Raw genomic sequence first — 230686 nt, forward strand, 5'->3', positions numbered from 1 at the left:
GTAAGGGCGGATGGTTTCAGCCTTGACGACATGCTGCGGCTCGCGGCCCATCCGAACATCGCCGGCATCAAGTTTGCGACTACCGATATCCTGCTTCTATCTCGGGCCGTCGGGGCCTCCGCTGGGGGCAACGCGCTGTTCGTTTGCGGCCTGGCGGAAAGCTGGGCGCCAGCCTTCACCGCCGCCGGCGCCCGGGGGTTCACGTCCGGCCTCGTCAACGTCGCGCCTCAAATTTCGCTGGCGATTCATGCCGCGCTCGAGTCCGGAGATTATCAGGAGGCTCGCCGAATGATCGAAATCATCGAGCCGTTCGAGCGGATGCGTACCCAGTACCGCAATGGCGCAAACGTTACGGTCGTCAAGGAAGCCGTGGAGATAGAGCTTGGCATTTCCGTCGGCGAGGTGCGGGTTCCCGGCTTGCCGCGGCTCGCTGAGGAAGACCGGGTAAAATTGATCGAAACGCTCGGCAAATGGCCGCCCCTAATTGGCCGAGTATCCGGATATTGAAGTCGGCGACCTCGGGCGAGCCTCGCGCGGAGCTTCGACCGAATCAGCATGCCGCCCGCCGTAATTCCTCGCTAGTAAGCGTGCCCATCGGGACCAGTTGACGGTAAATATCATGGCTGCCTCCGGTCGGAGCGGCCGACGAGCAGGGGTAGAGTTGCACATCAACCACAGGTACTCGTCCCCAGGCTGTCATAATGGCTTTTTTGTGCCGAGATCATATTGCCGTGACGTATCTCCTTGATACTTGTCAAGGAAACGAGGCTTTTCCAAAAGGATACGGGATGCGGAAGCTTGCCCCTTGCGTCTTTGTCGCGGTTCTCAGTGCCTGTGCCGCACCGTCGGACGGCCCGTCAGCCGGCAGGTTCTACGACGCGACGGATCCCCAGACTGGGCAGAAAATTCCGGTCGTGCGGCTGGCAAATGCGCCGATGGAGCCGTTCAACGTTGCCCCGCTCGGTTATTCCGCCGGCGATCAAGGCCTCAGCGTCCTGCGCTCCACGGGATTTGCGGACAGCAGGCTGCGCCGCGGCGACGTCATCGAGGTCACCATCCTTGATACCGGCGAGGAAGGCATGTTCTCCTCGACCCAGAGCAAGACACTGAACCTGGGGCGTTTCACCGTCGATTCCGCCGGCACCGTGACCTTGCCTTTCGTCGGAAGGCAGCGTGTGCTGGAATCCTCGCCGGAGGCGCTGCAGGCGCGGATCGCATCCGGTCTGAAGGGTTCGGCAGTCAACCCGCAGGCCGTGGTCACCGTCGTCGACAAGCCGACCACCGGTTTTACGGTCAATGGCGATGTCCGGGCTGCCGGCCGTTTCCCGCTCACCGCGCGGAAGGAGCGTGTTCTCGACGCCATCGCGCTTGCCGGCGGTGCCTCCTCGGCGCCGACCGCGGCGACGGTGACCGTCATCCGCGGCAAGCAGAGGGCCAGCGCGCCGCTCGAGCGGGTGCTCAACGAGGATCGCCAGAACATCTACCTCCTGCCGGAAGACCAGGTCTATATCGGCAAGGATGCGCCTTCTTTCACCGCCTTCGGTGCGTTCAAGAGCGTCGGCGAGTTCGAATTCGAGCCCGGCAAGCTCACTCTGATGCAGGCATTCAGCCGTGCGGGCGGGCTGCTCGACGACCGGGCCGATGCCAGCAATTTCTATGTGGTGCGCAACCAGCCCGTCTACAGCCAGGTCGCGGCGGCAACCGCTGCCAAGAACCCCGGTACCACGACTGTCATGACGACCAGGCCGGCAATCTACCGCGTGGACATGAAGGATGTGGCCAACCTGTCGCTGATGCAACGGTTCAAGATGGCGGACGGCGACATTCTTTATGCCAGCAATTCGGGTCTCGTGGATTTCGCCAAGCTCTTCACGATCTATCAGAAGAGCGCGCCGACGGCCGCCGCGCCGCTGCCCGGCAGCAACTGACCCTAACCCGGGATTTCTTGGTCAAGGCCGCCCAGCAGATGCAGGGCGGCTTTCGCATTTTCGGGCCGCTCCTGCGGTTGCGGACGCGCCAGTTCCGTGGCGAGCCGGCGCAAGCGCTCCACGATCGCGCCGGTCTCTTGGCAATGATCGAGGAGAGTCGACAGGATAAGGCCGGCCGCATGGAGATCCGAACGGCCGTCGAGGGCCTGTCCCGCCACCTGTTCGGGTGGGGCGAATTGCGGGCGGCCGGCAAAGGCGATGTCGAGATCCCGATGGCGACGCCCCGTTTCAAGCACGATGCCGAAGTCGCCGATCTTCAGCCGTGAGAGATCGTCGCCCGGATAACGGAGGTTGGAGAGCGATAGATCGCCATGGACGTAGCCGGCCGCGTGGATCGCATCGAGGCCGCTTAGGACGGCGGCGATGATCTGTGTGATGCCGCCGACCGAAAGCGGCGCTTCCCGGACAAGGTCGGCAAGGCTGCGGTCGATCCATTCGAGGACCAGAGCCGGGCGGCCGTCGGCAAGCCGCAGAAGCGTCTGCGTCGCGGCCACGTTCGGATGGCGGATCGCGCCTCCGATCCTCGCCTCGCGCAGCAGCAGGTTTCGCGCGACGGGGTCGTCCGCCTGTTCGGGGCGGAGCGTCTTGATGGCGTGCAGGCTCTCCAGATCGCGATGACGGGCGCGATGGACCCGTGTCGTCGCACCCTCGTGGACCAGGGCTTCGAGCAGGAAAGTATTGGCGATGATCGTAGTGTCGTGACCGGCGAGGCGGTCTTCGCCCCGGTCCAGGGCATTGCGGACCTGATCGATCAGAGAACGGCGCCTTTCCGGACCGTGGGCGTTGCCCCCGGCGACGGTCAGAGCGTGCCAGAGCGCCGCGAAACTGTGCGCAACCTCTTCAAAATCCGCATCCTCGGGAGGATCAACCATGATCGGCCTTCACGTCTATGACCATGGCGCTCAGGTTTTCGCGGCAATTGGCGATCAAGGCTTCCTGTGTCAGGACGGCGGAAACTTCGTCAATATCCGTAGAGAGCAGCATTTCCGCAATGCTGCGTTCGGACAGGATTTGGGGCAGCGGATTGCTGCAGAGCAGGAGCCGGTCGCCGGGCAGCAACCGGTCGGAAACAACCTCGGGTACCAGTTGACCCTTCAGGCCGATCCCTCTCGCAAGCGAGCGCCTGAGGCCGATTTCCGTGTGGTCGCGCGTGAGGCAGCGCATCATGCCGTCGCGCAGCAGATAACAGCGGGCATCTCCCGCCCAGAGAACCGCAAAACTTTCATGCAGGGATGCAAAGACAACGACGCTGGCCGAACGGGCGGAGCGGTCCGGGGTCAGGCCGGATTGCAACACTCCATGGGCTCGGCCGAGCTTCCCCTTGATTTCCTGGACAAGAGCCTCGATCGTTTCATGGGATGTAGCCTCGCCCAACATGCCGGCGGCAATCTTGCTGGCTTCGAGGGCGCCGTTGCCATCGCCGACGCCGTCCACGATCGCGAATATCGACGGTATTGCCGAGATGAAAAGGCTGTCGGCGTTGAGAGACAGGCGTGTTCCGGGATGGCTGGCATAGCTGTGGAAGAGTCCCAAGCTTTGGGGCGCTTCCATAGGTGCGGGCTTCGGCTCCGCTGACGCCTCTTGCCGGCGGAGGGCGGATTTTGGTTGCTCCGCCTCCCCGGCGGCATCGTCGGACAGCAGCTTTAGGAAATCCGACGGAGCGGGGGCGCCGCTGACGCGGAAACCCTTCATCCGCCGGTCTTGCGGATCCATCCGCCACCAGAGCGTTCCAGGCGGGACCAGGCTGCGTTGCTCTATCCCGTCATCGAATTGACCGGCCTGGGGCGGCCTGAGCCGCTTCATGCCCGTCGTGAAGGTGTCGATGTCGAAATCGCGGCGGGCCGACGTCTCGGCGAGGCCTTCGGTTGCGATAAACCATGTATCATCGAGGCAAAGGCTGCGCGGGTCTCCGGAAAACCCGTGAAGCTGGGCTGCAACGACAAGCGGAAAATTGCGGCCGACACGGTCGAGGCTCGGGACGATGACACCGGCCAGGGTTGCCGGTCCCCAGAGGTCGCGTTCGACGATGAAACGCCAGGACGGCATGGATCTGAAGCGGCGTTCCCATTGGTTGCCGAACTCGGCCTGGATGGCTTGCAGACTGGCTTGCAGCCAGGCATCGAGCGCGCCCTGCAGCTTCCGCCCGAGCCCGCTCGAGACGAAATCGCCATGGGTCGGCAGCTTGCCGAAGAAGCCGATACGGTCGGCTTCCGACGAAATCTGGCCCGCTATCGCGCGTTCGTTCATGGCGTGCCGATCAGAATTGCGTGGGGCAGGAGAAGGCATTCAGTGCCTCCAGGCGGAACGGGTTGAGGACGGAGCCGAATTGCACATCGAACTCTGCCGTCCGGCCGTTCTGCCGGAAGCTGGCGCGGAAGAGATCGTCGCCCTGCATGGTGATATTGGCGCTATCGAACAGCCTGAAAGGCGACCAGTCGCCGTTTTCCGTCATGGCCTCCTGCCAGCCTCCGGGCTGGAAGGCGATGCGCGACAGGTTGCTCGGTCCGGTCGAGGGCCAGGTGATCGACTTCGACTGGATCGGGCCATGGAAATAGACAACGCGCTCTCCTTCGATCTCAAGCATGACCGCATTGGCATTGTCGGTGAGCGAGACCGGTTTGACGTTGATGGCGACCGATGGGGTCTCGCTGTCTGCGGAGAAGAAGGCACGGTTGATCTTGTCGGCGTTTTCGAACTGGGCGACCGCCTCGCTCGGGATGCTGGCGGAGCCGAAGGTACCCTTCCACCCCCAGGGCGACGAACTGGTATCGACGAAGGCGGCGAGCCTGTCGCTGAAGAAGGTCTTGAACAGGCCCTTCGGACCGAACAGGCGGACGAAATCGCTCATCGCCACATCGCGCGGCGATTCCCGGTCAAAGGGATAACGGCCGGTGATCACGCTGGAGCAGAAATTGGCGCCTTCGGCAGTCCATGCATTGCTGATGCGGGTGCGGGCGGATTTGACCGCCAGCGAGCCGACATCAGCGGCAAGCCCCGCCATCCACGTATCGACGGGCGCCGGCAGGCGCCGCGCCTGCTGCAGGAGATCCTGATTGGCGTTGGTCAGCTGACTGTCGACATCGAAGACCTTCGCGACTTCGGCGGTGGAGGTAACGGCACGTGACAGCTGCTCGTGCACTTTCTGCAGGGCCGGCTTCAACTGGGCGATCTGCGATTTCGGCGCATCCTGCGCCTGTCCGGTCGGCAATTGCCCTGTGGACAACGGATCGGATTGCGGCGCTTCGAGCGCAGCGCGCAGCGGGGCGAACGGGTCGGGCGCATTCGCTGCACTGGCGAGCGCGGTGGTCGAGGCGGGCAAGCTATCGTTGGCCGCGGATGCGACCTCGGCACCGGGCCGACGAAGATCGGTCGCCGCGGCGATGGACTTGGCGACACTTTCCACCGGATTTGGCTCGCTTGCGAGAATGCGGGTCGTTTCGGCCGCATTGCCGATCGTCTGCGACGGCTTGACCCTCAAATCCGCCAGCAGCCCTGACCAGCGCTGTTCGAAATTGTCGAAATAGAGCTGCAACGCGGCCTGGGCAACGGTATCGACCGTCGAGCCGGCCGGGTTGGCTTCGCCGCGCACCCAATGTTCCTCGAGTGCCGCACGCGCCGCATCGGTGATCTTCGGCAGCACGACCTGGCGGTAGCCTGCGCTGGAAAAGAGCCCGGGCACGCCTTCCCTCAACGGAGACTTGGACAGGCGTTCGAACGCCTGCTCGCCGAGCGGCCCCAGCGCACCGGCGGGTGTCCAGGCAGGCAGCGAGCGCGACTGACGGTCGCTTGCAAGAATGTCATAGGCTCGGTTTGGGATGTTTTGGGGGCGGATCGTCTCGCGGGCTTTGGCGATCAGCGCGCTGTCGAGTTCGATCGGTGGAAGCGAACCACGCGCCATGGCGCCGGCATGCTCGATCAGCGCCTGCCGCGCTGCCGATCTGCCTTCGCCGGGATAAAGCCTCGTGAACATTTCTTCCGCTTCCAGCGAAACGAAATCCGCATCCATCGGGCCTAGCCCGCCAAGCATGCCGTAGAGCTTCAGGGCGTCGAAGGTCGTCGCGACCTCCTTGGCTTCGGTCATTTCCTTCTGCAGCTGAACGAGCATGCGGGGCAGAAGCAGTGCGTTCAACGCGCGCTGATAGGCATCACGCTGGCGGCCGGCCACCTTGTTTTCCTGGTCGAGGCCGAAGCTGACCGGCCATACGCGGGTTTTCGAAAACTCGCCGGTGACGGCGGCGAGATTGTCGAGTGCCGGAAGTACGCGCAGGAAATCGCTGTCCGTCACGTCCCGCACGGGCACGCCGCGTGCCAGCTGTTCGTAGGCATCGATGCGCCGCTCGGCACTGGCAAGGGCAGCGGCATTCTGGAAGTAGGTGGCGGTCCAGCTGGTGAGTACGACCGCCAGCGCCAGGACCGCGGCGGCATAGGCCGTGCGGCGGAAAAACACCTGCCGGCGGGAAAGCCGCCTGTCGCGGGCGACCAGGGACGCCTCGTCGAAAATGACGTCCTTGAAGAGCCGCGACAGGAAATAGCTGCGGCGAGCCCGCGTCGCCGAGGGCAGGCTTGTTTCTTCGGTCTGCGTGCCGGAGGCAAAATAGATGCCGCGCAGCATTGGCGGGTCGACCAGTTTCGAGCTGGAGCAGAGCTCGGTCATCACCTCGTGCAGCCGCTCCTTGAGCGCAGCGAGCTCGGCGGGGAAACGGAAGATGCGGCCTCGCAGCTCCGGATTCGGCTCCTGCTGAAGGCGTTCGATCAGCATGGAGCCAACGCGTTCCTGCAACAGAGCGAATTCCTCGAGGAAACGATCCGGCAGATTGGCGGCCTTATAGCTCTCTTCCAGGCCGAACGTGGTGCCCCAGACCTGTTCGCGGTCGGTCTTGTTAAAACCGTCGAAGAATTCCACGAAACCGGTCAGCAGGTCGGCCTTGGTGAGCACGAGATAGACCGGGACGCGGGCCTGCAGGTGTTCGTCGAGTTCCGAAAGCCGCTGGCGGATCGCCCTGATCTCCTCGCGCTGCGCTTCCGCATCGCGGGTCAGCAGATCGCCGATCGAAAGCGTCAGCAGCGCGCCGTTGATCGGCTGCGAGCGCCGGTATTTGCGCAGCAGTCCGAGGAAGCCTTCCCAACCGGCCTTGGCGGTGCCGTCCAGGTCGTCCTGGGTCGTGTAGCGACCGGCCGTGTCGATCAGGATCGCCTCGTCGGTGAACCACCAATTGCAATTGCGGGTGCCGCCGATGCCCTGGACGGAATTGCTGCCCAGCGCATCGCCGAGCGGGAATTTCAGGCCGGAATTGGTGAGCGCGGTGGTCTTGCCGGAACCGGGCGCCCCGAAGACCACGTACCAGGGGAGTTCGTAGATATAACCGAAACGCTTGCGGGTGATGCGGCGCAGGAGCTGCAGCGCTTCCTTCAGGCGGCTGTGGATTTCGCCCACCTCCGCCTGCTGGCTGGCGGCGGCCTCCGCCTCGGCATCCCGCTCGATGCCTTCGACCAGCTGCTTGTCGCGGCGACGGTCGCGGATGACCGTGAAGATGAGATAACCGATCCAGACGGCGATGATCACGCCGATCAGAAGCAGCCGGGCATTGACGCTCGCCAGCGGCTTGAAACTGCCATAGGCGGCGAGGTAGCCGTAGAACCAGATGACGATGCAGATCGCCGCCACCCAGATGATGGAGATGAAACGCCGGCCGAGAAGGCCCGCATAGGCCTCCACATAGGAGCGCAGCGTATAGAAGGAACTCAACGGGTTCATCGTGCCGCTCCTCCAGCTGCCGGCGTCGTTCCGGTATTCGGCCTTTCAGCCTGGACCGGCGGTACCTTGAGGCCGGCGTCGCTCAGCCTTTCCGACGGATCGGTGAGAACCAGGATTTCGGTGCGGCGGTTCATCTCGCGACCTTCTGGTCGGGCGTTGTCGGCGATCGGATCGCTGTCGGCGCGGCCTTCAGTCAGGATCGCATCCGGTCCGGCAAAGGAGGCCAGGATGTCGCCGACCGCCTTGGCGCGCGCTTCCGAGAGATGCCAGTTCGAGGGGAACTGGACGGTGCGGATCGGTACGTTGTCGGTATAACCGACCACGACGGCACGGAATTTTTCCGCGGCGAGCGCGCCGCCGATCCGCTGGATGAGATCGTGGAACTTGGCGCTGACTTCGGCACTGCCGGTATCGAAGAGACCGGAATTGTTGATCCGCACCAGAAGACGGCCGTTCGAATCCGAGAGCGTCACGAGCTTCTTTTCGACCTCCGGCTGGAGGAAGGCGAGGAGATTGTCGAGGCGGCTCGGCGGCGGCGCCTGTTTCGGCGGGGGCTCGACCGGGGGCGCGGGCTTGACCTCGACGACCGGCGGATTCGGTTCCGGCGGTCGCTCCGGCACCCTGATCAGCACGCTCGGCGTATCGCGCGGCGGCAGGCTGGCCAGCCGCTGGAACGTGCCATCGGAGGCGCTGTTCAGTGACAGGGTGAAGAAGAGATAGCCGAGCGCGAAGGCGAGCGCGAGGACGGAGAGCAGGGTCCAGAGCGCCACGGCGGTGCGCAGCGGCTTATGGCGGGCCGAAACGCCTTTCCAATGGGGCGACAGCTCCCGTTCGAAGACACCGTACTGGCCGAGCAGCGTCTTGTAGAGGCTGTCGCGGATGCGGCCGAGTTCGAGGTTGCCGCGCGGCGAAACCCGGGTGCGGCCTTCGAAGGCAAGCGACAGGCAGAGATAGATGAGAAGCAGCAGATCCTTGTTGGCGCCCGGGCTTTGGTGGAAATGGTCGAGCAGGTCGAACACCCGGTCGCCGCCGGTCACGTCCATGTGGAAGGTGGAGACAAGGCCGGAGCGCGCCCAGCCGGCGCGCACGCCCCAGGGTTTGCTCAGAACCACGTCGTCGACGGTGGCGCAGACCACATAGTGGGCGGCACGGGCACGGTCGGGACTGATGCGGGCGCTGGCAAGATCGCGCTCGTAGCGGCCGATGGCCTCGACCGCGATCTTGCGGAGCTGATCTATGTCCGGCTGCTCCTCGGCATACCGGAGCGCATGGGCGAGGTTGAGCAGCGGAGCCGCCGAACGCACCAGGGTCGGCACTTCCTCTCCGCCGAAACGGAAATCCCTGACGAGCGTCTCGACGGACCAGCCGCCTTTGCGGGGAGGTGCCTGCTGCGGATCCTTTTCCGGATGGCTTTCCGGGAACTCGAGGACGTCATCCAGCATTTCGGCCATCTTGCGTGCCGATTGCTTTTTCTTGACGCCGTCCTCGGTAAGTTCGACGATGGTCGGCAGGTTCTGCCAGGTGGATGCGGGTTCGTTCTTCATTCTCTAAGGGCCCACAGTTCCATTTCGAGGCCCGGGAAATCGCCTGCAAGATGCATGGCGATGGCGCCCGAGGTGTCGAGTTGCTTCCAGAGCGGATTTTTGGTGTCGAGTTCGAAGTAGATCGTGCCGGACCGGTAAGGCAGCTGGCGCGGCAGGACCGGCAGCGGCCGGACGGGAATGCCGGGCAGGGCGACATTGACGAGATCGGCGATGCGTTCCACCGGACCGACCTTGATCTGGGCCGGCAGTTTCCGGCGAACATCCTCGGCCGACATTTCTGCCCTGACCGCCAGCACGAAACCTGCATCCTTGAGCAGCGAGCGATCGTTGATCATGCCGACGCGCACGCCATGACGGCGCTCGACGAGTTCGATCGCGACGGCTGCCTGTTCGAGAACCGCCGAAAGCGATGCGCGCAGGTCGTCGAAAACGGCTGCGAAGGTCGCCTTCAGGTCGTCATGCCGGTAGGGCGGGAAATCGGTCGCCCGCTTCCGCTCGGTCGTAAAGGTCGCAAGTTCGCCGGCGAGCTGGATGCAGGTCTCGTAGAATTCGATCGGATGGATGCGCGTCGCATTGGAAAGGACATGTTTCAGCATCGGATCGGCGCGATTGAGGATCTGCAGGAGGAAATAATCGCCGACCTCCGCCGTGCCGCGAATGGTCGGATCGCCGATCCTTTCGGCGATTGCCTCCGCGCGGTGGCGGACGATGCCGAGCAGTTCGGTCATCAGCTCGGTGAGACGGGCCTCGGCTGCGCAGTTGAGGCACGGCGCGATGAATTCCGGATCGAGGATGACGGCACGGTCGGAACGTACCTCGACGATGCGGGCGAGGCCGACCAGCTCGTATCCGGCAAGTTCGTCGCCGGTCTTGAGATAACGCAAGCTGAGGCGGCCGACATCGATCGGCGCCATGAAATCGGTCTCGACGTTGGCGTCGGGCGCCTCGTAGAGGGAGGCGACGAGGCGGACGTTGTTCAGCTTTGCACCGCCGTTCAGCGCCACATCGGCCTTGCCGGGCTGGCGGGCGGGAAGGGCGAGATAGACGATCGCGTTCTTGGTGTTCTCGTCGAGGTCGAGCGGCGGCGGCAGGTCGGCATCGGTCGGCGCTTCGAAAGGCGTGCCGTCCGGCATCATGCCGCGCAGGTTCGAAAGAGCGAACTGGCCAATCGCCAGCGCGCTGCGGTCGATGCCGATCTCGGACACGCCCCAGGGATAGGGAGAAAGCCCGCGCGTGGTGGTGCGGACCAGCCTTTCCGTCCAGCGGTCCGCCTGCTGGAAATGCTGCACGCGAAGGAACATGCCTTCGCTCCAGGCCACCCGGTTCTCATTCCTCATATCGGCCGCTTCCTTTCCGTCCTTTCGGCATGGCCCCACCATGTCCGCCGTCTGCCGCCCGCATCATCGCGTCGCGGAAGATCTCGCGGACCGATTGCGTCCTGCCGTTCTTTTCGAATTGCGCCTTGTAGGCCTGCCAATAGTCGCGATTGCGTCCCCAAGGGGGGCCGAAGCGCAGGCCGCGAGACCCGGCATCGATCCGCGCTTCCACTATGCGCGGCTCCATCTGGCGCCCGGCTTCCCGCACGAGGTCTTCGAGTGCGGCGTTGAGCCTCATCTGCCGGTCAAGCAGGGCCTCGGCGCGGATGACGAGCGCCTCCTCAAGGCTGCGGCCGAAGATATCCGGCTCGGAAGCGGCGCGCGGGGGCTCCAGCTCGAAGACGGCAAAAGCGTTGTCCAGAGCTTCATCGAGCCGGCCAAGCAATGGCTCCAGCCTCTCCGCCAGCTCGCCCGCCCGGCCGATCGACAGGCGTGGGAAATCGTCATCGAACAACGGCTCCGGCGGAGGGACGTTGTCGTTGACGGTTTCCAGTGTCTCCACGGTGCGGACACGCAGGGCCGGTGCGGACACATGGGTGGCCGATCCGTGTTCCAGATGGCTGCCGTAGTCGGACCCTTCGTCCGTATTCCAGTCGTCCGGAAGAAACTTGGTGGCGGAGCGGATTTCGGGCGGGCCGTTCCAGCCGATCTCGACATTGCGGGACGGGCTGGAGGCTTCCTTTCCGGTCCCGGCCGGTATCGACCAATCCTCCGCGACGCGTTCCCCGAGTATGCCTCCGGCAGCACGGCCGCCGGGTGCGATATCCGCCAGGATGGCGGATATGGTCAGGGGTTCGTCGCTGAGCAAAAGGCCGGCCTCGGGGTCCTCCAGGTCTTCCTCCCGTTCACCGGAGATGCGGACTTCGAATGCCAGGTTTCCGACTTCGACCATCGATTGGTCGGCGAGCCTCGCCGATTCTCCTTCGTGGACGACATGGCCATCGACCCTCGATCCGTTGGCGCTCTGATCGCGCAGCAGGAAGCCTTCGCGATCCCGTTCGATGGTACAATGGAATTTCGACACCGAACGCTGGTCCTCCGGCAGCCGCCAATCGCAATCCGGCGCTCGTCCGAGTGTGCGCCGGCCGCGTTCGAAGAACCATTTCCGGCCGGAGGGCGACGCACCGTCGCTGTCGATCTGGCGCAATTCAAGCCGCATGTCCGCCTCCTCCTTCCATCTGTCGCAGGCGTTCGACGATCACCGCATCGCCGCTGTCCTTGGCAGCGGGTGCGACGCGGGCCCAGCTGTTCCAGCCGAGGCGCGGCGGATCGCCGGCCTCCTTGCCCCCTTGGCCGAGCTGACAGAAGGGGATGTCTTCCTTCCTCAGGATGACCTGAATATCGAAGTCGAGAGCCGAGCCGACATAAAGCCGGGTCAGGGCAAAGAGTTCGCTGATGTTGCCGCCGCCGGGCGCAAGCGACAGATAGTCGGCGTAGCCGAGCGGGCCGATGACGACGCGAAAACCGCCGCTGAAATCGCGGACGGCGGCGCCGGCGGTGGCATTGACACCGAGCTGCACGCCCCGCGGCTGGCTCATGCGGCTGCGCTCCTCCTCCGGAATGGTGAGCCAGCGGCCGCGAAAGAGTTCGATTTCGACCGGCAGGCCGCTGAATTCCTCGAGCATCGCGCGCAGGTTCGCCGCATTGCGGTTGCGGGCGGCAAAGAAGCCGGAGAAGCGCAGCACGAGATCCTCATCGACGCCGCTCCGTTCCGTCAGGCGTTTGGTGCCGAAGCCGGTCAGGGCAAGGAGAGTGGTGATGAAGGCATTGTCCTTGCGGTTGCCGCCCCAGCGCAGCCGGCGTGCGATGCGATATTTCTCGCTTGCATCGGCGAACAGTTCGGCCATGCGGGCGCTGAAGAGATCGAAGAAGCTTGCCAGGGCCTTCGACCTGTTGCGCTCTTCGCGAAGGATGATTTCATTGTAGGCCGGCGGCATGGAACCGAGCGGGCCGATCAGCCCGGCAAGCGCGCTTTTGACCGATGCGCGCAAGCCGTTCCGCTTGAAGCCGCTGACGGCGAGCGGGGCGGGAGAGACGCCCGTATGGGATGCGACGTCGAGCTCGACCCCCGGATACTCGGCGACCGCCGCCTGCGCCACACGGAATGCCGTCACCGGTTCGAAGCGGCCGGGGTCGCGTTCGAGCAGGTCGGCAAGTGCACCGGATGATGCGTCTGGCTTGCGGGTCGTCAGGTCCATGTTCGGTTCGCAATCCTTTCGTCAGAGCAGGGGCCGCTCGGCGGCGCGTGCCGGCCAGGTGGCGATGGGTTTCGATTGCCCCCTCATCGACACGGTCAGCCGGGTGAAGCTGTTGACCGAGGTGTAGAGGCTGAAGAAACGGTCGAGCACCGCGCCGAACAGGAAGGCAGACGGCCGGTCGATGGCGGCCGGATCGAATTCCAGTGCGATCTCGGTGCCGGGCACCATGCCGCCGCTGCCGAGCCGAGCCGTCGAATTTTCGGCCTTGATGCGGATCAGCGCATCGACGAGCTGCTTGGTTTCCGGACTGTCGCGGAAGGCATAGAGCGACAGGATATCCTTCAACGCCGCGCCGTCGTTGTCGAACAGGGAGAGATGATTGAGCAGCAGGTGCGACACGAGCCGCCAATTGCGGCCTTCCTGATCGTTCATGCGGACCGAAGGGGTCGGCGGGATCAGCGCCTCGGCGCCGGCGACCGCCTCATGGCCCGAAGCCAGTTGCAGGAACGGGTGGCCGCCGCCGAAGGGCAGCTGTTCCGGCAGGTCGCGATTGAGGCAGAGCGTATCGACACTTGCCACCGCATCCATCGGTCCGGCGAAGCGGCGATTGCGGTCGACGAAAGCGATCTCCATGTCGCTCGTCCCGTCGTCCTCGTCGAAGCGGCGGTAGGCCTGCCAGTAGGAGGCACTGTTGCCCGCCCGCTGCGAGCGGCCGAAGAACGGCTGGCAGAATTCTTCCTGTCCGCGGGAGCCGGTCAGAAGCACGCGGTCGACCGAATAGATTTCGCGCGTCCTCTGGCGGCGGGCATCCGGCAGAAGGCGATATTCCGTGCGGGTGCCGTCGACCGAAATCGGTTCGCAGGTCTGGCGGAAGAGGTTGACGACCGGCGTGGCATTGAGGGTGAAATCACGGGCCGAGACGGCGCGTTCCAGCTTCGCGTCCGTCTCATCCAGATAGATGAAGATTTCCAGCGCTTCACCCTTCCAGGCGTCGAGGCCGTGGAGGTCGAGGAACAGGAATTTCTGCGGCAGGGCGAAAAATTCGGTCAGCAGCCGGTAGCCGATGAAGCTCGGCGCCGGATAGGGCAGCATCGCCTGTTCAGGTTCGAAACCGACCGGCTTCAGGTTCCTGGCGGCTAAGAAGATCGGCTCGCGGTCATCGGCGTGTTTTGCAAGCGCAATGCCGAGCGTGTGGTTGGCGAGCAGTTCGTGGATCGCCACGGCCTGCTGCCAGGGCGACGGGATATGCAGCCGCAGCCTGCCGACGCCGAGCTGCCCAAAGGGTTTGCGCGGATCGAGCGCGCGGACCGACAGCCGCAGGCAGCCGGCAACACCGGAATAGGGCGACAGCGGCCCATTGATCGGCTGGCCGGACAATGCGGCAGCGGCGATCTCGATCGGCGCCACATCGACATCCTGGGTGGTGCGGAACCGGCAGGCTTCGCCGCCAATCGGCTCGGCCAGGATTTCCGTATGGCGCGGTACGGTCTGCACCGAGGCAAGCGTGGCGCTCGGCTTGAAGCGCACGATGCTCATCGAGGGGAGCGGTGCCAGATAATGCGGATAGAGCGTTTCGAGCAGTCCGTCCGTCAGTTCCGGGAATTCGTCGTCGATCTTCTGGCGGACGCGGGCGGCGGAATAGGCGAAGCTCTGGATCAGCCGCTCCACATGCGGATCGTCCGCGACGTCGCCGGTCATGCGCAGCCGGCCGGCGATCTTCGGGAACGCATCGGCAAACCGCGCCGCCCGCCGGCGCAGCGCCAGCAGCTCGTCATTGTAGCGGTTGAGGAAGCCTTCAGCCATTTGCCGCCTCCACCAGGAACCGCTGTGTGGACGGATCGATCGTCGACTCGAAGCTGATCGGCGGCATGCCCTCATGCAGGCGAAAGCTCGCCTGGATGCGCATGCGCAAAGCCCGCTCCGTCATCGTCCGGCTCTTCAGGATCGTCACGCGGACGTCCGAGAGGCGCGTCTCGAACAGCGAAATGCGGCGCTCGATCATCTGGGCGAGCTTGAGCTTGGCCTCATCCGTCACGAGGTTCGCCGATACCATGCCGTCGACCCCGTAGCTCACAAGCGCGTCCTTGAGCTCGGCCAGAATGGCGGGCGGCGCTTCGGGGCAGCGGCGGGTATTCAGCAGGGCTTCGAGATCGCGGCGGATCGATTCCCGCATGTCACGGACCTGATCCGCGAGGTTCATCGGCGGATCGAAGGCGCGATCCGGCGCCTCGTCGATCAGCCGGTCGAGGATCGAACGGGCGAGAACGCGGTCACGCGGGCGATATCGTTCGAGCGGATCAGCCATGGGCGACCTGTTTGCGTTTGGCGACCGCCGACGCGGTTTCGAGGTTTTCGGTATCGTGGAAGGAGACGAGTTCGTCTCCGGCAAGGAAGCAGCGCTGGCCGCGGCCGGTGGTGATCCCCGCCGGTTCTTCGATCCAGTCAGTCTCGCGGCCGAGGATCAGCGCCGGATCGGACGCCGTGCCGTGATAGATGGCGGGCAGCAGCACGGGCGCCACCGCGCCGTCGATCAGCGAAAGTTCCGCCCGCCGGAAGGCGAGGTCGCGCGGCCTTGCGATCGGTTCGACGGTGAGTGTCGCGATTTTGGTGAAATCGATCCAGAGATAGGCGCCGCCGGTCATGATGACTTCCAGGGCGTGTGGCGTCCGGTCGTCGAGGTCGCGGAAATCGGAAACCTGTTTGCCGTTCCAGAGCATCGGGCGTTCGCCGCGCTGATCTTCCAGGGCCGCGAGCGCCTCCCTTGCGTCCGCCGAATCCCGCATCCGGTGGGCGATGCCAAGGCGAACCGCAAGCCTGTCAAGATCGCTTGGCCCCTGGGGGAATTCCGGCACGGCGCCGCTCCGGAACCAGGCGTCGCGTGCCGCCATGCCCCGCAACTCGTTGCGCAGAAGGGCAAAGCCCATGGTCGCATCGGGCGCGAACGTGACGGCGAGGCTGCACTGATTGTCGGCGCGCTCGTAGTCGCCGGCAAGCACCAGAAGGTCGATATAGAGGTGGCGGGCCTCCTGGTCCGACGGATTGGACTTCAGATGGGCCTTCGCCATGTCGAGTGCGGCGTCGAGCGCATCGTCGCTCAGGGATTTGGCGATGCTTTCGGAAAGCGTCATGCGGACATCCTCTCGGTATTGGCAACGGGACGGCGAACGATCTGGTCCGGGTTCGCAGTCTCGGCGATGAGGTGGAAGCTCGTGGAGACGTCATCGAGCTGGAAATGCGGCTGCATGCGGACCGTGCAGGAGAAGGTGCCCGGCTTGCCGGGAATTTCCGCGACGGTGATGCCGGCGGAGCGCAGGGGAAAGCGGGTGCGCAGCGAAAGATCGGCGTCGTCGTTGCCGAGCGTATATCCGGTCAGCCAGTCATCGAGCTTCCGCTGGATGGAGTTGGCATCGGAGAGCTGGCCGATCTCGTCGCGCATGATCACCTTCAGATAATGCGAAAAGCGCGAGGCGCAGAGCACGTATTGCAGCATGGCGGCGAGCCGGGCGTTCTGGCGCGCATGCTCGTTGGAATAATGCGGCGGGGCGTGCAGCGACTGATTGGAATTGAAGATCGCCGAGGCCGAGAGATAGGTGGTCGCGACCGGGATCAGGCCGAGATCGCAGAACTGCTGCTCCTGAACGCTCGTCAGGCGGATTTCCACCGGCGCCTGGGTCGAAAGCCCGCTGCTTTCGGTGCCGAAATCGTAAGGGCGCAATTCCGATGTGCTCAACAAACCGCCGTCGATCCTGTCCTGGGTGACGCCGCGGATATCGGCAAACCAACCCGACTCGATGAAATTGCGGATGACGATGGTGGCGAAGGCGAAGGCGCCATTGCCCCAGAGCAGCGAACTGCCGTCCGCTAAGACCTCCTCGCGGAAGGGAAAGCCGTCGTTACGCCGGCGGTCGTAGGGCTCGAGCGGCGCGCGCATCAGGATCCGCGGCCCGACAAGGCCGAGGAAACGCGAGTCCTCGCGGGCGCGAAGCGCATTCCAGCGGATGCGGGTCGGATCGTTGGCGAGCCAGGAAAAATCCTGGACGCGGCCGAGTTCGTGAAAGTCCTCAAGCCCGAGCGCCTGGGGCGAGGCGCCGGCGACGAAGGGGCAGAAGGCGGCTGCGGCCACCATGCCGAGCTGCGTCAGGAGGCTGACGGCATCTCCGCCCTTCGGTTCTTCCGGCGAGAAGTGGTAGTCGCCGATCAGGAGCCCGTAGGGTTCGCCGCCCGGCGTGCCGAACTCGCGGCTGTAGATCAGCTCGAAGAGGTGGCTCTGATCGAAATCCGAGGCGCGTTCCATGTTCCGGGCAAGCTCTTGCGCGCCGATGCTCAGAAGCTTGATTTTCACATCGCCGCTCGGGCCGGATGCGCGCACGAGCATGGCAAGGCCGCGCCACCGGGCCTCCATTGCCTGGAAGTCGGGGTGATGCAGGATCGCGTTCACCTGGGCGTTCAGGGCCTCGTCGATCAATGCGATCAACCGGTCCGCCCGACGCCTCCATTCTGTGCAAGAACCCATCGTCATCCTGGTTCAAATCCGGGCCGTTCCCGGAAAATGCGATTGCGTTTCCGTCTGGAGCTGCGTGAAACAAAGGCGGAAGGATCACGCGCGGCGAGGGGACGCCGCGCGTGCCGTCGCATCAGGATTTGGAGGGTATCCGAGCGACCATCCGCAGAGAGGTCGTCAACTCCTCCATCTGCAGCCAGGGGCGCATCCAGGCCACCGCATTGTAGGCGCCCGGCTTGCCAGGAATCTCCTGAACGGTGACCCTGGCATCGCGCAACGGGTATTTGGCGCGCGATTCCTCGCCCGCCTCGTCATTGGCGTTGACGTAATTGGCGATCCAGCGGTTCAGCCAGGCCTCGCAATCTTCCGCTTCCATGAAGGAGCCGATCTTATCGCGGCCCATGACCTTGAGGTAATGGGCGAAGCGGGACGTCGCCATCATGTAGGGAAGACGGGCGGAGACCGCCGCGTTGGCATTGGCTTCCGGCCGGTCGTAAAGCTTCGGCTTGTGGGTCGTCTGCGCGCCGAAGAACACGGCATAGTCGGTGTTCTTGTAGTGGCAGAGCGGCAGGAAGCCGAGTTTGCCGAGTTCGGCATCGCGGCGGTCGGTGATGCCGACCTCGGTCGGGCACTTGAGGTCGAGATCGCCATCGTCGCTGGAGAAGATGTGCATCGGCAGGCCTTCGACCTTGCCGCCGTTTTCCGCGCCGCGGATCGCCGTGCACCAGCCGCTCTTGGCGAAGGCCTCGGTCAGCCGCGTGCCCATGACATAGGCTGCATTCATCCAGCAATAATTGTCATGCGGCAGTTCGCCGGTATTGGAGCCGCCCGTTTCGTCGTAGTTGAATTCGTCGATCGGGCTGGTCTTCGGGCCATAGGGCATGCGAGCGAGGACGCGCGGCATGGCGAGCGTCACGAACCGCGAATCGTCGCTGTCGCGGAAGCTGCGCCACTTGGCATATTCGACCGTATCGAAGATCTTTTCGAGGTCGCGCGGCTTGGCGACTTCGCGGAAGTCCTCGAAACCGAACATGCGCGGGCTGGCTGCGGAGATGAATGGCGCGAAAGCGGCGGCGGCGATCATCGACACGCCCTGCAGCAGCTGAACGTCATCAAACGAATTGTCGAATTCGTAATCACCGATGAGCGCGCCCATCGGCTCGCCGCCCGGCGTGCCGAACTCGTCTTCATAAACGGACTTGAAAAGGCGCGACTGGTCGAACTCGACCGCCTTGGCCAGATCCTTGGAGATTTCGCGCTTGGAGGCGTTCAGCACGCGGATCTTCAGGTTGACGCTGGTCTCGGTGTTCTTGACCAGATAGTTGAGGCCGCGCCAGGCGCCTTCGAGCTTCACGAATTCGGGCGCCTGCATGATCGCCGCAAGCTGCCTGGAGATCGTCTTGTCGATCTCGGCGATCGCATTGTTCAAGGTGACGGTCAGATTGCGGTCATAGGTGACCGTGCCTTTGAGGGCCTGGTCGGTGAGGGTGCGCAGGAGATCCTGGGCGCGGTTCGGTTCCGTCTGGCGGGTCGCCGCGACCACCTTCATGAGAAGGTCCTGATCCGGAACGAAATCGATCTGTTCCGTCGTTTGCAGTTGCGTGTCAGCGCTCATGTCTCAAATCCTTGTTCCGGGGAGCTGCGCTCTCGAAGTGTTGACGCCTTCGAGGAAGCGGCTGCTCCAACCAACAGATGGGCGGGAATTCAAGGCGCGCAGTCGCCCGCGCGCCGGTGACACTCAGTTGACCGCGTCTTTTTTCTTGTCGCTGCCGAGCTGGGCGACGAGCTGGGAAAGGTCGGCCTTGTTCTGCAGGATCTCCTCCAGGAGCCGTTCCAGCTCTTCGGAACGGTCGGCCTTGCTCATCAGGTCGCGGAGTTCGTTGCGGGCATTGAGCAGGGCTTTCAGCGCCGGCACCTGGTTGACGACGGAGCCCGGTTCGAAATCCTCCATGCTTTCGAATTTCAATGAAACCGGAAGCTCGGTTCCGTCGTTCTGCAATGTGTTCTCGACGGAAATGGTGAGCCCCGGGGTCATGCGGCGCATCACGTCGTCGAAATTGTCCCGGTCGATCTGGACGAACTTGCGCTCGCCGAACGGTTTCAACGGCTGGGTCGGATTGCCGGAGAAATCGCCCAGCACACCGACCACGAAGGGCAGTTCCTTCACCACCATCGCGCCTTCGGTCTCCACTTCATATTTGATGTGGACCCGGGGTTTGCGAACCCTTTCCAGTTTCTCATGCACACTTGCCATCGGGATTCTCCTTCCTGCCATCGGCAGATTACGAATTCAGACTTTTGTAGATTGCTGTCGGGCGGCAGCCCGCATGCGGTCGTACCCCCTCAACCTCCCCTGTCGGCTGAGGGCTGGATGCCGGCCGCCGTCAGCACTGCGTTGCGCGCATGCTGCTCGGGCAGGAGCTCGGCAAGAAGCTCGGAAAAATCCATGCGGCCGCGGCGCACGAGCGTCTCGATCGACATGGAAATCGGTGAATGGGGTTCGGTCCGGCGAAAATACCGCGCCACCGCGATCAGCAGATCGAAGGCCTCCTCGCGGGAACGAATCGTTTCGGCGGTGACCGGTCGGGGCTGGGCAGCAGGCTCCGCTTCGGCCTCGTTCGTGTTGGCGGGATTGAGATCCGGCTTGTGCGATGCCTGCTGTGCCGGAACAGGAACGGAGGCGTCAATGCCCGCCAGAACGCGAATTGCAGAAGCCGCCTCATGCAGAACATTGCGTGTATTCGAACTCGGCGGCGCCTGATCACCGCAGCGGGCGTCAAGTATAGCGACCAGACGGTCGAAAGCGGCGATGCATTCCGTGAGTACCGTCAGGTGGCCTGACATGCGTGCGACACCCGCTTCCGTCGCTGCCTGCTGCAATTCCTGGCGCCGCTCGCTCTCGGTCGCCCGCTGGGAAAGCTGGAAATCCCAAAGCGAAAATTGAGCGAACTTGCCGCCAGGAATCAACGAAGTCAGACGGATCGCCTGGATGATCGTTCCTTCGCCGCCGACGCCGTTCAGACCGGCGAGGGGCGCAAACCGTTCCTCCAAATCGTCGTCGCCGATCGAATGCAAAGAGTCAAAATGGTTGTCTAAAAGCGACATCATGGCCTCATAGACGTCCCGCAATCCCTCGAACCCTCGCAGCCGCAACTGAGCCTCGGCCAACCAGGCCAATACTTCGATGTCCTTGCTCACGGAAGAAAGGATTTGCAATCCAAGATTGTTTACGTCATGCCAGGCAGGTGAAAGCCCAATAGTTTCACCCGGAACTATTCCTCGCTCGGCGGTTCTTGCGACGCTTCTGGCGTCCTTAATTCTATAGTATATTTCACGCACCGAAGTATTAGTTCGGACGTTTTCTCCGCATGGAGCATTTTCTTCAAATGGATCGGCTATTTTTGGCACATTCACGCTATCATATTCTCCAAAAATGGGAGCATAAATTCGCGGTTCGTCATCCTGTTGATCATATACTGGCTTGTCAAGCTCCCGAAGACGGTGACAGTTTCATGACAACTATCGAGATCGTTATTTTTTGACATAGCGCAACTTTTGATCTGGACAAGGTCTGGTGAGCGCCCTAGTTGTTGCCTCGCATCTCGAAAGAACACTGCACCCGACGAAAAAATACAGGGCTTGCCGGATGTCGCACATCGATCTCAGTCGTCTGATCAGAACGCTTGAGCCAAGTTTGCGTGTCGGTCTTGAGACAGCCGCTTCGCTTGCTGCGCGTCATCAGCAACCGGTCGTCGAGGTCAGCCACTGGCTTCGGGCGCTTCTGGACATCCAAGGAGTGTCTGCCGTTTTCGAGGATCTCAGCGTCCCTTCGGAAACGCTGCGCACCGAGCTCGATGCGGCGATTGCCGATATACGCCGGGAGGACGGCGCATCGCTCGTACTCTCCCAGAACCTGCTTTCGCTGGCGCGCGAAGCCTGGCTCGTCGCCTCGCTTCAATACGGGCGCAGCACCATTACCCTGGCCGATCTGCTTGCTGGATTGACCGCCGACCAGGCTCTGCGCGCGGTGGTGCGCGGCATCGCGCCGTCGATGCGCAGCCTCGACCGCACGCGTCTCGATGATAAGCTTGAAAAAGCGAAGGCCGATCAGGCGGATAACTCATCCGGGCCGGTTTTGTCGAAGCCGGCCTTTTCATCGGCGGAAAACGAATTTCTGCGCCTCTATACCCGCGACATGACCGCCGATGCCCGCGCCGGAAAGATCGATCCCGTCATCGGTCGCGACCGCGAGCTGCGCCAGCTGATCGACATCCTCATGCGGCGGCGGCAGAACAATCCGATCCTGGTCGGCGAGGCCGGCGTCGGCAAGACGGCGGTCGCGGAAGCGCTCGCCCAGGAGATTGCTGCGGAAACCGTGCCCGAGCGGCTGAAGCAGGTGAAGCTGCTGCTGCTCGACCTCAGTCTGCTGCAGGCCGGTGCCGGCGTGAAGGGTGAATTCGAACGGCGGCTGCATGGCGTCGTGGACGCCGTGAAAGCTTCGCCCGAGCCGATCATCCTGTTCATCGACGAAGCGCATGGCCTGATCGGCGCCGGCGGGCAGGCGGGGCAGGGCGATGCTGCGAATATTCTCAAGCCCGCCCTGGCGCGGGGCGAATTGCGAACCATCGCGGCCACGACCTGGAGCGAATACAAGCGCCATATCGAGAAGGATGCGGCACTGACGCGGCGCTTCCAGGTGGTGCATGTGCAAGAGCCGGATGAAGAGACGGCTGTCCGGATGCTGCGTGGGGTGGCCGAGAGCCTGAAGTCCCACCACAAGGTACGGATCCGCGACGAGGCGCTGGTCGCCGCCGTCCGCCTTTCGGCCCGCTATTTGCCGGCGCGGCAGCTTCCCGACAAGGCGATCAGCCTGATCGATACGGCTGCGGCTGGCGTTGCGCTGGCGCGGCAGACGTCGCCGGAAGCGGTGAAGCTGCTCGACAATGAGCGTGACCTTCTGGGGACCGAGGCCAGATGGCTGGCAGGCGAGCCCGAAACGCCGGAAAACCTTGCGCGCCTTGCCGAGATTGCCCGGGAACGCGATGCGATCACCGCCGAAGCCGAAGCCTTGCGCGCGAAGTTCGACGAGGAAATGCGGCTTGCGCGCGAAGCTGATCGCCTTGAAGAGGTCTTTTCGCATGACCCCGCCATCGTGCCGTTATCTCCGGCCGGCGAGGCGAGCGGCAGCACCAATGTCGCGCCTTTCCCGCCGCAGGCGATGACGCCCGAAAGCGCCCGCACCGCTTTTGCCAGCACCGAGCGAAGCCTTATGGCGGTCGCCGGCGAAATGCCGCTCGTGCCGCGTGTCGTCGACAAGGAGTCGGTCGCCGCGGTCGTTGCCCGCTGGACCGGTATCCCGGTCGGCAAGCTCCTGTCCGACCAGGTGGAGACGGTGAAGACGCTGGATGCGCGGCTGAAGGAGCGCGTGCTCGGCCAGGATGCGGCAATCGAGCGGATCGCGTCGACCATGCGGGCTGCCCGCGCCGGTCTTACCGATCCGCGCCGGCCGCCGGCCGTCTTCCTGCTCGTCGGCATGTCCGGCACCGGCAAGACGGAAACGGCGCTGTCGCTCGCCGACATGCTTTATGGCGGCAGCCGGTATCTCACGACCATCAACATGTCGGAGTTCAAGGAAGAACACAAAATCTCGATGCTGCTCGGCTCGCCGCCCGGTTATGTGGGCTATGGTGAAGGCGGCGTCCTGACGGAAGCCGTGCGGCGCCGGCCCTATGGGGTGCTGCTGCTCGACGAGATCGACAAGGCGCATCCGGGCGTCCAGGAAATCTTCTACCAGGTGTTCGACAAAGGAACGCTGCGCGACGGCGAAGGCCGCGACATCGATTTCAAGAACACCACGATCTTCATGACGGCCAATACGGGCTCGGAACTGCTCGCGGCCCTTGCCGCCGATCCGGACACGATGCCGGAAGGCGAGGCGCTCGAAGCGCTCCTGCTTCCCGAGTTGCAGAAACATTTCAAGCCGGCCTTCCTCGGGCGCACCACGGTGCTGCCCTTCATGCCGCTCGGCCGCGAAACGCTGTCCGGCATCGTCGATATCCAGATCGGACGCATTCGCGAACGCGTCGACGCGGCCTACGGCACGGTGCTCGACCTGTCGGCCGACGCGCGGGAAGCCTTGATCTCCAGGGCGAAAGCCAGCGAGATGGGCGCCCGCGCCATCGAGATCATGATAGCTCGCGATCTTCTGCCCGTGCTTTCCACCTTTTTCCTCGATGCCGTCACGGAAGGCCGGGAGAGCGCCGCCATCACCATCAATTTCGACGGTAAGCGTTTCGGCATCGATGCCGAGAAGAGCACGGCCGTCCAACAAAAATTCGCCGAACCGGATCATAGCCGGCAGGCGGATGAAGAACCCTCGGGCCGCAAGCGCACCCGGGGAGGAGCAAGACGAAAGGCAACTGCGCCTTAGACGCAACTAGGCACTTAATCCGATAATAGGAGAGCTGATAGCATGCCGATTTATCTGCAGATCGACGGTATTCAGGGTGACGCAACCCATGAACAGCACCGCAAGTGGATGGATATCGAAGCCATCCATTGGAACGTTGCCCGCAACATGAACACGTCTGCCGGTTCCGCGGCAAACCGTGAAGCTTCCGAGCCGACTGTCTCGGAAGTCATCCTCACCAAGGTCAGCGACTCCTCGTCGACCAAACTTTTCCAGGAAGCCTGCTCGGGCCGCACCGGCAAGCGTACTGTGATCCACCTGGTGACGACCGGTAACCCGGGCGACACGTATATCGAATACTCGCTGACCAACACGCTGATCGCCAGCTACTCGATCGATTCGAACGGCGACCGCCCGATCGAAACGATCAAGCTGAACTTCACCAAGATGGAAGTGAAGTACACGCCGTACGACGAGAATCATTCGCCGCAGTCGCCGATGATCGCGTCCTATGACCTTTCCACGGCCAGGGCTGCCTAAGGCCTCTCAACATTTTTCGACGCCGGCTCTTTTCGGCCGGCGTCGTATCGATGCGCTACCCCACCCGTCTCCGCCTGAGCTGATGACGGACGTTTTCGCAGACAGTTGAGAGATATTTTTCGGCTTTGGACAATGGGAGATGATCGTGGCATCCGCAAATCAACGCTTGAGCGATATTCTTGTAAAGCTTCCCAAATATAAGTCCCAATGGGAGCTGAATGTCGCCAGCCCCTATGTGCGCGCATATGACGCCGCAGTATTGAGTTACAACAACGAAATGAAGGCCCAAGGCGAGCGCGATCGCGCCACCGCCGAGATGTTTGTGCTGGCAGCTTCGGTCTTGACCGGCAGCGTCATGATGGCCGCCTTTGCCACGACCTCGGTACGCGTGCTGGCGGGCCGCGCGATTGTCCGCGTGATCTGCAATAACAATCTCAACCGTACTTTCAATCTGATGGCCGCCGCCAACAGCAACAAGGCGTTCATGTTCGCGCTGGGCGGTGTTCTGGACGAGGCCAAGAAGGTCGCCAACAAGCAGGTGACGAAACTTGCGGAAGGCCTGACGAGCACCGGGACGCAGGTCTCCGCACCGACGTCGGTCAACTACGAGTCACGTCTCATGGACTTCATCCGTGCCAGCCATATCTGCACGCATGAATTCATCGAAGGCGTGAAGGAAGACAATTCGATCGGCGAGACGGACAAGGGGAAGGTTGCCGATATGGCGTCCAGGATCCCGTTCTGCAATCCGCCGACCGGCAGCAGCATCGACGAAAAGAAGCTGGCCGAGAAAATGGAGCTGCTCTTCTATATGAGCGCAGTCCTGGATTCCGACAGGCTCGTCACCTACGCGCCGTCTTATGGCGGAAGCGTCGGTGCCATAGGCCGCGAAACGAAATACGGCGAAAAGTCGATCTCGCAGATGCCGTCCGACCCCCGTTACCCGAAGGCCGTTCATCCCCGATTCAACGGCAGGCCTTTTGCGTCCTACGATCCGGGCCAGCGCATCGAATACGAGAGTATCGGCTCCGGTATCCGGGAGCGCGTCAACAAGCTCAGCATCAGCACCGGGAACGGACCCTTCTATCCGAACCAGAGTTTTGTGGAGAGGAAGCTGTTCGACCCGACCGGCCACGCACAGATGATGAAGGCCGAGCAGATCATCAACAAGCTCTACAACGACGCCCGCCCCAGGCAATTGACAGACGTGCGGATGATCTGAGGTGCAGCGGATGCAGTTGATCGGTTTATCTTCGTCATCGGCTCGGGCCGGCACCATTCTGCGGTGGTCGCGGAATGTCGCCCTGGCCTTTGCCATGACGGTATCGGCGCCCGCCCTTGCATCGGCCTCCGGCGAAATCGACGAAGCTCTTCTTCGGATGGAGCAGGTCGGCCCACGCCTTTCGGCAATGCCGTCGGCGGTGGGAAGCGTCGTGAAAGCCGCGACCGATCGAGGGGATGCCGAGGCTTCCAAGGCTGGACCCATCCTGGAACCTGCCGTCCGCGCTTCGTTCGATCCGAAAGGCATGGTCGCGGAGATATCGGACAGCCTGGCCGAGGTCGCTGACGGGAAAACAGACCCGGCAGCCTTGGCCAAGGCCGCCGCGGCCTTCGAGGATGGACGCAAGAAAATCGCCGAGATGTATGCAGGCCAGGATCAGGCGACTGCAAAACAGATCGAGGCCCGCATCGCCACCGATGACGGTTCCCGCATCAGACAGCTGGCCGATCTGATGGCGGCACCGGACCTGGCTGCCGAAACCGCGCTGACGGCGCAGGTCATGTATGTCTCGCTGGAGGCATTTTCCGACGCAAATTCGGCCGAGCTTGCATCCACATCCCCGGAGAAACTGAAGTCCGAGCTTGGAGGCGTCATCGCATCCCTGCGCGACAGGACTGAGAACGAAAAGCCGGTGCCCAAGGATGTCGCGCGCATGGAAGAAAAGGCGCGGCTGACGGTTACTCTTGCGCTTCTGCCAAACGAAGATCTTTTGGTTCTTTCGGACTTTTATCAAAGCGCGGAAGGCATGGCCAAACGGCAAGCGCTTGTCGAAAGTTACAAGCAGGTATCCGACCAGGCCAATAGCAGGATGCTCGCAGAATATTTCTCGGCATTGGCGGGTTATCTCAAAACTCATCCCCGACCGCAGCAACAGTAGTTGAGCGTTTCAAGACGGGACTTGACGTATGGACGATTTACAATCCTTTGCCGCCGATTTCATCCAGGCGAGCCGTATCCTGAAAATTGTCTCGCCGCTCGGCGAGGACCAGCTTCTGCCGGAGCGGGTGACGATCGAGGAAGGGGTTTCCTCGCTCTTCGAGATCAAGCTGTCGGTGCGCGCCAAGAAGCCGGTGGTCAAGCCGGAAGAGCTGATCGGGAGGCTGATGGATGTTTCGATCGAGGTGCAGCAGGGTGAAGGGGAGGGTGGCGTGCGCCGTCCGTTCAACGGCCTGGTGACCGAACTCAACGAAGGGCCGCCGGTCACTCGGGGCCTCAGATCCTATTCCATGGTGCTGCGGCCGCAGATGTGGCTTCTGTCGCGACGTTCGGACTGCCGTATCTGGATGGACAAGACGGCCATCGATATCGTCGAGACGCTGTTTTCCGAGCACGGCATTCCAGCGCCCGACACGTCCGGCATCGTCACTCCACCGCCGCCGCAACATTATTCGGTGCAGTGGAACGAGACGGACCTTGCCTATCTCACCCGCCGTTTCGAAGAGGACGGGCTGTTCTACTGGTTCAGCCATGAGGACGGCAAACACAAGCTGCATGTGGGAGACAGCGCCAGTTCCTGGCTTGGCCCATCCCCTTTGGCGCAGGGCGAAGGGCGGGTGCGTCTGGCGCAAGGATCGTCGGACCGCAACCATATCAGCGACTGGAGCCGGCGGTATTCCTACGTGCCGGGCCAGCGCGCCGGCGCCGACTGGAATTTTGAGACGCCGCGCATGGTGCCGGGAACGATGACGCCGTCGCTCGTCCAGATGCCCGAGGCGATCAAGCGCGAACTCTACGAATACCCGGCCCGCATATCCACGGTTGCCCAAGCCGAGCGCGCCGAAAAACTGCGCATGCAGGCGAGCGAGGCGGATCACGACCGCGTCTCAAGCTCCTCGACATCCCGAATCCTCGAAGTCGGACGTCGGTTCACCCCTTACGAGGTGGCCCATCCCGACCATGTCTACGAGGAGCACGTGGTGACCAAGATGACCCAGAAGGTCGTCGATCGATCCTATGAGACCAATACGAACGAGCCGGAATATACCAACACGTTCGAAGCGACCCCATCCCGCGTGCCGATGACGCCGCATCGGGAAACCAGACGCCCGCGGATCGAAGGCGCGCAGGTGGCGATCGTCGCCGGTCCGGCCGGTGAGGAAATCCATCCGGACCAGTACGGGCGCATCAAGCTCTGGTTCCCCTGGGACCGGAAGGCGAAGAAGGACGGCTCCGACACTTGCTGGGTACGCGTGGCGCAGAACTGGGCCGGCTCAACCTGGGGCGGACAGGTCATTCCACGCATAGGCATGGAAGTCATGGTCGCCTTCATCGACGGCGATCCGGACCGGCCGCTGGTCACGGGCGTCGTCCCGAACCCGTCGAACGGGGTGCCCTACGACCTGCCGGCCAACAAGACGCGCATGGTGATGCGCTCCAATACCCATAAAGGCAGCGGCTTCAACGAGATGACGTTCGAGGACGATGCCGGCCGGGAGAACATGTTCTTCCACGCCCAGAAGGACCAGACCACCCGCGTCCTCAACGACCGAACCAAGCGCGTCGACAGGCATGAAGTGTCGGCGATCGGTGCCAACCGCACGGTCGAAGTCGGCGGCAACCAGAAACACGAGGTCGGCGGCTCGATGAACACCGTCGTCGGTGGCACAGGGCCGATGGCCATGGCGCTGATGGGAGCGGTGCAAGGTTTGTCTGGCCACACGGCCGGTCTTGTCGCTCAGGCAGCCGAGATTGCCGGCGGCGGCGGGCCAGGTGTGGCGGCTTTTGCCGGAACGCTGGCCTCCTCGGCTCTCGGCTTCCTTGGCGCAGGTGGTCTTGGCAGCCGCGAGGGAGTCGTATTGGGGCCCAGTCCGCGTGCCGATGCCGGTGCGGCACTGGCCAGCTCAGGTACCGGCGTGGGCGATGCGGTCTCTAGCCTGTTTCCACTGCCCGGCATCATGAACACCATTGTCGGTTCTTTCAAATCGGACACGATCGGTATCGCCCGCGCCGAACAGATCGGCATGAGTAAAGTGACTAACGTGGGCCAGACATCTTTGGAAAGCGTGGGGAAGTTCAAGAAGATCGCAGTTGGCGAGGAATTTGTCATCGAGTGCGGCGATTCCAAATTCATCATGAAGGCCAATGGCGAAGTGATCATCCTCGGCAAGACATTCAATTTCGTCGCCACCGATCATTTCCAGATGCGCGGTAAGCCGATCGATCTCAATTAGGAGGAGCGGCCTTGGAACTTGTCAATCGGCTGCCTTTTCCTGCGCTGGCCTTCCGCCAATTTGACACCGTCGGCAATCTCGATTGCGTGGTGGCAGTTCGCGGTACTTTCGTGCATCGCCAGGGCGAACCGCTGGCAGTTGCGCCTGAACAGGAAGACTTTCAGTGGGAGGATGCCTATGGTGGAGACCCTCACGCTCATCCTCTCTTGCGCCAGACGGACCTCACACCGGAGAAGGGTGGGACCGACATCACGTTTCTCGGCAATGCTTATGCGCCGGGCGGCGTCCCGATGCCTTCGTGGCCGATAAGTTTACAGGTCGGCCGGGTAGCCAAACGGCTCGAAGTCCACGGTGCACGCTTTTGGCGCCCCGTGATCAAAGAGAAGTGGGCCGGATTTTCCGCAAGGAAAGCAAAGCGTGTACTCACGGATTGGCAGCTGACGGAGGCCGAGCCGGCGTCTCTAGTGCCGGTTTGCTGGACCAAAGCTTATGGTGGTGAAATTTCGGGTACGGGCGATCCTGGGTCTGAAACGTCGGCAGATGTGGAAGCCAGCAATCCGCTCGGTTGCGGCATCGTGAATCTCGATATGCCAGCGGCTGATGTGCCTGTCGCCGCACCGCAAATCACCCTGCCAGGACAGAAGCTCGACTGGCGGGAACGGATCGAGCCGCAGGGGCTGGGCCTTGTATCGCCCTGGTGGCGATGCCGCCAGCAATACGCCGGGACGTATGACGATGCGTGGTTGGATGAGCGGCACCCACTGCTTCCGCGGGATTTCGACCCGCGTTTTTGGCAATGCGCCCATCCGGATCTTATCGCGAGGCCATATTTGATCGGAGACGAAGCCTACGAGATCCGACACCTCCATCCCAGTCACACCGTTGCTGAAGGGCGCCTGCCCGGCTTGGTGCTTGGCGTTCATTGCCTGCGCGAGGGAACTGGTGATTGGCGGGTTCTGAATCTTGACGGGCTGCATTTCGACTGGCGTTTCGATGACCGGGTCATTTTTACTTGGCGTATTCGGTTCCCTTTGCCGGAGGCGTCCGACGCGAAGCTCACGCTGACGCGCATTCGCCTGCCGGCCCCTCCGCCCGAACCGGTAGCTGCGGCGCAGTCAGGGACGGAAGATACTGTTCGTCACGCGAGGGTGGCTCGTTCGAACTATGGATCGGACCGCGGCGACTTGGGAATTTTAAGTACACGGAGACCATAAGCGACATGAGCCTTCCGTCTGTCCGCGACATTCGTATCGGCGATCCGGAATATCCCAGTCCCTGGACGACCAGCCGCCCGTTGGAAGCGCTTCGCGATATCGACGAAGCGCGGATCGTATCGCTTGCGCCGGACGTTTGCCTGACCCCCGTGGGATCGTCCGTGGTACCAATCCCTTACCCTATCGTAGATTATTGCGGCCATGACCGCAATTTCACGCCATCGGTGCGCTTCGCCGGGAAAAAGGCCATGGTTATGCGCTCATGCACCACTCATGTGCACGGTGATAAGCCGGGAGTGCGAAAAGGTGTAAAATCGGGGACGGTTGAAAGCATTTGCGAGCCGATAGGCCATGCGTCCCAAATTAGGGCGGAGGGCTCCCATGTAATCCGTCATCTGGATCGCTTCTGGATGAATAGCCGAAATACCCTGGGTGAGGCGCTTTTCGTTCGGAACACTAGAACCTTCGTTGCGCCCAAGGACGATGATCCCGTTTGGGGCTCATTGCGCTACGCACAACTTGCTGCAAACGATGATCCAAACACTGCTTCGGATGCAACGCCGCCCGGCGCGGTTCTGGGCTACGTGGCCCCTCTGGGGGGGCTTCCGGCGCTTACTGGAGGGGGGACGGCGGCCGGCGGCGCAGTCGCGGGAGGCGGCGCGACCGCTGTCGGAGGAGGTGCCGCGACTGCAACCGGTGTCGGTCTTGGAACCGTCTTGCTCGGAATAGGCGCTTTTGCTCTGGGTGTATTATACCCCACCAACAAGACCAATTTTTCCGACTTCATTCCACAGGACGATTATGAGCGACAGCTTGTTCAGGACGCGTCCCAACGGATAGGCCGGCTTCCGATCTGGGACGGCGGTCAATCCATAAAACAAGAGACGCTTTCTCAGATATATCAGCGCAGGCAAACTCAAACTCAAACTCAAACCCAGACCTTGACGGGGCCGCGTCCCCAGGCTGCCCCGCTTCCTGAGACCGGAAATGGCCGCGTCAGTAATCCGCGGTGCCATGTGCTGCCGATCTATTTCACAACGCCTGCGCGCGGCACGAGAACGGAAATGCAAAGGCAACTGGCCCTACAGCAGGGCGTCTTGAATGGTAAAGACCCATGCACGGCCGCCGCCGATATTGCGCGGTATCCTGCTAACAAGTCGATCGGCGAAGCTGCAAGGCCTATCGAGCGCCAGCGTTTGCTGACCGCGCGAGCAACCCAGATCCGGGCACTTAATCCTAGCCTATCGCCTGCACAAGCAATGGCTCGGGCCCAGCAGTCGGCTGCTCGCCAGGATGCCATCCATACTCTCGACATGGTTGCTGGCGGGCAGCCAACGGTGTTCTCCGGGCTCGGTGGTCGCAGCGAGAACCGGTCCATAGGGTCACAATGGGGAGGTGGCAAAGCTGCAATCCTCAACACTTATGCTACAAATCAATGCCAAAACGGCTGCCCCCGAATGCAAACGGCCCTGATCGCGATTTAAGGAGATACGGATGACCGCAGCAGAGTTTCTTGAGGCCCGAGGCAAGCCCCATGACGCAAGGAAGATCTCTCAGGATGAAGCGGAAAGCGGCGCCGGGCGCGTTCCGGAGGATCTGATAGAGTTCTGGATGCAATATGGCGTGGGGTACTATGCCAACAGGAACTATTGGCTTTGCACGCCAGTTCTTTTCGAGGGTTTCTTCCGCAGGCTGTTGGCCAATGTGCCAGAACTGAAGGCTGATGACCTTGTCGCCTTCGGATATTCGAGCCTCGGTACGGTCAATCTCTGGCATAGGGCAGGACGACATTTCACTTTTTCGCTTGATGTTGGGCTACTGATGGATTTGACGAGCCGAAGCCGAACCGATCCTCCGCCCCATGACCTAGAGGAGATATATCGTGCTGCCGGCATGGACATGCCTCAAAACGCGGTCGAACTGTTCCTGGAGGCCAGGTCTGCGCCGGAGGATATCTGGAACATATTGTTGGCGGCAACCAGCGCGGATACGTATAGGGCGATCTACGACGACAATGGTAAAGCCCTCACGCCGCAACTTCGCCGAAACCTGGGAGAGCTTTCGCAGGATGAAATTTATGTTCGAGACAGGAATGCAGTCGAAAATTTGGCTGATCACTATCAAAAAATGAAGGTTTCCGAGGCTGTCTCGCGCGTGCCCGGCGAGATCCACTATTCGTTCGCAGTCGAAGTCGCAGGACAGCAGCAAATCTTGTCCCAGACGATCGTCGCTGGTCGTTAATCGGAGTTGCTGCCTTTTCCACATCTGTAGCCGTCGGCCAATCGCCCTGGCAGAAGACGTCTAATCGGAGGTTTGGCCGGTCTCGGGAGCATGGATTATCAGACAGTTCCGGCCGGCCTTCTTGGCAAGGTAGAGCGCGGCATCCGCTTGGCGCTGCAGGTGCTCCGCCGAGACGAGTTCGCGGTCTTGCTTCAGCGCCGCTACTCCAATGCTGACCGTGACATAAGGAACGACGCGGGAGGTGGGGTTCGGAAGCGACGCAGCTTCTACTCGGGTGCGAACTCTTTCGGCGACAATCATGGCTTCCTGTTCATCAGCGCCTGGGAGGAAGACGAGAAATTCTTCGCCTCCGTAACGGGCGACCTGATCCCGCTCGTCCCTCATACTGCTCTGAATGATGCCGGCAACCTTCACCAGACAGCGGTCGCCTTCGGCATGCCCGAGACTGTCGTTGAGGCGCTTGAAGTCGTCGACATCGCACATCAGCATCGCCGCGCCTCTGGTCCGTGTCAGGTCCTCGTTCCAGAAACGATAGAGCGTTTCCATCATCGAGCGCCGGTTGGCGACGCCGGTCAGCGGGTCGGTTCGTGCGAGCAGTTCCAGCTGGGAATTGGCGTCGGCGAGTTCGGCGAGGCGGCTTCGGTCTCGCAATTCCAGCAGGAAGCTCTTGTGCGCCAGGATCGTTGCTGTACGTCGGGCAACGACGGTTGCTGCCACGCCGCTTGCAAAAAATAGCGTTCCGGCCAGAGCACTTCCCACCTCGATCCCTGGATTGTGCAGTTGAAACACGAGGTAGATAGCCAGGGCCGAAGCTCCGATCGCGATCGCCCAGCCAAGCAGGATGGGAAATATAATGATGGCGGTGACGGCCACGAAAAGCATGATGGTCAGATGGCGCTCATAAAGCTCGCCACCGGCGTTGACGCCCACCAGGGCCACGGACAGGAGGATGAAAAAGACAGCCGAGAGGAGGAAAACTCCCTGCAGCCATAAGGCGCGCGGCCGCAGAAAGACCATCGCCGCGACGAGCGCTGCGGGGGGAAGGATTAATGCCGGCCAGAGCATCGACATCACGGTTCCGGTCGGAAGCAGGATCGCGTAGAGGCCCAAGGTCAGGACGTCGAGCACGCTGACCCAGATCATCCACGCGCGGATGATCTTGGCAGTCTGCGGCCAGGAGCGTTCGCGAAAAAGCCGGGCCAACTCGCCGTTGAGCCGGATATTCCGCGTGCGCCCACCCAACAGGCGCTCGACTTGTTCCACAATGGCCGGACTCGGCCTCTGGAGAGGTTTCCGCGAAGACGGTCTTGCCGATTTGGTAGAACCTGTGGTTCGCTCAGCGTCCATGTGCCGGATTTAGGGCCCAGATGACCGGCGACAAGACGGGCTGTTGCGCCGACCAGAACCGGCTCGCAAAGACCTCAGGCTGCGAGTTGTTACTTTTACGGTTTCGGTCGGCAGGGCCATCTAGTCGCTTAACGTGCGGGCCGCGTCCGCTTCCATTTGGTCAGACCTCGCTATCGGCAGCTTGATTGTAAAGACGGTTCCTTCACCCCTGACGCTGTCCACATGAATTTCGCCGCCATGCAACTCCACCACCTGCTTCACCAGGTTCAGGCCGATACCCGTCCCGGCGATGCCGGACGAACTTCTCGCCCGGAAATAGCGCCCGAACATCTTCGGCAAGTCGTCCGCGTCGATGCCGATGCCTTCGTCGCGAACGGTAATCTGGATAAAGTCGTTTTGCTGCCAACCCGTCACATAGACGTTTGGAGAGTCCGGCGCATATTTTACAGCGTTTGAGAAGAGATTGGTAAATACCTGCTCCAGCGCCGCTCCGTCGCCGTAAATAATCGAGGGAAGCCGCTCCAGATCGAGCAGGAACCGGTGCGATTTGCGTATACTTTCCTGCCGCCCACTGCAGGTCCTGATGATGTCCCCCAATGCGCATGGCTTCCGGACGATGTCGATGTGGCCGTGATCCAGGCGTCCGACGGCGAGGATGCTTTCCATCAGCTCCAGCATTCGCGAAACTGCGCTGCGGATCTGCTCCGTCTTCTCACCGATAAATTCCGATGTCACCGCGTTCTTGCGGCGAACGAGCCGTTGCGCCGCACCGTCGATGATCGAAAGCGGCGTCCGGAATTCGTGAGAAGCCATCGAGACGAATTGCCGCTGCAGCTCGTTGACCTGCCGCTCTTGATCGAGCATCCGTTCGAGTTCCGCAGCCTGACGGACAATTTCTGCGGTTCTGCTGCGCACCGTTTCCTCGAGATCATCGCGATGCTGAAGCAGTGCCCTTTCCGCACGCTTCCGCTCTGTGACGTCGACTGCGGCAATCAGTGACGCCGGACGAGTATCGAAGGCAAGTTGGCTCGAATAGATAAAGACCTCGATTTCGGCTCCGCGCGCCGTCCGGTGGTTCTGAGAACGATTGGCTTCGCTCGCATGCTCCGCACCGGTGACCGCCATTTTCATTCCTTCCCGATCCTCTGGAGGAAGGATGTCCAGGAGAGTCATGGAAAGAAAAAGGTCACGATCATAGCCGTAGTGATCAAGAGCCGCCTGGTTGACGTCGAGAAACTGAAGGCTCTCCCGGTCCTGAACCCACATTGGCAGAGGGTTTCCTTCGAACAGGAGCCGGAAGGAAGCTTCGCGCATCTTGAGATCCGTGATATCAACGCGAATCCCCACGCTTCCGCCGCCCGAAACGCGTCGTTCCTCTATCCGGACCCAGCGATTCCCCGGCAGGCGCTGCTCATGGGCACTTTTCGGCTCCGCGTGACGGACCAATCGATCGGCCAGCCATTCCTCCTCACGGCCGATCGCGTCGGGATATTGGCCAAGCTGAAGCCCGCTGCGAAGCCTGTCCTCGAAACTCATGCCCTTGACCAGGGGAGCGCCGCTGTCAGCGTAAAGCTGCTCATAGCGGCGATTCCACATCACGAATCGATCATCTTCGTCGAACAGTACCAAGCCTTCCGGGACGACCTCGAAGGCGGCCAGAAGGCGCGCATGCGCTGCTCTTGCCTCCTGCTCCGCATGCTCGGCCTGAGCGTGCGCTTGAGCAAGAGATCGTTCGGCTAGCCGCGCCTCGGTAACGTCCTCATGCGTCGAGACCCATCCTCCGTCGGCCGTACGCTGATGACAGCCTCGGATGACTTTTCCCGATCTAAGCTCTTTTATCCAGACTTGCGACGAAGCGCCGGAGTTCGTGTCTTGCGCCCATTCGAGGTACTCCTCCCTGGACATCGTGGGAAAGGCTCCGATGTCGTCCCTCAACTTTATAATCTCTTCGAGCGACTGCCCGGGGTGGATCAAGGCCGGGTCCACCCCGTAAACCTCGGCATAGCGACTGTTGGACAAAGCCAACGTACCGTCTGCATGGAAGAGACAAACCCCTTGGCTCATGCTGGCGAGTGCGGTCCGAAGCTGTTGGTCCTGGTCAAGAATCTGCTTGCGACTGCTGCTTGAGGCAAGTTGCGCGTTCACGCGCGCACCAAGCTCCCTGCCGTCGATCGTGCTTGAGACACAGTCAACCGCACCGGCCTCAAAACCAGCAATCCGTCCATCGATATCGCCCTCAGGTGTAACCAGGACCACCGGTATTTCAGACGTCACCGAACCGTGTTTCAACTGGCGGCAGATTTGGACACCGCATAGGTCCGCGAGTTTTATGTCGAGCAGGATAAGGTGGGGTTGTGACGCCTCCACGATCGCTTGCAGGTTCTCCAGGCGGTCGAAGGCTGAAGCAAACGAAAGCTCGATGTTTTCCGCCGGCAATCGGCTGAGGTCCAGATTAGCGGCATCCGCGCCGATGACGAGAATTGCGGTCCGTCGATGAGCAATGCCTTGGGCGATCACCATCGAGGCTGCCCGGCTGTCTGGAGCCGCGGGCAGCGAAGATGAGGATAATTGAACGGGAACCGCTATCGTCAATGAGGATCGCCTACCATTCCGCCACTGGCCTGTTGCACACCTACAATACGTATTGAGCGTTAAAGAGAGCTTATGGCCGCTTGCCGGGGGAACCGGTGGCGCCCGGCGCGTCTCAGCGACTGTGCATGACGTAGTCGCGCATGACCGTGCCGAGCTTGGCGAGATTGACTTTCAACTCGTCATAGCCCGTGATTTTCTCACGGGTATCCTCGTCCATGTAGAGTTTTCGGTTGAGCTCGATCTGGATGCTGTGGCGGTTTTTTCCAGGCGCGCTGTAGGCCGAGACAAGCTCGGCGCCCTTGAAGGGCACGTTGAGCGATACCGAATAGCCAAAACCCTCCAGGGTCTCGACCACCAGTTTCACGAAATCCGGTTCGCTCGATTGGCCTTCGTAATCTCCGACCACCACGTCCTTGCGCACCGTCCCGGCCGGATCGGGCGACAGCACATGGCCGATCGCCGGCATCGAATGGCAGTTGATGTGATAGACCTTGCCGAAGGCGGCATAGGTCTCGTCGAGCAGTCGCACCAGTTCGCGGTGATAGGGGCGCCAATAGGTGCCGATCCGGTCCTCCAGCTCCTTCACCGTCAACTTGCGGCCGTACATCGGCGTGTCGCCCCAAGCATAACGCCAGGTGAGCCCCATGCCGCGGCGCGCCGAGGCGCTGTCGCGCGTGGGATGGGGCCATTCGCCCTCGACCATTTGCAGATCGACATCTTTCAGCGAGCGATTGAGATCGAGGAAACTGCGCGGAAAGTGGGCGATCAGCAGCGGTGCACCGACGGAAGGCGCAAAGTCGAAGAGGTCGTCCACATAGGTATCGGCGGCCACGAGCACCAGTTCGTCGGAAACCGTGCGTTCGAAATCCGGGAGCGTCAGGCCGCTATGCGGCGAGTCGAACACCAGGGGGACGACGGGTGCGGCCGGCGGAATGATCTTGAGGACGCCCTCGATCTCGACCGGGGCGAAAGTCAGGTCTGTCATCTTGGTCTCGTTCAGGCTGTGGCCGCGTAAGCGGCTGGATAGGTGATGTCGGGCATGCCGATAAAGGCATTGCCACGCCGACCGACCATGCCGGGGGCGGCGAAGGGGCGAGGGAAGACGACGGCCGCGGCAGGTTTCACCTTGGCGATCTTTTCGAGCGCCTCGATCTGGTCGCCCGGCATGTCGACGTTAACAATGATGTCGCTGTGCGGGCCGGTCGTCATGCGCGGCATGTTCATTGCCTCCTCGATGTCGAGGCCGGCATGCAGGATCATCCCGGTGAGCTGGGCAAGCGAGGGCACGATCTGGTTGCCGCCGGCGGCGCCATAGGCTGCGAAAGCGCCGTTCTCGTCGGTGATCGCCACCGGGCACATATTGCTTGGCGCATAGGCGTTGGGCGTCAGCGAATTGGCGCGGCCGGGTGTCGGATCAAACCAGGACATGCCGTTGTTCAGGAGGATGCCTGTCGAGGGCGACAATGCGCGGGCGCCAAAACGGTTGAGCAGCGTAAAGGTGATCGCGACCATCCGGCCTTCGGAATCCACGGCGTTCACCTGCGTCGTGCTGGTCTTGTTGGTTGTCTCGGCCGGGTTGAGACGTTTGCGGTGCGCGCCGAAGCTCTCCCAGAGGGCTTCCGCCATGGCGGTAAAGAAACCAGCGTCGACCGGGCCTTTGCCGCGCTTCCTGTCGAAGTGATCGAGCGCGTCGAAGAGCCGCTGGCCGGCGCTGGTTTCTCCAGCCACATGCACGGTCTTCCCCTGCAGCGACATGGTCCGGGATGGGTAAAGGAGGGGGGCGTAATTGGCCAGGTCCTCCAGGGTGATTGAGCTGCTGCCGGCATTGAGATCGGCGACCAGCTTCTCGCCGATCGCGCCGCCATAGAGCGAATCCGGACCCTCGTTGGCGAGCTGCTCCAGCGTCTTCGCAAGCTGTTCGAGCGGCAGGGTGGCGCCGGGCTCCGGCGCATGGTCGCTCGGCAGGAAGATCGAACGGGCGCCGGGATCCATCCCTAGCTCGCCCTCAGCGATCGCGATCGCCAGCGTCGTATGCCAGTCGACATACATGCCTTTGCGGGCGCGGTCGATCGCAGGCCGAAGCGCCCGGTCGAAGCCGATCGTGCCGTAGCGTTTCAGCGCTTCCGCGAAGCCGCGCACGCAGCCGGGCACCACGGCCGCCGTGAAGCCGCGGACATTGCGATTGTCGATCGAAGCCGGGTGGCCGATGAAGGTCTTGATGCTGGGATCGGGCCTGTAGAATTCCTCGTCAAAATAGGAAGGCACGCGGCCGGTGAATTCGACGACCTCGACCTTTCCGTCCGGTTGGGCGATGAGCATGTAGCCGCAGGCGGCGAGGCTGGTCATCCAGGGTTCGACGGTCTGCAAGGTGAAGGCGGCGGTCACCGCAGCGTCGACGGCATTGCCGCCCGCTGACAGGACCGCCGCCCCAGCCTCGGCCGCCGCGTAGTGCTGGGAGGTGACGACGCCGCGTTCGCTGACGCCGGCAATCTTACGGTAGACGCCGCGCTCGACGCGCAGATGATTGTATTGCGGATTTTCCATCATTTCGGCTCCAGCGCAGCGGCAACCATACGGCTGGCACCGGAGAGATCGCCGAGCTTTTCGCCGGCTGCGATCTTGTGCTTGTTGCGGCCCGCCCGTGCCTGACGCGCGATTGCCTCCTCGACGACCTCTTCGGCCTCATCGATAGGGATCACCACGATGCCGCTCGCATCGGCAACCACGATATCGCCCGGCAGGACCGGAACGTTACCGCAGGAGATCGGCAGGTTAAGCGCGCCGCCGAGATCGTTGAGCCGCGTGGTGATACCGGAGACGCCACGTGACCAGAACGGCAAATCGAGTTCGAGGATTTCCTCGACATCGGTGCACGGACCGTCGAGCACGACGCCGATAGCGCCGGCGGTCTTGATTGCGAAGGCGACACCGCCGCCGATGCAGGCATGCCGGTCGTCACCGAGTCGGTCGACGAACAGGAAATCGCCGGGGCGGATGAAGCCGATCGCGTGGTGGAGGAGAGTGGAGTCGGTTGCCGGGATCGCCACCGTCACCGCGGTGCCGACCAGCGTCCTGCCCGGCTCGACCACCGGGGTGATCGAATGGTGCACGAAACCGCGATGCCGGAAATGGCCGATGGTCGCCACCTCGACGCTTTCGAACCTGGCGATGAGTTCCGGGTCGACCTGTTTCGGCACGCTGCCGATATGATATTTCTTCATGGGGTTTCCTCCCGGGATCTTTCCGTCCCGGCCTCGTTTTTATCGGCGTGGTGCTGCCAGCCCTTGCCGGGCACGGCGGCGAGCAGTTCCTTCGTGTAGGTTTCCTTCGGAGCACCGAACAGTGAGGCAGGATCGCCCCGTTCGACGATGCGGCCGTTGCGCATCACCGCGATATTGTCGCAGATCTGGCTGGCGACCCTGAGATCGTGGGTGATGAACAGGATGCCGAACCCAAGCCTCTCCTGCATGTCGGCCAAGAGTTTCAGCACCTGCGCCTGCACCGAGACGTCGAGGGCCGAGACGCTCTCGTCGGCGATCAGCAGTTCAGGCTCGACGGCGAGCGCCCGGGCGATGCAGATGCGTTGACGCTGGCCGCCGGAGAACTCGTGCGGGAAGCGGGTGGCCGAGGCGCGGTCGAGGCCACAGGCTTCGAGCAGGTCGAGGGCGCGGGCCATCGCTGCCTTGCGGTCAAGGCCGTGAATAAACGGACCTTCGGCGATGGAATCGCCGACCTTCTGGCGCGGGTCGAGCGCGGTATACGGATCCTGGAAGACGATCTGCACCTTGCGGCGCGCCTCGCGCAGCGCCTTGCCGTTGAGGCCGGCGAAATCGCCGCCGGAGATCAGGATATCGCCGCTTTCCGGCTGCACGAGGCGGATGACGCATTGCGCCAGCGTCGACTTGCCGGACCCGGATTCGCCGACCAGGCCCAGCGTCTCGCCGCGGCGGATGGTGATATCGACATCGTCTACCGCCTTCACCGTGCGGCCACCGCCGAAGAGGCCGGAGCGGGCGAAGGTCTTGACGATGTTCCTGGCGATCAGCACGGGACTGCCGAGGCCTTCGCGCTCCTTGCGTGGCGTCAGCGTCGGTACGGCGGCGAGCAGGCGACGGGTATAGTCCGCTTTCGGATGGTTGAGGATTTCGTCGCGCGTGCCGATTTCCACCAGCCTCCCCGTCTGCATGACGGCGACTCGGTCGGCGATCTCGGCCACCACGCCGAAGTCATGGGTGATGAAGATGATGCCGGTATCGTGCCGGGCGCGCAGCTCCAGCATCAGCTTGAGGATCTGCGCCTGGGTGGTGACATCGAGCGCGGTGGTCGGTTCGTCGGCGATCAGCACCGAGGGATCGAGGGCAAGGGCAGTCGCTATCATCACGCGCTGGCACTGGCCGCCTGAAAGCTGGTGCGGATAAGAATGGTAGATCTGCTCGGGATTGGGGAGCTGCACCTCGCGGAACAGGTCGATGACCTTCTTGCGGATCTCGGCCTGGCTGAGCGACGTGTGGATGCGGAACGTCTCCGACACCTGTTCGCCGACCCGGAAGATCGGGTTGAGCGCGGCCGTCGGTTCCTGGAAGATCATCGCGATGCGCCGGCCGGTAATGTCCCGGCGGGTCGCCTCGTCGAGGGTGAGCAGGTCCTTGCCCTCGAACATCACCTTGCCCGTCGGCCGCCCGAGATTGCGGGGCAGGAGGCCCATGGTGGCGAGTGCCGTCAGCGACTTGCCGGAGCCGGATTCGCCGACGATGCAGAGGATTTCGCCCTTGCTGACCGACAGCGACAGGTCCTCCACCGCGAAGGTGCGGTCGGCGCCCGGCGGCAGCGGTACGTTCAGATGTTCGATGGAAAGCCGCTCGTTGCTCATGATGCCGCCTTTTCCTCTTGTGGTGAAAAGGCCGTCACCGAGCGCATGTCGCAGCGGCGCAGGTGCTCCACGAAGCGGGCGCAGAAGCCGACGAGGTGTTCGACCATCTTCTCGCCCTTGTCGGCACTGGCGAGCAACGGATCGCCACCGAGCATGCCGTCGGCATTCACCTCATGGCAATTGAGCGGAACATGCACGGGCATGCCCTCGAACTGCACATTGTTGACGCCGCCGGTTGGCAGGCCGAGGGCCTTTTCCCGCACCGAGGGGCGGGCAAGATCCATGCGCATCAGTTCGGGAAACAGATACTGATAGATCGAGGTCAGCGGCTCGCCGCCATGGCCGCGGGCTGCCGCGGCCGACGGGCCGTGCAACTCCTTCCAGAGCGCGTCGGGGATCGCCTGCCAGAGATTGATGAAGGCGACCGAGACGCCGCGTTCGGTGCGGATGCGGCGGAGCGTCTGGTCGAACAGCGGTGCATTGCTGGTATGGCCGTTCAGGATCAGGATATGCTCGATGCCGTGATCGAGGAAGGCGGTCACGGTGTCCTCGACCACGGCGGAGAAGGTCGAGGGCCGGAACTGGATGCCGCCCGGAATGGTCTTGAAGAAATCGGCATAACCGAAGGGGATGATCGGCGCGACGATGGCATCGGAGGCTTGCGCCACCTTTGCCGCCACCGCTTCGGTCAGCATGAAATCGCCCATCGGGGCATGGGGTCCCTGTTCCTCCTGGCTGCCGAAGGGCAGGAGGATGACGGGCTTTTCGGGAAGACGTTCGCGGAACTCCGCGAACGTCATGTCCTTCAGCGCATGCTTACGTTTGATATTCATCATACGAACTTGAAGTAGTCGCCGTAGATGCGCATTTCGCCGTTCGGCTTGAACTTGAACTGGATGCCGGCGCGGTGGGCGCAGTTATAGACGCTCTTCCACATGTAGTAGCCGGGCGTGATGCGCTGCCATTCCTCGGATAGCGCCAGATAGGCCTTTTTGCGCTCCTCGAAATCGGTCGCCTCGTCGAACTTCTTGCCGAGTTCCAGGAATTTCGGAGAGGGATCCCAGGTCTTCCAGGTGGCGGTCGAACGCGAGGCGGTCGGACCCCAGTCGAGCCACAGCGGCTGGTAGGGATCGCCCGGGATGAAGTCCGAACTCATCGACATGTTCATCATGTGATAGGGCCGGCGGTAGACGAGCTCGAAATTGTCGAGGATCTGGGCCTCGACATTGACACCGATCTCGCGCCATTGCTCGACCATGATTTCGGCTGCTGCCTCGTAGTTCGGATAATACTGGCGGGTGATGTGCCAGATCAGCTTCTCGCCCTTGTATTTGGTCTTGGCGACGAGCGCCTTGGCGGCCGCCACGTCGTAGGGGAGCTTTACCGGCAAATTCGGGTCGTAGAATTTGCCGTATTCCTTAAAGTTGAACGGGACTGCCGGATGTTCGGTGGTGCCGTTGAACAGGGCTTGGACGATCGCGTTCATGTCGATCGCCTGGACCATGGCGTAGCGCAGGTTCGGATCGACCAACGGATTGTCTTCCGGATCGGGGCGGGTGTTGAAGGCGAAGGCCGGGTAGTTGTCGGCCAGGACGCGCTTCAGCGTCACGCCCTGGTATTTTTCGAGCGCCGCTTCCTGGTCGGTCGGAATGTTGACGATGAAGTCGAATTCCTTGGAGACGAGACCGGCCATGCGGGCGGCGAATTCCGGAACGATCTTCCAGGAGATCTGCTTGACCGGCGGCGGGCCGTCCCAATAATCGTCGAAGGCTTCGAGAACCATGATTTCGCCGGAACGGAAGGTCGTCACCTTGTAGGGGCCGGTGCCGATCGGTTTCTGGCCGAAGGCGTCGACGCCGACTTCCATGTAATATTTCTTCGGCACCACGAAGCCGATATAGCCGGTGAGCTTGCTCGGGATGTTCGGGTCCGGCCGCTCGGTCTCGATCTCGAATGTGTATTTGCCGGTCGCCTCGACGCGCTTGAAGCCGGCTGTAAACGTCTTGCCGCGCGGCTCGAAGGGCTTTGCGCCCCAGAGGCGTTCGGGCGACAGGGTGAAGACCGCGTCCTCCGCCGTCATCTCCGTGCCGTCGTGGAACTTGACGCCTTCCCGCAGGGTGAACTTCCAGACGGTGCCATTCTGCTCCCATTTGGTGGCGAGCTTCGGTGCGAAGATCAGGCCGTTCTCGTCCTTGATGTAGTCGCGATCGACGAGGTTGTCGTAGAAATTCGGGAAGATACGGCGCGACGTGGTCGAGATGCCGTTGATCGTCGCCATATTGGCCCAGAGATTGTCGACCGCGATATTGAGCGACGGCCGGTCCGCGGCATTTGCCTTCGGGAGGCTGCCCACCATAGACAGCGCCCCCGCGCCCAGAATGAGACTTCCCACTTCACGTCTTGTAAACATCGTTCCACCTTCCCTTGTTCATTTATGTTCGAACGGCATTTTTCAGGTTGTTCGGGCGCGCAGCATCGGGTCGAGACGGTCACGCAGCCAGTCGCCGACGATGCTCATCGAAAGAGTGACGAGAAAGATGACCAGGCCGGGCCAGACCGAGATCCACCAGGCGGTCGAAAGGTAGTCGCGGCCGTCGCCGAGGATCTGGCCGAGGCTGGTCTGTGGGGCCTGGATGCCGAGGCCCAGGAAGCTGAGCGAGGTTTCCAGGAGGATGATCTGCGGGAACGTCAGGGTCACCTGGACGATCAGAGCGCTCGCGACGTTCGGCAACACATGCTTGAGGTAGAGCCGGCCGTTACCGGCGCCGAGTGCGACGATCGCCTTGGCATAGGGCTGGTTGATCGCCGACAGAACCACGCCGCGCGACAGGCGGGCGTATTTCTCCCATCCGAACAGGCCCATGAGGATGATGAACAGCGTCATGCTGTTGCCGAAGAAGGCAAGCAGCGTCAGGGTGATGAGGATGAAGGGCAGGGACGCCTGGAAGTCGACCAGCATCATCAGCACCTCCTCGACCCAGCCGCGGAAATGGGCCGCGATGAAGCCGATCGCAGAACCGAAGACGGCACCGATGATCGTGCCGGCGATTGCCACCGAAAGTGACATCTGCAGGCCGGCGATCACCCTTGCCACCATGTCGCGGCCGATGCGGTCGGTGCCGAGCGGGAAGCTCGGATTGCTGCCGGTCATGAAGGCCGGCGGCTTCAGGCGTGCGAGCAGGTTCTGTTGCGACATGCCATGCGAGGTGAAGACATTGCCGATGATGGCAACGACGACCGCGATCGCCAGGATGACGATGGCAAAGACGAGAATAGGGGAAACGCGCTTCATCCGCCGGCCCTTAGTTCTGCACGCGGATGCGCGGGTCGAGCAGGCCGTAGAGCAGGTCCACGACTAGGTTTGCCAGAACCATCGTCACCGCCATGATCAGCACAAGTCCCTGAACGACCGCAAGGTCGCGCGAGGAGACCGCCGTCACCAGCAGACGACCGACGCCCGGCCATGCGAACACGGTTTCCACGACGATGGCGCCGCCGATCAGTTCACCGAGATTAAGGCCTATGATGGTGACGAGCGGGATGCTGGCGTTCGGCAGCGCGTGGAAGATGATCCGCTTCCAGTACCCGACGCCTTTTGCGGCTGCGGCCCGGATATAGAGCTTGTCCAGCACTTCCAGCATCGCGGAACGGGTGAAACGGGCGAGCGTGCCGGCCGTGAAGGTCGCAAGCGTGATGGCGGGCATGATCAGATGCCAGACGGTCCCGGTGCCGGAACTCGGCAGCCACTGCAGGCTTAACGAAAAGAGCAGGATCATCAGGATGCCGAGGAAGAAGTTCGGCAGCGCGAAGCCGAAAACGGCAGTCGCCATGATGAGGTTGTCGAAGGCCGAGCCGCGCTTGATGGCGGCGATGATGCCGGCCGGCACGCCGATCAGGATGGCGCCAATATAGGAGAAGAGGCCGAGGATCAGCGTCCACGGAATCCGTTCGGCGATAATGTCGATGACCTCGCGACCGTCGCGATAGGAAATGCCGAACTGGCCGGTCGCCATCTGGACGACGTAGCGGAAGTACTGGATCCAGAGCGGATCATCGAGACGCCAGAGCTGGCGGAACTGCTCGACTTCCTCCGGCGTAGCATCGGCGCCGACAAGCGCCACGACCGGATCGCCTGACGTTCTGAGCACCACGAATACGAAAGTTACCACGAACCAAAGCGTCAACACGGTCCGCAGAATTTTTAACACCCAGAAACGCGTCATCACGCTCCGTTTCGGGAGCCGAAGCTCCAGCTGTTCCAATTCTTATTGTCGTTTTTTTGAAAACTAATCACGGGAATAGATTATTATCTATTACAAAATCGTAGGGGCATTGATATGTTTCCGATATGAAATACGGCATCGAGTTTCGTCACCTCCACTATTTCGCCTGCGTCGCGGAAGAACTGCATTTCAGCCGCGCCGCCGACAAGCTCGGCATGGCGCAAGCGCCGCTCAGCCAGCAGATCCGGCAGCTCGAAGACCGCCTCGGCACCAAGCTTTTCCGCCGGACGACCCGACGCGTGAAGCTGACGCCGGCCGGCGAGATCTTTCTGCGTCACGCCCAGGAAATCCTAGGCGGCATCGACAGGGCGGTCACGCATACCCGTTCCATTTCCGGTGACGATAGCGGAACGATTTCCGTCAGCGGCGTGCATGTGGCGCTATCGCATGTCCTGCCGCCGGTAATTTCGGACTTTCGAAAACGCTATCCGGCGATGACCGTCGATGTGCAGGTGCTCGGGACGGCGCAGCAGCTCGAACTGCTCCAGAGCAACAAGGTGCAGGTCGCCTTCATCCGCCCGACCAACCCGGCGGGTTTCCTGAAGACGGAGCATATCTTGCAGGAAGGTTTCGTGGCGGTGCTGCCCATGGGGCATCGGCTGGCGCAGAAGGAAAACCTGACGGTCAAGGATTTTGCCGGCGAACCCATCATCACCTACGCCCCGACCGTTGGTGCGAGCTATTATCATGCGATCATGGGTGCATTGCGCCGCGCCGGCGTCTATCCGGTCATCGTGCAGGAGGTCTCGCATACTTTGGCGATCGGCACGTTGGTGGCGGCCGGCGTCGGGATTGCGATTGCGCCTTCCTGGCTCGCCCACAATCCGAGCCCGTATCTCGCCTACCGGCGGCTTGACGACATCCCTGCCGAAGTCGAGTTGCTCGTTGCATGGCATGCCGAGGAGAAATCGAAGATCGTGCTCGACTTCGTGGAGACGACGCGTCGTATTTCAACAATGAAGGACGTGAAAACCGCTATCAAGTGGCCGCTCCAGTCCATCCTGGCGACACAGCCGGAACCGATCGACGGATGGCCGCAATAGCCAACCGGGTCAGGCAAGCGGCGCTGCCGTTGATTGACAGGGAGCCTGAAATCTGGTGCGTTGTGGCGCGGCTTGAGGAGGCTGCGTCATGGAGGAGGACGATCGGATATGATCAGGCTGGTTGTTGCCACAGCTTTTGTTGCCCTTGCGCTCGGTTTGACACCGGCCGCCGCCGCGGAACCTTCGCCCGAAGTCCGATGCTCGGCGGCGAAGAACCTTCAGCTGGCCGCGTTCGACATGAAGGTCGCGAGCGCCGATCACGTCAACGACAAGGGATCGGCGCATTGCCTCGTCAGCGGGTCGTTCGAGCACCGCACCGGCGCGGACGGCAAGCCTTATGCCATTGGCTTTTCAATTGCCCTGCCGGACAATTGGACCGGAAGGTTTCTGGTCCAAGGCGGCGGAGGTCTGAATGGCGTCGTGCGGCCAGCTGTAGGGGACGTCGCTGCCGGAACGCAGAATGCTCTCTCTCGTGGTTTTGCGGTCATCTCGCATGATAGCGGCCACAAGGGCGAAGCTTGGGACGCCTCCTTCAGGGCGGATCAGATTGCCACGCTGAATTTCGCCGGCTGGTCGGTTGAGAAGGTAACAGTGCTCGGCAAGGCACTGGTCACCGCCTATTACGGCAAGGTTGCCGATCGCTCTTATTTCGCAGGATGCTCGACCGGCGGGCGCGAGGCCATGGCTTCTGCGCAACGGTTTCCCACATTGTTCGACGGCATTATCGCCGGGGCTCCCGCCATGCGCACGAGCCGTTCGAACATGTCGCTCGCCGCCAAGAACGTTGCGATGAACAAGATATCTCCGGCCGGCCCTGACGGCGCGCCGGACCGAGCGAAAGCCTTCTCGGACGCCGATCGCGATCTGGTTCTCAAGGGGATACTGAAATCCTGCGATGGCCTTGATGGCATCGAGGACGGAATGATCGCAAATACAGCCGCTTGCAAATTCGATCCGGCGAGCCTCCTTTGTCCTGGCGGGAAAGCCGACGGCTGCCTTATGAAGCAGCAGGTGGACGTGGTGGCCGAAACGTTTTCACCGACGCTTGATGCGTCAGGTCGGCCCGCTTATGTGGCGTTTCCCTACGATACGGGCGTCATGAGCACCATAGATCCTATTCCGGGGCTCATGCGGTTCGATGACAAACGCAATCGGCAATTCAAGAACAACGCCATGAGTTTCGATGTGGACGACGCCGTCGAGAAAGCCGATATCGGTGATCCGCAGCAGCGGCTGATCAACGCCGATCAATGGACGGATCTCAGTTCCTTCGCTGCCCGGGGAAGCAAGATCATTTTCTTCCATGGGGTTAGCGATCCCTGGTTTTCCTCCAACGATACGGTCGATTTTTTCAACCGGATGAGCACTGCGACCAGGGCCGGCAAGCGGGTGGAGGACTGGGCCAAGCTCTATCTCGTCCCGGGCATGGCCCATTGCCGTGGCGGACCTGCCAGCCTCGACCAGTTCGACATGTTGAGCAAGCTGGTCGACTGGGTGGAAAAGGATGAAGCTCCGCGAAGTGTCGAAGCTTCGGGCAAGGCTTTTCCCGGCCGGACCCGTCCGCTATGCCCCTACCCGTCCTACGCGCAATACAAAGGGGATGGGAATATCGACAGCGCGGCAAGTTTCGACTGTCGGAACCGCTAACGTGGGTCCCTTGGCCTTGCACGATTGAGCGCAAGCGACTGGATTCCGGACTCCAGTCGCGAGGCGGGACCATTGCTGATGGTGGGGGTCTTCCCGCATCGCCATCATTGTTCACTGCTCGTGATTCGCATATCCGCCAGATGATCTATTTCCGCACCAACATGCCGGAGAATGGTACGCCCGTCGCGGTACGAGAGTTTGTGGTGAACATGCCCCGCCCGGGGACCACCGAAAGGAGCAGCCGAACTTAGCCGCGCCTACGTCGTTTTCTCAATTTGAAATGACGCATTCCGCTCGATCTTATGGGGTATCCAAAGATGGCGTGGAGTTTTGAATGTTTTTGGTGACAGTCGCGGACAGTGACGATTTTTTTGCTGAAGGTATCAGGATTGAAAATGGAAGACTGTACACAATTGTAACTGATGGTGTCCGGTCGTTTAAGTTGTCAAGCGTGCTGGAAGTCGTACCGGTCGAGCTGGAGAGCCGCAGCCCCGCAGAGCGGATCGAGGATGTGGTGGCGTCGATGAAAGATCTCTTTCGCATGGAGGCCGCCGATAGAGGGCAGGACGCAGGAAAGGTCCCTTTAAGAGACCTTGAGGCGGCTTCCCCTATTTGTGAGGAAGCCGCTGGCGAGACTTAGGTGGTCGTGAACCCACGGATTATTCCGCGCTGATATTGCCCTTTTCGATGACGTCCTTCCAGCGTGCCATCTCCTTGTTGAGATAGGTGCCGAATTCCTCGTTGGAATTGGCTACGACGTCGAAGCCCAGCTTGTTGAACTTGGCAACGATCTCGGGATCTTTGAGCGCCCCTTGGATCGCCTGGTTGAGCTTTGCCTTGACGTCGGCCGGCAGACCCTTCGGCGCGGCGACGCCCTGCCATGCGCTGACCACGATGTTGCCGTATCCGAGTTCGGTGAGCGTCGGCACGTTCGGCAGCAGCGGATGGCGTTTCTCGCCCGTCTGTGCGAGCGCCTTCATCTGCCCTCCCTGCACGAAATTGATGATGGCGCCGAGGTTCTGGAAGGACACGTCCACATGGCCGCCAACGAGATCGGCCTGCGCCGCGGAGCCTCCCTTGTAGGGCACATGCACGCCCTTGGTGCCGGTCGCCTGCCAGAACAGAGCGGCAGTCAGGTGGTCCGAGGAACCTGTGCCGGAATTCGCGAAGGTGACGCTTTCCGGCTTTTCCTTCATCGCAGCCACGAGTTCCTGCACGCTGCCCGGCTTGAATTTTGGGGTGGCGACCAGCACGTTTGGGGTGCTCACCGCCACCGTCAGGAGATCGAAGTCCTTCACCGGATCGTAGGAGAGCTTCTTTTGAAGATAAGGGTTGGTGGCGAAGGTGCCGAGCGAGGCGACCATCAGCGTCTGGCCGTTGGCTTCGGCATCGGCAACCAGGCCTGCGCCGATCGCGCCGGTGGCGCCCGGCTTGTTTTCAACCACGATGTTCGCTCCCAATACCTTGGACATGTGCGGCTCCATGAGCCGCGCAGTCGTATCGGTCGCGCCACCTGGCGGGAAGGGCACGATAATTGTGATCGGGCCGTCCGGGAATGCCTTGGCAACGCCTGCGGCAAGAGCGATGCCGAGGCTGAGCGAAACGGCGAGCAGTGTTCGTGCTTTCATGGTTCATCCTCCTCAATGATCCTTGGCGCCGCTTCCTGGTGATGGCCGCCGCGGCGCAGGGCGACCCTGTGGTTCTTTCGTCAGCGCACTAGGCACGGCCGCTTGTTGTCGAAGCGCCAGTCCTTGATGAGATATTGCATGGCGGTCGCGTCGTCGCGGGCACCGAGCCCATGCTTCAGGTAGAGTTGGTGGGCTTCCTCGACGCGCTCCATGTCCAGTTCGACGCCGAGCCCCGGCCGGTCCGGCACCGCGATATGCCCGTCCTCGATCTTCAGTGGCTCGCGGGTCAGCCGCTGGCCGTCCTGCCAGATCCAGTGGGTGTCGAGTGCGGTTACGCGTCCGGGTGCTGCCGCGCCCACGTGGGTGAACATGGCCAGCGACACGTCGAAATGGTTGTTGGAATGCGAGCCCCAGGTCATGCCGAAGGTCTGGCAGACCTGTGCGACCCGCACGGAGCCCTGCATGGTCCAGAAATGCGGGTCGGCGAGCGGGATGTCGACCGACTGCAATTGGATCGCGTGCGAGAGCTGACGCCAGTCGGTGGCAACCATGTTGGTGGCGGTGGGCAGGCCGGTGGCACGGCGAAATTCGGCCATGATCTCGCGGCCGGAATAGCCCTGCTCGGCGCCGCAGGGGTCTTCAGCATAAGCGAGCACGTCGCCGCGCCCCTTGCAGAGGCGAATCGCCTCCTCCAGAGACCAGGCGCCATTCGGGTCGAGGGTGACGCGCGCTTCGGGGAAGCGGCGAGCAATGGCCGTCACTGCCTCGATCTCCTCGTCGCCTAGCAAGACCCCGCCTTTCAGCTTGAAGTCACGAAAACCGTAGCGCTCCTGCGTCGCCTCGGCGAGCCGGACGATCGCTTCCGGCGTAAGCGCCTCCTCATCGCGCAGCCGCAACCAGGCGTCGCTCTCGCTCTTGCCGTCACGATAAAGGAGACCTGTCTTTTGGCGATCGCCGACGTAGAAGAGGTAACCGAGCATTTCGACGCGGTCGCGCTGCTGGCCGTCGCCGAGAAGGGCTGCCACCGGCACGCCGAGATGTTGGCCGAGAAGGTCGAGCAGCGCCGATTCCAGCCCAGTCACCACATGGATCGTCGTACGCAGATCGAAGGTCTGCAGTCCGCGGCCGCCGCTGTCACGGTCGCCGAAAGTCTTCCGCACCCGGTCGAGCAGGCCGTTATAACCGCCGATCGTCTGGCCGATCAGGAGAGGGCCTGCTTCCTCGATCGTCTGACGGATCGTCTCACCGCCTGGAACCTCGCCGATGCCCACATGACCCGAATCATCTTCGATGATCGCGAGGTTGCGGGTGAAGAAGGGGGCATGCGCCCCGCTGAGGTTGAGCAGCATACTATCCCGTCCCGCAACCGGGATCGCCCGCACGGAAACGATACGCGGCGTATGCCGAGCGAGATGGCTGTTTACGGAGTGTGTCGACGAATTCGGCTCGCTAAGCATCCGGTCCTCTGTCATGTCGGGCTTTTCAGGTCATGCGGTTTTTCGGGCTACCTTGGCGCAGGTGTCCTTTCAAAGGAGTCGCGCAAACGAACTCATTTGTCAATATAAGTAAATATTAGTAATCGTCCGACCCTATTGGAAAGGACGAATGTCGGGGATAGGATGCGGCAATGGATGAGATAAGTCAGCAAACGCGCGCCGTTAGGGACCTGTCGTCGCATGTGCTAGCGCGGCTCGAAGCAATGCTGGAGGCGCCGGCCTGGCAGGAGGGCGGGCGCCTGCCTCCGGAGGCGGAGCTCGCACGTCAATTCGGCGTGTCACGTCCGGTCCTGCGAAAGGCGCTGGTGAAGATGCGTGACGCTGGCCGGATCATTTCCCGGCGAGGTTCAGCCAATTTCGTTCAGCCTCGGGCTGATGTCGTGCCGTCGGCCGCCGATATTGAGGGGCTGTCGATCCAGACGGTGTTCGACATGAAGCGCTGCATGCGGTTTCGCCAAGTGGTGGAATGCGCGGCAGCGGAGGACGCGGCGCGGCTTTGCGATCCCGAAGCGATCCGCGGCATCGAGGAAGCCCACCGTTGGATGCTGACCCTGCCGCCCGGGGAGGGCGTGTTTGAAGCAGACTTCGCCTTTCACATGGCCGTCGCGCAAGCCACTCGCAACCCGTATTTCCCCTTCGCGCTTGGTACGATGCGCAACCAGATCAAGCTGATGATGGAGTTCACCCGCAAGCTACAGGAACGGCCGCCCGACCAGGTGGCGCCACGTGTCGTCGAAGAGCACCAACGCGTCCTTGAGGCCATCAAGGCTGGCGACCCGGCGCAGGCACAGGAGGTCATGAGTTTTCACATGAAGCAGAGCGTCATTCGACTTCTCGTCGAAGACGGCGTGTGAAGCAGCGCGACTCGACGGCGGCCATTTTTTGGCGACGAGGCAGCATTCATGACCGGCCAGATACTCGTGATCGACGGAGGACAGACGTTTTGAGCCCGACTTCAGCCCCCGAGGAGACCGTCCATGCGGCAATCGACGATGTCGAGCGGTTCTGCCGCGCGGTTTTTCTCGCCGCCGGGACGGATGAGCCGACCGCGGATGCAGCAACCCGCGCAATGATGCATGGCTCGCGGCTTGGCGTGGACAGCCACGGCGTGCGCCTGCTCGACCATTATATCATAGCGATGACCGGTGGCCGGGTGAACAAGCGTCCGAACATGACGGTGACGCAGTCCATGCCTGCGGTGGCCTTGCTCGACGCCGATCACGGCCAGGGGGCGCTTGCCGCCTATCGCGCCATGGACAAGGCGATCGAGCTTGCCGACACATGCGGCATAGGCGCCGTCACGATCCGCAACAGCTCGCATTTCGGCCCTGCCGGCGCCTATGCGCTGGATGCGGCGCAGAGAGGTTATATCGGCGCCGCTTTTTGCAATTCGGACAGCTTCGTGCGCCTTCATGACGGGGCGATGCGGTTCCACGGCACCAATCCGATCGCGTTTGCCGTGCCGGTCACTGGCCAAAGGCCGTGGCTGCTCGACATGGCGACGAGCGCCATTCCCTATAATCGGGTAAAGCTCTACCGCAGCCTCGGCCGTGAGCTTCCGGCCGGCGTCGCCTCGGATGTCGAGGGTCGCGACATCCGTGATCCGTCGCTGGCGGAGATGCTGGCGCCTGTCGGTGGCGAGTTCGGTTTCAAGGGCGCGGGGCTGGCGGGCCTGGTGGAAATCCTGAGTGCGGTCCTGTCGGGCATGCGGCTGAGCTTCGACCTCCTGCCGATGAACGGCCCGGATTTTTCCACCCCCCGCGCTCTTGGCGCTTTCGTATTGGCCATGAAGCCCGGCGCCTTCGTGCCCGAAGATGTCTTTACCGCCGGCATGCAGCGTTATGTCGAGGTCTTGCGCTCTTCGCCGCCGCGCGACGGCATGCGGGTGATGGCTCCGGGGGACCGCGAATGGATGGTCGCCGAAGAGCGCGAACAGCGTGGCGTTCCACTGGACCCGGCAACGCGCGAGGCGTTCGTAAAACTTGGCGAACGCTTCGGGTTGGAGACCCCCGCGCTTCTGCGGTTCTGAATGATCATGCCCCCAGGCCATAGCGGGCATGCGTCAGAGTTCGCTCGATGCCGCGAAGCTCCGCCAGCCCCTTGAGCCGCCCGATGGCGGGGTAGCCCGGCTGCGCGCCGCGGGTCAGGTCGTCGAGGATTTCCTGCCCGTGATCCGGCCGCATGGGGATGCGATGATCCGCGCGGCCTTCCCTGCGCCGACGGGCTTCTTCCGAAAGCAATGCGGCGATCACGGCAACCATGTCCGTTGCACCTTCCAGATGCTCGTCCTCGAAGAAAGAGCAGGGGACCGTATCAGTGTCCCGCGTCACATTCCGCAGATGCACGAAATGGATACGATCGGCAAAGCGCGAGGCGATGAAGGGCAGATCGTTATCGGCTCTTGCGCCCAGCGACCCGGTGCAGAGCGTCACGCCATTGGCGCGCGCACCGACCTGATCCAACATATGTGCGTAATCGGCTTCGGTCGACAGGATGCGCGGAAGGCCTAGCAGCGGCCAGGGCGGATCGTCGCCATGCGCGCAGATGTTGATGCCGACTTCCTCCGCTACGGGCGTGACTTCAGTCAGAAAGTCGACGAGGTTCTGCTGCAACCGTGCCCGGTCGATACCCTGGTAAGAGCGGAGCTTTTCCAGCAGCTGGTCGAGCGTGTAGCCGTCCGCCGAGCCCGGCAGCCCGGCCCCGATGTTCTTGCCCAAGGCGGCGATTTTGGCATCCTCCATCTCGGAAAACCGCCGAGCCGCATCCTCCTGCAGCCATTCCGGATAGTCGCCGTAAGCCTCGGGACGTTTGAGGATATGAATATCGAAGGCAGCAAAATCGGTCAGATCGAACCGCATGGCCTTGGCGCCATGGCGGGTATCCCAGCGCAGGTCCGTGCGCGTCCAATCGAGGATCGGCATGAAATTGTAGCAGACCGTGCAGATACCCGAGGCCGAAAGACGCCGCAGCGTTTCCTGCCAGTTGGCAATATGGCGCTTCCGGTCGCCGGTCTGCGTCTTGATGTCTTCAGAGACCGGAACACTCTCCACGACATCCCATACCAGGCCGCCGGCCTTGATCTCCTCGTGCCGCTTGGCGATCTCTTCGATCGGCCAGATCTCGCCTGTCGGAATGTGGTGGAGCGCCGAAACGATGCCTACCGCGCCGGCCTGTGCCGCGTCTCTTACGCTTACTTTATCGATCGGCCCGAACCAGCGCCAAGTGTGTCTCATGTCTCGTCCCTCACGCTTCTTCAGTCTGTTCGAATGTGATCTGCACCTTGCAGGCCCTGGAACGGTCCCCGGCCTGTTCGAAAGCATCGGTCACCGCATCCAGCGGGAAGCTGTGCGAAATGATTGGCCGCACATCGATGCGACGCCTGGCGATCAGATCGACCGACTTGGCGAATTCGGCATGGAAGCGCTGCGAGCCCCGCCAGACGATCTCCTTGCCAACCAGCGCGTTGAGCGGGATGGTCATGTCACCAGTCACGCCGACCTGGACGAGGGTCCCGCGCGGCTTGATCGCAGCAAACGCCGAGCGCAGTGCCGGCCCGGAGGCCGAGCACTCGAACACCGCGTCGAAGCTGCCTTTGTTTTCCTGGAAGGGAAGAAGCCCGTCCGGATTGGAAGCGACGTTGATAGTCTCGGTTGCTCCCATGGACGGCGCGCGCGACAGGGCCGCGTCGGCCAGATCCGTCACCACGATAGTGGCGGCACCCGCATGCCGGGCGGCGGCAACCGTCAAAAGCCCAATGGGGCCTGCTCCCGTTACCAACACCTTGCGACCCGACAGGTCTCCGGCCTGGGCGACGGCATGCAGGCACACAGCAAGCGGCTCCGCACAGGCGGCCTCGCCTGGCGACACACCGTTTCCCACCGGATGGCACCGGATGGCCGGGACGACCAGCCTGTCGCGGAACATGCCGTTTTCGTGCGGCAGGCGCATGGCCGAGCCCATGAAGTGCATGTCGAGGCAATGGATCGGCTGGTCGATCCGGCAGTATTGGCAATTGCCGCATGGCTGCGATGGATTGACCGCCACCAGTTGCCCGAGTTCGAGCCCGGAAACCCCCGCGCCCAAAGCTTCGACGAAGCCGGAGGCCTCGTGGCCGGCGATAATGGGTTCGCGAACCCGCACCGGTCCGAACCCGCCATCCTGGTAGTAGTGGAGATCGGAGCCGCAGATGCCGCCCGCCGCCATTCTAAGCAGCACCTCGCCTGGGCCGGGATCGGGGGAAATCAGCGTCTCCACTCGGAGGTCACGCTGGGCGTGAAGGCGGGCAACGCGCGTCTGCATCGCACTGGTACCTTTCGTTCAAGAAGTCGCCGGTCCACCGCATGGACCTGGGCGGTTATCGGATGAGGCCCAGCTGGGTGGGCAGCCAAAGCGTGATCGCCGGGATGAAGGTGATGAGACCGAGGGCAATGAACAGCGGGATCATCCAGGGCAGGATGGCGAGCGCCGTTCGCTCCACCGACAATTTGGAGATGCGGGAGAGAACGAAGAGTACCATGCCGACCGGTGGTGTCAGCAGGCCGATCATCAGGTTGAGGGTGATGATGAGGCCGAGATGCACCGGGTCGATGCCGTAGCGTGCGGCGACGGGCATCAGGATCGGCACGAGGATGCTGATGGCGGCGATCGTATCGAGGAAGGCACCGACGATCAGAAGCAGAATGTTGACGATGATCAGAAAGGTCCACCAGTTATCCGTCAGGCTGAACAAGAAGTCGGAGAACAGCTGGGCTGCCTGGCTGACTGTCAGCAGCCAGGCGAAGATGGATGCGGCGGTGACGATGAACAGAACGGAGGCCGTCGTTTCGATCGTGTCGAAGGATGCCTTGGCCAAAGCCCTCACGGTCATGGTCCGATAGCGTACCAGGCCGAGGAAGAGCGACCAGAGGACCGCAGCCACAGCGGCTTCGGTGGGCGTGAACCACCCCATGGTCATGCCACCGATCAACAGGACCGGCGTCATCAGGGCCATGACTGCGGAAAAGTCGAAATACCAGTCCAGCGCGACCAGAAGCGCAAGCCCGATCAGCACCGCGACGTTGACGGAAAGCCCCGCCAGGATCATCAGGTAGACGGTGGCAGGAAAGGCAAGCACGATCGCCACTTCAAGCGAGGCGCCGAGCAACTGTTTCAGCTCGAAGGGCGTATCGGAGCCCCAACCCTTGCGTTTGGCGAAGATATAGACGGTGAGCATCATCAGCAGCGTCATCACGATGCCGGGAATGATGCCAGCCATGAACAGCGCGCCGATCGATGCATTCGCCATCATGCCGTAGATGACGAAAGGCAGCGACGGTGGAAAGATCGGGCCGAGCGTTGCTGACGCCGCGGTAACGCCCACGGCTGCCTCGACAGGATAGCCATGATCTTTCATGGCTTTGATTTCGATCGTGCCGATACCGGCAGCATCTGCCAGCGCTGTTCCGGACATGCCGGAGAAGACAACGGAGCCGATGATGTTGACCTGCGCCAACCCGCCCTTCATCCAGCCGACGAGCGAGAGCGCAAAGCGATAGATGCGCCCGGTCACGCCGGCAATGTTCATGAGGTTGCCGGCCAGGATGAAAAACGGCACGGCAATCAGCGGAAAGCTTTCGACGCCTGCGATCATGCGCTGGGCGGCGATGATGTCAGGTGCCACGCCGTAGATCACCAGGTAGAGCAGCGAGGCGACAGCCATGGACACGGCGACCGGCGAGCCGATCATCATCAGTAGGAGGAATGATCCGATCAGAAGCAGCATATCAAATTCCTCCCGCGTGAATGTCGTCCTGCGCCTGCTCGCGCACGGACTTGGTGCCGGTCAGGTCCTTGACCAGGTTGTGGGCGGATCGCAGGAACATCAGGACGAAGGCTGCAAAGACGGTGTAGAAGACGATGCCGCGCGGCAGGTCGACCGTGACCATTCGCTCCTCTCCGACAATCTCGAGATAGCGCCACATCAGCCATGTGATATAGGCGAAGAAGGCGATGCTGATGGCATCGACCACGAGTTCCAGGAGCCTTCCGGCCCGCTTCGACAGGAAACGGTAGAGCAGGTCCACATGAATGTGCCGAACCATTCGCACGCACATTACTGAGCCGAGAAACACCACGGCGACAAGGCAGTTGGCGGCGATTTCCTCCGTCCATGCAAAGCTGTCGTTCAGCACGTAGCGTGTGAAAAATTGCAGGAATACGGCCAAAGCCATGCCCCAGAAGACCGCAAGCGTCACCCAATCCTCAATGGCATAGGGAGACAGGTCGACGGGCGCTGCTTCTTCCTCAAAGGCATGCGCCATTTCTTCCACGCTTATCGGCGCGTGCGAATGCTCCGTCATCGGGTCCACTCCGTTCATGAAAAATCGCAAGAAGTTGCCCCGACGCGTTGCACGCCGGGGCTGGGATCGTCACTTCAACGCGCGGATAGCGTCCCAGTCGGCCTTTTCGTAGCCGAAGTCCTCGAGTTTCACTTTGTCGATGACGTTCTTCTCGAAGTCCGCCTTGTCGACTTCGGTAACGGTCAGGCCCTTCTTCTTGAACTCATCGACGAGCGCCTTTTCGCGGGCTTCGATGGTCTTCGTCGTGCGGGCTGCGGCTTCAAGCATCACGTCCGTGAAGATCTTCTTGTCCTCGTCGGAGAGGCTGGCCCAGCGGGTCTTGGAGACGACGGTATTCAGATGATCGACGATGTGGCCGGTCAGCACGATGTTCTTCTGAACCTCGTAGAACTTCTTGGCTTCGATCGTCGTCAGCGGATTTTCCTGGGCTTCCACCGTACCGTTCTGCAGCGCCAGGTAGACTTCCGCGAAAGCAATCGGCGTCGTGTTGGCCCCGCAGGAGCGCGGCATGGCCAGATAGGCCGGGACATCCGGTACGCGCATCTTCAGACCCGCCATATCGGCGCATTTCGAAATCGGCCGATTGGATGTGGTGTGGCGCGTTCCATAGTAGCTGAGAGCGACGATGTGATTGCCCGTCTTGTCTTCGTAACCCTTGGCGAGCTTCTTGAAGACATCGCTCTTCGTGTAGGCCAGGAGATGGCTCGGGTCGCGGAAGATATAAGGATAATAGGTGACGCCGATCGGCTTGTGATCTCGCGCCGCAAAGCTGGAGCCGGAGATGATGATATCAACGGTGCCGAGCTTGAGGCCCTGGTTGATGTCGGCTTCTTTTCCAAGCTGTGAGGCCGGGTAGACGTCGATCTTGTAGCGGCCATTGGTCCGCTTGGCGATTTCGCCGGCGGCCCAGACCGAGTCCGTGTGGAAAGGCTCGGGTGTCTCATAGACATGAGCCCATTTCAGCACGGTTTCGGCATGCGCCGAAAGCGTCGAGGCTACGATGACGGCGGCAGCGCCCAACAGTGTCTTCAGTCGGTGTTTCATTCTTTCCTCCCAGGTGAAACGGAACTGTATGGTCGACCCGGCCGCAATGGCGGACGGTCAGTGTTCTCTGGTCGGCTCCTCCTCGAAGCTCTCCGAGAATCTCTTTTGCGCCAGCGTCAGGTGACGACGCATGGCCTCGCGCGCCGCGGCAGGGTCCCCCGCGGCAATGGCGTCACGAATGACACGGTGCTCCTCGAGCGCCAGCTTCCATGTGTGCGGTCCCTCGAAGTAGCTGGCGAGCTTGGTGAAATAGGGCGACATCCGCGTATCGTAGATCAGCCCCGTGAAGTGCTTCAGCGCCGAATTGCCGATGATGTCGGCGATCGCCGTGTGAAAATCGCGGTCGCAGGCAAGAGCGACCGGGCCGTCGTTCAGTGACTGCTCCATGCGCTCCAGCAGCATATCGATGCGGGCGATGCCGTCAGGCGTCACCAGACGCGCGGCCTCTTCCGCGATGCCGCTTTCGATCAGGCAGCGCGCCTGCAGAATTTCGAGGGGGCCGCCTTCGTCGTTCGGCAGGACACCGGTAGGCTGTTTCGGGGCGCTGCTGATGTAGACGCCGGATCCCATCCGAATCTGGATCCGACCTTCGACCTCGAGCACGATCAATGCCTCGCGGACTGTCGGCCGGGAAACGGAAAATCGCTCGGCAAGCTCCCGTTCGGGCGGAAGCCTCGAACCCGGCTTCAATTCCCCCGTATCGATCAGCACACGAATCTGTTCCGCAACCTGGCGATAAAGCCGGCGCGGCTCCAAAGCCACGAACATCGAATTCCTCCGAGCGCATCACTCCCTTGATGCGCAGGCGGTCAGACTGTCTGACCAATTTCCACTATGAGTTAATTGAGAAATCTGTCAAGCGAGCAGGTGCCTATTTCATGACATGGAAGCACTATCTGAAGATAGCATAGGCGCCGGCCACGGAATGCTTCGAAGGCCACTCCGATGTGCAGCTAGGGACGCCAGATGGCCCACGCGTAATTCCGATCAAGGAGTCTGGCAAATATTAGCTCAAGGCCGTCAATTTCCAGCCGATTCCTAAAGCTGCCGACACCAGAAGCGTCGTGATGACCGATAGGCCGAAGCGGAAGATAGACATGGCGGCGATGGCCGTCAAAACGAGCGACGGCAAAATAACCGAATTCAGGACAGGAATATCCATAGACCACGGACCCGCCGATATCTGCCGAACCTCGCCAAACAGGACGTGCAGGCCGAACCAGATGGCAAGGTTGAGGATCACGCCAACCACAGCCGCCGTAATTGCCGACATTGCTCCCGTCAGGGCGATGTTGCCCCGCATCTTTTCGATGAATGGTGCTCCGGCGAAAATCCAGAGGAAGCTTGGAAGGAACGTAACCCAGGTGGTCAGGATGGCGGCGAGAGTGGCTGCGGTCAGTGGATTGATCGCTCCCGGATCGCGATGGCCCGCGAGGAAACCGACAAATTGGGTGACCATGATCAGTGGCCCGGGTGTCGTCTCTGCCATGCCCAGTCCGTCGAGCATTTCACCCGGCCGGAGCCAGCGGAACTGCTCGACGGCCTCCTGCGCGACGTAGGCGAGCACGGCATAGGCACCTCCGAAGGTGACGACGGCCATCTGACTGAAAAATACACCGATCTGCGAAAATACGTTATCGCGGCCGAGCGTCAGCAGCAGAACAGCGACCGGAAGGAGCCACAGCGCGGCAAGGACGCCTGAGGTTTTCAGCGACCAGGCTAGGTTCGATTGTGCATGGACGGGGATGTCTTCGCCGAGAACGGAGTCCCGATCTTCGAGGATTTTGCCGGAGCCAGATTTGTGCCCGCCCCCGACCCTGAACGCAGCGACCCCGGCACGGCCACCAAAGTATCCGATGACGCCCGCGCTTATGATGATCAGCGGAAACGGCACATGAAGGAAGAAGATCGCGACAAACGCGACAGCGGCAATTGCCACCATCACCTTGTTCTTGAGGGCGCGACTGCCGATCCGGAAGACCGCCTGAACGACGACCGCGAGAACGGCGCATTTCAGGCCGAAGAACATCCCTTCAATAACGGTCACGTCGCCGAAAAGGACGTATATATAGCTCAGCGCCAGGATCGAGATGAAACCGGGTAGAACAAATAGAAGGCCTGCAATCATGCCGCCCTTCGTTTTGTTGAGCAGCCAGCCGATGTAGATGGCGAGCTGATGGGCCTCAGGACCAGGCAGAAGCATGCAATAGTTGAGGGCGTGAAGAAAACGATGCTCTCCGACCCAGCGCTTTTCGTCGACGAGGATTCGGTGCATGACCGCGATCTGGCCAGCCGGACCGCCGAAGCTGAGTGCGGCGACCCGCGCCCAGACCTTGATTGCTTCGGAGAGAGGCACGACATCGCCGTCGGCGATTGGCTGGCCGGCGATGAGGCTTTTTGCCGTATCAGTCATGGTCTTCACCCCTTCCTCGGGTTTGGCCAGTTATGCGTCTCTTCCGTGGCGTCGCGACACCAGCGATACATCGCGTCATAGACCAACAGGCCGGCCTGCAGTTGCTCAAGGTCGTCGTTGAACATCCGTGACAATCCGAGTGAAATGGCCAGCAGGCCCTGCACTTCAGGGGCCAGGTCCGGTCGGGCCGTGTCCGCGCCTCGCACGATGGTGGCGAGATGCAGAAGAGCGTCGCTCTTCAATCCGAACTCGTCGATCATGACGTCAAAGGTGCACAGTTCCCCGCGATGGCTCCAGAAGACGTCCTCGATATCAAAAGTTGTCGCGTTGAAGCGATCGCCTACCAGCGCGACTTCGCCGGCCGGAACGAACAGAAAGATCGCGGAAGGATCGACGAACCGGCGGATCAGCCACGGACAGGCGATGCGGTCTATTTTTGGGCGTGATCTCGTCACCCACACGGTACGTCCCCTGGCGTCACGAATGGGAAGCCTGTCTTCGGGGACCAGCATGCCGTGTGCGTCTCGCCACGCTTCAAAGCCTCCCTCGAGAGTCTCCGCTTCTTTTCCCATCGCCCGCAGATGGGCCGCGACGCCATGGCCGAGCTTCTGTCCTCTCTGACAAAGGACGATGGCAGGACCATTGACCTCAGGACCCCATTCAACGACACGGCGGAAGTCACGTCGGACCGAACCGGGAATCAGGCGAGGATCGCTTCCAAAATCCTCATCGTTGCGGACGTCGATGATCGTCGGCAGATTGGGCGTGCCGATGATGCGGGCAAGCTTGTCAGGTGTGATTTCTAGAAATGACGGCATGACGCGTCCTCCGTTACAGCGGGTTTATGGACGCGATTCTTCGGCCGTGGCCTCGTGGGGTGATCGCAACCCCATGGCAGAGAATTTGCCTCAGCCAGTCCGGATGTCAAGCGTTTTGCAAAGCCTTTACGAAACGCCTCAGCCCGAACAGCGATCTCCTCAAGGCGGACCATGGTTGAAGCGCCATCTTCCGCGACAACCTCGGATATACGCCGAGTTCGCGGTTCAGCCGCTGGCGCCCTCGATCAATGTCATAGGCCAGATCACGCGGGGTGTCTGTCCGACGTAATGTGACTGATAGGCTGGCATGACTGACAACAGATGCTCCGCCAGACTGATGCCCAGATCACGAAGCGACAACGTAAAGCAGGTCAACGTCGGAGAGAGGAACTGAGCCTGAGGACTGTAGCGACCGACGATTGCAATCTCCTTGCCCGGCTTGACGCCTGCGTCCTCAAGTCCTTTGTAAAGCCCTGTCACCAGTATCTCATTGACCAGGACGATTGCCGACGGGCGTGGAGATCTGGATGCGATCTCGTGTGCTACAGCGTAGCCCCCCGCTTCGCTCGGTTTTGCCCGGAAGATATGATCCTCCTTAAGGGTAAGTCCATGTTCTGCGAGCACCTCGCGGCATCGATCGGCGAACAGGTAACCCAGGTTGAGATCGCCATGGGGCCAGATGATCCCGATATCTCTGTGGCCCGCCTTGACCAGCCGTTTGATCGCGACCTCCGCCATCCCTTCGAAGTCCAGATCGATCCACGGCTGGCCGACATCGGTCAGGCTGCGGCCGAGCGAGATGAACGGAATGTCGTGGCGGTGCAGCAGTTCGAACCGTGCATCGTTGCGGCGGGTGGCCGAGAGGATGATGGCATCGGCAAAACCGCGCGCCACGGTGCGTTGCAGATAGGCATAGGGATCTTCGTTGGAAGAGCAGAGCAGGGCGACGAGATCGAGCTTGTGGCGGCTAAGCACGGTCTGCACCCCGTCGAAGACGCTCATGAAGAAAGCGTCTCCCTGGCTGGTGATTTCCGGTCCTGTCTGCATCATGAACCCGACCACGCCGGTCGAGCCCTTGCGCAGCGAGCGGCCCGACTGGTTCGGGACATAACCCAGCTTCTCCGCCGCCTCCAGCACGCGCCTGCGGGTTTCCGCGTTCACATCCGCTTTTCCATTGAGCGCGCGGGACACGGTGCCAATAGAGATATCCAGGTAGTCGGCAAGTTGGCGGATGCCTGTCACAGGAAAGCCTTTCAAGAGGTTCGACATACGACCGTAATCGTTTTCGGAAGCAGTATTGACAAAAAAATCGTTCCGTTCATAGTGCCGTAAACGTTTACGGCAACACAGGAGGTGTCGCGCCGTAATCATTGCATGGGAGGATGTCGGTGACATACAAGGTCGTTTTGTGTGGCTGCGGAGCTATGGCCAAAGGGTGGCTGCGTGCGCTCCAATCCACGCCGAAGTTGAGGCAATCGCTGACTGTCGTGGGCCTGGTCGATCTCGATGTGTCGATTGCGCAGGCCTTGGCCGCCGAGTTTTCTCTCGAGCCGGTCTCGATCGGATCTGATCTCACCACCGTGCTGAGCGAGACCGGTGCAGATATTGTGTTCGACGTCGTCATTCCCGCCGCCCGCCATTCCGTCGTGAAAGCCGCGCTTTTCCACGGGTGCCATGTGCTGAGCGAAAAACCCATGGCGACCTCGATGGAGGAGGCGACAGACCTCATTCGCGCGGCCGAGGCTGCGGGGCGCATTCATTCCGTGGTGCAGAACCGGCGTTTCATTTCGGGTGTACGGCGCATGCGGCGCTTCGTCGAGAGCGGCGCGATCGGTGAGATCACAGCGATCCACTGCGATTTCTTCATTGCCCCGCATTTCGGCGGCTTTCGCGAGCGGATGGACAATGTCCTGTTGCTGGACATGGCAATCCATACCTTCGATGCGGCTCGCTTCGTCTCCGGCAAGACACCGCTTTCCGTCTACTGCCTGGAAACAAATCCGCCCGGCTCCTGGTATGCCCACGGCGCCAGCGCCAATGCCGTGTTTCAACTGACCGACGACGTGGTTTTCACCTATCGCGGCTCCTGGTGTGCGGAAGGCCAGCGCACGAGTTGGGAAAGCGAGTGGCGCATTGTCGGCTCGAACGGAATGCTGACCTGGGATGGAGAGGACGCCTTCCGCGCTTCCGTTGCGGGAAGCGGGAGCGGGTTGCTGCGCGGTGCGACGCCGATTGAAGTTCTGCCGGCCGCCAGGGAGGAGGAAACCCACGGCCATGCCAGCGTCATTGCCGATTTCCTCTCGGCCATCGAAACCGGTGGCGTGCCGGAAACCGCAGGACAGGACAACATCAAGAGCCTTGCCATGGTGTTTGGTGCGATTGAAAGCGCCAGGTCACGGCAAACCATCGACCTTGCAGCATAAGGGCCAGCAATATGACCGGACAGCTAAACCATTCCATCCGCATCGGCACCATGATCAGCGCCACCAAGGGCCAGGCGGCCGAGCGGATTTCCCAGATTGCCGATATGGGCTTTGAAAGCTTCCAGCCTTTTTTCTGGCAGACGACCAACGGACAGGATATCGCCGAGCTTGGCAAGCGCTGCCGCGAGGCTATCGGCGGACGTGACATTACGATCTCCACCATCGGCATGTTCGGCAATCCGCTGGAAGAAACCGAGCTTGATCTCCAGACGCTTCAGGGCTGGAAGGACTGCATCGACAACGCCCATCATTTCGGCGCCACCTGCGTTGCCGGCTTCACCGGGCGCGTCCGCAACAGGCCGCTGACGGAAAGCCTGCCGCGTTATCGGCAGATCTGGAGCGAACTTGCCCGCCGCGCCGCCGACAAGGGCATCCGTATTGCCTTTGAAAATTGCGCCATGGACGGCAACTGGGCAACCGGCGACTGGAATATCGCCCACAACCCGGATGCCTGGGAACTCATTTTCAACGAGACGCCAGACGAGCATATCGGGCTTGAATGGGAGCCTTGCCACCAGATGGTCTACCTCATCGAGCCCTTGCCGCAGATCCGCAAATGGGCGCAGCGGATTTTCCACGTCCACGGCAAGGACGCCACCATCCGCTGGGAGGTGATCCGCGAGCACGGCATTTTCGGAAAGCACCCTTTCGTTTTCATGCGCACGCCCGGTTTCGGCGACAGCAACTGGACCGACATTATTTCGGAACTTCGGCTGGCCGGCTGGTCGGGCTCCATCGACATCGAGGGATGGCATGATCCCGTCTATCGGGATGCATTGGAAATGACAGGCCAGATCCATGCTTTGAACCATCTGAAACAGGCAAGAGGCGGCACGTTCGTCGTCGACCCGGTCTGATGCGCAGGCCGGCTGACGATAGAAGGAGCTCTGCGTCAGCCGGATGAGAATGAGGATAACCAAGAAGGAGGAGAACCATGGGTATCCGCAGGACTATGATTTCCATCGCGTTGGCTTTGGCCAGCGCGTCATTTGCCGGCATGGGTGCAAGAGCGGAGGACGTGAAACTCGTTCTCTGGTCGCTGGACCGCGATATACAGCCCGCGCCGAACCTCATCAAGGAATTCAACGCGCAGAAGAACGGCATCCAGATCGAATATCGCCAGCTTCAGTTCGACGATGTGGTGAGCGAGGCGATGCGCGCCTTTTCCACGGGCAAGGCGCCGGACATCATCACCATCGACAATCCCAACCATGCCATGTTCGCGTCCCGCAAGGCCTTTCTGGACCTGACCGACATGATCCGGCAATCCAAGGTCATCAAGCCGGAGAATTATTTCCCCGGCCCGCTGAAATCGGTGACCTGGGACGAAAAATATTACGGGGTGCCGAAGGCGACCAACACGATTGCACTTTACTACAACAAGGATCTGTTCAAGGCCGCAGGTCTCGATCCCGAAAAGCCGCCGCAGACCTGGACCGAACTGGTCACGACGGCGAAAAAGCTCACCAATCCCTCAAAGAACATCTACGGCCTCACCTTTTCCGCCAAGGCCAATGAGGAAGGCACTTTCCAGTTCCTGCCCTGGGCGCAGATGGGCGGCGCCACCTATAAAACGATCAACAGCGAAGGTGCCGTCAAGGCTCTTACGGTCTGGAAGCAGATGCTGGATGAAAAGCTAGCCTCGCCGGATACGCTCACCCGAAGCCAGTGGGACGCGACGGCCACCTTCAATGCCGGAAATGCGGCCATGGCGATTTCCGGTCCCTGGGAAATCGACCGGATGTTGAAAGATGCCAAATTCCAGTGGGGCACCGCGCTTCTGCCGGTACCGAGCGAGGGCGCTCAGCGTTCATCCGCCATGGGCGATTTCAACTGGGCGATCTTTTCCAGCACCAAGCATCCGAAAGAGGCTTTCAAGGCTTTGGAATTCTTCGCGTCCAAGGATGTGACCATGTACAAGGATTTCGGCCAGCTTCCGGCCCGGTCCGACCTTCCGGTTCCGCCCACGGGCAATCCCCAGAAGGATTCCGCGCTCGCCACCTTCGTGGAACAGCTGAAATACGCGCAACCTCGCGGTCCTTCGCCGGAATGGCCAAAAATCTCGAAGGCCATACAGGACGCGATACAGGCAGCTCTGACAGGCCAGATGGAACCGAAGGCCGCCCTCGATCAGGCGGATGCGAAGATCAAGTCGATCGGGGGCTGAGGCAGCCGCGATCCCGCAGTGATGGCCCGGCACCCACCGCCGGGCCGTCATCCAGGCTTCAGCGAGGTTCCGATGAAAAGAGTGTTCTCCAGTATAACGGATGGCCGCGGCTTCGACCTGGTTCTGGTCGGAGTGCCCTTCACATTCCTCCTGGCGCTGTCAGGGCTTCCGTTGCTCTACAATATCCTGATGAGCTTTCAGGAAGTGGACATGTTCAGCCTTGGCAGCGTCATCCGGCCCTTTGTCGGCTTCAGAAACTATCTCGACCTGTTCACCCAGCCTGAAACCGTGTCCATCCTCAAGAACACGATTGTCTTCGTGGTGGGGTCGATCACGGGGCAGTTCCTCGTCGGCTTTGCGCTCGCCTTGTTCTTCTGGATCAATTTTCCCGGCGCATCCTGGTTGCGGGGCCTGTTTCTGGTTTCCTGGGTGATGCCGGGCCTCGTCGTTGGCGCCATCTGGAACTGGATCCTGTCCGGGGATTTCGGCGTACTCAATTTTCTCTTGCAGCAAACCGGCCTGATGAGCAGCAATATCTTCTGGCGGTCCGACCCGAACTTTTCGCTCTGGGCAGTCATCCTGGCCAATATCTGGCTCGGCACCTCCTTCAACATGATCCTGCTTGCCACCGGTCTTTCCGCCATTCCGGCAGATCTCTACGAGGCGGCGGAAATGGATGGCGCCAATGCCTGGCAGCGCTTCTGGACCATTACCCTGCCGATGATGCGCTCGACCATTGGTGCGATCATCGCGCTCGGGCTGATCTTCACCCTGCAGCAGTTCGATCTGTTTGCCGCGATTACTGACGGCGGCCCGAACAATTCCTCCAATGTCGCGCAATACTGGGCCTGGGATCTTTCCTTTCGGCAATATGATTTCGGAAAGGGTGCCACCATCTCCGTCATCATGACCGTCTTCGTGATGTTTGCCGCAACCGTCTATGTGCGTTCCACACGTCATGAGGTGCGCGGATGAGTGAAAATGCACGCAACCGGCTGTTGCTCGCCCTGTCCATCGTGATGGCGGCGATCTATCTGTTCCCGCTCTACTGGATGTATGTGACTGCGTTGAAAAGCGGCTCGGAAATGTTTGCCACGCCGCCCAGCTTCTGGCCCTCCTCCGCCCAATGGAGCACTTTCGCCTATGTCTGGGAAAGCCGGAACATGGGTCGCTACCTGTGGAATTCCACGGTCATCGCCTTCGGTGCGGTAGCCCTGATTGCGATGTTGGGCACCGGCTGTGCCTATGTTCTGGCGCGCTACCGCAACATCTGGGTGGATATCGGGCTTTTTCTCATCCTGATGTTCCAGGTGCTGCCCGCCTCGCTGATGATAACGCCGATCTTCGTGGGCTTCTCGCAACTGGGGCTGCTCGAATATCCGCGCCTTGCCGTTATCCTGGCCATTACTGCGAAAAGCATGCCCTTCTTCGTCGTGCTTGTGCGCGCAACCTTCATGGCCGTTCCGATGGAACTGGAGGAGGCGGCGCTGGTGGATGGCAATTCTCGCATCGGCGCCTTCCTCAACATCGTTCTGCCACTGGCGCGCAACGGCATTCTGGTCAGCGCCATCCTCATCTTCATGCAGGCCTTCGGCGAATTCGTCTATTCCAAATCGATGATCCAGGACATCCAGCTCCAGCCCGCCAGCGTCGGGCTCAATTCCTTCATGGGGCCGAACACCAGCGAGTGGAACAACATCATGGCCTACGCCACGATGTATGTGACGCCGATCCTTGCCATCTTCGTTCTCTTGCAGCGCCGCATCGTGTCCGGACTCACATCGGGAGCATTGAAATGACCCACCAAATCGAACTCTCGGCCGTCAACAAATATTATGGCGCCTACCACGCACTGAAGGATATCGATCTTTCCATTCCCAAGGGTTCGTTCGTTGCACTGGTCGGTCCGTCCGGCTGCGGAAAGTCTACGCTGCTGCGCTCGCTGGCGGGGCTCGAAACCATATCGAGCGGTGATCTCGTCATCGCGGGAAAGCGCATGAACGGAGTGCCACCCAGAAAGCGCGATCTTGCCATGGTGTTTCAGTCCTATGCGCTCTATCCGCATATGACCGTCGAACAGAACCTGACATACAGCCTGAAGATCAACGGGGTCAGAAAGGCGGAGAGGAAAAGGGCGGCTGCCGATGTCGCGGCCATTACCGGACTGTCGAATCTGCTGCACCGATACCCCCGGGAATTGTCGGGGGGGCAGCGTCAACGCGTCGCGATGAGCCGTGCCATCATCCGCAACCCTCAGGCATTCCTTTTCGACGAACCGCTCTCGAACCTGGACGCAGCGTTGCGTGTTCACATGCGCAAGGAGATCAGGGCGCTGCATGATCGCCTCGGTGCGACCTCGGTTTATGTGACCCATGACCAGGTCGAGGCCATGACGATGGCGGACCACGTCGTCGTCATGCGCAATGGCGTGATCGAGCAACAGGGCAAGCCGCTCGATTTATATGACCGACCAACCAATCGTTTCGTAGCGGGCTTCATCGGCTCGCCGGCGATGAACTTCATTCCGGCGCGATCTACGCCTGACGGTAGAGCCCTTGTTCTGGATCTTGCCGAGCCGCAAACTGTTCCTTTCGATTGTCCGCTGCCGGCCGAGCGCGCCTTGATCGTCGGCATCCGCCCGGAACATCTTACGCTGGCCGGGGCTGATGCCGCCGGCTTCAAGGTGGGCGTCGCGGCAGTTGAAACGACCGGCGCGGTAACGTTCATCACGACGGCCACAACGCCTGAGATCGTCGTCGCCTTGAATGGCAGGGCTGCGGTAATGGCCGGCGAAACCATCCGGCTGACGTTTGCCGGAGGCGATGTCCATCTGTTTGACGCCGAGACTGACCAGCGCATCAAATGAGGCCTCGGGCCTGGGATGCGGTCAGGTGCCCGATGACGACAAATCGGGCGTCTCTCCATGGTCTTCATCCACCTCGAAGACAGCAGCGTTGCGGTACGTCGCGCCGATGTTTCGCCATAACGCCGCCGCCGCCGTGGATCGTGTCCAGATTGTCCGGGTAACCCGACGCCTCGGGTCGAAACAATGGTTTAGCAAGCCGAGAAATGCAGGATTCCGCTTCGTCGCGACTCATCGAGCCCCTGCTTTTAACGCTGTTTTGACGCTGCTTTGACAGCGGCGCGCTAGGGCAGCTTTGCGGTTCCCAAGGATGCTCTTCATGCTTCAATTCGTCGATGGCCACAACGCTCGCATGCGCTACCGAATCGCAAGTATGCCTGCCGCACTCTTGTCAAGGGCCGCTTTTGTGTCAGACTGCCTGCTGGACGGGCAGCCCAGGTTCGATGAGATGATCGAGCGGGGCACAACACGAGTTGGGCCGATGGATCGCATGGATGCAAAACATGCAGTGTTCCGGATGTACCTGCTTGGCCCGTTCAGTCTTGTCGACAGCAAAGGAAAATCTGCCACACCCCGGTCCCAAAAGGCCCAGGCAATTCTTGCGATGCTTGCTCTGTCTGCGCGGGGATCCCGCTCGCGGGTTTGGCTGAGAGACAAATTGTGGAGCGACCGGTCTGAGGATCAGGCGGCTGCGAGCCTAAGGCAGGCCCTGTTGGATATTCATAAGGCCCTGGGTTCGTCCCGCGATCTCATCATCGCCGACAAGAACACGGTGTGGCTGGACATGGACCGCATCGCGCTCGACACAGAGGAGATGCTCCGCAGCGAGCGTCTGGTGGATCAGATCACCGACGAACTGCTCGAAGGGATGGATATCCGCGATCCTGAATTCGAAGATTGGCTGACCGTCGAGCGACAGAACTGGTACCGACGCATCGAAGAAGGGCGCGTCGATGACGTGTTCGAACCGCGGCAGCAACCTCGCCGCGACGTCAGCACGCTATCAGCGCTCTTGCCTTTGACAGGCTTGCCTGACCAGCGCCCGACCAATATTCCCTCGGCAGCTGCAGGCAATGATCCGGATAAACCGCCTTCGCCGGACAATATTCAGTGGACCATCGCTCTTAAGCCGCCGATTGTCATCGGCGCCGGAGATGGGGGGCAGATCGCGGCATTGCAGTTTCAGAACCTGCTCGCCAAGGCGATCTTTGACGGATTGGGGCTCGGCATTACCGATCTCTCCTTCGACCCGCACCTTGGCCAACCGGACCGAAAGATGGGCCTGCCACTGTGTCTTCAACTGCGGCTGACATTCGATGGCAGTCAGGTGTTGGTCGAGCTGGCGATCAAGCATCTGCTTGACAACCGGATCATATGGCTTGGCAGCCGTATGATCGGACGTACCCAGATGGAGCGGTCCGAATACGGGGTCGCAGCGGCTCTGATCAGTCAGGCAGTCGACCAGTTGTCGCTGTTTCAGGAGATGAGCGCCGGCGACGGTCGCCTGACCCGCGATGGTCTCTTCATCGATGCGGTGAACGCGATCTTCCGGCTTTCGAGAGGCGATCTCGAAAAAGCGGAAAAACGGCTGCAGGAGCAGGTTCAATATCAGCCGCGAGCGTCTGCCTTCGCCTGGCTGTCCTTCATCCGCACATTCCAGGTCGGCCAGCGCTTTAGCGCGCTGGATGCGCATCTGATCGAAGAAGCCCAAGCCTATGCGCGAAAGGCTCTTGAACTCGATCCGAATAATTCCGTCTCCCTGGCGCTGGTCGGACATGTCCACTCTTTCCTATTCCGGGAGTACGATTACGCTGCCGGTCTGTTCGAGAAGTCGATCCGTTTGAACCCGGCCTTGCCGTTGGGGTGGGATCTCTATGCCATGCTGCACTGCTATGCGGGGCAGCCGGAGAAGGCCAGCGCAATGGCGCGGTGGGTTCAGGAGCTCGGCGTCTACAGCCCTCACAAATATTACTTCGACACGACAAAATGCATCAGTGCCGGGTTGGCGGGAGACCACGTGGCAGCCATAGCGGCAGGCGAGGATGCCCTGCATTCACGGCCGAACTTCAATAGCCTGTTGCGCTATCTCGCCTCCAGCCACGCTCACTCGGGCAATCTGGAGGCCGCACGCCAATATGTGGAGCGGCTTGATACGGTTGAAAACGGGTTTTCGATAACGTCGTTTCGCGGCACCGGCTATCCATTGCTCAGCACCGGCGGCGGGAAGCTGCTGCTCGACGGCCTGATCAAGGCTGGCGCCAGAATTCGCTAAGGCAACATTCACGATGATCTCATTTGGGGAGGCCGGGGCATGGTAGGGGAAACAAATCTGGATACGCAATCAAAGATTGTGCAATTCATGAATTCTTATAAATTCAGAGTTGAACCTGATACGGTTCTTCCTTGCGAGCCGAGGCCCGTCGAGGCCATTCCGGAGGCGGTAGAGCCGTCTCCCTCCGTTCCCCCTGCGCCGTCTCTCTCGCGTGAGGAAGAGCTATCCATAGACGAGCCTCGGTTGATGATGGCGACAATGGCAGCTGCCTCGGTCCTCAATAAGAGCGTTGCGAACAAGTCGGTGCTCAACAAGGCCACGCTGAACAAGAACAAGAATAAAAACAAAAATAAGAACAAGAATAAAAACAAGTCGACGATGGACGGCGCGAGTCTCGGCGTATCGCAGCTCATTCCGGCGTTTGAATTGCGCCGATTGCATCAGCAGCCGTCGCGCAACGCGTTCACGGCCGCGCGGCGCTTTACCTGGGAAATGCTCGACATCCCGCCACCACCCGGTCCGGACTACACCCGGCTGGAAGCTGCGGTCCTGCTTTCCATGCAGCGGCGCGATCGTGAGCGGGCGAGGCGATTGCCCGACATCGAGGCTGAGGCGACTATTTCCGTGTCGGAATTCACCCGCGCTTTGTATATCGAGGACATCGGCGGGTTCGAACAGACCGAGGGATTGTTTCAGGCGATCTTGACTGCCTGCGAATATGTCGGACTTCTCTACAAGAGCCAGTTCAACAGGCTCCGGCCGAACCAGTTCGAATCCCTGTTGCGGCCGCTTCTGCCCGTGCCGGTGCACGAATCCTACCCCAGCAACCATGCCTTCCAGTGCTTTTCGATCGTATTCGCCTTCTCGACGATCCTGCCCGAACATCCGGCAACGGACGAACTCGCCCGTATTGCGCAGAACGTTGCTGAAAATCGTGAGTGGGCAGGATTGCATTATCCGAGCGATACGCAAGCCGGTAGGGATCTGGCCCGGCGTTTCGCCCCATACCTCCATGATGCCTTCGGGCCGCTTTTCCAGGCGGTCCACGACGAATGGGTTTGAGGTCGATTCTATTCTTTGGGGAGAACGAAGATCATGACGTCCGCCGACATGGAAGTGCTGCAAGCTGCACCGATGAACTACTACTATCTCTGGCATCTGACGGCCTTGGGTGTCATCGATGCCGATTACGGTTCGCCGCCGATCGTACCGCCGTCCGAGAACGAGACTGCCGCGTCGCCGGTCCCTGACCCGGAGATCGGGGGAAGTGTCTGGGATACGATTGCGGCTACCGGTTCAACCCATCCCGCCCGCGTGGCGCTGATCGATGTTGGGATAGCGCCCGATCATCCGAATCTGGCGACCCGGCTTGATCGTGAGGCGTCGATCGACCTTACGACCCATCGCTACGGTTCGCGCGTGGCCGAAATCCTCGATGCGACCACATCCTTCGATCGTGAAGAAAAGCAGGCGTTCTTCGCCGGGCTTGATATCACCCCTTTGGGAAATCTCGGCCTATCCAACGATGATCGGGAATATCTCGACGACATTGTCGCGGAATACGCGGCTTCGCAGGGCGTTGTCCGACGGCTGTTCCATCCGGAGTCGCTTTTTGCTTCCCATGGCACCTGCTGTGCCGGCCTGATCGCCGGCGAACCGGCCGTGGCGACGCAGGACGGAGGTCCCTCGGCTCTCCCCGAGGGCGTATTCTACGGTGATGGCGGCACGCCATGCCCGAGCGCCAATCGCAACGTTCTTCCCTATTTCGGTGTCGATCCCTTCTCCCGGCTGATCTCGATCAGGACGTCTTTCGAGGACGATGTCCTGCAGTTCATCGCCGCATTCCTCTACGCCTACCACCAGCGCGTCGATGTCATCGTCCTGCCACGCGGCTTGCCGGACCCGAAGCGCAGCCGGGTTATTCCGAAGAACGAATTGAAGGCCGATCTCGAACGGTGGAAAAATCAAATCGCTGCCGATTTGTTCGTCCGTATTTCACTGGCCGAGCAGGGGGGCCCCGAGCTGGAGCCGAAAGCCCCGCAAAAGGGATCAAACCCCGATAGGGCGTGGCATATCCTGAAGCAGCTCATCGTCGCCATCAGCCACCATATTCCAATCGTTTGCGCCGCAGGCAACAGCGGTGAAAGTCAGTTGATCTATCCGGCCAATCTGGCTGCCGATGACAACGGGATAATCGCCGTCGGCGCGGTCACGGTCGAGGGATACCGCTCAGGATACAGCAATTACGGGGAGGGGCTTACAGTCGTCTCGCCATCCGATGACGGCGAAGTCTTCAATCGTCATCAATTGCGCGTCGACCGCCTGTCCCCTTTCGCCGCGCAACACGACCATGAGGCATTCGGGCTGCGGGAATATAGGTATTCTCACTTCTCGCTGCTGACGACCGACCTGCCCGGCGCATTCGGTTACGACCGGGGTGCTGATCCATGGTCGTCCATGGTGCCGTCAGGAGCCAATCCCGGCATTGGCGGAGGTTACTACACCACGTTCGGGGGCACGTCCGGAGCCTCAGCGCAGGTGGGGGGTATCTGCGCCTTGATCCAACGCGCATATAAGAGCCAGAACGGTGGCGATGCACGGCTCTCCGGCCCTTCGGTCAAGTCAATCCTCCAGTCCACGGCCCGGCTGGATGCGATGGTAGCGCCGGGAATACGCGCACTGACCGCCGACTGCATGAATGCGGATGGCGAAGATGCCCTCGATATGAGCTATTTCTTCGGGTTCGGCCTGCCCGATGTCCCGGCAGCTATCGCCGCCGTATTGTCTCCGTGAGCCGATTCTCGGCGAGATCACCAGGATTGAAGCCCCCTCAAAAAGGGGGCTTTTTTTGTCGGCGAAGCTTCCTTTTCACGGAAGTTTAACGCGGTGCTGGCGTGCCGATGACGGGTTCAAAAGAAGCTCCTCTCAACGGAAGACTAGACGAGATCGTGGTTTCAAGCTGGAGGGCCGTCGGTACGGCCGGTTCTGGCGCCAACTAATCTTCCCTGAAGTGGCGCGCCTCATGACGAGGTTCGAAGCGTCCGGGTGAGGAGAGCTGAGATGTCTGCTTATCAGGTAGATCCGTTGGCGGATCAGGCGAGAGCTTTGCTCCAGCGCAATCCGCTCTTTTCAAAGTCCGGTTTCGTGAATGTGGCTGCAACGGGCAATATGCTGAAACAGCGACCCCGTTATGCCCGAATTCTTGCCGCCGCTTCCGAACTGCCGGGTTGCGGAGAAAGGGTCGAGGCGTTGGCCCGTTATTTCCCGGGCCTTGCTGATGGCGGATATCATGATGCCGACGCGTTCCTGCCCACCGCAGCCTTCTTGCCCGTGCGAAGCGACCCTTATCGGTCTCCCGCGCTGGCGGCTTGGATGGATGAGCTTCAGCGGGGGCTGGAAAGTTACGTCGCCGGCGCCAGTTCTGAAGTTGTGGACTACAGCCTGCAGCCTGATCTTGTGGCTGAGGACCTTGCGCTCGAACGCCGTCCTGCCCGCCGGCTTGCCTGTGGTATCGGTCTCGTCCTGATCGACAGTCTGGAAGCGAGCCGCACCATGCGCAAGCGCATCGCTCATTGCCAGCCGTCCGATCCCGGCTTCGAACAGACCCGGATGAGCGACCACGACCTGGACCGGATCGACGATCATCTCACCAAGGCAATCGAATTCATTTCGACCGTCGATCCCGGTGGCCATCAACGGCTTACTGCAGGCCTTCACACACTTTATGTCGGAACCCGGCCCGGCGCGATAAGCTCGTTCTCCAGTTCCGGCGACCTGCCGGGGAGTGCCGTCGTGGTCCTGTCCCAGGAAAAACTGGACGCCGAAGACTATCCGGCGACTGCCGCTGAGCTTCTGCGCGAAGTGGGGCACGTCCTGCTGCGGCTGTATATGGCGGCAGCGCCGTTATCGCTGCCCGCCGAGCCGCGATACCTATCGCCATACACACACAGTTTACAGACGCTCGAAAGCATCCTGCATACGGCCTACGCCATTCCCTGGGAGTGCGCCGTCCGCATCGCATGCTTGCCTTTCAGAGCACCGCATGAGCACCGCGCGCGGGAAGCAGCCTTTGTCATTGCGTATGCTGCCCGCCTAATTCCGCTCATCGATATCGCCCGCGAGGGGATCGAGCGTCTGGGCGGCGATGTTCTTCTCGACCTCCGGGACATCGCCGTCATTCCATCCTGGGGCGCCGCAATCCTGGCGCTCATTGACCGGCTTCTGGAATGCGAGCCGCCGGCTCGGCGCAAGGCCTATTATGCCCAGCGCCTGTGTGTCGTGGATCGTCAGGCCTGGGATCTCGGGCAGGTGCTTCTGCGGGGGGAGCAGCCCATCGATCCGAGAATGGGCCGCCCGATGCTGCAGGGCAGCGGCGAAGGTCTGAGCCTCTGGTACGATGGCCGGCTCCATATGGTCCGCAAAGCCGGCAGGCAGCCTCCCGATGAGTTTTCCATCCAGGATGTCGCGCTGGCGGGAACGTCAAGTTCGACGGTGATGGAGCATGCGTGACGGGTGAGCGCGGTTCCTGTGAATTCTCAGCAGTTCCCGACCGGTTCAAGCAAGGTAAACGATCATGAGAGCCTTCGAATATCATGCCGATCTCTTTGATGTCATTCACGACACGGATTTCGTAATTCTCGGATGCGGAAGCCTCGGCTCCCAGATCGCCTCCCAGCTTGCAGCGCTTGGGGCTCGCAATTTCTTCCTGGTGGATGGAGGCCGCATCGAAGAAAGCAGCCAAAAACGGATGACCTCGGCGACGGCGGAGGATATCGGTCAATTGAAGAGCGACCGGTTGGCAACTTATCTCGCCTCCCGCTTTTCTGCCGCGGTCGCAATCATGACCCAGTTCGCCGATGGGGCGGAAGCTGCCCGGCTCACCTTGGCCCGTACGTGTAAACCATTCCTGATACTTGCAGAGGACGATGTTTCGCTGGCTCGCCAATTCCTGGCGGAATATCACGCGACGGCGCCCGTGCCTCCACCTTACCTGCATGTCGGCCAGCTCGGCCCTTTTTGTGTCGCGGGGCCATTGGTGGCGCAGCCGGATGATGCCTGCCCTTTCTGTTGTTCGACATTGCCGGCATTGGTCGACACGGGGGGCGCAGCCGCGCCGTCGCCGGCCGATAACGCCCTGATCGCTTGTTTTGCGGTTTCGCAGATCGCCATCGAACGCCTTACCCACCGCAGTTCATTGCGCGGCCATCGCTGGCTCTTCCATCCCGCCATGGGCCACGCCTCGCTCCATCCCGTTTCCAAGAGCCACGATTGCAAGGTGTGTCAACCATGAAGACCCTCTCTTCCCAGGACTACTATTTCTCGATCGTCGCGGCTCTGAAGCAGAAGAACGTGCCGCCTGGTGGGGAGGAAATGATGGAGGCGATTATTGCCGCACTTCCCAGCGGCTCGCGCAAGATCGTCGACTTCGGCTGCAATACCGGCTGGATCAGCCGCAGGGTTGCGCGGGCTTTTCCTCAAGCCGAAGTGATCGGCGTGGACGAAAATCAGGCGATCATCGAGGTCGCGCGCGAGGTGGCACGGTTGGAAGACTCGGCGGCGATATTTTCCTGCGTTGATACTGCCGCACTCCCGGATATCGTATCGGAGGCCGATGTCATCATATGCGGAGGAAGCGCTGCCTTTTTCGACCGGCCGCTGGATCTCTACCGAATGGTGGCGAGATGCCTGAGGCCTGGCGGACTCCTGATGGATTGCCACTATGTCTACGACGCCGACGCACCTCCTTCTCTTCGCCAGGAGGAGAAGGAAATGTTCGGCCTGGGGTGGGTGCCTGACGGACTGAACGACATCGTGTCGGTTCACCAAGACGCGGGATTGAGCGTCGGGAAGATCAAGCGGCTGCCTCGGTTCCATTTCGAAGACAGTGCCGCGGCTCGGCTGGCGCGGGATATCCTGCACACGGTTCCGAAGATGCAGGAATTGGCGCAGGCGATGGCGAAACGCCGCCGGCTGATCAGCAAGCTGGCGCATCACCGACACCCCTATCTGCTGGTCGCGCGCACCGGCGAACAGATGATTGCCGAAGGCTTGACGCAACGCGAACGCGCAAAGGTCCCGGTGGCCTTCGAAGCTGTCACGTCCAATCGCCATGTTTCCGCTCGCCACCCGACTGTCGCCCGGCGCAGCTTCTGGATGGAGACTGCAAGGGCAGTTAGCCTCCAAGGCGCATATTCATAAGACCGGGATCGGCATCAACTCAGGCCGTCTTCCGGTTTCTCAAAACAGCAGGCCGCGTTCAGGCAAACGTTCGTCGCGGAAGCCAAGCTTCTACGACCCGAATGTCGCGATAAAATTCTCGATTTCGGCCACGTCAGATTTTCCCCCAATGGGCAAACGTCGAGATTTCTCCGTCCAGGCTTCGCTGGCCTGGTTATTGCAGCGACGGTTGCAACGTTAAACGCGCCGGGTGAGCCTTCAAGTGGCCCCCGGCGCGCATTCCATTTCGGTTGGATCTGCGGCGATCATCTCCCATAGCTCAAGTGTCCTGAGCCACCGGACGCAATCACCATATCGAGCCGCCTACATTCCACCCGAGATAAGATCGGAAAGGATTTAGGTATGAATGCGGGTACGCGCGATGATTTCGAGTATATATCAGGTTATTCCAAGCATTATTGTCATCGACGCACAAAATTGTTCTTTTAAAAAATACGACCGTTGTGATATTCTATCGGAATAGCTTTATGCATCCGCTGAGGCGGGAGGCTCTATTTGCCTCACTCTCTCCATTGTTTTTCTCGCCGCCGTAATTTTTTACGGAAGTTTAACGCCGCGCTGGCGGGGCGATGACGGGTTCGAGAGATAGTCTCATCACGAAAGACGGTAGAGCACACGGTCCGGCTGGCTGGCATTGGCCGTCCCCGGGAGCACTCAACCGATCGGCAGGGAATATCCGCTCACAAACGCTTCAAGTCGGCGGAGCAGATCCTATGCCTACTTTCGTTTCCGAAGGACGAAGAGCTCACGGGAGCTTCGGCAGCACCGTTCAAGGGGCCGAGAGGAGATCCTCCAGTCATTTGGAAAATCGATGACAGCGACTGCTGTCTCGCAGACTTAAAATCAAACACGACGTCCGCATAAGCGGGTTTCGCCAAACAATGGAGTGAAAAATGACTGTGCCTATAGAGAAGATTGCGTTCCTCGTCGCCGCGGCGTGCATGGCCTCCTTTGCCGGACACGTTCTGGCCTATGACGGCCAGCGGTTGACTTCGGGAAACGAGGTTTCGTTCGCCGTCCCGGCGGATGCCGCCAAAACCGAGGCAAAGGCCGATACCACGCGTGACGTGGCGCAGGTCCGTTCCCCGACCCGTCGCGACAACCGTCTTACCGGCGACGAACGGCAGTAGAGCCCAGAAGCAAGCATCCACAGTTCATTCAAGACATCGATCGGTTGGGTCGCACCAGAAGCCGATTAGGCAAAATAAGGAACAACGACTATGAAAAACTCTGTCATCTCCACCATCCTCGCCATCCTGATGGCGTCCACCTTTGCAGGCGGCAGTGCCTTTGCGCAGGAAGGCGAATATTATGAGGGCGCCTCTCCCGACTCCGGCCATCTGGCGGTCACGGCGGATTCACTCGGCATCCCCTCGGTCACCCGTTATGGCTATCCGCAGCCGAAGCGCGATCGGCGTGTCGATATTCCGGCGTCTCAGACGATCGATAGCGGTGACTATTACGACGGCCTAATGCGCGCCCGCTAATACCGAAGGTTCGAATATAAGGTTCGATTATAGAGCGCCGGGATTTCCCGGCGCTTTTCCTGTCGCTGGTGGCTCGTATGGTTTTTCCCGCACCGCCTCGCCACCTACACCCTAAACCTGTCGCGCCGGTGTCAGTCGCGAGCCGAGCGATCTTCCTGTCCGGGAGGCCGCCGGTTCGAAGTGGATGGGCTACAAGAAGCTGGCCTCAAACAGCTCGCGGGAATAGCTCGCGTGCGTCACGCCCGTCTGCAGATCCTGCCTGCTGAGTTCATCGACGAATACGCCATTCTGCATGACGAGGACCCGATCACACATGTGGGAGATGACGGACAGATCGTGACTGACAAGGATGAACGTCAGATTGCGCTCCTCCCGCTGGTCTGCCAGCAGATTGAGGACCTCCGCCTGGATCGAGACATCGAGCGCCGAGGTCGGCTCGTCGAGAAGCAGGATCGGCGGCGACAGGATCAGCGCGCGTGCGATCGCTACGCGCTGACGCTGGCCGCCGGAAAGCTCATGCGGGAAACGGCTGGCGAAATGCGCCGGCAAGCCGACCTGTTGCAGTGCCTCCGCGACCCTTGTCCAACCGTCACCAGCGCCCATCGACCTGATCGGTTCGGCGAGTGCAGTCCCGATGCGGTGGCGCGGATGCAGCGAACCATAAGGGTCCTGGAACACCATCTGGGCAAGCTTCAACTCGTCGCGCGTCCGCACCTTACCGACCGGCTTGCCGTCAAACGATATCGATCCTGTCCATGCGCCCTCGAGGCCGGCAAGCGAGCGCAGCACCGTCGATTTGCCGCAACCGGATTCACCGACGATACCAAGCGTTTCGCCACGGCTCACGGCGAAGCTGACGCCGCGTACCACATGATTGCTTTTATCCTTGGAGCCATAGACGACATCGAGGTTTTCGACCTTGATCATGGATTGGTCTCCACTTCGATGGATTTGCGGTCGAGTACTTTCAGACGCCTGACAGGATGTTTGGGATCCGGCATCGCGGCTATCAGGCCTCGGGTATAGGGATGCGCCGCATCTTCGAGCCTGCTCAGCGTTTCGACGACGCGACCGTTATACATGACCAGAATGCGCTCGCAAAAAGCTGCGACCATGCGGATGTCGTGGCTGATGAGGATCAGGCCGGAATTGTTCTCCCGCACCAGTTCATCAAGCAGCATCAGAACGTCCTTGCGTACGCTGACGTCGAGCGCGGAAGTCGGTTCATCGGCGATCACGAGCTTCGGGCGAGCCAGAAGCATCATCGCAATCATCACGCGCTGGCCCATGCCGCCGGATATCTGGTGCGGGTAAAGAGACAGAACGCGATCGGGATCGTTGATGCGGACTCTCGCCAGCATGTCGCGGGCGCGCGCGACGGCATCCTTGCCGCCGACGCCGAGATGCAGTTTTGCGGCTTCGGCAACCTGCTTTCCGATGGTCAGGACAGGGTTCAGCGAATATCGGGGATCCTGCATGATCAGGGCGATGTCTTTGCCGCGAAGGCCTCCCATCTGCCGTTCGGTCTTTTCCAGCAACGGGCTGCCGAGGAAATCCATCCGCTCGGCGGTCACGCCGGCGCGCTGCGGCAGGAGCCGCATGATGGCGCGGCCGGTGGTCGATTTGCCCGAGCCGGATTCCCCAACGATGCCGATGCGCTCCCGTCCCACGTCAAAGCTGACATTGGAGACCGCCGGAATGGAGTTTCGGCCGAAGCGGACGTTCAGGTCGCGAACGGAGAGGACGGGCATTTCATCAAGATCTGGCATGGCGCGGGTCCAATAGATCGCGAAGCGTGTCTCCGGCGATGTTGAAGGCAAGGCTGGTCAACAGAATTGCGAGGCCTGGCATCACCGCGACCCACCAATAATCGAGCATGAATTTTCGCCCGCTGGAAATCATCGCGCCCCATTCCGGCAGCGGCGGCTGCGCGCCGAGGCCGAGGAAGCCGAGGGAAGCTGCCGTCAGGATGATGCCTGCCATGTTGAGCGTCAGCCGCACGATTACAGAGGGAATACACATCGGAGCGATATAGAGAAACAGGATGCGTAACGGCGAAGCGCCGTAAAGCCGGGCGGCGGCCACGTAATCCGCGTTGCGTACGACAAGCGCTTCCGCGCGTGCAAGTCGGGCGATCGGCGGCCAAGCCGTCAGCGAAATGGCGACGATTGCGGTTCCCAGACCGGCCCCGAGAGCAGCGGCGAAAGCAAGCGCCAGGATCAACGATGGAAACGACAGGACGATATCGGTTGCCCGCATCAGGATGGCGTCGGTGCGTCCGCCGAAAAAACCCGCGACGACGCCGATCACGAGGCCGATCGGGCCGACAATCACCGAGACGGACAGGACGGTCTGGATCGTGATGCGCGTGCCGTGGACGAGGCGGCTGAAGATATCGCGCCCGAATTCGTCCGTGCCGGCGAGATGCGCGAGGCTCGGAGGCTGAAGCGCGTCGCTCAATGTCTGGGCTGCAGGATCGTAGGGTGCGATCAGCGGCGCAAAGATCGCGACCAGAACCAGGATGGCGAGGATGATGAAACCAATCATGCCAAGCGGCTCGTCGGCGAGCTTGTGCAGAATACGGGTGGTCGAGTTCCATATCCTGGCACCGATTGCCGGCGGCCGGATGATGGCGTCGTCGTGAACGATATTGCTCATCGTGCGGCCTCCCGGGTACGCGGATCAAGAAGCGCGTAGGCAATGTCCGCGACGAAATTCAGGAACATGAAGATGAAACCAACAATGATGGTCGCCGCGAGGATTGCGTTCATGTCGCCGATCACGAGCGCATTGGTCATGTACTGACCGATGCCAGGCCAGGAAAATACGATCTCCGTCACCACGGCGCCTTCGAGCAGGTTGCCGTAGGAGATCGCGAGGACCGTGATCAGTTGGACGGCGATATTGGGCAAGACGTGACTGATGACCGTGCGGACCGGACCGACGCCCTTGGCGCGTGCCGCGATAACATAGTCCTGATTCAGCTGTTCCAGCGTGAACGCGCGGGTCATGCGCGTGATATAGGCCATGGCCATATAAGCGAGGATGCAGGCCGGCAGGATGATATGCGAGAGGGCGTTCCAGAATATCTCCGTCTCGCCTTCGAGCAGGCTGTCGACCAGCATCAGCCCCGTGGTAGGCTCGATCAGGCCTTCGTAGAAGACATCGACGCGACCAGGCCCGCCGACCAGATTGAGGCCGGCATAGAAGATGACCAACCCGACGATACCGAACCAGAAGACCGGGATCGAATGCCCGACCAGCGCGAAGACGCGGGCGAACTTGTCGATCGCGCTATCCCTGAAAAGACCGGCAGCCAGCCCGAGAGGAACGCCGATCAGGGTAGAAATCAACACCGCGAGCGTTGCAAGTTCCAGCGTTGCCGGGAATGCCTGGGACAGGTCCTTGGTGACTGCGTTGCCGGTCAGGATGGCCGTGCCCATGTCGCCGTGCAGCAATCCCCAGACGTAGACGAAGAATTGCTGGTAGAGCGGCAAGTCGAGGCCAAGCCGGACGCGCATGGCCTCGTAGGCTTTCGGATCGGCGAGTTCGCCGACAATGGCCCCGACCGGATCGGTCGGCATGACGCGGCCGATCACGAAGGTGACGCACAACAGGATGAACAGGCTGACGATGAGATGCAGAAGTCGTCGTCCCAATTCGCCTAACGAAAGTTCCTTCATGATCGGCTGCCTGACCTGACGTTAAGTTACTTTTCGGTCTTGGTGACGCCTTCCAGACGTGTCGTCTGGCTCGGATGCCCGACATAACCCTGCACGCGGCTGGTCAAGACGATAGGCTCGTAGCGTTCGAAAAGCGGCAGAACAGCAGGCTTCTGTGCAACGAACATTTCCTGCATCTGAACGTAAAGCGCTCCGCGCTTCTTCGCGTCCGGCTCCAACGCAGCCTTGGCCGTGATGGCGGTCAGCTCAGGAATGTCCCAGCTGGAACGCCATACGAAGTTGCCGGCATTGTTGGCCTTCAGCGAATTGTCCGGATTGCTCGAGAATTGCTCCATCGCGCCCAGGACATTCGGCATATAGGCCCCGGTTTGCGGGATCAGGAGATCGAAATCTCGCGCCCGGTGCGCGGCGATGATGTCCGCACCGTTGCCCTGCATGATATTGATCTTCACGCCGATCTGGCTGAGCGACGCCTGGATGGCGGTTGCAAGATCGATGCGCGGCGTCTGGGCGATCGTCTTGAGGTTCAGCGTGAAGCCGTCTTTGTACCCGGCTTCTGCCAGCAACGCCTTTGCCTTTGCCACGTCCAGTTTCCAATCCGGGCTCGGAATGGCAAATTCGAAGTTTTCCGGAACGGGAACCGTGCGAGCGCGGCCGTATGGCCCCATGATGGCCTTTTCCATGCCCTTGTAGTCAATGCCGTAGGCGATCGCTTCGCGGACTTTCGGATTGGAAAGCGGCTCCTTGCCGGCGTTCATCGACAAGACATAGAACCCGCCTGTGGGGACGCGCTGGATTTCATAACCCTGCTTGCCGGTGAACGTTGCAAGATCGGTCGCGGTCAGTGCGCTCGCGACGTCGATATCGCCACGCTCGAGCATCAGCCGCTCGACCTGGCTTTCAGGCACATGGCGAACGACGACGCGGCGCATCTTCGGCGGTCCGGCGACGTAATTCTTGCTGGCATCGAGAATGACGATCTCGTTCGGCGTCCACTTGTTCAGGGTGAAGGGGCCTGAGCCTGCTGAATTGGTTCGCAGCCACGCATTGCCCCAATCGTCGTTGACGACATGGCTCTTCAGTTCCTTGCTGTCGACAACGCTGGCGATGACCATCGCCAGGCGATAAAGCAGGAGCTCGGAGGTGACCTCGCCGGAAAGGTCTATGCGCACGGTCTTCTCGTCCGGCGCCGTGACCAGCTTTTCAACGTTGCCGCCATTGTAGCCGACACGCTTGAGATTGGCGGCGGCGGCCTGATCGAGTTTCAGGAGGCGGGTGATAGAGTATACCACGTCCGCTGAGGTAACCGGATTGCCCGAGGCGAATTCCGCCTTGCGCAGATGGAACGTGATCCCCTTGTCATCGATCTCCCACCTTTCGGCAAGCTGCGGGGAAATCTTTCCGGAACCGTCGGTCGAAACCAGGCGATCGTAGAGGTTTGCCATGATCTCGTTGGCCTTGGCTTCCGTCGCCTGATGAGGATCCAGCGAAAGAACCTGCGCAAGCGAAGTGGCAATGACGAGTTGATTGGCCGGCGTCTCGGCAAAAGCTGCTGGCGTGCCGAAAGACATGACGGCAAAGGCCGCACCGACGAGCAATCGGGTGCAAAGGTAGTTCATTGTAACTCCTCCCAGAGTGAACCAAAGACATAGCCTATTGTTCAGATGTTGTATGATGACTTAGCCAACTTTTCCAGGGATGGCAAGCTCGCTGCGGGAGCCCTCCGCAAGCCTTCGTTTTAGAGTGGCGACAGGCCAGCGATCTATCTTCTTGGTAATGCGCATTATCAGGTAATTTACCGCGGGAACATTAAAAGAAACGTCGATGGCAGCTGGCTGTTCCTGGTATGATTTCGCCTACCTGACCTCTACGCCTGCCGCATGAAGATGCTCGACAGCCGGTAAAAAATCATATTATGTCGTATGATATATAATACGCTTAGGGAGGATGTTGGAAATGTACGTGGGCACACAAGTTGGCGCGAGAGATGATGACGACTACCGCGTTTTCGCTCAACTGGGATTGAAGCACATCTGCGCAGACCCGCCCGGCGCGCCGTCGAGCTGGAAACTGGAAGATCTCGAACGTCATCGCGACAAGATTGAAAGCTTCGGGCTCATCCTCGACATGATCCAGCTGCCGCTTCCGTCGCAGCCCATCGAGAAGGCCTCCTATCCGGATATCCTCCTCAAGGGTCCCGATCGCGACCGGCAGATCGACGCGGTGTGCAGGTTAATCGAGGAAACGGCCAAGGCCGGAATCCCATCGGTGAAATACAATCTCAATCTGATCGGCATCCCGCGTACGCAGATGGAACCCGGGCGGGGCGGCTCACTCAACGAGGCCTTTCGCTGGGACAAGGCCGATCAGCAGGCCGCGCCGGGCCTGGCGGGCGTGCTGTCGGAGGATGAAAACTGGGAGCGGATCGACTATTTTCTCGAACGCGTCGTGCCTGTCGCGGAGAGCAACAGGGTGCGGCTTGCCTGCCATCCGCACGACCCTTACACCCCGCCCGGATACAGGGGCGTTACCCGGGTGCTCGGCACCGTCGAGGGCCTGAAGAAGTTCGTGCTCATGCGCGAAAACCCCTATCACGGTCTCAATTTTTGCCAGGGTTCGATCGGCGAAATGTTGGAGAATCCCGGCCAAGAAATCGACGATGTCATCCGCTGGTTCGGGACGCGCGATAAAATCTTCAACGTCCACTTCCGTAATATCGCGGGCGGAAAGCTCTCCTTCATGGAGACTTTTCCGGACGAGGGCGATATGGACATGGTTCGCTCCCTCAAGATTTATATGGAAGTCGGCTATCGCTATATGATCATGCCGGATCACGTTCCCAGGATAAGCGGCCGCGATCCCACGGGCGTAGCCTTTGCTTTTTGCTACGGCTATATCGCGGCCTTGCTCGAAGCAATCAAATAGTGGCTAGGGTCGCCATTCATGGCATTGGCAGCGCCATTGATCGAAGTTGTCGAGTTCGAGGGCTTTGATCCCGAACCATTCCCTTGGGATGCCCCGACGACCCGCTGATCATCCAATCGGCGGGTCGTCGGCAAGTGACATGGGCGCTTGAAATCGATAGCCACGTCGCCGATTGCCGACGGCGACTGCATGCTATGGGGATGATAGAGTCCCGCGCGAAATTATGACCGACGCGAACCAGGTTCGCGTTTCCTGGGTCGGGCGCCCTTTTCGTTTTCGTTCGCATGGTCGCCCATCGCAGTGTCACCGCTAACGGCCAGTCAACCATGCAAATCGAGGACGACCCCCAAGTACCGGGGCCGGAGCGTTCAAGCGCTCTGCCTAGAAATAATCTGGCGGTGGAGTTTTTTTGTTGCGAGACGAATCAACTTAAGATAAACATCTCCGCACAAGGAAATCTCGCATAGGTAGCGGTTCTATGCTCTGCGCGAGGAAGATATCTGGTCTTCCTAAGACGGCAGATGATAGGTTCTGATGATTACTGGTCGTCGGCGCGACACGGATCCAGCTGGCGGTGCCTCTGATAAAATATTGAGTTCGGTAACACGGTCTTTTGTACCCAGAATAAGCTTTCCTGAGGTCGCACCCCTTAAACATTAACTTCAAGATTTAGAAGACGATCGGGTTTTCTTGTCTCGCTGGCAATTTGTGCTCGGCCACTTCGTGGCGCCGGAGATCGCGTTCACATGACTGAAGCAGGATTCACGCTCAATCTCCGAGTGTGAAATTTGAGATGGTCAAGAATATTTCACGGTGAAGGTTCTTTCGCTCCGCAGGATGTTGAGTCCCGGGGAGGGGCGGGCTGAGTTGTATCTCCGATCCCAATTTGGCGGAAGCATCTCCATCGAGTGGCAACAGAGTATTTCTTGCTGATCTGATCACAACTGATTTTGGAGCCAGCTATGATAAGCACGAACCCGGCCGGATTAGGTCCGGCGGTGGGCGCCAGTACGCCTGCAAGAACTCCAGCGCCTGCTTTCGCTCAGACCGATTTGGTGGCCCTGTCACGTTACTTCCTGCTGCTGCTGATGCGGAACGTAACGAGTAGCGGCTATGTCATAGAAGATCCTGTAAGCCCCGGTGTCTTTTCCAATCCGGGCTGCGTCATTGCCGCACCGTCCTATCCCGCGAATACACCAGGCGTGGATCAGGACTACGTGTTCAACTGGGTTCGGGATAGCGCAATTACCGCTATAGAGATTGCGTCAGCGGATCTGCCGCCTGTTAAAGGGGGAGGCGTGCCAGCTCTCGTCGACTACGTGAACTTCGCCGCTCTCTGTCAGACCGGCGCCAAGAACTCGTCCACGGTGACGCTCGGCCATGCCTGCTTCACGGTTGCCGGCGATATTCGCCCATGGTCCGAACAGAATGACGGCCCGGCCATCCAGTCGATCGCGCTTCTGATTGCCTTCGACCAGCTTGACGGTAATACGCAGAGCCTCGCCAAGCAGCTGATTGAAACCAATCTGTCATATCTCCTGCAGGTCTATCAGAACAAGACTGCCAATCTGTGGGAGGAGTATGTCGGGTACTCCTTCTTTGCGAGAGCCGTGCAACTGCGATTTTTCCAGGAAATTTCCAAGAATTTGATCGGCGTTGCAGTTCCTGCAGCAGTCGCTGATGCGATTGCCTGGTTGAAAAGTCAGCTTGCGGCCCACTGGAACGGGCAACTCTATGTGAGCGTCCTCGATGCCGCCACGCAACCTGGCTATGATGCGAATATCGATATCATATCCTCTGTTTGCTATGGCGCAATTGAGCCAACGGATACGAAAGTCCTGGCGACGGCTGCTATCCTGAGACGCCAATGGGCCGACCCGTCGGTTTCCACCTTCTATCCAATTAACGGCGCTGATGCCGGTAAAGGTATTGGTCCACTATTCGGACGTTACCCCGGAGATCATTATGACGGGGATGTCGCTCAGCCAGTCATCGGCGGGCATCCCTGGGCTCTGTGCACGGCCAACTTTGCGGAGTTTCAATACCGGCTCGCCAATGCCATCGAGGCGGGCGGCACCATCCCGCTTGACGACCTTTCGAAGCCCTTCTTCGACGGACTCTCCATCAGTGTTTCCAGTACTCCAGCGAATGCAGTTGCCGCACTACGCGCCTCCTCCGAAGCCATGCTGCGTGCCGTCGTCTATCACAGCGATCATTACGAGCTGAGCGAGCAGTTCGATGGAAGCACGGGTTACGAGAAAAGCGTGCGTAACCTGACGTGGAGCTATGCTTCCTTCTTGTCTGCGGTCAGAGCCGGCTCCGCCGTCGCCCGGAAGACGGTGAGCAGTGGAAGCAGCAAAGCCAAAGGCAAGAATCCTCAGAACCTTGCGGGTGCAGCATTAGCCACGGCCACTTGAGGGCGCCTACGCTTCTTCGAGATATGGAGGACTGAAGTGCTTTTTCCATCTGAATCGGCGCTGAGAGCTGACCCCCAGGCTGTCGCCGGGTCTAGCGACTACGATATCGTGATCGTCGGCTCCGGTATATCCGGCGCAATCATCGCCAAGCAGGCCGCAGAAGCGGGCAAGCGTGTGCTGGTCCTGGAGGCGGGAACTGGTGTCAACCGCAGTCTCGTCGGTTACGACGATCTCCTGACGACGTTCTACTCCGCCGCGACCAAGGATAACCAATCGCCATTCCCCGTGAATGCGAATGCGGCCATGCCTCGCAGTCCGCAGCTCCGAAAGCTGCAGGCGGGAGAGACCGACAGTTCGACCTATATCGTTCAATCCGGCCCTTATGTGAGCGACACTACATATACCCGCATTTTCGGCGGAACGACCATGCACTGGGAGGCAAAGACCCCCCGCATGCTTCGTTCCGATTTCAAGTCCCGCACCAATTTTGGGCAGGGGCTGGACTGGCCACTGAGCTTCGAAGAGATCGAGGAGGATTATCGCCTGGCCGAGCAGGAGATCGGCGTCTCGGCCGATGTCGAGGACCAGAGCTACCTGGGACAGACCTTCCCCGACGACTATGTCTTTCCCATGCGCGGCCTTCCGCTGTCTTATCTGGACCAGCAGGTCAACAACGGTATCGATGGCACAAGCGTTGATCTTTACGGTCAAATTTATCCGCTCAAGGTCAGGCCTTATCCGCAAGCCCGCAATGGCATCCCCAATCCGGCCTATGACGGCGGAAGGGGCTACAGGCCGATCGGCGCGGTCGATACGCACCAGGTGGAAGAGGGAGGCCGCTGCCAGGGCAACACAAATTGCGTGCCGCTTTGTCCCGTCCAGGCCCGTTACCACTCCGGCAAAACGCTTGCCAAGGCTTTCCGGATCAGGGGTAAGAGCGGCCAGTCGCTGGTCGAACTGCTGCCGCAGGCCGTCGCATCCAAGGTGGTCATCGATCCCGACAGCGGGAAAGTTGTTGCTCTGGAGGTGAAGGTCTATAACGACTCTGCCTCTCCGGCGCATGAGACGATCACGGTGAAGGGCAAGGTCTTCGTGCTTGCGGCCGGTGCTATCGAAACGGCGCGCCTCATGCTCTCATCCGGCCTGCGCAGCACCAGCGGCCTTGTCGGACGCAATCTCATGGACCATGCCTATCTCTTGAACTGGGCACTGATGCCGCAGATTTGCGGCACGATGCGCGGCACCAGCTCAACGGGCGGCATTGTGGATTTGAGGGATGGTCCTTTCCGCGAAAAGCAGGCAGCGTTCGCCATCGATATCCACAATGACGGCTGGGGCTGGGCAACGGGGGCGCCGACCTCCGATCTTCTCGAATTGGTGGACGACCGGAACCTGTATGGCGCGGATCTGCGGCGAGGCTTGATCGACCGCATCTCGCGGCAGCTGCTGCTGGCGGTCATGCTGGAGGTGTTGCCCGTCGAAAGCAATCGCATCACGGTGGATCCGCAATTCACGGACGCGTTAGGCAACATGCGGCCCATCCTGTCCTTCACCGTGCCGGAATACACGATGAGGGGTGCTGCCTATGCCCGCCAGTTTTCCCGGACCGTTTTTGCACGTCTCGGCGCTCAGGATCATACCAGCTATGCCCCCAGCGACTTCGGCTACGTGGCCTACGAGGGGCAAGGCTATGCGATCCGTGGGGGCAATCACCTCGCCGGCACACATATCATGGGAACGACAAAAACCAACTCGGTCGTGGACAGAAACCAGCGCAGTTGGGACCATGAAAACCTCTATCTCGTGGGCGGCGGCAGCATGCCGACGATCGGCACGGCCAACGTCACATTGACGTTGGCGGCCATGTGCTTCCGCAGCGGCCGGGACATCCTGAAGTATCTGCATTGAGAAAAACGGCCGCAGATGCGCGGCCACACCGGCACGGTCCCTTGTACCCAAGTTACATTCAACGGAGCTTGAGCATGCATACGCACAGCAGCATTAGGACGCTTGACGAGCTGCAAGAGATTCTCCATGGAGCGATGCAGCTCGAACACGCAACAATCCCGCCCTATCTGACTGCGCTCTATTCGATCATACCCGGCGTCAATCAGGACGCGGCACAGGTTCTGCGTGTGATCGTCGTGGAAGAGATGCTGCATCTCACCATCGCAGCCAATGTTCTGAATGCCGTTGGTGGCACGCCGGACCTCACACGGCCGGATTTCGTTGCCAGCTATCCCGCTTACCTGCCGGATGGTGAAACGGATTTCGAGGTCGGCATCCAGGCGTTCGGCCGGGAGGCGTTGACGACCTTCCTGAAAATCGAGCGGCCTGCCACGCGTCCTGAACGCCTGAAAGCCGGCAACCCGCTGCTTCACCGCAAAATTCCCCCGCATAAAACCATGCTTGGCAGCCATCCGAGCAACAAGGAACTGCATTTCTACAGTATCGGCGAGTTCTACGCGGCCATCGTGGACGGTATCAGAGAGCTGGAGGGGAGGGCGCAGCGGGAAGGCCAGACCATTTTCACGGGGGATAGATCGCGCCAGGTCACGTCGGAATACTATTATTCCGGCGGCGGCGAATTGTTTCCCGTTGTCGACCTGAAAAGCGCGATCGACGCCCTCGAACTCATCATCGAACAGGGTGAAGGCGACGGTGGTGGCATTTACGACGATGATGAGCACGAACTCGCCCACTACTATCGTTTCGACGAGCTCGTCAAAGGCCGGTATTACCTAAAGGGCGACAAGCCCGGCCACCCGACCGGCCCGCAATTGCAGGTTGATTGGGACGGCGCCTATCCCATCAAGCCTAACCTGAAAGTGGCGGAGATTTCCGACGGCTCGGAATTGCGCGAGGCGACCATCGCATTCAACCACCGCTACGGAGAATTCCTGAAGCTTCTGACGCTCGCCTATAACGGGCAGCCGAGCCTGCTGCTCGAGGCCGTGCCTATTATGTTTGAGTTCCGCAACATGATGCTCGAGCTCATCCGTAATCCGTTGCCGGGCCACCCCGGCCTGAACGGCAGCCCTACCTACGAGATCGGGAGAGATGCTGCCGGTCCATGCGTCGCATGCCAGGCGGGGGCTGTCGCATGAGCAACCGTGTCGAGGCATTTCTTGGCCTCTCGGCCGAATTGACCGCCTTTTCCCGTTTCGATCTTCTCGGGACAGGCCTTGCAGAACGCTATCTCGGCACGCTCGATACGGTTGTCGGCGGCGAAATAACCGACATGCTGCTGGCCGCCTTCGTCGCTCTGCCCCCGCCCGAAGACGGCACGCGTGCCCAAGCGCTGCGTGCGACCATCTTGGGAAGCGAATTGCTGGGCGATGTGGCGCGAGCGCTGATCAAACTCTGGTATTCCGGCACCTGGTTCGAACTGCCCTACGCCTGGACGCAACGCTTTGGGCCCAAGTCGGCGGACGCGACCTTCGTGGTTTCTCCCGACGCCTATATCGAAGGGTTGCTCTGGAAGGCGATCGGCGCCCACCCTGCCGGTGCCAAGGCGCCGGGCTACGGCTCATGGGCCTATCCTCCGAAAATTCCGACCTTTCCCGGTTCCCCGACATCAAAGCCCGATGCCGTTTCCGTTCACCCTCAAAATGCTGGGATCATGTCATGACAACAAATCTGCATCGCCTGACGCCCGACAAGGTCTGGCTGGGCGTCATCCCCACGCTCTGGTGGAATGACGATTTCATCAACATCGATATCGGTATCCCTTACGAACAGGCTTTGAGCGAAATGGCGCTGGCCGGTTATGTCGGATGTGGAGTCGGACACAAATATCCGACTGATCCAGATGTCTTGCGGCCTGCACTCGAACTGAGGGGGCTCCGGATTTCCGAACCATGGGTCAGCACCTATTTCACCATCAAGTCGATGAAGCAGCACACGCTGAGCAATGTCGACAATCAACTCGACTTTCTGGAAACCATGGAATGCGACAGTGACGATCCGCGAAGGGCCGACCTGGTCGTTTCGGAGTTCGGCGGAGCGGTCAACCCGCTTCCCGTCGCACTGTTTCCCAATTGTCCCGACTTCTCCGAGGATCAGTGGAAACGATTGATCGAAGGCCTGCACGAGGCGGGGGAGAAGGCGAAGGCCCGTAATCGCCGGCTCTGCTATCATCCGCACCTGGGAACCGGGGTGATGAAAACGGAAGCGATCCACCGGCTCATGGATGAGACGGATCCCGGCGTGGTCAACATGCTTCTGGATACCGCGCATCAGGCCGCGGCCGGCGTCGATCCGCTGGCGCTTGCCCGTACCTATGCTCACCGCATCAAGCATGTTCACCTGAAAGACATGCGCGCAGATGTCGTTGCGGAAATCCACGCGAAGGGGCTGTCCTTCGAGCAGGGGATAGAGGCGGGCATATTCACCGTGCCCGGTGATGGTTCGATCCGCACCTTTCCGGAGATCCTCGGGGCGTTGGCTGCGGCAGACTTCGCCGGCTGGATCTGTGTCGAGGCCGAGCAGGACCCGGCAAAGGCCAATCCGCTGCAATACGCGAAAATGGGGCGGGCGTATTTGCGCGAGCTACTCGGCTGGTGATCCCGGCGACGGCAATTTCCCGCAGCAGGAGCTTCGCATCAAGATCACAGATGGTGAGACAGCCGTGCTCATCCAAAAATTCGGTCACGAAGATCAACCGGACTTCAAAACCTAGAGACAGCTGGAGCGATGACGATGGAAAAGCCATTCAAGCGAGACATATATTTCAGCTTCTTCATGTTTACGGCGGACCTGAGGCCGAATGACGAGGCCTATACACGGATACTTATCCGGCATCTGCAGGCTCTCGCCGAGATGGGCTATACCGGTTTCGATCTTCACATCGCCACCGGGCCGGCCGGGGTTGATCATCGTACCGAGGTCGACGACTATGTCCGTCTGAAGAGGGCATTCGATCACGCGGGCTTCAGGGATACGAGATTCACGACCAACGTCGGCACCACGCGGACGTTCGATCCCACATCGCCTTACGAGGAGCAGCGCAGGCAGGCTCTGGCCTATCTCAAGTCACGCGTCGACATTACCTTGGTGCTCGGCGGAGAGGATACGATCATGTCGGGTCCTTTCCTCTATCCCTATGGCGTGTTTCCGCTGACCGATTCAGGTGACCAGATCTGGAGCGATGCGCTCCAGGACTGGCTGAAGCCGCGTTACGCGGCGGCCAGCTCCCCCTTCAAGGAACTGGCGGAATATGCGCGCGAAAAGAAAGTGAAACTCGCCATCGAACCGGTCAAGAACTGGGAAACGCCGGGCACGACCATGGTCTCGGACGCACTCGATTTCCTGGACACCTATGACATTCCCATGTGCGGCGTGACCATCGACACGGCGCAAGTCGTGATGGAAAGCCAGGGCCCGGCGATCTTCAAGGACAATATTGCCCGGGCCGTACGCAAGAGCCAGCTCAACTACATCCATATTTCGGCACCGGACCGCGGCGCGGTGACCGATAGCTGGATTCCCTGGGACATCATGCTGGGCGAGATCGAGCCTGTTTATACCGGCCCCTATCTGGTGGAAGTCTTCAACGCCATCCCACCCTTCGACAGCTCGATGAGGATGACACGCAGACGTTTCTGGCGGCCCGGCGAAGACGAGGCGGAGACGGGACGCGACAGCGCATACGATGTCGCTCGTAGCGGGCTGAAGACATTGGAAGACAAGCTCGCGGCTTTTGGCCGGTCGCCCAGCAGGTGATGGCGAGTGGCCGGCCTGTCGGAGCCTGTCCGGGCTGCCAGGTCGATCTGATCCCGCATCCAATGATTTTCGAGAGAGGAAGGCTTCGATGGTAGCGCAATTGCCCGATCCCATCGTCATCGCGCGGCGAATAGGCGGTGTGCGGTTTCACACGTTCATCTCCTCGTTTACCGATGACAATATCGCCAACGCGACGCACATCATCGAAAGCGAGAACAAGCTTGTCCTCGTCGACGGACAGTTTCTCGTCCCCTACGCCCTGAAATTCCGGGAATATGCCGACAGCATCGGCAAGCCCATCGATCGGATCTATCTGTCGCACAGGCATCCCGATCACTGGTTCGGCCTTGCAGCCGCCTTCGACGACATTCCCATCTATGCACTCGCGGAGACCGTCGAATTTCTGAAGGAAGATGGCGAGGCCTCCAGGCAAGACCACTGGAAAATGGGCAACCTCGCACCGGATACCGTCCCCATACCCAAGGAAGTGGTGTGCGCCGGCGAGGAAATCATCGACGGCGTGAGATACGTCTTCGATAAGGTCGTGGATACCGAGATAGATTTTCTTCTCGCCATAGCACTTCCCGATCTTGGCGTGTTCATCGCGCAGGATCTGATCTACAGCGGCACCCATCTCTATCTGACGCAAAGCATGAATCACTGGATACAGGTTTTGCAGGGGATGCTGCTTAGCGACTACGACCTGTTTCTGGCCGGACATGGTGTCCCGGCCGACAGGAACGAAGTCGCAAGAAACATCGAATATCTGACCGTCGCCATGGACGCCGCCGGCCGGGGATTGGTGAACGAAGAGTTCAAGCGCTTCATGCTCGAACAGTATCCCGAACGAAAATGCCCGGCAATATTCGACATCTACATGCCGCGTCTCTTCGGCAACGTGCGTCAATTCTAGCCTTCATCTTTCGTACAAATGGGAGCACAGGCCATGGGCGAAAAATACTCGGTTGGGCGGTATCTGGTCGACAGGCTTCACGAGTTGGGTCTGCGGCACCTGTTCTCCGTTGCTGGAGACTATTCGATCGAATGGGTGACCAGCTATGTCGAGACGAGCGGCATCCAGGTCATAGAAGAGGTCAACGAACTGAACGCCGGTTATGCCGCCGACGGATATGCGCGGCTGAAAGGGATTGGAGCTCTCTGCGTCACTTATTCCGCCGGTGCGCTTTGTGCGACCAATGCCATCGCCGGATCCTTTGTCGAACGAGTACCGGTCGTTCTCATCAACGGGGCGCCAAGCATCAAGAAAACGCTCACCTTCGACCAGACCGGCTACAGCGCCCACCACTTCATCAGTGGACGCGAGACGGATCGGCAGGTCTTCGAGTATATCACGGCCGCCGCGGTGCGCATCGACAGCCCTCATCTCGCGCCCATGCTGATCGACTATGCTCTGACTCAGTGCATCACGCAGCGGCGTCCGGTTTATATCGAACTGCTCGAGGATATGGTGGACCTGGAATGCCAGCCTCCTTCCGGCGCCTTGAGCGCTGCACCGGTCTTGTCCGACCCGGACAGCCTGGCTCAAACGATCGCGCAGATCGGCGAAAGATTGCAGCAGGCTTCCAATCCGCTGCTCTGGATCGGTGTCGAGGTCGACCGGCTCGGGCTTCAGGACACGGCGGAAAAGCTGATCCGGCAGCTGCAGATCCCCTATGTTACCGAGTTGTTGAGCAAAGCGATCCTGTCGGAGGAGGATGCACAATTCGCCGGCGTGTTCGACGGGCAATCCTCATCGCCCTCAGTCCAGGAACTGATGAAAAACTCCGACTTCGTCTTGGCGCTCGGCGTCTGGCTGACAGACATCAACGATCTCGGCTGGCCCATAGATTTTGAAAAAACTGCATTTGTCTCTCTCGATACGTTCAAGTACGGCGCGGTGTTCAACGCCCAGATTTCACTGGCCGGTCTGCTCGATGGCTTGCTTGAGAAGAACTTGACGTGCGCGCACCGGGATCTGCCGCAGGAAAACTACCCGGAGCCGGCCTTCGGCAATCTGACGGAGGAGATCAGCTATCAGGGTTTCTACGATTTCATTCGTTACTACATCGACGGCAATACGATCGTCGGAAGCGACGCAAGCCTGAACTATTTCGGAAGCATGCTGCTCAAGATCGCCGCTCCCCAGGGCTTCATCGTCCAATCCTCCTATTCGGCGATAGGTTATATGGGGCCGGCTGCGACTGGTGTGTCGCTCGCCAAGGACGCGTCCCAGCGGGTGATGGTTTTTTCGGGAGACGGTGGCTTCCAGATGACCGCGCAATGTCTCTCCACGCAAACCCGATTCGGATTGAATCCGATCATCTTCGTCATCGACAACGGGGTCTACGGCGTCGAGCAGTGGCTCGCCGATGCATCGGTCTTTCGAACCGACACGCCGTTCCGCAACTCGTGCATCCTGCACCGCTGGAACTACAGGAAGCTCGCCGATGTCTTCGGGTGCCAAGGTTGGGAAGCGCATACATACGGCGAACTCAAGGACGCGATCCTCGGCGCGTTGGAAAACGTGAACAGTCCGTCAATCATACAGGTGGTCGTGCCCAGCCGGTCCATCCCCGATAATGCAATGTGGAAACAGAACTAGGCGGTGAACGCATAAACGCCGGAAGGCACCCCAACGGTCAGTTGAGGCGTTCATGACCGCACATGATCCGTCATGGTGAGATGACTTCGGAGGTGCGGCAGCCGTCATAGCTGCCGCATGATCTCATTTGTTTTTAGAACCGGTAGCCTACGCCCAGCATGGCGAAAGGTTGAATATCGTCCTTGACGATCGGGCTGTCCTTGGCATCCCCGAGCAGGAAGCCGGCGCCGCCGGCGCCCGTGACGCTCCAGGTCTCGGTCATCATGTAGGTGATGGAGCCCTTGAGATCGACGCGCTTGATCCCGGCCTTCGCTTCGTATTCCCCCAGGCCGGACTGAGCTGACTGGATCGAGGTCACCCCGAAATATGACTCCATGTGCTTGTCGTCGGCCCAGGTGCCGGACACATCGGCTGAGAAGATGAACCGTTCGTACCGATGGGAAGCTTTCGCGCCAAAAGTGCCGGTCAATCCCTCGCTGCCGCCTATGGTCTTGTCCAACTTGGCGTAGACCCCGAACGGACCGATCTCATAACTGACGATCCCTCCGGCGACGCCCCCCATGTCGATGTCACCCAGACCACGCAGGTAATCCGAGTCGTCCTCCTTGCGGCCCATGTCAACGCCACCCGTCACGCCTATCCTGAAGCCGTTTGTTTCGAACAGATCGACGGTGAGGCCGCCGGTATCCAGGTGCACACGCTCGCCGAACTGGGCGGAAATAAGCGGAAACGGCTGCACCTTGAACTCGTCGGATCCTTCGTATTCGGGCAGATAGATTGCTCCGAGGCCGATCGTCACCTTCCAGTCATGCAGTTTGCCGCGAATGCCGCCATAGCGTACGGTATCGAACTGCTCGGGAGGGGCAATCGCTGCATCGGCTGCGTCAAGGTCGGCCGCGAGTGACTCGGTCGGAATTAATGCCGAGGCTGCGGCCAATGCCGCGATCGAGGCCCTTATCGGCCACTTTCGTAGTATGATGTTGGAAGCCCCAACTCCGCTGAAGACCGTATTGCGATGCCGGTCTTCCGGATGATGTTGATCATGCTGGCTCACCAAAATAACTCCTGATTATAAAAGCTAAGGAAACCGGGATATGGTTTCTGAGAGAAATTGCGGTTGGAGAATTGCCGCAACATTACAGGCCCCGATGAAAATCGGCCGGCGATGTGGGTGCGGCCGGACGAAGGGATGGCGGGGAATCCTGCTGCCAATGCCGGCAAGCAGCGGACGGGCGGAACAAGACCTTGGGGGTGCCGGCCATTGCTCCGCCCGTCCATGCCGCCTTACGGAGTCGGCTGGTCGCTGGAGGGTCCGACCGCCGTTCCTCCGTAAAAAGCGCAACGGCTTCGGTAACGCCTGTGCCGGCCTGCGGCTGGGGAGCGTCAGTGTGTCATGAGCGGTTTGGGCTTCTTGTCGGTCCATTCCGGCGGCGCGCCGTATTTGGCCGCGACGACGCCGACCAATCCAGGCGCTCGGCCGAATGCGTCACACGCGGAGTATTTCGGTTTACCGCCGAGCCAGGATTGCATCCGCTGCCTCGAAGGAAGGGAGAGGCTCAGTCCTTTCGGCTCTTTGCCGGAAATCAGCATTCGGGAAAAGTCGCTCGCAAACTTCGAAGCAAGGCCATAAGCGTCTCCGACCTCCGAAACGCGGGGGTTGTTCTGGATCGAGTTTGCGCCGCGGGCCCATACCATCGCCGCGCTCTGGGCGCCGCCTCCGTCGACGGCCTCCGCTTCGATGGCCAATCCTCCGAGGCCGAAGGGCAAACGCGGCACGCTGACGGGCAGGACAAAGCCGGTGCCGACGGTTACCGCGGTCGCCACCCCCGCCATCGCCTTGTTCGTCGGGACAATGTCGGTGACGACCGATCGGATGGTCAGATCCGCCGGTTGGCCGGTCGAGACCATCTGGTACTTGTCGCTGAGCGCGACGCAGAGCGCCCGGTCGAGTGCGTTCGACACCAGCGAGCGGTCGGCTTCCGATTTGATCCGGGATGCGGCGCTGAAGGAGTATGCTGTCGGCACGATGCTGACGGTTTTCACCGTGGCCAGATGCCGCCCGTCAACGTAGAGGCGCCTCTTGCCGAACGTTCCTTTCGGCACGCCAAGGTTGCTGTAGGAGGTCAGGGTACCTCCTTCCTTCAGGGGCACCGATGTACATCCGGTTACCGCCAGGGTCAGAGGCACGGCGAAACATAAAGATCTGAAAGCAAACATGGGTGGAGCCCCTACAATCCGGAGAAATGATTCAATGAATGGATTCTGCGCACGCCTTCTGCCTCCTTCACGGATGTTCCGGGGATGACAGTGCGGAGCAAGGATTGCCGCAGCATTACAGATCGCTGGGCAATGGTGGTATCGCCGACAGGAACCATCGATCTGCCGGATAGGAGGTGTCACCCGGCGAGGCGACGAGTGAGGCGCCATCCGTAGGAAACAGCCTATAGTCAAAAATTGCGGATGGGTCGCTTATCATAGCTCGATCGCGACCTGCGTTCCGGTCGAACCGCATTTGAGGCTGACTTGACCCCGGTGGTTTGCGACGATCTGTTTCACCAGGCTCAAACCGAGGCCTGCTCCTCTGCTTTGGGGGGTGACGCGATAAAAGGGTTCGAAAACCAGCTCCTGATGTTCGGCCGGTATGCCGGGCCCTTCATCGGCCACATCGATCCGCCCGCCGGCCGAGACCGAGATGGTGATCATTCCCCGATTGCCGCCGTGGTCGATCGCGTTGCGCACCAGATTGCTGATCGCTCTCGGTAAAGCGGAGGGGCTGCCGTGACGTTCGAGCCTTTCCACCTCGCTTTGAAAAGAGATCTGATAGCCGGCGGCGATCGCCTGGGGGGCGAGGTCGGCAACCACCGTTCGTGCGATCTCGATGAGATCGACCGTTTCCTGGAGATCCGTCGCCTGGTCGTTGCGCTCAAAATCGAGGAGCTGTTCGGCCGTCTCGGCCAAACGCGCAACGTCGTTCAACAATCGCCTGCGTTCCTGGCCCTCGGGCATTCCATCGATCCGCGTCTGCATGATGGCGATCGGCGTCCGAAGCTCATGCGCCGCGTCGATCAGGAAGCGCTGGCGTTTCCTGAACTCATTCTCCAGCCGTTCAAGCGTTCCGTTGAATGCGATCACCAGCGGCGCGACTTCCTTTGGAATACCCTCTACCGGCAGGCGTGCTCCATGCTGACGGGGTTCGATCTGCGATGCTTTGTCAGCGACATCGCTCACCCTTGCGAGCGCGTGACCGACGATGTGCGGAACAGTAAGGAAGAGCGCTGGCAGAGCGACGGCAAGCAGAGAGACATAGATCGGATAGGCCCTGGTCAAAAGAGTGAAGGCTGGCCAACCTTTGCCAGCCACACCACCAAAAAGAATCCGTACCTCGCCGACCGCTGTTTCGGCATTATCGATCGTCGCGACCTCTTTTGTCGCAGCCGAGTTCCGTATGTCTGCGTCGTTGAACAGATGGACCAGATGCGCGAGATCCGCATAGGGTGGGGGGATGGTGCCATAGGCCACGGACGCACCATCTATCGTGGCCACCACATACCAAAGCGCACTGTTCTGCTCCTTGAGCGCCTTTAGCTCCAGCGTTTCTCGCAACTCCAAACGTCCTTGGCTGTCGCGCGACGTGGCCGCAGCTATCGCTGAACCGACCTCCTCTTCCATGGCGATGTTAGGCGACATGATCGTAGCTGCCCAGACGCAAAGCCCGATGATCACCGCGGCAACCACGGCGACGATAACAAGGCTGAGCTGCCAGCTGAGTTTCCACCAAAGGGACGGATTCGACCTGTTCGAGAGGCGCATCATTCTTCCTTCAGGAGATATCCAACGCCTCGGATATTGTGAACCGCGACGCCGGCGCCGGCATCCAGCAGTCGTTTGCGCAGTCTTGAAATATGCGCATCGAGCGCGTTCGACTGGATTTCTTCTTCATAATTGTAGACTGCCGCCTCAAGGGTCGATCGAAGGACGGTTTTGTCCTTCCGCTTGGCAAGCGCCGCCAGAACGAGAAGTTCGCGCCTGGGCAGGTCGAGCGGGGTCGCTTCGACGGTCACGCTCAAATGCAGGGGATCGATCACCATCCGGCCGACCGTGATTTGCAGTTCCGTCAGAGTTGGCGGCCGTCGCAGAACCGCCCTCAATCGCGCCATCAACTCGTCCACAAGAAACGGCTTGCCCAGATAATCGTCCGCCCCGACATCAAGCCCTTCGACACGCTCCAATGGCTCGTTGCGCGCCGTCAGCACGATGATCGGCGTGTCAGTGCCCGCCCGCCTCAGCATCGGAATGAAGGTCAGCCCTTCCCCATCGGGCAGACGCCGATCCAGCAGGATCGCATCGTAGGTGTTCTGGCGCGTCAATTCGAAAGCGTCGGCTAGGTGCATGGTGTGATCGGTGACTATGCCATGCTTGCTCAGCGCCGCCGACAGCGCGTTCGCAAGTTCTCTCTCGTCCTCAATCAATAAGAGTCTCATCGTCCCTTCGCTCTCTTGCCCCATCCCTCTCTGCCGCGAAGATTACGGCAGCATTACGGGGGACAAAAGAACCGTCAGGTAATGCTGCTGCAATTGTCGAAGCCTAGCAACCGGAGCCATCCAGTCGCGAAACGCGAGGCGGCACCCGCAGGTGGCCGTGCATTAGATCCAAGGAATGTCGCTATGGCTTTGAAATGGACGATGAGATTGACCAAGGCGGGGATGCTCCTGGGAGGCATCTACCTCGCTGTCGTGTTTATCGATCCCGCACGCGGTACGGTCGATGCGAATGAGCGGGTGAAAGAGGTCGTCGCGGCGGTCGCGGCAAACCAGCTCGATAAACCGCTGGAACTGGCCCCCTCGGAGGTCGCTGACATCCGGCCCACGTCAATGGTGGAGCGGTTGCGCGTCAGTGGGGACCTCGAGCCGATCAATCGTGCAGTCCTGCACGCCAAGGATGGAGGTAAAATCATAGAGGTTCGCGCCGTCGCGGGACAGGCGGTCAAAGCGGGGGATGTGCTGGTACGTTTCGAGACGGGCGATCTCCACTCAATCCTCAAGCAGCGTGAAGGGGATCGCGATGTAGCAGCGGCGGAGATGCTGCTTGCCATGCAGTCGCTCAACAGGATCGAACAACTCGCGGATAAGAACATCGCGAGCCAGGAGCAGCTCGACAAGGCGCGAAGCGAGGTTGCCGCCGCGACGGCCAGACTGAAGAGCCTTTCAGCCCAAGCGGACATCGCGCGCACCGCTTTGTGGGATGCCGAAGTTCTGGCGCCGTTCGACGGAGTGATCTCAAATCGGGCGATCAATAAGGGCTCTCGCGTCGGCGCTGGCGCAGAACTTTTCACGATCGTCGATATGAACATTCTGGAAGCAAAAATTCTGGTCTCCACGCGGGATGTAAACCGCATTGCCGTGGGTCAACGGGCAGAACTGCACATCGACGGGGTTGACGGGCAAACCGTCGCCGGACACGTGGAGCGCATCAGTCCCGTCGCCGATCACGGTACGCGCTTCATTCCGGTCTATGTCCGGCTCTCCAACGGTGGCGCTCGGCTGCGTGGTGGAATGTTCGCGACCGGCTCGATCCTGATCCGGCAAAATGAAGACGCGATTGTGATACCAGCTATCTCGCTGCGCAGGGACGAGACAGGAGACTATGTCCTCAAGCTGAAAAAAGGGCGCCTCGTTCGCCAGCCGGTGACTGTCGGATCGGGATGGGGCGGAAAGGACAGTCTCGAGATTTCCGAAGGCCTGGCTTACGGCGACACGATCGTGACCGTGCCGCTGCCTGAGCTGCGACCGGACGTCACCGTCACGATCTCGAAGGCCGGCTGACATGTTTCTCACACGCATTTCCGTCGGTCATCCCGTCTTCGCCACCATGATGATGGTGCTGCTGCTTGTGCTTGGCGCGTTTTCCTACGGGCGTCTTGGCGTCGATCAGTTTCCCAATGTCGACGTCCCGGTCGTTGTGGTTACTACGGCTTACCCAGGTGCCACGCCCAAAACTGTCGAGACGGAGGTGACCAAGCCCATCGAGGAGGCGCTCAATACGATCAGCGGCCTCGATGAGATCACGTCGACCTCCTACGAAGGACGGTCCGTCGTCGTCGCCCAGTTCAAGCTGGAGGTGGCAAGCACGACCGCAGCGCAGGACGTTCGCGACAAGATAGCGGCACTCGAAGCAGACCTTCCGGAAGATGCCGACAAGCCTGTCGTGGCACGATTCAATCCATCGGACGAACCGATACTTTCGGTCGCGATCAGTTCGCCCTCTCTCGGGATGCCAGAGCTCACAACCACGGCTGACCGGCGGGTGTTGCGCCAATTGACGACGGTAGCCGGGGTCGGGCAGGCGACGCTGATCGGTGGTCAGAAGCGGCAGGTGGACATCAGCATCGACGAAACGCGGATGCGCGCATTGGGGATCGGCATCGACGAAGTCATTGAGGCTCTCCGGGCCACCAACCAGAACAGGCCCGCCGGAAGCGTGATCAGTGGTTTTACTGAGCGTACCATCCAGGTGCAGGGGCGGATTACGGCACCGGAGGACTTCCTGGATATGATCGTCGCCGGCCGCGGCGGTGGGGCTGTCTATCTCCGCGATGTCGCCACTGTAAAGGATGGCGCGGCGGATCTGGAAAGTCGTGCGATCTACAACGGCGAAACCGCGCTCGCCATCGCCATCGTCAAAGTCCGCGATGCCAATACCGTGCAGGTGGTGAGCGATGTGCGCAAGCGGCTCGATCAACTGAACGCCGAACTGAGCGCCCAAAATGTGCGACTTCAAATCATCACGGATGCCTCGATCCCCATTCAGGAGTCGCTCGGCCAGGTGCAATCGACATTGATCGAGGGAGCGGCATTGGCGGTCGCCATCGTTTTCGTGTTCCTCAACTCGTGGCGAAGCACGGTGATCACCGGCCTGACGCTTCCGATCGCCATGATTGGCACGCTCGCTGTCATCGATTTTCTCGGCTTCACGCTCAATATGCTCAGCCTGCTGGCATTGACGCTCTCGATCGGCATTCTTGTCGATGACGCGATCGTGGTGCGCGAGAACATCACGCGCCATCTGCACATGGGCAAGTCGCATCTGAAGGCGTCTCTCGACGGCACCAATGAAATCGGGCTCGCCGTGACGGCAACGACCGCCGCGATCGTCGCCGTCTTCCTGCCTGTTTCGTTCATGGAAGGCATGGTTGGCCGCTTCTTCTACGAGTTCGGCGTCACCGTTTCCGCTGCCGTGCTGATCTCGCTGTTCGTCGCCTTCACCCTCGACCCGATGCTTTCCAGCGTCTGGCATGACCCCGATGCTGAGCCCGGTGCAAGGCGCGGGCTGATCGGACAGCTGATTGCGCGCTTCGATGCCGGGTTCGAAAGGCTCTCCGAGTGCTATCGAGAGATCATCCGCTGGACGCTGCGACATCGCGTGATCACGCTCACGCTGGCTGGCGGCATCTTCGTCGGTAGCATTTTGATGATTCCGCTGGTGGGTGTCGAATTCGTTCCCAATGCGGATGAAGGACGATTCCAGATCAACGTGACGACGCCAGCCGGTTCCTCGCTGGATTACACCCGGGCCAAGGTTGGGCAGATCGAGAAGGCGCTGCATGAGTTTGCCGAAGTTGCTTCGACCTACTCAACGATCAACACCGGCAGCACCATGGGCAAGCATAAAGCCGCTATTCTCGTCAGCCTCGTGTCGATGGAGCAGCGCAAACAAACGCCCGCCACCGTCGCGGATCCAATTCGGGAACGCCTTTCCGTCATACCGGGGATCAAAATTGCCATCATCCAGGAAGGCTTGGGCGGAGGCGCCAGTCCGATCCAACTGAGCGTTCTGGGTGACGATCGGGTGCGGCTGGAAAAGATCGCTGCGGATCTGATCACAGGTATGCGTCGGATTCCCGGCATGGTGGACATCAATTCAAGCACCAGCGAGGAAAACTCCATCCTTTCCGTTTGGCTCAAGCATGAGCAGGCGAATGATCTGGGCATCGGTATCTCCGAACTGGCTGGAATGCTCTCGCCGCTGATCGGTGGCGAAGACGTTTCCACCTGGACTGATGCACGCGGAGAAACCTACGATGTTGTCGTCCGGCTTCCACAGGACCAACGCACCAACGTCGCCGCCATTGGGGAGTTGATGATGAAAGTCCCGGGCGATGAGGCAAGCGGCGGCCCGCGCATGGTCCGGCTGGATCAGGTCGCGGACATCGCGGTCGTCCCGGCGGCCTCCGAGATCCGTCGTCTCGACATGTCCGGAGAGGTCCTGATCTCGGCTGCTGTATCCGGTCGGGCCCTAGGGGATGTTACGGCCGAACTGGAGGCCATGATTGCCAAGCAAAATCTGCCGGCAGGCTACCGTATAAAATTCGGAGGCGATTCCGAGGACATTCAGGAAGCGACGGCCGGCATGTTCAAGGCGCTGGTGATGGCGGTGATCTTCATCTATGTCGTCTTGGCGTCACAGTTCGAGAGCTTTACCCAACCGATCGCCATCATGGCTGCACTTCCCCTGTCGCTGGTGGGCGTACTCCTTGGCCTCATGGTCGCGGGCAGTACCATCAACATGTTCTCGATGATCGGCTTCATCATGCTGATGGGGCTCGTTACCAAGAATGGCATCCTGCTGGTCGACTTCGCCAACCGGGAGCGCCGCAAGGGTTCGCCCCTCAGCGAGGCGCTCGTCAATGCAGGCGCCGTACGGTTTCGCCCGATTATCATGACATCGCTTGCGATGATCGCCGGCATGATCCCGCTCGCGCTGGCGGCCGGCGGCGGCGGCGCGCAACGGGCTCCGATGGCGCATGCTGTCATCGGCGGCCTCATCAGTTCTACCCTCCTGACCTTGATCGTGGTGCCTGTCATTCTTTCCTACATCGACAGCCTGACGCACTGGATTGCAGGGGGAGTGCGGACGCATTCGGTTCGCGAAAACAAACTTCAGTCGCAGAATTCGGCAAAGCAATGACCCGCAAAACCGTTCTCCGCCTATTCGGCAGGTTTCTTCTATCCGCCATCATGATGGCGGCCCTTTTGGGAGGGCCGCTTGTCCTCCTGATTTTTCTCTCGAGGCGGTTCACCATGTAGCTCGGGAAAATCGGCGGAAGATCAACAGAATGAGATTTTCCACGTGATGCGCCCCCATTGAAGTGAATCACAATAACGCTTCAAAGAACCCAGTCCGATTCGCCATTCAGGCCCGATGCTTAATTCCCGCGCGCGCTGCGCAATTCACGCTCGCCCCTTTCGAGCGCGCTGGCATTCAGGACCTTGCGGAGCAACGCGACGGCCACCGCGCGCATGCGAAGATTGTACCAGCCCTCGGGTCCATTGCCTGGCTCATCGTAGACGTCCAGCTTTTCATAGAGCTGTTGAAGGCGGTTTTGGACACTTCGTAACGAGAGCTTTTTCCGCTGCGCTATCGCCTTGTCGGTCAGGCCGAGGGCCACGTCCACCAGGATTTCGTATTCCGCATCGCTCAGGCCATGTGCAGTGCCGAGGCTTTTCTGCTGGATGCCGCGAACCTCGCGATCGATAACGCACTGAGATTCAATGAAGACGCCGCGCAATGCGAGCTTCAGCCGTTCGTCGGAGGTGGATTTCAGCACATATCCGTATGTCGCACCTTCGGGAACGATACGCGCTACCCCACGCACATAGGCCTCATCGGAATAGTTCGACCAAAACAGGATCTTGGTGTCCGGCCGTTCGCGCCAGATGGTGCGGGCCGCCTCGATGCCGTTCCGCTCGCTCATCTGCAGGTCCATGACCACATGCTCGGCCCGCGATTGGCGCGCCTGCACCTCGCCGGCATGGCCGTTTTCCGCCTCGAGGACCGTGTCGCATTCCGGCAATGCGGCTCGAACCGCCTCGTGCAGATAGGATCGGTGCAGCGGATCGTCCTCAACGATCAAGACTTTCATGCCAATCTCTCCGCAACATGCCGTCGTTCCATCGACAGCACCACCTTGGCGGTCGTCCCGCGCCCGCTGGGATTGCCGCCGATCTCGAATTTTGCCGAGATCAGCCGCGCTCGCGTCTTCATATTGCCTATCCCGTGCCCCGCCTTGTCGCGGGTGCTGCGCAGGCCGCTCCCGTCGTCGCTGATCTCGATCGACAGCGTGTCGCCTTGGGTACGCAGATGCACCAGGATCGTCTTCGGCTGCCCATGACGGATCGCATTGTTGACCGCTTCCTGGACAATGCGGAACAGCGCGGTCGCCACGGTCCTGTCGAGGTCGAGCATTGCTCCACCGGTCTCGTCGATCATCCGCCAGGCGACGGGCAGGCCGCTTTCGCGTACCGAGCGTTCCAAGTGGTTCTCGATCGCCTCTGCCACGCCGAAAAGCTGCAATACGGTCGGCTTGGCCTCCTCGATGATCTGGCGGAGGTCGTGCATGCATTGCTGCAGCGTACGGCAGAGCGGTTCGAGCGCATCGCCGTGCAGGTCCGGAAGTCCCGAGAGCCGCTCCATGCGCCGCGCGAGCCGTGTCAGGTCTGCGAGCGTCTGGTCGTGCAAATCCATGCCGATCCGTTGACGTTCGGCCTCCAGCGCCTCGGTCAGCTTTAGCGCACCCAGCCGCAGTCCCTCTTCGCGGGCGCGGGCCTCCGTCTCGACGATCGCCGAGCGTTTGGCCTGTTCGGCAGCCCTCAGCGCAAAGAAATAAGGTGCCAAAAGATCGGCGATCGAGCGGGCGTTCTCGACATCCTCCATCGAGTATTTGTCGTGCTCATGGCTGGAGCAGCTCAGGGCGCCGATGATATCGCCCTGGACCTTGAGCGGCACATGTAGCCGGCTTTTTAGGGACAGTTCGATTATCGGGCTCGAAAACGCCCCGTCGAAGTGAAAGCGCGAATCGGTACAAGCATCCGGCGAAAGCAGGAAATCCACCTCGCCGGACAGGAGCGTACGGATCGGGCTACCGGTCAGCAACGCCGGGGGCTGCTGGCTCCAGGCGGTCGCAAGCCCGCTCTCGTAGGCGATGTGGTATTTCCCGTCCAGCATCTTGATGCATACGTCGAGATGATCGTGCGGAATGATATGGCTGATCTCGGCCGCCACCGCCTGGATGATCGAGTTGAAATCGAGTTGACCTGCCAGCAGCCGGGAAATTCCGAGATAGCGGTCAAATAACGCGTTTGGCGCCGGATTGAGCATGACGGACATCCTCCAGTCCTCCAATTATTAGACGCCTCGCTGCTGCTCTTGTCTTGCGGGAATCCGCAAATTTTGCGCGAATACCCGCAAGGAGGTTGCTTGTATGCGCCTATACAACATCTGATTTCTCCTCCATGCTCGCTTTACTGAGCAAACGGGGCTCAGCGCAATCACTATCTTCGGACAACCGTTGAGGAGCGGACTGGAGAGAACCCCGTCGGGAACTCTAGGGAGGAAATCATGATCATCAGGAAGATGCTTTTCGCATCTGTCGCCATCGCATGCGTTGCCGGGCCGGTCTCCGCCCTGGCCGATACTTCGGGCAAGAAGATCGCCCTTTCCAACAATTATGCCGGCAATTCCTGGCGTCAGGCCATGCTGACGAGCTGGGACAAGATCACCAAGCAGGCCGTCTCCAAGAAGATCGTCGCCGCCGCCGATCCGTTCACGACGGCCGAGAACCAGGCGACCGAGCAGGCCGCCCAGATCCAGAACATGATCCTGCAGGGCTATGACGCGATCGTCATCAACGCAGCGTCGCCGACTGCGCTTAATGGCGCCGTCAAGGAAGCCTGCAATGCCGGCATCACCGTCGTATCCTTCGATGGGATCGTGACCGAGCCGTGTGCCTGGCGCATCGCCGTGGATTTCAAGGCAATGGGCGAAAGCCAGGTCGAATATCTCGCCAAGAAGCTGCCGAAGGGCGGGAACCTGCTGGAGATTCGCGGTCTTGCAGGCGTTTCTGTCGATGACGAAATCCATGCGGGCATCCAGGCGGGTGTTCAGAAAAACCCGCAGTTCAAGATCGTCGGTGCCGTCAACGGCGACTGGGCGCAGGACGTCGCGCAGCGCGCCGTCGCCGGCATCCTCCCGAGCCTGCCGGAAATCACCGCCGTCGTAACCCAGGGCGGCGATGGTTACGGTGCGGCCCAGGCGTTTGCAGCCGCCAATCGTCCCACTCCAACCATCGTCATGGGTAACCGCGAGGACGAACTCGTCTGGTGGAAGCAGCAGAAAGATAAGAACGGCTACGAGACGATGTCCGTCTCCATCGCTCCCGGCGTTTCGACGCTTGCCTTCTGGGTGGCCCAGCAGATCCTCGACGGCAAGCAGGTGAAGAAGGACCTTGTGGTGCCCTTCCTGCGCATCGACCAGGGCAATCTCGAAACCAATCTCGCCGGCACCCAGAAGGGTGGCGTCGCCAACGTCGAGTATTCGCTGGAAGACGCCCAGAAAGTCATCAGCGCAGCCAAGTAAGCTGATCCCCCCAAGACAGGATGCGGCGCCGTTGCGCGCCGTGTCCCGATCCGAGCCAGGCCGCTTCCCGAACTGTCGACAACGTGTTTCGCATGAATGAAGTGATAACAAGACAAGAGGTAGTTGCCGCCCGGGGCATCAAGGTGACCTTCGGCGCTGTCAAGGCATTGGACGGCGCCGATCTTGTCATCCACGCCGGCGAATGCGTCGGATTGGTCGGACATAACGGTGCCGGCAAATCCACGATCGTCAACGCCATCAACGGTGGTCTTACTCCCCATGCAGGCGAAATCAGCTATGGCGGTGTCCGCGCTCAGCACGGCATCTCGACCGCGCGAGCCAATGGCGTTCGCTGCGTTTTCCAGGAACTGTCGCTTTGCCCTAACCTGACCGTCAATGAGAACGCCCGCATCATGCACGCGGAACTCGCAGGCTGGAACTGGCGCAGCAGGGCGGGCGCCCTCGTCAAACTGCAATTGCAGGAAATTTTTCCCGGCCATGGCATCGATTGCGACAGCACGATCGACGACCTCTCGATTGCCGAGCGACAGATGGTCGAGATCGCCGTCAGCTTCGCCGGCCTGAACCAGAAGCCGAAACTCGTCATTCTCGACGAACCGACATCTTCGCTCGACGCTGGGCTGGCGGCGCAGCTGATGGCCTATATCCGCAGGTTCGTCGGCGAGGGGGGATCGGTCCTGCTGATCTCGCACATCCTCGGCGAAATCCTCTCCACCTCGGACCGCATCGTGGTGATGAAGGACGGTCGGGTCGTCGCCGACCGCTCTGCATCGGAGTTCAGCAAACGCAGCCTCGTCGAAGCCATGGGCAACGTGGCACGCGAAAAGGAGTGGCAGCGCGCGGGTGACAAGCGCAACGGCGCGCCGGTGCTTGCCATGCCCGCGCGACGAGGGCAGGGCCTTGCCTTCGAAGCCCATCGTGGCGAAATGATCGGCCTTGCCGGCCTCGGAGGCCATGGCCAGACGGAAACGCTTCTCGATCTCTATCTTTCCCGCAACAGCAACTGGTGGCCCGCCCGCCGGAAGGAGATCGCCTTCGTTGCCGGCGACCGCAGCCTGAACGGCATATTCCCGCTCTGGAGCATCCTGAAGAACCTAAGCATTGCCTCGCTTGGCGATTTTTCCGCCCGGACCATCGTGGACCGTGACCGTGAAGGCGCGCTCGGCAACGGCTGGAAGAAGCGCATCGAGATCCGTACGCCGGATATGGAAAACCGCATCCTGTCGCTCTCCGGCGGCAACCAGCAGAAAGTGCTGTTCGCCCGCGCATTGGCGACGAGCGCGAGGATCGTGCTGATGGACGACCCGATGCGCGGCGTCGATGTCGGCACCAAGCAGGAAGTGTATGACATCCTCCGCTTGGAAGCGGCAGGCGGCCGCACTTTCATCTGGTATTCGACGGAAATGGACGAGATACGTCTTTGCGACCGGGTCTATGTCTTCCGAGAAGGGGCGATCGTCGCCGAACTCGCGGGCGACGAGATCACTGAGAAGAATGTGCTGGAAGCCTCCTTCAGCGGAGGCGAAGCGGCATGAGGATATCCACCAGCACGATCCGTCTTGTCATCCCTGCCGCTTCGCTGGCATTGCTGCTCGCCGCCGTCTTCTACATGCAGCCGCGCGCCATGAGCTATACCGGCCTGAACCTGCTCTTCAATCTCGCGGTGCCGATCGCGCTCGCGACGGTGGCACAGATGCTCATCATGGCGGTGAACGACCTCGACCTGTCGATGGGGGCCTTCGTCAGCTTCTGCGCCTGCGTGACGGCGACGTTCCTGCAGGCCTCCCCCACGCTCGGTGTGCTGATTTTCCTTGGCGCTATTGTGGCCTACGCCGTGATCGGCGTCGTCATCCACGTTCGAGAACTGCCTTCGATCGTCGTGACCCTCGGCATGAGCTTCGTCTGGGGCGGGCTTGCAGTCCTTATGCTGCCATCTCCGGGCGGCGAAGCTCCGGGCTGGGCCCGCTGGCTGATGACCTCTCGGCCACCTTTCGTGCCGATGGCGATCGTCGCCAGCATCGTCATCGCGCTGATCACCCATTTCGTCATCATGCGCTCGTCCGTCGGCGTGCTGATCCGCGGTGTCGGCGGAAATGTCCGCTCGGTCGAACGCGCCGGTTGGTCGGTCATCCGCATCCGTGCGGGAACCTATGCGCTGGCCGGCTTCTTCGCCGTGCTGTCCGGCATCGCGCTCGTCGGCCTCACAACTTCGGCGGATGCTAATATCGCTCTGCGCTACACGTTGCTGTCGATCGCGGGTGTCATCCTCGGCGGCGGCGAATTCGTCGGAGGCAAGGTCTCGCCGATCGGGGCCGTCATCGGGGCGTTGACCTTGACACTTGCCGGTTCGTTCCTGTCTTTCATGCGCATTTCTCCCGACTGGCAGATCGGCGCTCAAGGAGCAATCCTCATCGTCGTGCTGGGACTGCGCCTCCTCCTCAACCGGCTGGAAAAGCGGGAGAAGAGCCGATGAACGGCACACGCCTTCTCTTCTCCAAACCCTGGATCTGGTCTTTCGCGGCCACGATTACGGTCTGGATCGTCACCGTCCTCTTCACCGGCGGAGCAAGCTCGCTCGGTTTGTCGCAGGCGGCCCTTACATTCGCAGCCTTCTCCGTCATCGTCGGCCTCGGCCAGATGTTCGTCATCACGCTCGGCCCCGGCAATATCGACCTCTCCGTGCCCGCCACCATGACGCTTTCCGGCACGCTGGCGCTAAAGCTGATGGACGTGCAGGACGGCATGATCGTTGTCGGCCTGCTGGTTTCGATCCTGCTCGGCTTCGGGATCGGTATCGGCAACTACGTGCTTATCAAGCTGCTGCGCATTCCGCCGATCATCGCGACGCTGTCGATGAGCTTCATCATCCAGTCGACGGCGATCTGGACGAACCGCGGCCTGCGCATCAAGCCCCCGGAGATACTGGCGAGCTTCACCACGTCCAATCTGTTCGGTGTTCCCAATATCGCCATCGTCGCGCTCATCCTCTCGGTGATCGCCTGGGTCCTGCTCGAAAAGACAGTCTATGGTCGTTGGATCTCGGCGATCGGTCAAAGCACGTTTGCCGCTCGCATGACCGGGATTCCGGTCGATGGCACGCGGCTCGTCACCTACATCCTATGCGCCGTCCTCGCCTCGATCTGCGGCTACCTGCTTGCGAGCTTCTCCGGCGGCGCAGCACTCAATATGGGGTCCGAATACCTGCTCATGTCGATTGCCGTCGTCGTGATCGGCGGCACCGCAGTCGCGGGCGGCAATTCCAACATTCCGGGCATATGGGGCGCTTCGCTCTTCATGTTCCTTGTCGTGTCGATGCTCAACACCTATGGCTTCGGTGCCGGGTTCCGCCTCATCCTCACCGGCCTCATCATCATCGCCGTCATTCTCCTCGCCGGCGGCCGTCAATCCAGCCGATGAACAACTCCAATCGGACATATTCCCATGCCGCAGAAAACCTCCATCTACGAGATTCACGACGAAGCCTTCCGGCAGTTGATCGTCGCCAGCGCGGCGCTCGAGGAACTCTATTCCGACTGCCGCTGGGCCGAGGGACCGGTCTGGTTCGCGGACCTGAATTGCCTGATCTGGAGCGATATCCCAAACCAGCGCATGATGCGCTGGGCACCGGAGGGCGGTGTTTCGGTGTTCCGCTCGCCATCGAATTTCGTCAATGGCAATACCCGCGACCGACAGGGCCGGCTGATTTCCTGTGAGCACGGCGGCAGACGTGTGACGCGGACCGAGGTCGACGGGTCGTTGACCATTCTGGCGGATCGCTACCAGGGCAAGCGCCTCAATTCACCCAACGACGTCGTTGTGCGCTCGGACGGCAGCGTCTGGTTCACCGATCCGACCTACGGCATCAAGTCCGACTACGAAGGTTACCGGGCCGAGCCGGAGCAGGATACACGTAACGTCTATCGCCTCGATCCGGTGAGCGGCGACCTTGAGGCGGTCGTCATCGATTTCGGACAACCGAATGGCCTTGCCTTTTCACCGGATGAAACAAAACTCTACGTTGCCGACTCCGCCTCCAGCCACGACATCAAGGCGCCACGGCACATCCGCGTGTTCGATGTCGTCGACGGCAAGCGTCTCGCCAATGACCGGATTTTCTGCAGTCTGGACAAGGGCCTGCCCGATGGTTTCCGCGTCGATGTGAAGGGAAATGTCTGGACGAGCGCCGGCGACGGCGTGCATTGCTTCTCGCCCGACGGAGCGCTGCTCGGCAAGATCCTCGTGCCACAGACGGTCGCAAACCTCACCTTCGGCGGACCGCGCAAGAATCGGCTGTTCATTACCGCTACCAGATCGCTCTATTCCGTGTTCGTGGCGACTAACGGCGCGGCATTGGGCTAATTGCGCCGCTCAGGAACGCGTTATGGGATTTTACGCCGACAGATCGTTGCGAATAGCTGTCCCTTTCCGGATGGTGGAGGGCGGCAGACGTCGACATGTGCATCAGCCACGGGCTCGTTTCGGGCGACGCCGGCCGCCAGCAGATCCGGGACCGGAAGAGGGAACGACGGCAGGTTCTGCAGGCATTCAAGGCGGCTAGGTGTCTCGGAGCTTTGTAGCTCACGTTACCACCATCGCCGGTGTCCTTGAAAACGCCGCGAGCTGATATCAGTGATACCTTCGTTCTGCCGCCAACGCGACCTGCATGATCGGAGGCATAAAAAGCGATCTTAAGGGGAGGGACCTAAATCCAACCCGGCCACTTCTCAGGCGTGGCATCGTTCTTTGGTGTCTATTAGGAGATGGGAGAGGCCGGCGGCTGTCAATTGATGCGCCGGCGTCTCACTGGCTTCGCCTTTTGGGCTTGCCCCGTTTTGTTGTCTAGACGCGCATTGCCGATTAAAGGGCGCTGACGTTTTCGGCTTTTGACTTTCCAGTTTTGCGGTCCTGGCCTAGCTCATAGCTTACCTTTTGTCCCTCTCTCAAAGATCCGCCTCGTTCCAGTGCAGAGACATGCACAAACACATCCGCTCCACCATTCTCGGGCGTGATGAAGCCAAACCCTTTGTCTTCGTTGAAAAATTTGACAGTACCGGTAGGCATGAAGGCTCCTGATGTTTGCACGGCCGTTGCCGCGACCGGGAGCCTATAGCTCATTCTCCTCGCTTTCAAGGCATGCGGCACTTCGTTGTTACGTAAACGGACATTGTTGGAGTTTCTGGAGGTGCCGTGATAAGAGATGGCCATGACCTTATCGACCGATCTTGATTGCCAGGCATGCGGTGCGTGTTGCTCCTTCTCCTCCGATTGGCCAAGATTCTCCATGGAAAGCGAAGCTGCCCTCGATCTGCTGCCGGCACGTTTCGTTGCTGCGGACGAAGGAGGAATGCGTTGTGAAGGATCCCGCTGTTCTGCGTTGTCAGGGCAGGTCGGTGTCAGCACATCGTGCCTAGTCTACGATATCAGGCCTGACGTTTGCCGCGAATGCGTTCCGGGAGACGCTGCCTGCTCGATGGCGCGTGACGCTTTCGGGTTGAATTCTGCATAGAGTTCACTGACATTTCTGCACCGCCCCGGCATCCGGAGCGGCCGTGGAACCCCTAAAAGAGAGCTTACATCTGCGACATGTCATCCAGCAGGTTCTGCGCCAGTTCGCTGAGGGCGACTTCCGCTTCTTCCAGCGTCCAGCCGACGCTTTCGGCGCGTTTTGCAAGGCCGGCCAAAACGGGTGGCAGATCCCCGCCCGCCGTCGCCACGATATCGTCCGGCGTCAGTCCCTTCGCAAGCTGAAGAAAGACCTGCTCCAGGGCCTCCTGACAACCGATATCCCTGTCTGGATAAGGTTCGGAACTGCGCGGCCTGTTCAATACAATCATTTGGCTCTCATCTTGCGCTGAACGGTTGGCAACGGCTGCGGCCCAGCCAAATTCGCTGCCACGAAACGCTGCCGCTGCATATCGGACCGAAGGGCCCCGATCGAACGGAGCCCTTCACCACCAACGGCTTATTCCGAGTTCCCGATTGAACCCGTTTACATCATGCCGCCCATGCCGCCCATGTCAGGCATGCCGCCGCCGGCGCCATCCTTCTTCGGCAGATCGGCAATCATGGCTTCCGTCGTCACCAGCAGGCCGGCAACCGAAGCTGCGTTCTGCAGGGCCGTGCGAACCACTTTGACCGGGTCGACGATGCCCATGGCGATCATGTCGCCATATTCAGACGTCTGGGCGTTATAGCCGTAGTTGTCGGTGTTGCTTTCCAGGATCTTGCCGACCACGATCGAGCCTTCGTCGCCTGCATTTTCGGCGATCTGGCGAACCAGCGACTGCAGGGCCTTGCGGATGATGCTGATCCCGGCATTCTGATCGTCATTCTCGCCCTTGATGTCGAGAAGGATAGAGGCGCGAAGCAGGGCTGTGCCGCCGCCAGGCACGATGCCTTCTTCGACCGCTGCGCGCGTCGCGTTGAGAGCGTCGTCGATGCGGTCCTTCTTCTCCTTGACTTCGACTTCCGTCGAACCGCCGACGCGGATCACGGCAACGCCGCCGGCGAGCTTGGCAAGACGTTCCTGCAGCTTTTCGCGGTCATAGTCCGAAGTGGTTTCTTCGATCTGAGCTTTGATCTGGCCAACGCGGCCTTCGATGTCGGACTTGGTACCCGCGCCATCAACGACGGTGGTGTTCTCCTTGGTGATCGAGACCTTCTTGGTGCGGCCGAGCATGTCGAGCGTGACATTTTCGAGCTTGATGCCGAGGTCTTCCGAGATGACAGTGCCGCCGGTCAGGATGGCGATGTCTTCCAGCATGGCCTTGCGGCGGTCGCCGAAGCCCGGTGCCTTGACGGCAGCGATCTTGAGGCCGCCACGCAGTTTGTTGACGACGAGCGTTGCAAGAGCTTCGCCTTCGACGTCTTCAGCGATGATCAGGAGCGGCTTGCCGGACTGGACGACGGCTTCGAGAACCGGGAGCATTGCCTGCAGGTTCGAGAGCTTCTTCTCGTGCAGCAGCACGTAGGCATCTTCCAGCTCGGCCACCATCTTTTCGGCATTGGTGACGAAATAGGGGCTGAGGTAACCGCGGTCGAACTGCATGCCTTCGACGACTTCGAGCTCGGTTTCGGCGGTCTTGGCTTCTTCAACCGTGATCACGCCCTCATTGCCAACCTTCTGCATCGCGTCGGCTATATACTGGCCTATTTCCTTCTCGCCATTGGCCGAGATTGTGCCGACCTGGGCAATCTCTTCGGATGTGTTGATCTTCTTGGCCTTGGCAAGCAGGTCCTTCACGACCGCGGTGACTGCAAGGTCGATACCGCGCTTCAGGTCCATCGGGTTCATGCCGGCTGCAACGGCCTTGCCGCCTTCGCGAACGATGGCCTGGGCGAGAACGGTCGCAGTCGTGGTGCCGTCGCCGGCAACGTCGTTGGTCTTCGACGCGACTTCGCGGACCATCTGGGCGCCCATGTTTTCGAACTTGTCGTCGAGCTCGATTTCCTTGGCGACGGCAACGCCGTCCTTAGTGATGCGCGGCGCGCCGTAGGATTTGTCGATCACCACGTTGCGGCCCTTCGGGCCGAGCGTTACCTTGACGGCGTCGGCGAGAATATCGACGCCGCGCAGCAGCTTCTCGCGTGCATCACGGCCGAATTTGATCTGTTTGGCAGACATGGAAAACTCCCGGGCCGTTGGCCCCATGGTCTCGTCAAAAGGAAATAAAGAAGCGGTCGAAGATCAGGCGATGACGCCCATGACGTCTGCTTCCTTCATGATCAACAGGTCTTCGCCGTTGAACTTGATCTCGGTGCCGGACCACTTGCCGAACAGAATGCGGTCGCCTGCCTTGACGTCGAGAGGAACGATCTTGCCGTTCTCGTCGCGTGCGCCGGTGCCTACCGCGACAATCTCGCCTTCCTGCGGCTTTTCCTTGGCGGTATCGGGAATGATGATCCCGCCCTTGGTCTTGGCTTCAGCCTCGATACGGCGCACGACGACACGGTCGTGCAACGGCCGAAAAATGGTATTGTTCATTTTGGGTTCCTGAGCGGGAGCGCAGCCCAATGGCGGGCTCCCGATGAGATAATCTTAGCACTCTTGCGCTGAGAGTGCTAGCGCAATTCGTGCTCTGGTCGTGATCCGGCATCCGTGGCGACGTCACCTCTCTTAGCCGGAGGTACTGACCGCTGGCATCGAGACCGCCAGCGGATCACTTGCCGCACGTTTAGCAGAAGCCGTTGAGCTTGAGGATCTTATGGGCTTCGATGGACGCCCGAAGCTGATCCTCCGAGTTGCGCTCGCCATGGTTCGCATCCGGATGATGCATCTTGAGCCTCTGCTTGTAGCGGCTTCTGATCTCCTCCGGCGTAGCATCCGGCGAAAGGCCGAGCGTCTCGAAGGCCTTGGCTTCCAACACCTTGAGCTTACGTTGCTGGAGATTCGCCTTTGCCGCTTGGCGTTGTGCAGCGCTTTTACGTGCGTTCATCGCCTTTGCAGAGCCGGAGCGGGCCATGGAGGGGAGCGGCATCTCCGATGCCTTGTTGATACCGGTGCCCCAGGTCGGGCGGCTGCCGCTTGCCGCTTCCCTCTGATAGCGCGCTATTAAAGGATCGGAGAGGTTTGGTGCAAAGTTATAACCCTTGCTGTACTCCTTTACATGCTCCGGACAGAACAGCAGGTAAAGGCCTTCGGCATCCCGCCCCACAGGAGCGCGATGAGCACCACCCTTTTCGCAACCGTCCCACTGGCATTTCGGATGGTTCGGTTCGTGGTGCGGAGCCGGTTTTTTGCGGGTCGACCGGAGGCCGACAAATATCTTTGAATCAGACGTCATCGCGCCTTATATGGCGGTCCTGCACTTGCAGGCAAGGCGTATGGACAGGCCAACCGCAACACCAGTTCGCTGTCCCGATAGTCCGCACCCAGCCGAGCGGACTCAGCTCCCCTTTGAGAACCTTTTTCGGCAGGACGCGCTGCCGTCAGCTATGTTGACGTTGTCCCACTGCAACGCAATCCCCGTTGAGGGCTATTCAGACAACATGTCAAAACTAAAAGTTGACTTATCCGCAGACAGCCTCTATTGGTGGTTTATCGATCTTTTGCTTGCTGAACTTTGGTTGCCGCGCGATTAGCACCGCGCCTGACGAACTTCCCTTTCAAAATCAATCGCTATCACCATCCACAGGGCTTTGGCTCTGGGGTCACTCAATCTTGCTTTGAAAGGGTTCATCATCATGACCACAGGCACAGTTAAATGGTTCAATTCCACCAAGGGCTTCGGCTTCATCCAGCCTGACAACGGCGGCGCTGATGCGTTCGTACACATTTCTGCCGTCGAGCGTGCCGGAATGCGGGAAATCGTCGAGGGCCAGAAGATCGGCTACGAACTCGAACGCGACGCAAAGTCCGGTAAGATGTCGGCTTGCAACCTTCAGGCTGCCTAACCAGTAGCGGCTTCCGCTTTGACCACGGATGTACTGGCACCGCTGGAAGCTGATTTTTTAAAGGCCGGACATCATGTCCGGCCTTTTTTCCATTCTGCAGATCTGCAAACAGGAACAACCATGACGCACAGCAAGATTCGGCAGCAGGCCGAGGCGGCCTTCGACCAGGTTCAATCGCAGTTCTTCGCTCGCGACCACGCGGTCGAGGAACTCGATTACGTTGCGCAGGTACGGGAGGCGAAGACCCTGCGTCTTCGCGAAGCCCGCCTCGCTAGGGAAGAGCACGATCGTAATGCGGCTCTCGCCATCGCGCTCGCGAAGCGCGCGAAACAGAAACAAGTGTGAGCAACACCCTGACTGCGAGTAGCCCGCGGGACATCCCGACTGGGGACTGGAGTAGTTGCGCAGTGCGATCCAGCCTATGATCCTCGTCCGTTTCTTTCGGCCCGACTGGATACTATGCTCATGGATGCTGGCCATCGTTGCCGAGGCGATATAGAAGCCGAATCCATCAACAGGCAGATCGCGATGGATGACTCGATCAAGATAGACAATCGCGGCGACTTCGGGCTCTGGGCCATCGAAGTGGCCAAGCAGATCGTCAGCGAACAGGGCTTCGACCTGGCCAAAGCTTCGCGCGGCGGCACGGAGGACGAGGTACGCGTCGCCGGCAATGCGCTGGGGCAGGCGATCACCAATGCACTCATCGAGGTGTATGACGGTCTGCTCGAGGGAGTGCCTGAAGAATAGGGCAGCGCCAAATCGGGGCGGGAAGACCGTGCGCGTCGCGGCGGGCCATATCCGTGGCTCCGGTCGGCAAGGGCGTCCGACGATCTTTGGCAGACGGGAAGCGACCGGGAAATTGAGGAAAGGCCGCCGCGGACGGCGCCCTTCCGGTTGCGATGGAAGCGGGCGGCTATTCGGCGGGCTGGCCCGACGGTATCAACACCGCGTTTTCGGCGTCGATGCCACCTGCCATGGCGGCTGCGAACTGTGTCTGGTCCAGCTCTTTTTCCCAGCGGGCGACAACGATGGTCGCGACCGCATTGCCGACTAGGTTGGTGAGCGCCCGGCATTCCGACATGAAGCGATCGATGCCGAGGATCAGCGCCATGCCGGCGACCGGCACGGATGGAACCACCGAAAGCGTCGCCGCCAGGGTAATGAAGCCGGCTCCGGTAATGCCTGCAGCTCCCTTCGAACTCAGCATCGCGACGAGCAGCAGCAGGATCTGGTCGCCGAGCGTGATCGGCGTGTCCGTCGCCTGGGCGATGAAGAGTGCGGCAAGCGTCATGTAGATGTTCGTGCCGTCCAGATTGAAGGAATAGCCGGTCGGAATAACCAAGCCGACCACCGAGCGCTTGCAGCCGGCGCGTTCCATCTTTGCCATCAGGCCAGGCAGTGCCGCTTCCGACGAAGAGGTGCCAAGCACAAGGAGCAGCTCTTCCTTGATGTAGCGAATGAGCGAGATGATCGAAAAGCCGTTGTAGCGCGCGACGGCACCGAGGACGACCAGAACGAAAAGGAGCGAGGTGAGATAGAATGTGCCGATCAGCATGGCGAGGTTGGCAATCGAACCGATGCCGTATTTGCCGATGGTAAAGGCCATGGCGCCGAAAGCGCCGATCGGGGCAGCCTTCATCAGGATGGTCACGAGACGGAAGATCGGCGCGGTCAATGCCTGCAGGAAATCGAGAACCGGACGTCCGCGGTCGCCGACCATGCCAAGTGCGATGCCGAAGAGAACCGAAAAGAACAGAACCTGCAGGATATCACCCTGTGCAAAGGCGCCGACGATCGTGTCCGGTATGATGTTCATCAAAAAGCCGGTGATCGTGGCGTCATGCGCCTTCGCCGCATAGGTCGCCACCGCCTTGGCGTCGAGCGTGGCCGGATCTATGTGCATGCCGGCGCCGGGCTGGACGATGTTCGAGACGAGGAGGCCAACGGCGAGCGCGAGCGTCGAAAAGGCCAGGAAGTAGATCATCGCCTTTCCGGCGACACGCCCGACCTTCTGCAGGTCGGCCATGCCGGCGATACCGGTTGCCACCGTCAGGAAGATCACCGGCGCGATAATCATCTTCACCAGCTTGATGAAGGCATCGCCGAGCGGCTTCAGCGAAGCGCCGACATCCGGGTAGGAATGACCAAGCAGGATGCCGGCGGCAATTGCCACGAGAACCTGAAAATAGAGATGACGGTAGAAAGGAAGCTTGCCGTGCGTCTGCACGTCGGAAATCGTTGCGTTCATCATATCCTCCATGGCGCCCCAACCTATCGGCCTCCCGGGGCAGCGGCGTTACTGTTGCTGCAGGTGTGCTGCTAGCTTTGCTGGAGCAACCTGCGTGCCAAACCGGCGGCTGACGCCTAACCGGTTGATTCATCTTGTCTAAATTGAAGTGGAGAAGGCGGCTTCTAAAGCTCGTCGTGCGGTTTTCCGCCATTGGCCTTTGCTTTTTATGCGGATTTATGCACAAATCCGGTGATGCTTGAGCAGCGCGGTCGAGAGAAATTCGTCAGAATGCCCGCCTTCGCGTGGACGCCATGGCCCGTCTTTGCCTTCGCAGCCGCCACGATCCTGATATCCGCTCTCTATGCCGCCGGTCTTTACGGCCGCAGTTCCGCGCTCGAAACGGTCCTCGACCAGGGGCGCGCCGATGCCAATCTCAAGGTTGCGCTGTTGAGCGCGGTGCTGGAAAGACCGCGTGCGCTACCTCTGCTTCTTGCCGAGGATCAACAGGTGGTCGGAGCGCTCGCGTCGAGAAGCACTCAAGCCATCGGTGCCCTCGACCGAAAGTTGGAAGGGCTCGTGGTCGGCACCCATGCCTCCGTCCTCTTCGTCACGGGCCGGGATGGTGTTGCGGTCGCCTCCAGCAATTGGCGCGAACCCTTGAGCTTCGTCGGCAACGACTATTCGTTCCGGGAATATTTCCGACGGGCGATGGAGAACGGAACGGCAGAGCACTTCGCCTTGGGCAGTGTCAGCAAGCGCCCAGGGCTGTACATCTCGCGGCGTGCGGAAAGCGAAGCCGGTGCGCTCGGGGTCGTTGTGGTGAAGATGGAATTCGACCAGCTCGAAAGCGATTGGCGCGAGGCCAACCGTCCCGTCTACGTCACCGACGCCGATGGTGTCGTCCTGATCACCAGCATTCCGTCGTGGCGCTTTATGACAACTGCGCCGCTGCCAGCGGAGCGACTTGGTGCCATCCGCGATAGCCTTCAATTCGGTGATGCGCCCTTGACGCCTCTTCCGATCGTGCGGCAGGAACCGCTCTCCGGTGGCGCATCGATCGTTTCAGCAATTCTCCCGGGAACGAGCGAAGGTGAGTATGTTCGCCTTCTGACGCCGGTCCCTTCGACATCCTGGCGCCTCGAATATCTCGTGCCGACCGAGCCGTCCGTCGCAGCGGCGGTACGCGAAGCGCGGCTGCTTGCGCTTGCGGTGCTCGTTCCGATCCTGGCGCTGATCGCATTCCTTTTGAGGCGGCGGCAGATGATCACCGTTCGCATCGCCGCGGAGAAAGCCCTGCGCGAAGAGCTCGAACGCCGTGTCATGGAACGAACCATGGATCTGAGCCGCGCAAGGGACCTCTTGCAGGAAGAGATTGCCGACCACCGCAGCACCGAGTCGAAACTGCAGGTGGTGCAGCAGGAGCTCGTGCAGGCAAACCGCCTTGCGATCCTCGGTCAGGTTGCTGCCGGGGTTGCCCACGAAATCAATCAGCCGGTCGCGACAATCCGGGCCTATGCCGACAACGCTCGTGTCTTCCTGCAACGGAACCGGAAAGAATCGGCGGAGGAGAATCTCGGCGAGATCGCTGCCCTGACCGAGCGGATCGGCATGATCACCGAGGAACTCAAAGCCTTCGGGCGCAAGGGACGAACGCCGCCGGAAGCCGTCGGTCTGCGGGGTGCCATCGAAGGCGCGGTGGTTCTTTTGAGGAGCCGCTTCGCCGGCCGGCTCGAGATACTCGCGATCGATCTGCCGCCACCCGACCTTGCCGTCATCGGCAATCGCGTCCGCCTTGAGCAGGTGCTGATCAATCTTTTCCAGAATGCCTTGGAAGCGCTGGAGGGCAGGACCGAGGCAAGTGTGAACGTCTCCGTGGAGACGCTGCCGGATGAGATCGTGATCAGGGTCTCCGACAATGGTCCCGGCATTGATCCAACGGTTAGAAGTTCGCTCTTTTCGCCCTTCAACACGTCCAAGGAAAAGGGGCTCGGCCTCGGTCTGGTGATCTCGAAGGATATCGTCGCTGATTATGGCGGTCGCATCGAGGTCGAAAGCGGCGAAACCGGCACGACTTTTATTGTCTATCTGCGCAAGGCGGTATCATGAGCAATCCAACACCTGTCGTTCTGGTTGACGACGATGCCGACCTTCTCAAGGCCACCGCCCAGACGATCGAGCTTGCGGGCTTTGCGGTCTCTCGATTTTCGAGGGCTTCCGACGCGCTCGTCCGGATCGACGATGGTTTCGCGGGCGTCATCGTTTCCGACATCCGCATGCCCGAGATCGACGGGCTGCAGCTCTTCGACCGCGTCCGCAAGCTCGACCCGGACCTTCCCGTTATCCTGATGACCGGCCATGGTGACATACCGATGGCCGTCAAGGCGATGCAGGACGGGGCTTACGACTTCATCACCAAACCTTTCGCCGCGGACCGTCTGGTGCAGGCCATCCGCCGCGCTGCAGAAAAGCGGCGGTTGATACTGGAGAACAGAACTCTCCGCGATGTGGCCGAACAGGCACGCGACGACCTGCCGCTCATCGGCCAAACCGCGGCCATGGAGCGGCTGCGGAGAACGCTTCGCCAGATTGCCGATACCGACGTCGACGTTCTCGTGACCGGAGAGACCGGCAGCGGCAAGGAGGTGGTTGCCAATCTGATCCATCGATGGAGCCGGCGGTCGAAGGGCAGTTTCGTCGCGCTCAATTGCGGCGCGCTTCCCGAAACCATCATCGAAAGCGAACTGTTCGGCCACGAGCCCGGCGCTTTTACCGGCGCGCAGAAAAAGCGCGTCGGCAGGATCGAATATTCGAGCGGCGGCACCCTTTTCCTCGATGAAATCGAAAGCATGCCGCCCGCCACGCAGATCCATATGCTGCGTGTCCTGGAGGCGCGTGAAGTGGCACCTCTCGGCACCAACGAGACGCGGCCGATCGACCTGAGGGTCGTGGCGGCTGCCAAGGTCGATCTCGGCGATCCCTCGCAGCGTGGCGCATTTCGCGAAGACCTCTACTACCGGCTCAACGTCGTCACCATCTCCATTCCGCCGCTGCGTGAACGGCGCGACGACATCCTCCTCCTTTTCGGATTCTTTTGCGAACGGGCCGCCAAACGGTTCAACCGGCAAACGCCCGCGCTGTCATCTTCTATCCGCCATCACCTCGAGACCCATCATTGGCCCGGCAACGTTCGCGAGCTGTCCCACTTCGCAGAACGTTTCGTCCTCGGGCTGGCAGGCGAGGACGACAGCGCGGTCGCGTCGCCAGAGGCTGCCACCCTTACGCTACCCCAGCGCCTCAACCAGCATGAAGCGGAAATCCTCCGCGAGACGCTGGCCAGCAACGGAGGCGATGTCCGCCGGACGATCGAGGCGCTCGGAATTCCGCGAAAGACCTTCTACGATAAGCTCCAACGGCATGGGATAGAGCGTGCCTCTTTCGACCAGCGTGCCAAACCGGCCAGGTAGAGTCTCTTAAATCGCGAGCAAGCGATACCGAAGCGGCGCATCGCGACTTTGGCCGCTTATCGCGATAGCCTGCTCCAAGGCCTTTCAGAGGGATCTAAGACGCACGATCAACGTCTTCGAGCGGCGGAGTGCGGTGAAGGCTGCGCCGAGCGCGATGATACCGAGACCAATCATCAGGATCTGATTGTATCCGCCCCACAATGGTTCCAGGATGGATGCCAATCCTGCCGCAGTGATCGTTGCCATTCGATGCTGTTTGGCCATCGGGCCGGAGAAGTCGCTCGGATTGCCCGTGGCCCGGCCGAGTTCCCGGACATAAGCCGTCAACACGGCAAAAGCGCCGGCGGCCCAGCCGAGTCCCGGCATGCCGATCCCATATCCAACGCCCGCGAAGATCAGGAGATCGGCGACGCGGTCCGGGAACTCGTTCCAGAACGGGCCGTCCGGTTCTCCCTTTCCGCCTTCGACGGCGACCATGCCGTCGAACAGATTGCAAAGCAGCCGGCCCTGGCAGCAAAGCACGGCCAGCAGCAGGTAGGCGATGCGCACCCAACCGGCCGTTTGTCCCGCCATATAGAAGGCGCTACCGGCAAGAGCTGCCGCGACCATGCTGGCTTGGGATATCTGGTTGGGGGTGATGGTTTTCGACGCCATCCATCGCGCGATCGAGCCTGCCCAGCGGGTGTTGCGGCTTGCCAGCGGCCGCCTGTCGCCTGTCTCGGTCATGTCCCGGCACCTCGTCTTGCGGAGATCGAATAATTGTAGATCGTGGCGTAGCTCGTCGATACCAGAAGCGGAACCGCGACGGTTCTGAAGATTTCCGGCGTGCCGCTCGCGGCATGGATCGCAACGAGAACAGCGGTTGAGCCGAGGCAGGCAATGAGCGGCGGCGCCCATAACCGTGCCAGACCGTGAAAGCGCTTCGAAAGTCCGTCGATCACCGATTTCAGGAAGAGTGTCAGGCAGGCGGACATGACGCCTTGCACCAGGCCGGAATAAAGCGGCCTTGGCATTGCATAGGCGCGATTGGCAAAGACGGCCCAGCCGCCCATGGCAAGAAAAGCGAACAGCACATGTATCGTCCCGCTGCGTGCGAGGCGCTTCAGCACGTCCGGCATCACAGCGACCACCAATAGCGCACGATATGGAAGAAGATCGGCGCCGAGAACACGACGGAATCCAGCCTGTCGATGAGGCCGCCATGACCTTCGATGAGATTGCCCCAGTCCTTGACGCCGCGGTCCCTCTTGATCGCCGACATTACCAGGCCGCCGAAGAAGCCCATCAGCGTGATGATGAAGGCGAGAAGCCCTGCCTGAACGGGCGTGAACGGGGTTATCCACCAGAGGGCGGCACCGATCAGAGTGGCGCTGATGACGCCGCCGACAAAGCCCTCGACCGTTTTGGACGGCGACAGTTTCGGTGCGATCTTGGTGCGTCCGAACAGCTTGCCCCACACATATTGCAGCACGTCGCTCAGTTGGACGACAATGACCAGGAAGGCGATCAGCAGCACGTTGCGGCCGTCGTAGTCCGGTATGTTGAGGGTCAGCAGCGCCGGGACGTGCGAGGCGCAGAACACGCAGATCATCAGTGCCCACTGCACCTCTGCAATGCGTATCAGAAAGCGCTCCGTATCGCCCCTGAGCACCGATATGATCGGCATCAGCAGGAACGCATAGACAGGGATAAAGATCGAGAAGATGCCGTATTGTTCAGCCCAAAGCAGATAGTACTGAACCGGCACCACGATGAAGAAGGCTGCGGCCAGCGCCCAGTGATCGGCCCTGCGGGTATTGATGAGGGTCACAAATTCCCTGAGCGCGGCAAAAGAGCAAAAACCGAAGAGAACGAGAACCCCGATGCGGCCCGCGACGAAAGCCAAGCCGATCAGGACGACCATGATCCACCAGGCCTTGATCCGGGCATTGAGGTTTTCGATCGCCGCATTCGAGCCGTTCGGCGAGAGGCGCTGCTGCAGCACGTAACCGACGGCCGATGCAAGAATGAGCACGCCGAAAATACCGGCCACCAGCGTCAACAGATCGGAACTCGCGGCACTCATTCACCACTCCCGGCAGGCTTGGGGGACAGAGCTAGAAGAGCAGTCTGCATTCGTTCAAGGAAAGCGTCCTTGGCTTCATCCGGCGCCAAGCGCAGGGCGCTACCGAAGGTGACGGTGCAGATCAGTGGTATCGGGACGATCTCCCCCTTTGGCATGACCCGGTTGAGATTGTTGATCCAGACCGGAACCAGATCGATGTCGGGGCGCGCCGCGACCAGATGAAAAATGCCGCTTTTGAACGGAAGAAGCCGGGCATCGGACTGGTTTCGCGTGCCTTCCGGAAAAAGGATGAGCGATGAGCCGGCATCGATTGCCGAGGCCATCTGCTCAACCGGATCCTCTGTCCTCTTGTCCCGCTCCCTGGCGATCAGAACCGCATTGAAAACGTCACGGCCAATAAAGCGGTTGAGCCGTGATTTCAGCCAATATTCAGCACCGGCAACCGGACGAGCATGGTGACGCAGCCTTGGCGGCAGCACCGTCCAGACCAGAACGAAGTCACCGTGGCTCGAATGGTTGGCGAAATAGATGCAAGGGCGGGACGGCAGGCCTTCCTCGGGCCATATGGCGCGAACCGCTGTGACCGCGCGGGCAAATACGACGATCGCCGCCGCCACGGCCCTTGTTATGAAACCCTTCATTCGTCCCCCGGTCGACGTGAAGCGACAGCACTGATCAAAACTCTAGCATTGTCGCCGTCGGAAGAAAGGAACTTTGCAGAATTCCAACGAAAAAACAGGAGAGTGCCATCGCGGGCTTTGAGCCACCTCCATCCCACACGGACGAAGAATGCGCGCAGATTGGTCAGTCGCTGGCATGAAGAACGACACTTAGATATAGGTCGTCTGCGCCGCGTTGATCGACGAGATGAAGCTCTTGGTGCGATCCTGTCTCGGATCGCTGAAAATCGCTTCGGCCGTGCCGGACTCCACCACTTTCCCGCTCTCGAGAAAAACGACGTGATTGGCGATCCGCGAGGCAAGCCGCAGGTCGTGCGTCGCCATCACCATCGTCGTTCCCTCGGCTGCAAGCCGGCCGAGCACATCGATGACCTCAGCTGACAGTTCAGGATCGAGAGCCGAGGTCGGTTCGTCGCAGAGCAGAACCCGGGGCGAAGGCGCGAGCGCCCGGGCGATTGCCACCCTTTGCTGCTGTCCGCCGGAAAGCTCCGACGGCCAGGCATCCGTTTTATGCGCCATTCCCACCTTGGTGAGCAGTTCGCTGGCGCGGCGGTGGGCTTTTTCTTGCGGCCATTTCAGAACGGTCGTCAGCCCTTCCATGACGTTCTCGATCGCAGTGCGATGCGGGAAGAGCTGGAAGTTCTGGAAGACCATGCCGGTCTGGCGGCGGATCTTCTGGATCGACTTCCAGCCGATCTTCATGCCCGGCTCGAAGTCGAGCTTCTCGTCACCGATACGGACGGAGCCGGCCGTCGGGATCTCCAGGAGGTTGATGCAGCGCAGCAGCGTGCTCTTGCCGCCGCCCGAGGGACCGATGAGTGCGGTCACGCTTCCTTCCGGGATACCGAGGCTGATGTCCTTCAGGATAACCGCGTCGCCGAACCGCTTTTCGATGTTGGAAAGCTCGATCATCGGTTTGACTCCAGCATGCCGCCATAGCGGGCGAAGCGCTTTTCCAGCCTGTTCTGCAGTGACGACAGCACCGAGCTCAAGGCCAGATAGATCAGGGCCGCCTCGATATAGAGGATCAGCGGCTCATAGGTCGTCGCGACGATCCGTTGGGCGGCCTGGAAGAGCTCCGGCACAGTGATCGCCGCGGCAAGCGAGGTATCCTTGACCAGCGAGATGAAGGTGTTTGAAAGCGGCGGCACGGCGACGCGTGCTGCTTGCGGCAGGATGGTACGGCTCATCGCCTGGCGCCAGGACATGCCGATCGAATAGGCCGCTTCCCACTGCCCCTTCGGGACCGAGGAGATGACGGCGCGGATGATCTCGGAACTGTAGGCGCCGATATTCAGGGTAAAGCCGATCAGCGCCGCGGGGAAGGCGTCGAGCAGGATGCCGATGCTCGGCAAGCCGTAGAAGATCACGAAAAGCTGCACCAGAAGCGGGGTGCCGCGGATCACCCAGACGTAGAACCTTGCGATCAGCGCGAGCGGCGCCGGACCGAACAGCCGGGTGACCGCCGTGATCAGGCCGAGGATGAGCCCGATCAGGAAGGACAGCAATGTCAGCGGCACCGTAAAACGGATGCCCGCCCATAAGAGGGTCGGAAGTGAATCCGACATCAATTGAAGCCAATGCGGCACGACGTGATCCTCAAAAAATGACGCGTCCGGCGCGGGCGCCGGACGTTATATCCATGTACGTCAAGAGCGGGAACTGGCAGCCTACTTCGAGACGTCTTGCCCGAAATACTTGTCGGAGATTTTCTGATAGGTACCGTCGGCCTTGATCTCCGACAATGCCTTGTTGATTGCGCCGAGCAGTTCCGGTTCGCCCTTGCGGATGATGATACCGGAATAATCGGCATTGTCCTGCTGCGCGGCGATCTTTACCGGCGCGTCGGGTTTCTGCTTCTTGAAATCGAGGAAGGAGAGGCTGTCATTGATCGTCGCGTCGGCGCGGCGTGTCAGCACAAGCTGGATCGACTGGTCGAAACCGTCCGTGCCCACCAGTTCGGCGCCTGCTTGTTCGGCGATTTTGCCGAAATTGCTGGTCAGAGACTGGGCGGACTTCTTGCCTTTGAGATCTGCAAATCCCTTGATGTCGCCGTTGTCCTGGCGAACGATCAGTACCGCCTTGGAAGCGATGTAGGGATCGGAGAAATCATACTTCTGCTTGCGGGCTTCGGTGATGCCGACCTGGTTGATCACGGTATCGTAGCGCTTGGCATCAAGGCCGGCGATAAGACCGTCCCACTTTCCTTCGATGAATTCAGCCTTGACGCCGAGTTTCGCGGCAACGGCTTGCCCGATCTCGACGTCGAAACCGGCGAGCTTGCCGCTTGCGTCATGAAAGGTGAAGGGCGCGTATGTTCCCTCGGTGCCGATCTTGAAGACGCCCGCGGACTTGATGGCAGCGAGATTTTCGCCGGCGAGAGAAGGGGTGAGGGCCGCCACCTGAATAAGGGCCGCTGCGACAATGGTTTTCAGCCGGAACATTTGGGTCATCCTTTCAGCAGTGCTTGCTGGCGACTAGATGACAGAAAATAGGACGTCGCGATTGAAAGAAAACCGCGAATAAAACCGGCAAATGCAAATATTTTGCTCAAGTGGGTGCCGGCATGTAAGCCTTTGAGGTGATGACCGACGCGGGCGGCTGCTAACCGAAGAAGCTTCTGCCCCTAGCTGGGCACCGGACGCTGTCTTCGTGATCACCAAATAGGACTATGACCGGAGTTTCTCAGAAACTTGGCCACGGTTATGGTCAGCAAATGCCGCTCGGCTCCTCCATCAAAGCACATGTTGCGCCATCAAGCTCGGGGTCAAAACCCTACAGCAGCTCGTATTTTTTGAGGATCTTCCTTATTTTTTCGTCCTGAGCCTCGTCTGGAAGCAGGGCGGGCTGTCTGCTCGCGCCAACTGACTTGTCCTGGAGGTAAAGCGAACGCTTGACCATGGCGGGCGCAAAGCCCAGGGCATAAAGTTCTGTGCGAAAGGCGGTATAGATCGCCTGCTGACGCTCCGCTTCCGCGATGTCGCCGGAGTTAAAGGCCGCAAGGATGCCGGCGAGCACATGAGGCAGGGCGTTCCCAAGGCCAGATATGCACCCTGCAGCACCGTTCTGCAGCGACCATAGGATGAGGTGGTCCGGCCCGGAATAAACCTCGAAACCCGGGTTTTCTTTCGAGACCTGAAGGTAGGCCGCCAGAGTTTCCTGAGCGCCGCCGGAATCCTTGATGCCGGCGATATTGCCGTGCCCGGCAAGCTTTGCGGCCGTCGCCGGCTCGATGTGGTTCTGGGTCCGGGCCGGGATGTCATAGAGATAGACCGGTGTCTTGACCGCATCCGCCACCGTCGAGAAATGGCGGGCCAATCCGTCCTGCGTGCAGGCGATGAAGAAGGGGGTGATGACGGCGATGCCATCGACGCCGATCCGGTCAAACTCTTTGGCCAGTTGCACCGTCTCGAAGGTGGCCGGCATCCCAGCATTGACGATGACTTTCGCGCGCCCCGCCACCTCGTCGACCACATGTTCGGTCAGGCGGATCTTCTCTTCGTGGGTGAGTGCCGTGAAATCGCCGTTGGTGCCGGCGCACATGATGTTGTTGCCTGCCGCCACCTGCCGGCGCACCTGCGCGCGCGTGGCTTCGTAGTTGATCGTCTCGTCTTGGTTGAAGCAGGTCACAAGTGCGACAAAAGCATTTCTGGTCATTCAATCAACTCCGCTTGTCCGCCGGTCGGCGTTATATCAGGCACGTTTGAGACGGGCGGCCCGGTGTTCGGCCTGAACATCCGGGTCCGGATCGAGGCTCGCCGCCAGAAGCGCTCGCGTATAGGCTTCGCGAGGCGCCTCGAAGATCTCCCGGACTGTTCCCAATTCCACCACTTCGCCCTTCTGCATCACCATGACGTAGTCCGCGAAGTCGCGAACGACGGGCAGGTCGTGGGCGATGAAGATGAAGGAGATGCCTATGTCCCGGCGCAGCTTGTCGAGAAGCGCGATGACCTGGGCCTGCACCGATACGTCGAGCGCCGACACGGCCTCGTCGCAGACGATCAGCTGCGGTTCGAGCGCCAGCGCGCGGGCGATCGCAATCCTCTGCCGTTGTCCGCCGGAGAACTGGTGCGGATAACGGCCCATGTGTTCGGCCGAAAGGCCGACCTGCACGAGCAGTTCCGCGACCCGCTCCCGCCACTGACGTTTCGGCAGGATATCGGGATGGATGGCCCATGCTTCGGATACGAGCTGGAACACCGTCATGCGGGGATTGAGCGACTGGGTGGGATCCTGGAACACCATCTGAAGGTCGCGCCGGAGCTTGTAGAGTTCCGACGGCGAGAGCTGAAAGAGATCGCGTCCCTTCCAGTGCGCCGTGCCGGCATCCGGCTCGTCCAGCCTCAGGAGAACGCGGGCGAGCGTCGATTTGCCCGAGCCGCTCTCTCCGACGATTGCCATGGTCTCGCCTGCCCTGAGGTCGAACGAGACGCCCTTCAGCGCTTCGAAGGAGCCGTAGCGCTTGCGGACGTCCCGGACGCTGAGGAGCGGTTCGCTCCCTTTCTGCGCGACGTGCATCTCGCCCTTCCCGGGGGCGGCACCGATCAGCTTTTTAGTATAGGGATGCGTCGGGTTCTTGTAGACATCGCGCACCGTGCCGGTCTCGACCAGCTCGCCTTTTTCCATGACGACCACACGATCGGCGATTTCGGCCACCACGCCGAGATCATGGGTGATGATCAGCACGCCCATGCCGGTTTCCTGCTGCAGTTCCTTCAACAGCGCCAGCACCTCGGCCTGAACCGTTACGTCGAGCGCGGTGGTCGGCTCATCGGCGATCAGCAGGTCGGGACGTAGGGCAAGCGCCATGGCAATCATCACCCGCTGACGCTGCCCGCCGGAAAACTCGTGCGGATATTTGCCCATGGCGCCTTCCGGATCGGGAATGCCGACCCGCGTCAACAGGCGCAGAGCTTCGCTCCTGGCCTGCCCGGCCGGCATGCCGTGGGTCGTCATCGCCTCGCGGATTTGCCATCCGACGGTATAGACCGGGTTCAGATGGCTGAGCGGGTCCTGAAAGATCATCGCGATCCGCCGGCCATTGGCCTCGCGGCGCGTATGGGCCGGCATGGTCAGCAGATCCTCGCCGTCGAGCAGGATCTGGCCGGAACTGATCCGGCCGGGCGGCATGTCGATGAGGTTCATGATCGCCGAAGAGGAGACCGACTTGCCGGACCCGCTTTCGCCGAGGATCGCCAGCGTCTCGCCGCGGTCGAGGTAATAGGAGATATTGCGCACCGCTCGCACGACGCCGGCGGCCGTGTGGAATTCGACGGAGAGATTGCGAACTTCCAGCAAATGCTCAGCCATTCTTTCGGCCTTTCATTTCCAGGCGCCAGCGCTGAACCGGATCGAGCGCGACGCGCAGCCAGTTCGACAAAAGGTTCAGCGACAGAGTGGTCATGATGATCGCAAGCCCGGGCCAGAACGAGAGCCACCAGGCATTGGTGAGATACTGGCGCCCCTGCGAAATCATCAGCCCCCAGGTGATCGCGGGTGGCTGGATGCCGATGCCGAGAAAGGAAAGGGCGCTTTCGGCCAGCATGACATAGGCGAAATCCAGCGTCGCCAGCGTGGTGAGCGTCGGGAAAACGACCGGCAGGATGTGGCGGAACAGGATGCGGTTCTGCGAAGCGCCCATGACACGTGCCGCCTGCACAAACATCCGCTCGCGAATCTCCAGCACCTCGGCGCGGGTGGTGCGAAGGTAAACGGGGATGCGGGTGATCGACAGGACGGCGACAAGATTCAGGATTGAGGAACCCAGAAGATAAAGGACGATGACCGCGATCAGCAGCGAGGGGAAGGACATGATGACGTCTGCCAGGCGCATGATCACCTGCCCGACGCGGGGAGAGGAAAAGCCCGCGATGAGGCCGAGCAGCGTGCCGATGACCGACGACAGGATCACCGCGCCGGCGGCGACCATGAGCGTGTTCTGCGTCGCAACGATGATGCGGGCGAGCAGCGGCCGGCCGAGAGCGTCTGCCCCCATCCACCACACCCATTCACGGCTCCAGTCGAACGGCGCGAGGTTGCGGCCGCGCAGGTTCTGCTTGGTGGCGAGCTCCCCGAGCCAGGATGGCCCGACCAGGGCAAGCACGATGATCACGAGCAGGAAGATGACCGCGCATAAGGCGAATTTATCGGCCCAGAGCATTCGCGCCATGCGGACCGGGAAGGGAGGCTCGTGGGTGATTGTCGTATCGGAGGTGGAAACACTCATCCTTGCGTTCCTCAATGACGGATGCGCGGATCGAGAAGCGCATAGGCAAGGTCGATCAGCAGGTTCATGAGGAAGATCGCCAGCGCTGTCACCAGGATCGCGGCAAGGACGACGTTGAAATCCCGCTGCAGGATCGAGTCGATCATCAGCTTGCCGACCCCCGGGAAACCGAAGATCGTCTCGACCACCACGGCGCCGTTCAGGAGGCTCGCCGCCTGGTCCCCGATGACGGTGATGACCGGCAGCATGGCGTTGCGCAGGGCGTGGATGAAGATGATCGGGCCGGCCTTGACGCCTTTTGCACGGGCCGTCTTCACATAGGCGGAGGAGAGCGCGCCGATCATCGAGCCGCGCACGACCTGAACGATAATGCCGAAGGGACGGACGAACAGCACGCCGATCGGCAGGATCCAGTGCAGGATCGAGCCGGTGCCGGAGGTCGGGAGCCATGCGAGGTTAACGGAGAAGACGACGATTGCGACGATGGCCAGCCAGAAATCCGGGACCGACGCGCCAACGAGTGAAATGATCGAGGAAAGCCGATCGAAGAAGCCGCCTGACCGGAACGCGGCGAGCGAGCCGACGACGATTGCGGCGGCCGTGACGAGCGACATGGTGATCACGGCAAGCCAGAGCGTCCACACGAAAGCTTCGGTGACGACATCCAGCGCCGGCCGCGCCTTGCGAAGCGATTCCCCGAGATTCCCGGTCAGCACGTCGCCGACATAACGTCCGAACTGGACCATCAGCGGATCGTTCAACCCGTGAAGCTCGCGGAACTGCTGCTTCATCTCGGCGGAGGCCTCCACGGGAAGGAAGAGAGCGGCCGGGTCGCCCGTCAGGCGGGACAGGAAAAACACCAGCACGAGCAGCCCGACCAACGAAACCAAGCTCGCCACGGAGCGCTTACGAATGAAACTGAGCATGTCGCCCTCGACTATTGTGGCGGCGGATGCGTACCCGCCGCCCTTTGATCGTGATTGGAAATCGGCAGCCGATATGCCCAGCTTATTTGATACTGATCTCGGACAATTGCAGCATCGAATTGGTCGCGATCGTGGGCTTGAACTCGATGCGCGGCGAAACTCGTGAGAAGCCGACCATGTGGAAGAGAAGGCCGTCGGCAACGACGTCGTCATGCAGATAGGCGATCAACTGCGACCAGAGCTTTGCACGTTCATCGCCGACTGCCGCCGAGGCCCGCTTGATCAGGTCGTCGACCTTGGGGTCGGAAAAGCCCGACTGCGTCCCCTGCGAAGCATATTTGAAGAACATGGTGAAGGACGGATCGCCCTTGGAGTTGTCGTGCATGGCGGCGACGATGATCGGGCCACGACCTTCCTTGAAAGGCTTGGAATAGTAGCTCTCGTGCTCGGCCACTTCGACGAATTTCAGATCGACCTTGAAGCCGACTTCCTGGAGCTGAGACTGAACCGCTTCCATGATTTCGGTGACGTTCGGGAAGTTTGCCGTGCGGGCGATCAGCGTGATCGGCGTATCGACCTTCACGCCGGCGGCCTTGGCCTCCGCGAGAAGCTTCTTGGCACCTGCTGGATCATAGGGGAATACCTTGACGTCCGGGTTCCAGCCCTGCGTGGTCGGCGGAACCAGCGCCGTCGCCAGCACGGCACCGTCCGGCACCAGTGTGCCGATGAATGCCTGACGATCGATGGCCAGATTGAGCGCCTTGCGAACCCGCACGTCGTTCAGCGGCTGAATGTTGTGGTCGAGACGCAGATAGACCGTCTCACTGTCGAGATAGGAGAAGTCGGTCTTCGGATCGGTCGCATCCAGCTGCGAGATCGAGGGAGAAAGGTCAGCTTCACCGGCCTTCACCATCGTCGCACGCACGGACGGATCGGAGCGGAAGAGATAGGTCGCCTCGGTTACCTGCGGCTTGGCGCCCCAGTAGTCGCTGCGGGCGGCCAGCACGATCTGCTGACCCGGCGTCCAGTTCTTCAGCGCATAGGGGCCGGTTCCTATCGGCTCGCGGATGAATGCCAGCGGGGTTTCTTCCGGAACGATCGTCACCAGCGACATCAGCAAGGGCAGGATCGGCTGGGCCGGGTCGGCCTTGAAATCAATCGTATAGGGATCGACGACATTGGCGCTGATCTTCATGCCGCCGAAATAGCGGCGAGATTCGCAGGCGTTTTTGTCGCTCATCACGCGATCGAAGCTGTGCTTGACGTCCTTGGCGTCGAATGTCGTCCCGTTGGAGAACTTGACGCCCTGGCGGAGATGGAACCGCCAACTGCCGTCCTGGGTCTGCTCCCATTTTTCGGCAAGGCGCGGCATGACGCCCTTCTTGCCGCGGACATCGAGTTCGGTCAGTGTTTCACTGACGTTCTCCATGATGATGCGGCCGATATTGGAACGTGTCGCCATGCACGGCTCCAGCAGATCGGCTTCCTCAGGCAGCACGATCTTGATAGGGCCGAACCCTGCGTAAGCCGGCGGAAGCGCAGATCCAAGGATCAGCGCGCTCATCATCAGCATCTTCTTCATGTGGTTCACCTCCCAAGTGAATATAAATTGACCAGCACCGTTCCGATCGACCTGCCGTAGCCCGGTGGATGAACGGCTGATTTGATGATTGGCGAGCCGACCCGTAAAGGAGATCGGTGGCGACTTCGGAGGCTCCCGTAATTCGCTGCACCGCGATCGCCATATTCCTCCTGTGTTATCTTCCCTAAACCATGTTCTGTCCCGCATACTTTGTCAAATTGTTTTGCTATGTTATTTTTCAAGAAAAAATGGCGGTGAAAATAATCATTCATATACAGTATGTTATTGCCTATGGTGTGCTCGATATCGGTAGCATGCGCATTTTATAAAACTTGACAACTTTGCGTTTCTGGTAATTCTCGGCACCGAGAGGAGAGCTTTATGAGCCCTGACGAAATAGCGGCGGCAATGACCGGTGCGGTACGAATGGTGGCAGCTGAAAGGCACGAAGCCTTCCTGCCTTCCCCCATGGTGCAGAACCACGCAAGCTTCCTGCATCTCGCGGCCGACGGCGCGCTGATCTGCGCCTGGTTCGGCGGCTCGCTGGAAGGCAAGTCCGACATATCGATCTTCGCGTCTGTCCTCTTGCCAGGCTCCGGCCTCTGGGGTCCGCCGCAGAGGCTGAGCTTCGATCATGCACATTCCGAACAGAACCCTGTTCTGTTCACCGCGCCCGATGGCCGGCTCTGGCTTTTCCATACGTCACAGCCTTCCGGTAACCAGGACCAATGCCGTATCCGCGTCGCCGAGATCAGGCGCGATCAGAACGACGCGACAAGGCTGACATCGGAGGCCGGCCGCTATCTCGATCTGCCGCAAGGGTGTTTTGTCCGGGCTCCGCTGACGGTGCGGGATGACGGCGCATGGCTTCTGCCGATCTTCCGCTGCGTTCAACGCCCGGGCCAGAAGTGGAATGGAAGCCATGACACGGCAGCAATCGGGATATCGAACGATGCCGGGCAAACCTGGCGCCTTGAAGAATTGCCGCAATCGACCGGCTGCGTCCACATGAGCCCTGTCGCCTTGCCGGCCGGCGGTCATGCGGCATTCTTCCGTCGGCGGCAGGCGGATTTCGTCTACCGAAGCGAAAGCGCCGATGGCGGCCGATCCTGGTCGGTGCCCGAGGCAACGGATGTGCCGAATAACAATTCCTCGATCGCGGTTATCCGGTTGAAGGACGGTCGGCTTGCGATGATCTGCAATCCGGTAAGCGCGGCTCATTCCGACGATCGCCGCGTTTCGCTTTACGACGAACTCGGCGAGAGCGACGAAAGGCCCGATGCCGATCCGACGGGCGGTTGCGTACCAGTTTGGGGTGTGACGCGCGCGCCGGTTTGCGTCTGTATTTCGGATGATGGCGGGTCAAGCTTTCCGGTCCGTATCCTGATAGAAGACGGTCCGGGCACCTGCCTGTCCAACGATTCCACCGATGGCCGGAACAAGGAAATGTCCTATCCCTGGCTTCTGGAAGCGCCGGATGGGGCGTTGCACATCGCCTATACCTATCACAGGCGGGCAATCAAATACGTGAGCCTGGCTGCGGGCTGGGCAGACGCGACTGACGGGAGAGTTTGATGAGCAATATCATCGGTATCACCATGGGAGACCCGTGTGGCGTCGGTCCGGAAATAACAGTCAAGGCGCTGGCCGAGATGTCCGATGCCGATCGCTCCGCAACGCGGATCTACGGCAATCTGCCGACACTGGAGGCGGCGCGCGATGCGGTAGGGGTCACGCTCGACCTCACGCCTTACGTGGTCGATCTTCCGGTCGAGGGCGCACCTCTGCCTTGGGGGCAGTTGTCGGCGGTGGCGGGCGATGCCGCGTTCCGCTTCATCGAGCGAGCCGTCAGAGATGCCGAGGCCGGCTCGATCGGCTGCATCGTCACGGCGCCGATCAACAAGGAGGCACTCAATCTCGCCGGCCATCACTATGACGGCCATACGGGCATGTTGCGCAGCCTCACCGGTTCGGCAGCGGCATACATGCTCCTGGCGTCCGATCGCCTCAAGGTGATCCACGTTTCGACCCATGTGTCGCTGCAGGAGGCTATCCGGCGCGCCACGACGGAACGGGTTCTAGCGACGATCCGCGCCGGCGACGCGCATCTGAAGCGCATTGGCTATGAACGTCCGCGTATCGCGGTTGCCGGCATCAATCCCCATTGCGGTGAAAACGGCCTCTTCGGTACGGAGGACGATGATCAGATTGCGCCGGCCGTGGCCGCCGCTCGTGCCGAAGGCATAGAGGTTCACGGTCCGATTTCCGCCGACACGGTTTTCCACCGGGCCTATTCGGGGGCCTTCGATCTGGTCGTCGCACAGTATCACGATCAGGGCCATATCCCGATCAAGCTCGTCGCCTTCGATACGGCCGTCAACGTCTCGGTCGACCTGCCCATCGACCGCACCTCCGTCGATCACGGCACCGCGTTCGATATCGCCGGCAAGGGGATCGCCAATCACGGCAACATGAATTCTGCCATCGCCTACGCGCGCAAGCTCGTGGCGGGGGTTCGGTAAGGAAAACGTCATGGCCATTGCACCCATCACACTCCACCAGCCGTTACGCCTCGCTATCGGTGCCGGAACGATCAGTCAGGTTGGCGTCTGGGCCGGCGATGTTACCTCGACCCTGGTGATCGCCACGCCGATCACGGCAGGCTTCGCCGACCGTCTGCTGTTACCCGGCCGGTTTTCGGTATTCGACGCCATTCCGGGCGAGCCGGATACCTCGACTCTGGATGCTGCGCTGGCGGCTGCCGGCAAGGCTCGTCCGCAGCTGATCGTCGGCCTCGGCGGTGGATCCGTATTGGATGTCGCCAAGCTTGTTGCGGTGCTGTGGGATTCCGAGCAGACTCTCGAAGACGTTGCCGGTCCCAATCGCGTCGCCGGTCGCCGCACGCGACTTGCCCAGGTCGCGACCACGGCGGGTACAGGCTCGGAGGCCGGGATCCGCTCGCTCATCACCGATCCTGTAAAGCGAGCCAAGATCGCGGTGGAAAGCCCGCATATGATCGCGGATTTCGCGGTGCTCGATCCTGAACTGACCTATTCGGTACCTCCGGCTGTGACGGCCGCGACGGGTGTCGATGCCATGGCTCACTGCGTCGAAGCCTTTACCAACCGCCGCGCCCATCCGATGATCGATGGCTTTGCCCGGATGGGGTTCGGGCTTGTCGGGCGATATCTGGCGCGTGCGGTAAGGGACGGGCAGGATACGGAGGCCCGCGAAGGGCTGATGCTCGCTTCCTATTATGGGGGCATTTGTCTTGGCCCGGTCAATACTGCGGCCGGCCATGCAATCGCCTATCCGCTTGGGACGCGGCTCAACTTGCCGCACGGTCTGGCGAATGCCATCGTTTTCCCGCATGTACTGGCTTTTAATCAGCCGGTCGTTGCCGCGAAGACTGCGGAGGTGGCTGTGGCGCTGGGCCTCGGCGACAATCTCTCCTCGGATGAATTACGATCGTCCGCACACGACTTCTGCGAAACGCTTGGCATCCAGATGTCGCTTGCAGCCCACGGCGCCAAACAGGACGAGCTTTCCCTCTATGCCGCTGAGGCGCATGCCATCCGGCGGCTGATGGATAACAACCCGGCCGAAATGAGTGTCCGCGATGTTCTGGGGATCTACGAGGCGGCATTTTGAAGTGACGATCGTCCGGCCGCAGGCGCCGGACACCGTTATTTCCAGTGGCGTGTACAGGTTTCACCGGTGCGACGATTGAAACAGCCGCTCGCGTGAACCCTTCAAATGGTCCAGCATCAACTGGCGCGCCGCTTCCTGGTCTCCGCGTGTGATCGCATCGGCGATCGCCTCGTGCTCTCCGAACACTTTCGCCAGCCCGGTCGCCTCTCTTTTCACGGAGGCGCCGTGGAATTTCATACCCACGGCAATGTGGTCCTTCAGGGCTTCCATCGCAGTGGAGAAGTAGCTGTTCTGCGCCGCCCGCGCGATAGCCAGATGGAACTGATAGTCGGCGTCTTCGCGATGGGTCTGGCGGTTCGTGGCGTCACGCAGCAATTCCAGGGCCTGTTTTATGGCCGCCAGGCTTTGCTTGTCGTGACGCACTGCCGCGGCGGCGGCGGCGGCGGGCTCGAGCGTCATGCGAAACTCATAACAGTTGAGGAGATCGGCGACATTCTCCAACTGGCCGAAACCCAGCGGCTCGCGGAGGCCGAGTGCCCGCACAAAGCTGCCGGCACCGCGTCTCGAATAGATCAGTCCCTGCTCGCGCAACCGTCTCAGCGCTTCGCGAATGACCGGCCGCGACACCTCGAATTCGTTGGCTAGCTCATGTTCGGTCGGCAACCGTTCATCCGGTCCGTATGCCCCCGACTTGATCGCGCGTAACATCCGCTCAAAGACGATATCGGGAAGGCCCCTGCGGGCAGTACCGCTCTCAAGCCCCATCGTTCAACCCTTCTCGCCCATAGCTATTCTTGCGATCTCACATAATGTGCCTGGCGTCCCGAATCCGCCGGATTTGGCGATGATGCATTGGCCGTCGATATAAGCCAAGCCAAGGCCCGGCAGACATTCCCCGAGAAGCCGGAATCTCGAGACATTCATTGCCTTCAAGACGGCCTCGGCAGTCGCACCGCCCGACAGAAGCAGAGTGGCGACCGGCGCAGTCATGTCCGGGACTGTGCTGGCCGCCAGCCTGTTCGATACCAGAAGCGGTGGATCGTCCTTTCCATCCGGCGTGGCTTGAACCAGCGTCACGGAATGCTGCAGTGGTCCGGTCCTCTCCGCGCGCCCGTTCGGCGCCGCAATATAGTCAAGCACTACCGACTGCCGCAGTTCTTCGACTTGCGCGAGCGTGATTGGGTCTCTCGACCCGATGACAAAAAGGGCGGGGCCGGGTTCAGGGAGGGCCGGTTCGGCGACCTGGCGACCGGTCATGTGACAGGCCAGCGCCTCGGCGAGGCCCCTGGCGCCGACAAGAAGATCAGCCCCGGCCTCGCGGCCGGTTGCCAGGGCCGCAGACATGTCCTCCTGTGAAAGGGTGTCGGGAATGATGGCGCGTTCGGCATGAACGCCAAGCGCATTGGTGACGCTCAGCGGCTTGCTCAGGCCAAAACCTTCGATATGTCCCGCTCGTACGTTTCGTCCAAAATCAGGTATCGCAGGCGCGACGAGAGCAAGGTGAAAAGGCGTCGCGTCGAGTTCGGCGGCGATATTGCCCTTGAGGCGGGAATCGATCTTCTTGAACAGCACGATGTCCGATGGCAGGGACAACAGGGTCAGGGCAGTCGCCTCCCGCGCAGCCTCCGCCCCCACTTCACGAGATCCGAGGTTGATCGAAAGAACCGCCGGTTTGGCTTGCAAGGCCGATTCGATAGCCTCCACATTCAACGCGATTTCAGCATGCAACCCCCTGCCGGCAAACGGGGCCGCACAATCAAGCGCGCCGGTAAGGTCGTCGGCAAGAATAACCAGCATATTGGACCGCATAATCTGTTGTTATCTTTTTGAGCGAAATTTGCTTATATTGTCAATTGGCTAACTCGCATATTTGACAAGTTTCCCCTCGCTCGCCTACCGCGGATGGGTCGATCGCGATAGGTTGTGATGGACCAGATCAATGGCTTTGCCGGGGAGGTGACGCGTGTGGCGCGCGAAGTAGCCACCGAAGGCAAGCCCGGCGGCAAGGTTCAGAGAGCCGGCTGAGCGGGGACGACCGCCTGAGCGACCCTTTCGGGCTCCGCGATTTCTCGCAACGGCATACTGCCTTGTTCAGACCGGCAGCCAGCCCGCGGCAAAGGGATGATCTGGGGAAAGCGGCATGCGTACGACCTGGCTTTCCCTTGCGGAGGCATAGATCGCCGTAACAAGCTCGATCGAATGATAGCTTTCCTGAAGCGATGGCAGGTAGAGGTCAGGTGCGCCGGTGAGGCGCGCGTGAACATCCGCGAATAACCCCGAAAATCGTGGAAGCACGTCGGGTACTTCTCGAATTGCCGCATCGATCTCGGGCTGCCGCGCGGAGTCGGTGGCTTCGAATTTCCACGGACCTGCGCCTATCTGATAGGGCTCTGCGCCAGATGTGACCGTGACATGCTCGAAACACATCCTCAGCCGCGAGCTGTTTCCGGCTGCACCCAAGGTGACCGAAGACGTGATCAGCGCACCGGTTGCTGTGCGCATCGAAAGCACGGCGCAATCCTCGGTCTCGATGGGATTGACGCGGGTATCGAGAAAGGCGGCAACCTCCACCACATCTCCCACAAGGTGAGTCATCAGATTGTGGATATGACAGGCATGGCTGACGAGCACGCCGCCGAGTTCGCCTTTCCAGGTGCCCCGCCAGCGCTCTGCGTAATAGTCAGATCCGCGTTGCCAGTGTGTCTCCAGCGCCACCACGTAAGGCCGGCCCAAGAGACCACGCACCTTCAATTCATGCGCAGCTCGGTAGCCGGCGCCGTAGCGATACTGGAATACCGGAAAGACCTGCCGCCCCGTTCGTTCGCAAAGTTCGGCGATCCGGCCCACGTCGATTATTGAACCGGCAAGAGGCTTCTCACAGACGACGTGTTTTCCTGCTTCGAGAGCGGCAAGCGTCATCGGTGCATGCAGTCGCGGCGGCAGGCAAATGTCGACCAGATCCACTTGGGGGTCGGCGAAGACCTCGTTGATGTCGGGAACGGCGCGGCTGCCTGGAGCCTGTTGCGCCGCGTCCTCAGCGCGAGGTAGATTGAGATCGCAGACATAACGGACATCGAAAAGATCGGCCAGTTGCGCATAAGCGGCGATATGAGCCTTGCCTATACCCGCGCCGATGACGGCGACACGGATGCGCTCCGTCATCGGTCTGCTTTCTCTTGCGCGATGAGTTGCGCCTGCAGCCCCAACCGCGTGGCAAGGAACGCATGGGACTGGGTCATGGCCGTTTCGGTTCGCCTTTCCAGATCGGCAGCCAGGCGGGCAAAGAACGGTTTTCCGGCACCTCTCGCCTCGAACCGCTGCACGCCGGACTTGTCGACCAGAAAGACGTGATCCTGGCCGTCGTGACCGGCGATATCGATGTATTTGCGCAGCTCGATATAACCTTCCGTTCCCAGAACGGTGATCCTGCCATCGCCCCAGACGGGAAGACCGTCCGGCGTCAGCCAATCCACTCGGGCATAACCGCGCCCGCCATTGCCTTCCAGCAGCACCTCGCCGAAATCCTGAAATGCAGGCCGATCCGGATTTGCGACATTGGTCACATGGGCGGAAACAACGCGGGCCTCAGTCGATCCGGTATAATGGAGAAACTGGTCGAACTGGTGGGCGCAGATGTCGGCAAGAATCCCGCCGCAGCGGGTCCGGTCCCAAAACCATGCCGGCCTGAGATGGGCATTCAGGCGATGCGGCCCAAGGCCAACCGTTTGAACCACCTTGCCGATCCGACCCTCAGTAATCAGCTGATCCGCCAGAGTGGCGCTCTCGACTGAGACGCGTTCCGAAAAGGACACGACCCAACGTCGCCCGGTCTCCTCGACGGTGCGTTGGATGCCTGCCAGCTGTTCCAGGCTGGTGCAGCCGGGTTTGTCGACCAGAACGTCCTTGCCGTGCGACATCGCTACCACCGCGACGTGAGCGCGCTCGCTGTTGATCCCGGACAAAAGGACAAGGGAAATGCTTTCGTCGTCGAGGATGGCCTGCATCGAGCGGGCGGGCAGATCCGGATAGGTTTCCTGGAACGTCTTGCGGACTGCCTCCGGGGTCTCCTCGCCGGTTGTCCATGCAACGAGCGTGGCGCCGGCATCCAGCATGCCGTTGATCATCCCGTAGATATGTCCGTGGTCTATGCCGATGACGCCGATGCGAAGGTTGAAAGCCATGGGAACTACCTGTTCAGGTGGATGCCGCGAGCGCGAAGCATCGATTGTATGTTGACCAACGAGCCCGTTTCGATGGAAGCGTTGGCGGCAATGCCGGTCAGGATGGACCAGGCGCCGGCGACATGATCGGAGGCACGGCCGTAGGGGTCGGGCTGCATGCTTTCCGGATCGAAGATATAACCCAGCATGACCGGATCCGCGCCGCCGTGATCCCCTGTTGCCTTCGGAACGGCAAGCTGGCGTGGAGGCTCGCCGGCCAGGTGAAGTTCCGTGGTGATCGCATCTTCATCCGCATGGGCGCGTTTACCGCCGAACACCCCATGGACCTCGACATGGCGATGGGTGATGTCGCCCTTGGTACCCTGAAACTTGATTTCCAGCCCCTCCCAGGGGGAATAGGCAGTCAGGGTGTAATTGGCGGTGACGCCCGAGGCGTAGCGGATATGCGCCTGCATCGTATCTTCGATGCCGATCTCTTCGTCGAATACGCAAAGGTCTCGGAAATAGCCGTCTTCGTGCTCTGCCTCCACATAGAGTTTGCGCAGGTTTTCGTCGGCTGCAAGGTCGAGCCGGAAATCGCACTTGTGGGCCACGGGACAGTCGCTGCAGCGCGGCCCACGACCCGCGAGACCAAGGTCCACCGCCGTTTCCGGTCGATAAAAGACGCGACGGCCAGAGGCCAGGACTTCCGCCGGCGCGGTCCCCAGCCACCAGTTGAGAAGATCGAAATGGTGGGTCGATTTGTGGACCAGGAGCCCGCCCGAATTCTCCTTCTGGCGGTGCCAGCGGCGGAAATAATCGGCACCGTGAACCCGGTCAAGGTGCCAGCGGAAATCGACCGCCGTTACCGTGCCGATCGCTCCCGATGAAATCAGTTCCTTGATTTGGGTGCGTGCCGGCGAATAGCGGTAGTTGAAGGTCACGGTGACCTTTCGGCCAGTGCGCGCCTGGGCATCGACGATCTGTTTGAGACGGCTGAGATCGATTGTCAGCGGCTTTTCGCAGATGACGTCGCAGCCGGCCTCAAAGGCACGAACGATGTAATCGGCATGCAGGAAATCAGGCGTTGCGACGACGACCGTATCCGGCTTCTGTTCCGCAATCAGGCGGTCGAAATCGGCGGCGAGGTAGGTGGCGACACCGTTCGTTCCGGGCTTTGAGGCCGCTTGGGCCGCTTCGCCGAGACGATGCGCGTTGCTATCGCAGAGTGCAACAATCTCATGTCTGTCGGCATAATCTTCAACAACGGAATTGCGGAACATCTGATGCCGTGAACCGCATCCAACAATGGCGATCTTCACTGTGCTTGGCTTTCTTTCTGGATGGGTTCGATGCGTTGACCTGCGCTATCGAAATAGTGGAGGTCGGAGAGGTCGAATCCGATGGTGACCGGGTCACCCATTCGGTAGGGCGTCCGCCCATTGTCGGTAGCCAGCAGCACCTGGCCCGAAGACAGGGCGATGTGCAGCAAGGTTTCGCTGCCTAGATATTCCACCAGCCGGATCGTGCCTTGGGCCGTGACATCGCCATTGCCGACCCGCAGCGACGAAGGCCGCACGCATAAGGTCAGCGCCTGGTCGTCGGCTGGGAGCTCAGGAATCGCGAAATCAGGCATGCCTGGGACCGACACCACCGTCTTGCCGGAGCCGCGCGTTGTTCTTGTCTGCAGCATGTTGATCTTCGGCGAGCCGATGAAGCCCGCGACAAAGAGGTTTTGCGGCCGGGTATAGAGTTCCTGGGGCGTGCCGAGCTGCTCGATCTTGCCGCCGCGCAGGACCACGATCCGGCTTGCCATGGTCATCGCCTCCACCTGGTCGTGGGTCACATATATCATGGTGGTGCCGAGGCGGGCGTAGAGCGAAGCCAGTTCCGCCCGCATCTGGACGCGCAGTTCCGCATCCAGATTGGAAAGCGGCTCGTCGAACAGGAAAAGCTGCGGCTCGCGCACGATCGACCTGCCGATGGCGACGCGCTGCTTCTGGCCGCCCGAAAGCTGGCGCGGCTTGCGGTCCATAAGCGGCTCGATCTGCAGGATGCGCGCCGCCTCTGCCACCCGCCGCTCCACCTCGGTGCGCGAGACCTTGAAGTTCTGAAGGCCGAAAGCCAGGTTCTTTCGCACGCTCATATGAGGATAGAGGGCATAGCTTTGAAAGACCATGGAGAGCTCGCGCTTGGAGGCGGGCAAGTCGTTGACGACCTTTCCGCCGATCGAGATCGTTCCCTCGCTGATGTCTTCGAGGCCCGCGATCATCCGCAGGAGCGTGGACTTTCCGCAGCCCGATGGGCCGACGAGAACCAGGAACTCGCCGTCGCGAATGTCCAGGTTCAGCCCCTGGATGATGGACAGCGCTCCATAGCGCTTGCCGACGTTTCGAAGCGTCAATCCTGCCATGCGTCTTGTTCCCTATTTCATTCCGGAGGTGGCGATGCCGCGCACGATGAGTTTCTGGAACAGGACGAAGAAGATGACGACCGGGACCAGTGAAAGGACCGACATCGCGAACATCTGGCCATAGGCGGACTGTCCTTCCTGATCGAGGAAGAGGCGAAGCGCCAGCGGCACGGTGTAGCTCTTGATGTCGTTGAGGTAGATGAGCGGGGCGAGGAAATCCTCCCAAACCCAGATCAGCGAGAAGATCGCCGCCGTGCCCATGGCCGGCAGTGAAAGCGGCAATATGATCGCCCAGTAGATCTTGAACGGCGAACAGCCGTCGATCATGGCCGCTTCATCCAGTTCGCGCGGGAGTTGGCGAAAGAACTGCACCATCAGGAAGATGAAGAAGGCATCGGAGGCGAGGAAGCGCGGCACGACCAGGGGCAGATAGGTATCGACCCAGCCGAGGTTCAGGAACTGAACATATTGAGGGATGAGAACCACGTGATAGGGGATCATCAGGGTCATCATCATCAGTGCGAAGAAGAAGCTGCGCCCGGTGAAGTTCAGCCGCGCGAAAGCATAGGCCGCGAACGAGCATGAGACCAGATTGCCGATCACCGACAGGCCGGTGACGATCGCCGAATTCACATAGAAGACGGTGAAGGAGATTGGCAGGGCGTACCAGCCCTTGGTGTAATTATCGAGCCGAAACTCGGAGGGCCAGAGCGTCAGGCTGCCGAAGATCTCGTTCTCCGGCTTGAAGGAGGAAGCGAGCAGCCAGAACAGCGGATAGAGCATGACGCATGACACGAGGATCAGGAAGATATGCTTCAGGATTCGGGCGTTGCGCTCGCGTTTGTCACGCTTCAGCCGCAGCTCGTGGGCTACGCGCGCGGCCTCGTCCATCTGGATGGCGAGTTCCAGATCAGTCGCGCTCGTTTTCATAGTGCACCCAATATTTGGAAGTGAAGAAAGCGATCGCCGTGAAGGCCGCTATGATGACTAGCAGGAACCAGGCAAGCGCCGAGGCATAACCCATGCGGAAGAACTTGAATGCCTCGTTGAACAGGTAGACCGTATAAAACAGAAGACTGTCCGCAGGAGCGCCGGTGCCGTTGGAGATGATGAAGGCGCTGGAAAAGGTCTTGAAGGAATCGATGGTCTGCAACACCAGATTGAAGAAGATGACCGGTGCAAGAAGCGGCAAGGTGATGCGGGTGAATTGCCGCCAACCGGGCGTCCCGTCGATTTCCGCCGCCTCGTAAAGATCGCGCGGTATGCCGCGCAGGCCCGCCAGAAAGATCAGCATCGGCGAGCCGAACTGCCACATGGCCAGCACGACGAGCGTATAAAGCGAGGTGTCGGGATCGGTGATCCACGAGGCTCCCTGAATTCCCACCATCGCCAGAACCTGATTGACGACACCGTCGGCCGCGAAAAGCTGGCGCCATAGGATGGCGATGGCAATGGATGCGCCGAGCAGCGACGGCAGATAGAAGATGGCTCGGTAAAGGCCGATCGTCCGCAGGCCCTTGTCGAGCAGCATCGCGACGCCGAGGGCCATGATCAGGCGTGCGGGCACAGCCAGGGCAACATAGGTAAACGTCACTTCCAGCGCTTTCCAGAAGCGCCGGTCCCGTGTGAACATGTATTCGTAATTACCCCAGCCGATCCATCGGGGCGCGCTCACCATGTCATAGCGGGTGAAGGAAAGATAAAGCGACGCAAGAATCGGCCCCAGGGCGAGCAGGAAAAATCCGATCAGCCACGGAAGAAGAAATACATAGGCCGGTGCATTGCGGGCAAAAAAACGCTTCATCGAAACGACCTTGTTGTCGGAAGAGAGGCCCCGGCGGCAGGTATCGCCGGGGCCTTGATATTCCCGCGCCGATTACTGGGCGCGCTCGATGATCGACTGGGCGTCCTCGATGAAGGTGCCTGCGGCTTTCGCCACTTCTACCTTGCCAAGCACGACATCGGTGCCGATGCGCATGAAGGCGTCTCGTACCTCACCGGCTCCCTTGGGGGCGGGCACCGGCAGCGGGCCGACCTTGCTCTGAATTGCAGTGAAATAATCGACGGAGAGCTTCTCGACCTCCGTGAGCTTCGGGGCCAGCGCCGCGCGGATTTTGGGCGAACAAGGAATGCCGCGTTCCAGACCGAGAATGCCGGTAATCTCAGGATCGTTGACCCAGGCATTCATATAGGCAATTGCGGCCTCGGTGTCCTTGGCGTCTCGGCTGAGAGACAGGAACATCGAGGGCTTGATGAACTGGCCGGGCTGGCCGCCCGCCTTGTGGGGCACCATGGCAGCGCCGATCTTGTCTTTGGCCACAGCCTGGATGCCGACCAGCTGGTTTGACCAGTAGTGGGACATGGCGGTGTCGCCGACGGCGATGCCGGATTCTGCAATCGGCGGATCGAGAATAACGGTCTTGTTCTTGTCGCGAACAACTCCCGCCTTGCGCAGATCGGCCCACATCTGCCACCAACTCGTGACGTCGCCGGCTGTTGCCGTGACCTTGCCTTCGGGGCTGTAGAATTCCCGGCCGTTCTGGCGAACCCAGGATTCGAAGGTTTCGATCATCAGGGAGAGATCGTCCGACCCCTTCATCTTGCCCCCGGACTTGGCCGTAATCTTCTCGCAGACCTTGGCGAAGTCGTCCCAGGTCCAGTTGATCAGGTCGGTGTCGATGCCCGCTTCCTGGAAGGCGCGCGTATTGTGGACCATGACCTGGCTGTTGGAGCCGATGTTGAGGGCATAGAGCTTTCCATCGACCCTGCCGCCATCGAGGGGCCCTTTGTCGAAATCGGCGATCATCAGGCTCTTGCCGGCGAATTCGTCGAGAGGCTTCAGCGCCCCGCGATTGACGTATTCGAACAGGAACCGGTAATCCATCTGCACGAGGTCGGCCATGTTCCGGCCTGCGGTCTGGGTGGCCATCTTAGTCCAGTAGTCGCCCCAGCCGATCGTTTCGCCTGAGACCTTGATGCTGGCGTTCTTTTTCTGGAATGTGTCGATAACGGCAAAGGTGCGCTTGTCGCGCTCCGGATTGCCCCACCAGTAGTGCCGGATCGAACGATCGGCAGCAAACGCCGGCATGGCCGGAAGTGCAGAAGCGGCTGCCGCCGCACCCATGGTGCCCAATAATGCTCGTCTCGTCAGTTTGGTCATTTCGTCCTCCTCCTTCTGACCCGGAGCGCCTTGTCGGCACCGGATGCGTTGTGGTTGTTCTTGACTTCTTCATGCCGGCTCCTCCTGCCGGACACGCTCCATTCTTTCTCGGCGCGGCTGATTAGATGAAGCCGCGCAGAAGCTCCGTCAGGCAGAGCATCGCCATCGCTTGCCCATAGGGCATGGATGTCAGCTTGATCTGCCGATAGAAATCGAGATCGCTGCCCATCGCCGTGCCGAAAGATACCTGCTGGAGCTCTCCCTCGGGGCTGATGTTGTCGATTACGCCTTTCATGGCCTGCTCTGCGGTTTCCAGATACTCGATGCCCAGATACCGCTTGCGTACGCCCTTCATCAGGCCATAGGCGAAGCCGGCGGTCGCCGAGGCTTCCAGATAACTCGACGGATCATCGATCAGTGTGTGCCAGAGGCCCGACGGATGCTGGTGCAGCTTCAGCGCGGCTGCCTGCCGGCCGAGCAGGGACACGAGATGGCGGCGGGCGGGATCGTTTTCGGCGAGATCCAGGAGCTCGATGAATTCGGGAATGGCGATCGTGATCCAGCTATTGCCGCGTGCCCATCTGGCGCGGGCAAAGTTATGATTGCCGTCGAACGTCCAGCCGTGGAACCAGAGACCGGTTTGCGTGTCGCAGAGATATTGGGCGTGGACCAGGAACTGGTATTTCGCCTCTTCCACGAACTCCGGCCGTTTGAGCACGAGGCCGATTTTGGCAAGCGGCAGCACGCTCATCATCAGCGTGTCGTCCCACATCTGCTGGTCATTGACGTTGTTGTAGACGATATGCTGCAGCCCGCCTTCGCGGGTGCGCGGCATCTCGTGCATCACCCATTCGGCCCATGTTTCCAGGTAGGGCCTCCATCGAGGATCCCCCGTGAGTTCATAGAGATGGGCAAGCGTCAGAAACGGTGCGACGGTGTTGATGTTCTTTGTGGGAGTTCCTTCAGCAAGCCGGGCTTCAAACCAATCGACGATGATCTCCATCACCTTCTGATTGCCGGTCAGCTGCCAATATTTGAGAAGGCCAAAAAGCGCCACGCCATGGGTCCATTCCCAGCCCGCCCAGCCTTTGGTGTCGATAACCCGGCCGTCGTCGAGGCGCAGCAGGAATTCGCCGGTGCGGTCCTCGATATGGACAAGGTTGTCGATCAGCCGATCGATCAGACCGCACACGTCGCCGCGCTGGATCAGGTGTTGCTTTTGCCGCAGCAGCGGATGCATGCCGGACGTCCTCCACAAATATATTCGGAATGTTGTTCCGGATTTTAGGAAATCACACTCCTTATGGCTTTTCAACCGTGTTTTTCAGTTGCAATGTGGTTCTCAGTCAACCTTCCAAATGTCCCATCTGTGATCTTGACAGAGGTTTTTCTAAATTCCAGAATGGGATTTCGAAAAAAGCAGAACAAGCGCTATGTCCGAGTTGAACCAGAAAACCGAAAATGTCGCCGCCGTCCTCAAGGTCTTCGCCGTGATGGAGGCGTTGGTGGAGGGAAAGAAGGTGAGTCTCGCGGATCTCGCTCAACGGGCCATGACCTCGAAGACCACGGCACATCGGCTGCTGCAGACCATGGTTGAACTCGGCTATGTGGAGCAGGATGCGGAGACGGAAAAATACGGCCTGACGCTGAAACTTTTCAGCCTCGGCGCCCGCTCGCTGACCGAACAGACGGACCTGCTGCGTGTGGCGGATCAAGCCATGGGAAAGCTCTCCCGGGTAACGGGCGAATCCGTCAATCTCGGTATTCTCGACGATCGCGACCAGAAGGTGGTCTATATTCACAAATACGATTCCGCCTACAGCCTGTCGATGAAATCGACGCTCGGGCTACGTAATCCGCTGCACAGCACCTCGCTTGGGAAGGCGCTTCTTGCGTGGCGCGATGACGATGAGATCCGTGAGCGGATCAACAAGATGGAACTGACAAAGCTCGCCCCGCGCACCATCACCGATCCGCAGGAACTGTTTGAGCAACTGCATATAACCCGCAGTCGTGGCTTTGCTGAAGAGGTGGAAGAGAGCGAGGCGGGCGTGCGGTGCATGGCGACGCCGATCTTCAATTATCTCGGAAAGCCGATCGCCGCGATGTCGATTTCTTTTCCGATGTTCCGCTTCGATGAAAGCCGGAAATCAGAATACGTCGAACTCCTGCGCATGGCAGGGCTCACCGCCTCGGCCGGACTCGGCTACCAGCCAGCAAAAAGCTGACGCCTGACGGCTTCACCGATGTCCTGACGGATCCATGAAGGCACATGCTCCGCTTTTGTTGACGCGGATCGGACATTGCGGAAGCGAAGCGGCTCAAAGAGCCGACAGGATGCCGCCATCGACGTAGAGCACCTGACCGTTGACGAAATCCGACGCCGGGGAGGCCAGAAAGATTGCTGCGCCGGAAAGTTCCTCCGGCTGGCCCCAACGAGCGGCGGGGGTGCGGTTCTTCACGAAGGTGTCGAAAGCCGGATCGTCCATCAGCGCGCGGTTCATCTCGGTCGCGAAATAGCCCGGGCCTATGCCGTTGACCTGAATGTTGTGATGGGCAAGCTCCGTCGCCATGCCGCGGGTCAGCATCTTCAGCGCGCCTTTCATTGTCGTGTAGGGCACGACGGTCTTGCGGCCGACTTCGCTCATCAGCGAGCAGATGTTGATGATCTTGCCGCCACCGCGTTCGATCATGCCAGGCAGCACCGCTTGCGAGGGAAGCACTGCGCCCATCACGTGGGTGTCGAACATCCGCCGCCAGGTCTCGGCACTGTGCTCCAGGAAGGGCGCGCGGATCTGAATGCCGGCATTGTTGACAAGGATATCGACCGCACCGATGCCGGCGAACGCGGCCTCGGTTTCGTCGGCCCTGGTTATGTCGCAGACCAACCCGGAGGCTTCGTACCCCTCCGTCGTCAATTGTTCTACTGCCGCGGAAAGCGTGGCCTCATCGCGCCCGTTCAGCGTGACTCGGGCTCCGGCGGAGGCGAGCCCGCGTGCCATGGCAAGGCCGAGGCCCCGGCTTGAACCGGTGAGGACGGCATGGCGCCCGCGCAGATCGAAAAGTGGATGTTGGATGTTCATCGAAATTTCTCCCGCATGGCCTGAATACCGGGAAAGGCATCCATAAATATCGTGACGAGGATCAAGGCGCCGGATCAGGCCGCGGCGATGCCGGCTGACCAGGATCGTGAAGATTTATCCCCTATGACCCGGTGAGGTGGAGGTCGGATGGCATCCTTTGTCAAGAAGGAAGGCGTCGCCGTGGCGGGTCAGCGGGCTTTGCGGTGCGGAGCTTTACTATCCGCCCGCAGGCCTTATATACATGACACAAATTCTCATATTATGAGGCCTTGCCTGCGCAAGCTTGTTGAGAGGCCTTTGCAGCAGGTAGATGATTCCAGTGGCAGATGGCGAAGGATACCGGCGTTGAGTTATTGGCATTCCATGACTTGGCATACGGAGGGGATAAGGGTTGTCGCTCCGGTCAAATGGCGTCGCTTCGACGGGTTGGTGAGTGTTTTCTGGGAAGCGGAAAGTCAGTCAGGCGCCACGGGCTATTATTTGGCGGACGACCCGCGCATCATGATTTTCTTCAACGACGTGTCGGCTCGAATCCGCATGTCGAATCGAGACGGCTCGCAGTACTACCGGCCGATGACCCGTGCGGTCTATGTTCCCGCCGGTGTTCCCATGTGGACCAGCAGCGAAACCAAACACCGCTTTTCACACCTCAACCTGCACATCCACAAGGATCGGTTGCTCCGGTTCCTGTCGCCCTCGGTTGGGACCTCCGCCGCTCTGGCCGCGGTGCGCCGGCCGGTGGAGCTTCAGGATGTCGGCGCCATCGAGACGCTGGCGGGTTTGCTGGTCGATGAAATATCAAATCCGTCAAAGCACGCCGTTTATGCCGAAAGTCTTGTGGGCAGCATCGTCGCCGGTCTTCTCGACATCCCCGACCATGAAACCGAAAAAAACAATGGCAGGCTGACCCAGGCGCAGATGAACAAGCTGGTGTCACATATCGACGGCTTGAGCGACTGCCGCCTGACGGTTGCCGAAATGGCGGCGACCGTTGGCCTGTCGGAAAGCTGGTTTGCCAATGTCTTCAAGCAAACCACGGGTAAAACGCCGCTGCAATGGCAACTGGCAAGGCGCATCGACCTGGCGAAAAGGCTGCTCGTTGAAAGCGATCTGGCCGTTGCGGAAATCGCGGCCCAGCTGGGCTTCACCGACCAGGCACATTTGACGAAGGCGTTCAGGCAGATTGCCGGCGATACGCCTGCCGCCTGGCGCCGGATACGGCAAACCCATTAGGCCAGTAAATTGCCCCGCCCGGCATGGTTGCCGGGCAGGACGGGTATCTCACCAGGTCTGACGCAGCGTCGCATAGATTGCGCGGCCGGGATTGTAATAATACGCTCCCCCGTCGTCATTGGCGATATGCTTCTCGTCAAACAGATTGCTGGCGTTGAGCTGGAATGTCGTGTTCTCCTGGATCTTGTAGGTGAAGGCGGCATCGAAGACGACGGCACCGTCCGACTTCCGGGTATTTGCGTTGTCGAAGTAATACGAACCCGTGTAGCGGGCACCGACACCGAAGGTCATATCGCCGCGGCTTCCGTTGCCTTCTATCGTATAGGTACCCCACACCGAAGCGAGATGCTCCGGAACCTGCGCGAAGCGTTTGCCATCATACGTGCCACCGTTCTCGACGATCTTTGAGTCGATATAGGAATAGGATGCGATGAGGTTGATATTGTTCGTCACCTCCGCTTTGGCCTCGAGGTCGATGCCGCGATGCCGGATCTTGTCGACCGTCGCGGGCAGGTACGTTGGAGCTTCGTAGGTGGTGATGTTCTCCATGGTCAGGTCGTAGATGGAAGCGGTGAACAAGGCGGGGAAGGCGTCCGGCCGATATTTGATCCCGGCTTCGTATTGCTTGCCCACCGTAGGCTCGGTACCCGCGCTCGGCGGCGCGACAGATTCGGCATAGCTGACATAGGCCGCGAGTTCGTCCGTGAGCTTATAGCTCAGACCGAAGCGCTTCGTGAGTTCGCTGAAATCGCCTGTCGATGCGGAACCTGTAAGCTGGTTCGTTTCCTTGAGGTCAAGCCAATCGTTGCGCAGGCCGATGCTTGCCGTCAGCTTGTCGAAAAAGGTCAGATCCTGCTGCAGATAGATCGCTTTGGTCTTTTGGTCGCTTGCTACGCTGCTATAAGGCGACAGCGATACGGGTCCGCCCGAATAGACCGGATTTTGCCAGTTTATGGCCGATGCGGCGGTATAGAAGCTGTCATTCTTCGACTCGAACTTGTTATATTCGACGCCGAGCAGCGTACGGCTTTCCACGTTGTTGAAATTCGTCTCATAGAGCAGATGCGCATCGATGATGAACTGCTCGGAGGACTTGTCGCTGCCGAAGTAATTGCGGTCGACCATACCCGTGGGATCGTCGGCACCCAGCGCGTCGTAAATGTAGACGTAACCGAATCCGGTGTCGGACTTGCTGTAGCGCGCGCTGGAATTGAAGGTCAGGCCATTCCCGAAATCGTGGTCGAGCATGACACTGTACGTGTTCCTGTTCGTCGTATCGTAGTTATAGTCCGGCTCGCCGAAGAAGCGATCCCTGTCCAAATCCGTACCCCGCGGATGGCCGCCGCCGCTGGGTGTCCCGTCTTTGTCCAAGTGATCGAAGACGAATGTGAGGCTCGTGGCCGCCGTGGGGCGCCAGGTCAGGCCGCCCATGATGAAGTTTTCGTCGTCCTGCGAATAGTCGTATTCGGCGTCCGACCGCTGCAACTTGCCAGTCAGGCGGTATGAGAGGGTGTCATCCTCGGTGATGTTGTCGCCGAAGTCGAACCCGGCCTCCTTATGATTGAACGAACCGCCGGTGCCGTAAATCTCGCCGAAACGTTCGCTCTTCGGCCGCTTGGTGACATAGTTGACCGAGCCGCCAGGATCGGAAACCCCGAAGCCCGTGGAGTTGGCGCCTTTCAACACCTCAATGCGCTCGAGGGCATAGGGCTCTTCCCGGATCCCGCTCCAGGTTCGGCCGATGACCAGTCCGTCGCGGTACGTAAAGGGAGTGAAACCCCGGATCTTGAAATAGTCGTAACGGTCGTCCGAACCGTAATAGTCCGTGACCACGCCAGCGGTATATTGCACGATCTGCTCAATGCTGTCCGCGCCGCGCTCCCGAACTTCCTTGGACGTGATGACAGAGACCGAAGCGGGCGTTTCCAGAATATCCGCCGGCATCTTGCCAACACCGGTCGTCTTCGTCGCGACGATCGACTTCGAATCATTGTCGGTATCGAGGCCGGCGCCGCTGCCCTGAATGACGATCGGTTCGAGCGTCGTGTCGGCATTCGGATTTTCCTGGCCAAGCACTACGGTCGGTGTCAAGGCGACAAGCGCCGTGCAACCCAGAAGGACCGCATTCCGATAGCGGATAAGGGCCTGTCTCGAGCGACCGCGTGTTCTTTCGTTGTCCATAATATTCACGTTCCAGAAGTTGATTCGGCGAGAGATCGCCGAGACTGATGCCAGGTCTGGGGAAGCATCCCGAACGACATCCTGACAACCCGCCCGCGAGGAGATTTCTCCCGGTTATGGCGGCCGCAATGGCTTGGTCTGATATGCCCCCGGGGACGGCTATTAACTTGAGCAGGTTTGTCTAGTATTGTAAATTCTCGCCGCTTTGTAGGATCCCACGGAAATCTCAGCCCTCCTGTCGATCGGGACTTGTAGGGCGGTTGACGCGGCTCTCTTAACCTGAAAATGGAAGTCCACTTAAGTCTGCGGAGTTTGACGATGCTGCGGTTATTGCTTCCGGCCGTGAAAATGGCGGCGATATGCGTTTGGGTGGTTGCGCTCGGCAGCTTCGGGGCAGGCGCTTGGGCGGGCGAAGGAACGGCCTATCCCATCACCATCAAGCATGCGTTCGGTACGACGGCCATTCCTCAAAAGCCTAAACGGGTTGCGACCGTCGCATGGGCCAACCATGAGGTGCCGCTAGCGCTCGGCGTGGTACCGGTCGGCTTCGCCAGAGCCAATTTCGGCGACGATGACGGCGATGGGGTGTTGCCCTGGGTAGCCGAAAGGCTGACCGCGCTCCATGCCGGCAAGCCGGTGCTTTTCGACGAAGGGGACGGCATCGATTTCGAGGCGGTCGCCGCCACCAGGCCCGATGTGATCCTGGCGTCCTATTCCGGCTTGAGCCAATCGGACTATGACACGCTGAGCCAGATCGCGCCGGTCGTCGCCTATCCCGAAGCGCCCTGGTCGACGGACTGGCGGGACATGATACGTCTGAACAGTGCCGGGATGGGAATGGCCCCTGAGGGCGACGCATTGATCGCCCGGATCGAAACCGACATCGCCAAGGTGGTTGGCGGGCACCCTGAGCTCCAGGGCAAATCGGCAATGTTCATTACCCATCTCGATGCGACCGACCTGAGCATCGTCAACTTCTATACGACGAACGATACCCGGGTGAGGTTCTTCGAGGATCTTGGCCTGAAATCCCCCAGGAGCGTCGTCGAGGCCTCGAAGCCCGGGAAATTCGCGGGCTCTGTCAGCGCCGAGCGGATTGATGTCTTCGACGACGTGGATATCGTCGTCACCTATGGAAACCAGGAACTGCTCGATGCGCTGGCGGCCAACCCCTTGATGTCCAGGATGCCGGCCGTGGAAAAGGGGGCTCTCGTCATGCTGGGTCGTAACCCGATCGGCACGGCGGCAAATCCGACACCGCTTTCGATCTCATGGGTCTTGAAGGATTATGTGGATCTGCTGGCGGAAGCGGCCAGAAAGTCCAAATGACGGCCGGCTGCATTCGATCGTTCTCTCGGCCGGCCGTCTCCCGACGTTCGAACCGGATCCGCGGCCTCTGGCTGGCCGGATTGGTCGTGGCCCTGTCCTCCCTCTGTGCGCTCTCTGTTACGGTCGGCACCCGCGAAGTGGCTTGGAGCGAAATCGTCGCCGCGCTTGCGGGGCAGGTCGATAGCATCGGTCAGGCGGCGGTGAACGTGCGTATCCCGCGCACGGCACTTGCCCTGCTTGCCGGCGCCGCGCTCGGGCTTGCTGGGGCAATCATGCAGGGCGTGACCCGCAATCCTCTCGCCGACCCGGGCATTCTCGGCGTCAATATGGGTGCGTCGTTGGCCGTCGTGACCGGCGTCGCCTTGTTCGATATGTCCTCTGCGCAGGCCTATATCTGGGCTGCAATCCTCGGAGCCGGGTGTTCGGCAGTTTTCGTCTATACGATAGGATCGCTCGGGCGTGGCGGGGCGACCCCACTGAAGCTGGCGCTTGCTGGCGCCGCGACGTCGGTTGCCTTCTCCTCCATGGTGATTGCCGTGGTGCTGCCGCGAGCGGATATAGCGGGGGGCATCCGTTCCTGGCAGATCGGCGGCGTGAGCGGAGCAACCTTTGAGCGCATCGTTCCGGTGCTGCCGTTTCTTGCTGTCGGTTTCGCGGTCAGCCTTCTGTCGGCGCGAAAGCTGAACTCACTGGCGTTGGGCGATGATGTAGCGGCAGGACTGGGGGAACGCGTCGCGGTGGCCCGCGCCGTCGCCTCGTTCGGCGCCATCCTCCTGTGCGGGGCAACAACGGCAGTTTGCGGCCCAATCGGCTTTCTTGGACTGGTCGTGCCGCATGTCTGCCGTCTGCTGGTCGGGCTCGATCACCGGTGGTTGCTGCCGTTTTCCGCGCTTGGTGGCGCCTGCCTCTTGCTGGCGGCGGATGTCGTCGGGCGTATCGTCACCAGGCCAGCGGAGATCGAGGTGGGAATCATCACGGCCCTCGTGGGGGCGCCATTCTTCATCTGGATTGTCAGGCGGCAGCGGGTCCGAGAATTGTGACAGTGCTTTCCCCAGTCATCGGCCTCATTGTCGAAAATCGCCGCCGTCGCGCGCAGCGTCATGTTCTCATGACCGCCATCCTTTTGGCTACCATGGCCGTCCTCTTTGCGGTAACCCTGTCGCTCGGCCAGTCCTTCACGCCGCCCGGGGACGTCCTGCGTGTCCTGCTCGGTGATGATGTCGCGGGCGCTGCCTTTACCATCGGAAAGCTGCGGCTGCCGCGCGCGGTCCTTTCAGTTCTCGCCGGCCTGGCCTTTGGGCTTGGCGGTGTCACGTTCCAGCTTATGCTGCGCAATCCCCTCGCCAGCCCGGATATCATCGGGATCACTTCGGGTGCAAGTGTTGCGGCCGTATTCGCCATCGTCGTCCTGTCATTGAGCGGGCCGATAGTTTCTGTCTTGGCGGTTGCCGCAGGCCTCGGCGTGGCGCTGCTGGTCTACGCCCTGTCATTCCGCAGCGGGGTTGCCGGGCCGCGGCTCATCCTCGTCGGGGTCGGCGTCTCGGCCATGCTGGAAAGCGTCGTCGCGTATATCCTCTCCAGCGCTCCGGCCTGGAATCTGCAGGAGGCAATGCGCTGGTTGACCGGCAGCGTCAACGGCGCGCAACTCGGCCAGGCGCTTCCGCTTCTTCTGGCGCTGGCTACGTTCGGCGGGCTGCTGCTCGGACGGGCGCGCGACCTGGAAGTCCTTCGCCTGGGTGACGACATGGCTGCGGCGTTGGGTGTCAAGGTGGCAAGGACCCGCATGCTGGTTATCGTTGCGGCCGTCGGCATGATTGCATCCGCAACGGCGGTGACGGGACCGATTGCCTTTGTGGCCTTCCTATCAGGGCCGATCGCCTCCCGTGTGGTCGGGCGCAACGGATCGTTGCTGATACCAGCCGCATTGATCGGGGCGATACTCGTCCTGGGTGGGGATTATGTCGGTCAATTCCTTCTGCCAAGCCGTTATCCGGTGGGCGTGGTGACCGGAGCACTGGGCGCTCCCTTTCTGATCTATCAGATCGTACGGGCCAACCGGATGGGAGGCTCGCTATGACCGTTCGCTCCGCTCACTCTCTTACCGCCAGCCGGCTTTCGGCCGGTTATAACCATGCCGAGATCCTGCATGCGCTTGATCTTGCCCTGCCGCCTGGCAAGATCACGGCAGTCGTCGGTGCCAATGCCTGCGGCAAGTCCACGCTTTTGCGCACCATGTCCCGGCTCATTTCGCCCAGCCAGGGGCATGTCCTGCTGGATGGCAAATCGATCCACCGTATCCCGTCCCGGGAATTGGCTCGAACATTGGGCCTGCTTCCTCAGTCGCCGATCGCGCCGGAGGGAATTACCGTCGCCGACCTCGTCAGCCGCGGGCGGCATCCGCATCAAAGCCTGTTTTCACGCTGGACGCGCAGGGACGATGAAGCCGTCGAGAGCGCGCTTGCGGCGACCAGAACCGTCGAGCTTGCCGAACGGCCGGTGGACGAGCTTTCCGGAGGGCAGCGCCAGCGCGTCTGGATCGCCATGGCTCTGGCACAACAGACCGAGGTTTTGCTGCTGGACGAACCGACGACATTTCTCGACATCAATCACCAGGTCGACGTTCTCGATCTGCTGACCGATCTCAACCACGCGCGGGGGACCACCGTGGTGATGGTCCTGCACGATCTCAATCTCGCGGCGCGCTACGCGGATTACCTCGTCGCGATAGCTGGAGGGCGCGTGCATGTCGCGGGCAGGCCGGAGGATGTGTTGACGGAAGAGAATGTGCGGCAAGTCTTTGGCCTCGAAAGCCGCGTCATTACAGACCCGACGTCGGGCCGGCCAATCATGCTGCCGATCGGCCGGCATCGGATGGCGCAGGCGCAGGATTTAAAGGAGAATCGGTCATGAGTGCAGTGCAGCCGCTGAAATTGTCCGGCGTAGCGCTACCAAAAGATGCCGAACGTATGCTCGACGAAATCTGCGAGCACTTCGTCGAGCATGCCGACGTGCAGCGGAGCAAGAACCACGCCCTGCTGAAGGGCAAGGACGGTACCGCAAGCTTTCGGTTGGCAGACCGCAAGCTCCTGATCGACCTGGCCTGTGAGTCGGAGGCGGCGTTGCAACTAAATCGGACGATGATTGCGGAGCACCTGTTCTACTTTGCGGGAGAGGACCCGCTTGAATTGACGTGGTCCGAGCATTCGATCCTTGCAGCACTGCCGAACATCCACGAGGTGACAGTCGTTTCGTCGGAGGATGTGACCCCCCACATGCGGCGTGTGAAGTTTGCCTGCGCTGACGTTTCGCCATTTGTCGGCGGCGACATGCACGTCCGCCTTCTGGTTCCCCCGAAGGGCAGGCCGCCGGTATGGCCGGGAATCCGCGAAGACGGCCGTGTCGCCTGGCCCGAGGGGGAAGACGAGATTCTGGTTCGCATCTACACGATCCGCGCGGTCGATATCGAACGCCGGGAATTGTGGATCGACTTCCTGCAACATCCAGTTCCGCACATTGCGACACCGGGAGCCGACTTCGCCCGCGACGTGCAGCCTGGAGAAAAAGTGGCGCTGCTCGGGCCGGGAGGCGGCGACCTTCCGGCGGCACAGTCCATTCTTCTGGTCGGCGACGAAAGCGCTCTTCCCGCCATCGCCCGGATCGCGGCCGAAGTGGCGCCAGGCACCCGGATGCAGGCTATCATCGAAGTGCTGGATGAAGCGGAAGAACAGCCGCTTCCGTCAGCAGGTTCATTGGATGTCCGCTGGCTGCATCGGCGGAATTATCCGGCTGGAGCGAAAGGCATTCTTGCGGAGGAAGCCAAAAAAGCGGCCGCTTCCGTCGATGACGAAACCTTTGTCTGGGTCGCCTGCGAAAAAGCGGACGTGCGCTCCATCCGCACCTTCCTGAAAAGCCGCCGGCACGACAAGAAGAGGATGTATGTGGCTTGGTACTGGGAGCAAGAGTACGCTTGATCCCTAGCACGGGATGGCGGCCAGCCTTGTTTCCACATCGCTCTGCCATGACGCGCTTCCGAAAGGCGACTTGCGGAACAGTCGATGCTATCCAGCACTGCGGCCATGTTGGTGGCGCTCTTGAGGCTTGTCCTCCGCGATCTACATGATTTTGTTCAATGGTTCCTATGCGCCCTGCGCTACCGGCGCCAGGTTCTGGCGCTGAAGCACTTCTTCACCAGCCGGCAGTGCACGGTCATTCTTCGTGATGATCTGTCGTCTCAACAGAATGACCTGCAACTCCATTCGATTTCGCATGGCTCTGCAAGATCTTGAGCATCAATCGGGAGGATTTTCTGGAAATCTCTCGCCTCAGTTGAACTCAAGCGCCTGCTTCATGGGGCCGCCGTTGCAGCTGCAGGACGTTTTCGCACAACTCTGAATAACAAATCCTTTAATCATTTATCCTAGGATCGCGGAGTTGGAGGGGTAGATGAGGGATTTTCTGGAAAGTAAGGCCGGCAGACAGCTGGCGCAGGTAGCGGCACTCGCGATGGTACTGCTCATCGGTTGTGTAGCCTATGATGATCTGCTGCTGCGGCTGGTTCAGTCGTTCAGTGCGGGAAAAGCTCATCTCATCATCATCGTACTCATCGTTGCGGGGCTTGCGAGCTTTGCCTATTCGGTGCTGCGCATTCTCGATATGCGCAATGAAATGGTGAACCGCCGGAAGGCCTTCGATGAAGCTGACAATATCGCCACGCACGATCATCTGACGAAGCTTCCCAACCGCTATGCCTTCGACAGGTTCATCTTTTCGCACTCGGATGAGAAGCTACGGGAGACGGGTGAGGATATCAGGCCGCAGACCGCAACGGTGTTTTCGATAGATCTCGACGGCTTCAAGAAGGTCAATGACCTCCTTGGCCACCAGGGGGGCGATATCCTGTTGAAGGAAGTGTCGCGACGCATCTGCGCATTGGCTGAATACGAATGCGTCTTCCGCTTCGGCGGCGACGAGTTCGTCGCCGTGGCGCGAAACCTGGTGCCGGAAAAGGAGGAGCTTTTCGCGCAGTTGCTTATTCATTCGGTTTCCCGGCCGGTCCGGATCGGCACCCTGCTAACGGAAGTGGGTGCCAGCGTCGGTTATGCGCGCCTGCCGGACCACGGTAGCTCGCTTGAGGAAGTCTGCCACCGGTCGGACGTCGCGCTGTACGAGGCGAAGAGCCGGGGCCACAATCAATATTCCCTGTTCCAGCCTGAAATGCAGGAGAAAGTCTCTGAGCGGGCCAAGCTCGAGGGCGATCTTCGCCGCGCCATTGACGAGGGCAGGATCGACCCGTTCTACCAGCCGCTCATCAATCTCAGGACGGGTGAGCTCTGCGGTTTCGAGGCGCTTGCTCGGTGGAACAAGGATGGCGTTTTCGTTTCACCACAGCAATTCATCGCCGTGGCCGAAGAGACCGGCCTGATTACCACGCTCTTCGAGCAGCTTCTGTCGAAGGCCTGCGGCGATGCGCAGCTTTGGCCGGGAGCATTGTCGCTTTCCTTTAACGTGTCGCCTGTTCAGATGGAAGACAGGTTACTCGCGAGCCGTGTTCTCCACATCCTGCAACAGACCGGCCTACAGTCGTCGAGGTTGGAAATCGAGATTACTGAGAACGCTCTGATCGACGATCCGGACTTTGCCGCCGCGACGATCGAGCAATTCCATGCCGCCGGTATCCAGGTGGCGCTCGACGACTTCGGAACCGGATATTCCAGTCTGGCGCAGCTGGCGCGCTTCAAGTTCGACAAGATCAAGATCGACAAAAGTTTTGTGTCGAGCTTCACCCATAACGACAAGAACGCCAAAATCATCGACGCCGTGCTTGGGTTAAGCCGCAGTCTCAACCTCAAGACCACCGTCGAAGGGATCGAGGAGAACGCCCAGCTTGCCTACTTCCTTGGCCAGGGCTGCGATTTCGGGCAGGGCTACATCTTCGGCAAGGCAATGCCTCAGTCGGAAGTGATCGGCTTCGTCAATGACCGTAAGCGGGCATTGAGCGCCTGAGCGAAGTCTTGCCAGGGAAGAGACGAACATAAGTCCTGGCCGAGAAGTATTGGCGGTGTCGCCATCTTCATGGCCAGGATATTTAATGTGGCGCTAGGCGCTATACGGCTGCCCGAGCCTCTGGCTCAAGTTCTGACCGAAGCACGAAGCCGTTCTGCGGCCGCTTGAGGCCGAGGTTCTCGCGAAGAGTCGTTCCTTCATATTCGTGCCGGAAAAGGCCGCGCCTGCGCAGAATCGGCACGACCTGATCGACGAAGTCCGTCAGCCCGGCGGGCAGGATCGGCGGCATGATGTTGAAGGCGTCGGCAGCGCCATTCTCGAACCATTCCTGCATCGCGTCGGCGATCTGTTCCGGCGTGCCGATTACCGTGCGATGGCCGCGGGCGGTCGCGACGGCCAGATAGAATTGGCGCAGCGTCAGATTGTTTCGCGATACCAGGTCGGTGACCAGCTTGAGGCGGCTTTTGTTGAGTTCCGTATCGTGCGGCAGAGGTGGAGCGGGATCGTCAAGCGAATAGCCGGAAAGGTCGACGCCTTTGTAGTGGCGCTCGAGGATATTCCAGGCGATGGAAGGATGAACGAGCGACTGGATATAGTCATAGTTCTCCTGTGCCTCCTTTTCCGTGCCGCCGAGAACGGGGAATATGCCGGGACTGATCAAGAGGTCGTCCTGGCTGCGCCCATAGCGGGCAAGCCGTCCCTTGACGTCGGAATAGAATTCCCGGGCGTCCTCGATCGTCTGGTTGGCGGTGAAGATCATTTCGGCCGTTCTGGCCGCCAGATCGCGGCCGGGTTCCGACGCTCCGGCCTGGACGATCACCGGATAGCCCTGTACCGGACGGCCGACATTGAGCGGACCGGCAACGGAGAAGAACTGCCCCTTGTGGTTGAGGAGATGCACCTTGTCCGGATCGAGATAGACGCCGCTTTCCTTGTCTCGGATGAAGGCGTCGTCTTCATAGCTGTCCCACAGTCCTTTCACCAGATCGACGAATTCCTCGGCGCGCGCGTAGCGGTCGGCATGGGCGGGGTGGCCGGGAAGCGAGAAGTTCTTGGAGACGTCCGCGCCCGTGGTGACCACGTTCCAAGCCGCCCGCCCCTTGGAGATATAGTCGAGCGAGGCGAATTTGCGGGCCAGAAGATAGGGGTCTTCGTAGGTGGTGGACGCGGTTGCGACAAAACCTATATGGCTTGTGGTCTGCGATAGCGCAGCCCAGAGCGTCACGGGTTCGAAATGGGCACCCTGCGAGGAGCGCCGAAGTGCTTCCGGGTCTTTGGCACGCTCCCAACCGGCCGGGCTGTCGGCGACGAAGACCAGATCGAACTTGCCCCGTTCCGCCGTCTGCGCCAGTTCGCGGTAGTGATCGATATTAAGTCCCGCGTCGGCCTGCGAGGCCGGATGGCGCCAGGCTGCCACATGATGGCCCGTCGCCATGATGAACGCCCCAAGCCGCATTTGTCTCTTCTGTTTACTCATTGACGTGTCCTCCGTTCGAGGTGGTGAGATTGAGCTAAACCCTGCTGGTCATGATGACAACTTCCGCTGGGCTCAGGCGGCTCGCCGTCCGGGAGTTTCGACCCCGAGGCGGCTCAAAAGCTGGGTGCGGATTTTAGCAAAGCGCGGGTCGCCGTGATCACGCGGCGTCGGCAGATCGATCCGCAGGTTCTCGATCAGATGACCATCGTCGAGAACCAATATTCGATCGGCGAGCGAGATTGCCTCGTCGACGTCATGGGTGACGAGCAATACGGCCGGGCGGTGTCTTGCGCACAATTCCCGCAGCAGGTCGTGCATCTTCAGCCGGGTGAGTGCGTCGAGGGCGCCGAACGGCTCGTCGGCGAGAAGCAGGGACGGCTGGCGGACCAGCGAGCGCGCAAGGGCGACCCTCTGCTGCTCGCCGCCCGAGAGCTGGTTTGGCCAGGCCGCTTCGCGCCCCTCGAGCCCTACCTCGGCCAATGCCTTCCTGCCTGCTTCCTGCCCGGCAGCACCCTGCAGACCGAGCGTGACGTTCTGGATGACGGTGCGCCAGGGCAGAAGACGGGCGTCCTGGAAAACCACCGAGAGATTTTCCGGTGCTTCAAGCGTCCCGGTTCCCTCGACATCGTGATCGAGGCCGGCGAGCGCCTTGAGGAAAGTGCTCTTGCCGGAGCCGCTCCTGCCCAGCAGGGCAACGAATTCCCCTTCGGCGATATCGAGATCCACACGATTCAGGATCGTCTTGGCGGCGAACCGGCGCATGAGGTTGCGGACATGCACGGTTCGGGATGCTGACTTCAGTTGGCTAGGGTGCGGCGCCATGAGAGGACCCTCCGTTCGAGCAGGCGGACGAGACCGTCCGAGACGAGGCCGAGCAGCACGTAGACGACCAGGCCGACAAGGATGACATCGGTTTGCCCATAGTTGCGGGCAAGTTCGATCATGTAGCCGAGCCCGCTGGTGGCGTTGATCTGCTCGACCACGACAAGGGAAACCCAGCAGAGGGTGACGGCAAACCGCAGGCCGAGGAGAAAACCAGGCAATGCGCCGGGCAGCACCACCTGGAAGATGAAGTCCTTCTGGCTCATGCGCAGGGTCTCGGCCAGTTCCACGTAGCGGCTGTCGATGCTGCGCAGGGCATTGTGGGTGTGAATGTAGATTGGAATGATGACGGCGAGGGCGATCGTCGTAACCTTCATGCCTTCGCCGATGCCGAACCACAGGATCAGCAGGGGGATCAAAGCCAGCGTGGGGATGGCGCGTTTGATCTGGACTGGACCGTCGATCAGTGCTTCGCCGATCCGGGAGAGACCGGCGGTGACGGCAAGGATCGTGCCGATGACCAGGCCGATGCTGAGGCCAAGCAGGGCGCGCGTCGCCGACGTCACGAAATTGTCCTGCAGCCGGCCCTGTTCGATGAGCCGTGCAAAGGCCTCGATGACCGTCCACGGCGCAGAGAGTATCCGCGGATCGATCCACCCGAACGCCGAGCCGGCCACCCAGAGCAGCACCAGCAGTGCCGGCCCGATCTGAAGTCCGAATGGTATTGCCGGCCCCGGTCCCAGTCTCCGGCGGTTCCGGGCGGTGACGGGCCTCGCCACGGCGGGAAGGGTATATCCACTTTCACGGCCGGACGCCCGGGATGATTTCACCTCATCCGCATCCCAAATGGTTGCCATCCTTCAAATCTCCTCTTGAATGACGCAGGGATTACTGGCTCTTCGCCAAGGCGGCGGAGGCGATTTTCTCGAACCGGTTGTCGAAGATCTTTTCCACGTCGAAGGACTTGTAGGCGAGCTCGGCCGCCAGCAGGTTTATCGTCTCCTGGTGGCGCTTCTTCACCTCGCTCCAATCTCCTGAAACAACCTGCTCCCCGGTCAGCTTGACGAGATATTCGCCGTCATCCTGGCTAAGGCCTTGCTGCGCGACATAATATTCCTTGATCCAGATCTCCGGGTTCTTGTTCACCCACTCGGTCGCGCGCGCCCAAAGGCCGACATATTCGGCGAGGGCCGCAGCCTTTGCCGGATCGTCCAGCACCCATTGCGGGGCATAGAGATGACCTGGATCATCGCGCAGGCCGTGTTCGATGAGCGTGGCCCCGTCCTGGCCGTATTGCGTGATATAGCGCCGGATGTAGACGCCCCCGAGCGGCGCTACATCGACCTGCTTGCTCGCCAACGCCTTCGGATAGACGTCGCCGGTGCTGGGCAATTCTACCAGTGTGACGTCGCTTTTCTTGAGGCCTGCTGCATGGAGTGCGCGCAGAACGAGTGCTCCCTGAGCCTGGCCGGGGCTGAAAGCGATGCGTTTGCCGCGAAAGTCGGCCAGCGTCTTGATGCTGGCGCCGGGCGCCACTCCGAAACGGTAGATGGGATTGGCAATCGGGTCGCGGCGTTCGCGATAGGCGATGTTGCGGACCGGCAGGTTGTTCCAATTGGCGAAGATCGAAGGGATTTCGGCCACCGATCCGACATCGAGTGCCTTGGCGCGGAATGCTTCCGACGTTTGTGGGCCCCCACTGATATTTGCCCATTTGACTTCAAACGACAGCTCCTTGATCAAGCCTGAGACTTCCAGCGCCTTTTGCGTCACCGGATCCCCGATCGTCAGGACCGTCCCGGGCGGCACCTTGGGAAGAAGGGGCGCATTTGTCTGGGCCGCGGCCACCCCGCTCATGGTACTGAAGGCGAGCAGGCCGAACAGCACGGTTCTCATTGTTTTCACCAATGTCATCGTTGATTTTCCCCTTGTCGTTGCATGATCCGGAAATCGATGCACGGAAGGGTGAGATATTTTCTATAAAAGAAATAGACTATTTAATTTAAGAATGCGCCGGATAGTGAAATATCGTCCCAACATGTCGATCATCGACATGAGAACCGGTGAACTTGATGCGACATCCCGATTTCTTGCTCTGAGGCCCCAAGGCTCCTGCCGATGAATGAACTGTAGCCTGTCGCCAGCAGCAAAACTGAGCCCGGCTTCCGCGTCGCACTCGTCGCTCTTAGAAAGATGCCTTCTCCAGCAACTGGATTTCCCGCAGGCGCCAGGCCCGCGGCGTTTCCCCCGTCTGCTTCATGAAAAAACGCGAGAAATAGGCGGGATCGGCAAAGCCGAGGCGATGACCGACCTCCTGCACGGAGGCGAGCGAGAAGACGAGTTCACGCTTGGACTCCTCTATCAGCTTGGCGGTGATCAGGTCGTGCGCCGTGCAGCCCGTCATCGACCGGACAATGCGGTTGAGATGGGTCAGCGAGATGCCAAGCTCGGCCGCATAAAAGGATATCGGCTTGTGCGAGCGGAAATGCTGCTGAATGAGGCCGTTCAACATGTCCATCCGCCGTTCGCCTTCGTTCGCCGGGAGCTGGTTGAGGTTGTCGGCGTGGGAAATGCGCGCGGTCAGCCTCAGGGCGAGCTTTACATAGGAAGCGAGAAGCTCGTTGCGCCCGTTGTTGCGATGGTCGAATTCCTCGCCAATTCGTTTCAGCGTTTGTATCACGTAGGCTGCATCGGCATTCAGCGGGTCGAGCGGGGTTAGGTGCGGTGTCGCGAGCCATTCGCTGAAGCGGCTGCGCTCCCCTGGCTGGTGGTCGAGATGGGCACTCAGGATGGTGATGACCAAACCCTCGATGTCGCGGGAGAACCGGAAGCCGTGACTGAGGCCGGGAGGGACGGTGATTACCGACGGTGGTCGGATGGGGTGCGTTTTACTGTCGAAAGACGCGTCGCCGGCCCCCGCCTCGATGTACAGTATCTGAAAGAATGACTCATGCCGATGCAGGCGGATTTCCCACTGGTGGCGGCTGCTCCTCGACTTGATGGTTTCGCAATGGAGCCAGAAATCATGCCGCTGCCCCGGATCCTCCCCGTATAGCTGATAGGTCGGTATGTGCCTGTTCATCTGATGTCTCCGGCCAGGATGTTCAGTTTGTCCAATTTTTTGGCTCGAATGTCCATTGCCGCCTATGCGGAAGCCGAGCACAATTTGCCAAACGAAAACACTCGGGAGGAGATCAATGAGAACGCAGGTCGCCATTATCGGCTCCGGACCGTCGGGTCTCTTGCTTGGCCAGCTTCTGACGGAAGCCGGCATCGACAACATCATCCTTGATCGTGTCAGCAAGGATTACATTCTCGGCCGGGTCCGTGCCGGCGTGTTGGAGGAGGGCACGGTCGGGCTGATCGACCAGGCTGGGGCCGGCACGAGGCTACACGCCGAGGGTCTGCCGCACGGGGGGTTCTCGCTCGCCTTCGACGGCCGCGACCACCGGATCGATCTCCACGGGCTGACCGGTGGCAAACGTGTCATGGTCTATGGTCAGACGGAAGTGACCCGCGACCTGATGGAACGTCGCGAGGCAAGCGAAGCCCAGACGATCTACGAAGCCGCCAATGTCGAGCCCCATGATTTCGACACACGCCTGCCCTTCGTCACCTACGAAAAAGACGGCAGCACGCATCGCATCGACTGCGATTTCATTGCCGGCTGCGACGGCTTTCACGGCCCGAGCCGCAACGCCGTGCCGAAGGGCGCAATCCGCATTTTCGAGAAGATCTATCCGTTCGGCTGGCTCGGCATCCTGGCAGATGTCGCGCCCGTCAGTCATGAGCTGATCTACGCCAATCATCCGCGGGGTTTCGCGCTTTGTTCGATGCGATCGGCAACCCGCAGCCGCTACTATATCCAGTGCGCCCTCGACGAGAAAATCGAGGATTGGAGCGATGACCGGTTCTGGGACGAACTTCGCCGCCGCCTTCCTGCGCATCATGCCGAAGCGTTGATCACCGCGCCGTCCTTCGAGAAGTCGATCGCACCGCTGCGCTCGTTTGTTGCCGAGCCGATGCGGTTCGGCAGCATGTTCCTCGTCGGCGATGCAGCTCATATCGTGCCGCCGACTGGGGCCAAGGGGCTGAACCTGGCAGCAAGCGACGTGCATTACCTCTTCCGCGGGCTGCGGGAGCACTATCAGGACCGTTCCGACACTGGCCTCGACGCCTATTCCGAAAAGGCGCTTGCCCGCGTATGGAAGGCGGTGCGTTTCTCCTGGTGGATGACGACGATGATGCATCGTTTTCCCGACACGGGCGAATTCGACCAGAGGATCCAGGAAGCCGAACTGGACTATCTGACGCATTCGCGGGCAGCATCGACGGCGCTTGCGGAAAACTATGTGGGCCTGCCCCTCTGACGCCGCTTCCACCGAGCGCAGGCGGGCAATGCAACCAAATGTGGGTGCTGCCCGAGGACTGTCAGCCGGCCTCCGCCCCCTGCCGATAACCGCGCCTCACCTTGCTGCGGACGAGTGCTACAAGCCGGTGCTCCGCCTCCTGCCGCGAGCCAAACAGATCTATGCGGAAACGGCCCTTGGTACCGATACGGCCCCAGTTGCGGGTGAGCGCCGCGCCGTCGAAAAGGTCCGGTTCGACAATAAGCACATAGAACCGGGCCATGTTGCGGGCGGGGTCGCGGCGGGTGAGGAGAAGCGGTTCGCTGGTCATGCCTGCAGAATCGCAAGTTTGGATTCTGCCGTCCAACGACATGATTGAATCGATCCGGCCTCATCGATTCACGGCGCTGATGGGTTTAGCGTAGCAGGGATTTCAGGAGCCTCGCGACGCCCTTCAGCGGTTCCAGATAACGCTCGGCCATCTCGGCGGCGGGCACGCTTGCCGCCGGTGCGCCGATATTGATCGCGGCCACCACCCGGCCGCGATCATTTTCCAGCGGCACGGCAATTGAACAAAGGCCGAGTTCCAGTTCCTGGTCGATGACGGCAAAGCCCTCTTCGCGGACGCGGGCAAGCTCTTCCATCAGCCCGGCAGGGTCGGTGAGGGTGCGCGGCGTAAAGGATCTGAGGTTGGTCTGCTTGAGAAGCGCACGGGCCTCGTCCTCGGGCATGGCTGCCAACAGCACGCGGCCCATCGAGGCGCAATAGGCAGGGAGGCGGCTGCCGGGCATCAGGTTGATCGACATCACCCGCTTCTGCGAAGCCCGGGCGATATAGACGACTTCGGTGCCATCGAGCACGCTTGCGGATGCACTCTGGTGAACCTCCTCGGCGAGCTTGTCGAGGAAAGGCTGGACGATATGGGGCAGGGGGGTGGCGGAGAGATAGGCATGGCCGAGCCGCAAAATCTTCGGCGTCAGCACGAAGAACTTTCCGTCATAGTCGGCATAACCAAGTTCCGCCAAGGTCAGCAGGCAGCGGCGAGCCGTCGCGCGGTCGAGCCCGGTCGCCTTCGCCACGTCCGCGATCGCCAGCCGTGGCGTCGTCTCGCCGAAAGCCTCGATGACCTTCAGGCCCCGCGCGAAGCCGCTGACGAAATCCGTTTCCCGCATGATTTTCCCTGTGTCTCGCCCTTTGTCGATGCAATGTGAAGCCACAAGGATGTGCGGGCTCCGCATCGTCAGTTCGCACAATATGTGCGATATATGAACAAATGTCAATTATCGCACATATTTCTTGCTGTCTTTCCCATGCTGATCTATCTGTTTTCGCGGAGGCACGGCGGGCACGTTCGCCGGGTATAGCGAAGGAGATATCCCGCATGGACAAGACAATCGGGAGCACGGCGGAAGCCGTCTCCGAGATCGGTGATGGCGCTACCATCATGATCGGCGGTTTTGGCGGTTCAGGCGCGCCGATCGAGCTGATCCACGCCCTGATCGACAAGGGGATCAAGGACTTGACCGTCATCAACAACAATGCCGGCAACGGTCGTATCGGCATCGCCGCGATGATCGACGCTGGCATGGTTCGCAAGATGATCTGCTCGTTTCCGAAGTCGTCGGATCCGCGCGCCTTCACCGACCGTTATCTCGCAGGCCAGATCGAACTTGAACTGGTGCCGCAGGGCACGCTGGCCGAACGCATCCGCGCTGGCGGCGCCGGCATCCCGGCCTTCTACACGCCGACGGCTTACGGCACCGAACTTGCCAACGGCAAGGTGATCGCCGAGTTCGACGGCCGCCATTATGTGCAGGAGCGCTGGCTGAAGGCCGATTTCGCCATCGTCAAGGCGCAGCTCGGCGATCCGCTCGGCAACCTCACCTACAACAAGGCCGGCCGCAACTTTAATCCGCTGATGTGCATGGCCGCCGCCAAGACGATCGTGCAGGTGTCGAAGATCGTGCCACCTGGCTGCATCGATCCCGAGCATGTGGTGACGCCCGGCATCTTCATCGACCGTGTCGTCGAAGTGCCCAATCCGCAGCAGGAAGAAGTCCTCATTCGCGCCGGAGTGGCTTACGCCCCAGGAGCCCAGGTATGACCCTCAACACCCGAGAAGACATCAAGCTTTCCAACGCCCAGATCGCCTGGCGCGCGGCCCAGGACATCCAGGACGGCGCCTATGTGAACCTCGGCATAGGCTTTCCGGAAATGGTCGCCCGTTACCAGCCTCCGGGCCGCGAGGCGATCTTCCATACCGAAAACGGCATCCTCAACTTCGGCGAAGCGCCGGCCGAAGGCGAGGAGGACTGGGACCTGATCAACGCCGGCAAGAAGGCCGTGACGCTGAAGCCGGGCGCCGCCTTCTTCCACCATGCCGACAGCTTTGCCATGGTGCGCGGCGGCCATCTGGACGTCGCCATATTGGGCGCGCTGCAGGTGGCTCAGAACGGCGACCTCGCCAACTGGCGTGTCGGTTCAAAGGGCGTGCCGGCGGTCGGTGGCGCCATGGACCTCGTGCACGGCGCCAAGCAGGTCTGCGTCATCACCGAACACGTCACCAAGAACGGCGAGCCAAAATTAGTTGAAGCTTGTACCTTTCCGTTGACTGGTGTTGCCTGTATCACTCGGGTCTACACGAGCCATGCCGTCATCGACATCGTCGAGAAGCATTTCGTCCTGCGCGAAAAGCTGGTCGACATGACAGTCGAGGAACTGCAGGCCATGACCGGCGCGCGCCTCCACATCGATGGGCCGGTCGCTGATCTTGTCGTGCCGAAACTGTAAGAGAGAAGATCATGACCGAAGCCTATATCTGCGACTATATCCGCACCCCGATCGGCCGTTTCGGCGGCTCGCTCTCCTCCGTGCGCGCTGATGACCTCGGCGCCATCCCCTTGAAAGCGCTGATGGAGCGCAATGCTTCCGTCGATTGGGAAGCGGTTGCCGACGTCATTTACGGCTGCGCCAACCAGGCCGGCGAGGATAACCGCAACGTCGCCCGCATGGCGTCGCTGCTTGCCGGACTGCCGGTCTCGCTCGGCGGCACCACGATGAACCGTCTCTGCGGTTCGGGCATGGATGCGGTCATCACCGCTGCCCGCGCCATCAAGGCCGGCGAGGCCGAGCTAATGATTGCCGGCGGCGTCGAGAGCATGTCCAGAGCGCCGTTCGTGATGCCGAAGGCCGAAACCGCGTTCTCGCGCAATGCCGAGATCTACGACACCACGATCGGCTGGCGTTTCATCAACCCGCTGATGAAGAAGCAGTACGGCGTCGATTCCATGCCGGAAACCGGCGACAACGTCGCAATCGACTACAAGGTCTCCCGAGAGGACCAGGACGCGTTTGCGGTCCGTAGCCAGGCGAAAGCCTCGGCGGCTCAGGAAAACGGCCGTCTCGCCAAGGAAATCACCTCGGTGACCATCCCGCAGCGCAAGGGCGATCCGGTGGTCGTTTCGAAAGACGAGCATCCGCGCGCGACCAACATGGAAGCGCTCGCCAAGCTCAAGGTGCTGAACAAGATCGAAGGCGCCACTGTCACCGCCGGCAACGCCTCTGGCGTCAACGACGGCGCCGCGGCCCTGATCATCGCTTCGGAAGCGGCGGCCAGGAAATACGGCCTGACCCCGATCGCCCGCATCATGGGCGGCGCGACAGCCGGCGTTCCACCGCGCATCATGGGCATCGGTCCGGCTCCGGCCACCCAGAGGCTTTGTGCCCGTCTCGGCATCTTGCCGAAGGATTTCGACGTGATCGAGCTCAACGAAGCCTTCGCGAGCCAGGGCATCGCGGTCTTGCGCGAGCTCGGCCTCCAGGAAGACGCCGAATATATCAACCCGAATGGTGGCGCGATCGCGCTCGGCCACCCGCTCGGCATGTCCGGCGCCCGTATTTCCGGCACTGCAGCGCTTGAACTGTCGCTGCGCAAGGGCAAATACGCGCTCGCGACGATGTGCATCGGCGTCGGGCAGGGCATTGCGGTGGCGTTGGAGCGCGTTTAATCTGGCAATCCCCCTCCCTAACGTGAGAGGGGGAATCTTCCCATTCAAAAGACACCTGACACATCGTCGCAACCGTCCGTTGGACCTTGGGTCCGGCATCCGCAGATGCCTATATAAGACTGACCGCAAATCCAGCGGAATCCAAGGTTTTGAGATGAGCGACGAATTGCAGGGGCGCGCGGCGCATGTCGCGGCGATCCGGGAACGCGCGGAAGCGGAAATGAAGGCGATCGGCATCGATGATGCCTTCATTGGCAAGCTGGTCGATACGTTTTATGGCCGTATTCTGGCGCATCCGGAACTGGGACCTGTCTTCGACGCACGGCTTTCCGGACGCTGGCCGGAGCATATGGCGAAGATGAAGAGCTTCTGGTCCTCCATCGCCTTCCGCAACGGCGCCTATGGCGGAAAGCCGGTCCAGGCGCATGCCGGCATTGCCAACATGACGCCGGAGCTTTTCCCGAAATGGCTGGAGCTGTTTGCCGCGACGCTGGACGACATTGCTCCGACCCAGGAGGCGAAAGCCTGGTTCATGGCGACGGCGGAGCGTATCGCACGAAGCCTTACGCTCTCGCTCTTCTACAATCCGGCGCTTGACGATCCTGCCCTCAAACAGGCCTGACGGCAGGCCACAGGTCGATCGAACCTAGAGGTGGCGGCCTGCATCCAGCGCTTCCTCGGCCTCATCGAGCGACATTTCGAAGATTTTCTTGCCGATATCGAAGCTGAAACCGGCTCTGGCGAAGGCGGAAAACTCCTTCGCCTTACGTTTTTCGTCGAGTTCGCCCTTGCGGAACGGCCCGAAGGCGCGCTTGCGGGCCAGGATGAGGGCTGCGTGGAAATCATCCGCCTCGGCAATGGCGGCCGCCACGGTGTCGCTCGCCACGCCCTTCTGCGACAGTTTCTGGGCAATGGCGCGTCTGGACCTGCCGCCGCGCATGCCCGAGCGAGCGCTCATCTCGGCAAAGGCAGCATCATCCAGCGCCTTGTTATCATAGGCGAACTTCACGGCGAACTCGGCGAGCGCCCTGACTTGGACCTCGCCGATATCCTCGAATTTCTCACGTGCCTTGCGCGAAATGGCGTCGAAAAGCTGCTTTTCCGTGTGCATACGCCGGTTTATGCGATAGATCGTCGAATTGCGCGCCCAGGAGAGCATGCGCGGCGTCGGTGCATCGGATTGCGGCGTCTCGTCGTCTAGATCCAGTTAAGCCTCCGACCGCTTTTACCGCCACTTCCCGCGATGCGGCGCCGGGCTTCTTACATCATGCAGCCGCGGCGAAACAACATCATCTCGGCTGTCGCGTCATACGGCAGGAACGGCTCTAAGCACATCCTGATGCACGACGATCCGGGCGTGGTAGGGAACGCGCGTATAGAGATCCATGACGTCCTGGTTGACCAGACGCACGCAGCCCGACGACGTCGCCTTGCCGATGGAAGCCCATTCCGGCGAGCCATGCAGGCGGTAGAGCGTATCCTGGCCATTCTGGAAGATGTAAAGCGCCCGCGCACCAAGCGGGTTCTTGACACCCGGATCCATGCCGCCGTTCTCGATGGAGAACTTCTTGAGGCTCGGCTGACGCGCGACCATCTCGTTCGGCGGCTTCCAGCGCGGCCAGGGCTGGCGCCAGTGGATGACGCCTTCGCCCTGCCATGCAAAACCGTCCTTGCCGATGCCGACGCCGTAGCGCATCGCCGTGCCGCCGGGCTCTACCACGTAGAGAAAACGGCCGGGCGTATCGACGACCACCGTGCCCGGCAGTTCACCTGTCGGATCGACCACGCGCTGGCGATAATATTTCGGGTCGATCTGCTTGTAGGGGATCGCCGGCAGGAGGTGGCCGCTGTCCTCGACGGCGGCGTATCGGGACTGCAGTTCCGCTTCGCTCGGGGGCTCGATCGGACGGCGGGCCATTTCCGGGACCGGAGCCCGTTCAGCGGTGGTGGCGCAGCCGGCAAGCGCCGCGGTCATCGAGACGGAGCCTATAACGAAGGCGCGCCGCGACATCTGGTATTCGCTGGTCATGGACCGAAAAATCTTTCTGAAAATCAACGTATGGCAGCTAGTAGCGGTTTCGAGCCCCGACCAGCAAGGCGCGACGCATTCACATCACGGTGACCTTCCCGTCATCGAACAGCTGGCAAATTCAATCCGTCGCCTTGGCCTCGTAAAAGGCCCTGACGTCCCTTGCAAAACTCCGGCGCGAATCCGGCCTGGTGTAGAACATGTGCCCGCCGCGATAGACCCTGAGCTCGGCGCGGCCGGCAGCGAGTTCGGGCGGCAGGTGGTCGATGACGTAGCGGCTGGCGCCGTAAGGCGTGAGCGCGTCGCTGTAGCCGTGGGCGATCATCAGTCTGAAGGACGGGATGACCGAAAGCAGGTCGCGGACATCGGTGCTGGCGCTGGCAAGCGAGCGCGAATCTCCGCCACGGCTGCCGTTCCACTCCCAGCGGCGGTTCACCTCCTCGTTCAGCAGCGAATAGGTCATTTCCGTCGCAAAACCGAGTTCGTTGCGGGCATAAGCGGCAAAGGTGGCGCCATAGGCGCGTGTGTAACCTTCGAGGATCGGGTCGTCGTTGCGGGTAGAGGCATCTTCCGGATAGGCATCCGGCACCGCATAGGCAGCGTCGTAGGGGCTGACGATCTTTCCCGGTCCCCCCATTTGCTTGGCATAGACGTCGCCGACGAAACCGCGGGTGCGGGCGACGACGTCCTTCGGGATGCCGGTGAGTTCAGAAAGCCGGCCATAGAGCCCATCAGCCGCCGGACCGGTTGGGGAGGGGCCGGCGAGCCCGACGAGGTAATCGCCGATCGCGAAACGTTCGACATCGGCAAGCTTTTCCGGCGTGAACTGGTCGCGGCGCTCCAGCTCTGCCGCTGCGAGCGAGGGAAGCTGCAGCGCCGCACTCAAGGGATCGTCCGAATTGGCGAGGAACCGGCCTTCGACCAGCGGCGACAGCATGATGATACCGGAAGCCAGCATCCCCTGACTGTTCTTCAGAGACACGGCGACCTTTGCGGCGCGAAAACCGCCATAACTCTCGCCGAGCAGGTATTTCGGTGCGTCGAGCCGGTTGTTCTTGTGGACGTAGAGCGCGATCGCCTTGGACAGGCTGTCGGCATCCTGCCGCACGCCGTAATAGGCGCCGGCCGCATCATTGCTGGCGGCGCGGCTCCAGCCGGTACCGACCGGATCGATCAGTACGAGATCGGTGAAAGCGAGCCAGCTTTCGGGGTTGTCCCTCAGCTCGGGCGTCGTGCCGTTGTCGCCGGTCGGGCCGAATTCCAGGATTTTTGGCCCGACCAGGCCGAGATGCAGATAGGCGGAGGCGGCGCCCGGGCCGCCGTTGAAGGCGAAGGTGAGCGGCCTGCCGGGTGCCCGGTTCCTGGCGATATAGGCGGTATAGAAGATCTTTGCCGAGCGGTTGCCGTCCTGGCCGAACAGATCGAGCGTGCCGGCCGTGGCGGTGTAGGGCAGGTCGCCGGAAGGTCCCTTGAAGACATGTTCGGTGGTGGAATCCGCCGGGATCAGGCTGAATATGCCACCACCGGCGCTCTGCTCCACTTGGCGGCCACGCTCGCGGTTCTCGTCACCACCGCGCTGTTGCTGCGCCAGAACTGGCGCTGAAAAGGCAAGGACTACGGCGAGAGATGCAATCATCCGGTGAAACGACAAACTGAAATCCTCCTTGGCCAGCCGCACCCTATGTAGGGCGCCGCGGCGATCCGCAAAACTCAACTCCTATTGATCGACAGCGGCAGCGGCACGTTTGCCGATTTCAGCGTTTTCGAGACGGTGCCCGTAAACCGCAAATAACGGTGTAAATCCGCCGATCGACGGTGCGGATTACTGAGCGATCGATGGCTATAAGCGCACATAGCATTTACGCTCACCGCCATGATTCCCAAGGCCGTGATACCGAAAACGCCGTTTCAGCCCATGCCGGCAGCGCGCTGGGCAGGTCCCCAGACCTTTGCCGCGGACACCGCGGACGCGGCATTCGTGGCGGGTGGCGCGCTTTATCCGCTCGATCAGATCGTGCGGGCCGAACCTGACTGGGCCGGCGCCTGGCGCCAGCGGCTGGCGCTGAAATGCGCGTCGGCGGCGGTGCGGCTTGCGGGGCGTTCGGAGGACGAGGCAGGGCTGCGCGACGCCTGGCTGCTGCGCAAGCCGGGAGACGATCCCGGCCCGGCCGGGCAGATCCTTTCGGCCTGGAAGCGGCTTGGCTCGCGTTCGGCCACGCTCGATACAGAGGTGCTGCAGGCGATAGCCGGCATGCTCGGCATCAAGTGGGACGAGCCGCTGGCAACGCTCGCGCAGACTTTTGACGACCTAGGGCTGGCCGGATCAGCCGCGCCGTTCGCGGCGGCGGCGATCATCCGCGAAACGCACGCGATCCGCCCGGATGCCGAAGCGCTCGGCTGGTGGCTGGCCGATCTCCTCCTGGCGCAGAAGCTGCGCTGGTCCGTGGCGGTGCCGCTGTTGATGAGCCAGCGTTTTTCTTCGGTGTTCCGTGCCGAAGGTGGGCGCGGCCGCATCCGACCAGGCGAAGAGGGGTTCGACCGGGCGATCTGCCTTGCCCTGGTGCATGCCGCGACCGAAGCCGGCCGGCTGGCGGCGGAGATCGGTCGGCGCGCCGAGCGGCTTGCCGTCGTCACGCCGAAGCTGCGTGCGAAAGGGGCGGAGGATGGGCTGCGCCTGCTGCTCTCCGATGACGCTGTCTCGGGCTCCCTGCAAACGCCGAACCTTTCTCGCTTTGCATCGCGCCGCCTGTTCGAGCGGCTGCAGCAGCTGGACGCGGTGCGCGAGCTTTCCGGCCGCCCCACCTTCCGCATCTACGGGCTCTGAACATGGCGAAGCGGGCGCGGCAAATCGTCATCGACAAGGAGCTTCTCCACCTGACGCAGGTGGAGCGGCATCGCCAATGGGCGGCACGGATAGAGGCGGTGATCTTTGCCTCTTCCGAGCCCGTCACCCGGAAGGCGCTGGAGCGCATCGTCGGAGAGGATTGCGATATCGAAGAGATCATCGAGGAGATCCGCGAGGCGCTCGCCGGTCGGCCTTATGAACTCGTGGCGGTCGCCGGCGGCTGGCAGCATCGCACCCGGCCGGAGTTTGCCGATATCATCCATGCTTCCGGCGCCGCCAATGCCCCTCCGGCAGATCTGACCGATCACCAGGCGTTGGTGTTGATGACGGTCGGTTATTTCCAGCCGGTGACGCGCGCCGAAATCTCGAAGATTTTCGGGCGCGAGGTGAGCCGCGATACAATCGCGACGCTCCGACAGCTCGGCTTCCTCGCCTCCGGTCCGCGCAGTCCGACGCCCGGTGCACCTTATACCTATATCACCACGCCGGCCTTCCTCACCGCCTTCGGTTTCGACACGCTGCGCGACCTGCCGGACACGGAAATGCTGGAGGATGCCGGGCTGCTGACCCGCAAGCTGCCGGTCGACGATTTCGTCGAGCCGGAACTGGAAGACGACGACGACTAGTGGTGGCACTTGAAATGCGCAGAAACTGAGCTCATATTGAGCAATAGATGATCAAAATCGGATCAGGACTATTCTTATGGCCCATGCTTTTGAAATCGGTGCCGCCGCTTTCCGTGAATCCCAGTCCGCGCTGCTATCGGCGCGGCGGGTGTCCGATCTTCTCGGACTGACGCAGGCGGAACTGGCAAAACTGATCGGTGTCGCCCGCAACACGCTGACGGCCAAAAGCGGCGCCCGCAAGGTCGATCTGGCGCTCTCCCCTGTCGTTCGCATTCTGGCGATGGCGAGCGAGATGGCCGGCGACGAGAACCGCGCGGCGATCTGGTTCAAGCACCAGCCGATCCCCGGCTGGGCCGGCAAGACGGCCTATGACCTCGTCGGCGAGGGCAAGGCCGACAAGGTGCTTGCCTATCTGGAGGCGGTGCGCTCCGGCGTTTATGCCTGAATTGGCCTCTGAACCGATAATCCTCTGGCGTGCCTATGTGCCGCGCTGGGCGCATGCGCCACTTTCCGGGGACGGCGCTGCCCGTTTCGGCGGCCGCTGGAACCCGGTCGGCGCCGCGACCATCTATGCGGCGCGCGAGCTTTCCACGGCCTGGGCGGAGTACAATCAGGGTTTCGTACAGCACCCGGCCCTGATCGCGCAGCTTCGACTCGAACGCGCGCGACTCGCGGATCTGACCAGCCCCGAGGTTCTGGACGGTTTCGGTATCGACGAGACAATCCACCGCTGCGAATGGCGCGATGATCTCGACGCCGGGCGGTTGCCGTCAACGCATCTCCTCAGGGAGAGGCTGCACCAGGAGGGCCATGATGGCGTCGTCTATCCATCCTTCATGTCGCCGGGCGGAACCTGCGTCGCTCTCTGGCGCTGGAACGGCAAGGACCAGCCGAAGCTCACGGTCACCGACCCCGACGGTCGACTACCGAAAGGCCCGGCTTCCTGGTTATAGCTGGGAAAGCGGCGCAGTTTCTCTCAACGAATGGAATCGATCCGACGCGGCACGAAAAACACAGTCGCTCGATGTCACACCCACAGCTGTATGGAAAATACTCCGCTCAACCTTGGCATTCAAAATTTAGTGGAATGTAATGTTTTGGATGCATGATGCGCCGAGAGAAGGCGGTGCATATGCAGCAGAACATCCGTATCACATCGCACGTCACGATCGTGCTGACATTGCTGACGGCTCTGACGGCTTTGCTTCTCGCCGGCTTCATGTGGCTTGCCTCGGCGAAGGTGGACGATCTCGCCTTGACCCGGCAGAAGGGTTACGTCGAACAGGGCCTCGACGAGCAGGTGAAAGCCGTACAGCATGAACTGGAAAGCGTCACGGTGTGGAACGACGCGGTCCTGCTTGTCGCCAAAGACGATCACCCATGGATTGCCGACAATATCGGTACATGGATGCACAAATATTTCAGCCATGACCGCACTTACGTGTTCAACGAGCGCAACGAGCTGGTCTTCGCCATGCGGGACGGCGAGGATATTGCGGCCCTGACCTTTCTGGGCGATGAAATGGCTGCGGCGGCCTTGCGGGAAGACATCCGCGCGGCGCTCCACAGACGGATCGCACCCGGCGATTCCAATCCCCCGGTGCTTGCCGAGATTTTTGCGGAGAAGATCCTCTCGATCGCCGGCCGGCCGGCTGTCGTCAGCGCAAGACCGATCGTCCCGAGCAGCGACGAGGTTTCGGTCGCACCGGGCAAGGAATTCATTGCGGTTGCCGTAAGATTTCTGGATGCCAGCGCGGTCGAGAAGATCGCTCGTTACGCCCGGATCGAGACGCTGCATTTTACCACCGACGCTGCCGAATCAACTGCAGCCATTCCGGTCACGGCCACTGCCGGCACGACGCTTGGATATATGGCATGGCAGCCCATTCGACCGGGCCTGATGCTCATCGAGCAAATCGCTCCGGTTGGCATTGCCGGCATTATCGTGGCGATGGGGGTGGTGATCTTCCTGGGCCTGGGCCTGCGCAAGACAACCCTCGACCTCTCCGAGAGCCGTCTGGCGCTGATGCGCCACCGCGACCAGCTCGAAGAGAGCGTCAGGCTCCGGACGGCGGAGATCGAGCGCCAGCGGGAAGAACTGGACAGGCTTCTGGCACAGGAACGGCATGTGAACGCCCTGCAGCGTCAGTTCGTGAGCATGGCTTCCCATGAGTTCCGCACGCCGCTTGCCATCATCGATGCTGCGGCACAGCGCCTGTCGCGCACGAAAACCAACCAGAAACCCGAATATGTGGAAGAAAAGTCGGCCCAGATCCGCGCCGCCGTGCTGCGCATGGTCGACCTGATGGAGAGCATCCTGTCGGCGGGCCGGCTGGAGACCGGCAAGACGACACTGCAGCCGGAACGTCTCTCGCTGGCGGAAATCATCGAATCCTGCTGTGCCCGACAGATGGATGTTCGTAAATCCCACACGATTCACCGGGACCTTTCGCATCTGCCGGAGACGATCCTTGCCGATCGCACCACGATCGAACAGGTCTTCACCAACCTGCTTTCGAATGCCGTCAAATATGCGCCGCAGGCGCCGGACATCCATATCCGGACCTCGACGAAGAACGGCGTGTCCTATGTATCGATCCAGGATGCCGGCATCGGCATGGATGCCGAGGACCTACCGAAGCTTTTCCAGCCCTACTACCGAGCCCGCAGCGCGACCGGCATTGCCGGCACCGGCATCGGCCTCAACCTCGTCAAGCAGATCGTCGACCTGCATGGCGGTTCGATCTCGGTCGAGAGCGCACTCGGCCGGGGAACGACATTCACGGTGGCGCTCCCGAACAAGGGACCGCTCGCAAATCTCATCAAACGAGCAGCTTAGGAAATAGCAGGATGATTACCGTATTATGCATCGACGACGAAGCGGATATTCGTCAACTCATCGTCGAGGAACTGGCGGACGCCGGATTTGCAACTCTGGAGGCCGCCAACGGGCAGGAGGGGCTGGAAGCCATCCTGTCGTACTGGCCGGACATCGTAATCTGCGACATTTCGATGCCCGTCATGGACGGTCATCAGCTCCTGGCAGAAATCCAGATGAACCACGCCGAGCTCTTCAATATCCCTTTCATCCTGCTGTCGGCCTTGACCGACAAGGACAACGTGCTGACGGGTCTGCGGGCAGGGGCGGCGGACTATCTGACCAAGCCGATCGATTTCGATCTTCTGCTGGCAAAGCTCGCCGGCTGCATCGCCCGCCTCGAAAACGACCGGGCGGTCGGCCGGGCACTTTGATCTCAAGGCAAGGTGGCGTGAGCAGTCTGCAGCGGGCGTCGAGCTTATCGATGCACCGCTGTGATTGCGACGATTTCGGGACGAGGCCTGCGGCCCGAATTCAAGCTGGGCGCGAGCCTCTAACCGTCATCATGGCGGCTCTGGGAACCTAATAACCGACGCTATGCCACCGTCAAATCAACGTTTTGTAAAGCATCGGCGCAAAAGGCTTGCGCGGTGATGACAAAAAACTTTCGCCAGAGGCGAGGCTGTCGTCACTCACCCTTGGAGGGTTCGTCGCGCTCGCGAAGATTGCGGGCGACGAGGCGACAAAGGTCGCGGAGCTGCTGGTAGCTTTCCTGGGGCAGGAACGAAAACACTTCCCGCTCGACGGCATCGGCGGCGGCATCGCAGGCCTTGATCATCCGCTTGCCCTCGGTCGTCAGGCTCATGCGCAGGATGCGGCGGTTGGCCGGGTCTTCCTTCCGGGTGATGAGATTGCGGCGTTGCAGCCCGCCGATCAGCTCGTTCATCGTCTGCGGCGTCACGAAGAAACGACGCGAGAGTTCGGCCGAGGAAAGGCCTTCGCGGCTGCCGATGACGCTCAGCACCGTATATTGAATGCCGGTCATCTGCAGTGCCGACAGCGCCACTTCCAGCCGGCTGCGCACGGCATGATTCGCCTGGTTCAGGAAGTAGATTGCCCGGGGCTGCTGCATCACCCAGTCGCTGGTGCTTGCTTCTTCGGGCTTCATGTCTTCAGCCATCACGATGCGGCGACCTTCTTCAAAACGGTTATATGAGCGGGGTAGCGGAGAAAATGCAGCCGCACAAGTCGCGTTGCACGAAACCCTCAACTTCCTGAAGCGCCGAGCCGCATCGACAGGGATCTGGCAGCGCGCAGTGTGGCGGTCAGCGGCAGGCCGGAAGGCGCAATATCGAAGCCATCCTGGCGGCCGAGCACGGTGACGACCGCTTTCAGGTGCGCGCGGTGATCGAAGACGGGAGCGGCAACGGCAGAGAAGTCCGGCACTGTGGCAGGAAGCGTTGCGGCATACCCTTCGCGGCGGACATCCGCGAGTTCGGTTATGAAACGCGCGGCCGAGGTTTCCCCTTCGCCATCCTGGTGCATCATGGCGCGCAGGTGATGTTCCCACTCGGCATTCGGCAGGTTGGCCATGAAGACCCGGCCGGTCGCAGTCGGCCACAGGCGCACCAGCGACCCGACCTTGATCTCGTAGACACTGTCGGAACGGCCTTCGATCTTGTCGACCACGACAGGCGCATCGCCGTTCCACACCGCGAGCGTCACCGTTTCGCCGAGCTCGGCGGCAAGCTGCGAGATCGCCGCGCGAGCAAGACTGAGAAAATCGGTACGCGAGAGCGAGGCTAGGCCGAGCTGCAGTGCCGAATCGCCGAGATCGTAAAAGCCGGAAAGCCGCTCCTGAGCAACGAAACCCGTGCGCACTAAGCTGACGAGGTAACCATGCGTCATGCTCGGCGTCATGCCGGCGGCAGCCGCGATATCGTTCAGCCGCATGGCGCGGCCCGCGTGCTGGATCGCCATCAGCACCTTCAGGCCTTTTTCAAGCGACTGGATGCCGGCGCCCTTGATCTCCAGGCCCTTGCCCGCCGCTTTCTGTTTTATCGACGTGTCCATGACCTCTCCGCTTGACGTCTTCATCCATCTTTATACAATATAACTGAATGATTTCAAGAATATTGAAATCAGCGCGAAGGAAGGGAGGAGAACCTTGGCGGAATATCTGGTTTGTTCGGAGGATGAGATTGCCGATGGCGGCCGCAAGGTCGTCGCCTGCGGGGAGCGGGAGATCGGCATTTTTCGGGTGAAGGGTGCACTGCATGCCTGGCACAACATGTGCCCGCATCGGCAGGGGCCGATCTGTCAGGGCCGCATCTATCCGCAAGTCATCGAGCCTGTCGATGAAAGGCAAGAGGTGCGGACGCTTCAGTACAATGAAGAGAACATGCACGTGGCCTGTCCGTGGCACGGCTGGGAATTCAACCTGGAAACCGGCCGGAATGCCGGGCCGGCCAAATACCGCCTGCATCGCGCTGAGCTGGCGATCCGGGAGGGGCAGATTTATGTCGTCCTCTGAACCCACTTTTCGCAGCAGTCCCCTTGGGCGCAACGACCCCTATGGCTGGATCGAGGACGCTACCGCGGAGATCGAGAAGGCGACGGCCGAATTGCTGGAGACCGGCGAAGCGTCGCGTGTTTCCGACGAGGCGGTGGCGCGGATGATGACGGCGGCGATCCGCCTCTATGTCGCCAAGAGCGACGGTGAGGAGCGCACCTTCCGGCCGCTGACCGGCACCCGCGACGAGACCGTGACTGCTACCGAAGCGCTGTCGGCCGTTTCGGAAATCCTGCGCGCCTTGCATCTCGGGCCGATGGAACTGGCGCTCTGGTATCGCCGCCGTCCGGACGAATTGTAGGCACACGTAAAAATCCACTCTTTCGCCTGAGGAGAGCGAACATGGATATTACCAACAAGAATCGTGCCCGCGAATTGCCGGTGCAGCAGATCGATGTCTTTACCGACACGCGCGACATCCTCGCGCATGCCAACAAAGCAGCCAGGAAGCGCGGTTTCGAGGACTGGTTGATCTGCGATGTGGACGCCCACCACACCGAGACGATTTCCTGGCACGAGCTGGTGCAATATATCGAGGACCCGGTCATCCGACACCAGGCGATGCTCTTCCACGACGAGAAGATGGGCACCGCTTCCTATGGCCTCAACGGCGACATGGGCCTCAAATATCAGGACGTCGGCGGCCGCATTCCGCACCAGGCCGGCATTCGCGAACAGGTCGATGACGACGTGCATCGCGACGTGACCCTGTCGCGGCGGGCGATGAGCGCTCTTGGCGTCGATTACATGGTGCTGTTTCCAACGCCGATGCTGACGCTCGGCCTGCATCCGCAGCCGGAAATGGAGGTCTATCTCGGTCGCGCCTATAACCGTTGGCTGATCGACAAGGTGCTCTCCAAGGACGACCGGCTGAAGACGCTCGCCTACCTGCCGTTCAATGTGCCCAAGGAAGCGGAACGCACCATCGAGGAGTTCGCCGACCAGCCGGGCGTCATCGGTTTCTGCGTGCCTTCCACCCGCCACAAGCCGGTGCACCACAACGACTACATGCGCGTCTATGCGATGCTCGAAGAGCGCAACCTGCCGATCGCCTTCCATGCCGCCTATCACTGGCAGGACCAGTCGCTGTCGACCATCAACCGGTTCCTCGGCATGCATGCGCTCGGCTTCGTGTGGTGCAACATGGTGCACATGACCAACTGGATCCTCAACGGCATTCCGGAACGCTTTCCGAAGCTGAAGAGCATCTGGGTGGAAAGCGGCCTGGCCTGGATCCCCTTCCTGATGCAGCGGCTCGACGACCAGTACCTGATGCGGCCTTCCGAGGCGCCGCAGCTGAAAAAGCTGCCGAGCGAATACATGCGCGAAAACTGCTGGTACACGACCCAGCCGATGGAAACGGTCAACATGAAGGCGCTTCAGCTGACGCTGGAGATGATCAACGCCGAGAGCCAGCTGCTCTTCGCATCCGACTGGCCGCATTTCGATTTCGACCTGCCGCAGGAGATTTATGACCTGCCGTTCCTGAGCGAGGAGGCAAAGCGGAATATTCTGGGACTGAACGCGGCGAAGTTGTTCGGGCTTGATCCGACGCCAAGAAAGAGCTTGTAGGGTGGGAGGAGTTGGGAGGGGTCTCCGCTCCACGCGAAAACTCCTCCCGCCTGCCGGCGACCCTCCTCGAAGGGGGGAGGGTCATGATCGCCGCATCGCCACACTTCTTCATAGGCTTCCGTTTCGTCTAACAAGGACATTCCAACATGATCATCACCGGAGGCGATTCCATCGCCGCATCGCTCCGCGCGCATGGCGTGGACACCGTCTTCGGCATACCGGGCGCCCAGCTCTACGGCCTGTTCGATGCATTGCAGCGAGACGGCATGCGGGTGATCACGCCGCGGCACGAGCAGACCTGCGCCTACATGGCCTTCGGTTATGCCCGCGCCTCGGGCAATCCCGGCGTCTATTCCGTCGTACCGGGGCCGGGCGTGCTCAATACCGGCGCCGCGCTTCTGACTGCCTGGGGCTGCAACGAACCGGTTCTGTGCCTGACCGGGCAGGTCCCGACCGCCTTTCTCGGAAAGGGCCGCGGCCATCTGCACGAGATGCGCGACCAGCGCGCCGTTCTCGCCGGCATCGCCAAATCCGCTGAACGCGCCGACAGGGCGGGGGAGATTTCCGCGGCAATAGCCCATGCGTTTCGAGAAATGCGCTCGCTGAAGCCCGGCCCGGCGACGGTCGAAATGCCCTGGGAGCAGTTCGTGGCGGAGGGCGAATTCGAGATCGCGCGGGTGCTGGAGACACATCCGGATCCGGTTGCCGATGTAGCGATCGGCGAGGCGGCAGCGGCGATCGGCAGGGCGGAGCGGCCGATGATCTTCGTCGGCCCCGGCGCGTTCGAGGCCGGTGACGAAGTGTTGCGGCTTGCCGAATTGCTGCACGCTCCGGTCGTCGCTTTCCGCTCCGGCCGCGGCGTCGTCTCCAATCGCCATGAACTCGGCCTCACCATCGCTGAAGCACGAGAACTCTGGCCGGAGGTCGACTGCGTCATCGGCATCGGCAGCCGACTCGAAGTTCCGGGTTGGCGTTGGAAACCGAAGCCGGACGTGCCGGTGATCCGGCTGGAGATCGACGCGGAGGAACTGACCCGCACGCCAGAGGCACTCGGCGTGCTCGGCCGGGCAAAGACCTCGCTTATTGCCCTACTCAACGAGATCAGGCCGCGGTCGCCTTCGAACGACTGGCGGGAAGCGGTCCGAAAGGCACGGGCGGAAACGGCGCAGGCCATCCAGGAAATCTCGCCGCATTACGGATATCTGCAGGCGATCCGTGCAGCTCTTCCGGATGACGGCATCCTCGTCGAGGAGGTCTGCCAGTCGGGCTTCGCCTCGTGGTACTGCTATCCGGTCTACGAGCCGCGCACCTTCATCTCGACCGGCTTCCAGGGCACGCTAGGCTTCGGGTTTCCGACCGCGCTCGGCGTCAAGATTGCCCGGCCGGACGTGCCGGTCGTTTCGATATCGGGCGATGGCGGCTTCATGTTCGCCGCCCAGGAACTGGCGACCGCCGCCCAATACGGCATCGACGTGATCACCGTCGTCTTCAACAATTCCGCCTTCGGCAACGTGAAGCGTGACCAGCAACAGGCATTCGGCGGAAGGCTGATCGGTTCGGAGCTGAAAAACCCGGACTTCGACAAGCTTGCCGCTGCCTTCCATGTGGATTTCGTCCGGGTGAATGCGCCGGACGAATTGCGCCGGGCAATCGAGACTTCGATCACCCGCGGCGGCCCGTGGCTGATCGAAGTCCCGCTGTCGCTCGAAAGCGAAGTGAGCCCCTGGAAGTTCATCCACGGGTAATCCGTCGATGACGAATTCCATTCGACATCGACGAAAAGACCTATCGTCATGGCAGGGAGCCGTATAAAGTCGGCTCCAAGATTTCGATCCGGGGAGGGCATCGTTTCCGTGACGTCAGATCAGAAAACTATGCGTATCGCCGTACTCACGGCGGTCCTGCCGGCTTCGGTGGTCTCGACGCTCGAAGGCATGGGCGGACGGCAAATGTCGGTCGCCGACGTAGCTGCAGGCGGTGAGATGCCAGGCGTGCAGGTGCTGGTCACCGATCCCGGCGTCGGCGCCAACGCGGATGTACTCGCAAAATTCCCGGACCTGAAGCTTGTCGCCTGTTACGGCATCGGCATCGACTCGATCCATATGCCGACCGTCAAGGCACGCGGCATCGGTGTTTCCAATACGCCGGGCCTGCTCACCGAGGATGTCGCCGACCTCGCCATGGCGCTGATGCTAGCTTCCGCCCGCGATATCGTGCCCCAGACCCAATATATACGCGACGGTCGATGGACGACGATCGCGGCAAAAGTCCCGCTCGGCCGGTCGCTCAAGAACAAGGCGATCGGCATTGTCGGGCTCGGCAATATTGGCGCGGCGATTGCAGAACGGGCCGACGCTTTCCGCATGCGGGTTTCGTATCATGGTCCGCGGCAGAAACCTGTCCCCTATACCTACATGCCGGACCTCGTCGCGATGGCCAAGGAAAGCGATTTTCTCGTCGTCGCCAGCCGCGGCGGCGAGGACACGAAGAACATCGTCAATCGGGCAGTGCTGGAGGCGCTTGGACCTCAGGGCACGCTGGTCAACGTCTCGCGTGGTTCGATCGTCGATGAGGCGGCGCTGGTGGAGGCCCTCAGAACCGGCAGGTTGGGCTTTGCGGCCTTGGACGTGTTCGCCAAGGAGCCGAAGGTTTCGGAAAAGCTGCTGTGGATGCCTAATGTCATCATGACGCCGCACCAGGGCAGCGCCACCACGGAAACTCGCCTCGCCATGGCCCTTCTGCTGGTCGACAATGTCCATGCGTTTTTCAAGGGAACGCCGTTGCCGACGCCGGTGGTTCCGATCGCAATCTGGGCTTTTGAACTCTAGGGGGGAAGTCACATGGCATTTCAACGTCACGTCATCGGACTGGCAGGGCAGGACGACGGGCAGGAAGTCGTCACCGAATTCGACCGAGCCTCGGTCACCGACGAGGAATGGGCCGTCCGCGTCGATCTCGCCGCCGCCTATCGGCTCGCCGCGCTCTACGGCTGGGACGACCTCATCTACACGCATATCTCGGCCCGCGTGCCAGGCACGGAAAATCACTTCCTGATCAATCCGTTCGGGATGGCCTTCGACGAGATCAAGGCGAGCAACCTCGTCAAGATCGACCACGAGGCGAAGATCATCGGCAAGTCCGACTACCCGGTGAACGGCGCCGGTTTCGTCATCCACCACGCCGTGCACAAGGCGCGCCACGAGCTGAACTGCGTCATGCATTTGCATACCGAGGCCGGCATGGCGCTTTCCATGCTCGATTGCGGCCTGCTGCCGCTCTCCCAGCATTCGATGTTCTTCTACAACCGCATCGGCTATCACGGCTATGAGGGGCTGGCGCTCAACATGGAAGAGCAGGAACGGCTGATCCACGACCTCGGCCCGCACAAGAACATGATCCTCAAGAACCATGGCACGCTGACATCAGGCGAAAGTGTGGGCGAGGCGTTCGTTTGGACCTTCTGGCTGGAGAAAGCCGCCCGCGCCCAACTCGCCGCCATGGCCGCCCAGCCGCGAGGCCTCAGCATTCCCGAAGAAAAGATCGCCGAACTGACCGCCCACATGTACGAGATGTCGCCGGCCAAGCCGGGGCTGAAGGAATGGCCGGCGATGCTGAGGAAGCTGGACCGGATCGATCCGAGCTATCGTGATTGACATCTGAATGCCTCCCTGAGGGAATATGGCAGGTCTCGCTCTTGTTCTCCGCAACGAAAAAAGCCGGCGTTTCCACCGGCTTTTTTTATCTGTTTCAGCAAGTCTTACTGCTGCGGGATCTGGGCGATCGCGACATAGTCCTTCCACTCCGCGATCGTCTTGATCATCAGAGCCTGGGCTTCGGCCGGGGTAGAGATATAGGGGTCGCCGCCCTGGTCGGCCAGGAACTTCTGAGTTTCCGGCTGCTGCAGGACGGTGTTGAACCAGCCGTTGATCTTGTTGATGATGTCTTCCGGCGTGCCCTTGGCAACCATGGCACCCCACCAGCCGAGCTGGTCGACGTCAAAGCCCTGTTCCTTCAGGGTCGGAATGTTCGGAGCGCCCTTCATGCGTTCCGGCGAGCCGACGCCGAGAAGACGGAAGCGGCCTTCGCGCTGCTGGGAGAGGGCGAAAACCGGGTCGTAGGAGCCGAAATCCATTGCGCCGCTGGTGATGTCGTTGAGCGAGTCGGCGGCGGTCTTGTACTGGACCGAAACGGTCTCGAGGCCGGCTTTCTGCTTGTAGACTTCGGCCATGACCTTGCCCGAAGTGGCGTTGACGGCATAGGAGCCACCGTCGCCCTTTTCCTTCATGGCGGCGGTCAGTTCCTTCAGGTCCTTGTAGGGCGCGTCCTTGGCGACGGCGATCATGAAGGCCTGCTTGTTGATGGTCGCGATCGTCATCAGGTCCTTGCCGACGTCGATCGGCGGCTTCTTCATGATCCACATGTTGCCGGCGATCGAGTTGCCGGAGTGAACGAAGATCGTGTAGCCATCCGGCTTGGAGCGTGAGGTGTATTCAGCAGCGATGTTGCTGAGTGCGCCCGGCTTGTTTTCGACGATGATCGTGGCGCCCGCGATCTTGGACACCTTGTCCGCAAAATAGCGGACGAGAACGTCGGCGCCGGAACCTGCCGGGAAGGCGCAGACGAAGGTGATCGTCTGGTCCGGATAAGCGGCCTGAGCGGGCGTAACGTTTGCAATCTGTGCGACCGCCAGCATCGCCACGGCGGCGGTGGCTTGCGCGATCTTCTTAAGCCATTTTGTCACTTTTCATCTCCTATGGCGGTTCGTAAGGGTCCCTGCGAAAGAACCTGCCGCACTATGGCGAGAGGGTCTTTCGAATCGGTTGATTAATTTTGCGGAATCTTGGCCATGGCCACATACGTCTTCCACTCCTCGACTGTCTTGGCGAGCAGTGCCTGACCCTCGTCCGGGGTGCCGACATAGACGTCGCCGCCGAATTTCGCGAGGAAGGCGACGGTATCAGGCTGAGCCAGGACTTCGTTGAACAGCGCGTTGATCTTGTCGACCACCGGCTTCGGCGTCGCCTTCGGAACGAAGGAACCCCACCAGCCGAGCTGGTCGATGTCGTAGCCCTGTTCCTTGGCGGTCGGGATGTTCGGCAGTGACTTCAGCCGGATCGGCGAACCGGTCGCGAGGATCCGGACACGCTTCTCGTTGGCCTGCGACAGGGAGAAGACCGGGTCGTGGACGCCGTAGTCGAGAGAACCGCTCAGCAGGTCGTTGAGCGAATCCTTGGCATCCTTGAACGAGACTTCGACCGGATCGACGCCAGCGACCTGCTTGTAGATTTCACCGAGAACCTTGCCGGACGTGGCAGCCGTCGCGTAGCTGGCGTTGTTGCCCTTTTCCTTCAGCACCTTGGTCAGTTCCTTCATGTCCTTGATCGGGCTGTCGTAAGCCACGACGAACATGAAGGCCTGCTTGTTGATGAAGGAGGTCGTCTGCAGCTCCTTGACGACATCGATCGGCGGCGTCTTGAACAGCGACATGTTGGCGGCCGTCGACGTGCCGGAATGAACATAGATCGTATATCCGTCCGGCTTGGCGCGAGCGGTGTACATGGCGGCTATGTTGCCGGCGGCCCCCGGCTTGTTTTCGACGATCACCGTCTGGCCGGAGACCTTGGCGAACTTGTCGGCAAAGAAGCGGACCAGAACGTCGGCGCCGGAGCCGGCCGGGAAGGCGCAGACGAACGTGATCTGGCCGTTCGGATAGGCACTTTGGGCGAATGCGCCAAAAGGTGCGAGTGCCGCCGCGGCGGCGGTCGCGATCATCAGGTTTCTGCGTGAGATTTCAGTGGTCATCGGCACAAGTTCCTCCCTTGAACGCCCCAGTCATTCCCATAAAAGGTTCCCGTGAAGCCTGTTGAACAGGCCTCAGTTTTGCGGAATCTTCGCGAGCGCCACATAGTCACGCCACTCCTCGACGGTCTTCGCAAGAAGCTCGTCGACCTCCTTCGGCGTACCCTTGTAGACGTCCCCACCGAACTTGTTCAGGAAGGCTTCCGTTTCCGGCTTGTCGAGCACTTCCTGGAACAGCGCGTTCAGCTTCAGGACCACATCGTCCGGCGTCTTGGCCGGCACGAACACACCCCACCATCCAAGCTGGTCGACATTGAGGCCATATTCCTTGATGGCCGGAATCTCGGGTGTCGATTTCATGCGCTGCGGCGAGCCGACCGCAAGCAGCCGCAGGCGCCCCTCGCGTTGCTGGCTAAGCGCGAAGACCGGATCGAGCGCCGCGAAATCGAGCTGGCCGCTGGTGATGTCGTTCAGGGAATCAGGACCGGTCTTGTAAGAGACCTCGGTCGCCGAGACGCCAGCCAGCTGCAGGTAGACTTCGGCGAGAACCTTGCCGGAGGTTGCCGTCGAGCCGTAGGTGGCATCGCCCGCCTTTGCCTTCAGATGCTCGGTGAGCTGCTTCATGTCCTTGATCGGGCTGTCTGCCGCCACCGCGATCATGAAGGGCTGCTTGTTGATGAACTGAACGCCGCGCAACGCTTTGGTGACGTCGATCGAAGGTTTCTTGAACAGCGACATGTTGGCCGCGGTCGAGGTGCCGGAATGGATATAGACCGTGTAGCCGTCGGGCTTGGCGCGGCTGACATATTCGGCGGCGATATTGCCGTTGGCACCCGGCTTATTTTCCACGATCACCGTCTGCTTGGAAACAGTCGCCACCTTTTCGGAGAAGAAGCGGACCAGAACGTCGGCGCCGCTGCCGGCCGGAAAGGCACATACGAAGGTGATCGTCGTGTTGGGATAGCTGGATTGCGCGAACGAGACACCCGGGAGCAGGGCGGCCATGGTGGCCGCCGCAATCAGGGTGCGTCTCGTCAGTTTCGGATGTTGTTCAGTCATTGGCTCCTCCTCCAAAAAACTGTTGGGAATGTCTGTTATTCCTCCTGGAACGCCTCCTCGCGGGTCTTGCGGAACTGCGGGAAGATGATCAGGCAAAGCATCAGGAGCGTCGCCGCCAGAAGCGTGGCCGAGATCGGACGGTTGATGAAGATCATCGGGTCGCCGCGCGAGATGACCAGCGAACGGCGCAGGTTTTCCTCCATCAGCGGACCGAGAATGAAGCCGAGCACCATTGGCGCAGGCTCGCAGCCGAGCTTGAAGAGGACGTAGCCAAAGACCGTAAAGACGATCATCAGAACCATCATGAACGGCTCGGTGCTCGTCGAGTAGACACCGATCGCGCAAAACAGCAGGATCGCCGGATAGAGCAGGCGGTAGGGAACCGACAGCAGTTTCACCCAGATGCCGATCATCGGCAGATTGATGACGACGAGCATGAGGTTGCCGATCCACATCGAGGCGACCATGCCCCAGAAGAGGTCCGGCCGGGTGGTCATGACGGCTGCACCCGGCTGGATGCCCTGGATGATCATCGCGCCCATCATGATCGCCATGATAGGGTTCGAAGGAATGCCGAGCGTCAGGAGCGGGATGAACGACGTCTGAGCGGCAGCGTTGTTGGCCGCTTCCGGACCCGCGACGCCTTCGACGGCGCCGGTGCCGAACTTGCGCGGGTTCTTCGAGATCTTCTTTTCCAGCGTATAGCTGGCAAAGGAGGCAAGAACCGCGCCGCCGCCCGGCAGGATGCCGAGGAGCGAGCCGAGGCCCGTGCCGCGGAGGGCGGCTGGATAGGCTTCCCTGAATTCCTTCTTGGTCGGCCACATGTCGCGCATGCGGGTGCTGATCGCTTCGCGGGGCGGCGGCGGATTCTCGAGGTTGCGGATGATTTCCACGATGCCGAAGAGGCCGAGAACCAGCGGCAGGAAGTCGATGCCTTCCCACAGACCCGAAAGGCCGAAGGTATAGCGGGTAAGACCCGTGTTGATGTCGGTGCCAACGAGGCCGAGCAGCAGGCCGATCAGCACCATGGCGACGGCTTTCAGGACCGAACCGTGCGCCAGAACGATCGCCATGACGAGACCGAGCAGCATCAGCGCGAAATAATCCGGCGAATTGAACTGCTGGGCGATCGAGGCGAGGGGCGGACCGAAGGCGGCGATGAAGACGGTGCCGATCGTGCCGGCAAAGAACGAGCCGAGGGCGGCGATCGCGAGTGCCGCACCCGCACGGCCCTTGCGGGCCATCTGATGCCCCTCGATACAGGTCACGACCGAGGAAGCCTCGCCCGGCATGTTGACCAGGATCGAAGTGGTAGAGCCGCCATATTGTGCCCCGTAATAGATGCCGGCCAGCATGATCAGCGACGAAAGCGGATCAAGCCCGAAGGTGATCGGCAGCAGGATGGCAAGCGCAGGAATAGGCCCGATGCCGGGAAGAACGCCGATCAGCGTGCCGAGTACGACGCCGATCAGACAGAACATCAGGTTCTCTAGCGAGCCTGCAGCCATGAAGCCGGTTGCGAGGTGTTCAAAGACTTCCATGGATTACCTGCCCCACCAGACGGGCATCGGCTGCCCAAGCGCGTACACGAAGATGATAACGACAAACGCCGCTGTGGTGACCGCGAAGACGACAGTCTCGACGGGGTTGACGTCGCGCCGTGCATAGGCGGCGAACATGATCAACAGGACCGAGGAGATCACCGCGCCGATTTCAGCGATCAGCATGCCGAAGGCGGCAATCGCCAGCAGAATGAAGATGATCGGGCGCAACCGGATGCGTTCGATGGCCGGACCCTCGATCGCCAGTGACTTTACCGTGACGATCAGCCCGATCAGTGCGATCAGGCCGCAAATGATCATCGGGAAATAGCCAGGGCCCATGTTGCGGGCGGAACCGAAGGTGAGGTCCGAACCGACATAGAGGCCGATCGCACCGAAAAGGATGAACAAGATGCCCGCGCCGAAATCCTGCGGACTTTTGATTACCATGGTTTCCTCCCTGAAAACCCGACTGTGTGAAACGGTCTGGCTCCCCTTGGGCGCCGGCCAAACCGCCATTATGCATGTTCCTCGGGCCGCGCCTCGAATTCGCAGCCCTGAATTCGTCTATGGGCAAACAGATTTGACTATATACAAGAGTATTCCTCTTGTCAGTCAATCGAATTCCGCGGTCTCCCCTGTCGATGAGATACCACAGCCGCCCAGTGTTTTCGATCCTATCGCATTTATATCAGGAAACCAGATATCGCAGGTGTAATTTGGTGGCATCCTTTCCTGTTTTTGATGCGTGGATTGAAGCTCTCAATTGCAGCAGCCGTCTCCCAAGGGCTTGTCCGAAAGCGTGTTCGGGCAGATATGAAATTGGTTTTGAACAAAGTCAATTATACTTTATCAAAAATAGTTGACAGGCGCATGTGCGTCGGGAGAGATTGTCGTCAGGATTTCAAAGGATAACAAAATGAAGATTTCTGTTGTGGGAGGAGGAATTGGTGGGCTGACGGCGGCATTGTCGCTGCTCCGCCAGGGGTTTGACGTCGACGTGTACGAACAGGCGGTCGAGCTGAAAGAAGTCGGCGCCGGCGTTCAGGTCAGCGCCAACGGAACGCGAATCCTGTTTTCGCTCGGGCTCGAAGAAGACATCATGTCGATCGCCTCCCAGGCGCAGGGCAAGGAGATTCGTCTCTGGAACACCGGACAGACCTGGAAACTGTTCGACCTCGGTCCGCTTTCCATCGAGCGCTACGGCTTTCCCTATATCACCATCCACCGCAACGACCTGCACCAGACGTTGGCAGCCGGCGTGCGCCGCATCAAGCCCGATGCGATCAAGCTGTCCAAGAAATGCGTCGGGATAACCCAGGACGACAAGGGCGCGACGATCACTTTCGCCGACGGCACCACCGCAACGTCCGACATCGTGGTCGGCGCCGATGGCGTGCATTCGAAGATCCGCGAAACGCTGTTCGGCCGCGACGATCCGAAATTTACCGGCATCGTCGCCTGGCGCGGCGTCATCCCGGTCGAGCGGCTGCCGGAGCGCATGCTGCGGCCCGTCGGCACCAACTGGATCGGCCCCGGCGGCCACGTCATCCAATACCTGCTGCGCGGCGGCAAGCTGATGAATTACGTCTCGGTAGTCGAGCGCTCCAACTGGCAGGTGGAATCCTGGTCGGTCGCCGGCACGACGGAAGAATGCCTTGCCGATTACGAAGGCTGGCATGAGGACATTCATACGCTGATCAAGGCGATCGACGTTCCCTACAAGTGGGCGCTGATGCTGCGCCCGCCGATGGACGACTGGACCCGTGGTCGCGTGACGCTGCTCGGCGACGCCTGCCATCCGACATTGCCCTTCCTTGCCCAGGGCGCGGTCATGGCGATCGAGGACGGCTTCGTCCTCGCACGCGCGCTTGCCGAGAACAACGGCAATTACGAAGCGGCTTTTGCCGGTTACGAAGCGGCCCGCGTCGAGCGCACCGGCAAGATCGTTCGTGGTGCGGAAGGTAATCTCAGCCGCTTCCACAACGCCGCATTGAAGGATCCGAAGCTCGCCGAGGATTACGTCAATGCCGAATGGCAGGAAGACAAGGTCAAGCAGCGCTACGAATGGCTGTTCACCTACGACGCCACCTCGGTGCCGGTCGTGGCGGGAACCAGATCGCAGGAAGCGGTCGCTTAAAGGCACATTCGCGGCTCAATCTCAAAAGCCCGTTCCCCGGTTTCCACCGGCCGAGCGGGCGATGCATAACGGGTAGAACAGCATGACCACCAAGGCGGAATGGCAGCGGATCCCGCTGATCGTCTCCTTTCCGGAGACCGCGAAATATACCGAGACCTACGGCTTTGCGGGCAATTCCGGCAAGGTGAACCTCGAAGGCCAGCTTCTGCGCGGCGGCAACGCGCCGTCGAAAACGGTCTACGTCTTCATGCACCCGACCTCGACGCTGCAGCTCCTGCCGATGCCCACCGCGCTCGCCGATGCCGGTCTGCACGTGTTGTGCGCCGCCAGCCGCTATCCGAAGAACGACACCGCCCTCATCATGGAAAAGGTGGCGATCGATCTTGGCAAATGGCTCGACTATGCCCGTGGCGAACTGGGCTACGAGAAGGTCGTGCTGGTCGGCTGGTCAGGCGGCGGTTCGCTGTCGCTGTTTTACCAGGCGCAGGCCGAGAACCCGACGATCACCCACACGCCGGCCGGCGACGAGGTCAACCTCGTCCACGCGGGACTGAAGCCCGCCGACGGCGTGATCTTCATCGCCGCCCACCTGTCGCGTGCCGAAACGCTGACCGAATGGCTCGACCCGTCGGTTCTCGACGAGCTGAACCCGGATCTCCGCGACCCGGAATTCGACATCTATTCGCCGGACTGCCCGCACCAGCCCCCTTATTCGGCGGAATTCATCCAGCGGTTCCGCGCCGCCCAGGTCGCCCGTAACCGCAAGATCACCCATTGGGCGCTCGATATGCTGGCGGAACTAAAGCGCCGCGGATCGTTCGAACAGGAACGTGCCTTCGTCGTCCACCGCACCATGTGCGACGTGCGCTGGTTCGACGGCACGATAGACCCGAACGACCGGCCGATCGGCAAGAGCTATATGGGCGATCCGCGCACGGTGAACGTCGGTCCGGTCGGGCTTGCCCGCTTCACGACGCTGCGCTCCTGGCTTTCGCAGTGGAGCTACGACCTCTCGAATGCCAAGGGTCCGATGAACGCGGCGCTGATAAAGCGCTCGCCGGTGCTACAGATCGAGAACAATGCCGACGAGGCGGTTCCAGCGACACATAATCCGACGATCCGGGCGGCGCTCGCGACCGAAAACAAGGAATACATGACCATCCCCCATGCGACCCATTATTACCTCGGCCAGCCGGAGCTTCTCAAAGCCTGCATCGACCGGGTGATCGACTGGAGCCGCCGCCAGGGATTGTTGGCTTGAAAGACAAGCCGGAGCTCGTCGGGAGCGGGCGCCGGACCATCGGGAGGCTTGACCGTGAGCTTTAATGAAAAGCACCACCGTCCATTCCGGAACGGTGGTGCTCCAATTTCATCTTCCGCCTTCACAGCAGGGTCAGGGACCGGCGATTCGTCCGGCCCCCAATTGGCTACCTCAAGCCGCCGCCGACTTCCTGGCGATCATGCCGGCCTTCTTCTTCACCCATGCCTTCATGGCATCATGGGCTTCCGAAGCCGCTTGTTCCAGATAGCCCGGCTCTTCGGTGCGGGCGGTGATCTCAAGGCGCAGGCCGTTCGGGTCGAAGAAGTAGATCGAGTTGATGAACTCGTGGTCGATGACGTCGGTCGTCTTCACGCCGGCGTCCTGCAGCCGCTTCTTGAACTTCAGGACCTCCTCGACGGAATCGACTTCCATGGCGAAGTGCTGGACCCAGTCCGGCGTATTCGGCGAGGGGAGTGGCATGGTGTTTTCGCCGAGGTCGAAGAAGGCCATGTAGGAGCCGTCGCCCATCTCGAAGAAGAAATGCGCATAGGGCTTTTCTTCGCCCGTCGACGGCACCTTGTCGGCGGTCATGCAGTTGACCAGCGGCAGGCCAAGCAGGTCCTCGTAGAACTTGCGGGTCTCTTCGCCATCGCGGCAGGGGTAGGAAAAGTGATAGAGTTTGCGAAGCTTCGGTGCGTCAACCATGGTGGTTCCTCCATATCCAGGCTTGTTGCATTGGTCGTGATGGTAGGCCTTTGCCGACCCTCCCATGTCCACCTCCAGGGTGGACATGCCCAGCACAGATTCGTTCCCGACCTTGGAGGCGTCAATGCCTGCTCCTGATGGAGACAACGTGACCGTGATGGCGGCCCTCATGGACGAAGTCGGGGAGCCCGGCTTCCCGGAAAAATTCCTGGAAACCCTGCGCGGCATTGCCGGCACCGATTTCTGTTCCGCTTTCCAGGCCGAGGAAGACGGATCGCTCACCTATCTCTTTGCCTGTGGCTACCACTCGACCATTCCAGGTTTTGCCGAGCGCGCCTCGCTCGATTATGCCCGCCGTTACTGGCTACGCGATCGGGTGACCCGCCAGATGCTGAACGGTGGACCTGGACTTGCCAAGGTGCAGGTCATTCGCCAGGCCTGGAACGGCATCCGCGACCCCGAATACCGCCGCGACTGCTACGAGCGAGCCCATGTGCTCGAACGCTTGACCATCTATCACTCGGAGGAGCCTCGGATCTTCGCCAGCCTCTATCGCACCCGCGAAAGCGGCCCGTTCCCGCTGGCTGCGGTCGAACGGTTAGAAGCCTTTGCCGCGCTGTTGATGGCCATGGTCGTCAAACACGTGCGCCTGCTGGGCCGGTCGCAGACGGCGCCGTTGCATCCGCCGCAACAGGAGATCGCGGGGCGGCTGCTGCAGGCAGGATTTGCACTTTCGAGCCGCGAGGCAGAGGTTTCCGCCGGCCTGCTGCTCGGCCGCACGCATCGGGAAATTTCAGAAAAGGTCGGCCTCGCGCTTTCGAGCATCGTCACCTATCGTCAGCGCGCCTATCGCAAGCTGGGGGTCAACGACCGCCGCGGCCTCGAAGCGCTTTATGAAGGAATTTCGCGCGTTTAGCGCATCAGTTCGAGGAGGGATTTTTCAGATGATTTCGATCAAGGATCGTGTTGCCATTGTCACAGGCGCCAGCTCAGGCATCGGCTGGGGTATCGCCAAGGCGATTGCTGCCGAAGGCGCCATAACCGTGCTTGCTGCCCGTAGCGTCGACAAATTGGAAAAGTTGGCCGCCGAGATCGAGGCCGAAGGTGGCCAGGCGCTCGTCTTGCCGACCGATGTTACCGACGACGCGCAGGTCGAAAAGCTGTTCGCCACCGTCAAGCAGAAATACGGCCGCCTCGACATCCTGATCAACAACGCCGGCATAGCCGACCATACGCCGGTCGAAAAACTCACCAACGAACGCTGGCACGAAGTGATCGGGGCGAACCTGCACTCGGTCTTCTATTGCAGCCGCGCCGCCTTCGTCATCATGCGGGACCAGAAGCGCGGCCGGATCATCAACATGGGCAGCCTGTCGTCCAAGGTGCCGCGCGGCCACACCGCCGCCTATACGGCGAGCAAGTTCGCGCTTGAGGGCCTCACCCGCTCGCTCGCCGTCGACGGTCGTGAGCATGGCATCGCGGTCTCCATGGTGCATCCGGGCTCGACGGTCAGCTCGCTGGTTCCCGGCGTCACCGACAAGGTCAGACCCGCAACGATGATGCCTCTGGACGTGGCGCGGATCGTCGTGCTGATGGCGACGCTGCCAGATGACGTGAACCTTTACGAAAGCATCATCCTGCCGGTCGAAATGCCGTTCCTCGGCCGCGGTTAAGCATCGGTTCAGCACGTCGTGAAGCGGGGTCCTTTTCGTAAGGACTGAAACGGAAAGCCGCTTGACGCATATTCGGGTCCCTGATATCCATTTTCCCAGTAGGGAGAATTTGCTATGGAAAACCAGACCGAATCGGCTGCCGCCAGCCAGAACAATGGCAAGTGGGGCGAATATGTTACCGTGGATTTCGACGAGGGCATCGCCTGGGTGACGCTCAATCGTCCGAAGCAGCGCAACGCCATCAACCCGGGCATCGTCTGGGAAATGAACGCCATCATGGATGCGCTGGAAGAAGACGACCGCTGCAAGGTGATGGTCGTCACCGGCGCCGGCGAATCCTTCTCGGCCGGCATGGACCTGAAGGAATATTTCCGCGCCACCGACAAGGTGCCGCCGATCCAGCGCGAACGCCTGTTCCGGGCGAACGCCGCTTGGCAGTGGCGCCGGATGATGTATTTCCCGAAGCCGACCATCTCCATGGTCAACGGCTGGTGTTTCGGCGGCGCCTTCCAATTCCTGGTCGGCTGCGACCTGGCCATCGCCTCGGAAGACGCCATCTTCGGCCTTTCGGAAATCAACTGGGGCATCATCCCGGCCGGCATCGTCACCAAGTCGGTACTGGAGACGATGAGCTTCCGCGACGCGATGTATTACATCATGACCGGCGAGACGTTTACCGGCCAGCAGGCCGCTGAAATGAAGCTGGTCAACAAGGCCGTTTCGCCGGACGAGCTGAAGGCCGAGACACGCAAGCTCGCCATGACCCTGATCGGCAAGAACCCTTTCGTGCTGCGCCAGGCCAAGACCGCTTGCCGCTTCACCCGCGATCTCACCTGGGAACAGGCCGGCGAATACCTGATGGCGAAGTCCGACCAGACGGAACTGCGCGATCCGGACAACGGCCGCAACACCGGCATGAGTCAGTTCCTGGACGAGAAATCCTTCCGCCCGGGCCTTGGTGCTTACCGTCGCGATTAAGAAGTGGCTCCCATGGCTGATACGATGACCACAGCTCCCAAGGCGCTCGATCCGGCCAAGCCGTTCGATCTTGACCGCCTGCTGCGCCCACGATCCATCGCGATCGTGGGCGCGTCGCCGGATCCCGCCTCGATCGGCGGCGGCGTGCTGGCGAACCTCGAGCTCTTCAAATATGCCGGCGAGCTGCATCTCGTCAGCCGTTCGCGCGACGAGATCAACGGCCGCCGCTGCGTGAAGACCATCGGCGACTTGCCGAACGGCATCGATGTGGTGATCCTCATCGTGCCGCAGGCAGCGATCAAGGAATCGGTCCTTGCTTGCGTCGAGCGCGAAGTCGCGGGCGTCGTCGTCTACTCGTCCGGCTTTGCCGAAGCCGGCGAAGACGGTCGCAGACAGCAGGACGAACTTGCCGAGATCTGCCGCAAGGCGGGCATGGCCATGCTCGGGCCCAACTGCATGGGCTATACCAATTATGTCGACGGCATTCCGCTAACCTTCGAGCCGGTCGATTTGCGCGGCGTCGGCGAGCGCGCCCGCGTCGCGATCGTAGCCCAGAGCGGCGCGACGGCCGCCAACATCCGCTTCGCCATGCATTCCCGCGAAATTGCGGTCTCCTATGTCATCGCCACCGGCAACGAGGCGGCGCTCGCGGCTGAAGATCTGGTCGCCTGGCTGATCGAGGATAAGGACAACGCAGTCGTCGCGGTCTATGTCGAACAGGTCAAGAACCCTCAAAAGTTTCTCGCCGTCGCACGGCGCGCCCGCGAACTCGGCAAGCCGATCGTCATGCTGCATCCCGGCTCGAGCGAGCGCGGCAAGCAGGCGGCGCAGTCGCATACCGGCGCGCTCGCCGGCGACCATGCTCTGATGCAGACGGCGGTGCGCAACGAGGCCGTCGCGTTGGTCGAGACGACCGACGAACTGTTCGACGTCACCACGATCCTCGCCCGTTATCCATCGCCGCCACCGGGCGAGGCGGGCATCGTCACCAATTCCGGAGCCATCCGCGGCCTCTGCTTCGATTTCTGCGAACGCGTCGGCCTGCCGATTGCGACGCTGTCGGAGGAGGTACATGCTGAGCTCACCACGCAGGTGCCGCCTTACGTCCATGTCGACAACCCGTTCGACATCGGCACCACCGGTTTTTCCAATCCCGCTATCTTCGGCACCTCTACGGCATCCATGCTGAAGGACCCGAGCGTCGGCATCGTCTTCCTGTCGCATGCCGGCGGCTCGCCGCCGATGCAGATCAAGAAGTCGGACGCGATCATCCCGGTTGCGGCGACCGCCGAGAAGCCTGTGATCCTCAATATCATCGGCGACGACTATCCGCTCGATCCGACCTTCATGAAGGCCGTGCGCGACAGCGGCATCCCGTTCTTCCGCTCGCCGGAGCGCGCATTGCGCGCCATGGCGGTGGTCATGAACTATGCCGCCGCGCTTGCTGCCACTCGGGACCGAGCGCCGGAAGGCGAACGGATGAAGCAGGTCCCGGCCTCCGGCCTTGTCGTCGAATACGAAGGCAAGCGGATTCTCTCCGAACTCGGTATCCAGATCCCCAAGGGCTCTTTGGCGAAATCTGCCGGCGAAGCGGCAAGGATCGCCGCCGAAATCGGTTATCCGGTGGTGATGAAGGCGCAGGCGGCCGAACTGGCTCACAAGAGCGATGTCGGCGGCGTGATCGTCAACATCGCCGACGAGGCGGCGCTGCGCACGGCTCATGAGAAGATGTATGCCAGCATCGCCACGCATAAGCCGGGCCTGAAACTCGATGGCGTGCTGATCGAGGGCATGGCTCGCCCAGGCCTCGAAATGGTGGTGGGCGCCAAGCGCGATCCGCAATGGGGTCCTGTCGTGCTCGTCGGTCTCGGCGGCGTCTGGATCGAGGCGCTGGCGGACGCCCGCTTGCTGCCGGCTGATATCAGCCGCGAGCGGGCAATCGCCGAAATCCACAAGCTGAAGGCATCGAAGCTGCTTGGGGCCTTCCGTGGCCAGCCGGCACGCGATGTCGAAGCGATTGCCGACGTGGTCGTGAAGCTCGGCGGGCTCATGCGCTCGACGCCGGAGATCGTCGAAGTCGATATCAACCCGCTCGTTGTCTATGGCGAGGGGGACGGGGTTCTGGCTCTCGACGCGCTATTCGTGGTGCGATGAGGCGCTGGCCGGCGTCGATATTCTGCAAGAAGGCCGATCAGGCTCTGCCGTCATCCTCGGCCTTGTGCCGAGGATCTGCAATATCAGCAGTTGAGATGCTCGGGACAAGCCCGAGCATGACGATGGGGAGCCGCGGGCCCAGGCCAAAACCGGGTGAGGACACAGGCCCTCGCTTCGATATTCGAAAGCCGTCGCGAGGGAGGAAACCGTGATGCAGACCCAACCCTATGGTGAATTGAGGCTCTTTGTGGATGGCGAGTGGTTAGGCTCCGAAGGCCGGGTGACGGAAGACGTCATCAATCCGGCGACCGGCGAGCCGATCGGCGCCCTGCCGCATGCGACCCTGGAAGACCTCGAGCGGGCCGTGGCAGCTGCCACCCGTGAATTCAAGGCATGGAAGGCGACGACGGCCTACGACCGCGCCAAGGTCATTCGCAAGGCTGCCGATATTCTGCGCGAACGGGCGAACGAGATTGGCCGGCGCATGGTGCTCGACCAGGGTAAGCCGCTCGGCGAGGCGATTCCGGAAGTCCATATCTCGGCGGACATTCTCGACTGGACCGCCGACGAGGGCCGCCGCACCTACGGCCGCATCGTGCCTTCGCGTGTGCCGGGCGCCCGCTGGATGGTCACCAGGGAACCGGTCGGTCCCGTCGCCGGCTTCACGCCCTGGAATTTCCCGGGCGTCATTCCAGCGCGAAAAATTTCCGCAGCACTTGCAACCGGCTGCACCATGGTCATCAAGCCCTCGGAAGAGACGCCTTCGACCGTGCTCGAAATTGCCCGCGCGCTGCAGGATGCAGGCCTACCGAATGGCGTATTGAACGTGGTCCACGGCAGGCCGGGAGACGTCTCCGAACACCTGATCGCCTCGGACGGCATCCGCAAGATCACCTTCACCGGCTCAACCGCCGTCGGCCAGCATCTCGCCGTTCTCGCCGCCAAGGCCGGCGTCAAGCGCGCCACGATGGAACTCGGCGGTCATGCGCCCGTGCTGATCTTCGGAGATGCCGATATCGACCACGCGATCCGCGTCATGGTCCATGCGAAATACCGCAACGCCGGCCAGGTCTGTATCTCGCCGACCCGATTCTACGTGCATGACAGCGTCCACGACAAGTTCGTCGACGGTTTTGCCAAGGCGGCGTCGGCTCTGAAAGTCGGCGATGGCCTCGATCCGTCGAACCAGATGGGACCGCTCGCCAACAGCCGTCGCGTGCCCTCCATGGAACGCATGGTGGCGGATGCCGTGCAGCGCGGCGCCACGGTCAAGGCCGGCGGCGAGCGGGGCAGCAATCGCGGCTATTTCTTCCAGCCGACGGTTCTCGCCGACGTGCCGCAGGATGCGATCATCATGAATGACGAGCCCTTCGGCCCGGTCGCGGTCACCGCCCGCTTCACCTCCTTCGACGAGGTGATCGAACAGGCGAACAGGCTGCCTTACGGCCTTGCATCCTATGCCTTCACCCGGTCGAGCCAGACCGCCGCGATGGTGAGCGACGCGCTCGAGGCCGGCATGGTCGGTATCAACAACAATTTCATCTCGATGGCGGAAACGCCGTTCGGCGGCGTCAAGCAGAGCGGTTACGGCTCGGAAGGCGGTACCGAGGGCATGGACGCCTATCTCGTCACCAAAATGACCAGCCTTTCATAAGGTCCGGAACCTTTCAGGAGAACACGATGACCATTGAAGCAAGTGATCTGGGCGGAGAGAACGTCAAGGTCGAATTCGAGGACGGCATTGCCTGGGTAAAGCTGAACCGTCCGGACAAGCGCAACGCCATGAGCGTCGGCCTGGCCGAAGACATGATCCGGGTGCTCGACGCGCTAGAAATCGACGACCGTGCCGGCGTCGTCATCCTGACCGGCGAAGGCGAGGCCTTTTCCGCCGGCATGGACCTCAAGGACTTCTTCCGCGCTACCGACGGCGGCTCCGACATCCAGCGCATGCGTGCCTACCGCTCCACCCGCGCCTGGCAATGGCGCCTGCTGATGCACTACGCAAAGCCGACCATCGCCATGGTCAACGGCTGGTGTTTTGGCGGCGCATTCACCCCATTGATTTGCTGCGACCTCGCGATCGCCTCCGAAGACGCCGTGTTCGGCCTCTCGGAAATCAACTGGGGCGTCATCCCCGGCGGCGTTGTCTCCAAGGCGATCTCCACGCTGATGAACGATCGCAAGGCGATGTATTATGTCATGACCGGCGAAAAGTTCGGCGGCAAGATGGCCGAGCAGCTCGGCTTGGTGAATGAGGCGGTGCCGGCCGACAAGCTTCGCGAACGCACTGTCGAAATCGCCCGTGTGCTCCTCGAAAAGAACCCGACCGTGCTGCGTCAGGCCCGCATGGCATACAAGTACGTGCGCGAGATGACGTGGGAGGAGTCTGCGGAATACCTGACCGCCAAGGCCGACCAGACGACTTTCGTGGACCCGGAAAAGGGGAGAGAGAAGGGGCTTTCGCAGTTTCTCGATACCAAGACCTATCGCCCGGGGCATGGGGCTTACAAGCGCGAGGAGTAAGACGGCCACCCATTCCACATTCTCCTCGTTCGTAGAGTTCGCTGAACCACCCCCTCTGTCAGTTCCGCTGACATCTCCCCCCGCTAGGGGGAGAAGGGCGCGCATCCAACCACGAGACTAACCCATGGACCTGAACTATTCGGACGAGCAGCTTCTGTTAAAGGAAAGCGCCGAACGTTTCCTGAAGGACCGTTACGACTTCGAGAAGCGAACCAGGATCCTTGCCTCCGAAACCGGCTTCGATGCCGGTATCTGGTCCGAGATGGCCGATCTGGGCTGGCTGGCGCTGCCGTTTGCGGAAGAAAACGGCGGACTCGGCGGTGGGGCGGTAGAGATCTCGCTGATCATGGAAGCGATCGGCCGTACGCTGGTGGTCGAGCCCTATCTCGCGTCCGTCATTCTCGCGGGCGGGCTGGTGGAAAAGCTGGGCTCCGAAGAACAGAAGGCGGAAATCCTTGGGCAGTTGATCGCCGGTACGTCGCGGCCGGCGCTGGCGCATGCCGAACGGCGGACCGGCGTCGACCTCGGCAATATCGCTGCCACCGGGACGAAGAAGGGTGAGAATTACGTCCTCTCCGGCGAGAAACCCCTCGTACTGGGTGGGCCGTTCGCGGATATCTTCATCGTTTCCGCCAGGCTGGGTGGCAACACCAATCCGGAGAGGGCGATCGGGCTCTTTGCAGTGCCGGCCAATGCAGCCGGTCTGACACGTACCGAAGTCAAGCTTGTCGACGGTAGCCGCGCCAGCGATCTCGTCCTCGACAATGTCTCCGTCCCTGCCTCCGCCTTGCTCGATGCGGACGCCGATACACTGGCTGAAATCGAAGCCGCCTATGACCGCGCCAATGCGGCGCTTTCCTTCGAAACGGTCGGCATCATGGATGCGCTGATGGATGCCACCGTCGCCTATACCAAGGAGCGCGTCCAGTTCGGCAAGCCGCTCGCCTCCTTCCAGGCGCTGCAGCACCGCATGGGCGAGATGGCAGTGAAATGCCAGGAGGCCCGCGGCTCGGCGCTGCTCGCCACGCTTTCCGTCGATGCGCCGCGTCCGATGCGCATCCGCGGCGTTTCAGGCGCCCGTGCCAAGATCGGCAAGGTTTCCCGCTCCGTCGCGCAGGAAGCCATCCAGCTGCACGGCGCCATGGGCTTTTCCGAGGAAATGCCGATCGGCGCCTGGTTCCGCCGGCTCTACGCGATCGAAAACACCTTCGGCACCACTGCCGACCACCTGAAGCGATATGGCGAGATCATTCGTGACACCAAGGTGCTTTCCGGCAGCCTGCTGCGCACAGGGGATACCGACCAGCCGGAGCTGAGGGAAGGCATGAACCTTCGGATGACGGAAGAAGAGGTCCGTTTCCGCGACGAGGCGCGGGCTTTCCTGGAAAACCACCTGGACGAGGACCTGAAGCGCGCCGAGCGGCTGAACCCGAGCTTCCTCGCCGACCCGGCGATCGGTCTGAAGTGGCAGGCAAAACTCAACGACAAGGGCTGGGTCGCCCCATCCTGGCCGAAGCAATATGGCGGCACCGGCTGGACGCTTGCGGAACGCTACATCTTCGATCAGGAATGCGAACGCGCCGGCGAGCCGCATTTCCGCGGCGCCTCGATCAAGATGATCGCCCCGGTCATTATGCGTTACGGCAACGATGCGCAGAAGGATTTCTACCTGCCGCGCATTCTGAGCGGCGAGGATGTCTGGGCACAGGGCTATTCCGAACCGGGCTCCGGTTCCGATCTGGCCTCCCTGAAGACCAAAGCGGTACTCGACGGCGACCACTATGTCGTCAACGGCTCGAAGATCTGGTCGACGCTGGCGCACCACGCCACGCGGATGTTCGCGCTGGTGCGCACCGCCGACACGGGCAAGAAACAGGAAGGCATCACCTTCATCCTAATCGACTTGAAATCGCCAGGTGTCACCATTCGGCCGATCCGCTCGATCTGCGGCACGCACGAGTTCAACCAGGTCTTCTTCGACGACGTGAAAGTGCCCGTATCCGATCGCATCGGCGAAGAGGGCGAAGGCTGGGACATCGCCAAATACCTGCTCGAGTTCGAGCGGGGCGGGGCCTTTGCCGGCGGCGTGCTGCGCTCTATGCTGGCTCGCCTGCACCGGCTCGCCTCCGAACCGCTGCCCGACGGTCGGAAGATGTTCGACGATCCGCTGTTCATGGCGCGGTTTGCGGAAATTGCCACGGATGTGGACGCCAACGACATGCTGGAGCTCGCGGCCATGTCAAAAGTTCAGGCAGGCGGCAATCCGGGCTCGGTGCCCTCCTCGACGATGAAGATCGAGCGCAGCCGCATCCGCCAGTCGATCGCCGAACTCGCCGCGTCGATCCTCGGCCCTGATGCACTGCGCTGGGAACAACATCGACCGCTTCACGAACTGCCGGAAGAGGCGGAAATCGCCGAGGAGCGCAAGGTCGCCTCCGCAGTCTATTTCAACTCCCGCTCCCAGAGCATTTTCGGTGGCAGCAACGAGATTCAGCTGGAGATTATCGCAAAGACCCTGCTGAGATGAGCATCTTCTGAAACCATATCCTATCCAGCGCGTTACCGGCCGAACCTATCAAACCGGAGAACGCCCGTTGGATATCATCCGCATTCTGCTCGCCTTCATCCTGCCGCCGCTCGGCGTGTTCCTGCAGGTCGGGCTCGGGCTGCATTTCTGGCTGAACATTCTGCTCACCCTCTGCGGCTGGCTGCCGGGCATCGTGCACGCGCTGTGGGTTATCCTCAAGAAATAACCGGATCGATACCCGCATCGCCTGTGAATGGAGGGCGACTCGGAGCCCTCAGGCGGCGATGTCGGCGATCTCGCCCGACTGCCAGAGGATGCGCGGATCGGACATGTCGCCGCTTTCCATGTCGACCTGAACCGAATAGGCCGCGACCCCCACGAAACGGTCAGCCATGGCGCGGGCGATCTTCTCGGCGGAAGCGGCATTCGAGGCCACGCGCATCTCGCCAGGCGTCACGTTGCCCCGGACTTTCTTGAACGGCAGCACGATGAATTTTTCTGACCTGGACATGGCGTTTCCTTCTTCGGCGCCACTCTGTCGATATGCGCGCTGCGAAGTCAACAGCGGCCATCAGAATAGCCCGTTACCCCAAGTTGGCTCGAGTTTGCACCATCGGAATAGTGGCTCCGTTTCAGTGGCTCCGGTTTGATCGGGAGGAAGACCGGGTCTTCTACCAACTTGAAGGCGAGAAGCTGAAGGCGCTGGCCGGTCTGGGATAGCTATCCCTTATGGCCCTGATATTGCGGCAGGTCGTCGGTGATCTCGTACCAGGGCGCCTTCGAACCAACGAAGATATGGTGCGTCGGCCGGATAGTCGGGGCATCGACCAGCGTGCCCATCGCCACATGCACCCAGGCCGCCTCTCGCACCTGTGAATAGAGAAGCGAACCACAGGCCTTGCAATGGGCGTCATGGTTTTCGGCATCCCCGAAGATCAGCAAGCCATCTCCATCCTTGACCACCGTAAACTTCTGCCGCTCGATGCCGGCGAAGGGCTTGAATGCGGAACCGGTGGTGCGGCGGCAATTAGAGCAATGGCAATTGGCGGCGTAGACGAAGGCGTCCTCCACCTCGTAGGCGACCGCGCCGCAATAACATTTCCCGGTTAACCTCGTCATGTCGCCGATCTCGTCCAGATACCAATTGATAGGTGGAGCTCCAGGCCGCAGCCGAAGCAGCAGCGGGTTCCCATCGCAGATTACGCAGGGCAGCTGCGCAGAAAAGTCCCATCACCGAAAGTTGAAGGCCTGCTCGCGGAGGAGAGTCGCCCTCGGTCGCCTCTGTGTTACAGTTTTAAGAAATCGATAACGCAGTGATTGGATTGCCAATGCTTACAACACTCGCGATGCTCATGAGCCTTTCCGCCACTGCCACCGCCCCGATGGTCGCGCAACAGAGGGGAGGTGAAGTCGATGTGGAACTGGTCCTCGCGGTCGATACATCCCGCTCCATGGATTACGAGGAGGTCCGTGTCCAGCGCGAGGGTTATGTCGAGGCGCTCAAGCACAAGGAATTCATCGACGCAGTCAAGACCGGGCTGACGGGCCGCATCGCCATCAGCTATTTCGAATGGGCGGGTGACGTGGTGCCGGATTCGATCATCGATTGGACCGTCATCGAAAACGAGCAAGACGCAATCAATTTTGCCGCCAAGCTCGAAGCCCGGCCGATCAATACCCAGCGCCGCACGTCGATTTCGGCCGCGATCGCCCAGGGAGCGACGATGATCGTCGCCAATTCCTATCGTGGCATGCGGCAGGTGATCGATGTTTCGGGCGACGGCCCGAACAATTCCGGCAACCCGGTCGTGCCGGCTCGCAACAAGGCCATGGAGGCAGGCATCGTCATCAACGGCCTGGCGATCATGCTGCGCCCTTCGGGCGCGGCCGGTGGGCTCGACAAATATTACGGCGACTGCGTCATCGGCGGACCTGGTTCCTTCGTGCTGCCGGTTAACAAAATCGAGGATTTTGCCGTCGCCGTGCGCCGCAAGCTTGTGCTCGAGATCAGCGGGCTCACGCCGCGCACAACCGTGCAGAAGGCGGCCGCCAACCAGCCTTCCAGCGACTGTCTGGTTGGTGAAAAGCAGTGGCAGGACCTGTTCGATAGGTGACGCCTTTCCCAAGTCCTCAATTGGCCGGAACATTCCACCCGATTTGCGAGTTTCTTTCCGCTTTTTCGTAAAAGGGGAGGGAGCCGGCGTTGAACGGTGTCAGGGCGGAACGGGGCGATGGCGCAAGCGAAAGCCGAAGTTTCCTGATCGGTCTCGGACGTGGCGCTGCCGGCGCCATGCTGTTCGGCATCCCGATGCTGATGACAATGGAGCTCTGGCAGCTCGGTTTCTACATCGAACGCTGGCGCCTGTTCCTGCTGCTGATCGTCAACATTCCGCTACTTATACTGCTCGCCCACCGGATCGGTTTCGAGCGTACCTCCACCGTAGCGGAAGCCTGTCGCGACGCGACCATCGCCTATGGCCTGGGCATCGTCATAAGCGCGGCGGTCCTCATCATGCTCGGGGATATCAAGCCCCACATGCCGCTCTCCGAAATACTCGGCAAGATCGCGATACAGTCCGTGCCGGCAAGCATCGGTGCGCTGCTCGGCCGTTCCCAGCTCGGCGGACAGGCCGGGAAGGAGGAAGACCAGGACGACGAGGAGGAGGATGAGGAGGAAGGCGCGGTGCCTGACGAAATTTCCACCAGCTACAGCCGTGAACTTTTCCTGATGGCGGTCGGTGCACTCTTCCTCAACCTCAACGTCGCGCCGACAGAGGAGATCATCCTGATCGCCTATAAGATGACACCCTCGCATGCGCTCGTCACCATCTGCGTATCGATCGCCATCATGCACGGGTTTGTCTATGCCGTCGCCTTCAAGGGCACCCATGAAATTTCGGAGGAGACGCCGTGGTGGCACGCCTTCTTCCGCTTTACCCTGCCAGGCTACATGGTCGCCATGCTGATCAGCCTCTACGTGCTGTGGACCTTCGGCCGGCTGGACGATACGGGGCCGACCCAGATGCTGATGTCGGCGATCGTCCTGAGTTTCCCCGGTGCCATCGGGGCTGCCGCCGCCCGCCTCATCCTGTAGCGAGTGAACTCCCATGACAACCACAGCCAACAAACGCCACAGAGAAGTCAAGGAACCGCACTGGATCGAATGGGCGACCGGCGTGATTTCGGCGCTCGTTGTCGTCGCCACGATCGCCTGGGTCGCCTATGAGGCCTGGACGTACGCGGATATGCAGCCGGAATTCTCAATCGCCATCACCGAGAGGCGCCAGACCGAAGGCGGCTACCGTATCGCCTTCGATATCGCCAACAAGGCGACGGCGACGGCTGCTGCCGTTACCGTACGTGGCGAAATCCTGGATGGCGGCAACATAGTCGAAGACGCCGACGTCACCTTCGACTATGTGCCGGCGGAATCCAAATCCTCCGGCGCCATCCTGTTTTCTCAGGATCCGGGCGCTCGGGAGGTACGGGTCCGGGCGGTCGGATTTATCGAGCCGTGAGGGATTGTAGGGGGCATTCCCAGCAGGTCGCCGGGTTACCCCGGCGCCGCGGAGATGTAGCGTCTGGCGATCATCCAGCACGCCAGTGCCCAGGTCGCGCCGGCGCACCAGCCGCCGAGGACGTCGGTCGGGTAGTGGACGCCGAGATAGACACGGCTGAAACCGATGATGAATGTCAGGAAGATCGCCGCGCCGAGCAGGAAGATGCGGGTCGAACGGTAAGGTTGGGCGCGCGACAGCAGAGCGCCGAGCGTCAGATACGTAACGGCCGACAGCATGGCGTGGCCGCTCGGGAAACTGAGGTCGTGCACCTCGACCAGGTGCGGCACGATATCCGGCCGCGGACGTGCCACGCCGAGCTTCAGCAGCGAACTCAAAAGCCAGCCGCCGGCGATCGACAGGAACATGAAGAGAGCGATCGCCTTTTGCCGCGACAGCAGGAGGAAGACGGCTCCCATTGCGGTCATCAGGGTCAGCACGGTGACCCCGCCGAGCGCCGTGATGTCTCCCATCGCATGATTGAGCCAATAGGGGCCGAGCGGCGTCGCAAGATCTGTGGCATTGCGCAGGGCCAGAAGGATTTTTTCGTCGAAGGCGTGAGTCTCGCCTTCCAGCACCTCGTCGGTCAATCTGAAGAAAACGAAAAGCCCACCTGCCAGAAAGGCGATCATCATCAAGCCGATCGGCTCGAAAGTCATGACCCTTTCGACCACTCTGCGTGTGATGCGCTGATGAAATGCCATCCAAACTCCCTGTCCAATTTCAGTTTACGACCGACCGCATCGCGCGAAGCGGCCGATCCATCGAAGGCGGCTGAACGATCCTGTACCGGGCCTCGATCAATCCGTAGAGACCGAAGGCGAAAAGTCCGATCGCCGCCAATCCGTAGAGGATCGCCCCGAAGGGAAGCGCGCGCACCCACGCGAGCGCATCCGCCAACCCGCCGGCCTGGTTTGGATCCACGGTGAAGGCGGCATAAACGAAGAACCCGCCGATAATGAGGAATATAATGCCGCGCGCCACGAGGCCGTAGGTGCAGATGCCGTTGAGCACGGTCCGCTGTTCGAAGCCGCTTTCGAGATAGCGAAGATACCCCCGTTTTATGCCCTTGGCCGCCTGGGCGCAGCCGGTACCGATGATTGCAAGGCCCACGCCTGCGACGAGATAGCGCCCGAACGGCTGCTGCATCAACCAGGCGGTCCAGCTTTCGCGGTCGCCGGACGATCCTGCGCCGAAGCCGAGATGCAGGGCCTGACCGACCGCATAGAAGGCGAGACCTGTATAGGTCGCGGCACTGACGAGAAGACCAACCCTGACCAGATATCCCTTCGCATTGTTCTGATGTCGGTCGGTGTTGAGGATCGATTGCGCCACTCTCCAGAGGATGAAGCCGATCAGGCCGATGCCGATCACGCCGAGCCAGATTTGCCCAAGAGGCTGTCCCAATACGATCTGCAGCGCGGATTTTGAATCCGGCTCCCCGCCGCCGAGGGTCGAGAGCGATGCCATGCCGGCGATCAGGACATATACGATCCCCCTGGCTGCATACCCGGACCTCGCCAGCCATTCCAGTTTCCTGTCCTTGTCCATCCCGGTCTCCTCGAAAGATCCAGGAACGTGCCTGGATGACCGCGGTTCCGGAAGGTTTGTCGAGGCCCCGGTTTCTCTTTCCGACCGCAAGCCCGACCACGCCTATCCAAATACGGTGAAACGCTGGCGCAGGTGGCGGCGGAACAGAGCCAACTCACGCTTGGAACAATTCAGTGATAATTCGTGTGCAGCGGACGTTGGATCATTCTTCCGCCACATGCGTTTCCCAACTCTGCCAAACCCGCTCGAGTCTCAACCAAGGGCGGCTGAATAATTAAAGGAGTATAGGGATGAAGAAGATTGTTGCCGTGGCGCTCGCCGCTTTACCGGTCGTGACCAGCGCCGGAGCCGCCTTCTCCGCTGATGTGATCGCCCGCCGGGATCGTGTCCCGGTTTATGAGGAGCAGGATCAGCGCGGTGGCGTTCGTATCGGATACCTCGATTGCTCGATCGGCGGTGGCGTCGGTTACGTGCTCGGTTCCGCCAAGGAAGCCGACTGCGTCTTCACCACTGCAATCGGCAGCGAGCCGCTCGACCGTTACACCGGCGTCGTGCGCAAGATGGGTGTTGATCTCGGCTTCACCACCCGTTCGCGGCTGATCTGGGCGGTCTTTGCCCCGACCGCCGGTTACCACCACGGTTCGCTCGGCGGCCTCTATCAGGGTGCAACCGCGGAGGCTACCGTCGGAGCCGGCATCGGCGCCAACATCCTCGTCGGTGGTACCGCCGGCTCGATCCACCTGCAGACGGTGAGCGTCACCGGCCAGCTCGGCCTGAATGTCGCCGCCACCGGGACCTCGGTCACGCTGACGCCGGCGGGCTGAGCATCATTCCATGCCTCCCCCTTCCCGAGACACGGGGAGGGGCCTAGATATAAGGTAGACACGTTGTGGGCATGAGCTCTCTGGCCTCTTGCTCCACGCTGTTCACATTCATACCTTAAAGAGGTTATGATACGCCTCTTGCAGACCCTTGCGGGGCTCCGGACCGCGTATTGCCTCATCAGGATTTGCGTCATGGATATCGCGAAAAGTTTACGGTCGGTCGTGGCCGTGCGTGCTTCAATTCCGGACAACGCCTTTACGGCCAATACCCTCGGCACCCGCCGGGAGGGAAGCGGCGTGGTGATCCGCGAAAACGGGTTGGTTCTGACGATCGGTTACCTGATCACTGAAGCAGAAGACGTCTGGCTGACACGCCAGGACGGCCGCGTCGTACCGGCCCATGCGCTTGCCTATGATCAGGAAAGCGGCTTCGGCCTCGTGCAGGCCATGGCGCCGCTCGATCTGCCGGCGCTTCAGATCGGCGATTCCGCAACCGCGACGCTTGGCGATCCAATCATCTTCGCCGATGGCGAGGGAGAATATGTGCGCGGCAATATCGTCGCCAAGCAGGAATTCGCCGGATATTGGGAATATCTGCTGGATGAGGCTATTTTCATCGCGCCCGCTCATCCTTCATGGGGAGGTGCTGCGCTGATCGATACGGAAGGCAAGCTGCTTGGGGTCGGATCACTGCGCCTGCAGATGAGCCGCGGCGGCGAGATCGCCGACATCAACATGGTCGTGCCGGTCAATCTTCTGAAGCCGATCCTCGACGATCTCCTCAATCGAGGCGAGTTCAATCGCCCGCCGCGCCCCTGGCTCGGCGCCATGTCGGCCGAAAGCAATGGCGAAGTGGTGGTCATGAGCGTCACCGAAAACGGCCCGGCAGCAAAGGCTGGCCTCAAGCGCGGCGACGTTATTTCGGAGATACGCGACGGTGAAGTCGATGGGCTCGCGGACTTCTACCGCAAGATCTGGGAGAGTGGCCCCCCAGGTGCGGAAATCCCCATGCGCATCCTGCGCGACGGGCGGGAGGCCTGGCTTCGGGTGAAGTCCGCCGATCGGAACGATTTTCTGAGGAAGCCGCAGCTGCAGTAAGCACTGGGCGTGTTTAAGGGCGAGGAGCAAACGCCGGGCGTTTGGCTACCGCACCAGGATTGCCCGGAAATCATTGACGTTGGTCCCGGTTGGTCCCGTCTCGAACACGTCGCCAATTGCGGAAAACCCGGAAAAGCTGTCGTTCCCGTCGAGCAGTTTGCGGCCGTCCAACCCGCTTGCCCGCAGACGCCTTGCCGTCGTGCCATCCGCAAACGCGCCAGCATTGGTCTCGGAGCCGTCGATACCATCCGTATCGGCAGCGAGTGCGGTGATCTCGTGTCCGTCGATCGCCAGCGCCAGAGCGAGCGCGAATTCACCGTTACGTCCGCCCTTGCCGGCCTTGCTTCGCAGCGTCACCGTCGTCTCGCCTCCGGACAGGAGAACCGCCGGCTTTGCGAACGGCCGGTCGCGGAGCGACACCTCGCGCGCAATGGCTGCATGCACCAGAGCGACGTCGCGGGCTTCACCTTCGATGGAGTCGGAGAGGATATAAGGCGTAACGTCATGGGCGCGGGCGACTTCGGCGGCGGCTTCCAACGACACGCCGGCCGACGCGATGACGAAATGTTCGTGCCGGGCAAAGCCCGGGTCCTCCGGCTTCGGCGCGTCGGCAGCCGGCGAGTTCAGATGCACGATCATCGCCTCGGGCAGTTTCAGCTTGTATTGCTCGACGATGGCGAGCGCATCGTGACGCGTCGAGGCATCCGGAATGGTTGGGCCGGAGGCGACGAAGGCTGGGTTGTCGCCAGGGATGTCCGAAACGATCAGGCTGACGACACGCGCCCGGGTCGCGGTCGCAAGCCGGCCGCCCTTGATGGTGGAGAGATGTTTGCGAACCACGTTCATGGCGGAGATCGGCGCGCCGGAGGCAAGCAGCATCTCGTTCAACGCGATCTCGTCCTCCAGCGTCAGGCCTTCCGGCGGCGCGGGCAGCAGGGCCGAGCCGCCGCCGCAGACAAGCGCGATGACGAGGTCGTTTTCGGACAGGCCGGAAATCGTCTCGACCAGCCGTTTTGCGCCGGCAAGGCCGGCGGCATCGGGCACCGGATGCGAGGCTTCCAGGATCTCGATCGACGTCGTTTCGCAGCCATAACCGTAACGGGTCACGACCACACCGGTGAGCGGTCCGGTCCACACGCCCTCGAGCGCGGCGGCCATCTGGGCCGCGCCCTTACCCGCGCCGATGACCACGGTACGGCCGTTCGCCGGCGGGGCGGGCAGGTGTTTCACGATGCCAGTCAGCGGATCGGCGGCCTTCACGGCTGCGGCAAACAACGCCTCAAGCAGTTCCCGGTCGATCATCGCGACTTCCTCTTCTCCTCACGCGAGCCCTTTCGATCACGGCAGGCAACAGCCGTCAACCGGGCTTGATCGCGCCAGGAGCTTTGACGCGGAACAAAGCGAGCGAGTGTCGGTTGTCCCACGGGCTCAGCGAAATGAAGGAGCGAAGATATGGGTGAACATCTGAAAGAAGCCGGTTACCCGGGCCAGATCGACATCGGCGGCGACAGGTCGCCCGTGACTTACAAGTTGAAAGCCAGCAAGGAGGACGACGGCGCGTTCCATGTGGCGGTGAGCCTCAGCGCCCCGCGCGACTGGCTGCTGAAGCACGGGTTTCGTAAAGAGGCGACGCTGGTACGCCAGGGCGGCGCCGAGATGCCGGTGCATTTCGAGGAAACCCTGAACGTCGCCGACAATATCTCGGTCACGCTGCGTGCCGACGACGCCGTGATCGCCTCGATGGACGAACTGCGCCGCACGTTCCCGGAGCTGCGGCCGACATAAAATCGCCCGTCCCCGTTTGCGCGGAAGAACCGCAGCGTATACTCGCTGGCCCGGCCGATCGTTCGGTCGGGCATTTTGGCAGTTGAGGCGACGAGATTTTGGAGACAGCTGAACAGACGGCGCGATCCTGCGGCACCTGCACGCTCTGCTGCCGGCTACCGGAAATAGCGGCACTGGAAAAGCCGGCCGACGCCTGGTGCGGGCACTGCTCGGAAGGGCAGGGCTGCGCAATCTATCCCGACCGCCCTCAGCTTTGCCGGGATTTCCTCTGTCGGTGGATGAGGGATCCCGACGTCTCCGAGGCGTGGAAGCCGCTGACGTCTAAAATGCTGGTCTATGATCAGGGGCCGCAGGTGACGGTCCTGGTCGATCCCGACCATCCGACGATCTGGCAACAGGAGCCGTATTCTTCCGATCTCAAGGAGTGGGCTCAGGCCGCCGAGGCGCGCGGCCACTATGTCATCCTGTTCTGCGGTGACGATGTGGTGAAGATCGAGCCGGGAGTCACCGCATGGGCATGATTTCCGCGGCCGCCTGGCGGATGGTCTGCATCAGGATCGACAGTGGCGTGGAGGGACTGGCGTCGGCGCGGATGGTGAGGCCGACCGGGCCGCGGGTCTCGCTGGTTTCGATCGGCAGCGTCGCCAGAATCCCATCCTCGATGTCGGCGGCGACCACTCCGGCCGAGATGATCCAGATCGCATCGCTCGACCGTACGAAAGCACGGCCGAAGGCGTCCGAGACGGTTTCCACCTGGGTTGGAATGCTCGCGACGCCGTTGGCGATCAGGAACTGTTCGACTGAAGGCCGGATGATCGAACCACGCGTCGGCATCAGCACCGGGTAGTCGGCGAAACCCTCGAATATCGATCGCTTGCCGTCGAGCAGAGGGTGCCGGGTACGGACGGCGAACACGACCTGTTCCGAATAGAGATGTTCGAAAGACAGGCCGGTCATCTTTTCGGGCAACGCCAGACGGCCCACCACGAGGTCGAGCTCGCCGACACGGAGCTGTTCCATCAAAACGGCATTATCTCCCGTCACGATCTTGACGCGGCTACCGGTCTTTTCGGCGAGGAACAGCGCCATGGCGCGCGGCATAATGCGGGTGGAAACGGTCGGAAGTGCACCGATTCGGACCGGCGGCGCGGAATCGAACAGTTCCTGCGAGACGGAATCCACGCCTTGCCGGAGCGCCGTTAGCGCCGCGCCCGCGTGGCGCAGGAACACCTCGCCATAGCGGGTGATCCGGATGCCGCGGCCGTCGCGCTCGAACATGGCGACACCCAGCGCCTCTTCGAGCTCGCGTATGGTCTTGGTGACAGCCGGCTGGCTAACATGCAGGATTTCGGCTGCCTTGACCACGCTTTTCTGGCGCGCGACCTCGACGAATGTATGCAAGTGCCGAAACTTGACTCGGGAATTGATCAAGATCAAATAACCCTGTGGTTAGGGGATTATGCTGAAATATCATTTTACCTAACCGGAAACTAGTGCAATCTATCAAAGCGAGAGGAGGCGCTGATGCAGTTTGTACACATCGACGACATTGTGATCCACTACGACATCCAGCGCGCAGGTGACGACAAGCCCGTCCTCGTGTTCATCAATTCGCTCGGAACCGACAGCCGCATCTGGCATCACGAACTGCCGAAGCTTGCCGGGGACTATACGATCCTCACCTACGACAAGCGCGGCCACGGGCTTTCCGGCCTTGGCAGTCCGCCCTATTCGATCGCTGACCATGCGGCGGATCTCGCCGGTCTGCTCGATCACCTGCAGCTTAGCCAGGTCATCGTTTGCGGCCTTTCGGTCGGCGGGCTGATTGCTCAGGGGCTGTATGCGACCCGCCCGGACCTGGTGAAAGCGCTGATCTTCTCTAACACCGCCCATAAGATCGGCACGGGTGAGTCCTGGGCGGCGCGCATTACCGCGGTGGAGACGAACGGCATAGGCAGCATTCTCGACGCGATCATGGAGCGGTGGTTCACCGCGCCGTTCCGCAGACCGGAGAATGCCGCCTACCAAGCCTATTGCAACATGCTCGTGCGCCAGCCGACCTTCGGCTACAGCGGCACTTGCGCGGCGATCCGCGACGCGGATTTCACCGAGGCCGCGAAGAAGATCGCCGTGCCGGTGCTCTGCATCGTCGGTCGCGAGGACGGTTCGACGCCGCCCGAAGTCGTCAAATCGCTCGCCGACCTGATCCCCGGCGCACGTTACGAAATCATCGAGGGCGCGGCGCATATCCCCTGCGTCGAGGCGCCTGCCGCCCATGCCGCGCTGATCCGCGGTTTCATCGAACAACTCGAGGAATAGATATATGGCCGATCCTGCCGCGCCATCGCAACGTTACGCTCAGGGCATGAAGACCCGCCGCTCGGTGCTGGGCGATGCCCATGTGGACCGCGCCCAGGCAAACCAGACGCCGTTCGACGAGCCGTTCCAGGAGATGATCACCGAGGGCGCCTGGGGCACGGTCTGGTCGCGACCGAACTGGAGCAAGCGCGAGCGCTCGATGGTGACGATCGCGCTTCTGGCCGCACTCGGCCATCATGACGAGGTTGCCATGCATATCCGCGCAACCGCCAATACGGGTGCGACGAAGGACGATATCCGCGAAGCTCTGATGCATGTGGCGATCTATGCCGGCGTTCCGGCTGCCAACCATGCCTTCAAAATCGCCAAAGCCACTTATGCTGAAATGGACGCGGACAAGGCCGCGGGAGAGCAAAAATGAAAAACACACCCCCAGAAACGACACCCTTCTTCGCCCGTGACAGGGATTGGCATCCGCCGGCATTCACGCCGGGCTACAAGACCTCGGTGCTGCGCTCGCCCCAACGCGCGCTGATTTCGCTCGAAGGCACCAAGAGCGAGATCACCGGCCCGGTCTTCGGCCATAACATCCTCGGCGAGTTCGACAACGACCTGATCGTCAATTACGCCAAGCCCGGCGAAATGGCGCTCGGCGAACGCATCCTCGTCTACGGGCGCGTCATCGACGAGCGCGGCCATGGCGTTCCGGGCGCATTGGTGGAATTCTGGCAGGCCAATGCCGGCGGCCGCTACCGTCATAAGAAGGAAACCTATCTCGCGCCGCTCGACCCGAACTTCGGCGGTTTCGGCCGCACGATCACCGACGAGAACGGCGGTTACGCCTTCAAGACCATCAAGCCCGGCCCGTATCCGTGGCCGAACGGCGTCAACGACTGGCGCCCGGCGCATATTCACTTCTCGGTCTTCGGCCACGGCTTTGCCCAGCGCCTGATCACCCAGATGTATTTCGAGGGCGATCCGATGATCTGGATTTGTCCCATCGTGAAGACCATCCCGGATGAGAACGCGATCAAGGGCCTGATCGCCGCGCTCGACATGCAGAACACCATCCCGCACGACATGCGGGCCTATAAATTCGATATCGTCCTGCGCGGCCGCCGCTCGACATTCTTCGAGAACCGTAAAGAGGGCAACTGAGATGGTCCAGCCGCTCACCTATTTCAAGGAATCCGCTTCGCAGACCGCGGGTCCGTATGTCCATATCGGCTGCACGCCGAATTTCTCCGGCATTACCGGCGTCTACGACACCGATCTCGGCTCCGGCTCGATGGTCAATGACCAGACGCGCGGCGAACGCATCACCATCCGCGGCTTCATCTATGACGGCACGATGACGCCGCTCAAGGATGCGATGATCGAGATCTGGCAGGCGGATGCCGACGGCTTTTACAACAGCCCGTCGGAAACGCGTGGCAAGGCCGACCCGAACTTCTTCGGCTGGGCCCGTCAGCCGGGCGACATGGCGACCGGCGAATTCGCCTTCGAAACGATCAAACCCGGCAAGGTGCCATTCCGCGACGGCCGCCTGATGGCACCGCACGTCACCTTCTGGGTCGTCGCCCGGGGCATCAATCTGGGCCTCAACACCCGCATGTACTTTTCCGACGAGGAAGAGGCCAATGCGGTGGATCCGATCCTGTCGCGCATCGAGCACCGGGTTCGCGTTCCCACCCTGATCGGCAAGCGTGAGGGTAATACCGTCACCTTCAACATCTATCTTCAGGGCGAAAACGAAACCATATTCTTCGATATCTAGGATCGAAGAATCAGGGTTCGCCCAGGAGTAGATATGAGCGTCTCGGCTTTCGAGCATCCATTCCTGTCCGGTCTCGTCGGTGACGACGAGACCGGACAGCTGTTTTCAGTAAAAGCCGAGATCGAGGCGATGCTGGCCTTCGAAACGGGGCTTGCCAAGGCCGAGGCGTCCTGTGGCATCATCACGGCCGAGACTGCGGAGCGCATTTCCGCAGCCTTGACAGCATTTGAACCGGACATGGCCGAGTTGCGAAGCGGAACCGCGCGCGACGGCGTCGTTGTCGCCGAACTCGTCAAGCAGCTTCGCGATGCCGTCAAACAGCAGGCGGGCGGCGGCGAGGCCGCCAAGCACGTGCATTTCGGCGCCACCAGCCAGGATGTCATCGACACGGCGCTGGTGATCCGCCTGAAGCAGGCCTGCTCTTTGTTCATCGAGCGGCTCGCGGTCCTCGAAAAGGCTTTCGAAGACATCGATCGGGCGTTCGGCAGCCGGCGGCTGATGGGCCATACCCGCATGCAGGCGGCGATCCCGATCACGGTTTCGGACCGTATCCGCGCCTGGAAAGAACCGTTGACCCGGCATCGCCAGCGGCTGGATATTTTTTCCGAGACCGGTTTCGCCGTGCAATTCGGCGGCGCTGCCGGCAGCCTCGAAAAATTCGGCGACAAGGCCGCCGAAGTGCGCAAGGCTCTGGCCTGGGAACTGTTCCTTTCCGACGCACCGCAATGGCAGAGCCAGCGCGACCGGCTGGCGGAATTCGCGAACATCCTCGCACTGATCTCCGGCTCGCTCGGCAAACTCGGCCAGGACGTGGCACTTCTCGCCCTGATGGGCGGGGAGATGGAACTTTCGGGCGGCGGCAGCTCCTCCGCCATGGCCCACAAGCAGAACCCGGTGGCCGCCGAAGTGCTGGTGTCGCTCGCGCGCTTCAACGCGGTGCAGCTTTCCGGCATGCAGCAATCGATGGTGCATGAACAGGAACGCTCAGGTGCGGCCTGGACGCTCGAATGGCTCGTCCTGCCTTCCATGGTGGTCGCGACCGGCGCCGCACTACGGCTCGCAGCGGAGCTTGCCGGCAACGTTAGGTCGCTGGGCAAGGGCTGATCGCATCTGCATCGAAGGACGGGAAAGCCTAGCATATTTTCGAAGAAAGATACTAGACTTGCTCCGGAGGTCCTGATGATCCTTTCATCCATGACCACCGCCTCCTTCAATCAGAACCTGAGCAAAGCGCGTCAGGCGGCGAACGAGAATCCGCTGGTCATCACCGATCACGGCAAGCCGACGCATGTCCTGCTGCGCCGGACCGGATCACTCCGTGATCTCCACCGGATTACCGTCGGGGTCGGATATCACCGCCTCGTAAAACCCGTCGCCGGTCATGCGGGCCGGGGAAACGAGGATGCCCATGGCCGCCGCCTTGGTCGCCATGTCGTCGACCGCCTTCCGGTTGCCGAGCGAGATCGCCATATGCGCGTAACCGGCCCGTTCGCGTGGCGTTTCCGGCGCGATCCAGGGGCCGCTCATGATCTCGATCGTCGCTCCTTCGGAAAGGGTGACGAATTTCGAGGAGAAGCCGGCGCGCCGGTGGCTCTCATAGAGCGGGCTGGCGGTGGCGCCGAACATGTCCTCGAAGAACGCGACGAGCCTGTCGAGTTCAGTCGTCCAAAGCGCGACATGGGCAAGTTTCATGATCCATCTCCCTGATGCTGTCCGGTTGGAATGGCGGGCGGCTGTTCGATGCAAGCAACTTCATTTCCAGGCGGACGGACCGCCGCCTGTGCCATTCCTTGTCGGCTGCTGTTAAGCATATCCTCAGCATTTTACGTAATCCTTAAATATAGAAGGCCAAGCGGATTTGGCCGTTACCTCGAATTCAGCAACGGGACCCTGTCGATGACTATTAAATTCAAGCTCGTCGCCAGCGTTGTCGGCCTTGCGCTTGCACTTGCGGCCACCACGACAGTCGCATTCATCGGAATGGACACGCTGTCGGCCCGCACTCGCATGATCGTCGAAGATCGGGTCGAGCCTATGGCACAGATCAAGACGGTCTCCGACGCCTATGCGGTCACCATCGTCGACACCGCTCACAAGACACGCAGCGGCGCATTCGGCTGGGAACTCGGCGAGCAGACTGTTCGCGTAGCGCTCGCCACCGCCAACCGCGAATGGGCGACCTACCAAGCGACCTACCTGACTGATCAGGAAAAAAGCCTTGTCCAGCGTTACCTTAGCGCGCGTACCGAAAGCACCAAGGCGGTCGACGAGCTTCTGGCGATCATGGGCAAGCGCGATCAGGCGGCTCTCGATACTTATGTGACGAAGCGGCTCTACCCGGCTATCGAACCGCTTGCCGAACCGCTGAACGCGCTGACCAAGCTGCAGCTCGATGTCGCGCACAAGAGCTACGAGGATGCCTTGAAGGACAAGGCCAATCTCTCCGTTTGGATGACGGTGATCGGCATCATCTCGCTGATCGTGGTTGGCTTCTCGATCCGAGTCGTGCTGTCAGGCGTTGTCGGACCACTGCAACGCCTGCAGGATTGCATGCGACGCCTGGCCGGCGGCGAACTGACGCTGACTATTTTCGGCGTGGACCGCAAGGACGAGGTCGGCGGGATGGCAGCCGCCGTGGAGATATTCCGCCAGGCGGCAATCGACAACAAACGGCTGGAAGACGAGGCGATCGAAGCCCGCAACCGGTCGGAAGCGGAGCGCATCGCCGCGCAGGAAAAGGCCGAAGCCGATGCATCCCAACGGCTCCGCATCGCGACATCGGGTCTTGGCGGTGGCCTGCGCCGGCTCGCTGCAGGCGATCTCTCCTTCCAGCTTGACGAAGCCTTCTCGGCGGATTTCGAAGCTCTGCGCCACGACTTCAACACCTCGATCGCCCAACTCGCCAGCACCTTGACGCAGATCGCCGGCAGCGCCGAGGCAATCGATGGCGGGACCCAGGAAATCAGCCAGTCCGCCAGCGACCTGTCACGACGCTCCGAGCAGCAGGCCTCTTCGCTCGAAGAGACGGCGGCAGCGCTCGATCAGATCACCGCGAATGTCAGTTCCGCCTCCAAGAAGGCCGACGAGACACGCAAGATCGCCGCGGAAGCCAATTCGTCCGCGGCTCGTTCCGGCGAAGTTGTGGCCAATGCCGTGGAAGCGATGCGCCGCATCGAGGAAAGCTCCAACCAGATCTCCAACATCATCGGGGTCATCGACGAGATTGCCTTCCAGACCAACCTCCTGGCCCTCAATGCCGGCGTCGAGGCGGCGCGGGCCGGCGAGGCAGGCAAGGGCTTTGCGGTCGTCGCGCAGGAAGTGCGGGAACTCGCTCAGCGTTCGGCCAACGCGGCGAAGGAAATCAAGTCGCTGATCCAGAACTCGACCGTAGAAGTTGGCCACGGCGTGAAATATGTCCGCGACGCTGGCGAATCGCTGAAGTCGATCGAGGGCTATATCGTCACCATTAATAGCCACGTGGACGATATCGCCCGCTCGGCCCGCGAACAGTCGACCGGGCTTTCGGAGATCAATTCGGCCGTCAACCAGATGGACCAGGTGACCCAGCAGAATGCCGCAATGGTCGAGGAGACGACGGCGGCGAGCTCCGGTCTTGCCGACGAGGCCTCGAAGCTGCGCCAGATGGTCGGCCGGTTCCAGCTCGGCGCCGGCTCCTCCCAGGCCCAGCGTCACCGCCGGGCCGCTTGATACGACGGTACGTTCACTTTGGCGGCCTGAACCAGGTTCATTCAGATGCCGGGCAACGGTTTCAGGCATTTCTAGCGGCGCGAGGGCCGAACTGATAAGCCGTCGGAAGGCAATGGAGAGGGCTGGATGGCTGCGGGTGTTGGGCAGGAGCTTTGGGATTTCGCAGTCGGGCTTTATGGCGCGCCCGATGTCGGCGATGCCTGCCTGGTGCTTCAGGATGAAAGTGGCGTGGATGTACCGGTGCTGTTATTTTCCGCCTGGCTCGCCAGCAATTCCGTGGCGCTTTCGCCAGCCGATATTGCCCGTCTCGACGGCCTCGTGGCCGGCTGGCGCAATGAGGTGGTCAAACCGCTGCGTGCTGTGCGCCGGCGGTTGAAGAGCGGGCCGCATCCGGCACCCACCAAAGAGACGGAAATGCTGCGCAACGGCGTGAAGGGTGCCGAGCTCAATTCGGAAAGGATCGAGCTGGCGGTGTTGGAGACCGAAGGGCGGGCGCTATTGGGCGCCGATGGATCAACGGGCGATGCAACTGGCAACCTCAGAAGTGTCGTAAGGTTTTTCCGTGGGGCGGAGCCGGATGAGCGGACTGCCACCGCGCTGGCCGTGATCGAAAACGCCCTCGCTGCTTTTTAGGATCGACATCCGGAGCACCAGATCAGTGCTGGCCGGGTGAGCCAGGGCCATCCTTCCAGCGCTTGACCATCGGCAGGTGGATATCGAAGAGATCAAGCGCCCGGCCGACGGTCTGGGTCACCATCTCGTCCAGTGAATTAGGCTTCGAATAGAAGGCGGGCACAGGCGGCATGACGATTGCCCCGTTGCGGGTCGCCTGGTCCATCAGCGCGATATGGCCGGCATGCAGCGGCGTTTCGCGAAACAAGAGCACGACACGCCGGCGTTCCTTCAGGCAGACGTCGGCCGCGCGCACGATCAGCTCGTCATTGTAGCAGTTGGCGATGCCGCTCAGCGTCTTCACCGAACAGGGTGCGACAAGCATGCCGGCGGTGCGGAACGAGCCGGAGGAGAGCGCCGCGCCGATATCCTTGTGATTATAGAGCACGTCAGCCAGGCTCTTGATCTCTTCGGCACTCATGTCGATTTCGTCGATCGCCGTGCGGAAAGCGGAGGGCGAGATCACCGCATGGGTCTCGACATCCTCGACTTCCTTCAAAAGCTGCAGGGCGCGAACGCCATAGACGACACCGGAAGCTCCAGTGATGGCGATGATAATGCGGCGCATGGGACTTTTTTCCCTGAACAATGTATCGCGACGCCTTAGCGCCACTTTCCGATGGGCGCAATGTGCCGCTCGTCGGATTGCTCGCATGTTTTCGGTAGCGGCCCCTCCTACCAGCCGGGTGCCGGGCTTGAGCGCGCCGGTTTGGATCGCCCGCCGCATGGAGTTCATGATCTCGTTGTGCGCAAGAATGCCGGCGCGTGGACGGGCGGACCAGGCGATGCTGTGATCGGAACAGGGGTTCGTGGCGGATTGATTCCACGGCGAAAAAAATTCGCCGACGAGTTCTTCGAAAAGCTTGCGGCGCGGGCCGTGATGGTTGATCATGCGGCCGATGCCGGAGTAGCGGAGGCTATTGCGACGGCGGCGGTTGCCGCGCCAGTCATGTCAGCTGCACCATCGGCACCCATTTCCCCCGCGGCTCCAGAAGCTGCCGGACCGTCTGTCGCGTCTGCGGCGCCGGCCGTGCAGCCTTCCAGCCGTATGTCCTATGTCGTCGCCGGTCTCGTCGCTGTCATTGCCATCGCAGCGCTCGCCGCCTGAGTTTTAAAGAGGAGGGGCCTTTGTCCCGCATCACCATTACCGTCAACGGCACACCGCAGACGCGCGACGTCGAAGACCGGACGCTGCTCGTGCAGTTCATCCGCGAGCATCTCGGCCTCACCGGTACACATGTGGGCTGCGACACCACCCAGTGCGGCGCCTGTACGATCCATCTCGACGGGGAGGCCGTCAAGAGCTGTACGGTGCTTGCCGTCGCGGCTGACGGTTCCCAGGTGACGACGATCGAAGGGCTGGCCGAAGGCGGCAAGCTGCATGACGTGCAGCAGGCTTTTCACGAACATCACGGTCTGCAGTGCGGTTATTGCACGCCGGGCATGATCATGGCCTCGGTCGACATGATCCGCCGCCATGACGGCATGCTTGACGAGCACACCGTTCGTCACGAACTCGAGGGCAATATCTGCCGCTGCACCGGTTACCACAACATCGTCAAGGCGGTGCTCGACGCTGCCGAAAAGCATCGCGCGGCGCATGCCGTCGCGGCCGAGTAAGCGGGAGGACCACATCATGTACGCAACGACCTACCACAAGCCGAAGACACTCACCGAAGCCGTCGAACTCTTTGAGAGTTCCGAGGAGCCCTCCTATCTTTCCGGCGGCCACACGCTGATCCCGACGTTGAAGAGCCGGCTTGCCGCGCCCGCGCACCTGATCGACGTCCGCAACATTCCGGACCTGTCGGGCATCGAAGTCACCGCCGACAGTGTGATCATCGGCTCGGCGACCAAACACGCCGTCGTCGCCGCTTCGAAGGAAATCAAAGCCGCCATCCCGGCGCTCTCGGGCCTCGCCGGCTCGATCGGCGACGTGCAGGTGCGCCACATGGGCACGATCGGCGGCTCGACCGCCAATAACGACCCGGCCGCCGACTATCCGTCCGCGGTGCTGTCGCTCGATGCGATCGTCCATACCGATCGCCGCGAAATCCCCGCCGACGAATATTTCCAGGGCCTCTACGCGACTGCATTGGAGCCAGGCGAAATCCTCGTCCGCGTCGAGTTCAAGATCCCGGAAATCGCCGGTTATGCGAAATTCCGCAATCCGGCCTCGCGCTATTCGATGGCAGCTTCCTTCGTCGCCAAACATCGCGACGGCCACGTCCGCGTCGCGATCACCGGTGCCGGCAACGAGGGGGTGTTTCGCTGGCCTGAGGCCGAGGAGTTACTGACCGAGAACTTTTCGGCCGAAGCGCTGGAGGGCCTGACCATCGACCCGTCGCGGATGATGGGCGACATGCATGCGCCGGCCGATTACCGCGCCCATCTCGTCGCCGTCATGACACGCCGCGCGATGCAGAACCTTGGTGGCACGCACATCCTCTGAGGACAGATGTTCTGCCCGGAGACTGAAATGGCCGGCGGGGCGACCCGCCGGCCATTGCTTGAAAGGCTGGCTGGCTCACCAAGGACCGTTCGAAATCATTGCGGCAGGTCTCGCAACGGCGATACCGCATCTTCAAGATGTTGGGGCGTGCCGAAGGTCGCGGCGATCCGGCCGAGCACAGCGATCAGCACCGCTTTGTCCTTGCCGGCGATCTCGTCAAGATGGCGGTCGTATACGACGGCGATCGCGTGCAAACGCTCCTGCATTTTGCGACCGTTTTCGGTGAGCCTGACGCTGTAGCTGCGTTGATCGTCGGGGTTCGCTCGCCGTTCGATCAGTCCGCGATGGGACAATGCCTTGAGACTGGAGGTAAGCGTCGAGCGGTCGCGGCCACAGATTCGGCTGAGCTCCGACGGTGTCATGCTCTCCCGGTCGGCAAGCACCGTCAGTAGCGAATACCATCCGGGCTTCAGATCCGCCTTGCCGGCCGCCCTGGCAAACGCCTGGAAGGACATCTCCTGTGCCACCCTCAGATGATATCCGATCAGATTCTGGAACATGGCCGGGACAAGCATCTCGCCCTCCGCAGGCGTTGCTTGCGCGTCCTGTCGTATCGATGATTCAACCGTCATTCCTGCACTCCTCCCGCTGTGGAAGCTATTAGGAATGGGGAGATGCGGCAATATAGTTTGATGTCAAATTTATATTCCTCAGTCTCATTGTCCGACAAAGCCGGGCGGACTGCAAGCGAAGCGATGGACATACCCTGCCGCGCAGACGCTCTGCTATTGGGCTGAGGTATCCGAAAAAGAAACCCGCGCCGAGCGGTGGCGCGGGCGAAGAGCAGGACTCCGGTTTACTGGCAGATCTATTCGGCGGCCTGGTACCGGTCGACTGCCGGCGAAGGTTTCGGCCCGAGCGCTGCGATCAGCGTGATCACCACCGCGAGCGTCGCGACAAAGGCGATGGCGGCGGAATAGGGTTCCCAGCCTAAGCTGGGAGCGCCGCTGAACACGGCAGACGTTGCCGCCAGCACCACGCCGCCGCCGATCTGGAAGGCGGCGAAGAACATGCCGGAGGCAAGCCCCGATTTATCCTCCTCGATATCGGCCAGCGCCGCGACCTGGATCGACGGGAAGGTCATGGCATAACCGAGGCCGAGCGGAATCTGCGAGAGCACGACCAGCAGGATCGGGTCGATATGGCCGACCGACAGGACCCAGAAGATGTAGCTTATTGCCTGCAACGCCACGCCCGCTGTCATGAAGCCGGTCGTGCCGCGGTTCTGGGCGAGCGTCGCGAAACGAGGGGCCAGGAACATCACGAAGGCGCCAGCGCCGGCAAAGCAGAAGCCAGTCACAAAGGCCGACCAGCCGTAGACGGCCTGATAATAGAGCGTGGCGGTGAACTGGAAGCCGATATAGGCACCCTGATAGAGGAAACCGACAATATTGGCATGGGTAAGTCTAGCGCGGCGGAACATCGCGAGCGGCACCATCGGGTCCTTATGGCGGGCTTCGATGGCGAGGAAGGCGAGGATCAGCACGACTGCGGCCACCAGCGAGCCCCAGGTGAGGAGGTCGGCCCAGCCGGCTGAGGCCGCATTGGTGATGCCGAACACGAAGAGCAGCAGGCCGGGGGTGATGGTGATCGCGCCGGCCCAGTCGAAGCCGGGGCGCGGTCCGGTACGGCGTGCGTCGAGCGGCAGGGCTATCGGCGCAAGGAGCAGGGTCAGGATCGCGACCGGCGCCCCCATCACCAGCGTTGCCCGCCAGCTGATCAGCGTCGCAGCGCCGCCGAGCACCATGCCGAGCACAAAGCCGGCTGCCCCGGTGGAGGCAAAGAGGCCAAGCGCCTTGGCACGCTGTGGCCCTTCGCCGAACACTGCCAGCAGGAGTGCCAGCGCTGCGGGTGCCGTGAAGGCAGCGGCGATTCCCTTGATGAGGCGGGCGGCGATCAGCGTGGGACCGCTGTCGACGAAACCGCCGGCGATGCTGGCCGCTGCAAAGATCGCCAGCGACCAGAGGAACACGCGACGATGCCCGAAAATGTCGGCGACGCGGCCTCCGAGCAGCAAAAAGCCGCCATAACCGAGCACATACGCGCTGACCGCCCATTGCAGGGAGGTGGGCTGCATGCCGAGCTCGGCCTGGATGGCGGGAAGTGCGACGCCGATAGTAGAGACATCCATCGCGTCGAGAAAATTGGCGGTGCAGAGCAGCAGCAATGCGAGCCCCGCAGCCCCTCGGAATTGAGGATTGCTCATGGGATTCTAATCCTTGTGTATGCTGCCCCCGGAGCGGGGAGGTCGAACCGGGCCGGCAGAGGATCGAGAAAGTGTCCATCTTCGAGACCCATTGCAAATTGATAATTGCCATGGCAGGTATTACTGATGATGATGAATGATGCGACCCTTCGAAAGATCGACCTCAACCTGCTTCTGGCCTTCGCGGTGCTGATGCAGGAACGGAACGTCAGCCGCGCCGCCGAGCGGCTACTCCTCGGACAACCGGGCCTGTCGGCAGCCTTGAAGCGATTGCGCGAGGCACTGGACGACGACCTGTTCGTGCGTGTCGGTCGCGGCCTGCAGCCGACGCCCCGGGCGCTGGCAATCGCGCCTGTGATCGAGGATGCGCTTTCGAACATCGAACGGGC

General features: G+C 61.0%; 211 protein-coding genes and 1 pseudogene (2 of these 212 cut by a window edge). 107 read left to right on the plus strand and 105 right to left on the minus strand.

Annotation, left to right across the window (positions count from 1 at the left end; all coding sequences use genetic code 11):
* Together J2857_RS20570 and J2857_RS20575 are read left to right on the plus strand one after the other, a co-directional pair.
* A protein-coding gene (locus J2857_RS20570; protein WP_210011962.1) for a dihydrodipicolinate synthase family protein crosses the window boundary here: on the plus strand, positions 1 to 507 show its 3' portion. It extends 420 nt beyond the left edge of the window; the window shows 507 of its 927 coding nt (coding positions 421–927); the start codon falls outside the window, past its left edge; it ends in the stop codon at positions 505 to 507.
* 281 nt (positions 508 to 788) lie between these two features.
* A complete protein-coding gene (locus J2857_RS20575) occupies positions 789 to 1928 on the plus strand; it encodes a polysaccharide biosynthesis/export family protein (RefSeq protein ID WP_210011963.1) in 1140 nt (379 codons plus the stop codon).
* 2 nt (positions 1929 to 1930) lie between these two features.
* On the opposite strand, the gene J2857_RS20580 is transcribed toward J2857_RS20575, so the two are convergent.
* From J2857_RS20580 to tssA, 14 genes are all read right to left on the minus strand, one after another.
* On the minus strand, positions 1931 to 2860 hold the full coding sequence (locus J2857_RS20580) for a serine/threonine-protein kinase (protein ID WP_210011964.1): 930 nt from the start codon (positions 2858 to 2860) through the stop codon (positions 1931 to 1933).
* On the minus strand, positions 2853 to 4274 hold the full coding sequence (tagF, locus tag J2857_RS20585; RefSeq protein WP_245363625.1) for a type VI secretion system-associated protein TagF: 1422 nt from the start codon (positions 4272 to 4274) through the stop codon (positions 2853 to 2855). The genes J2857_RS20580 and tagF overlap by 8 nt, the downstream gene beginning before the upstream one ends.
* Positions 4246 to 7743 carry a type VI secretion system membrane subunit TssM gene (gene tssM, locus J2857_RS20590; protein WP_210011965.1) on the minus strand — a complete coding sequence of 1166 codons (3498 nt, stop codon included), beginning with the start codon at positions 7741 to 7743 and terminating at the stop codon, positions 4246 to 4248. The genes tagF and tssM overlap by 29 nt, the downstream gene beginning before the upstream one ends.
* The gene (gene tssL, locus J2857_RS20595) at positions 7740 to 9287 is read right to left on the minus strand and encodes a type VI secretion system protein TssL, long form (RefSeq protein WP_210011966.1); all 1548 of its coding nucleotides are present in this window, start codon (positions 9285 to 9287) and stop codon (positions 7740 to 7742) included. The genes tssM and tssL overlap by 4 nt, the downstream gene beginning before the upstream one ends.
* A complete protein-coding gene (tssK, locus tag J2857_RS20600) occupies positions 9284 to 10624 on the minus strand; it encodes a type VI secretion system baseplate subunit TssK (RefSeq protein ID WP_210011967.1) in 1341 nt (446 codons plus the stop codon). The genes tssL and tssK overlap by 4 nt, the downstream gene beginning before the upstream one ends.
* Positions 10614 to 11822 (minus strand): FHA domain-containing protein, encoded by a 1209-nt coding sequence (locus J2857_RS20605; RefSeq protein WP_210011968.1) that lies wholly within the window; start codon positions 11820 to 11822, stop codon positions 10614 to 10616. Before J2857_RS20605 ends, tssK begins: the two co-directional genes overlap by 11 nt.
* Positions 11812 to 12861, minus strand: a complete 1050-nt coding sequence (gene tssG, locus J2857_RS20610) for a type VI secretion system baseplate subunit TssG (protein ID WP_210011969.1) — start codon at positions 12859 to 12861, stop codon at positions 11812 to 11814. Before tssG ends, J2857_RS20605 begins: the two co-directional genes overlap by 11 nt.
* Before the next feature lie 21 nt (positions 12862 to 12882).
* Positions 12883 to 14664 (minus strand): type VI secretion system baseplate subunit TssF, encoded by a 1782-nt coding sequence (gene tssF / locus J2857_RS20615; protein WP_210011970.1) that lies wholly within the window; start codon positions 14662 to 14664, stop codon positions 12883 to 12885.
* Entirely contained in the window at positions 14657 to 15166 is a 510-nt protein-coding gene (gene tssE / locus J2857_RS20620; protein WP_210011971.1) for a type VI secretion system baseplate subunit TssE, read from the minus strand. The genes tssF and tssE overlap by 8 nt, the downstream gene beginning before the upstream one ends.
* Positions 15159 to 15989: a type VI secretion system accessory protein TagJ gene (locus J2857_RS20625; RefSeq protein ID WP_210011972.1), complete on the minus strand. Its 831-nt coding sequence runs from the start codon at positions 15987 to 15989 to the stop codon at positions 15159 to 15161. The genes tssE and J2857_RS20625 overlap by 8 nt, the downstream gene beginning before the upstream one ends.
* Positions 15986 to 17374: a type VI secretion system contractile sheath large subunit gene (tssC, locus tag J2857_RS20630; RefSeq protein WP_210011973.1), complete on the minus strand. Its 1389-nt coding sequence runs from the start codon at positions 17372 to 17374 to the stop codon at positions 15986 to 15988. Before tssC (J2857_RS20630) ends, J2857_RS20625 begins: the two co-directional genes overlap by 4 nt.
* A gap of 121 nt (positions 17375 to 17495) precedes the next feature.
* Positions 17496 to 18977 (minus strand): type VI secretion system contractile sheath large subunit, encoded by a 1482-nt coding sequence (gene tssC, locus J2857_RS20635; RefSeq protein WP_210011974.1) that lies wholly within the window; start codon positions 18975 to 18977, stop codon positions 17496 to 17498.
* Between the two features lie 123 nt (positions 18978 to 19100).
* Complete coding sequence (gene tssB, locus J2857_RS20640) at positions 19101 to 19616, minus strand: type VI secretion system contractile sheath small subunit (RefSeq protein WP_210011975.1); 516 nt, start codon at positions 19614 to 19616, stop codon at positions 19101 to 19103.
* Between the two features lie 89 nt (positions 19617 to 19705).
* Entirely contained in the window at positions 19706 to 20776 is a 1071-nt protein-coding gene (gene tssA, locus J2857_RS20645; RefSeq protein WP_210011976.1) for a type VI secretion system protein TssA, read from the minus strand.
* Positions 20777 to 21008: 232 nt separating this feature from the next.
* Here tssA and tssH point away from each other — a divergent pair, with 232 nt between their 5' ends.
* The 8 genes from tssH to J2857_RS20685 all read left to right on the plus strand — a co-directional run bounded on the left by tssH (position 21009) and on the right by J2857_RS20685 (position 32218).
* On the plus strand, positions 21009 to 23792 hold the full coding sequence (gene tssH, locus J2857_RS20650) for a type VI secretion system ATPase TssH (protein WP_210011977.1): 2784 nt from the start codon (positions 21009 to 21011) through the stop codon (positions 23790 to 23792).
* A gap of 42 nt (positions 23793 to 23834) precedes the next feature.
* A complete protein-coding gene (locus J2857_RS20655; RefSeq protein WP_113128141.1) occupies positions 23835 to 24311 on the plus strand; it encodes an Hcp family type VI secretion system effector in 477 nt (158 codons plus the stop codon).
* 139 nt (positions 24312 to 24450) lie between these two features.
* On the plus strand, positions 24451 to 25533 hold the full coding sequence (locus tag J2857_RS20660; protein WP_245363629.1) for a hypothetical protein: 1083 nt from the start codon (positions 24451 to 24453) through the stop codon (positions 25531 to 25533).
* 94 nt (positions 25534 to 25627) lie between these two features.
* Positions 25628 to 26470, plus strand: coding sequence for a hypothetical protein (locus tag J2857_RS20665; RefSeq protein ID WP_210011979.1), 843 nt, complete (start codon positions 25628 to 25630; stop codon positions 26468 to 26470).
* A 28-nt stretch (positions 26471 to 26498) separates the two neighbouring features.
* A complete protein-coding gene (gene tssI, locus J2857_RS20670; RefSeq protein WP_210011980.1) occupies positions 26499 to 28763 on the plus strand; it encodes a type VI secretion system tip protein TssI/VgrG in 2265 nt (754 codons plus the stop codon).
* 11 nt (positions 28764 to 28774) lie between these two features.
* Positions 28775 to 29977, plus strand: a complete 1203-nt coding sequence (locus tag J2857_RS20675; protein ID WP_210011981.1) for a DUF2169 family type VI secretion system accessory protein — start codon at positions 28775 to 28777, stop codon at positions 29975 to 29977.
* Positions 29978 to 29982: 5 nt separating this feature from the next.
* Entirely contained in the window at positions 29983 to 31461 is a 1479-nt protein-coding gene (locus J2857_RS20680) for a PAAR-like domain-containing protein (protein ID WP_210011982.1), read from the plus strand.
* Between the two features lie 10 nt (positions 31462 to 31471).
* Positions 31472 to 32218 (plus strand): GAD-like domain-containing protein, encoded by a 747-nt coding sequence (locus J2857_RS20685; RefSeq protein ID WP_210011983.1) that lies wholly within the window; start codon positions 31472 to 31474, stop codon positions 32216 to 32218.
* A gap of 60 nt (positions 32219 to 32278) precedes the next feature.
* Here the strand turns inward: J2857_RS20685 and J2857_RS20690 are convergent, their stop codons facing one another.
* From J2857_RS20690 to J2857_RS20735, 10 genes are all read right to left on the minus strand, one after another.
* Entirely contained in the window at positions 32279 to 33565 is a 1287-nt protein-coding gene (locus J2857_RS20690) for a GGDEF domain-containing protein (protein WP_210011984.1), read from the minus strand.
* A gap of 120 nt (positions 33566 to 33685) precedes the next feature.
* Entirely contained in the window at positions 33686 to 36085 is a 2400-nt protein-coding gene (locus J2857_RS20695) for a PAS-domain containing protein (protein ID WP_210011985.1), read from the minus strand.
* A gap of 184 nt (positions 36086 to 36269) precedes the next feature.
* The gene (locus J2857_RS20700) at positions 36270 to 37142 is read right to left on the minus strand and encodes an N-formylglutamate amidohydrolase (protein WP_210011986.1); all 873 of its coding nucleotides are present in this window, start codon (positions 37140 to 37142) and stop codon (positions 36270 to 36272) included.
* 11 nt (positions 37143 to 37153) lie between these two features.
* Positions 37154 to 38704 (minus strand): gamma-glutamyltransferase, encoded by a 1551-nt coding sequence (locus J2857_RS20705; RefSeq protein ID WP_210011987.1) that lies wholly within the window; start codon positions 38702 to 38704, stop codon positions 37154 to 37156.
* On the minus strand, positions 38701 to 39378 hold the full coding sequence (locus tag J2857_RS20710) for an RraA family protein (protein ID WP_210011988.1): 678 nt from the start codon (positions 39376 to 39378) through the stop codon (positions 38701 to 38703). The genes J2857_RS20705 and J2857_RS20710 overlap by 4 nt, the downstream gene beginning before the upstream one ends.
* A complete protein-coding gene (locus J2857_RS20715; RefSeq protein WP_210011989.1) occupies positions 39375 to 41027 on the minus strand; it encodes an ABC transporter ATP-binding protein in 1653 nt (550 codons plus the stop codon). Before J2857_RS20715 ends, J2857_RS20710 begins: the two co-directional genes overlap by 4 nt.
* The gene (locus J2857_RS20720; RefSeq protein ID WP_210011990.1) at positions 41024 to 41863 is read right to left on the minus strand and encodes a creatininase family protein; all 840 of its coding nucleotides are present in this window, start codon (positions 41861 to 41863) and stop codon (positions 41024 to 41026) included. The genes J2857_RS20715 and J2857_RS20720 overlap by 4 nt, the downstream gene beginning before the upstream one ends.
* Positions 41860 to 43437, minus strand: a complete 1578-nt coding sequence (locus J2857_RS20725; protein ID WP_210011991.1) for an ABC transporter substrate-binding protein — start codon at positions 43435 to 43437, stop codon at positions 41860 to 41862. The genes J2857_RS20720 and J2857_RS20725 overlap by 4 nt, the downstream gene beginning before the upstream one ends.
* Before the next feature lie 42 nt (positions 43438 to 43479).
* Positions 43480 to 44319, minus strand: coding sequence for an ABC transporter permease (locus J2857_RS20730; RefSeq protein WP_210011992.1), 840 nt, complete (start codon positions 44317 to 44319; stop codon positions 43480 to 43482).
* A gap of 10 nt (positions 44320 to 44329) precedes the next feature.
* On the minus strand, positions 44330 to 45250 hold the full coding sequence (locus tag J2857_RS20735; RefSeq protein WP_210011993.1) for an ABC transporter permease: 921 nt from the start codon (positions 45248 to 45250) through the stop codon (positions 44330 to 44332).
* Positions 45251 to 45375: 125 nt separating this feature from the next.
* On the opposite strand from J2857_RS20735, the gene J2857_RS20740 reads away from it, so the two are divergent.
* The 3 genes from J2857_RS20740 (at position 45376) to J2857_RS20750 (ending at position 48640) form a co-directional block, all read left to right on the plus strand.
* Positions 45376 to 46353 carry a LysR family transcriptional regulator gene (locus tag J2857_RS20740; protein ID WP_245363631.1) on the plus strand — a complete coding sequence of 326 codons (978 nt, stop codon included), beginning with the start codon at positions 45376 to 45378 and terminating at the stop codon, positions 46351 to 46353.
* 108 nt (positions 46354 to 46461) lie between these two features.
* A complete protein-coding gene (locus tag J2857_RS20745) occupies positions 46462 to 48000 on the plus strand; it encodes a tannase/feruloyl esterase family alpha/beta hydrolase (RefSeq protein WP_210011994.1) in 1539 nt (512 codons plus the stop codon).
* Between the two features lie 334 nt (positions 48001 to 48334).
* Positions 48335 to 48640, plus strand: coding sequence for a hypothetical protein (locus tag J2857_RS20750; protein ID WP_210011995.1), 306 nt, complete (start codon positions 48335 to 48337; stop codon positions 48638 to 48640).
* Between the two features lie 19 nt (positions 48641 to 48659).
* Here the strand turns inward: J2857_RS20750 and J2857_RS20755 are convergent, their stop codons facing one another.
* Entirely contained in the window at positions 48660 to 49628 is a 969-nt protein-coding gene (locus tag J2857_RS20755) for a Bug family tripartite tricarboxylate transporter substrate binding protein (RefSeq protein WP_210011996.1), read from the minus strand.
* A gap of 80 nt (positions 49629 to 49708) precedes the next feature.
* Positions 49709 to 51085 carry a glucarate dehydratase gene (gene gudD, locus J2857_RS20760; protein WP_210011997.1) on the minus strand — a complete coding sequence of 459 codons (1377 nt, stop codon included), beginning with the start codon at positions 51083 to 51085 and terminating at the stop codon, positions 49709 to 49711.
* Between the two features lie 170 nt (positions 51086 to 51255).
* Here gudD and J2857_RS20765 point away from each other — a divergent pair, with 170 nt between their 5' ends.
* A complete protein-coding gene (locus J2857_RS20765; RefSeq protein WP_281068635.1) occupies positions 51256 to 51978 on the plus strand; it encodes a FadR/GntR family transcriptional regulator in 723 nt (240 codons plus the stop codon).
* 89 nt (positions 51979 to 52067) lie between these two features.
* Complete coding sequence (locus J2857_RS20770; protein WP_210011999.1) at positions 52068 to 53153, plus strand: Ldh family oxidoreductase; 1086 nt, start codon at positions 52068 to 52070, stop codon at positions 53151 to 53153.
* 4 nt (positions 53154 to 53157) lie between these two features.
* On the opposite strand, the gene uxuA is transcribed toward J2857_RS20770, so the two are convergent.
* The 9 genes from uxuA to J2857_RS20815 form a co-directional block, all read right to left on the minus strand.
* The gene (gene uxuA / locus J2857_RS20775) at positions 53158 to 54357 is read right to left on the minus strand and encodes a mannonate dehydratase (RefSeq protein ID WP_210012000.1); all 1200 of its coding nucleotides are present in this window, start codon (positions 54355 to 54357) and stop codon (positions 53158 to 53160) included.
* 10 nt (positions 54358 to 54367) lie between these two features.
* Positions 54368 to 55423, minus strand: coding sequence for an L-idonate 5-dehydrogenase (locus J2857_RS20780; protein WP_210012001.1), 1056 nt, complete (start codon positions 55421 to 55423; stop codon positions 54368 to 54370).
* A gap of 55 nt (positions 55424 to 55478) precedes the next feature.
* On the minus strand, positions 55479 to 56885 hold the full coding sequence (locus J2857_RS20785) for a TRAP transporter large permease (RefSeq protein WP_210012002.1): 1407 nt from the start codon (positions 56883 to 56885) through the stop codon (positions 55479 to 55481).
* 1 nt (position 56886) lies between these two features.
* The gene (locus J2857_RS20790; RefSeq protein ID WP_210012003.1) at positions 56887 to 57462 is read right to left on the minus strand and encodes a TRAP transporter small permease; all 576 of its coding nucleotides are present in this window, start codon (positions 57460 to 57462) and stop codon (positions 56887 to 56889) included.
* A gap of 69 nt (positions 57463 to 57531) precedes the next feature.
* A complete protein-coding gene (locus J2857_RS20795) occupies positions 57532 to 58506 on the minus strand; it encodes a sialic acid TRAP transporter substrate-binding protein SiaP (protein ID WP_210012004.1) in 975 nt (324 codons plus the stop codon).
* Between the two features lie 57 nt (positions 58507 to 58563).
* Positions 58564 to 59274, minus strand: a complete 711-nt coding sequence (locus tag J2857_RS20800) for a FadR/GntR family transcriptional regulator (RefSeq protein WP_210012005.1) — start codon at positions 59272 to 59274, stop codon at positions 58564 to 58566.
* A gap of 238 nt (positions 59275 to 59512) precedes the next feature.
* Entirely contained in the window at positions 59513 to 60919 is a 1407-nt protein-coding gene (chrA, locus tag J2857_RS20805; RefSeq protein WP_210012006.1) for a chromate efflux transporter, read from the minus strand.
* 5 nt (positions 60920 to 60924) lie between these two features.
* Complete coding sequence (locus J2857_RS20810; RefSeq protein ID WP_210012007.1) at positions 60925 to 61737, minus strand: chromate resistance protein ChrB domain-containing protein; 813 nt, start codon at positions 61735 to 61737, stop codon at positions 60925 to 60927.
* Positions 61738 to 61962: 225 nt separating this feature from the next.
* A complete protein-coding gene (locus J2857_RS20815) occupies positions 61963 to 62979 on the minus strand; it encodes a LacI family DNA-binding transcriptional regulator (protein WP_210012443.1) in 1017 nt (338 codons plus the stop codon).
* A 146-nt stretch (positions 62980 to 63125) separates the two neighbouring features.
* Between J2857_RS20815 and J2857_RS20820 the strand changes: the two genes are divergently transcribed.
* The 14 genes from J2857_RS20820 (at position 63126) to J2857_RS20885 (ending at position 79246) form a co-directional block, all read left to right on the plus strand.
* Entirely contained in the window at positions 63126 to 64160 is a 1035-nt protein-coding gene (locus J2857_RS20820) for a Gfo/Idh/MocA family protein (RefSeq protein ID WP_210012008.1), read from the plus strand.
* Positions 64161 to 64171: 11 nt separating this feature from the next.
* Entirely contained in the window at positions 64172 to 65077 is a 906-nt protein-coding gene (locus J2857_RS20825; RefSeq protein WP_210012009.1) for a sugar phosphate isomerase/epimerase family protein, read from the plus strand.
* Positions 65078 to 65154: 77 nt separating this feature from the next.
* Positions 65155 to 66387 carry an ABC transporter substrate-binding protein gene (locus J2857_RS20830; protein WP_210012010.1) on the plus strand — a complete coding sequence of 411 codons (1233 nt, stop codon included), beginning with the start codon at positions 65155 to 65157 and terminating at the stop codon, positions 66385 to 66387.
* Positions 66388 to 66459: 72 nt separating this feature from the next.
* Entirely contained in the window at positions 66460 to 67362 is a 903-nt protein-coding gene (locus tag J2857_RS20835) for a carbohydrate ABC transporter permease (protein WP_210012011.1), read from the plus strand.
* Positions 67359 to 68186, plus strand: a complete 828-nt coding sequence (locus tag J2857_RS20840; protein ID WP_210012012.1) for a carbohydrate ABC transporter permease — start codon at positions 67359 to 67361, stop codon at positions 68184 to 68186. The genes J2857_RS20835 and J2857_RS20840 overlap by 4 nt, the downstream gene beginning before the upstream one ends.
* Positions 68183 to 69253 (plus strand): ABC transporter ATP-binding protein, encoded by a 1071-nt coding sequence (locus J2857_RS20845; RefSeq protein ID WP_210012013.1) that lies wholly within the window; start codon positions 68183 to 68185, stop codon positions 69251 to 69253. Before J2857_RS20840 ends, J2857_RS20845 begins: the two co-directional genes overlap by 4 nt.
* 316 nt (positions 69254 to 69569) lie before the next feature.
* Positions 69570 to 71522, plus strand: a complete 1953-nt coding sequence (locus tag J2857_RS20850) for an SARP family transcriptional regulator (protein WP_432420170.1) — start codon at positions 69570 to 69572, stop codon at positions 71520 to 71522.
* A gap of 39 nt (positions 71523 to 71561) precedes the next feature.
* A complete protein-coding gene (locus J2857_RS20855) occupies positions 71562 to 72584 on the plus strand; it encodes a phosphatase PAP2 family protein (RefSeq protein ID WP_210012014.1) in 1023 nt (340 codons plus the stop codon).
* A 33-nt stretch (positions 72585 to 72617) separates the two neighbouring features.
* Positions 72618 to 74315, plus strand: coding sequence for a S8 family serine peptidase (locus tag J2857_RS20860; RefSeq protein WP_210012015.1), 1698 nt, complete (start codon positions 72618 to 72620; stop codon positions 74313 to 74315).
* A gap of 267 nt (positions 74316 to 74582) precedes the next feature.
* Positions 74583 to 76031 carry an aKG-HExxH-type peptide beta-hydroxylase gene (locus J2857_RS20865; RefSeq protein WP_210012016.1) on the plus strand — a complete coding sequence of 483 codons (1449 nt, stop codon included), beginning with the start codon at positions 74583 to 74585 and terminating at the stop codon, positions 76029 to 76031.
* Between the two features lie 64 nt (positions 76032 to 76095).
* Entirely contained in the window at positions 76096 to 76812 is a 717-nt protein-coding gene (locus tag J2857_RS20870) for a ThiF family adenylyltransferase (protein WP_210012017.1), read from the plus strand.
* Positions 76809 to 77720 (plus strand): class I SAM-dependent methyltransferase, encoded by a 912-nt coding sequence (locus J2857_RS20875; RefSeq protein ID WP_210012018.1) that lies wholly within the window; start codon positions 76809 to 76811, stop codon positions 77718 to 77720. Before J2857_RS20870 ends, J2857_RS20875 begins: the two co-directional genes overlap by 4 nt.
* A gap of 932 nt (positions 77721 to 78652) precedes the next feature.
* A complete protein-coding gene (locus J2857_RS20880; protein WP_037078964.1) occupies positions 78653 to 78889 on the plus strand; it encodes a hypothetical protein in 237 nt (78 codons plus the stop codon).
* 90 nt (positions 78890 to 78979) lie between these two features.
* Positions 78980 to 79246 carry a hypothetical protein gene (locus J2857_RS20885; protein WP_210012019.1) on the plus strand — a complete coding sequence of 89 codons (267 nt, stop codon included), beginning with the start codon at positions 78980 to 78982 and terminating at the stop codon, positions 79244 to 79246.
* A gap of 189 nt (positions 79247 to 79435) precedes the next feature.
* On the opposite strand, the gene J2857_RS20890 is transcribed toward J2857_RS20885, so the two are convergent.
* Genes J2857_RS20890 through J2857_RS20910 form a run of 5 tightly spaced genes read right to left on the minus strand, consistent with a single transcriptional unit; the run spans position 79436 to position 84500 of the window.
* Positions 79436 to 80173, minus strand: coding sequence for an ABC transporter ATP-binding protein (locus J2857_RS20890; protein WP_210012020.1), 738 nt, complete (start codon positions 80171 to 80173; stop codon positions 79436 to 79438).
* A complete protein-coding gene (locus J2857_RS20895) occupies positions 80170 to 81015 on the minus strand; it encodes an ABC transporter ATP-binding protein (protein WP_210012021.1) in 846 nt (281 codons plus the stop codon). Before J2857_RS20895 ends, J2857_RS20890 begins: the two co-directional genes overlap by 4 nt.
* On the minus strand, positions 81002 to 81904 hold the full coding sequence (locus J2857_RS20900) for an ABC transporter permease (RefSeq protein ID WP_210012022.1): 903 nt from the start codon (positions 81902 to 81904) through the stop codon (positions 81002 to 81004). The genes J2857_RS20895 and J2857_RS20900 overlap by 14 nt, the downstream gene beginning before the upstream one ends.
* A complete protein-coding gene (locus tag J2857_RS20905) occupies positions 81901 to 82929 on the minus strand; it encodes an ABC transporter permease (RefSeq protein WP_210012023.1) in 1029 nt (342 codons plus the stop codon). Before J2857_RS20905 ends, J2857_RS20900 begins: the two co-directional genes overlap by 4 nt.
* A 26-nt stretch (positions 82930 to 82955) precedes the next feature.
* On the minus strand, positions 82956 to 84500 hold the full coding sequence (locus tag J2857_RS20910; RefSeq protein ID WP_245363719.1) for an ABC transporter substrate-binding protein: 1545 nt from the start codon (positions 84498 to 84500) through the stop codon (positions 82956 to 82958).
* A 385-nt stretch (positions 84501 to 84885) separates the two neighbouring features.
* On the opposite strand from J2857_RS20910, the gene J2857_RS20915 reads away from it, so the two are divergent.
* The 9 genes from J2857_RS20915 to J2857_RS20955 all read left to right on the plus strand — a co-directional run bounded on the left by J2857_RS20915 (position 84886) and on the right by J2857_RS20955 (position 96597).
* Positions 84886 to 85854, plus strand: a complete 969-nt coding sequence (locus J2857_RS20915) for a mannonate dehydratase (protein WP_210012025.1) — start codon at positions 84886 to 84888, stop codon at positions 85852 to 85854.
* Between the two features lie 962 nt (positions 85855 to 86816).
* Positions 86817 to 88271 (plus strand): glycoside hydrolase family 15 protein, encoded by a 1455-nt coding sequence (locus J2857_RS20920; RefSeq protein ID WP_210012026.1) that lies wholly within the window; start codon positions 86817 to 86819, stop codon positions 88269 to 88271.
* A 36-nt stretch (positions 88272 to 88307) separates the two neighbouring features.
* Complete coding sequence (locus J2857_RS20925; RefSeq protein WP_210012027.1) at positions 88308 to 90179, plus strand: GMC oxidoreductase; 1872 nt, start codon at positions 88308 to 88310, stop codon at positions 90177 to 90179.
* A gap of 74 nt (positions 90180 to 90253) precedes the next feature.
* Positions 90254 to 91378, plus strand: a complete 1125-nt coding sequence (locus tag J2857_RS20930; RefSeq protein WP_210012028.1) for a ferritin-like domain-containing protein — start codon at positions 90254 to 90256, stop codon at positions 91376 to 91378.
* Positions 91375 to 91902 carry a hypothetical protein gene (locus J2857_RS20935; protein ID WP_245363637.1) on the plus strand — a complete coding sequence of 176 codons (528 nt, stop codon included), beginning with the start codon at positions 91375 to 91377 and terminating at the stop codon, positions 91900 to 91902. Before J2857_RS20930 ends, J2857_RS20935 begins: the two co-directional genes overlap by 4 nt.
* On the plus strand, positions 91899 to 92837 hold the full coding sequence (gene iolE / locus J2857_RS20940; protein WP_210012029.1) for a myo-inosose-2 dehydratase: 939 nt from the start codon (positions 91899 to 91901) through the stop codon (positions 92835 to 92837). Before J2857_RS20935 ends, iolE begins: the two co-directional genes overlap by 4 nt.
* Positions 92838 to 92972: 135 nt before the next feature.
* Positions 92973 to 93995, plus strand: coding sequence for a sugar phosphate isomerase/epimerase family protein (locus J2857_RS20945; protein ID WP_210012030.1), 1023 nt, complete (start codon positions 92973 to 92975; stop codon positions 93993 to 93995).
* Between the two features lie 88 nt (positions 93996 to 94083).
* Positions 94084 to 94908, plus strand: coding sequence for an MBL fold metallo-hydrolase (locus J2857_RS20950; RefSeq protein ID WP_210012445.1), 825 nt, complete (start codon positions 94084 to 94086; stop codon positions 94906 to 94908).
* 33 nt (positions 94909 to 94941) lie between these two features.
* Positions 94942 to 96597, plus strand: coding sequence for an alpha-keto acid decarboxylase family protein (locus J2857_RS20955; RefSeq protein WP_210012031.1), 1656 nt, complete (start codon positions 94942 to 94944; stop codon positions 96595 to 96597).
* A gap of 133 nt (positions 96598 to 96730) precedes the next feature.
* Here J2857_RS20955 and J2857_RS20960 read toward each other — a convergent pair whose 3' ends face one another.
* From J2857_RS20960 to J2857_RS20975, 4 genes are all read right to left on the minus strand, one after another.
* On the minus strand, positions 96731 to 97576 hold the full coding sequence (locus J2857_RS20960; RefSeq protein ID WP_210012446.1) for a MipA/OmpV family protein: 846 nt from the start codon (positions 97574 to 97576) through the stop codon (positions 96731 to 96733).
* 404 nt (positions 97577 to 97980) lie between these two features.
* Positions 97981 to 98814, minus strand: a complete 834-nt coding sequence (locus J2857_RS20965) for a DUF3313 domain-containing protein (protein ID WP_210012032.1) — start codon at positions 98812 to 98814, stop codon at positions 97981 to 97983.
* A gap of 255 nt (positions 98815 to 99069) precedes the next feature.
* Positions 99070 to 100407: a sensor histidine kinase gene (locus J2857_RS20970; protein WP_432420175.1), complete on the minus strand. Its 1338-nt coding sequence runs from the start codon at positions 100405 to 100407 to the stop codon at positions 99070 to 99072.
* Positions 100407 to 101078, minus strand: coding sequence for a response regulator transcription factor (locus tag J2857_RS20975; protein WP_210012034.1), 672 nt, complete (start codon positions 101076 to 101078; stop codon positions 100407 to 100409). Before J2857_RS20975 ends, J2857_RS20970 begins: the two co-directional genes overlap by 1 nt.
* Before the next feature lie 183 nt (positions 101079 to 101261).
* Here J2857_RS20975 and J2857_RS20980 point away from each other — a divergent pair, with 183 nt between their 5' ends.
* On the plus strand, positions 101262 to 102419 hold the full coding sequence (locus J2857_RS20980) for an efflux RND transporter periplasmic adaptor subunit (RefSeq protein WP_210012035.1): 1158 nt from the start codon (positions 101262 to 101264) through the stop codon (positions 102417 to 102419).
* Between the two features lies 1 nt (position 102420).
* Positions 102421 to 105561 (plus strand): efflux RND transporter permease subunit, encoded by a 3141-nt coding sequence (locus J2857_RS20985; protein WP_210012036.1) that lies wholly within the window; start codon positions 102421 to 102423, stop codon positions 105559 to 105561.
* A 238-nt stretch (positions 105562 to 105799) separates the two neighbouring features.
* Here J2857_RS20985 and J2857_RS20990 read toward each other — a convergent pair whose 3' ends face one another.
* Together J2857_RS20990 and J2857_RS20995 are read right to left on the minus strand one after the other, a co-directional pair.
* On the minus strand, positions 105800 to 106516 hold the full coding sequence (locus tag J2857_RS20990) for a response regulator transcription factor (RefSeq protein ID WP_210012037.1): 717 nt from the start codon (positions 106514 to 106516) through the stop codon (positions 105800 to 105802).
* A complete protein-coding gene (locus J2857_RS20995; RefSeq protein WP_210012447.1) occupies positions 106513 to 107751 on the minus strand; it encodes a GAF domain-containing sensor histidine kinase in 1239 nt (412 codons plus the stop codon). The genes J2857_RS20990 and J2857_RS20995 overlap by 4 nt, the downstream gene beginning before the upstream one ends.
* A gap of 240 nt (positions 107752 to 107991) precedes the next feature.
* On the opposite strand from J2857_RS20995, the gene J2857_RS21000 reads away from it, so the two are divergent.
* The 5 genes from J2857_RS21000 (at position 107992) to J2857_RS21020 (ending at position 113388) form a co-directional block, all read left to right on the plus strand.
* Positions 107992 to 109008: an ABC transporter substrate-binding protein gene (locus tag J2857_RS21000; RefSeq protein ID WP_210012038.1), complete on the plus strand. Its 1017-nt coding sequence runs from the start codon at positions 107992 to 107994 to the stop codon at positions 109006 to 109008.
* Between the two features lie 92 nt (positions 109009 to 109100).
* Complete coding sequence (locus J2857_RS21005; RefSeq protein WP_210012039.1) at positions 109101 to 110564, plus strand: sugar ABC transporter ATP-binding protein; 1464 nt, start codon at positions 109101 to 109103, stop codon at positions 110562 to 110564.
* The gene (locus tag J2857_RS21010; RefSeq protein ID WP_210012040.1) at positions 110561 to 111502 is read left to right on the plus strand and encodes an ABC transporter permease; all 942 of its coding nucleotides are present in this window, start codon (positions 110561 to 110563) and stop codon (positions 111500 to 111502) included. Before J2857_RS21005 ends, J2857_RS21010 begins: the two co-directional genes overlap by 4 nt.
* Positions 111499 to 112446: an ABC transporter permease gene (locus J2857_RS21015; protein ID WP_210012041.1), complete on the plus strand. Its 948-nt coding sequence runs from the start codon at positions 111499 to 111501 to the stop codon at positions 112444 to 112446. Before J2857_RS21010 ends, J2857_RS21015 begins: the two co-directional genes overlap by 4 nt.
* A 24-nt stretch (positions 112447 to 112470) precedes the next feature.
* Positions 112471 to 113388 carry an SMP-30/gluconolactonase/LRE family protein gene (locus J2857_RS21020; protein WP_210012042.1) on the plus strand — a complete coding sequence of 306 codons (918 nt, stop codon included), beginning with the start codon at positions 112471 to 112473 and terminating at the stop codon, positions 113386 to 113388.
* A gap of 498 nt (positions 113389 to 113886) precedes the next feature.
* On the opposite strand, the gene J2857_RS21025 is transcribed toward J2857_RS21020, so the two are convergent.
* The gene (locus J2857_RS21025; protein WP_037079265.1) at positions 113887 to 114090 is read right to left on the minus strand and encodes a cold-shock protein; all 204 of its coding nucleotides are present in this window, start codon (positions 114088 to 114090) and stop codon (positions 113887 to 113889) included.
* A 142-nt stretch (positions 114091 to 114232) separates the two neighbouring features.
* Between J2857_RS21025 and J2857_RS21030 the strand changes: the two genes are divergently transcribed.
* Complete coding sequence (locus tag J2857_RS21030; RefSeq protein WP_210012043.1) at positions 114233 to 114535, plus strand: YkgJ family cysteine cluster protein; 303 nt, start codon at positions 114233 to 114235, stop codon at positions 114533 to 114535.
* Positions 114536 to 114599: 64 nt separating this feature from the next.
* Here J2857_RS21030 and J2857_RS21035 read toward each other — a convergent pair whose 3' ends face one another.
* The 4 genes from J2857_RS21035 to J2857_RS21050 form a co-directional block, all read right to left on the minus strand.
* Entirely contained in the window at positions 114600 to 114863 is a 264-nt protein-coding gene (locus J2857_RS21035; RefSeq protein WP_210012044.1) for a hypothetical protein, read from the minus strand.
* A 155-nt stretch (positions 114864 to 115018) separates the two neighbouring features.
* Complete coding sequence (groL, locus tag J2857_RS21040; protein WP_210012045.1) at positions 115019 to 116653, minus strand: chaperonin GroEL; 1635 nt, start codon at positions 116651 to 116653, stop codon at positions 115019 to 115021.
* A 63-nt stretch (positions 116654 to 116716) separates the two neighbouring features.
* Positions 116717 to 117013, minus strand: a complete 297-nt coding sequence (gene groES, locus J2857_RS21045) for a co-chaperone GroES (protein ID WP_210012046.1) — start codon at positions 117011 to 117013, stop codon at positions 116717 to 116719.
* Between the two features lie 190 nt (positions 117014 to 117203).
* The gene (locus J2857_RS21050) at positions 117204 to 117812 is read right to left on the minus strand and encodes a J domain-containing protein (protein WP_210012047.1); all 609 of its coding nucleotides are present in this window, start codon (positions 117810 to 117812) and stop codon (positions 117204 to 117206) included.
* A 400-nt stretch (positions 117813 to 118212) separates the two neighbouring features.
* On the opposite strand from J2857_RS21050, the gene J2857_RS21055 reads away from it, so the two are divergent.
* The 3 genes from J2857_RS21055 (at position 118213) to J2857_RS21065 (ending at position 119172) form a co-directional block, all read left to right on the plus strand.
* Complete coding sequence (locus tag J2857_RS21055; RefSeq protein WP_046632143.1) at positions 118213 to 118422, plus strand: cold-shock protein; 210 nt, start codon at positions 118213 to 118215, stop codon at positions 118420 to 118422.
* A 120-nt stretch (positions 118423 to 118542) separates the two neighbouring features.
* A complete protein-coding gene (locus J2857_RS21060; RefSeq protein WP_210012448.1) occupies positions 118543 to 118767 on the plus strand; it encodes a hypothetical protein in 225 nt (74 codons plus the stop codon).
* A 183-nt stretch (positions 118768 to 118950) separates the two neighbouring features.
* The gene (locus tag J2857_RS21065; RefSeq protein WP_210012449.1) at positions 118951 to 119172 is read left to right on the plus strand and encodes a hypothetical protein; all 222 of its coding nucleotides are present in this window, start codon (positions 118951 to 118953) and stop codon (positions 119170 to 119172) included.
* Between the two features lie 166 nt (positions 119173 to 119338).
* Here J2857_RS21065 and J2857_RS21070 read toward each other — a convergent pair whose 3' ends face one another.
* The gene (locus J2857_RS21070; protein ID WP_432420171.1) at positions 119339 to 120685 is read right to left on the minus strand and encodes a dicarboxylate/amino acid:cation symporter; all 1347 of its coding nucleotides are present in this window, start codon (positions 120683 to 120685) and stop codon (positions 119339 to 119341) included.
* Positions 120686 to 120943: 258 nt separating this feature from the next.
* On the opposite strand from J2857_RS21070, the gene J2857_RS21075 reads away from it, so the two are divergent.
* Together J2857_RS21075 and J2857_RS21080 are read left to right on the plus strand one after the other, a co-directional pair.
* Entirely contained in the window at positions 120944 to 122761 is a 1818-nt protein-coding gene (locus tag J2857_RS21075; protein WP_245363641.1) for a sensor histidine kinase, read from the plus strand.
* Positions 122758 to 124119, plus strand: coding sequence for a sigma-54-dependent transcriptional regulator (locus tag J2857_RS21080; protein WP_210012049.1), 1362 nt, complete (start codon positions 122758 to 122760; stop codon positions 124117 to 124119). The genes J2857_RS21075 and J2857_RS21080 overlap by 4 nt, the downstream gene beginning before the upstream one ends.
* A gap of 84 nt (positions 124120 to 124203) precedes the next feature.
* On the opposite strand, the gene J2857_RS21085 is transcribed toward J2857_RS21080, so the two are convergent.
* From J2857_RS21085 to J2857_RS21140, 12 genes are all read right to left on the minus strand, one after another.
* A complete protein-coding gene (locus J2857_RS21085) occupies positions 124204 to 124845 on the minus strand; it encodes a CDP-alcohol phosphatidyltransferase family protein (RefSeq protein ID WP_210012050.1) in 642 nt (213 codons plus the stop codon).
* Positions 124842 to 125237: a hypothetical protein gene (locus J2857_RS21090; RefSeq protein WP_210012051.1), complete on the minus strand. Its 396-nt coding sequence runs from the start codon at positions 125235 to 125237 to the stop codon at positions 124842 to 124844. Before J2857_RS21090 ends, J2857_RS21085 begins: the two co-directional genes overlap by 4 nt.
* Positions 125237 to 126184: a phosphatidate cytidylyltransferase gene (locus J2857_RS21095; RefSeq protein WP_210012052.1), complete on the minus strand. Its 948-nt coding sequence runs from the start codon at positions 126182 to 126184 to the stop codon at positions 125237 to 125239. The genes J2857_RS21090 and J2857_RS21095 overlap by 1 nt, the downstream gene beginning before the upstream one ends.
* Positions 126181 to 126825, minus strand: coding sequence for a lysophospholipid acyltransferase family protein (locus J2857_RS21100; protein WP_210012053.1), 645 nt, complete (start codon positions 126823 to 126825; stop codon positions 126181 to 126183). The genes J2857_RS21095 and J2857_RS21100 overlap by 4 nt, the downstream gene beginning before the upstream one ends.
* 189 nt (positions 126826 to 127014) lie before the next feature.
* Complete coding sequence (locus J2857_RS21105) at positions 127015 to 127776, minus strand: amino acid ABC transporter ATP-binding protein (protein ID WP_210012054.1); 762 nt, start codon at positions 127774 to 127776, stop codon at positions 127015 to 127017.
* Positions 127773 to 128453 carry an amino acid ABC transporter permease gene (locus J2857_RS21110; RefSeq protein WP_210012055.1) on the minus strand — a complete coding sequence of 227 codons (681 nt, stop codon included), beginning with the start codon at positions 128451 to 128453 and terminating at the stop codon, positions 127773 to 127775. The genes J2857_RS21105 and J2857_RS21110 overlap by 4 nt, the downstream gene beginning before the upstream one ends.
* Before the next feature lie 81 nt (positions 128454 to 128534).
* Positions 128535 to 129308 (minus strand): amino acid ABC transporter substrate-binding protein, encoded by a 774-nt coding sequence (locus J2857_RS21115; protein ID WP_210012056.1) that lies wholly within the window; start codon positions 129306 to 129308, stop codon positions 128535 to 128537.
* A 331-nt stretch (positions 129309 to 129639) separates the two neighbouring features.
* Complete coding sequence (locus J2857_RS21120) at positions 129640 to 130521, minus strand: dihydrodipicolinate synthase family protein (protein WP_210012057.1); 882 nt, start codon at positions 130519 to 130521, stop codon at positions 129640 to 129642.
* A 36-nt stretch (positions 130522 to 130557) separates the two neighbouring features.
* The gene (locus J2857_RS21125; RefSeq protein WP_210012058.1) at positions 130558 to 132174 is read right to left on the minus strand and encodes an ABC transporter ATP-binding protein; all 1617 of its coding nucleotides are present in this window, start codon (positions 132172 to 132174) and stop codon (positions 130558 to 130560) included.
* The gene (locus tag J2857_RS21130) at positions 132167 to 133090 is read right to left on the minus strand and encodes an ABC transporter permease (protein WP_210012059.1); all 924 of its coding nucleotides are present in this window, start codon (positions 133088 to 133090) and stop codon (positions 132167 to 132169) included. The genes J2857_RS21125 and J2857_RS21130 overlap by 8 nt, the downstream gene beginning before the upstream one ends.
* A gap of 11 nt (positions 133091 to 133101) precedes the next feature.
* Positions 133102 to 134016, minus strand: coding sequence for an ABC transporter permease (locus J2857_RS21135; protein WP_210012060.1), 915 nt, complete (start codon positions 134014 to 134016; stop codon positions 133102 to 133104).
* 82 nt (positions 134017 to 134098) lie between these two features.
* The gene (locus J2857_RS21140; RefSeq protein WP_210012061.1) at positions 134099 to 135598 is read right to left on the minus strand and encodes an ABC transporter substrate-binding protein; all 1500 of its coding nucleotides are present in this window, start codon (positions 135596 to 135598) and stop codon (positions 134099 to 134101) included.
* A 381-nt stretch (positions 135599 to 135979) separates the two neighbouring features.
* On the opposite strand from J2857_RS21140, the gene J2857_RS21145 reads away from it, so the two are divergent.
* Genes J2857_RS21145 through J2857_RS21155 form a run of 3 tightly spaced genes read left to right on the plus strand, consistent with a single transcriptional unit; the run spans position 135980 to position 139249 of the window.
* Entirely contained in the window at positions 135980 to 137173 is a 1194-nt protein-coding gene (locus tag J2857_RS21145) for a sialidase family protein (protein ID WP_210012062.1), read from the plus strand.
* Positions 137173 to 138120 carry a 4-hydroxythreonine-4-phosphate dehydrogenase PdxA gene (gene pdxA / locus J2857_RS21150; RefSeq protein ID WP_210012063.1) on the plus strand — a complete coding sequence of 316 codons (948 nt, stop codon included), beginning with the start codon at positions 137173 to 137175 and terminating at the stop codon, positions 138118 to 138120. The genes J2857_RS21145 and pdxA overlap by 1 nt, the downstream gene beginning before the upstream one ends.
* 10 nt (positions 138121 to 138130) lie before the next feature.
* Positions 138131 to 139249, plus strand: a complete 1119-nt coding sequence (locus tag J2857_RS21155; RefSeq protein ID WP_210012064.1) for an iron-containing alcohol dehydrogenase — start codon at positions 138131 to 138133, stop codon at positions 139247 to 139249.
* A 60-nt stretch (positions 139250 to 139309) separates the two neighbouring features.
* On the opposite strand, the gene J2857_RS21160 is transcribed toward J2857_RS21155, so the two are convergent.
* The 10 genes from J2857_RS21160 to J2857_RS21205 form a co-directional block, all read right to left on the minus strand.
* Complete coding sequence (locus J2857_RS21160; RefSeq protein ID WP_210012065.1) at positions 139310 to 140014, minus strand: FadR/GntR family transcriptional regulator; 705 nt, start codon at positions 140012 to 140014, stop codon at positions 139310 to 139312.
* 3 nt (positions 140015 to 140017) lie between these two features.
* On the minus strand, positions 140018 to 141046 hold the full coding sequence (locus J2857_RS21165; RefSeq protein WP_210012066.1) for a four-carbon acid sugar kinase family protein: 1029 nt from the start codon (positions 141044 to 141046) through the stop codon (positions 140018 to 140020).
* Positions 141047 to 141340: 294 nt separating this feature from the next.
* Positions 141341 to 142411 carry a Gfo/Idh/MocA family protein gene (locus J2857_RS21170; protein ID WP_210012067.1) on the minus strand — a complete coding sequence of 357 codons (1071 nt, stop codon included), beginning with the start codon at positions 142409 to 142411 and terminating at the stop codon, positions 141341 to 141343.
* Entirely contained in the window at positions 142408 to 143430 is a 1023-nt protein-coding gene (locus tag J2857_RS21175) for a Gfo/Idh/MocA family protein (RefSeq protein WP_210012068.1), read from the minus strand. Before J2857_RS21175 ends, J2857_RS21170 begins: the two co-directional genes overlap by 4 nt.
* A gap of 5 nt (positions 143431 to 143435) precedes the next feature.
* The gene (locus J2857_RS21180) at positions 143436 to 144692 is read right to left on the minus strand and encodes a Gfo/Idh/MocA family protein (RefSeq protein WP_245363644.1); all 1257 of its coding nucleotides are present in this window, start codon (positions 144690 to 144692) and stop codon (positions 143436 to 143438) included.
* A gap of 35 nt (positions 144693 to 144727) precedes the next feature.
* The gene (locus J2857_RS21185; protein WP_210012070.1) at positions 144728 to 145822 is read right to left on the minus strand and encodes an ABC transporter ATP-binding protein; all 1095 of its coding nucleotides are present in this window, start codon (positions 145820 to 145822) and stop codon (positions 144728 to 144730) included.
* Between the two features lie 12 nt (positions 145823 to 145834).
* On the minus strand, positions 145835 to 146605 hold the full coding sequence (locus J2857_RS21190) for a carbohydrate ABC transporter permease (protein ID WP_245363726.1): 771 nt from the start codon (positions 146603 to 146605) through the stop codon (positions 145835 to 145837).
* Between the two features lie 127 nt (positions 146606 to 146732).
* Positions 146733 to 147626: a carbohydrate ABC transporter permease gene (locus J2857_RS21195; protein ID WP_210012072.1), complete on the minus strand. Its 894-nt coding sequence runs from the start codon at positions 147624 to 147626 to the stop codon at positions 146733 to 146735.
* Between the two features lie 72 nt (positions 147627 to 147698).
* Positions 147699 to 148982, minus strand: coding sequence for an ABC transporter substrate-binding protein (locus tag J2857_RS21200; protein ID WP_210012073.1), 1284 nt, complete (start codon positions 148980 to 148982; stop codon positions 147699 to 147701).
* A 121-nt stretch (positions 148983 to 149103) separates the two neighbouring features.
* Complete coding sequence (locus tag J2857_RS21205) at positions 149104 to 150222, minus strand: glycoside hydrolase family 88/105 protein (protein WP_210012074.1); 1119 nt, start codon at positions 150220 to 150222, stop codon at positions 149104 to 149106.
* 193 nt (positions 150223 to 150415) lie between these two features.
* Here J2857_RS21205 and kdgR point away from each other — a divergent pair, with 193 nt between their 5' ends.
* Positions 150416 to 151210, plus strand: coding sequence for a DNA-binding transcriptional regulator KdgR (gene kdgR, locus J2857_RS21210; RefSeq protein ID WP_210012075.1), 795 nt, complete (start codon positions 150416 to 150418; stop codon positions 151208 to 151210).
* Positions 151211 to 151303: 93 nt separating this feature from the next.
* Here kdgR and J2857_RS21215 read toward each other — a convergent pair whose 3' ends face one another.
* Positions 151304 to 152065: an SDR family oxidoreductase gene (locus J2857_RS21215; protein WP_210012076.1), complete on the minus strand. Its 762-nt coding sequence runs from the start codon at positions 152063 to 152065 to the stop codon at positions 151304 to 151306.
* A pseudogene (locus J2857_RS31425) lies at positions 152062 to 152257 on the minus strand (5-deoxy-glucuronate isomerase); the annotation flags it as partial. The pseudogene J2857_RS31425 and the gene J2857_RS21215, both read right to left, overlap by 4 nt.
* A gap of 153 nt (positions 152258 to 152410) precedes the next feature.
* Between J2857_RS31425 and J2857_RS21220 the strand changes: the two are divergent.
* The gene (locus J2857_RS21220; protein ID WP_210012077.1) at positions 152411 to 153298 is read left to right on the plus strand and encodes a helix-turn-helix domain-containing protein; all 888 of its coding nucleotides are present in this window, start codon (positions 152411 to 152413) and stop codon (positions 153296 to 153298) included.
* Positions 153299 to 153346: 48 nt separating this feature from the next.
* On the opposite strand, the gene J2857_RS21225 is transcribed toward J2857_RS21220, so the two are convergent.
* Positions 153347 to 155479 (minus strand): TonB-dependent siderophore receptor, encoded by a 2133-nt coding sequence (locus J2857_RS21225; RefSeq protein ID WP_210012078.1) that lies wholly within the window; start codon positions 155477 to 155479, stop codon positions 153347 to 153349.
* A 348-nt stretch (positions 155480 to 155827) separates the two neighbouring features.
* On the opposite strand from J2857_RS21225, the gene J2857_RS21230 reads away from it, so the two are divergent.
* From J2857_RS21230 to J2857_RS21255, 6 genes are all read left to right on the plus strand, one after another.
* Positions 155828 to 156808 (plus strand): iron-siderophore ABC transporter substrate-binding protein, encoded by a 981-nt coding sequence (locus tag J2857_RS21230; RefSeq protein ID WP_432420176.1) that lies wholly within the window; start codon positions 155828 to 155830, stop codon positions 156806 to 156808.
* On the plus strand, positions 156805 to 157848 hold the full coding sequence (locus J2857_RS21235) for a FecCD family ABC transporter permease (RefSeq protein ID WP_210012080.1): 1044 nt from the start codon (positions 156805 to 156807) through the stop codon (positions 157846 to 157848). Before J2857_RS21230 ends, J2857_RS21235 begins: the two co-directional genes overlap by 4 nt.
* Positions 157845 to 158885: a FecCD family ABC transporter permease gene (locus J2857_RS21240; protein WP_348635705.1), complete on the plus strand. Its 1041-nt coding sequence runs from the start codon at positions 157845 to 157847 to the stop codon at positions 158883 to 158885. Before J2857_RS21235 ends, J2857_RS21240 begins: the two co-directional genes overlap by 4 nt.
* Positions 158882 to 159718 (plus strand): ABC transporter ATP-binding protein, encoded by an 837-nt coding sequence (locus J2857_RS21245; protein WP_210012081.1) that lies wholly within the window; start codon positions 158882 to 158884, stop codon positions 159716 to 159718. Before J2857_RS21240 ends, J2857_RS21245 begins: the two co-directional genes overlap by 4 nt.
* Positions 159715 to 160779 carry a DUF2218 domain-containing protein gene (locus tag J2857_RS21250; protein WP_210012082.1) on the plus strand — a complete coding sequence of 355 codons (1065 nt, stop codon included), beginning with the start codon at positions 159715 to 159717 and terminating at the stop codon, positions 160777 to 160779. The genes J2857_RS21245 and J2857_RS21250 overlap by 4 nt, the downstream gene beginning before the upstream one ends.
* A gap of 472 nt (positions 160780 to 161251) precedes the next feature.
* Positions 161252 to 162811 carry a putative bifunctional diguanylate cyclase/phosphodiesterase gene (locus J2857_RS21255; protein ID WP_210012083.1) on the plus strand — a complete coding sequence of 520 codons (1560 nt, stop codon included), beginning with the start codon at positions 161252 to 161254 and terminating at the stop codon, positions 162809 to 162811.
* A gap of 100 nt (positions 162812 to 162911) precedes the next feature.
* Here J2857_RS21255 and J2857_RS21260 read toward each other — a convergent pair whose 3' ends face one another.
* From J2857_RS21260 to J2857_RS21280, 5 genes are all read right to left on the minus strand, one after another.
* Positions 162912 to 164288 carry an LLM class flavin-dependent oxidoreductase gene (locus J2857_RS21260; protein WP_210012084.1) on the minus strand — a complete coding sequence of 459 codons (1377 nt, stop codon included), beginning with the start codon at positions 164286 to 164288 and terminating at the stop codon, positions 162912 to 162914.
* 72 nt (positions 164289 to 164360) lie between these two features.
* The gene (locus J2857_RS21265; RefSeq protein ID WP_210012085.1) at positions 164361 to 165110 is read right to left on the minus strand and encodes an ABC transporter ATP-binding protein; all 750 of its coding nucleotides are present in this window, start codon (positions 165108 to 165110) and stop codon (positions 164361 to 164363) included.
* Positions 165086 to 165967 (minus strand): ABC transporter permease, encoded by an 882-nt coding sequence (locus J2857_RS21270; RefSeq protein WP_210012086.1) that lies wholly within the window; start codon positions 165965 to 165967, stop codon positions 165086 to 165088. Before J2857_RS21270 ends, J2857_RS21265 begins: the two co-directional genes overlap by 25 nt.
* 31 nt (positions 165968 to 165998) lie before the next feature.
* Positions 165999 to 167024, minus strand: coding sequence for an ABC transporter substrate-binding protein (locus J2857_RS21275; protein WP_210012087.1), 1026 nt, complete (start codon positions 167022 to 167024; stop codon positions 165999 to 166001).
* 271 nt (positions 167025 to 167295) lie between these two features.
* Positions 167296 to 168192: a helix-turn-helix domain-containing protein gene (locus J2857_RS21280; protein ID WP_210012452.1), complete on the minus strand. Its 897-nt coding sequence runs from the start codon at positions 168190 to 168192 to the stop codon at positions 167296 to 167298.
* A 115-nt stretch (positions 168193 to 168307) separates the two neighbouring features.
* Here J2857_RS21280 and pobA point away from each other — a divergent pair, with 115 nt between their 5' ends.
* Positions 168308 to 169480 carry a 4-hydroxybenzoate 3-monooxygenase gene (gene pobA, locus J2857_RS21285; RefSeq protein ID WP_210012088.1) on the plus strand — a complete coding sequence of 391 codons (1173 nt, stop codon included), beginning with the start codon at positions 168308 to 168310 and terminating at the stop codon, positions 169478 to 169480.
* 61 nt (positions 169481 to 169541) lie between these two features.
* On the opposite strand, the gene J2857_RS21290 is transcribed toward pobA, so the two are convergent.
* Positions 169542 to 169790 carry a WGR domain-containing protein gene (locus J2857_RS21290; RefSeq protein ID WP_210012089.1) on the minus strand — a complete coding sequence of 83 codons (249 nt, stop codon included), beginning with the start codon at positions 169788 to 169790 and terminating at the stop codon, positions 169542 to 169544.
* An 85-nt stretch (positions 169791 to 169875) separates the two neighbouring features.
* Positions 169876 to 170631, minus strand: coding sequence for an IclR family transcriptional regulator (locus tag J2857_RS21295; RefSeq protein ID WP_210012090.1), 756 nt, complete (start codon positions 170629 to 170631; stop codon positions 169876 to 169878).
* A gap of 209 nt (positions 170632 to 170840) precedes the next feature.
* On the opposite strand from J2857_RS21295, the gene J2857_RS21300 reads away from it, so the two are divergent.
* The 4 genes from J2857_RS21300 (at position 170841) to J2857_RS21315 (ending at position 174088) form a co-directional block, all read left to right on the plus strand.
* Positions 170841 to 171563 carry a 3-oxoacid CoA-transferase subunit A gene (locus J2857_RS21300; RefSeq protein WP_210012091.1) on the plus strand — a complete coding sequence of 241 codons (723 nt, stop codon included), beginning with the start codon at positions 170841 to 170843 and terminating at the stop codon, positions 171561 to 171563.
* Positions 171560 to 172249 (plus strand): CoA transferase subunit B, encoded by a 690-nt coding sequence (locus tag J2857_RS21305; protein WP_210012092.1) that lies wholly within the window; start codon positions 171560 to 171562, stop codon positions 172247 to 172249. The genes J2857_RS21300 and J2857_RS21305 overlap by 4 nt, the downstream gene beginning before the upstream one ends.
* Before the next feature lie 11 nt (positions 172250 to 172260).
* Positions 172261 to 173466: a 3-oxoadipyl-CoA thiolase gene (gene pcaF, locus J2857_RS21310; RefSeq protein WP_210012093.1), complete on the plus strand. Its 1206-nt coding sequence runs from the start codon at positions 172261 to 172263 to the stop codon at positions 173464 to 173466.
* Positions 173467 to 173620: 154 nt separating this feature from the next.
* Entirely contained in the window at positions 173621 to 174088 is a 468-nt protein-coding gene (locus J2857_RS21315) for a group III truncated hemoglobin (RefSeq protein ID WP_210012094.1), read from the plus strand.
* A 24-nt stretch (positions 174089 to 174112) separates the two neighbouring features.
* On the opposite strand, the gene recX is transcribed toward J2857_RS21315, so the two are convergent.
* The 3 genes from recX to J2857_RS21330 all read right to left on the minus strand — a co-directional run bounded on the left by recX (position 174113) and on the right by J2857_RS21330 (position 177131).
* The gene (gene recX, locus J2857_RS21320) at positions 174113 to 174673 is read right to left on the minus strand and encodes a recombination regulator RecX (RefSeq protein ID WP_281068640.1); all 561 of its coding nucleotides are present in this window, start codon (positions 174671 to 174673) and stop codon (positions 174113 to 174115) included.
* 99 nt (positions 174674 to 174772) lie between these two features.
* Positions 174773 to 175495, minus strand: coding sequence for a L,D-transpeptidase (locus J2857_RS21325; RefSeq protein ID WP_210012096.1), 723 nt, complete (start codon positions 175493 to 175495; stop codon positions 174773 to 174775).
* Between the two features lie 121 nt (positions 175496 to 175616).
* On the minus strand, positions 175617 to 177131 hold the full coding sequence (locus J2857_RS21330; RefSeq protein WP_210012453.1) for a S10 family peptidase: 1515 nt from the start codon (positions 177129 to 177131) through the stop codon (positions 175617 to 175619).
* Positions 177132 to 177368: 237 nt separating this feature from the next.
* Between J2857_RS21330 and J2857_RS21335 the strand changes: the two genes are divergently transcribed.
* The 6 genes from J2857_RS21335 to J2857_RS21360 all read left to right on the plus strand — a co-directional run bounded on the left by J2857_RS21335 (position 177369) and on the right by J2857_RS21360 (position 182218).
* Positions 177369 to 178319: a DUF1403 family protein gene (locus J2857_RS21335; RefSeq protein WP_210012097.1), complete on the plus strand. Its 951-nt coding sequence runs from the start codon at positions 177369 to 177371 to the stop codon at positions 178317 to 178319.
* Between the two features lie 2 nt (positions 178320 to 178321).
* Complete coding sequence (scpB, locus tag J2857_RS21340; protein ID WP_210012098.1) at positions 178322 to 178966, plus strand: SMC-Scp complex subunit ScpB; 645 nt, start codon at positions 178322 to 178324, stop codon at positions 178964 to 178966.
* A 76-nt stretch (positions 178967 to 179042) separates the two neighbouring features.
* Positions 179043 to 179411 carry an antitoxin Xre/MbcA/ParS toxin-binding domain-containing protein gene (locus J2857_RS21345; protein WP_041363855.1) on the plus strand — a complete coding sequence of 123 codons (369 nt, stop codon included), beginning with the start codon at positions 179043 to 179045 and terminating at the stop codon, positions 179409 to 179411.
* Entirely contained in the window at positions 179404 to 179919 is a 516-nt protein-coding gene (locus tag J2857_RS21350; protein ID WP_210012099.1) for an RES family NAD+ phosphorylase, read from the plus strand. The genes J2857_RS21345 and J2857_RS21350 overlap by 8 nt, the downstream gene beginning before the upstream one ends.
* Before the next feature lie 179 nt (positions 179920 to 180098).
* Positions 180099 to 181805, plus strand: a complete 1707-nt coding sequence (locus J2857_RS21355; RefSeq protein WP_245363646.1) for a sensor histidine kinase — start codon at positions 180099 to 180101, stop codon at positions 181803 to 181805.
* A gap of 11 nt (positions 181806 to 181816) precedes the next feature.
* Positions 181817 to 182218, plus strand: a complete 402-nt coding sequence (locus J2857_RS21360; RefSeq protein WP_210012100.1) for a response regulator — start codon at positions 181817 to 181819, stop codon at positions 182216 to 182218.
* A 254-nt stretch (positions 182219 to 182472) separates the two neighbouring features.
* Here the strand turns inward: J2857_RS21360 and J2857_RS21365 are convergent, their stop codons facing one another.
* Entirely contained in the window at positions 182473 to 182964 is a 492-nt protein-coding gene (locus J2857_RS21365) for a MarR family winged helix-turn-helix transcriptional regulator (protein WP_210012455.1), read from the minus strand.
* 86 nt (positions 182965 to 183050) lie between these two features.
* Positions 183051 to 183857, minus strand: a complete 807-nt coding sequence (locus J2857_RS21370; protein WP_210012101.1) for an IclR family transcriptional regulator — start codon at positions 183855 to 183857, stop codon at positions 183051 to 183053.
* Positions 183858 to 183951: 94 nt separating this feature from the next.
* Between J2857_RS21370 and J2857_RS21375 the strand changes: the two genes are divergently transcribed.
* The 6 genes from J2857_RS21375 to J2857_RS21400 all read left to right on the plus strand — a co-directional run bounded on the left by J2857_RS21375 (position 183952) and on the right by J2857_RS21400 (position 189581).
* Positions 183952 to 184317 carry a Rieske (2Fe-2S) protein gene (locus tag J2857_RS21375; RefSeq protein ID WP_037084914.1) on the plus strand — a complete coding sequence of 122 codons (366 nt, stop codon included), beginning with the start codon at positions 183952 to 183954 and terminating at the stop codon, positions 184315 to 184317.
* Positions 184304 to 184657, plus strand: coding sequence for a hypothetical protein (locus J2857_RS21380; protein ID WP_210012102.1), 354 nt, complete (start codon positions 184304 to 184306; stop codon positions 184655 to 184657). The genes J2857_RS21375 and J2857_RS21380 overlap by 14 nt, the downstream gene beginning before the upstream one ends.
* Before the next feature lie 41 nt (positions 184658 to 184698).
* Positions 184699 to 185928, plus strand: a complete 1230-nt coding sequence (locus J2857_RS21385) for an amidohydrolase family protein (RefSeq protein ID WP_210012103.1) — start codon at positions 184699 to 184701, stop codon at positions 185926 to 185928.
* A 146-nt stretch (positions 185929 to 186074) separates the two neighbouring features.
* Positions 186075 to 187673: a thiamine pyrophosphate-dependent enzyme gene (locus J2857_RS21390; protein ID WP_210012104.1), complete on the plus strand. Its 1599-nt coding sequence runs from the start codon at positions 186075 to 186077 to the stop codon at positions 187671 to 187673.
* Positions 187674 to 187802: 129 nt separating this feature from the next.
* A complete protein-coding gene (locus tag J2857_RS21395; protein WP_210012105.1) occupies positions 187803 to 188756 on the plus strand; it encodes a 2-hydroxyacid dehydrogenase in 954 nt (317 codons plus the stop codon).
* A gap of 12 nt (positions 188757 to 188768) precedes the next feature.
* Positions 188769 to 189581: a class II aldolase/adducin family protein gene (locus tag J2857_RS21400; protein ID WP_210012106.1), complete on the plus strand. Its 813-nt coding sequence runs from the start codon at positions 188769 to 188771 to the stop codon at positions 189579 to 189581.
* A gap of 104 nt (positions 189582 to 189685) precedes the next feature.
* Here the strand turns inward: J2857_RS21400 and J2857_RS21405 are convergent, their stop codons facing one another.
* The 5 genes from J2857_RS21405 to J2857_RS21425 all read right to left on the minus strand — a co-directional run bounded on the left by J2857_RS21405 (position 189686) and on the right by J2857_RS21425 (position 194777).
* The gene (locus tag J2857_RS21405; protein ID WP_210012107.1) at positions 189686 to 190669 is read right to left on the minus strand and encodes a Bug family tripartite tricarboxylate transporter substrate binding protein; all 984 of its coding nucleotides are present in this window, start codon (positions 190667 to 190669) and stop codon (positions 189686 to 189688) included.
* Between the two features lie 83 nt (positions 190670 to 190752).
* Positions 190753 to 191730: a Bug family tripartite tricarboxylate transporter substrate binding protein gene (locus J2857_RS21410; RefSeq protein ID WP_210012108.1), complete on the minus strand. Its 978-nt coding sequence runs from the start codon at positions 191728 to 191730 to the stop codon at positions 190753 to 190755.
* Between the two features lie 72 nt (positions 191731 to 191802).
* The gene (locus J2857_RS21415) at positions 191803 to 192786 is read right to left on the minus strand and encodes a Bug family tripartite tricarboxylate transporter substrate binding protein (RefSeq protein WP_210012109.1); all 984 of its coding nucleotides are present in this window, start codon (positions 192784 to 192786) and stop codon (positions 191803 to 191805) included.
* Between the two features lie 35 nt (positions 192787 to 192821).
* Positions 192822 to 194327 carry a tripartite tricarboxylate transporter permease gene (locus tag J2857_RS21420; RefSeq protein WP_210012110.1) on the minus strand — a complete coding sequence of 502 codons (1506 nt, stop codon included), beginning with the start codon at positions 194325 to 194327 and terminating at the stop codon, positions 192822 to 192824.
* A gap of 3 nt (positions 194328 to 194330) precedes the next feature.
* Entirely contained in the window at positions 194331 to 194777 is a 447-nt protein-coding gene (locus tag J2857_RS21425; protein WP_210012111.1) for a tripartite tricarboxylate transporter TctB family protein, read from the minus strand.
* A 469-nt stretch (positions 194778 to 195246) separates the two neighbouring features.
* On the opposite strand from J2857_RS21425, the gene J2857_RS21430 reads away from it, so the two are divergent.
* Both J2857_RS21430 and J2857_RS21435 read left to right on the plus strand, forming a co-directional pair.
* The gene (locus J2857_RS21430; RefSeq protein WP_210012112.1) at positions 195247 to 196467 is read left to right on the plus strand and encodes an FAD-dependent monooxygenase; all 1221 of its coding nucleotides are present in this window, start codon (positions 195247 to 195249) and stop codon (positions 196465 to 196467) included.
* Positions 196468 to 196549: 82 nt separating this feature from the next.
* A complete protein-coding gene (locus J2857_RS21435; RefSeq protein ID WP_210012113.1) occupies positions 196550 to 197728 on the plus strand; it encodes an alpha/beta hydrolase in 1179 nt (392 codons plus the stop codon).
* A gap of 171 nt (positions 197729 to 197899) precedes the next feature.
* Here the strand turns inward: J2857_RS21435 and J2857_RS21440 are convergent, their stop codons facing one another.
* Positions 197900 to 198433, minus strand: a complete 534-nt coding sequence (locus tag J2857_RS21440; RefSeq protein ID WP_210012114.1) for a VOC family protein — start codon at positions 198431 to 198433, stop codon at positions 197900 to 197902.
* 124 nt (positions 198434 to 198557) lie between these two features.
* On the opposite strand from J2857_RS21440, the gene J2857_RS21445 reads away from it, so the two are divergent.
* The 8 genes from J2857_RS21445 (at position 198558) to J2857_RS21485 (ending at position 208514) form a co-directional block, all read left to right on the plus strand.
* A complete protein-coding gene (locus tag J2857_RS21445; RefSeq protein WP_210012115.1) occupies positions 198558 to 199349 on the plus strand; it encodes a helix-turn-helix transcriptional regulator in 792 nt (263 codons plus the stop codon).
* Between the two features lie 28 nt (positions 199350 to 199377).
* Entirely contained in the window at positions 199378 to 200106 is a 729-nt protein-coding gene (locus tag J2857_RS21450; RefSeq protein ID WP_210012116.1) for an SDR family oxidoreductase, read from the plus strand.
* A 114-nt stretch (positions 200107 to 200220) separates the two neighbouring features.
* On the plus strand, positions 200221 to 201084 hold the full coding sequence (locus J2857_RS21455; protein ID WP_210012117.1) for a p-hydroxycinnamoyl CoA hydratase/lyase: 864 nt from the start codon (positions 200221 to 200223) through the stop codon (positions 201082 to 201084).
* 12 nt (positions 201085 to 201096) lie between these two features.
* Entirely contained in the window at positions 201097 to 203238 is a 2142-nt protein-coding gene (locus J2857_RS21460; RefSeq protein WP_210012118.1) for an acetate--CoA ligase family protein, read from the plus strand.
* A 211-nt stretch (positions 203239 to 203449) separates the two neighbouring features.
* Positions 203450 to 204892: an NAD-dependent succinate-semialdehyde dehydrogenase gene (locus J2857_RS21465; RefSeq protein WP_210012119.1), complete on the plus strand. Its 1443-nt coding sequence runs from the start codon at positions 203450 to 203452 to the stop codon at positions 204890 to 204892.
* A gap of 26 nt (positions 204893 to 204918) precedes the next feature.
* Complete coding sequence (locus tag J2857_RS21470) at positions 204919 to 205761, plus strand: p-hydroxycinnamoyl CoA hydratase/lyase (protein ID WP_210012120.1); 843 nt, start codon at positions 204919 to 204921, stop codon at positions 205759 to 205761.
* A 124-nt stretch (positions 205762 to 205885) separates the two neighbouring features.
* On the plus strand, positions 205886 to 208288 hold the full coding sequence (locus J2857_RS31005; RefSeq protein WP_245363648.1) for an acyl-CoA dehydrogenase: 2403 nt from the start codon (positions 205886 to 205888) through the stop codon (positions 208286 to 208288).
* A gap of 67 nt (positions 208289 to 208355) precedes the next feature.
* Positions 208356 to 208514: a YqaE/Pmp3 family membrane protein gene (locus J2857_RS21485; protein WP_046605997.1), complete on the plus strand. Its 159-nt coding sequence runs from the start codon at positions 208356 to 208358 to the stop codon at positions 208512 to 208514.
* Positions 208515 to 208562: 48 nt separating this feature from the next.
* Here J2857_RS21485 and J2857_RS21490 read toward each other — a convergent pair whose 3' ends face one another.
* The gene (locus tag J2857_RS21490; RefSeq protein WP_007771449.1) at positions 208563 to 208799 is read right to left on the minus strand and encodes a hypothetical protein; all 237 of its coding nucleotides are present in this window, start codon (positions 208797 to 208799) and stop codon (positions 208563 to 208565) included.
* Between the two features lie 209 nt (positions 208800 to 209008).
* Positions 209009 to 209407, minus strand: a complete 399-nt coding sequence (locus tag J2857_RS21495) for a GFA family protein (protein WP_210012121.1) — start codon at positions 209405 to 209407, stop codon at positions 209009 to 209011.
* Positions 209408 to 209616: 209 nt separating this feature from the next.
* Between J2857_RS21495 and J2857_RS21500 the strand changes: the two genes are divergently transcribed.
* From J2857_RS21500 to J2857_RS21510, 3 genes are all read left to right on the plus strand, one after another.
* Positions 209617 to 210402 carry a DUF1194 domain-containing protein gene (locus J2857_RS21500; RefSeq protein WP_210012122.1) on the plus strand — a complete coding sequence of 262 codons (786 nt, stop codon included), beginning with the start codon at positions 209617 to 209619 and terminating at the stop codon, positions 210400 to 210402.
* Between the two features lie 89 nt (positions 210403 to 210491).
* A complete protein-coding gene (locus J2857_RS21505; protein ID WP_210012123.1) occupies positions 210492 to 211382 on the plus strand; it encodes a TIGR02587 family membrane protein in 891 nt (296 codons plus the stop codon).
* Positions 211383 to 211395: 13 nt separating this feature from the next.
* Positions 211396 to 211806, plus strand: a complete 411-nt coding sequence (locus tag J2857_RS21510) for a TIGR02588 family protein (protein ID WP_210012124.1) — start codon at positions 211396 to 211398, stop codon at positions 211804 to 211806.
* Between the two features lie 35 nt (positions 211807 to 211841).
* On the opposite strand, the gene J2857_RS21515 is transcribed toward J2857_RS21510, so the two are convergent.
* Both J2857_RS21515 and J2857_RS21520 read right to left on the minus strand, forming a co-directional pair.
* Complete coding sequence (locus J2857_RS21515) at positions 211842 to 212549, minus strand: phosphatase PAP2 family protein (protein WP_210012125.1); 708 nt, start codon at positions 212547 to 212549, stop codon at positions 211842 to 211844.
* 19 nt (positions 212550 to 212568) lie between these two features.
* On the minus strand, positions 212569 to 213396 hold the full coding sequence (locus J2857_RS21520) for a DUF1206 domain-containing protein (RefSeq protein WP_210012126.1): 828 nt from the start codon (positions 213394 to 213396) through the stop codon (positions 212569 to 212571).
* Positions 213397 to 213686: 290 nt separating this feature from the next.
* Here J2857_RS21520 and J2857_RS21525 point away from each other — a divergent pair, with 290 nt between their 5' ends.
* Both J2857_RS21525 and J2857_RS21530 read left to right on the plus strand, forming a co-directional pair.
* Positions 213687 to 214220, plus strand: coding sequence for a DUF992 domain-containing protein (locus J2857_RS21525; protein WP_046627168.1), 534 nt, complete (start codon positions 213687 to 213689; stop codon positions 214218 to 214220).
* Between the two features lie 192 nt (positions 214221 to 214412).
* Complete coding sequence (locus tag J2857_RS21530) at positions 214413 to 215318, plus strand: S1C family serine protease (protein WP_210012127.1); 906 nt, start codon at positions 214413 to 214415, stop codon at positions 215316 to 215318.
* A gap of 45 nt (positions 215319 to 215363) precedes the next feature.
* Here J2857_RS21530 and J2857_RS21535 read toward each other — a convergent pair whose 3' ends face one another.
* Positions 215364 to 216620: a glycerate kinase type-2 family protein gene (locus tag J2857_RS21535; RefSeq protein WP_210012128.1), complete on the minus strand. Its 1257-nt coding sequence runs from the start codon at positions 216618 to 216620 to the stop codon at positions 215364 to 215366.
* Positions 216621 to 216770: 150 nt separating this feature from the next.
* Here J2857_RS21535 and J2857_RS21540 point away from each other — a divergent pair, with 150 nt between their 5' ends.
* The gene (locus J2857_RS21540) at positions 216771 to 217103 is read left to right on the plus strand and encodes a hypothetical protein (protein ID WP_210012129.1); all 333 of its coding nucleotides are present in this window, start codon (positions 216771 to 216773) and stop codon (positions 217101 to 217103) included.
* A 98-nt stretch (positions 217104 to 217201) separates the two neighbouring features.
* Positions 217202 to 217624, plus strand: a complete 423-nt coding sequence (locus tag J2857_RS21545) for a hypothetical protein (protein WP_245363650.1) — start codon at positions 217202 to 217204, stop codon at positions 217622 to 217624.
* Here the strand turns inward: J2857_RS21545 and pcaQ are convergent.
* Positions 217608 to 218534, minus strand: a complete 927-nt coding sequence (gene pcaQ, locus J2857_RS21550) for a pca operon transcription factor PcaQ (protein WP_210012130.1) — start codon at positions 218532 to 218534, stop codon at positions 217608 to 217610. The two genes, J2857_RS21545 and pcaQ, sit on opposite strands and share 17 nt — an antisense overlap.
* Positions 218535 to 218627: 93 nt before the next feature.
* On the opposite strand from pcaQ, the gene pcaD reads away from it, so the two are divergent.
* The 5 genes from pcaD to J2857_RS21575 are packed head-to-tail and all read left to right on the plus strand — an operon-like array spanning position 218628 to position 222303.
* Positions 218628 to 219422 (plus strand): 3-oxoadipate enol-lactonase, encoded by a 795-nt coding sequence (pcaD, locus tag J2857_RS21555; protein WP_210012131.1) that lies wholly within the window; start codon positions 218628 to 218630, stop codon positions 219420 to 219422.
* 4 nt (positions 219423 to 219426) lie between these two features.
* On the plus strand, positions 219427 to 219843 hold the full coding sequence (gene pcaC, locus J2857_RS21560; protein ID WP_210012132.1) for a 4-carboxymuconolactone decarboxylase: 417 nt from the start codon (positions 219427 to 219429) through the stop codon (positions 219841 to 219843).
* Complete coding sequence (gene pcaH / locus J2857_RS21565; RefSeq protein WP_210012133.1) at positions 219840 to 220580, plus strand: protocatechuate 3,4-dioxygenase subunit beta; 741 nt, start codon at positions 219840 to 219842, stop codon at positions 220578 to 220580. The genes pcaC and pcaH overlap by 4 nt, the downstream gene beginning before the upstream one ends.
* 1 nt (position 220581) lies before the next feature.
* Positions 220582 to 221199, plus strand: coding sequence for a protocatechuate 3,4-dioxygenase subunit alpha (pcaG, locus tag J2857_RS21570; RefSeq protein ID WP_210012134.1), 618 nt, complete (start codon positions 220582 to 220584; stop codon positions 221197 to 221199).
* 33 nt (positions 221200 to 221232) lie between these two features.
* On the plus strand, positions 221233 to 222303 hold the full coding sequence (locus J2857_RS21575; RefSeq protein ID WP_210012135.1) for a 3-carboxy-cis,cis-muconate cycloisomerase: 1071 nt from the start codon (positions 221233 to 221235) through the stop codon (positions 222301 to 222303).
* Positions 222304 to 222510: 207 nt separating this feature from the next.
* Here the strand turns inward: J2857_RS21575 and J2857_RS21580 are convergent, their stop codons facing one another.
* On the minus strand, positions 222511 to 222891 hold the full coding sequence (locus J2857_RS21580; protein WP_210012136.1) for a VOC family protein: 381 nt from the start codon (positions 222889 to 222891) through the stop codon (positions 222511 to 222513).
* A gap of 204 nt (positions 222892 to 223095) precedes the next feature.
* On the opposite strand from J2857_RS21580, the gene J2857_RS21585 reads away from it, so the two are divergent.
* Both J2857_RS21585 and J2857_RS21590 read left to right on the plus strand, forming a co-directional pair.
* Positions 223096 to 224907, plus strand: coding sequence for a HAMP domain-containing methyl-accepting chemotaxis protein (locus J2857_RS21585; RefSeq protein ID WP_210012137.1), 1812 nt, complete (start codon positions 223096 to 223098; stop codon positions 224905 to 224907).
* A gap of 126 nt (positions 224908 to 225033) precedes the next feature.
* Positions 225034 to 225540, plus strand: coding sequence for a TIGR02444 family protein (locus J2857_RS21590; RefSeq protein WP_210012138.1), 507 nt, complete (start codon positions 225034 to 225036; stop codon positions 225538 to 225540).
* Between the two features lie 22 nt (positions 225541 to 225562).
* Here J2857_RS21590 and J2857_RS21595 read toward each other — a convergent pair whose 3' ends face one another.
* Positions 225563 to 226147 (minus strand): UbiX family flavin prenyltransferase, encoded by a 585-nt coding sequence (locus tag J2857_RS21595; RefSeq protein WP_210012139.1) that lies wholly within the window; start codon positions 226145 to 226147, stop codon positions 225563 to 225565.
* A gap of 177 nt (positions 226148 to 226324) precedes the next feature.
* On the opposite strand from J2857_RS21595, the gene J2857_RS21600 reads away from it, so the two are divergent.
* The 3 genes from J2857_RS21600 to J2857_RS21610 are packed head-to-tail and all read left to right on the plus strand — an operon-like array spanning position 226325 to position 228031.
* Positions 226325 to 226687, plus strand: a complete 363-nt coding sequence (locus J2857_RS21600) for a hypothetical protein (protein ID WP_210012140.1) — start codon at positions 226325 to 226327, stop codon at positions 226685 to 226687.
* A 20-nt stretch (positions 226688 to 226707) separates the two neighbouring features.
* Positions 226708 to 227199, plus strand: coding sequence for a (2Fe-2S)-binding protein (locus tag J2857_RS21605; RefSeq protein WP_210012141.1), 492 nt, complete (start codon positions 226708 to 226710; stop codon positions 227197 to 227199).
* Between the two features lie 16 nt (positions 227200 to 227215).
* Positions 227216 to 228031: an FAD binding domain-containing protein gene (locus tag J2857_RS21610; RefSeq protein WP_210012142.1), complete on the plus strand. Its 816-nt coding sequence runs from the start codon at positions 227216 to 227218 to the stop codon at positions 228029 to 228031.
* A 95-nt stretch (positions 228032 to 228126) separates the two neighbouring features.
* On the opposite strand, the gene J2857_RS21615 is transcribed toward J2857_RS21610, so the two are convergent.
* Both J2857_RS21615 and J2857_RS21620 read right to left on the minus strand, forming a co-directional pair.
* Entirely contained in the window at positions 228127 to 228663 is a 537-nt protein-coding gene (locus J2857_RS21615) for a MarR family winged helix-turn-helix transcriptional regulator (RefSeq protein ID WP_210012143.1), read from the minus strand.
* A gap of 236 nt (positions 228664 to 228899) precedes the next feature.
* Entirely contained in the window at positions 228900 to 230297 is a 1398-nt protein-coding gene (locus J2857_RS21620; protein WP_210012144.1) for an MFS transporter, read from the minus strand.
* A gap of 129 nt (positions 230298 to 230426) precedes the next feature.
* On the opposite strand from J2857_RS21620, the gene J2857_RS21625 reads away from it, so the two are divergent.
* Positions 230427 to 230686, plus strand: partial view of a LysR family transcriptional regulator gene (locus tag J2857_RS21625; RefSeq protein ID WP_210012458.1) — the start only. It continues 703 nt past the right edge of the window; the window shows 260 of its 963 coding nt (coding positions 1–260); its start codon is at positions 230427 to 230429; its stop codon lies beyond the right edge, outside the window.

It is taken from the genome of Neorhizobium galegae (assembly GCF_017877055.1).
Taxonomy (GTDB): domain Bacteria; phylum Pseudomonadota; class Alphaproteobacteria; order Rhizobiales; family Rhizobiaceae; genus Neorhizobium; species Neorhizobium galegae_D.

Coding starts and splice junctions, on each gene's coding strand:
- J2857_RS20575 (WP_210011963.1), top strand. CDS start 789: ATGCGGAAGCTTGCCCCTTGCGTCTTTGTCGCGGTTCTCAGTGCCTGT.
- J2857_RS20580 (WP_210011964.1), bottom strand. CDS start 2,860: ATGGTTGATCCTCCCGAGGATGCGGATTTTGAAGAGGTTGCGCACAGT.
- tagF (WP_245363625.1), bottom strand. CDS start 4,274: ATGCCTTCTCCTGCCCCACGCAATTCTGATCGGCACGCCATGAACGAA.
- tssM (WP_210011965.1), bottom strand. CDS start 7,743: ATGAACCCGTTGAGTTCCTTCTATACGCTGCGCTCCTATGTGGAGGCC.
- tssL (WP_210011966.1), bottom strand. CDS start 9,287: ATGAAGAACGAACCCGCATCCACCTGGCAGAACCTGCCGACCATCGTC.
- tssK (WP_210011967.1), bottom strand. CDS start 10,624: ATGAGGAATGAGAACCGGGTGGCCTGGAGCGAAGGCATGTTCCTTCGC.
- J2857_RS20605 (WP_210011968.1), bottom strand. CDS start 11,822: ATGCGGCTTGAATTGCGCCAGATCGACAGCGACGGTGCGTCGCCCTCC.
- tssG (WP_210011969.1), bottom strand. CDS start 12,861: ATGGACCTGACGACCCGCAAGCCAGACGCATCATCCGGTGCACTTGCC.
- tssF (WP_210011970.1), bottom strand. CDS start 14,664: ATGGCTGAAGGCTTCCTCAACCGCTACAATGACGAGCTGCTGGCGCTG.
- tssE (WP_210011971.1), bottom strand. CDS start 15,166: ATGGCTGATCCGCTCGAACGATATCGCCCGCGTGACCGCGTTCTCGCC.
- J2857_RS20625 (WP_210011972.1), bottom strand. CDS start 15,989: ATGACGCTTTCCGAAAGCATCGCCAAATCCCTGAGCGACGATGCGCTC.
- tssC (WP_210011973.1), bottom strand. CDS start 17,374: ATGGGTTCTTGCACAGAATGGAGGCGTCGGGCGGACCGGTTGATCGCA.
- tssC (WP_210011974.1), bottom strand. CDS start 18,977: ATGAGCGCTGACACGCAACTGCAAACGACGGAACAGATCGATTTCGTT.
- tssB (WP_210011975.1), bottom strand. CDS start 19,616: ATGGCAAGTGTGCATGAGAAACTGGAAAGGGTTCGCAAACCCCGGGTC.
- tssH (WP_210011977.1), top strand. CDS start 21,009: ATGTCGCACATCGATCTCAGTCGTCTGATCAGAACGCTTGAGCCAAGT.
- J2857_RS20655 (WP_113128141.1), top strand. CDS start 23,835: ATGCCGATTTATCTGCAGATCGACGGTATTCAGGGTGACGCAACCCAT.
- J2857_RS20660 (WP_245363629.1), top strand. CDS start 24,451: ATGATCGTGGCATCCGCAAATCAACGCTTGAGCGATATTCTTGTAAAG.
- J2857_RS20665 (WP_210011979.1), top strand. CDS start 25,628: ATGACGGTATCGGCGCCCGCCCTTGCATCGGCCTCCGGCGAAATCGAC.
- tssI (WP_210011980.1), top strand. CDS start 26,499: ATGGACGATTTACAATCCTTTGCCGCCGATTTCATCCAGGCGAGCCGT.
- J2857_RS20680 (WP_210011982.1), top strand. CDS start 29,983: ATGAGCCTTCCGTCTGTCCGCGACATTCGTATCGGCGATCCGGAATAT.
- J2857_RS20685 (WP_210011983.1), top strand. CDS start 31,472: ATGACCGCAGCAGAGTTTCTTGAGGCCCGAGGCAAGCCCCATGACGCA.
- J2857_RS20690 (WP_210011984.1), bottom strand. CDS start 33,565: ATGGACGCTGAGCGAACCACAGGTTCTACCAAATCGGCAAGACCGTCT.
- J2857_RS20695 (WP_210011985.1), bottom strand. CDS start 36,085: ATGGTGATCGCCCAAGGCATTGCTCATCGACGGACCGCAATTCTCGTC.
- J2857_RS20700 (WP_210011986.1), bottom strand. CDS start 37,142: ATGACAGACCTGACTTTCGCCCCGGTCGAGATCGAGGGCGTCCTCAAG.
- J2857_RS20705 (WP_210011987.1), bottom strand. CDS start 38,704: ATGATGGAAAATCCGCAATACAATCATCTGCGCGTCGAGCGCGGCGTC.
- J2857_RS20710 (WP_210011988.1), bottom strand. CDS start 39,378: ATGAAGAAATATCATATCGGCAGCGTGCCGAAACAGGTCGACCCGGAA.
- J2857_RS20715 (WP_210011989.1), bottom strand. CDS start 41,027: ATGAGCAACGAGCGGCTTTCCATCGAACATCTGAACGTACCGCTGCCG.
- J2857_RS20720 (WP_210011990.1), bottom strand. CDS start 41,863: ATGATGAATATCAAACGTAAGCATGCGCTGAAGGACATGACGTTCGCG.
- J2857_RS20725 (WP_210011991.1), bottom strand. CDS start 43,437: ATGTTTACAAGACGTGAAGTGGGAAGTCTCATTCTGGGCGCGGGGGCG.
- J2857_RS20730 (WP_210011992.1), bottom strand. CDS start 44,319: ATGAAGCGCGTTTCCCCTATTCTCGTCTTTGCCATCGTCATCCTGGCG.
- J2857_RS20735 (WP_210011993.1), bottom strand. CDS start 45,250: ATGACGCGTTTCTGGGTGTTAAAAATTCTGCGGACCGTGTTGACGCTT.
- J2857_RS20740 (WP_245363631.1), top strand. CDS start 45,376: ATGAAATACGGCATCGAGTTTCGTCACCTCCACTATTTCGCCTGCGTC.
- J2857_RS20745 (WP_210011994.1), top strand. CDS start 46,462: ATGATCAGGCTGGTTGTTGCCACAGCTTTTGTTGCCCTTGCGCTCGGT.
- J2857_RS20750 (WP_210011995.1), top strand. CDS start 48,335: ATGTTTTTGGTGACAGTCGCGGACAGTGACGATTTTTTTGCTGAAGGT.
- J2857_RS20755 (WP_210011996.1), bottom strand. CDS start 49,628: ATGAAAGCACGAACACTGCTCGCCGTTTCGCTCAGCCTCGGCATCGCT.
- gudD (WP_210011997.1), bottom strand. CDS start 51,085: ATGCTTAGCGAGCCGAATTCGTCGACACACTCCGTAAACAGCCATCTC.
- J2857_RS20765 (WP_281068635.1), top strand. CDS start 51,256: ATGGATGAGATAAGTCAGCAAACGCGCGCCGTTAGGGACCTGTCGTCG.
- uxuA (WP_210012000.1), bottom strand. CDS start 54,357: ATGAGACACACTTGGCGCTGGTTCGGGCCGATCGATAAAGTAAGCGTA.
- J2857_RS20780 (WP_210012001.1), bottom strand. CDS start 55,423: ATGCAGACGCGCGTTGCCCGCCTTCACGCCCAGCGTGACCTCCGAGTG.
- J2857_RS20785 (WP_210012002.1), bottom strand. CDS start 56,885: ATGCTGCTTCTGATCGGATCATTCCTCCTACTGATGATGATCGGCTCG.
- J2857_RS20790 (WP_210012003.1), bottom strand. CDS start 57,462: ATGACGGAGCATTCGCACGCGCCGATAAGCGTGGAAGAAATGGCGCAT.
- J2857_RS20795 (WP_210012004.1), bottom strand. CDS start 58,506: ATGAAACACCGACTGAAGACACTGTTGGGCGCTGCCGCCGTCATCGTA.
- J2857_RS20800 (WP_210012005.1), bottom strand. CDS start 59,274: ATGTTCGTGGCTTTGGAGCCGCGCCGGCTTTATCGCCAGGTTGCGGAA.
- chrA (WP_210012006.1), bottom strand. CDS start 60,919: ATGACTGATACGGCAAAAAGCCTCATCGCCGGCCAGCCAATCGCCGAC.
- J2857_RS20810 (WP_210012007.1), bottom strand. CDS start 61,737: ATGCCGTCATTTCTAGAAATCACACCTGACAAGCTTGCCCGCATCATC.
- J2857_RS20825 (WP_210012009.1), top strand. CDS start 64,172: ATGACCGGACAGCTAAACCATTCCATCCGCATCGGCACCATGATCAGC.
- J2857_RS20830 (WP_210012010.1), top strand. CDS start 65,155: ATGGGTATCCGCAGGACTATGATTTCCATCGCGTTGGCTTTGGCCAGC.
- J2857_RS20835 (WP_210012011.1), top strand. CDS start 66,460: ATGAAAAGAGTGTTCTCCAGTATAACGGATGGCCGCGGCTTCGACCTG.
- J2857_RS20840 (WP_210012012.1), top strand. CDS start 67,359: ATGAGTGAAAATGCACGCAACCGGCTGTTGCTCGCCCTGTCCATCGTG.
- J2857_RS20845 (WP_210012013.1), top strand. CDS start 68,183: ATGACCCACCAAATCGAACTCTCGGCCGTCAACAAATATTATGGCGCC.
- J2857_RS20850 (WP_432420170.1), top strand. CDS start 69,570: ATGCTTCAATTCGTCGATGGCCACAACGCTCGCATGCGCTACCGAATC.
- J2857_RS20855 (WP_210012014.1), top strand. CDS start 71,562: ATGGTAGGGGAAACAAATCTGGATACGCAATCAAAGATTGTGCAATTC.
- J2857_RS20860 (WP_210012015.1), top strand. CDS start 72,618: ATGACGTCCGCCGACATGGAAGTGCTGCAAGCTGCACCGATGAACTAC.
- J2857_RS20865 (WP_210012016.1), top strand. CDS start 74,583: ATGTCTGCTTATCAGGTAGATCCGTTGGCGGATCAGGCGAGAGCTTTG.
- J2857_RS20870 (WP_210012017.1), top strand. CDS start 76,096: ATGAGAGCCTTCGAATATCATGCCGATCTCTTTGATGTCATTCACGAC.
- J2857_RS20875 (WP_210012018.1), top strand. CDS start 76,809: ATGAAGACCCTCTCTTCCCAGGACTACTATTTCTCGATCGTCGCGGCT.
- J2857_RS20880 (WP_037078964.1), top strand. CDS start 78,653: ATGACTGTGCCTATAGAGAAGATTGCGTTCCTCGTCGCCGCGGCGTGC.
- J2857_RS20885 (WP_210012019.1), top strand. CDS start 78,980: ATGAAAAACTCTGTCATCTCCACCATCCTCGCCATCCTGATGGCGTCC.
- J2857_RS20890 (WP_210012020.1), bottom strand. CDS start 80,173: ATGATCAAGGTCGAAAACCTCGATGTCGTCTATGGCTCCAAGGATAAA.
- J2857_RS20895 (WP_210012021.1), bottom strand. CDS start 81,015: ATGCCAGATCTTGATGAAATGCCCGTCCTCTCCGTTCGCGACCTGAAC.
- J2857_RS20900 (WP_210012022.1), bottom strand. CDS start 81,904: ATGAGCAATATCGTTCACGACGACGCCATCATCCGGCCGCCGGCAATC.
- J2857_RS20905 (WP_210012023.1), bottom strand. CDS start 82,929: ATGAAGGAACTTTCGTTAGGCGAATTGGGACGACGACTTCTGCATCTC.
- J2857_RS20910 (WP_245363719.1), bottom strand. CDS start 84,500: ATGTCTTTCGGCACGCCAGCAGCTTTTGCCGAGACGCCGGCCAATCAA.
- J2857_RS20915 (WP_210012025.1), top strand. CDS start 84,886: ATGTACGTGGGCACACAAGTTGGCGCGAGAGATGATGACGACTACCGC.
- J2857_RS20920 (WP_210012026.1), top strand. CDS start 86,817: ATGATAAGCACGAACCCGGCCGGATTAGGTCCGGCGGTGGGCGCCAGT.
- J2857_RS20930 (WP_210012028.1), top strand. CDS start 90,254: ATGCATACGCACAGCAGCATTAGGACGCTTGACGAGCTGCAAGAGATT.
- J2857_RS20935 (WP_245363637.1), top strand. CDS start 91,375: ATGAGCAACCGTGTCGAGGCATTTCTTGGCCTCTCGGCCGAATTGACC.
- iolE (WP_210012029.1), top strand. CDS start 91,899: ATGACAACAAATCTGCATCGCCTGACGCCCGACAAGGTCTGGCTGGGC.
- J2857_RS20945 (WP_210012030.1), top strand. CDS start 92,973: ATGGAAAAGCCATTCAAGCGAGACATATATTTCAGCTTCTTCATGTTT.
- J2857_RS20950 (WP_210012445.1), top strand. CDS start 94,084: ATGGTAGCGCAATTGCCCGATCCCATCGTCATCGCGCGGCGAATAGGC.
- J2857_RS20955 (WP_210012031.1), top strand. CDS start 94,942: ATGGGCGAAAAATACTCGGTTGGGCGGTATCTGGTCGACAGGCTTCAC.
- J2857_RS20965 (WP_210012032.1), bottom strand. CDS start 98,814: ATGTTTGCTTTCAGATCTTTATGTTTCGCCGTGCCTCTGACCCTGGCG.
- J2857_RS20970 (WP_432420175.1), bottom strand. CDS start 100,407: ATGCGCCTCTCGAACAGGTCGAATCCGTCCCTTTGGTGGAAACTCAGC.
- J2857_RS20975 (WP_210012034.1), bottom strand. CDS start 101,078: ATGAGACTCTTATTGATTGAGGACGAGAGAGAACTTGCGAACGCGCTG.
- J2857_RS20980 (WP_210012035.1), top strand. CDS start 101,262: ATGGCTTTGAAATGGACGATGAGATTGACCAAGGCGGGGATGCTCCTG.
- J2857_RS20985 (WP_210012036.1), top strand. CDS start 102,421: ATGTTTCTCACACGCATTTCCGTCGGTCATCCCGTCTTCGCCACCATG.
- J2857_RS20990 (WP_210012037.1), bottom strand. CDS start 106,516: ATGAAAGTCTTGATCGTTGAGGACGATCCGCTGCACCGATCCTATCTG.
- J2857_RS20995 (WP_210012447.1), bottom strand. CDS start 107,751: ATGCTCAATCCGGCGCCAAACGCGTTATTTGACCGCTATCTCGGAATT.
- J2857_RS21000 (WP_210012038.1), top strand. CDS start 107,992: ATGATCATCAGGAAGATGCTTTTCGCATCTGTCGCCATCGCATGCGTT.
- J2857_RS21005 (WP_210012039.1), top strand. CDS start 109,101: ATGAATGAAGTGATAACAAGACAAGAGGTAGTTGCCGCCCGGGGCATC.
- J2857_RS21010 (WP_210012040.1), top strand. CDS start 110,561: ATGAGGATATCCACCAGCACGATCCGTCTTGTCATCCCTGCCGCTTCG.
- J2857_RS21015 (WP_210012041.1), top strand. CDS start 111,499: ATGAACGGCACACGCCTTCTCTTCTCCAAACCCTGGATCTGGTCTTTC.
- J2857_RS21020 (WP_210012042.1), top strand. CDS start 112,471: ATGCCGCAGAAAACCTCCATCTACGAGATTCACGACGAAGCCTTCCGG.
- J2857_RS21025 (WP_037079265.1), bottom strand. CDS start 114,090: ATGCCTACCGGTACTGTCAAATTTTTCAACGAAGACAAAGGGTTTGGC.
- J2857_RS21030 (WP_210012043.1), top strand. CDS start 114,233: ATGACCTTATCGACCGATCTTGATTGCCAGGCATGCGGTGCGTGTTGC.
- J2857_RS21035 (WP_210012044.1), bottom strand. CDS start 114,863: ATGATTGTATTGAACAGGCCGCGCAGTTCCGAACCTTATCCAGACAGG.
- groL (WP_210012045.1), bottom strand. CDS start 116,653: ATGTCTGCCAAACAGATCAAATTCGGCCGTGATGCACGCGAGAAGCTG.
- groES (WP_210012046.1), bottom strand. CDS start 117,013: ATGAACAATACCATTTTTCGGCCGTTGCACGACCGTGTCGTCGTGCGC.
- J2857_RS21050 (WP_210012047.1), bottom strand. CDS start 117,812: ATGACGTCTGATTCAAAGATATTTGTCGGCCTCCGGTCGACCCGCAAA.
- J2857_RS21055 (WP_046632143.1), top strand. CDS start 118,213: ATGACCACAGGCACAGTTAAATGGTTCAATTCCACCAAGGGCTTCGGC.
- J2857_RS21060 (WP_210012448.1), top strand. CDS start 118,543: ATGACGCACAGCAAGATTCGGCAGCAGGCCGAGGCGGCCTTCGACCAG.
- J2857_RS21065 (WP_210012449.1), top strand. CDS start 118,951: ATGGATGACTCGATCAAGATAGACAATCGCGGCGACTTCGGGCTCTGG.
- J2857_RS21070 (WP_432420171.1), bottom strand. CDS start 120,685: ATGGAGGATATGATGAACGCAACGATTTCCGACGTGCAGACGCACGGC.
- J2857_RS21075 (WP_245363641.1), top strand. CDS start 120,944: ATGCCCGCCTTCGCGTGGACGCCATGGCCCGTCTTTGCCTTCGCAGCC.
- J2857_RS21080 (WP_210012049.1), top strand. CDS start 122,758: ATGAGCAATCCAACACCTGTCGTTCTGGTTGACGACGATGCCGACCTT.
- J2857_RS21085 (WP_210012050.1), bottom strand. CDS start 124,845: ATGACCGAGACAGGCGACAGGCGGCCGCTGGCAAGCCGCAACACCCGC.
- J2857_RS21090 (WP_210012051.1), bottom strand. CDS start 125,237: ATGCCGGACGTGCTGAAGCGCCTCGCACGCAGCGGGACGATACATGTG.
- J2857_RS21095 (WP_210012052.1), bottom strand. CDS start 126,184: ATGAGTGCCGCGAGTTCCGATCTGTTGACGCTGGTGGCCGGTATTTTC.
- J2857_RS21100 (WP_210012053.1), bottom strand. CDS start 126,825: ATGAAGGGTTTCATAACAAGGGCCGTGGCGGCGGCGATCGTCGTATTT.
- J2857_RS21105 (WP_210012054.1), bottom strand. CDS start 127,776: ATGATCGAGCTTTCCAACATCGAAAAGCGGTTCGGCGACGCGGTTATC.
- J2857_RS21115 (WP_210012056.1), bottom strand. CDS start 129,308: ATGTTCCGGCTGAAAACCATTGTCGCAGCGGCCCTTATTCAGGTGGCG.
- J2857_RS21120 (WP_210012057.1), bottom strand. CDS start 130,521: ATGACCAGAAATGCTTTTGTCGCACTTGTGACCTGCTTCAACCAAGAC.
- J2857_RS21125 (WP_210012058.1), bottom strand. CDS start 132,174: ATGGCTGAGCATTTGCTGGAAGTTCGCAATCTCTCCGTCGAATTCCAC.
- J2857_RS21130 (WP_210012059.1), bottom strand. CDS start 133,090: ATGAGTGTTTCCACCTCCGATACGACAATCACCCACGAGCCTCCCTTC.
- J2857_RS21135 (WP_210012060.1), bottom strand. CDS start 134,016: ATGCTCAGTTTCATTCGTAAGCGCTCCGTGGCGAGCTTGGTTTCGTTG.
- J2857_RS21140 (WP_210012061.1), bottom strand. CDS start 135,598: ATGAAGAAGATGCTGATGATGAGCGCGCTGATCCTTGGATCTGCGCTT.
- J2857_RS21145 (WP_210012062.1), top strand. CDS start 135,980: ATGAGCCCTGACGAAATAGCGGCGGCAATGACCGGTGCGGTACGAATG.
- pdxA (WP_210012063.1), top strand. CDS start 137,173: ATGAGCAATATCATCGGTATCACCATGGGAGACCCGTGTGGCGTCGGT.
- J2857_RS21155 (WP_210012064.1), top strand. CDS start 138,131: ATGGCCATTGCACCCATCACACTCCACCAGCCGTTACGCCTCGCTATC.
- J2857_RS21160 (WP_210012065.1), bottom strand. CDS start 140,014: ATGGGGCTTGAGAGCGGTACTGCCCGCAGGGGCCTTCCCGATATCGTC.
- J2857_RS21165 (WP_210012066.1), bottom strand. CDS start 141,046: ATGCTGGTTATTCTTGCCGACGACCTTACCGGCGCGCTTGATTGTGCG.
- J2857_RS21170 (WP_210012067.1), bottom strand. CDS start 142,411: ATGACGGAGCGCATCCGTGTCGCCGTCATCGGCGCGGGTATAGGCAAG.
- J2857_RS21175 (WP_210012068.1), bottom strand. CDS start 143,430: ATGGCTTTCAACCTTCGCATCGGCGTCATCGGCATAGACCACGGACAT.
- J2857_RS21180 (WP_245363644.1), bottom strand. CDS start 144,692: ATGTTCCGCAATTCCGTTGTTGAAGATTATGCCGACAGACATGAGATT.
- J2857_RS21185 (WP_210012070.1), bottom strand. CDS start 145,822: ATGGCAGGATTGACGCTTCGAAACGTCGGCAAGCGCTATGGAGCGCTG.
- J2857_RS21190 (WP_245363726.1), bottom strand. CDS start 146,605: ATGCTCTATCCGCTGTTCTGGCTGCTCGCTTCCTCCTTCAAGCCGGAG.
- J2857_RS21195 (WP_210012072.1), bottom strand. CDS start 147,626: ATGAAGCGTTTTTTTGCCCGCAATGCACCGGCCTATGTATTTCTTCTT.
- J2857_RS21200 (WP_210012073.1), bottom strand. CDS start 148,982: ATGACCAAACTGACGAGACGAGCATTATTGGGCACCATGGGTGCGGCG.
- J2857_RS21205 (WP_210012074.1), bottom strand. CDS start 150,222: ATGCATCCGCTGCTGCGGCAAAAGCAACACCTGATCCAGCGCGGCGAC.
- kdgR (WP_210012075.1), top strand. CDS start 150,416: ATGTCCGAGTTGAACCAGAAAACCGAAAATGTCGCCGCCGTCCTCAAG.
- J2857_RS21215 (WP_210012076.1), bottom strand. CDS start 152,065: ATGAACATCCAACATCCACTTTTCGATCTGCGCGGGCGCCATGCCGTC.
- J2857_RS21225 (WP_210012078.1), bottom strand. CDS start 155,479: ATGGACAACGAAAGAACACGCGGTCGCTCGAGACAGGCCCTTATCCGC.
- J2857_RS21230 (WP_432420176.1), top strand. CDS start 155,828: ATGGCGGCGATATGCGTTTGGGTGGTTGCGCTCGGCAGCTTCGGGGCA.
- J2857_RS21235 (WP_210012080.1), top strand. CDS start 156,805: ATGACGGCCGGCTGCATTCGATCGTTCTCTCGGCCGGCCGTCTCCCGA.
- J2857_RS21245 (WP_210012081.1), top strand. CDS start 158,882: ATGACCGTTCGCTCCGCTCACTCTCTTACCGCCAGCCGGCTTTCGGCC.
- J2857_RS21250 (WP_210012082.1), top strand. CDS start 159,715: ATGAGTGCAGTGCAGCCGCTGAAATTGTCCGGCGTAGCGCTACCAAAA.
- J2857_RS21255 (WP_210012083.1), top strand. CDS start 161,252: ATGAGGGATTTTCTGGAAAGTAAGGCCGGCAGACAGCTGGCGCAGGTA.
- J2857_RS21260 (WP_210012084.1), bottom strand. CDS start 164,288: ATGAGTAAACAGAAGAGACAAATGCGGCTTGGGGCGTTCATCATGGCG.
- J2857_RS21265 (WP_210012085.1), bottom strand. CDS start 165,110: ATGGCGCCGCACCCTAGCCAACTGAAGTCAGCATCCCGAACCGTGCAT.
- J2857_RS21270 (WP_210012086.1), bottom strand. CDS start 165,967: ATGGCAACCATTTGGGATGCGGATGAGGTGAAATCATCCCGGGCGTCC.
- J2857_RS21275 (WP_210012087.1), bottom strand. CDS start 167,024: ATGACATTGGTGAAAACAATGAGAACCGTGCTGTTCGGCCTGCTCGCC.
- J2857_RS21280 (WP_210012452.1), bottom strand. CDS start 168,192: ATGAACAGGCACATACCGACCTATCAGCTATACGGGGAGGATCCGGGG.
- pobA (WP_210012088.1), top strand. CDS start 168,308: ATGAGAACGCAGGTCGCCATTATCGGCTCCGGACCGTCGGGTCTCTTG.
- J2857_RS21290 (WP_210012089.1), bottom strand. CDS start 169,790: ATGACCAGCGAACCGCTTCTCCTCACCCGCCGCGACCCCGCCCGCAAC.
- J2857_RS21295 (WP_210012090.1), bottom strand. CDS start 170,631: ATGCGGGAAACGGATTTCGTCAGCGGCTTCGCGCGGGGCCTGAAGGTC.
- J2857_RS21300 (WP_210012091.1), top strand. CDS start 170,841: ATGGACAAGACAATCGGGAGCACGGCGGAAGCCGTCTCCGAGATCGGT.
- J2857_RS21305 (WP_210012092.1), top strand. CDS start 171,560: ATGACCCTCAACACCCGAGAAGACATCAAGCTTTCCAACGCCCAGATC.
- pcaF (WP_210012093.1), top strand. CDS start 172,261: ATGACCGAAGCCTATATCTGCGACTATATCCGCACCCCGATCGGCCGT.
- J2857_RS21315 (WP_210012094.1), top strand. CDS start 173,621: ATGAGCGACGAATTGCAGGGGCGCGCGGCGCATGTCGCGGCGATCCGG.
- J2857_RS21325 (WP_210012096.1), bottom strand. CDS start 175,495: ATGACCAGCGAATACCAGATGTCGCGGCGCGCCTTCGTTATAGGCTCC.
- J2857_RS21330 (WP_210012453.1), bottom strand. CDS start 177,131: ATGATTGCATCTCTCGCCGTAGTCCTTGCCTTTTCAGCGCCAGTTCTG.
- J2857_RS21335 (WP_210012097.1), top strand. CDS start 177,369: ATGATTCCCAAGGCCGTGATACCGAAAACGCCGTTTCAGCCCATGCCG.
- scpB (WP_210012098.1), top strand. CDS start 178,322: ATGGCGAAGCGGGCGCGGCAAATCGTCATCGACAAGGAGCTTCTCCAC.
- J2857_RS21345 (WP_041363855.1), top strand. CDS start 179,043: ATGGCCCATGCTTTTGAAATCGGTGCCGCCGCTTTCCGTGAATCCCAG.
- J2857_RS21350 (WP_210012099.1), top strand. CDS start 179,404: ATGCCTGAATTGGCCTCTGAACCGATAATCCTCTGGCGTGCCTATGTG.
- J2857_RS21355 (WP_245363646.1), top strand. CDS start 180,099: ATGCAGCAGAACATCCGTATCACATCGCACGTCACGATCGTGCTGACA.
- J2857_RS21360 (WP_210012100.1), top strand. CDS start 181,817: ATGATTACCGTATTATGCATCGACGACGAAGCGGATATTCGTCAACTC.
- J2857_RS21365 (WP_210012455.1), bottom strand. CDS start 182,964: ATGGCTGAAGACATGAAGCCCGAAGAAGCAAGCACCAGCGACTGGGTG.
- J2857_RS21370 (WP_210012101.1), bottom strand. CDS start 183,857: ATGGACACGTCGATAAAACAGAAAGCGGCGGGCAAGGGCCTGGAGATC.
- J2857_RS21380 (WP_210012102.1), top strand. CDS start 184,304: ATGTCGTCCTCTGAACCCACTTTTCGCAGCAGTCCCCTTGGGCGCAAC.
- J2857_RS21385 (WP_210012103.1), top strand. CDS start 184,699: ATGGATATTACCAACAAGAATCGTGCCCGCGAATTGCCGGTGCAGCAG.
- J2857_RS21390 (WP_210012104.1), top strand. CDS start 186,075: ATGATCATCACCGGAGGCGATTCCATCGCCGCATCGCTCCGCGCGCAT.
- J2857_RS21395 (WP_210012105.1), top strand. CDS start 187,803: ATGCGTATCGCCGTACTCACGGCGGTCCTGCCGGCTTCGGTGGTCTCG.
- J2857_RS21400 (WP_210012106.1), top strand. CDS start 188,769: ATGGCATTTCAACGTCACGTCATCGGACTGGCAGGGCAGGACGACGGG.
- J2857_RS21410 (WP_210012108.1), bottom strand. CDS start 191,730: ATGACCACTGAAATCTCACGCAGAAACCTGATGATCGCGACCGCCGCC.
- J2857_RS21415 (WP_210012109.1), bottom strand. CDS start 192,786: ATGACTGAACAACATCCGAAACTGACGAGACGCACCCTGATTGCGGCG.
- J2857_RS21420 (WP_210012110.1), bottom strand. CDS start 194,327: ATGGAAGTCTTTGAACACCTCGCAACCGGCTTCATGGCTGCAGGCTCG.
- J2857_RS21425 (WP_210012111.1), bottom strand. CDS start 194,777: ATGGTAATCAAAAGTCCGCAGGATTTCGGCGCGGGCATCTTGTTCATC.
- J2857_RS21430 (WP_210012112.1), top strand. CDS start 195,247: ATGAAGATTTCTGTTGTGGGAGGAGGAATTGGTGGGCTGACGGCGGCA.
- J2857_RS21435 (WP_210012113.1), top strand. CDS start 196,550: ATGACCACCAAGGCGGAATGGCAGCGGATCCCGCTGATCGTCTCCTTT.
- J2857_RS21440 (WP_210012114.1), bottom strand. CDS start 198,433: ATGGTTGACGCACCGAAGCTTCGCAAACTCTATCACTTTTCCTACCCC.
- J2857_RS21445 (WP_210012115.1), top strand. CDS start 198,558: ATGCCTGCTCCTGATGGAGACAACGTGACCGTGATGGCGGCCCTCATG.
- J2857_RS21450 (WP_210012116.1), top strand. CDS start 199,378: ATGATTTCGATCAAGGATCGTGTTGCCATTGTCACAGGCGCCAGCTCA.
- J2857_RS21455 (WP_210012117.1), top strand. CDS start 200,221: ATGGAAAACCAGACCGAATCGGCTGCCGCCAGCCAGAACAATGGCAAG.
- J2857_RS21460 (WP_210012118.1), top strand. CDS start 201,097: ATGGCTGATACGATGACCACAGCTCCCAAGGCGCTCGATCCGGCCAAG.
- J2857_RS21465 (WP_210012119.1), top strand. CDS start 203,450: ATGCAGACCCAACCCTATGGTGAATTGAGGCTCTTTGTGGATGGCGAG.
- J2857_RS21470 (WP_210012120.1), top strand. CDS start 204,919: ATGACCATTGAAGCAAGTGATCTGGGCGGAGAGAACGTCAAGGTCGAA.
- J2857_RS31005 (WP_245363648.1), top strand. CDS start 205,886: ATGGACCTGAACTATTCGGACGAGCAGCTTCTGTTAAAGGAAAGCGCC.
- J2857_RS21490 (WP_007771449.1), bottom strand. CDS start 208,799: ATGTCCAGGTCAGAAAAATTCATCGTGCTGCCGTTCAAGAAAGTCCGG.
- J2857_RS21495 (WP_210012121.1), bottom strand. CDS start 209,407: ATGACGAGGTTAACCGGGAAATGTTATTGCGGCGCGGTCGCCTACGAG.
- J2857_RS21500 (WP_210012122.1), top strand. CDS start 209,617: ATGCTTACAACACTCGCGATGCTCATGAGCCTTTCCGCCACTGCCACC.
- J2857_RS21510 (WP_210012124.1), top strand. CDS start 211,396: ATGACAACCACAGCCAACAAACGCCACAGAGAAGTCAAGGAACCGCAC.
- J2857_RS21515 (WP_210012125.1), bottom strand. CDS start 212,549: ATGGCATTTCATCAGCGCATCACACGCAGAGTGGTCGAAAGGGTCATG.
- J2857_RS21520 (WP_210012126.1), bottom strand. CDS start 213,396: ATGGACAAGGACAGGAAACTGGAATGGCTGGCGAGGTCCGGGTATGCA.
- J2857_RS21525 (WP_046627168.1), top strand. CDS start 213,687: ATGAAGAAGATTGTTGCCGTGGCGCTCGCCGCTTTACCGGTCGTGACC.
- J2857_RS21530 (WP_210012127.1), top strand. CDS start 214,413: ATGGATATCGCGAAAAGTTTACGGTCGGTCGTGGCCGTGCGTGCTTCA.
- J2857_RS21535 (WP_210012128.1), bottom strand. CDS start 216,620: ATGATCGACCGGGAACTGCTTGAGGCGTTGTTTGCCGCAGCCGTGAAG.
- J2857_RS21540 (WP_210012129.1), top strand. CDS start 216,771: ATGGGTGAACATCTGAAAGAAGCCGGTTACCCGGGCCAGATCGACATC.
- pcaD (WP_210012131.1), top strand. CDS start 218,628: ATGCAGTTTGTACACATCGACGACATTGTGATCCACTACGACATCCAG.
- pcaC (WP_210012132.1), top strand. CDS start 219,427: ATGGCCGATCCTGCCGCGCCATCGCAACGTTACGCTCAGGGCATGAAG.
- pcaH (WP_210012133.1), top strand. CDS start 219,840: ATGAAAAACACACCCCCAGAAACGACACCCTTCTTCGCCCGTGACAGG.
- pcaG (WP_210012134.1), top strand. CDS start 220,582: ATGGTCCAGCCGCTCACCTATTTCAAGGAATCCGCTTCGCAGACCGCG.
- J2857_RS21575 (WP_210012135.1), top strand. CDS start 221,233: ATGAGCGTCTCGGCTTTCGAGCATCCATTCCTGTCCGGTCTCGTCGGT.
- J2857_RS21580 (WP_210012136.1), bottom strand. CDS start 222,891: ATGAAACTTGCCCATGTCGCGCTTTGGACGACTGAACTCGACAGGCTC.
- J2857_RS21585 (WP_210012137.1), top strand. CDS start 223,096: ATGACTATTAAATTCAAGCTCGTCGCCAGCGTTGTCGGCCTTGCGCTT.
- J2857_RS21590 (WP_210012138.1), top strand. CDS start 225,034: ATGGCTGCGGGTGTTGGGCAGGAGCTTTGGGATTTCGCAGTCGGGCTT.
- J2857_RS21595 (WP_210012139.1), bottom strand. CDS start 226,147: ATGCGCCGCATTATCATCGCCATCACTGGAGCTTCCGGTGTCGTCTAT.
- J2857_RS21610 (WP_210012142.1), top strand. CDS start 227,216: ATGTACGCAACGACCTACCACAAGCCGAAGACACTCACCGAAGCCGTC.
- J2857_RS21615 (WP_210012143.1), bottom strand. CDS start 228,663: ATGACGGTTGAATCATCGATACGACAGGACGCGCAAGCAACGCCTGCG.
- J2857_RS21620 (WP_210012144.1), bottom strand. CDS start 230,297: ATGAGCAATCCTCAATTCCGAGGGGCTGCGGGGCTCGCATTGCTGCTG.